General features: G+C 74.2%; 189 protein-coding genes, 7 tRNA genes, 2 pseudogenes and 1 riboswitch (1 of these 199 only partly in view). Of the genes and pseudogenes, 61 read left to right on the top strand and 137 right to left on the bottom strand.

Annotation, left to right across the window (positions count from 1 at the left end; all coding sequences use genetic code 11):
• Window positions 1-537 precede the first annotated feature (537 nt).
• Window positions 538-987, top strand: a complete 450-nt coding sequence (locus IE219_RS12925; protein WP_189976792.1) for a PTS sugar transporter subunit IIA — start codon at window positions 538-540, stop codon at window positions 985-987.
• 80 nt (window positions 988-1,067) lie between these two features.
• Window positions 1,068-2,738, top strand: coding sequence for a phosphoenolpyruvate--protein phosphotransferase (gene ptsP, locus IE219_RS12920; RefSeq protein WP_189976791.1), 1,671 nt, complete (start codon window positions 1,068-1,070; stop codon window positions 2,736-2,738).
• Window positions 2,739-2,820: 82 nt separating this feature from the next.
• Here ptsP and IE219_RS12915 read toward each other — a convergent pair whose 3' ends face one another.
• Window positions 2,821-3,717 carry a DUF8829 domain-containing protein gene (locus IE219_RS12915; protein WP_189976790.1) on the bottom strand — a complete coding sequence of 299 codons (897 nt, stop codon included), beginning with the start codon at window positions 3,715-3,717 and terminating at the stop codon, window positions 2,821-2,823.
• A 37-nt stretch (window positions 3,718-3,754) separates the two neighbouring features.
• Complete coding sequence (locus tag IE219_RS12910) at window positions 3,755-5,056, bottom strand: MFS transporter (protein WP_308434021.1); 1,302 nt, start codon at window positions 5,054-5,056, stop codon at window positions 3,755-3,757.
• A 47-nt stretch (window positions 5,057-5,103) separates the two neighbouring features.
• Here IE219_RS12910 and IE219_RS12905 point away from each other — a divergent pair, with 47 nt between their 5' ends.
• Window positions 5,104-6,423 carry an aminotransferase class I/II-fold pyridoxal phosphate-dependent enzyme gene (locus tag IE219_RS12905; RefSeq protein WP_189976789.1) on the top strand — a complete coding sequence of 440 codons (1,320 nt, stop codon included), beginning with the start codon at window positions 5,104-5,106 and terminating at the stop codon, window positions 6,421-6,423.
• Between the two features lie 77 nt (window positions 6,424-6,500).
• Here IE219_RS12905 and IE219_RS12900 read toward each other — a convergent pair whose 3' ends face one another.
• A complete protein-coding gene (locus IE219_RS12900; RefSeq protein WP_189976788.1) occupies window positions 6,501-8,189 on the bottom strand; it encodes a molybdopterin-binding protein in 1,689 nt (562 codons plus the stop codon).
• Window positions 8,190-8,322: 133 nt separating this feature from the next.
• Between IE219_RS12900 and IE219_RS31700 the strand changes: the two genes are divergently transcribed.
• Both IE219_RS31700 and IE219_RS12890 read left to right on the top strand, forming a co-directional pair.
• The gene (locus IE219_RS31700) at window positions 8,323-9,204 is read left to right on the top strand and encodes an RNA polymerase sigma factor (RefSeq protein WP_229849731.1); all 882 of its coding nucleotides are present in this window, start codon (window positions 8,323-8,325) and stop codon (window positions 9,202-9,204) included.
• Complete coding sequence (locus IE219_RS12890) at window positions 9,201-10,238, top strand: CU044_5270 family protein (protein ID WP_189976787.1); 1,038 nt, start codon at window positions 9,201-9,203, stop codon at window positions 10,236-10,238. Before IE219_RS31700 ends, IE219_RS12890 begins: the two co-directional genes overlap by 4 nt.
• Before the next feature lie 55 nt (window positions 10,239-10,293).
• Here the strand turns inward: IE219_RS12890 and IE219_RS12885 are convergent, their stop codons facing one another.
• A complete protein-coding gene (locus IE219_RS12885) occupies window positions 10,294-12,273 on the bottom strand; it encodes an acetoacetate--CoA ligase (RefSeq protein WP_189976786.1) in 1,980 nt (659 codons plus the stop codon).
• 214 nt (window positions 12,274-12,487) lie between these two features.
• On the opposite strand from IE219_RS12885, the gene IE219_RS12880 reads away from it, so the two are divergent.
• Both IE219_RS12880 and IE219_RS12875 read left to right on the top strand, forming a co-directional pair.
• A complete protein-coding gene (locus tag IE219_RS12880) occupies window positions 12,488-14,833 on the top strand; it encodes a glycoside hydrolase family 31 protein (protein ID WP_189976785.1) in 2,346 nt (781 codons plus the stop codon).
• A 61-nt stretch (window positions 14,834-14,894) separates the two neighbouring features.
• Window positions 14,895-15,701, top strand: coding sequence for a DUF4253 domain-containing protein (locus IE219_RS12875; protein WP_189976784.1), 807 nt, complete (start codon window positions 14,895-14,897; stop codon window positions 15,699-15,701).
• Between the two features lie 57 nt (window positions 15,702-15,758).
• On the opposite strand, the gene IE219_RS12870 is transcribed toward IE219_RS12875, so the two are convergent.
• Window positions 15,759-16,277, bottom strand: a complete 519-nt coding sequence (locus tag IE219_RS12870) for an NUDIX domain-containing protein (RefSeq protein ID WP_189976783.1) — start codon at window positions 16,275-16,277, stop codon at window positions 15,759-15,761.
• 59 nt (window positions 16,278-16,336) lie between these two features.
• Here IE219_RS12870 and IE219_RS12865 point away from each other — a divergent pair, with 59 nt between their 5' ends.
• The 3 genes from IE219_RS12865 (at window position 16,337) to IE219_RS12855 (ending at window position 18,898) form a co-directional block, all read left to right on the top strand.
• Entirely contained in the window at window positions 16,337-17,158 is an 822-nt protein-coding gene (locus IE219_RS12865) for a M15 family metallopeptidase (protein WP_189976782.1), read from the top strand.
• 82 nt (window positions 17,159-17,240) lie between these two features.
• Window positions 17,241-17,714 carry a Zn-ribbon domain-containing OB-fold protein gene (locus IE219_RS12860; protein ID WP_189976781.1) on the top strand — a complete coding sequence of 158 codons (474 nt, stop codon included), beginning with the start codon at window positions 17,241-17,243 and terminating at the stop codon, window positions 17,712-17,714.
• Window positions 17,711-18,898 carry a lipid-transfer protein gene (locus tag IE219_RS12855; RefSeq protein ID WP_189976780.1) on the top strand — a complete coding sequence of 396 codons (1,188 nt, stop codon included), beginning with the start codon at window positions 17,711-17,713 and terminating at the stop codon, window positions 18,896-18,898. Before IE219_RS12860 ends, IE219_RS12855 begins: the two co-directional genes overlap by 4 nt.
• A gap of 36 nt (window positions 18,899-18,934) precedes the next feature.
• Here the strand turns inward: IE219_RS12855 and IE219_RS12850 are convergent, their stop codons facing one another.
• The 4 genes from IE219_RS12850 to IE219_RS12835 are packed head-to-tail and all read right to left on the bottom strand — an operon-like array spanning window position 18,935 to window position 23,219.
• A complete protein-coding gene (locus tag IE219_RS12850) occupies window positions 18,935-19,540 on the bottom strand; it encodes a GTP-binding protein (RefSeq protein ID WP_189976779.1) in 606 nt (201 codons plus the stop codon).
• The gene (locus IE219_RS12845; RefSeq protein WP_189976778.1) at window positions 19,521-19,955 is read right to left on the bottom strand and encodes a DUF742 domain-containing protein; all 435 of its coding nucleotides are present in this window, start codon (window positions 19,953-19,955) and stop codon (window positions 19,521-19,523) included. The genes IE219_RS12850 and IE219_RS12845 overlap by 20 nt, the downstream gene beginning before the upstream one ends.
• A 10-nt stretch (window positions 19,956-19,965) precedes the next feature.
• Window positions 19,966-20,409 (bottom strand): roadblock/LC7 domain-containing protein, encoded by a 444-nt coding sequence (locus IE219_RS12840; protein ID WP_189976777.1) that lies wholly within the window; start codon window positions 20,407-20,409, stop codon window positions 19,966-19,968.
• Window positions 20,406-23,219, bottom strand: a complete 2,814-nt coding sequence (locus tag IE219_RS12835; RefSeq protein WP_189976816.1) for a sensor histidine kinase — start codon at window positions 23,217-23,219, stop codon at window positions 20,406-20,408. The genes IE219_RS12840 and IE219_RS12835 overlap by 4 nt, the downstream gene beginning before the upstream one ends.
• Window positions 23,220-23,686: 467 nt before the next feature.
• Here IE219_RS12835 and IE219_RS12830 point away from each other — a divergent pair, with 467 nt between their 5' ends.
• Complete coding sequence (locus tag IE219_RS12830) at window positions 23,687-24,031, top strand: hypothetical protein (RefSeq protein ID WP_189976776.1); 345 nt, start codon at window positions 23,687-23,689, stop codon at window positions 24,029-24,031.
• 83 nt (window positions 24,032-24,114) lie between these two features.
• On the opposite strand, the gene IE219_RS12825 is transcribed toward IE219_RS12830, so the two are convergent.
• The 5 genes from IE219_RS12825 to IE219_RS12805 form a co-directional block, all read right to left on the bottom strand.
• Complete coding sequence (locus tag IE219_RS12825) at window positions 24,115-28,752, bottom strand: hypothetical protein (protein ID WP_189976775.1); 4,638 nt, start codon at window positions 28,750-28,752, stop codon at window positions 24,115-24,117.
• Between the two features lie 69 nt (window positions 28,753-28,821).
• Entirely contained in the window at window positions 28,822-29,733 is a 912-nt protein-coding gene (locus IE219_RS12820) for a hypothetical protein (RefSeq protein ID WP_189976774.1), read from the bottom strand.
• Window positions 29,730-30,263: a hypothetical protein gene (locus IE219_RS12815; RefSeq protein ID WP_189976773.1), complete on the bottom strand. Its 534-nt coding sequence runs from the start codon at window positions 30,261-30,263 to the stop codon at window positions 29,730-29,732. The genes IE219_RS12820 and IE219_RS12815 overlap by 4 nt, the downstream gene beginning before the upstream one ends.
• A complete protein-coding gene (locus IE219_RS12810; protein ID WP_189976772.1) occupies window positions 30,260-31,807 on the bottom strand; it encodes a hypothetical protein in 1,548 nt (515 codons plus the stop codon). The genes IE219_RS12815 and IE219_RS12810 overlap by 4 nt, the downstream gene beginning before the upstream one ends.
• Before the next feature lie 68 nt (window positions 31,808-31,875).
• Window positions 31,876-32,592, bottom strand: a complete 717-nt coding sequence (locus IE219_RS12805) for a GntR family transcriptional regulator (protein ID WP_189976771.1) — start codon at window positions 32,590-32,592, stop codon at window positions 31,876-31,878.
• Between the two features lie 109 nt (window positions 32,593-32,701).
• Between IE219_RS12805 and IE219_RS12800 the strand changes: the two genes are divergently transcribed.
• The 3 genes from IE219_RS12800 to IE219_RS12790 are packed head-to-tail and all read left to right on the top strand — an operon-like array spanning window position 32,702 to window position 34,955.
• Window positions 32,702-33,466 (top strand): 5-oxoprolinase subunit PxpA, encoded by a 765-nt coding sequence (locus tag IE219_RS12800; RefSeq protein WP_189976770.1) that lies wholly within the window; start codon window positions 32,702-32,704, stop codon window positions 33,464-33,466.
• Complete coding sequence (locus IE219_RS12795; protein ID WP_189976769.1) at window positions 33,463-34,095, top strand: 5-oxoprolinase subunit B family protein; 633 nt, start codon at window positions 33,463-33,465, stop codon at window positions 34,093-34,095. The genes IE219_RS12800 and IE219_RS12795 overlap by 4 nt, the downstream gene beginning before the upstream one ends.
• A complete protein-coding gene (locus IE219_RS12790) occupies window positions 34,092-34,955 on the top strand; it encodes a 5-oxoprolinase subunit C family protein (RefSeq protein ID WP_189976768.1) in 864 nt (287 codons plus the stop codon). The genes IE219_RS12795 and IE219_RS12790 overlap by 4 nt, the downstream gene beginning before the upstream one ends.
• Here IE219_RS12790 and IE219_RS12785 read toward each other — a convergent pair.
• The 3 genes from IE219_RS12785 to IE219_RS12775 all read right to left on the bottom strand — a co-directional run bounded on the left by IE219_RS12785 (window position 34,942) and on the right by IE219_RS12775 (window position 40,886).
• Entirely contained in the window at window positions 34,942-38,547 is a 3,606-nt protein-coding gene (locus IE219_RS12785; RefSeq protein ID WP_189976767.1) for a hydantoinase B/oxoprolinase family protein, read from the bottom strand. The genes IE219_RS12790 and IE219_RS12785 overlap by 14 nt on opposite strands.
• A 179-nt stretch (window positions 38,548-38,726) precedes the next feature.
• Complete coding sequence (locus IE219_RS12780) at window positions 38,727-40,220, bottom strand: HEAT repeat domain-containing protein (RefSeq protein WP_189976766.1); 1,494 nt, start codon at window positions 40,218-40,220, stop codon at window positions 38,727-38,729.
• A 273-nt stretch (window positions 40,221-40,493) separates the two neighbouring features.
• Window positions 40,494-40,886 (bottom strand): ankyrin repeat domain-containing protein, encoded by a 393-nt coding sequence (locus tag IE219_RS12775; RefSeq protein WP_189976765.1) that lies wholly within the window; start codon window positions 40,884-40,886, stop codon window positions 40,494-40,496.
• A 356-nt stretch (window positions 40,887-41,242) separates the two neighbouring features.
• Here IE219_RS12775 and IE219_RS12770 point away from each other — a divergent pair, with 356 nt between their 5' ends.
• The gene (locus IE219_RS12770; RefSeq protein ID WP_030745910.1) at window positions 41,243-41,437 is read left to right on the top strand and encodes a hypothetical protein; all 195 of its coding nucleotides are present in this window, start codon (window positions 41,243-41,245) and stop codon (window positions 41,435-41,437) included.
• Window positions 41,438-41,477: 40 nt separating this feature from the next.
• The gene (locus IE219_RS12765) at window positions 41,478-43,079 is read left to right on the top strand and encodes a hypothetical protein (protein WP_189976764.1); all 1,602 of its coding nucleotides are present in this window, start codon (window positions 41,478-41,480) and stop codon (window positions 43,077-43,079) included.
• A gap of 73 nt (window positions 43,080-43,152) precedes the next feature.
• On the opposite strand, the gene IE219_RS12760 is transcribed toward IE219_RS12765, so the two are convergent.
• Together IE219_RS12760 and IE219_RS12755 are read right to left on the bottom strand one after the other, a co-directional pair.
• Window positions 43,153-43,950, bottom strand: a complete 798-nt coding sequence (locus IE219_RS12760; protein ID WP_189976763.1) for a hypothetical protein — start codon at window positions 43,948-43,950, stop codon at window positions 43,153-43,155.
• Window positions 43,951-44,040: 90 nt separating this feature from the next.
• Window positions 44,041-45,540: an SCO1417 family PLP biosynthesis transcription factor gene (locus IE219_RS12755; protein WP_189976762.1), complete on the bottom strand. Its 1,500-nt coding sequence runs from the start codon at window positions 45,538-45,540 to the stop codon at window positions 44,041-44,043.
• Window positions 45,541-45,790: 250 nt separating this feature from the next.
• On the opposite strand from IE219_RS12755, the gene yczE reads away from it, so the two are divergent.
• The 4 genes from yczE (at window position 45,791) to IE219_RS12735 (ending at window position 49,267) form a co-directional block, all read left to right on the top strand.
• On the top strand, window positions 45,791-46,459 hold the full coding sequence (yczE, locus tag IE219_RS12750) for a membrane protein YczE (RefSeq protein WP_189976761.1): 669 nt from the start codon (window positions 45,791-45,793) through the stop codon (window positions 46,457-46,459).
• On the top strand, window positions 46,456-47,220 hold the full coding sequence (locus IE219_RS12745; RefSeq protein WP_189976760.1) for a glycerophosphodiester phosphodiesterase family protein: 765 nt from the start codon (window positions 46,456-46,458) through the stop codon (window positions 47,218-47,220). The genes yczE and IE219_RS12745 overlap by 4 nt, the downstream gene beginning before the upstream one ends.
• A 46-nt stretch (window positions 47,221-47,266) precedes the next feature.
• On the top strand, window positions 47,267-48,637 hold the full coding sequence (locus IE219_RS12740; protein ID WP_189976759.1) for an MFS transporter: 1,371 nt from the start codon (window positions 47,267-47,269) through the stop codon (window positions 48,635-48,637).
• A 255-nt stretch (window positions 48,638-48,892) separates the two neighbouring features.
• Window positions 48,893-49,267, top strand: coding sequence for an RNA polymerase-binding protein RbpA (locus IE219_RS12735; RefSeq protein WP_015032218.1), 375 nt, complete (start codon window positions 48,893-48,895; stop codon window positions 49,265-49,267).
• A gap of 94 nt (window positions 49,268-49,361) precedes the next feature.
• Here IE219_RS12735 and fxsA read toward each other — a convergent pair whose 3' ends face one another.
• The 4 genes from fxsA to IE219_RS12715 form a co-directional block, all read right to left on the bottom strand.
• The gene (fxsA, locus tag IE219_RS12730; protein WP_189976758.1) at window positions 49,362-49,958 is read right to left on the bottom strand and encodes an FxsA family membrane protein; all 597 of its coding nucleotides are present in this window, start codon (window positions 49,956-49,958) and stop codon (window positions 49,362-49,364) included.
• Between the two features lie 170 nt (window positions 49,959-50,128).
• Window positions 50,129-50,905: a polyprenol monophosphomannose synthase gene (locus IE219_RS12725; RefSeq protein WP_189976757.1), complete on the bottom strand. Its 777-nt coding sequence runs from the start codon at window positions 50,903-50,905 to the stop codon at window positions 50,129-50,131.
• A 444-nt stretch (window positions 50,906-51,349) separates the two neighbouring features.
• Window positions 51,350-52,975, bottom strand: a complete 1,626-nt coding sequence (locus IE219_RS12720; protein ID WP_189976756.1) for an amidohydrolase — start codon at window positions 52,973-52,975, stop codon at window positions 51,350-51,352.
• Window positions 52,976-52,984: 9 nt separating this feature from the next.
• Entirely contained in the window at window positions 52,985-53,425 is a 441-nt protein-coding gene (locus IE219_RS12715; protein WP_189976755.1) for an Lrp/AsnC family transcriptional regulator, read from the bottom strand.
• Between the two features lie 226 nt (window positions 53,426-53,651).
• On the opposite strand from IE219_RS12715, the gene IE219_RS12710 reads away from it, so the two are divergent.
• Window positions 53,652-54,020: a hypothetical protein gene (locus IE219_RS12710; protein ID WP_189976754.1), complete on the top strand. Its 369-nt coding sequence runs from the start codon at window positions 53,652-53,654 to the stop codon at window positions 54,018-54,020.
• A gap of 9 nt (window positions 54,021-54,029) precedes the next feature.
• Here the strand turns inward: IE219_RS12710 and IE219_RS12705 are convergent, their stop codons facing one another.
• Together IE219_RS12705 and IE219_RS12700 are read right to left on the bottom strand one after the other, a co-directional pair.
• On the bottom strand, window positions 54,030-55,136 hold the full coding sequence (locus IE219_RS12705) for a phosphotransferase family protein (protein WP_189976753.1): 1,107 nt from the start codon (window positions 55,134-55,136) through the stop codon (window positions 54,030-54,032).
• A gap of 132 nt (window positions 55,137-55,268) precedes the next feature.
• A complete protein-coding gene (locus IE219_RS12700; protein WP_189976752.1) occupies window positions 55,269-56,390 on the bottom strand; it encodes an Rv3169 family protein in 1,122 nt (373 codons plus the stop codon).
• 670 nt (window positions 56,391-57,060) lie between these two features.
• Between IE219_RS12700 and IE219_RS12695 the strand changes: the two genes are divergently transcribed.
• On the top strand, window positions 57,061-57,240 hold the full coding sequence (locus IE219_RS12695; protein ID WP_189976751.1) for a hypothetical protein: 180 nt from the start codon (window positions 57,061-57,063) through the stop codon (window positions 57,238-57,240).
• Between the two features lie 21 nt (window positions 57,241-57,261).
• Here the strand turns inward: IE219_RS12695 and IE219_RS12690 are convergent, their stop codons facing one another.
• Both IE219_RS12690 and IE219_RS12685 read right to left on the bottom strand, forming a co-directional pair.
• On the bottom strand, window positions 57,262-57,420 hold the full coding sequence (locus tag IE219_RS12690; RefSeq protein WP_189976750.1) for an SCO1431 family membrane protein: 159 nt from the start codon (window positions 57,418-57,420) through the stop codon (window positions 57,262-57,264).
• 75 nt (window positions 57,421-57,495) lie between these two features.
• Entirely contained in the window at window positions 57,496-58,866 is a 1,371-nt protein-coding gene (locus IE219_RS12685; RefSeq protein ID WP_189976749.1) for a C39 family peptidase, read from the bottom strand.
• Between the two features lie 317 nt (window positions 58,867-59,183).
• Between IE219_RS12685 and IE219_RS12680 the strand changes: the two genes are divergently transcribed.
• The gene (locus tag IE219_RS12680) at window positions 59,184-59,822 is read left to right on the top strand and encodes a uridine kinase family protein (RefSeq protein WP_189976748.1); all 639 of its coding nucleotides are present in this window, start codon (window positions 59,184-59,186) and stop codon (window positions 59,820-59,822) included.
• Window positions 59,823-60,121: 299 nt separating this feature from the next.
• Window positions 60,122-62,032 carry an AAA family ATPase gene (locus IE219_RS12675; protein WP_189976747.1) on the top strand — a complete coding sequence of 637 codons (1,911 nt, stop codon included), beginning with the start codon at window positions 60,122-60,124 and terminating at the stop codon, window positions 62,030-62,032.
• A gap of 11 nt (window positions 62,033-62,043) precedes the next feature.
• On the opposite strand, the gene IE219_RS12670 is transcribed toward IE219_RS12675, so the two are convergent.
• The 10 genes from IE219_RS12670 to ribD form a co-directional block, all read right to left on the bottom strand.
• Window positions 62,044-63,102 carry a hemolysin family protein gene (locus IE219_RS12670; protein ID WP_189976746.1) on the bottom strand — a complete coding sequence of 353 codons (1,059 nt, stop codon included), beginning with the start codon at window positions 63,100-63,102 and terminating at the stop codon, window positions 62,044-62,046.
• Window positions 63,099-64,439, bottom strand: coding sequence for a hemolysin family protein (locus IE219_RS12665; RefSeq protein ID WP_189976745.1), 1,341 nt, complete (start codon window positions 64,437-64,439; stop codon window positions 63,099-63,101). The genes IE219_RS12670 and IE219_RS12665 overlap by 4 nt, the downstream gene beginning before the upstream one ends.
• A gap of 231 nt (window positions 64,440-64,670) precedes the next feature.
• Window positions 64,671-65,126, bottom strand: coding sequence for a PH domain-containing protein (locus IE219_RS12660; RefSeq protein ID WP_189976744.1), 456 nt, complete (start codon window positions 65,124-65,126; stop codon window positions 64,671-64,673).
• A gap of 33 nt (window positions 65,127-65,159) precedes the next feature.
• A complete protein-coding gene (gene hisG / locus IE219_RS12655) occupies window positions 65,160-66,008 on the bottom strand; it encodes an ATP phosphoribosyltransferase (RefSeq protein WP_189976743.1) in 849 nt (282 codons plus the stop codon).
• A gap of 74 nt (window positions 66,009-66,082) precedes the next feature.
• Window positions 66,083-66,364 carry a phosphoribosyl-ATP diphosphatase gene (locus IE219_RS12650; RefSeq protein ID WP_189976742.1) on the bottom strand — a complete coding sequence of 94 codons (282 nt, stop codon included), beginning with the start codon at window positions 66,362-66,364 and terminating at the stop codon, window positions 66,083-66,085.
• Between the two features lie 34 nt (window positions 66,365-66,398).
• The gene (ribH, locus tag IE219_RS12645; RefSeq protein ID WP_189976741.1) at window positions 66,399-66,884 is read right to left on the bottom strand and encodes a 6,7-dimethyl-8-ribityllumazine synthase; all 486 of its coding nucleotides are present in this window, start codon (window positions 66,882-66,884) and stop codon (window positions 66,399-66,401) included.
• Between the two features lie 58 nt (window positions 66,885-66,942).
• A complete protein-coding gene (locus IE219_RS12640; protein WP_189976740.1) occupies window positions 66,943-68,211 on the bottom strand; it encodes a bifunctional 3,4-dihydroxy-2-butanone-4-phosphate synthase/GTP cyclohydrolase II in 1,269 nt (422 codons plus the stop codon).
• Entirely contained in the window at window positions 68,208-68,783 is a 576-nt protein-coding gene (locus tag IE219_RS12635; protein WP_229849742.1) for a nicotinamide mononucleotide transporter family protein, read from the bottom strand. The genes IE219_RS12640 and IE219_RS12635 overlap by 4 nt, the downstream gene beginning before the upstream one ends.
• Before the next feature lie 56 nt (window positions 68,784-68,839).
• On the bottom strand, window positions 68,840-69,448 hold the full coding sequence (locus IE219_RS12630; protein WP_189976738.1) for a riboflavin synthase: 609 nt from the start codon (window positions 69,446-69,448) through the stop codon (window positions 68,840-68,842).
• Window positions 69,449-69,450: 2 nt separating this feature from the next.
• Window positions 69,451-70,527 (bottom strand): bifunctional diaminohydroxyphosphoribosylaminopyrimidine deaminase/5-amino-6-(5-phosphoribosylamino)uracil reductase RibD, encoded by a 1,077-nt coding sequence (gene ribD, locus IE219_RS12625; RefSeq protein WP_189976737.1) that lies wholly within the window; start codon window positions 70,525-70,527, stop codon window positions 69,451-69,453.
• A gap of 176 nt (window positions 70,528-70,703) precedes the next feature.
• A riboswitch (FMN riboswitch) is annotated at window positions 70,704-70,834 on the bottom strand.
• Window positions 70,835-71,079: 245 nt separating this feature from the next.
• Between ribD and IE219_RS12620 the strand changes: the two genes are divergently transcribed.
• Window positions 71,080-73,404 carry a chitinase C-terminal domain-containing protein gene (locus tag IE219_RS12620; RefSeq protein ID WP_189976736.1) on the top strand — a complete coding sequence of 775 codons (2,325 nt, stop codon included), beginning with the start codon at window positions 71,080-71,082 and terminating at the stop codon, window positions 73,402-73,404.
• 211 nt (window positions 73,405-73,615) lie between these two features.
• Here IE219_RS12620 and IE219_RS12615 read toward each other — a convergent pair whose 3' ends face one another.
• The gene (locus tag IE219_RS12615) at window positions 73,616-74,740 is read right to left on the bottom strand and encodes an ROK family transcriptional regulator (protein ID WP_189976735.1); all 1,125 of its coding nucleotides are present in this window, start codon (window positions 74,738-74,740) and stop codon (window positions 73,616-73,618) included.
• A gap of 114 nt (window positions 74,741-74,854) precedes the next feature.
• Between IE219_RS12615 and IE219_RS12610 the strand changes: the two genes are divergently transcribed.
• The 3 genes from IE219_RS12610 to IE219_RS12600 all read left to right on the top strand — a co-directional run bounded on the left by IE219_RS12610 (window position 74,855) and on the right by IE219_RS12600 (window position 78,379).
• Entirely contained in the window at window positions 74,855-76,075 is a 1,221-nt protein-coding gene (locus IE219_RS12610) for an MFS transporter (protein WP_189976734.1), read from the top strand.
• Window positions 76,076-76,191: 116 nt separating this feature from the next.
• A complete protein-coding gene (locus IE219_RS12605) occupies window positions 76,192-77,598 on the top strand; it encodes a uracil-xanthine permease family protein (RefSeq protein WP_189976733.1) in 1,407 nt (468 codons plus the stop codon).
• A gap of 73 nt (window positions 77,599-77,671) precedes the next feature.
• Complete coding sequence (locus IE219_RS12600; protein ID WP_189976732.1) at window positions 77,672-78,379, top strand: DUF5995 family protein; 708 nt, start codon at window positions 77,672-77,674, stop codon at window positions 78,377-78,379.
• Between the two features lie 27 nt (window positions 78,380-78,406).
• On the opposite strand, the gene IE219_RS12595 is transcribed toward IE219_RS12600, so the two are convergent.
• The 4 genes from IE219_RS12595 to IE219_RS32250 form a co-directional block, all read right to left on the bottom strand.
• On the bottom strand, window positions 78,407-80,107 hold the full coding sequence (locus tag IE219_RS12595; protein ID WP_189976731.1) for a flavin monoamine oxidase family protein: 1,701 nt from the start codon (window positions 80,105-80,107) through the stop codon (window positions 78,407-78,409).
• A gap of 67 nt (window positions 80,108-80,174) precedes the next feature.
• On the bottom strand, window positions 80,175-80,981 hold the full coding sequence (locus tag IE219_RS12590) for a carbon-nitrogen hydrolase family protein (protein WP_189976730.1): 807 nt from the start codon (window positions 80,979-80,981) through the stop codon (window positions 80,175-80,177).
• A gap of 340 nt (window positions 80,982-81,321) precedes the next feature.
• Window positions 81,322-81,777 (bottom strand): Lrp/AsnC family transcriptional regulator, encoded by a 456-nt coding sequence (locus IE219_RS12585; protein ID WP_189976729.1) that lies wholly within the window; start codon window positions 81,775-81,777, stop codon window positions 81,322-81,324.
• A gap of 10 nt (window positions 81,778-81,787) precedes the next feature.
• On the bottom strand, window positions 81,788-81,913 hold the full coding sequence (locus IE219_RS32250; RefSeq protein WP_268256846.1) for a hypothetical protein: 126 nt from the start codon (window positions 81,911-81,913) through the stop codon (window positions 81,788-81,790).
• Between the two features lie 109 nt (window positions 81,914-82,022).
• Between IE219_RS32250 and IE219_RS12580 the strand changes: the two genes are divergently transcribed.
• On the top strand, window positions 82,023-83,012 hold the full coding sequence (locus IE219_RS12580; RefSeq protein ID WP_189976728.1) for a GDSL-type esterase/lipase family protein: 990 nt from the start codon (window positions 82,023-82,025) through the stop codon (window positions 83,010-83,012).
• Between the two features lie 46 nt (window positions 83,013-83,058).
• Here IE219_RS12580 and IE219_RS12575 read toward each other — a convergent pair whose 3' ends face one another.
• The 10 genes from IE219_RS12575 to fmt all read right to left on the bottom strand — a co-directional run bounded on the left by IE219_RS12575 (window position 83,059) and on the right by fmt (window position 92,830).
• Window positions 83,059-84,501 (bottom strand): GuaB1 family IMP dehydrogenase-related protein, encoded by a 1,443-nt coding sequence (locus tag IE219_RS12575; protein WP_189976727.1) that lies wholly within the window; start codon window positions 84,499-84,501, stop codon window positions 83,059-83,061.
• Between the two features lie 156 nt (window positions 84,502-84,657).
• Window positions 84,658-85,353 carry a response regulator transcription factor gene (locus IE219_RS12570; RefSeq protein ID WP_189976726.1) on the bottom strand — a complete coding sequence of 232 codons (696 nt, stop codon included), beginning with the start codon at window positions 85,351-85,353 and terminating at the stop codon, window positions 84,658-84,660.
• Between the two features lie 2 nt (window positions 85,354-85,355).
• Window positions 85,356-86,603 (bottom strand): sensor histidine kinase, encoded by a 1,248-nt coding sequence (locus tag IE219_RS12565; RefSeq protein ID WP_229849741.1) that lies wholly within the window; start codon window positions 86,601-86,603, stop codon window positions 85,356-85,358.
• 41 nt (window positions 86,604-86,644) lie between these two features.
• Window positions 86,645-87,331, bottom strand: coding sequence for a DUF998 domain-containing protein (locus IE219_RS12560; RefSeq protein ID WP_189976724.1), 687 nt, complete (start codon window positions 87,329-87,331; stop codon window positions 86,645-86,647).
• A gap of 147 nt (window positions 87,332-87,478) precedes the next feature.
• A complete protein-coding gene (locus IE219_RS12555; RefSeq protein ID WP_189976723.1) occupies window positions 87,479-87,787 on the bottom strand; it encodes a barstar family protein in 309 nt (102 codons plus the stop codon).
• The gene (locus IE219_RS12550) at window positions 87,774-88,256 is read right to left on the bottom strand and encodes a guanyl-specific ribonuclease (RefSeq protein WP_189976722.1); all 483 of its coding nucleotides are present in this window, start codon (window positions 88,254-88,256) and stop codon (window positions 87,774-87,776) included. The genes IE219_RS12555 and IE219_RS12550 overlap by 14 nt, the downstream gene beginning before the upstream one ends.
• Window positions 88,257-88,307: 51 nt before the next feature.
• Entirely contained in the window at window positions 88,308-89,354 is a 1,047-nt protein-coding gene (locus IE219_RS12545) for a sugar-binding transcriptional regulator (protein WP_189976721.1), read from the bottom strand.
• Window positions 89,355-89,475: 121 nt separating this feature from the next.
• On the bottom strand, window positions 89,476-90,159 hold the full coding sequence (rpe, locus tag IE219_RS12540; protein ID WP_189976720.1) for a ribulose-phosphate 3-epimerase: 684 nt from the start codon (window positions 90,157-90,159) through the stop codon (window positions 89,476-89,478).
• Between the two features lie 96 nt (window positions 90,160-90,255).
• Window positions 90,256-91,668 (bottom strand): RsmB/NOP family class I SAM-dependent RNA methyltransferase, encoded by a 1,413-nt coding sequence (locus tag IE219_RS12535; protein ID WP_189976719.1) that lies wholly within the window; start codon window positions 91,666-91,668, stop codon window positions 90,256-90,258.
• Window positions 91,669-91,897: 229 nt separating this feature from the next.
• Window positions 91,898-92,830 (bottom strand): methionyl-tRNA formyltransferase, encoded by a 933-nt coding sequence (gene fmt, locus IE219_RS12530; RefSeq protein ID WP_189976718.1) that lies wholly within the window; start codon window positions 92,828-92,830, stop codon window positions 91,898-91,900.
• Between the two features lie 225 nt (window positions 92,831-93,055).
• On the opposite strand from fmt, the gene IE219_RS12525 reads away from it, so the two are divergent.
• On the top strand, window positions 93,056-93,577 hold the full coding sequence (locus IE219_RS12525; protein ID WP_189976717.1) for a hypothetical protein: 522 nt from the start codon (window positions 93,056-93,058) through the stop codon (window positions 93,575-93,577).
• A 114-nt stretch (window positions 93,578-93,691) separates the two neighbouring features.
• Here IE219_RS12525 and IE219_RS12520 read toward each other — a convergent pair whose 3' ends face one another.
• From IE219_RS12520 to pyrR, 14 genes are all read right to left on the bottom strand, one after another.
• Window positions 93,692-95,830 carry a primosomal protein N' gene (locus tag IE219_RS12520; protein ID WP_189976716.1) on the bottom strand — a complete coding sequence of 713 codons (2,139 nt, stop codon included), beginning with the start codon at window positions 95,828-95,830 and terminating at the stop codon, window positions 93,692-93,694.
• A gap of 97 nt (window positions 95,831-95,927) precedes the next feature.
• Window positions 95,928-97,136, bottom strand: coding sequence for a methionine adenosyltransferase (metK, locus tag IE219_RS12515; protein WP_189976715.1), 1,209 nt, complete (start codon window positions 97,134-97,136; stop codon window positions 95,928-95,930).
• A 260-nt stretch (window positions 97,137-97,396) separates the two neighbouring features.
• On the bottom strand, window positions 97,397-98,617 hold the full coding sequence (gene coaBC / locus IE219_RS12510) for a bifunctional phosphopantothenoylcysteine decarboxylase/phosphopantothenate--cysteine ligase CoaBC (protein WP_189976714.1): 1,221 nt from the start codon (window positions 98,615-98,617) through the stop codon (window positions 97,397-97,399).
• Between the two features lie 122 nt (window positions 98,618-98,739).
• Window positions 98,740-99,012 carry a DNA-directed RNA polymerase subunit omega gene (gene rpoZ / locus IE219_RS12505; RefSeq protein ID WP_030493615.1) on the bottom strand — a complete coding sequence of 91 codons (273 nt, stop codon included), beginning with the start codon at window positions 99,010-99,012 and terminating at the stop codon, window positions 98,740-98,742.
• Window positions 99,013-99,040: 28 nt separating this feature from the next.
• Entirely contained in the window at window positions 99,041-99,604 is a 564-nt protein-coding gene (gmk, locus tag IE219_RS12500) for a guanylate kinase (protein WP_189976713.1), read from the bottom strand.
• A gap of 73 nt (window positions 99,605-99,677) precedes the next feature.
• Window positions 99,678-100,001, bottom strand: a complete 324-nt coding sequence (locus IE219_RS12495) for an integration host factor (RefSeq protein WP_030493613.1) — start codon at window positions 99,999-100,001, stop codon at window positions 99,678-99,680.
• Window positions 100,002-100,320: 319 nt separating this feature from the next.
• Window positions 100,321-101,160: an orotidine-5'-phosphate decarboxylase gene (gene pyrF / locus IE219_RS12490; protein WP_189976712.1), complete on the bottom strand. Its 840-nt coding sequence runs from the start codon at window positions 101,158-101,160 to the stop codon at window positions 100,321-100,323.
• On the bottom strand, window positions 101,157-102,266 hold the full coding sequence (locus tag IE219_RS12485) for a quinone-dependent dihydroorotate dehydrogenase (protein ID WP_189976711.1): 1,110 nt from the start codon (window positions 102,264-102,266) through the stop codon (window positions 101,157-101,159). Before IE219_RS12485 ends, pyrF begins: the two co-directional genes overlap by 4 nt.
• A 70-nt stretch (window positions 102,267-102,336) precedes the next feature.
• A complete protein-coding gene (gene carB, locus IE219_RS12480; RefSeq protein WP_189976710.1) occupies window positions 102,337-105,645 on the bottom strand; it encodes a carbamoyl-phosphate synthase large subunit in 3,309 nt (1,102 codons plus the stop codon).
• Window positions 105,638-106,777: a glutamine-hydrolyzing carbamoyl-phosphate synthase small subunit gene (carA, locus tag IE219_RS12475; protein ID WP_189976709.1), complete on the bottom strand. Its 1,140-nt coding sequence runs from the start codon at window positions 106,775-106,777 to the stop codon at window positions 105,638-105,640. The genes carB and carA overlap by 8 nt, the downstream gene beginning before the upstream one ends.
• Window positions 106,774-107,346: a PH-like domain-containing protein gene (locus IE219_RS12470; protein ID WP_189976708.1), complete on the bottom strand. Its 573-nt coding sequence runs from the start codon at window positions 107,344-107,346 to the stop codon at window positions 106,774-106,776. Before IE219_RS12470 ends, carA begins: the two co-directional genes overlap by 4 nt.
• Window positions 107,343-108,629, bottom strand: coding sequence for a dihydroorotase (locus IE219_RS12465; protein ID WP_189976707.1), 1,287 nt, complete (start codon window positions 108,627-108,629; stop codon window positions 107,343-107,345). Before IE219_RS12465 ends, IE219_RS12470 begins: the two co-directional genes overlap by 4 nt.
• A gap of 5 nt (window positions 108,630-108,634) precedes the next feature.
• A complete protein-coding gene (locus IE219_RS12460) occupies window positions 108,635-109,612 on the bottom strand; it encodes an aspartate carbamoyltransferase catalytic subunit (RefSeq protein ID WP_189976706.1) in 978 nt (325 codons plus the stop codon).
• A gap of 85 nt (window positions 109,613-109,697) precedes the next feature.
• Window positions 109,698-110,261, bottom strand: coding sequence for a bifunctional pyr operon transcriptional regulator/uracil phosphoribosyltransferase PyrR (gene pyrR, locus IE219_RS12455; RefSeq protein WP_189976705.1), 564 nt, complete (start codon window positions 110,259-110,261; stop codon window positions 109,698-109,700).
• 257 nt (window positions 110,262-110,518) lie between these two features.
• Here pyrR and bldD point away from each other — a divergent pair, with 257 nt between their 5' ends.
• Window positions 110,519-111,019, top strand: coding sequence for a transcriptional regulator BldD (gene bldD / locus IE219_RS12450; RefSeq protein ID WP_189976704.1), 501 nt, complete (start codon window positions 110,519-110,521; stop codon window positions 111,017-111,019).
• 243 nt (window positions 111,020-111,262) lie between these two features.
• On the opposite strand, the gene nusB is transcribed toward bldD, so the two are convergent.
• The 14 genes from nusB to IE219_RS12380 form a co-directional block, all read right to left on the bottom strand.
• A complete protein-coding gene (gene nusB / locus IE219_RS12445) occupies window positions 111,263-111,700 on the bottom strand; it encodes a transcription antitermination factor NusB (protein WP_189976703.1) in 438 nt (145 codons plus the stop codon).
• Window positions 111,701-111,702: 2 nt separating this feature from the next.
• Complete coding sequence (gene efp, locus IE219_RS12440) at window positions 111,703-112,269, bottom strand: elongation factor P (RefSeq protein WP_189976702.1); 567 nt, start codon at window positions 112,267-112,269, stop codon at window positions 111,703-111,705.
• 46 nt (window positions 112,270-112,315) lie between these two features.
• Complete coding sequence (locus IE219_RS12435) at window positions 112,316-113,428, bottom strand: M24 family metallopeptidase (RefSeq protein ID WP_189976701.1); 1,113 nt, start codon at window positions 113,426-113,428, stop codon at window positions 112,316-112,318.
• 90 nt (window positions 113,429-113,518) lie between these two features.
• Window positions 113,519-114,409: an AAA family ATPase gene (locus tag IE219_RS12430; RefSeq protein WP_189976700.1), complete on the bottom strand. Its 891-nt coding sequence runs from the start codon at window positions 114,407-114,409 to the stop codon at window positions 113,519-113,521.
• 377 nt (window positions 114,410-114,786) lie between these two features.
• The gene (locus tag IE219_RS12425; RefSeq protein WP_189976699.1) at window positions 114,787-115,248 is read right to left on the bottom strand and encodes a type II 3-dehydroquinate dehydratase; all 462 of its coding nucleotides are present in this window, start codon (window positions 115,246-115,248) and stop codon (window positions 114,787-114,789) included.
• A complete protein-coding gene (aroB, locus tag IE219_RS12420; RefSeq protein ID WP_189976698.1) occupies window positions 115,245-116,342 on the bottom strand; it encodes a 3-dehydroquinate synthase in 1,098 nt (365 codons plus the stop codon). The genes IE219_RS12425 and aroB overlap by 4 nt, the downstream gene beginning before the upstream one ends.
• Window positions 116,339-116,857 carry a shikimate kinase gene (locus tag IE219_RS12415; RefSeq protein ID WP_189976697.1) on the bottom strand — a complete coding sequence of 173 codons (519 nt, stop codon included), beginning with the start codon at window positions 116,855-116,857 and terminating at the stop codon, window positions 116,339-116,341. Before IE219_RS12415 ends, aroB begins: the two co-directional genes overlap by 4 nt.
• Window positions 116,854-118,038, bottom strand: a complete 1,185-nt coding sequence (gene aroC, locus IE219_RS12410; protein WP_189976696.1) for a chorismate synthase — start codon at window positions 118,036-118,038, stop codon at window positions 116,854-116,856. The genes IE219_RS12415 and aroC overlap by 4 nt, the downstream gene beginning before the upstream one ends.
• A 189-nt stretch (window positions 118,039-118,227) precedes the next feature.
• Window positions 118,228-119,055 carry a shikimate dehydrogenase gene (locus IE219_RS12405; protein WP_189976695.1) on the bottom strand — a complete coding sequence of 276 codons (828 nt, stop codon included), beginning with the start codon at window positions 119,053-119,055 and terminating at the stop codon, window positions 118,228-118,230.
• Window positions 119,052-120,869, bottom strand: coding sequence for an endolytic transglycosylase MltG (gene mltG, locus IE219_RS12400; protein WP_189976694.1), 1,818 nt, complete (start codon window positions 120,867-120,869; stop codon window positions 119,052-119,054). Before mltG ends, IE219_RS12405 begins: the two co-directional genes overlap by 4 nt.
• Before the next feature lie 101 nt (window positions 120,870-120,970).
• Entirely contained in the window at window positions 120,971-121,435 is a 465-nt protein-coding gene (gene ruvX, locus IE219_RS12395; RefSeq protein ID WP_189976815.1) for a Holliday junction resolvase RuvX, read from the bottom strand.
• Window positions 121,436-121,437: 2 nt separating this feature from the next.
• Window positions 121,438-124,107 carry an alanine--tRNA ligase gene (alaS, locus tag IE219_RS12390; RefSeq protein ID WP_189976693.1) on the bottom strand — a complete coding sequence of 890 codons (2,670 nt, stop codon included), beginning with the start codon at window positions 124,105-124,107 and terminating at the stop codon, window positions 121,438-121,440.
• Window positions 124,107-124,457, bottom strand: coding sequence for a DUF6167 family protein (locus IE219_RS12385; RefSeq protein WP_189976692.1), 351 nt, complete (start codon window positions 124,455-124,457; stop codon window positions 124,107-124,109). The genes alaS and IE219_RS12385 overlap by 1 nt, the downstream gene beginning before the upstream one ends.
• 6 nt (window positions 124,458-124,463) lie before the next feature.
• Window positions 124,464-124,895: a DUF948 domain-containing protein gene (locus IE219_RS12380; protein WP_189976691.1), complete on the bottom strand. Its 432-nt coding sequence runs from the start codon at window positions 124,893-124,895 to the stop codon at window positions 124,464-124,466.
• 174 nt (window positions 124,896-125,069) lie between these two features.
• On the opposite strand from IE219_RS12380, the gene IE219_RS12375 reads away from it, so the two are divergent.
• A complete protein-coding gene (locus IE219_RS12375; protein ID WP_189976690.1) occupies window positions 125,070-127,217 on the top strand; it encodes an ATP-binding protein in 2,148 nt (715 codons plus the stop codon).
• 36 nt (window positions 127,218-127,253) lie between these two features.
• Here IE219_RS12375 and rpsD read toward each other — a convergent pair whose 3' ends face one another.
• The 5 genes from rpsD to IE219_RS12350 form a co-directional block, all read right to left on the bottom strand.
• Window positions 127,254-127,868: a 30S ribosomal protein S4 gene (rpsD, locus tag IE219_RS12370; RefSeq protein ID WP_189976689.1), complete on the bottom strand. Its 615-nt coding sequence runs from the start codon at window positions 127,866-127,868 to the stop codon at window positions 127,254-127,256.
• Between the two features lie 369 nt (window positions 127,869-128,237).
• Entirely contained in the window at window positions 128,238-129,590 is a 1,353-nt protein-coding gene (locus tag IE219_RS12365; RefSeq protein ID WP_189976814.1) for a replication-associated recombination protein A, read from the bottom strand.
• A gap of 46 nt (window positions 129,591-129,636) precedes the next feature.
• Window positions 129,637-130,242, bottom strand: a complete 606-nt coding sequence (locus IE219_RS12360) for a vitamin K epoxide reductase family protein (protein WP_189976688.1) — start codon at window positions 130,240-130,242, stop codon at window positions 129,637-129,639.
• A gap of 193 nt (window positions 130,243-130,435) precedes the next feature.
• Window positions 130,436-131,698, bottom strand: a complete 1,263-nt coding sequence (hisS, locus tag IE219_RS12355; RefSeq protein WP_189976687.1) for a histidine--tRNA ligase — start codon at window positions 131,696-131,698, stop codon at window positions 130,436-130,438.
• An 11-nt stretch (window positions 131,699-131,709) separates the two neighbouring features.
• Window positions 131,710-132,417 (bottom strand): MBL fold metallo-hydrolase, encoded by a 708-nt coding sequence (locus IE219_RS12350; protein WP_189976686.1) that lies wholly within the window; start codon window positions 132,415-132,417, stop codon window positions 131,710-131,712.
• 154 nt (window positions 132,418-132,571) lie between these two features.
• Here IE219_RS12350 and IE219_RS12345 point away from each other — a divergent pair, with 154 nt between their 5' ends.
• A complete protein-coding gene (locus tag IE219_RS12345) occupies window positions 132,572-133,324 on the top strand; it encodes a peptidylprolyl isomerase (protein ID WP_189976685.1) in 753 nt (250 codons plus the stop codon).
• A 228-nt stretch (window positions 133,325-133,552) separates the two neighbouring features.
• Window positions 133,553-134,782 (top strand): DUF349 domain-containing protein, encoded by a 1,230-nt coding sequence (locus IE219_RS12340; RefSeq protein ID WP_189976684.1) that lies wholly within the window; start codon window positions 133,553-133,555, stop codon window positions 134,780-134,782.
• Window positions 134,783-134,854: 72 nt separating this feature from the next.
• Here the strand turns inward: IE219_RS12340 and IE219_RS12335 are convergent, their stop codons facing one another.
• From IE219_RS12335 to pgsA, 15 genes are all read right to left on the bottom strand, one after another.
• The gene (locus tag IE219_RS12335; RefSeq protein ID WP_189976683.1) at window positions 134,855-137,299 is read right to left on the bottom strand and encodes a RelA/SpoT family protein; all 2,445 of its coding nucleotides are present in this window, start codon (window positions 137,297-137,299) and stop codon (window positions 134,855-134,857) included.
• A gap of 338 nt (window positions 137,300-137,637) precedes the next feature.
• The gene (locus tag IE219_RS12330; protein WP_189976682.1) at window positions 137,638-138,192 is read right to left on the bottom strand and encodes an adenine phosphoribosyltransferase; all 555 of its coding nucleotides are present in this window, start codon (window positions 138,190-138,192) and stop codon (window positions 137,638-137,640) included.
• On the bottom strand, window positions 138,189-139,253 hold the full coding sequence (secF, locus tag IE219_RS12325; protein WP_189976681.1) for a protein translocase subunit SecF: 1,065 nt from the start codon (window positions 139,251-139,253) through the stop codon (window positions 138,189-138,191). The genes IE219_RS12330 and secF overlap by 4 nt, the downstream gene beginning before the upstream one ends.
• A 1-nt stretch (window position 139,254) precedes the next feature.
• Window positions 139,255-141,009, bottom strand: a complete 1,755-nt coding sequence (secD, locus tag IE219_RS12320) for a protein translocase subunit SecD (protein ID WP_189976680.1) — start codon at window positions 141,007-141,009, stop codon at window positions 139,255-139,257.
• A gap of 145 nt (window positions 141,010-141,154) precedes the next feature.
• Window positions 141,155-141,598, bottom strand: coding sequence for a preprotein translocase subunit YajC (gene yajC, locus IE219_RS12315; RefSeq protein WP_189976679.1), 444 nt, complete (start codon window positions 141,596-141,598; stop codon window positions 141,155-141,157).
• A gap of 201 nt (window positions 141,599-141,799) precedes the next feature.
• The gene (gene ruvB / locus IE219_RS12310) at window positions 141,800-142,891 is read right to left on the bottom strand and encodes a Holliday junction branch migration DNA helicase RuvB (protein WP_189976678.1); all 1,092 of its coding nucleotides are present in this window, start codon (window positions 142,889-142,891) and stop codon (window positions 141,800-141,802) included.
• A 26-nt stretch (window positions 142,892-142,917) separates the two neighbouring features.
• On the bottom strand, window positions 142,918-143,550 hold the full coding sequence (gene ruvA, locus IE219_RS12305) for a Holliday junction branch migration protein RuvA (RefSeq protein ID WP_189976677.1): 633 nt from the start codon (window positions 143,548-143,550) through the stop codon (window positions 142,918-142,920).
• Window positions 143,547-144,077 carry a crossover junction endodeoxyribonuclease RuvC gene (gene ruvC, locus IE219_RS12300; RefSeq protein ID WP_189976676.1) on the bottom strand — a complete coding sequence of 177 codons (531 nt, stop codon included), beginning with the start codon at window positions 144,075-144,077 and terminating at the stop codon, window positions 143,547-143,549. Before ruvC ends, ruvA begins: the two co-directional genes overlap by 4 nt.
• Before the next feature lie 109 nt (window positions 144,078-144,186).
• Window positions 144,187-144,939, bottom strand: a complete 753-nt coding sequence (locus IE219_RS12295; protein ID WP_189976675.1) for a YebC/PmpR family DNA-binding transcriptional regulator — start codon at window positions 144,937-144,939, stop codon at window positions 144,187-144,189.
• Window positions 144,940-145,001: 62 nt separating this feature from the next.
• Window positions 145,002-145,592 carry a pyridoxal 5'-phosphate synthase glutaminase subunit PdxT gene (gene pdxT / locus IE219_RS12290; RefSeq protein WP_189976674.1) on the bottom strand — a complete coding sequence of 197 codons (591 nt, stop codon included), beginning with the start codon at window positions 145,590-145,592 and terminating at the stop codon, window positions 145,002-145,004.
• Window positions 145,593-145,598: 6 nt separating this feature from the next.
• Entirely contained in the window at window positions 145,599-146,507 is a 909-nt protein-coding gene (gene pdxS, locus IE219_RS12285) for a pyridoxal 5'-phosphate synthase lyase subunit PdxS (protein ID WP_189976673.1), read from the bottom strand.
• 135 nt (window positions 146,508-146,642) lie between these two features.
• Window positions 146,643-147,185, bottom strand: a complete 543-nt coding sequence (locus tag IE219_RS12280; protein WP_189976672.1) for a LemA family protein — start codon at window positions 147,183-147,185, stop codon at window positions 146,643-146,645.
• Between the two features lie 132 nt (window positions 147,186-147,317).
• Window positions 147,318-148,472, bottom strand: a complete 1,155-nt coding sequence (locus tag IE219_RS12275) for a glycosyltransferase family 4 protein (protein WP_189976671.1) — start codon at window positions 148,470-148,472, stop codon at window positions 147,318-147,320.
• Complete coding sequence (locus IE219_RS12270) at window positions 148,469-149,365, bottom strand: phosphatidylinositol mannoside acyltransferase (protein WP_189976813.1); 897 nt, start codon at window positions 149,363-149,365, stop codon at window positions 148,469-148,471. Before IE219_RS12270 ends, IE219_RS12275 begins: the two co-directional genes overlap by 4 nt.
• 5 nt (window positions 149,366-149,370) lie before the next feature.
• Entirely contained in the window at window positions 149,371-150,036 is a 666-nt protein-coding gene (gene pgsA / locus IE219_RS12265) for a phosphatidylinositol phosphate synthase (protein WP_189976670.1), read from the bottom strand.
• A gap of 265 nt (window positions 150,037-150,301) precedes the next feature.
• Here pgsA and IE219_RS12260 point away from each other — a divergent pair, with 265 nt between their 5' ends.
• Entirely contained in the window at window positions 150,302-152,509 is a 2,208-nt protein-coding gene (locus IE219_RS12260; protein ID WP_189976669.1) for an elongation factor G-like protein EF-G2, read from the top strand.
• Window positions 152,510-152,683: 174 nt separating this feature from the next.
• Window positions 152,684-154,342, top strand: coding sequence for an AbeC-like domain-containing protein (locus tag IE219_RS12255; RefSeq protein WP_189976668.1), 1,659 nt, complete (start codon window positions 152,684-152,686; stop codon window positions 154,340-154,342).
• Between the two features lie 20 nt (window positions 154,343-154,362).
• On the opposite strand, the gene IE219_RS12250 is transcribed toward IE219_RS12255, so the two are convergent.
• The gene (locus tag IE219_RS12250) at window positions 154,363-154,929 is read right to left on the bottom strand and encodes an HIT family protein (protein WP_189976667.1); all 567 of its coding nucleotides are present in this window, start codon (window positions 154,927-154,929) and stop codon (window positions 154,363-154,365) included.
• 65 nt (window positions 154,930-154,994) lie between these two features.
• On the opposite strand from IE219_RS12250, the gene IE219_RS12245 reads away from it, so the two are divergent.
• Complete coding sequence (locus tag IE219_RS12245) at window positions 154,995-155,711, top strand: potassium channel family protein (protein ID WP_189976666.1); 717 nt, start codon at window positions 154,995-154,997, stop codon at window positions 155,709-155,711.
• A gap of 84 nt (window positions 155,712-155,795) precedes the next feature.
• On the opposite strand, the gene thrS is transcribed toward IE219_RS12245, so the two are convergent.
• The 3 genes from thrS to IE219_RS12230 form a co-directional block, all read right to left on the bottom strand.
• Window positions 155,796-157,772, bottom strand: a complete 1,977-nt coding sequence (thrS, locus tag IE219_RS12240) for a threonine--tRNA ligase (protein WP_189976665.1) — start codon at window positions 157,770-157,772, stop codon at window positions 155,796-155,798.
• A gap of 139 nt (window positions 157,773-157,911) precedes the next feature.
• The gene (locus tag IE219_RS12235; protein ID WP_189976664.1) at window positions 157,912-159,159 is read right to left on the bottom strand and encodes a hypothetical protein; all 1,248 of its coding nucleotides are present in this window, start codon (window positions 159,157-159,159) and stop codon (window positions 157,912-157,914) included.
• Window positions 159,159-159,725: a DUF4365 domain-containing protein gene (locus tag IE219_RS12230; RefSeq protein WP_189976663.1), complete on the bottom strand. Its 567-nt coding sequence runs from the start codon at window positions 159,723-159,725 to the stop codon at window positions 159,159-159,161. The genes IE219_RS12235 and IE219_RS12230 overlap by 1 nt, the downstream gene beginning before the upstream one ends.
• Window positions 159,726-159,845: 120 nt before the next feature.
• Between IE219_RS12230 and IE219_RS12225 the strand changes: the two genes are divergently transcribed.
• Window positions 159,846-160,574 carry a 3'-5' exonuclease gene (locus IE219_RS12225; RefSeq protein WP_189976662.1) on the top strand — a complete coding sequence of 243 codons (729 nt, stop codon included), beginning with the start codon at window positions 159,846-159,848 and terminating at the stop codon, window positions 160,572-160,574.
• Window positions 160,575-160,659: 85 nt separating this feature from the next.
• Here the strand turns inward: IE219_RS12225 and IE219_RS12220 are convergent.
• Together IE219_RS12220 and IE219_RS12215 are read right to left on the bottom strand one after the other, a co-directional pair.
• Window positions 160,660-160,731, bottom strand: a tRNA-Val gene (locus IE219_RS12220).
• A gap of 39 nt (window positions 160,732-160,770) precedes the next feature.
• Window positions 160,771-161,217, bottom strand: coding sequence for an SRPBCC family protein (locus tag IE219_RS12215; RefSeq protein WP_189976661.1), 447 nt, complete (start codon window positions 161,215-161,217; stop codon window positions 160,771-160,773).
• An 80-nt stretch (window positions 161,218-161,297) separates the two neighbouring features.
• Between IE219_RS12215 and IE219_RS12210 the strand changes: the two genes are divergently transcribed.
• Window positions 161,298-163,727 (top strand): SCO7613 C-terminal domain-containing membrane protein, encoded by a 2,430-nt coding sequence (locus IE219_RS12210; protein WP_189976660.1) that lies wholly within the window; start codon window positions 161,298-161,300, stop codon window positions 163,725-163,727.
• Window positions 163,728-163,785: 58 nt separating this feature from the next.
• Here the strand turns inward: IE219_RS12210 and IE219_RS12205 are convergent.
• Window positions 163,786-163,860, bottom strand: a tRNA-Val gene (locus tag IE219_RS12205).
• Between the two features lie 54 nt (window positions 163,861-163,914).
• Entirely contained in the window at window positions 163,915-164,337 is a 423-nt protein-coding gene (locus tag IE219_RS12200; RefSeq protein ID WP_189976659.1) for a TIGR02611 family protein, read from the bottom strand.
• A gap of 189 nt (window positions 164,338-164,526) precedes the next feature.
• Here IE219_RS12200 and IE219_RS12195 point away from each other — a divergent pair, with 189 nt between their 5' ends.
• Entirely contained in the window at window positions 164,527-164,940 is a 414-nt protein-coding gene (locus tag IE219_RS12195) for an SsgA family sporulation/cell division regulator (RefSeq protein WP_030493555.1), read from the top strand.
• Between the two features lie 190 nt (window positions 164,941-165,130).
• A complete protein-coding gene (locus IE219_RS12190; protein ID WP_189976658.1) occupies window positions 165,131-165,688 on the top strand; it encodes a CGNR zinc finger domain-containing protein in 558 nt (185 codons plus the stop codon).
• 38 nt (window positions 165,689-165,726) lie between these two features.
• On the opposite strand, the gene IE219_RS12185 is transcribed toward IE219_RS12190, so the two are convergent.
• Window positions 165,727-165,918, bottom strand: coding sequence for a hypothetical protein (locus tag IE219_RS12185; protein ID WP_189976657.1), 192 nt, complete (start codon window positions 165,916-165,918; stop codon window positions 165,727-165,729).
• Between the two features lie 133 nt (window positions 165,919-166,051).
• Window positions 166,052-166,486 (bottom strand): hypothetical protein, encoded by a 435-nt coding sequence (locus IE219_RS12180; RefSeq protein WP_189976656.1) that lies wholly within the window; start codon window positions 166,484-166,486, stop codon window positions 166,052-166,054.
• Window positions 166,487-166,667: 181 nt separating this feature from the next.
• On the opposite strand from IE219_RS12180, the gene IE219_RS12175 reads away from it, so the two are divergent.
• Window positions 166,668-167,180: a DsbA family protein gene (locus IE219_RS12175; protein ID WP_189976655.1), complete on the top strand. Its 513-nt coding sequence runs from the start codon at window positions 166,668-166,670 to the stop codon at window positions 167,178-167,180.
• 34 nt (window positions 167,181-167,214) lie between these two features.
• Here IE219_RS12175 and IE219_RS12170 read toward each other — a convergent pair whose 3' ends face one another.
• Genes IE219_RS12170 through IE219_RS12160 form a run of 3 tightly spaced genes read right to left on the bottom strand, consistent with a single transcriptional unit; the run spans window position 167,215 to window position 169,991 of the window.
• Entirely contained in the window at window positions 167,215-168,054 is an 840-nt protein-coding gene (locus IE219_RS12170; protein ID WP_189976654.1) for a GNAT family N-acetyltransferase, read from the bottom strand.
• A 42-nt stretch (window positions 168,055-168,096) separates the two neighbouring features.
• On the bottom strand, window positions 168,097-168,927 hold the full coding sequence (locus tag IE219_RS12165) for an aminotransferase class IV (protein ID WP_189976653.1): 831 nt from the start codon (window positions 168,925-168,927) through the stop codon (window positions 168,097-168,099).
• Window positions 168,924-169,991 (bottom strand): chorismate-binding protein, encoded by a 1,068-nt coding sequence (locus tag IE219_RS12160; protein WP_189976652.1) that lies wholly within the window; start codon window positions 169,989-169,991, stop codon window positions 168,924-168,926. Before IE219_RS12160 ends, IE219_RS12165 begins: the two co-directional genes overlap by 4 nt.
• Window positions 169,992-170,361: 370 nt before the next feature.
• On the opposite strand from IE219_RS12160, the gene IE219_RS12155 reads away from it, so the two are divergent.
• The 5 genes from IE219_RS12155 to IE219_RS12135 all read left to right on the top strand — a co-directional run bounded on the left by IE219_RS12155 (window position 170,362) and on the right by IE219_RS12135 (window position 170,827).
• A tRNA-Gly gene (locus tag IE219_RS12155) sits at window positions 170,362-170,434 on the top strand.
• Between the two features lie 39 nt (window positions 170,435-170,473).
• Window positions 170,474-170,547, top strand: a tRNA-Cys gene (locus IE219_RS12150).
• Between the two features lies 1 nt (window position 170,548).
• Window positions 170,549-170,620, top strand: a tRNA-Val gene (locus tag IE219_RS12145).
• A 34-nt stretch (window positions 170,621-170,654) separates the two neighbouring features.
• A tRNA-Val gene (locus IE219_RS12140) sits at window positions 170,655-170,726 on the top strand.
• A 29-nt stretch (window positions 170,727-170,755) separates the two neighbouring features.
• A tRNA-Val gene (locus IE219_RS12135) sits at window positions 170,756-170,827 on the top strand.
• Between the two features lie 114 nt (window positions 170,828-170,941).
• Here IE219_RS12135 and IE219_RS12130 read toward each other — a convergent pair.
• The 3 genes from IE219_RS12130 to IE219_RS12120 all read right to left on the bottom strand — a co-directional run bounded on the left by IE219_RS12130 (window position 170,942) and on the right by IE219_RS12120 (window position 172,749).
• Complete coding sequence (locus IE219_RS12130) at window positions 170,942-171,220, bottom strand: TFIIB-type zinc ribbon-containing protein (RefSeq protein WP_189976651.1); 279 nt, start codon at window positions 171,218-171,220, stop codon at window positions 170,942-170,944.
• A gap of 47 nt (window positions 171,221-171,267) precedes the next feature.
• Window positions 171,268-172,221, bottom strand: coding sequence for an aminoglycoside phosphotransferase family protein (locus tag IE219_RS12125; RefSeq protein ID WP_189976650.1), 954 nt, complete (start codon window positions 172,219-172,221; stop codon window positions 171,268-171,270).
• Window positions 172,222-172,581: 360 nt separating this feature from the next.
• Window positions 172,582-172,749, bottom strand: a complete 168-nt coding sequence (locus IE219_RS12120) for a hypothetical protein (protein ID WP_189949504.1) — start codon at window positions 172,747-172,749, stop codon at window positions 172,582-172,584.
• Between the two features lie 510 nt (window positions 172,750-173,259).
• On the opposite strand from IE219_RS12120, the gene IE219_RS12115 reads away from it, so the two are divergent.
• Window positions 173,260-174,435, top strand: coding sequence for a serine/threonine-protein kinase (locus tag IE219_RS12115; RefSeq protein WP_189976649.1), 1,176 nt, complete (start codon window positions 173,260-173,262; stop codon window positions 174,433-174,435).
• 68 nt (window positions 174,436-174,503) lie between these two features.
• Here the strand turns inward: IE219_RS12115 and IE219_RS12110 are convergent, their stop codons facing one another.
• The 8 genes from IE219_RS12110 to IE219_RS12075 all read right to left on the bottom strand — a co-directional run bounded on the left by IE219_RS12110 (window position 174,504) and on the right by IE219_RS12075 (window position 185,625).
• On the bottom strand, window positions 174,504-175,322 hold the full coding sequence (locus IE219_RS12110) for a TrmH family RNA methyltransferase (protein ID WP_189976648.1): 819 nt from the start codon (window positions 175,320-175,322) through the stop codon (window positions 174,504-174,506).
• A gap of 82 nt (window positions 175,323-175,404) precedes the next feature.
• Entirely contained in the window at window positions 175,405-176,628 is a 1,224-nt protein-coding gene (gene cobA, locus IE219_RS12105; RefSeq protein ID WP_189976647.1) for a uroporphyrinogen-III C-methyltransferase, read from the bottom strand.
• Window positions 176,629-176,827: 199 nt separating this feature from the next.
• A complete protein-coding gene (gene cobT, locus IE219_RS12100; protein ID WP_189976646.1) occupies window positions 176,828-180,487 on the bottom strand; it encodes a nicotinate-nucleotide--dimethylbenzimidazole phosphoribosyltransferase in 3,660 nt (1,219 codons plus the stop codon).
• Window positions 180,488-180,800: 313 nt separating this feature from the next.
• The gene (cbiE, locus tag IE219_RS12095) at window positions 180,801-182,027 is read right to left on the bottom strand and encodes a precorrin-6y C5,15-methyltransferase (decarboxylating) subunit CbiE (protein WP_189976645.1); all 1,227 of its coding nucleotides are present in this window, start codon (window positions 182,025-182,027) and stop codon (window positions 180,801-180,803) included.
• 131 nt (window positions 182,028-182,158) lie between these two features.
• A complete protein-coding gene (locus IE219_RS12090; protein WP_189976644.1) occupies window positions 182,159-182,794 on the bottom strand; it encodes a GNAT family N-acetyltransferase in 636 nt (211 codons plus the stop codon).
• A gap of 166 nt (window positions 182,795-182,960) precedes the next feature.
• Window positions 182,961-183,812 (bottom strand): MetQ/NlpA family ABC transporter substrate-binding protein, encoded by an 852-nt coding sequence (locus tag IE219_RS12085; protein WP_189976643.1) that lies wholly within the window; start codon window positions 183,810-183,812, stop codon window positions 182,961-182,963.
• A gap of 77 nt (window positions 183,813-183,889) precedes the next feature.
• On the bottom strand, window positions 183,890-184,558 hold the full coding sequence (locus IE219_RS12080) for a methionine ABC transporter permease (RefSeq protein ID WP_189976642.1): 669 nt from the start codon (window positions 184,556-184,558) through the stop codon (window positions 183,890-183,892).
• Window positions 184,555-185,625 carry a methionine ABC transporter ATP-binding protein gene (locus IE219_RS12075; protein WP_189976641.1) on the bottom strand — a complete coding sequence of 357 codons (1,071 nt, stop codon included), beginning with the start codon at window positions 185,623-185,625 and terminating at the stop codon, window positions 184,555-184,557. The genes IE219_RS12080 and IE219_RS12075 overlap by 4 nt, the downstream gene beginning before the upstream one ends.
• A 655-nt stretch (window positions 185,626-186,280) precedes the next feature.
• Here IE219_RS12075 and IE219_RS12070 point away from each other — a divergent pair.
• Window positions 186,281-186,643 (top strand): hypothetical protein, encoded by a 363-nt coding sequence (locus IE219_RS12070; protein ID WP_189976640.1) that lies wholly within the window; start codon window positions 186,281-186,283, stop codon window positions 186,641-186,643.
• Between the two features lie 2 nt (window positions 186,644-186,645).
• Window positions 186,646-187,083: a hypothetical protein gene (locus tag IE219_RS12065; RefSeq protein WP_189976639.1), complete on the top strand. Its 438-nt coding sequence runs from the start codon at window positions 186,646-186,648 to the stop codon at window positions 187,081-187,083.
• An 81-nt stretch (window positions 187,084-187,164) separates the two neighbouring features.
• Here IE219_RS12065 and IE219_RS12060 read toward each other — a convergent pair whose 3' ends face one another.
• From IE219_RS12060 to IE219_RS12050, 3 genes are all read right to left on the bottom strand, one after another.
• Entirely contained in the window at window positions 187,165-187,647 is a 483-nt protein-coding gene (locus IE219_RS12060) for a GNAT family N-acetyltransferase (RefSeq protein ID WP_189976638.1), read from the bottom strand.
• Window positions 187,648-187,672: 25 nt separating this feature from the next.
• Entirely contained in the window at window positions 187,673-188,233 is a 561-nt protein-coding gene (locus IE219_RS12055; RefSeq protein ID WP_189976637.1) for a sigma-70 RNA polymerase sigma factor region 4 domain-containing protein, read from the bottom strand.
• 235 nt (window positions 188,234-188,468) lie between these two features.
• Window positions 188,469-189,677, bottom strand: coding sequence for a glycerophosphodiester phosphodiesterase (locus tag IE219_RS12050; protein WP_189976636.1), 1,209 nt, complete (start codon window positions 189,675-189,677; stop codon window positions 188,469-188,471).
• 274 nt (window positions 189,678-189,951) lie between these two features.
• On the opposite strand from IE219_RS12050, the gene IE219_RS12045 reads away from it, so the two are divergent.
• Window positions 189,952-190,575: a lysophospholipid acyltransferase family protein gene (locus IE219_RS12045; RefSeq protein ID WP_373298818.1), complete on the top strand. Its 624-nt coding sequence runs from the start codon at window positions 189,952-189,954 to the stop codon at window positions 190,573-190,575.
• 79 nt (window positions 190,576-190,654) lie between these two features.
• Here IE219_RS12045 and IE219_RS12040 read toward each other — a convergent pair whose 3' ends face one another.
• From IE219_RS12040 to argH, 3 genes are all read right to left on the bottom strand, one after another.
• Entirely contained in the window at window positions 190,655-192,199 is a 1,545-nt protein-coding gene (locus IE219_RS12040; protein WP_189976634.1) for an MFS transporter, read from the bottom strand.
• Window positions 192,196-192,747: a TetR/AcrR family transcriptional regulator gene (locus IE219_RS12035; RefSeq protein ID WP_189976633.1), complete on the bottom strand. Its 552-nt coding sequence runs from the start codon at window positions 192,745-192,747 to the stop codon at window positions 192,196-192,198. The genes IE219_RS12040 and IE219_RS12035 overlap by 4 nt, the downstream gene beginning before the upstream one ends.
• Window positions 192,748-192,903: 156 nt before the next feature.
• Window positions 192,904-194,331, bottom strand: a complete 1,428-nt coding sequence (argH, locus tag IE219_RS12030) for an argininosuccinate lyase (protein WP_189976632.1) — start codon at window positions 194,329-194,331, stop codon at window positions 192,904-192,906.
• Window positions 194,332-194,490: 159 nt separating this feature from the next.
• Here argH and IE219_RS12025 point away from each other — a divergent pair, with 159 nt between their 5' ends.
• Window positions 194,491-195,636: a hypothetical protein gene (locus IE219_RS12025; protein WP_189976631.1), complete on the top strand. Its 1,146-nt coding sequence runs from the start codon at window positions 194,491-194,493 to the stop codon at window positions 195,634-195,636.
• 103 nt (window positions 195,637-195,739) lie between these two features.
• Entirely contained in the window at window positions 195,740-196,453 is a 714-nt protein-coding gene (locus tag IE219_RS12020; RefSeq protein WP_189976630.1) for a L,D-transpeptidase family protein, read from the top strand.
• Window positions 196,454-196,470: 17 nt separating this feature from the next.
• Here the strand turns inward: IE219_RS12020 and IE219_RS12015 are convergent, their stop codons facing one another.
• The 5 genes from IE219_RS12015 to argC are packed head-to-tail and all read right to left on the bottom strand — an operon-like array spanning window position 196,471 to window position 201,301.
• Window positions 196,471-197,007, bottom strand: a complete 537-nt coding sequence (locus IE219_RS12015; protein WP_189976629.1) for an arginine repressor — start codon at window positions 197,005-197,007, stop codon at window positions 196,471-196,473.
• Window positions 197,008-197,014: 7 nt separating this feature from the next.
• Window positions 197,015-198,211 carry an acetylornithine transaminase gene (locus IE219_RS12010; RefSeq protein ID WP_189976628.1) on the bottom strand — a complete coding sequence of 399 codons (1,197 nt, stop codon included), beginning with the start codon at window positions 198,209-198,211 and terminating at the stop codon, window positions 197,015-197,017.
• Complete coding sequence (argB, locus tag IE219_RS12005; protein WP_189976627.1) at window positions 198,208-199,113, bottom strand: acetylglutamate kinase; 906 nt, start codon at window positions 199,111-199,113, stop codon at window positions 198,208-198,210. The genes IE219_RS12010 and argB overlap by 4 nt, the downstream gene beginning before the upstream one ends.
• The gene (gene argJ / locus IE219_RS12000; RefSeq protein WP_189976626.1) at window positions 199,110-200,276 is read right to left on the bottom strand and encodes a bifunctional glutamate N-acetyltransferase/amino-acid acetyltransferase ArgJ; all 1,167 of its coding nucleotides are present in this window, start codon (window positions 200,274-200,276) and stop codon (window positions 199,110-199,112) included. Before argJ ends, argB begins: the two co-directional genes overlap by 4 nt.
• Window positions 200,273-201,301: an N-acetyl-gamma-glutamyl-phosphate reductase gene (argC, locus tag IE219_RS11995; protein ID WP_189976625.1), complete on the bottom strand. Its 1,029-nt coding sequence runs from the start codon at window positions 201,299-201,301 to the stop codon at window positions 200,273-200,275. The genes argJ and argC overlap by 4 nt, the downstream gene beginning before the upstream one ends.
• 552 nt (window positions 201,302-201,853) lie before the next feature.
• Here argC and IE219_RS11990 point away from each other — a divergent pair.
• Both IE219_RS11990 and IE219_RS11985 read left to right on the top strand, forming a co-directional pair.
• The gene (locus IE219_RS11990; protein WP_189976624.1) at window positions 201,854-202,351 is read left to right on the top strand and encodes a toll/interleukin-1 receptor domain-containing protein; all 498 of its coding nucleotides are present in this window, start codon (window positions 201,854-201,856) and stop codon (window positions 202,349-202,351) included.
• Window positions 202,352-202,570: 219 nt separating this feature from the next.
• Entirely contained in the window at window positions 202,571-203,128 is a 558-nt protein-coding gene (locus IE219_RS11985; RefSeq protein WP_189976623.1) for a hypothetical protein, read from the top strand.
• Window positions 203,129-203,142: 14 nt separating this feature from the next.
• On the opposite strand, the pseudogene IE219_RS11980 reads toward IE219_RS11985, so the two are convergent.
• A pseudogene (locus IE219_RS11980) lies at window positions 203,143-204,001 on the bottom strand (IS5 family transposase).
• 174 nt (window positions 204,002-204,175) lie between these two features.
• On the opposite strand from IE219_RS11980, the gene IE219_RS11975 reads away from it, so the two are divergent.
• Together IE219_RS11975 and IE219_RS11970 are read left to right on the top strand one after the other, a co-directional pair.
• Window positions 204,176-204,643 (top strand): DUF2199 domain-containing protein, encoded by a 468-nt coding sequence (locus IE219_RS11975; RefSeq protein ID WP_229849737.1) that lies wholly within the window; start codon window positions 204,176-204,178, stop codon window positions 204,641-204,643.
• Window positions 204,640-205,305, top strand: coding sequence for a hypothetical protein (locus IE219_RS11970; protein ID WP_373298814.1), 666 nt, complete (start codon window positions 204,640-204,642; stop codon window positions 205,303-205,305). Before IE219_RS11975 ends, IE219_RS11970 begins: the two co-directional genes overlap by 4 nt.
• A gap of 110 nt (window positions 205,306-205,415) precedes the next feature.
• On the opposite strand, the gene IE219_RS11965 is transcribed toward IE219_RS11970, so the two are convergent.
• Window positions 205,416-206,696, bottom strand: coding sequence for a hypothetical protein (locus IE219_RS11965; protein ID WP_189976621.1), 1,281 nt, complete (start codon window positions 206,694-206,696; stop codon window positions 205,416-205,418).
• A gap of 305 nt (window positions 206,697-207,001) precedes the next feature.
• On the opposite strand from IE219_RS11965, the pseudogene IE219_RS11960 reads away from it, so the two are divergent.
• From IE219_RS11960 to IE219_RS11950, 4 genes and pseudogenes are all read left to right on the top strand, one after another.
• A pseudogene (locus tag IE219_RS11960) lies at window positions 207,002-207,868 on the top strand (M48 family metallopeptidase); the annotation flags it as partial.
• 217 nt (window positions 207,869-208,085) lie between these two features.
• Window positions 208,086-208,304, top strand: coding sequence for a hypothetical protein (locus IE219_RS31695; RefSeq protein WP_229849730.1), 219 nt, complete (start codon window positions 208,086-208,088; stop codon window positions 208,302-208,304).
• A 72-nt stretch (window positions 208,305-208,376) separates the two neighbouring features.
• Entirely contained in the window at window positions 208,377-208,859 is a 483-nt protein-coding gene (locus tag IE219_RS11955) for a hypothetical protein (RefSeq protein WP_189976620.1), read from the top strand.
• Window positions 208,860-208,946: 87 nt separating this feature from the next.
• Window positions 208,947-209,211: the 5' portion of an RNA polymerase subunit sigma-70 gene (locus IE219_RS11950; RefSeq protein ID WP_229849729.1), read on the top strand. Its footprint extends 617 nt past the window's final position; the window shows 265 of its 882 coding nt (coding positions 1-265); the start codon lies at window positions 208,947-208,949; the stop codon falls past the right edge of the window.

Genomic DNA, 209,211 nt, shown 5'->3' with positions numbered 1-209,211 from the left:
GCCGGACGGGGTATCAACTAATCTGGCGTTGATTTTTGGCACGCTGTTGAGTTCTCAAGGTGCGGACGCTTCCTTCAGTCCCGCTTGGCGGGCCCTCCGGGCGCTTCCTTCGTTTCCGACTCTATCAGATCTTTCCGATCCGATTTTCCTCGGTGTTTGCCGTTCTGGAATTCGCTTTTCGCGCTTTCCGTCCTCGGCGGGGTCAAACGTTACCAGGCTTTCTCCGTCCCGCTGACCACCCCTCCGCGCTCCGGTCGGAACCGGGGCAGGCAGAGGTGTAGACCACTGGGGTTAGGATCTGGCTTGATCGGTGCTGCTGACCCGCGACTCGCAAGCCGCGTTGGGGGTCAAGCAGGAGTACGACAGTACATCCCACCGTCAGTAGAGGCAAATCGTTTCGGGTAGTCCCTAGCTCCGCCAACTGGTACGTCTCGTGCGGAACTAGGACTTCTTATGACTTACGCTTCTGAACAGCTACGCGCCGCCCAGGACAGGTAGTGGCGGCGCCACACGATCTCCGCCCCTGGGAGGCTTCCCGTGACAACCGTGACGTCGCCACTCGCTGGACGCGCCATTGGTCTCGCCAACGTTCCCGACCCGGTCTTCTCCGGTGCCATGGTCGGGCCCGGCACCGCCATCGATCCCGTACGTGAGCCCTCCGAGGCGGTCTCCCCCATCGACGGGGTCGTCGTCTCCATGCACCCGCACGCCTTCGTCGTCGTGGACAGCGAGGGCCACGGCGTCCTCACCCACCTCGGCATCGACACCGTCCAGCTCAACGGGGAGGGCTTCGAGCTCCTCGTGAACAAGGGCGACACCGTGACGCGCGGACAGGCCGTCGTGAAGTGGAACCCGGCCGATGTCGAGGCCGCCGGCAAGTCCCCCATCTGTCCCATCGTGGCCCTGGAGGCCACGGCCGACTCGCTCTCCGGCGTCCGTGAGGACGGCGGCGTGCAGGCCGGCGAGCACCTCTTCGACTGGAGCTGAGTCCGGTCCGTCGTCGCAGGACGGCGCGTACGACATTCAACGCGGCGGCCTCGGCCGTCGCTCTATCGGAGACGGGTGAGATGGAGACAACGCTGCGAGGCGTCGGGGTCAGCCACGGCGTGGCGATCGGCCAGGTGCGGCACATGGGCACGGCGGTTCTGGAACCGCCGGCCAAGCAGATCCCGGCCGAGGAGGCGGAGCGCGAACAGGGGCGCGCCCGTCAGGCGGTGGAGGCCGTGGCCGCGGACCTGATCGCCCGGGGCAACCTGGCCGGCGGTGAGGCCCAGGCCGTGCTGGAGGCCCAGGCGATGATCGCCCAGGACCCGGAGCTCATCGCCGACGTCGACCGCAGGATCGCGGTCGGCAGCACGGCCGAGCGCGGCATCTACGACGCCTTCTCGCACTACCGCGAGCTGCTGGCGGGCGCCGGCGAGTACATGGCCGGACGGGTCGCCGACCTGGACGACGTGCGGAACCGGATCGTCGCGCGGCTGCTCGGCGTCCCGATGCCGGGCGTGCCGGACAGCGACGAGCCGTACGTGCTGATCGCGCGGGACCTGGCGCCGGCCGACACGGCGCTGCTCGACCCGGCGCTGGTGCTCGGCTTCGTGACCGAGGAGGGCGGGCCGACCAGCCACAGCGCCATCCTGGCGCGGGCGCTCGGCGTGCCGGCCGTGGTCGCGCTGCCCGGTGCCGGTGAGCTGGCGGAGGGCACGCAGGTCGCGGTGGACGGTTCCACCGGCGAGATCTTCGTGGACCCGAGCGAGGAGAAGAAGGCGTCCCTGACCCGGGCCGCCGAGGAGCGGAAGGCGGCGCTGGCCGCGTCCAGCGGTCCCGGTGCCACCTCGGACGGGCACAAGGTGCCGCTGCTCGCCAACGTGGGCGGTCCGGCGGACGTGCCCGCCGCGGTCGAGGCGGGTGCCGAGGGTGTCGGCCTGTTCCGTACCGAGTTCCTCTTCCTGGACGACAGCAAGAAGGCGCCGTCCGAGGAGAAGCAGGTCGAGGCGTACCGGAAGGTGCTGGAGGCGTTCCCCGAGGGGCGCGTGGTCGTGCGCGTGCTCGACGCGGGCGCCGACAAGCCGCTGGACTTCCTGACCCCGGTCGACGAGCCGAACCCGGCGCTGGGCGTGCGGGGTCTGCGGTCGCTGCTCGACCACCCGGAGGTGCTGCGGACGCAGCTGACCGCGCTGGCGAAGGCCGTCGAGGGCCTGCCGGTGTACCTGGAGGTCATGGCGCCGATGGTGGCCGACCGGACGGACGCGAAGGCGTTCGCCGACGCGTGCCGCGAGGCGGGGCTCCAGGCCAAGTTCGGCGCGATGGTGGAGATCCCGTCCGCCGCGCTCCGGGCGCGCTCGATCCTCCAGGAGGTCGAGTTCCTGTCGCTGGGCACGAACGACCTGGCGCAGTACACCTTCGCCGCCGACCGCCAGGTGGGCGCGGTGTCCCGGCTCCAGGACCCGTGGCAGCCCGCGCTGCTCGACCTGGTGGCGCTGTCCGCCGAGGCGGCCAAGGCCGAGGGCAAGAGCTGCGGCGTGTGCGGCGAGGCCGCGTCGGACCCGCTGCTCGCGTGCGTGCTGACGGGTCTGGGCGTCACCTCCCTCTCCATGGGCGCGGCGTCGATCCCGTACGTGCGGGCGACGCTCGCCAAGTACACGCTCGCGCAGTGCGAGCGGGCGGCGTCCGCGGCGCGTGCCGCGGACACGGCGCACGAGGCGCGGCTGGCCGCGCAGGCGGTGCTGTCCGGGGAGTGATCCCGGGGCCGTAGCGGAGTTTCCCGTCGAGGGGCTTCCCATCACCTTTCGGTGGCGGGGAGCCCCTTCGTCGTGTGCGGGGTCAGTGATGGCCGGGGCGGTGCGCGTCGGGGTCGGGGGCGAGGGGGAAGCCGGCGCGGTGGTCGACGCCGTGCTCCGGCGGGAGGGGTTCGCCGGTGCGGGCGTCGGTGCAGTAGGCGGCGAAGACCTCGGCCTCGGTGAGGGGGGCGAGGTCGCCGTCGGCGAGGCGCCAGCCGTGGAGGCGGTCGGGCCGGCCGGGGCGGGTGGCGCGCAGGACGAGGCCGCCCGGGGAGCCGAGGGCGAGTCCGGCGGCGAGGACGGCGGCGAACTCGGTGGCGGCGGCCGGGTCGTGGTGGTGGGTGCCGTGCTCGTCGTGGGTGCTGTGGAGGACGGCGAGGAGGTGGTCGCCGGCGGCGGGGACGCTGCACACCAGGTGGTGGGTGCCGGGTCCGGCGCCGTCGAGGAGGGCGAGGAGCAGGCGGGTGGCGCGGTCGAGGGCGTCCCGGCCGAGGTCGCGGCCGCAGTCGGCGCAGTCCCCGAGGGTGGCGAGGAGGGTGGTGGCGTACTCCCAGGTGGCGCGGCGGACGGCGGTGTCGACGAGTTCGGGCAGGAGGGCGGTGAGGGGCTGGCCGGTGTAGGTGACCCGGGCGCCGGTGGTGGCCAGGTGGTCGGTGAAGCGGCTGCGGCTGGCGGGGCGGTCGGGGTCGAGGCCGGTCTCGGCGCAGTAGGAGGCGTATTCGTCGGGGTCGAAGAGGGTCACGGTGGTGTGGGTGCCCTGGCGGGCGAGGGTCCTGAGGAGGGCCTCGACCTCCTTGAGGTAGGTGGGGTGGTCGTCGAAGGCGAAGGTGCGGTAGCGGCGCATGGCGGCGAAGTCCCGCTCGTCGGCGAGGAGTCCGACGGTGCTGGGGATCTCGCGGCGCAGGGCGCGGCGCAGGCGGGTGGTGGTGCTGGTCGTCATGGTTCCCCCTCGGTCGTGGCGGCCTGACCGGTGCCGATCAGTGCTCACTCACCGTAACCTTCGCCACTGACAGTGACGATTGCGGAGGGGTGGGGTGGAGGACGCGGTCGCGGATCAGGCGGTGCTGGGCCGCGCCGGCCGCGACGAGGGCGAGGCCGAGGAGGGGCCAGGCGAGGGGGCCGGCGGTCATGACGCCGGTGACGAGGAGGGGGCCGGCGAAGCGCTGGGTGGACTGGGCCAGGCCGTGGACGCCGAGGTAGGCGCCCTGGGCGTCGGCGGGGGCGAGGGCGACGGAGAGCTCCCAGGACGAGGTGGCGTGGAGGATCTCGGCGAAGGTGAGGGCGACGACGGCGACGACGAGGGCGGTGATCGCGAGGGCGCGTCCGCCGGCGGCGGAGGCGGCGAGGGCGAGGGTGCCGACGGCGAAGAGGGCGCCGAGGGGGACGAGGAGCCGGCGGGCGGCGGGGGTGGTGGCGCCGAAGCGGGCGAGGGGGACTTGGAAGAGGACGACGAGGACGGTGTTGAGGACGAGGAGCAGCGGGGCGAGGCCCGCGGGGGCGGCGGTGGCGTGGACGATCCAGAGGGGGACGGCGACCTGGAGGATCGTGTCGTCGAGGAAGAGGGCGGCGTCGGTGGCGGTGTAGCCGAGGAAGGTGCGGTCGCGCCAGGGGCCGCCGGGGCGGGGCGCGGGGCCGGAGGCGTCGCCGGGGGTGCCGTGGGCGGCGACGCGGGAGGGGGCGGGCGGTTCGGCGCAGCGGAGGGTGAGGGCGGTGATGGCCAGGTAGGAGAGGACGTTGCCGACGAGGAGCCAGGTGTACGCCTGGGTGCTGCCGGTGGCGAGCGCGGCGGCGGCGCCGAGGCCGCCGAGGGACCAGCCGATGTTGACGGTGGTGCGCTGGATGGCCTGGTAGCGGACGCGTTCGGAGCCGGCGAGGCGGGCGGCGTACAGCTTGATGAGGACGCTGCCGGCGCGGTCGGGGAGGGCGCCGAGGGCGGAGTAGAGGGTGAGGAGGAGGAAGTGGTCGGTGGTGAGGAGGGCGAGGAGGGCGGCGCCGCGGACGAGCTGGGTGGCGGCGATGACGCGGACGAGGGGGAAGCGGTCGGCGAGGAGGCCGGCGATCGGGGCGCCGGCGATGCCGACGCCGCCGGAGACGGTCATGAGGAGGCCGACCTGGGCGAGGCTCAGGCCGGAGACGTAGGTGAAGTAGAGGGCGGTGCAGCCCGCCCAGAGACCGGTGCCGGTCTTGTCGACGACGCTGACGACGAGCATGCGGCGGCCGTCGCGGCCTCCGGGTATGCGGTCGAGTGCGGCGCGGTGTCTCGTGGTCCGGTTTCCCATGCGGCTCCCCCTTGACTCGATTTTTGTATCGGTACACACTTCAGTACGTGGTGACACAATATTCGATCCAGGGGACGACGGCCAAGGGGATCGCCGCGTCCGTCGAGCGCGGCGTGACCGAGGGCGAGCTCGCGCCGGGCGACGCGCTGCCTCCCGTACGGAGGCTCGCGGACGGGCTCGGCGTCAGTCCGGGCACCGTCGCGACCGCCTACAAGGAGCTGCGGCGGCGCGGGCTCGTGGTGACCCGGGGCCGTGGCGGCACCGTCGTCGCCGAGGCCCCCTCGGTGGCGTCCCGGCGGCCGCCCCGGATGCCCGAGGGGCTGACCGACCTGGCCAGCGGACTGCCCGACCCCGCCTTCCTGCCGGTCCTGCGCCCGCCCGCCGAGGTACGGCCCGTGTACGGCTCGCACCGGGCCTCGCCCCGGCTGCCGGAGCTGGAGGAGCTGACCCGCGCGTGGTTCCGGCGGGACGGGGTGCCCGCCGAGACGGTGACCTTCGCGCACGGCGCGCTCGACTGCGTCGCCCGGCTGCTCTCGGTCGAGCTGCGGCCCGGGGACGCGGTGGCCGTCGAGGACCCGGGCTTCCACCACCTCCTGGACCTCGTGCCCGCGCTGGGACTGCGGACGGTGCCGGTCGCCGTCGACGCGGAGGGGATGACACCGGACGGCCTGCGGGACGCGCTGCGGGGCGGGGTGCGGGCGGTCGTCCTCAGCCCGCGCGCCCAGTGCCCCACCGGGGCCTCGCTCACCGCAGGACGGCGGGACGCGCTCGGGGAACTGCTGGGCGGCTTCCCCGAGGTGCTGGTGATCGAGGACGACTACATCGCCACGCCGGACGGGCCGCCCGCCCCCACCCTGGCCGCGCTCCGGCCGGCCCGCTGGGCGCAGGTCCGCACGGTCTCCAAGCGGCTGGGCGTGGACCTGCGGTGGGCCGGGCTGACCGGCGACCCGGTGACGATCGCCCGGCACGACGGCCGGATGCTGATGACCTCCGGCTGGGTCAGCCACATCCTCCAGACGACCGTGGCCGGACTCTTCTCCGATCCCGCCGTGGCGCGGCTGGTCGAGCGCGGGGAGACCGTGTACGGGGAGCGGCGGCGGGCCCTGACCGACGCCTTGGGCGCGCGGGGCGTGCGGGCCTCCGGGACCGGGGGGCTGAACGTGTGGGTGCCGGTGCGGGACGAGTCGGCGGTGGTCAACGGGCTGCGGACGCGGGGCTGGTGGGTCGCGGCGGGCGCCCGGTTCCGGATCGGGAGCCCGCCCGCCGTCCGCATCACCACCTCCACGCTGCTGCCGGAGGCGGCGGAGCGGCTGGCGGCGGACTTCGCCGGGGTGCTCGGGGACACGCAGGCGACGTACGGGGGTTGATTCACGACGGGCCCGCGCGCGTGCGAGGTGCGTGAAAGCGCCCCGCACGCGCGCGTGGTGGGAGGGGGGGTACGGGGTCAGCGGGTGCGGTAGGCGTTGCCGAGGGTCTGGTCGAGGGTGTTGCCCTCGGTGTCGGTGAGCGCGGCGCGGAAGGAGACCGTGCCGCCGGGGGCCGGGTTGCGGACCGTGACGGCGCCGCCGGTGACCGGGGCCGGGGTCCAGGTGGCGCCGCCGTCGGTGGAGACCGTGACGCGCAGCGCGCGCGTGCCGGGGCCGGCGGCCGGGCCCTGGACCGTGACCGGGACGCGCAGGTCGGTGCCGGCGGGGGCGGTGCCGTCCAGGGCGAGCCCCGGGGTGAAGCGGACGACGCTGAGCGGGAGCGCGGCCGGGCCGGTGGTCGCGGCGGAGTCGAAGGTCCAGGAGGCGGAGACCCGTCCCGCGCGCGTGCCGGTGCCGTGGAGGGCCGTGGCGGTGAGCCGGTAGCGGGCCCGGTCGGCGTCGGCGAGCGTGAAGGAGGCCCGGCCCGGGGCGCCCCGGTGGGTGCCGGTCAGGACGCCGTCGCGGTGGAGCGTGGTGGTGGCCGAGCGGAAGGACGGCTCGGAGGGCGCGTGGCCCTCGCCGTCGGCGAGCAGCGGCAGGTCGAGGGAGAGCCGGTCGCCGTCGCGGACGCCGGCGGGTCCGGTGCCGGGGAGCGGGTCGAGCGCGGGGCCGAGGACCGCGTTGTCGAAGGTGCGGGTGGTGGTCGTGCCCGCGCGGGCGGCGACGTGGGCCTCGTACCGGTTGGGCATCACCCCGGGGGCGCCAGGGGTCGAGTAGAGGAGCGCCCAGCGGCCGCGCTCGGGGGTGACGCGGAAGGTCGCGGTGCCGGTACGGGCGAGCGGGGTGGTGAGGCCGGCGGAGGTGCCCTCGGCGGGCAGGAAGGCGGCGACGCCGGTGCCTCCGGCGCCGTCCCGGTCGGCGGCGCGGACCTTCAGGGTCGCCAGGTCGGCGGCGGCGGGGTGGCGGACGAGGCCGGTGAGGGCGCGGTCGGAGGTGAAGCGGTAGCCGAGGCCGTAGTCGGCGGCGGCGCCGCTCCAGTAGCTGTCGATCGACGCCGTGACGGAGCCGGGTTCGGCGGCCGGGCCGAGGTGGGCCACGCGCAGGCCGCCGCTCGCGGAGATCACGTTGGCCGAGCGGGTGACGCCGTCGTGGCCGACCTCGACGTACGAGAGGGTGTGGCGGGGCCGGGCGCCGCCCTCGGGCGGGCGGACGTCGACCGGGGCGGTGGTGCGGGCGTCGACGGTGACGGTGGTGTCGCGGTCCAGGTCGAGGCGGGGCTGGACGATCCAGTCGGTGCCGGACGCCCCGTCCTCCGTGCCCAGCGTCGAGTCGAGGAGGTAACGGCCCTTGGGGAGGCGCAGGGTGACGGTGCCGGAGTCGTCGTGGGGCCGCTCCTCCACCCCGGCGCCGGGGCCGGAGAAGCCGGTGACGTGGGTGGTGTACGCGGAGGTGGCGGCGCCCGCGCGGTCCAGGTGACGGATGGTCAGGGTGACCTGGTCGGAGCCGGGCGCGGGGGCGGCCAGGGCGGTGGGCGGGGCGGTGAAGGTGAAGGCGGTCGCCGCGAGGGCGGCGGCGAGGACGAGGGGGCGGAGGGCGGGTCGGATCCTGGATCCGGTCGCCGTGGTGCGGGCCATCGCGGTGCGGGCCGTGGCGCGGTCCGCCGTCCCGTCCGTGGTCCCGTCGCCGTCCGTCTTCCGGCTCATGTTCGTGTTCGTGTTCGTGTTCATGCAGGGAACTGCTCCTGGGGCGGGCGGAGTTCCCGTGACCTGGGCCACACGGGGTGGTGCGGGAGGGGCGGGTGTGGCGCGGGTCACGGGAACCCGGGCGAACCGGCGGTCAGTACCCGGTGTGGAACCAGAGATGAGAGAACGTTTCCGGGCCGGGGACCCCTCGGCGCTCGGGGAGGCGTACGACGCGCACGCGCGTGTGCTGTTCCAGTACGCCCACCGAATGTGCGGGGACCGGGCCGCCGCCGAGGACATCGTGTCCGCGACCTTCCTGGAGGCCTGGCGCTGCCGGGACCGGCTCCGTGTCGACGGCGGGAGTCTGCGGCCGTGGCTGCTCGGCATCGCCACCAACGTGCTGCGCGGGGCCGCCCGCGAGGCGCGGCGGCGGGACGCGGCGCTGGCCAGGATGGACGACCGGGGCGTCCTGCCCGACTTCAGCGACGCGGTGGCCGCCCGGCTCGCCGACGAGGAGCGGCTGCGGGCCGCGCGGATCGCCCTCGGGCGGCTGCGCCGCCGGGAGCGGGAGGTCTTCGGCCTGGTCGTGTGGGCCGGGCTCGACTACGCGACGGCCGGTGAGGCGCTGGGCGTCCCGGTGGGGACGGTGCGGTCCCGGCTGTCCCGGGCGCGGGAGCGGCTGCGGGCGCTCGCCGAGGCCGAGCTGCGCGCGGGGCGGCGCGGACGGCTCAAGCGGCGCGAGGAGCAGGAGCGGCTTGAGAGGCACAAGGGGCTTGAGGGGTGCGAGCGGCCTGAGGGGCGTGAGCGGCCTGAGGGCCTCGCGGGTGCCGCCCGGTCCGGGGCCCCCGCCGCACCCGCGCGGCCCGCCGTATCCGCCGTATCCGCCACGCCCGCCGTGCCCGTCTCATCTGCCGCGTCCGCCGTTCCCGTCCCGTCCACCGCATCCGCCGCGTCCGTCAAGGCCGTCAAGGCCGCCGAAGCCGTCGGATCGTCCCGGGGCGCCGTGCGTGCGGCCCGTACCGTCCTCGTCCCCCGAACTTCCCCGGAGAAGCCGGCATGAACGCCATCGATCCCCGCTCCCAGGACGCGCTGCGCGCCGAACTGACCGAGCTGCTGCCCCCGCCGCCCGTGCCCGGCTTCGCGCCCGAGCGGGAGCGGGAGGTGCGGCGGGCGGTGCTGGCCGCCGCGCTGCCCGCGCGGCCCGCCCGGTCCGCGGCCCGGCGCCGGGTGTGGGTCCGGATCGCCGTGCCCGCCGTGGCGTGCGCCCTCGCCGCCGGGGGTGTCCTGCTCGCCGCTCCCCCGGAGCGGCCCGGCGGCGGGACTCCGGCGGTGCGGGCGGAGGGCGCGTCGGCCGTGCTGGAGCGGGCCGCGCTCGCCGCCGCCGCGTCCCCCGCGCCGAACGCCCGCGCCGGCGAGTTCGTCTATGTGGAGAGCCTGGTCGCGCGGTCGGCGCGGTCGGCGGACGGTGGTCCGGCCGAGACGGGACCGGCGCACCGGCGGCAGGTGTGGCTGTCGGCGGACGGGAGCCTGCCCGGACTGCTGCGGGAGGAGGGCTCCGCCGACTCGGTGCTCTCCCCGCGCGTGCCCGTGTACGAGGTGGACCGGCCGGGGGCCGCGCCCCGGAAGACCTTCCTGGAGCAGGGTCCGCCGTCCGTGACCGCGCCCACGCACGCGTACGTGGCGGGGCTGCCGACCGATCCGGAGGCGCTGCTGCGACTGGTCCGGGAGCAGACGCGGGCCCCCGGCGGGGACGCCGACCAGCGGGCCTTCGACGCGATCGGGACGCTGCTGGCCGAGACCTGGGCGCCGCCCCGGGTGACCGCCGCGCTGTACGGGGCGGCCGCGCGGGTGCCGGGGGTGGCGGTGCTGCCGTCGGCGCGGGACGCGGCGGGCCGGGAGGGCGTGGCCGTGGCCCGTACCTCCGCGGCCGGGGAGCAGACCCAGTGGGTCTTCGACCGGTCGACGTCGGTCTTCCTCGGGCAGCGGACGGTGCTGGTCCGGGCCGCGGACGCCGGTCCGGCCGGGACGGTCCTGAGCGTGTCCGCGGTGCTCGCCAAGGCGGCCGTGGCCCGGACCGGGCAGCTGCCGGGCTGAGGCCCGGCCGGTGGCGTGGGGCGGTCCCGCACGGCGGGACCGCCCCACGGGCGCGTCAGCCGCGCCGGGCCGCCGCCAGCGCCTCGTAGAAGCGCAGCAGTTCCAGGTCGTCGACCGAGCCCGCGTTGACGGCCTTGGCGAGCGGGGTGCCCTGGAGGAGCCGCTTGACGGGGACCTCGATGCGCTTGCCGGTGAGGGTGTGGGGGACGCCGGGGACCTCGATGACCTCGTCGGGGACGTGGCGCGGCGAGAGCTCGGCGCGGATCGTGCTCCTGATGCGGCCGATCAGCTCGTCGTCGAGGGTCGCGCCGTCGGCGAGGTGGACGAAGAGCGGCATCCAGTAGCCGCCGTCCGGCTCCTCCAGGCCGATGACGAGGGACTCCTTGATCTCGGGGAGCCGTTCGACCGCCTCGTAGATGTCGGCGCTTCCCATCCGGACGCCCTGGCGGTTGAGGGTGGAGTCGGAGCGGCCGTGGATGACGACCGAGCCGCGGTCGGTGATCGTGATCCAGTCGCCGTGCCGCCACACGCCGGGGAACATCTCGAAGTAGCTGTCGTGGTAGCGGCTGCCGTCGGGGTCGTTCCAGAAGTGGATCGGCATGGACGGCATGGGGTGGGCGACGACGAGTTCGCCGACCTCGCCGACGACGGGCTTGCCGGAGGGGTCCCACGCCTGGAGGTCGGTGCCGAGGCCGGCGGCCTGGAGCTCGCCGATGTGGACGGGCAGGGTCGGGACGGCGCCGGCGAAGCAGGAGCAGACGTCGGTGCCGCCGCTGACGCTGGCGATCCACAGGTCCTCGCGGACCTCGTCGTGGAGCCAGCGGAAGCCGTCCGGGGGCAGTGGGGAGCCGGTGGTGGCCACGCACTTGACGGCCGACAGGTCGAAGTCGCGGCCCGGGTGGACGCCGGCCTTGGCGCAGGCCATGACGTAGGCGGCGGAGGTGCCGTACAGGGTGGCGCCGGTGCGTTCGGCGATGCGCCACTGGGCGGCGGTGTCGGGGTGGCCGGGGCTGCCGTCGTACAGGACGACGGTGGTGCCGGTGAGCAGGCCGGAGACGAGGAAGTTCCACATCATCCAGCCGGTGGACGTGTACCAGAAGAAGACGTCCTCGGGGCCCAGGTCGCAGTGGAGGCCGAGCTGCTTGAGGTGCTCGACGAGGATGCCGCCCTGGGACTGGACGATGGCCTTGGGCAGGCCGGTGGTGCCGGAGGAGTACAGCACCCACAGGGGGTGCGCGAAGGGCACCTGCTCGTAGACCGGTTCGGTGTCGGCGGCGACGAGGGAGGCCCAGTCGAGGGCGCCCTCGGGGGCCGGGGTGCCGAGGAGCGGGATGTGGACGACGGCCTTCAGGGTGGGCAGTTCGGCGCGGAGCTCGGCGACGGTGGCGCGGCGGTCGTGCTCCTTGCCGCCGTAGCGGTAGCCGTCGACGGTGAACAGGACGACCGGCTCGACCTGCTGGAAGCGGTCGAGGACGCTGCGGGCTCCGAAGTCGGGGGCGCAGGAGGTCCAGACGCCGCCGACGGCGGCGGTGGCGAGGAGGGCGACGACGGCCTGGGGGACGTTCGGCAGGTAGCCGCTGACGCGGTCGCCGGGGCGGACGCCGAGGGCGCGCAGTTCGGCGGCGAGGGAGGCGACCTGGCGGCGCAGCTCGGCCCAGGTGACCGGGGTCGGCTCGTGTGTCTCGTCCACATGGAGGAGGGCCGTGTCGTGGGGCCGGTCGGCGGCGGCGCGCAGGGCGTGCTCGGCGTAGTTGAGGGTGGCTCCGGGGAACCAGTCGGCGCCCGGCATGGAGCGGTCGCCCAGCACGCGCGCGTACGGGGTGGAGAAGCGGACGTCGAACCATTCGGCGACGGCCCGCCAGAAGGTCTCCAGCTCGTCGACGGACCAGCGGTGCAGCGCCGGGTAGCCGCCCTCGGCGGGGGCGCCGTGGTGTGCGGCGGCCCACTCCTGGAAGCGGGTGACGGCGGCGGTGGCGATGCGCTCCTCGTCCGGCTGCCAGAGCGGCTCGGTCGGCTCGGTCGGCGCAGATGTCATGGGGTGGCTCCCTGGCTGTACGCGGGGTCGGCGTGTGTCCCGCGCACGTGCTGGGGTGTGCGCGTGACGCGGCTGACAGGACGATGTCATGGGAGCGGGTTTCGCACCAGGGCCGCCCGCCCATGATCGGCGAGTTGAACATGTGCTCCCACCACGGGTGAACGGAAGTTGAACGGGGCTCGGGCCGCCGTCGGCGGATGGCAGGGTGACCTGCATGGACGGTCGTGGACGGGTGCGTTCGATGAGGGTGTTCGGTGCGGTGCGGGGGCTCAGGGCGGCGCGGACGGCGTGGGGGCGGTGGCGGGCGGACGCGGCGCTGTCGGCGCGGGGGGCGGAGCGGGCCCGGGTGCCGGGTCGGGCGGAGGGCGCGGAGCCGGCGCCGGGCGGCGGGACCGTGCGGTTCGCCCGGTCCTCGCTGCGGGTGTCCGTGTCGGCGGGCGGCACGGTGTTCTGGGGGTGGGACGGGGCGGAGCCGGAGCCCTCGTACGCGCTGGCCGGCAAGGCGCCCGAGCCGGACCCCCGGGCGGTCCTCGAACCGGACACGGACGGCGGCTGGCGGATCGTGTCGGAGCGGGTGACGGTGGCGGTCTCGCGGCACGGGGCGGTGGAGATCCGGACGCCGGGCGGGGTGATGCTGCGGCGGGACCTGCCGCCGCGCTGGTGGGAGCCGGTGGGCGGGGGTCCGGCTCGGTGGGCGCAGCGGGCCGAGGTGCCGGCGGACGCGCGGTTCTTCGGGCTCGGCGGGCGGTCGGCGGGGCCGCGGCTGCGGGACGGCGCGTACCGGCTGTGGAACACCGATCCGAAGGGCCGGTTCGGGCCGGGCGACGATCCGCTGTACTTCACCATGCCGGTGCAGTACGTGGTCGCGGACGCGGGCACCCACCTGGCCTTCCACGACAACACGTGGGACGGGCTGGTGACCCTCGCGGAGGGCGAGGAGGGCGCCGGGTCGGGGCACGACCGGCCGGGCACCGTCGAGGTGCGGATGGAGGGCGGTCCGCTGCGCTGCTGGGTGGTGGTCGGCACGCCCGCGCGCGTGGCGCACAACTGGGCGGCGCTGACCGGGGCCCCGGCGCTGCCGCCGGCCTGGGCGCTGGGACCGCAGCACGCGCGCTGGGGGTTCGGCGACGCGGCGGAGGTGCGGCGGGTGGTGGCCGGTTACCGGGAGCGGGGGCTGCCGCTGTCGGCGGTCCACCTGGACATCGACCACTACGACCGGCACCGGGTGTTCACGGTGGACCGGGAGCGGTTCCCCGATCTGCCGGGGCTCGCCCGGGAGCTGCGGGAGCAGGGCGTGCGGCTGGTGTCGATCGTCGACCCGGCGGTCGTGGCGGAGCCGGGGGACCCGCTGTACGAGGAGGGGCGGACGGCCGGGGCGTTCGTGCGGGACGCGCGGGGCCGGGAGGTGCGGGGGGAGGTGTGGCCCGGGGAGTGCGTCTTCCCGGACTTCACGGACCCGGCGGTGCGGGAGTGGTGGGGCGGGCTGTACGAGGAGCGGCTGGGGCAGGGCTTCTCGGGGGTGTGGCACGACATGAACGAGCCGGCGCTCCTCACGCCCTTCGGGGAGCCGACGCTGCCCCGGTCGGCGCGGCACGCCCTGGACGGGCGCGGCGGCGACCACCGGGAGGCGCACAACGTGTACGGGCTGCTGATGGCCCGCGCGGGGTACGAGGGGCTGCGGCGGCTGCGGCCCGGGGAGCGGCCCTTCCTGTTCACGCGCGCCGGGTGGGCGGGTGCGCAGCGGTACGGGGGCACCTGGTCCGGCGACGTGGCGACCGGCTGGCCGGGGCTGCGGGCCTCGCTCTCGCTGGTCCTGGGGCTGGGGCTGTGCGGGGTGCCGTACTCGGGGCCGGACGTCGGGGGCTTCGACGGGAGTCCGTCGCCCGAGCTGTTCCTGCGCTGGTTCCAGCTGGGGGCGTGGCTGCCGCTGTTCCGGACCCACTCGGCGCTGGGCGCGGGGCGGCGCGAGCCGTGGGAGTTCGGTCCCGAGGTGCTGGAGCACGCGCGCGTGGCGCTGGCCGAGCGGGAGCGGCTGCGCCCGTACTTCCTGACGCTGGCCCGGCTGGCGCGGATGACCGGGGCGCCCTATGTGCGGCCGGTGTGGTGGGGGGCGCCGGAGGACCGGGCGCTGCGGGACTGCGAGGACGCCTTCCTGCTGGGCGACGGGCTCCTGGTGGCGCCGGTGCTGCACCGGGGCGCCGACCGGCGGGCGGTGCGGCTGCCGCGCGGCCGGTGGTACGACACGGCGACCGGGGAGGCGTACGAGGGGCCCGGTCAGGTGCTCCTGGACGCGCCCCTCGGGCGCGTGCCGGTGCTGGCGCGGGCGGGCGCGGTCCTGCCGGTCGCCGGCGGGGACGGGGGCCTCGCGCTGGAGGTGTGGGCGCCGGCGCCGGGCCGGACGGGCGGCGGGCTGGTGGTCCGGGACACGGGCGACGGCTGGGAGCCCGCGGAGATCGAGCGCTACCAGTCGCGGCTGGTGGAGGGGCGGGTCGTGGTGGAGCGGGTGACGGAGGAGGGCACGTCGGAGGCGGGCCTTCCGGTGCGGGTGCGGGGGGTGTGAGACGGGGGTTCCGGCGCCGGGGCGAGAGCGCTGTCGGACCCCTCCCCTAGCATCCGGAGGCATGGAACTGGGGGCCCTGAGGGGCGATGACATCGCACTGCCGGCCGGTCGCGTGATCACGGCGGACGAGGGGGACGGCGGGGCGCGGCCGCTGTGGCTGAGCGACGGGCCCGCGCCCTTCGCGCTGTGGGGGCGGCTGCGCGCCGCGCATCCGCGCACCGGGCTGTGGCCGCTGCTGCTCGAACCGCTGGACGGTGACGAGGGGTTCCGGCCGTGGGGGTCCGGGGAGCTGTATCCCGAGGACATGTCCCGGCCCGCCGACCACGATCCGGGGGCGGTGCTCGCCCGGTGGTGGGAGGAGTCCGTCTCGGTCGACGAGGGCGATCCGCTCTCCCCCGCGGAGCGGCTCGCCGTCACCGCCCCGTACGGCGCCGAGTGGCCGGGGACGGCGCCCGGGAGGGAGCCGGCGGAGGATCCCGACCGGCTGGCGGCCGAGCACGCGGAGGTGCTCCTGTCCTTCGGCGGCGAGGTGCGGCTGGGGCTGGTGGAGGCCGCTTCCGGGGCGGCGGCGCTCGCCGCCGCGGGATGGTCGGGGCCGCTCAACCACGAGGCCGACACGGCCCGGATCGCCGCCGTGGTCGCCGACTGGGAACGGCGCTTCGGGGCGCGGGTGTTCGCGGTCGGCTTCGCCACCCTGCGGCTCTCCGTCGCCGCTCCCCCGGCGACCCTGGAGGAGGCGCTGCCGGTGGCCGCCGAGCACTTCGCCCTCTGCCCGGACAACGTGTGGCAGGGGACGGCCCCGCAGACCCTGGTGGCGTACGCCGAGCGGCTGGTGGGCGCCGACCTGTGGACCTTCTGGTGGGACTGACCGTCCGAACGGGCCGGCTGGTGGGACCGACCGTCCGAACGGGCCGGAGGCGGCGGGTCAGGCGTAGGCGCCCGCGAACCACTTGGCCGCCGCCTCCGTGTGGAGGGGGAAGACCAGTTCGCGCGGGGCGGGCAGGACCAGTCGGCCGGAGGTCTCCGGGGTGGGGTCGAAGGCCGGGAGGGCGTCCGCCGGGACCGGCGGGAGGAGGCCGAAGACCAGGAGGTGCTCGCCGGAGCAGAGGACGTCGGCGAGCCGGACGGCGTCCGGGTCCGTCTCGACGCCGGTCTCCTCGCGCAGTTCGCGGACGACGGCGGTGGTCCAGTCCTCGCCGTGGTCGATGAAGCCGCCGGGGAGGGCGGTGCCGCCGTGGCCGGGGTGGATGGCGCGGGTGACGGCGAGGAGTCCGGTGCCGGTGGGGGCGGTGACGGGCAGGAGGGCGACGGCGACCGGCAGGGGGTTGCGGTAGGCGGTGGTGGCGCAGGCGGGGCAGGTGCGGGGCCAGCCGGTGGTCGTGGCGGGGTACGCGGCGCCGCAGGCCGAGCAGTGGGAGTGGGGTGCGGGAGCGGTGTGGGTCACGGGGTGACGGTAGCGAGGAGGGTTTCCCGGCGGGGCGGGAACTGGTAGACCCGGTGCGCATGACTGGACTCGCCGCCGGGTTGCGTACCCTCGCCGTCACCGCCGCCGCCGGACTGCTCGCGCTCGCGGGCACCGCCGCCGTCCCCGCCTCCCCCGCCGTCGCCGCGCCCGAGCCGAAGGCTCCCCGGGAGTTCGTGGCGCTGGACTCCGTGGACCGGACGATCCTGCGGGAGATGCGGTACACCACCGCGCACACCTTCATGGGGGAGCCGGTCGACGGCTACCGGCAGCCGGTGTGCCTGCTGACCCGGCCGGCGGCCGAGGCGCTGCACCGGGCGCAGGTCCGGCTGCTGGCCCGGGGGTACGCGCTGAAGGTGTACGACTGCTACCGGCCGCAGCGGGCGGTGGACCACTTCGTGCGCTGGGCGCGGGACCTGGCGGACGAGCGGATGAAGGGCGAGTTCTATCCGCTCGTCGCGAAGGAGCGGCTGTTCGCCGACGGGTACATCGCGGAGAGGTCCGGGCACAGCCGGGGCTCGACGGTGGACCTGACGCTGGTGCGGCTGCCGGCGGCACGCACGCGCGCGTACGTGCCGGGCGAACCGCTGGCGCCCTGCTTCGGGCCGTACGAGGAGCGGTTCCCGGACAGTTCGCTGGACATGGGGACCGGGTACGACTGCTTCGACACGCTCTCGCACACCGAGGACCCGCGGATCACCGGGGAGCAGCGGGCGAACCGGCAGATGCTGAAGGGGGCGCTGGAGGCGGAGGGGTTCGTGAACCTGCCGGAGGAGTGGTGGCACTTCACGTTCAGGCCGGAGCCGTTCCCCTCGACGTACTTCGACTTCCCGGTGGCGCGGCGGTCGGTGGCCGGGCACTGACGTCTTCCGCCGTCCGGGGAGGCGTGCCAGACTCGCCCCCACGATTCTGACGATCCGTCAGACAAGTGGGGAGGAGCGGAGGATGGCGCGGACGCGCAGGCCGGTGGTGACCGGCTGGTTCACCGACGACACCGTCCCGGAGGGGGCGTTCCGGCTGCTCGGCACCCGGTGCTCGGCCTGTGCGGCGGTGTTCTTCCCGCGCGAGGACGACGCCTGCCGCAACCCGGTCTGCCCGGGCGGCGGCGCCCTCGGCGAGGTGCCGCTGTCGCCGCGCGGCCGGGTGTGGTCGTACACCGACGGCCGCTACCGGCCGCCCGCCCCGTACGTCTCCGACCCGGACGCGCCCTGGGAGCCGTACACCCTGGTCGCCGTCGAGCTGGCGGCCGAGGGGATGGTCGTGCTCGGGCAGGCGGCGCCGGGCGTGCGGACCTCGGACCTCCGGGTGGGCCAGGAGGTCGAGGTGGTGCCCGGGGTGCTGAACGAGGACGCCGAGCACGTCTGGACCACCTGGCACTGGCGGCCGGTGGCCCCGGAGCGGACGGAGGAGCGCGCGTGAACGACATCGCCGTCATCGGCGCCGGCATGCACCCCTGGGGCAAGTGGGGCCGGAGCTTCGTCTCGTACGGGACCGCCGCCGCCCGTGCCGCGCTCGCCGACGCGGGCCTGGACTGGACGGACATCGGGTCCGTCGTGGGGGCCGACACCATGCGGTGCGGCTATCCCGGATACGTCGCCGGGGCGACCTTCGCGCAGGCGCTCGGCTGGCAGGGCGCGCGGGTGACCAGCGTGTACGCGGCCTGCGCCTCGGGCGCCCAGGCCATCGGCACGGCGCGGGCGCAGATCCTCGCCGGGCTCGCCGACGCGGTCCTCGTCGTGGGCGCCGACTCCACCCCCAAGGGCTTCTTCGCCCCGGCCGGCGGGGAGCGGCCCGACGACCCGGACTGGCTGCGGTTCCGGATCCTCGGCGCCACCAACCCGGCCTACTTCGCGCTCTACGCCCGCCGCCGGATGGCCCTGTACGGGGACACGCCGGAGGACTTCGCCCGGGTCAAGGTGAAGAACGCGGCGGCCGGCGCGCTCAACCCGCTGGCCCGCTACCGGAAGCCGGTGACCGCCGAGGAGGTCGCGGCCTCGGCCGTCGTCGCCGATCCGCTGCGGCTGCTCGACATCTGCGCCACCTCGGACGGCGGAGCGGCGCTGGTCCTCTGCGGCCTGGACTTCGCCCGCCGGCACGGGCACCCGGACCCGGTGCGGATCCGGGCGGTGTCCACCGTCTCCCCCACCTACCCGAGGGCGGCGCTCGACCTCCCCGACATCGCGACCGACTCGACCACCGCGCTCGACCCCGCCCCGCACGCCTTCCGCGCCTCGATCGCGCGGGCGGCGTACGAGGAGGCGGGGCTCGGCCCGGAGGACCTGTCGCTGGCCGAGGTGTACGACCTGTCGACGGCGCTGGAGCTGGAGTGGTACGAGGACATCGGGCTGTGCGGGCCGGGTGAGGGCGCCAAGCTGCTGCGGGACGGGACGACCCGGCTGGGCGGGGCGCTGCCGGTGAACACCAGCGGCGGGCTCGCCTCCTTCGGGGAGGCGGTGCCCGCGCAGGCGATCGCCCAGGTCTGCGAGCTGACCTGGCAGCTGCGCGGCACGGCGGGCGACCGGCAGGTGCCGGGGGCGCGGGCCGGGATCACCGCCAACCAGGGGCTCTTCGGGCACGGTTCGGCGGTGGTGGCGGTCCGCTGAGCCGGGCCGGGGCCGTACCCGCGCGGGTACGGCCCCTCAGGTGGCGACCGGTTCGTGGCTGCGGTCGGCGAGGACGAGGGCGTGCTCGACCACCGCGACCAGGACGCTCTTGACCGACTCGCGGTCCCGGGCGTCGCACAGCACCAGTTCGACCTCGGGATCGAGGTCGAGCGCCGCCCGCACCGTCTCCGTCGGGTAGCTCCGGGCGCCCTCGAAGCAGTTGACGGCCACCGTGAAGGGGATGCCGCGCCGCTCGAAGTAGTCGATCGCGGCGAAGCTGTCCTCCAGGCGCCGGGTGTCGGCGAGGACGACCGCGCCGAGCGCGCCCTGCGCGAGCTCGTCCCAGAGGAACCAGAACCGGTCCTGGCCGGGGGTGCCGAACAGGTACAGGACGAGGTCCTCGCGGAGCGTGATCCGGCCGAAGTCCATGGCGACGGTGGTCGTCGTCTTGGCCTCGACGCCGTGCAGGTCGTCGACGGGCCGGCCGGCCTCGGTGAGGACCTCCTCGGTCCGCAGCGGCCGGATCTCGCTGACCGCGCCGACCAGTGTCGTCTTGCCGACCCCGAAACCGCCGGCGACCAGGATCTTCAGGGTCACCGGTTCGACCGGGGGTTTCTTGCGGCTAGAGCGCCCGAAGGCCATTGATCACCTCGCGGAGGATGCTCACGTCCGGCAGCTGGGCCGGCGGAACGGGGCGGGTCACGTGCACGAGTTCCTCGTCGACGAGGTCGCCGACCAGGACCCGGACCACCCCGACGGGGAGGTCGAGTCCGGCGGCGAGCTCGGCGATCGACTGGGGCTGCTCGAAGCAGCGTTCGACGATCTCCACGTGTTCCGGGGAGAGCGTCTGGTCCCGGCCGGGGTCGTCGGCGGCGGGCTCGGGGACCACCACCGCGATCAGGTCGAGCCGGTGGCGGCCGGCCGCGCTCGTCCGGCCGCGGGTCATCGCGTACGGGCGGACGACCGGGCCCGCCTCGTCGTCGTACCAGTGGTGGACGTCCGCCCCCCGGGCGGGGGCGTCCCGGTCGGACCGGTTCGGCTCGGCTGCGTCGCTCATGCGGGGCGGCTCACCCTCCCGTGGACGAACCGGTCCGGGGGGCCGTGCCGAGGTGGATGCCGACCCGCTTCACCATCAGCGTCATCTCGTACGCGACCTGGCCCACGTCCGAGTCGGAGTCGGCGAGGACGGCGAGACAGCTGCCGTCGCCGGCGGCGGTGACGAAGAGGAACGCCTCCTCCAGCTCCACCACGGTCTGGCGGACCCTGCCCGCCTCGAAGTGGCGGCCGACGCCCTTGGCGAGGCTGTGGAAGCCGGAGGCGACGGCGGCGAGGTGCTCGCCGTCCTCCCGGCTCAGGTCCTTCGAGGCGCCGGTGGGCAGGCCGTCGCTGGACAGCACCAGGGCCTTGCGGATGGCGCCGACGCGCTGGACCAGCTCGTCGAGGAGCCAGTTCAGCTCGCCGTTCCCCTGGACGGAGCTGCTGGTGCTTGCTGCGGCGTTCGGTGCGGTCATCGACCGTCCCCCTCGGGTGTCGTTCCATGTGCGGTGCTGTCGTCCGGGGCGGAGGTGTCGCGGCGGCCGCGCTGCCAGCCGCGCTGCATGGCGGCCATGCGGGCGCGGACCTCCTCGGCGTCCCGTTCGAAGTCGTCCCGGGCGGGCTCCCCGCCCTCGGGCAGCCCCCGGCCCCCGGTCTCCGGCCCGGCGCCGCGGCCGGAGTCGCGCAGCTGCGGCGCGAGGCTGGCCTGCCGGACCCGGCGGGGCAGCCCGTCGAGCGTGGCGGGGTCCCCGGCGGACGGAACCGCCGGGACGGCGCCGGACTCGCGCTCCGGAGCCGGATCGCGGTCCTGGGCGGGGTCGCCGTCCGGGCGGGCTCCGGTGCCCTCGGGCCGTACGGGGACGAGCACGGGGCCGGTGGCGCGCGGCGTCCGGCGGTCCTCGGCGCGGCCGGTCTCGTCGTCCCGGCGGCCCCGGGCGACGACCAGGGTCGGCGGGCGGCGGCGCGGCAGCGGCACGGGGCCGGCGGCCGGGCCGTCCCCGGCGGGGTCCGCGGTCCGGTCGGGGGCCTGCTGGTGCTGCTCGCCCGCCGGGAGGAGGCCGGTGCGGCGGCGCGGGCGGAAGAGGCCGCCGCGCTCGCTGTCGCTGTCCAGGAGGTCGGCGGAGCGGTCGAGGAGCGTCTCGACGTCCACCGCGTCGGCGGCGGCGTCGGCGTGCTCGGCGCCGAGCGGCGCCTCCAGCTCCACGGGACCGTCCAGGGGGCGGCCGGCGGCCGGCGCGTCGGCGAGGTCGGGGACCCGGGCGAGCGCGGGCCGGCGCTGCGGCAGCCCCTCGTCGAAGGCGTTGTGGACCTCGGTGTGCCGGTCGGCGTCGCGGTCGGGGGCGCGCGGGTCGGTCTTGCGGTCGAGGCGGAAGCCCGCGCCCTGCGTCTCGGGGGCGTCGGTGAGCAGCGCGGCCGGGATGAAGACGACCGCGGTGGTGCCGCCGTACGGGGAGGTCTGGAGGGAGACGCGGACGTGCTGGCGCTGGGCGAGTCGGCTGACGACGAAGAGGCCGAGGCGGTCGGTGTCGGAGAGCTCGAACTCGGGGGTCTCGGCGAGCCGCAGGTTGGCGTCGAGGAGGACCTCGGGGCTCATGCCCAGGCCCCGGTCGTGGATCTCCAGGGTGAAGCCGTTGGCGACCCGCTCGCCGAGGACCTGGACGGCGGTGTGCGGGGGCGAGAACACGGTGGCGTTCTCGAGCAGTTCGGCGATGAGGTGGGTGAGGTCGGCGACGGCGGGGCCGCCGACGCCGAGCCGGGGCAGCCGGCGGACCTCGACCCGCTCGTAGTCCTCGACCTCGGCGACGGCCGCGCGGACCACGTCCATGAGCTGGACGGGCTTGCGCCACTGCCGGGAGGGGGCGGCGCCGGAGAGGATCACCAGGCCCTCGGCGTGCCGGCGCATGCGGGTGGTGAGGTGGTCGAGGCGGAAGAGGTCCGCGAGCTCCTCGGTGTCCTCGGTGCGCCGCTCCATCGTGTCGAGGAGGGTGAGCTGGCGGTGGAGCAGGACCTGGTTGCGGCGGGCGAGGTTGACGAAGACCTCGGAGACGCCGCGGCGCATGTCGGCCTGCTTGACGGCGGCCTCGACGGCGGCCCGCTGGAGGGTGTTGAGGGCCTGGCCGACCTGGCCGACCTCGTCGTCCCCGTACCGCAGATGGGGCACCTCGGTCTCGACGTCCACGTGCTCGCCCGCGGCGAGGCGGCGCATCACGCTGGGCAGCCGGACCCCGGAGACCTCCTGGGACTCCTTCTGGAGGCGGCGCAGGTCGCGGACGAGGACCCGGCCGACCCGGACCGAGACGAAGACGGAGGCGAGGAGGGCGAGGAAGCCGAGGACTCCGGCGACGCCCGCCTTCAGCAGGACGCTGTAGGCGGCGGGCTGGACGCGGTCCTGGTAGCGGTCGCCGGCGGCGGTGTTCTCGCGGGCGAGCTCGTCGAGGACGGGGCTCGCCTCGTCCTGCCAGTAGGCGGCGGTGACGGAGCGCGGCTTCTCGGTGGGGCCCTCCGCGATGAGGGCCTCCTCCGAGGTGCGCAGGGCCTGGGTCTCGGGGCTGCGCCAGTACTGCTCGTAGCGCTGCCGCTCGGCGGCGGGGAGGAGTTCGAGGTTGACCTCGTAGTACTGCTTGCGGCCGGCGACCAGGTCGGAGATCGCGCGGATCTCCTGGGCGGTGACGCGGTCCGCGACGAGGGCGGAGAGGACGAGGGCGTCCTCGCGGGAGAGGAGTTCGCGGGCGCGGGTGATGCCGACGAGGGCGCGGCCCTGCTTGTCCATCTCCACGTTCTCCAGGGCGTGGAGGGTCACGAGGAAGGCGTAGCAGGGATCGACGAGCCGGTTGTAGAACTCCAGGGCCTGGAGGCGGCCGACGTCGCGCCGCTCCACCGAGCGGCGCAGCGAGGAGAGTTCCTCGAAGGCGGTGAGGAGCGAGTTCAGCTTCTGGGTGGTGACGGGGCGCATCTCCTCGCGGACGCCCGGGTCCTGGGCGTTGGCGCGGATGCGGGCGATCTGCCGGTCGGTGGTGAGGCGGGCCTCGCGGAGCTGGTCGAGGGCCTGGGAGCCGCGCGGGTCGGCGAGGTAGACCAGGGACTGGCGGCGTTCGAGCTGGATGACCCGGGCGGTGTCCTCGATGGGGTAGCCGACCTTCTCGACGATGTAGCCGACGTCGAGGAGCTGGTCGGCCTCGCGCCCGGTGAGGGCGGTGGCGAAACCCCAGAGACCGGTGAGGGAGACGAGCGGTACGAGGAGCAGCGCGACGATCTTCCGGCGGATGGACTTCCCGCGAAAGCGCATGGCCTCCCCCAGCTCGCCCCCGCGCGCCACGGAGGTCCTTCGAACGAACGGCGCCGTCGCGTCGACACGGCGCGTCAACCTTCGGTTCCAACAGATGGCGGCGCGAGCCTACTACTGCATCGCGACCTTCTCGAAGGCGTGTCCGGTCGATTTCCGGCCTGCCGGGCGGGCGTTGATCATGAGATGTCCGGGTATTCCTGGAGTTGGGATCGGCCACTGTGTCGCAGGACACGCGGGGTTGCGCCGCTTCACGCCGAGGACGCAATGGCTGGAATTGTTCGTTCCGTTCGTATTGCCGTCGCATGTCCGGAGGAAGTGGGGAAACCTTTTACCTGTCCGGAGCGTCATGTACTGCGGGGGGACGTGCGCCCGCTCACGGGCCGGGCACGGACGGACGAGCCGTGTAGAAGCGCCGGAACCGGGCAGCCACCCCTGAGAGCGTCGTGCGGTGGGGAGTGACAGGACACATGGAACACGAGGCGCGGTCGGCGCGTCAGCTGTGGGTGGAGGACGAGCGCGGTCTGCGGAGGATGCCGGACCCCGTGCGGAACGCGGCGGTGCGGGCGGTGATGATCACCTCGGTGACCCTCATCCTCGCCGTGGTCGCCTTCCTCACCACGGTCGCCGACTCCTGGCTGGCGTATCCCATGACGATAGCGGCGGTGGCCGCGACGGTCGTGGCCACCTGGAGCGTGCTGGACATCTGGATCACCCGTCAGGTCTGGCGCCAGCGCAACGGCGTGGTGTCCGAACCGAGCAGCAGCGCCTACCAGGCGCGGCGGGACCGGCCCGCGGAGGAGCAGGTCGCCTAGGACCCGTCCGGCGGATCTTCGCGGGACGGGGCCCTGGGACAGCGGAGGCCCGGACCCTCGCGGGGTCCGGGCCTCCGCCGTTCCTAGGAGGCGTCCGCCGGCTCGTCCTGGTGGCGGCGGAACATCCGGGTCGCGGTGATCTCGCCGTGGATCGCCTCGCCCTCCCCGGACGGCTGCGGCAGCCCCGGCCGCAGGTGCTCCTCCACGCTGATGTACTTGAGGCCCGCCCGCAGGTCCGCGTCGTTCCGCAGCCGGATCACCAGCGGGAACTCGGCGAGCGCCGTGGTGTCGAAGAGACCCGTGGTGTAGAGGAGCTGGACGCCGAGCGCGTCCGACACCGCCCGCTGGAGCTCCAGCAGGTACGTGGCGTTGGCCCGGCCGATCGGATTGTCGAGGAACAGCGTGCCCGCGTGCCGGTGCCTGTCCCGGCCCCGGTCGTTGGAGCGCAGCGCCGCCATCGTGCAGTACAGGGCGATGGCCGCGGTGAGCAGCTGGCCGCCGGAGAAGACGTCGCCCATCTGCCCCACCGGCACCCGCTCGGCGCGCAGCACCGCGTCCGGCTTGAGGATCTCGACGGCGATGCCCTTCGGCTCCAGCGCCGCCCGCACCCCGCGCAGCAGCAGCGACATGCCGTCGCGGCGCAGGTCGGAGTTCTTCTTCACGGCCGCGCGGGTCGCCTCGTCGACGACCTCGCCGAGCCGCTCGGTCAGGGTGGCCGGGTCCGGCTCCTCGAAGCGGATCCGGAGGAACTCCTGCCCGGACCACTCCCCCAGCCCCTCCGGGAGCCGGGAGAGCCGCTGGGCGGAGCGGAGGGTGGCGAGGGAGGACTCCACCAGGCCGCGCAGCCGGTCCACGATCGAGTCGCGGTTGCGCTCCAGCTGGGCCAGCTCGTCGGTGAGGACCCGCAGCCGGGGCGCGAACGCCTCGGCCCACCGGGCGGCGTGCTCGGGCAGCGCGGAGGCGGGCAGCTCGCGGATCTGGAGGCGGGCCGGGGTGCGGACCTGCTCGTAGCGGGTGGAGTTGGCGTGCCGGACGAGGATGTCGCTCGCCTCGCGGACGGAGGCGTCGGCGGCGGACAGCTCGGCGGTGCAGGCGCGCAGCGCCCGGCGGGCCTCCCCCGCCGTGCTCCGTGCCTCCTCCAGCGAGCCGGGGTACGGCTCCGGTGCCGCCGGCTCCTCCTCCGGCTGGTCGCGCAGCAGGTCGCGCAGGAGCGCGGCGGTCTCGTCGAAGCCGCCGGCGGCGTCCTCGGCGGCCCGGTGGTCGCGCAGCAGCCCGGCGTGGGCGGCGCGGGCCGCGTCCAGGGCGTCGCCGCGGGCGGCGAGCTCGGAGCCCGCGGTGCGGAGCAGGGCCTGGGCGCCCTCGGCGTCGGCCGGGACCAGCTCCTCGGGCAGCTCGGTGTGGGCCGCGCCGTCCTCGGGGGCGAGCCGCTCGGACTCGCCGCGCAGCCGGCCGAGCTTCTCGCTCGCCTCGGAGGCGCGGGACTCCAGCATCTGCACCAGGGACTCGGCGCGGGCCGCGGCGGCCTGGCGGGACGGGCCGTCGGCGCCGTCGGTCGACTCCAGGAGCTGCTCGGCGCGGGTGCGGACCTTGTTGGTGAGCCGGTCCAGTTCGGCGAGGGCGGCGGACTCGTCGCTCTCGGCGCGGGCCTGCTCGGCCCTCAGGTCGGCGCCGACGCCGACCTTCTCGTACAGCTGGGACGCGGCCCGGTACGCCTCGCGGAGGGTGGGCAGGGCGGCGCGGGGCGCGCCGGGCTCCTCGTCGGGGAGCTGCTCGGGGGCACCGGCGATCTCGGCCCGCTCGGCGCGCAGCGCGCGGGCGGTGCGGTGGGCGTCGTCGGCGGCGCGCTGGGCGGCCCGGCGGTCCTCGTCGGCGGCGCGGGCACGCTCCAGGCAGGTCTGGGCGCGGGCCTCGGACTCGGCGGCGTCGTCGGCGAGTTCGCGGAGGCGGGCCTGCCAGGCGGAGCGCTCGCGGAGCCGGAAGGCGAGACCGGCGAGGGCGTCGGCGACGCGGCGGGCGCGCTGGGCGGCCTCCTGACGCTCCTCGCGGACCCGCAGGGCCTCGGCGGCGGTCTCCTCGGCCTCGGCGCGCAGCGCGCGGGCCTCGTCGTGGGCGGTGCGGGCGGCCTCGGCGGCCTCCCGGGCGGTGGTGGCCGCGGCGGCCAGTTCGGCGAGCATGCCGGGCGGGCAGTCGGCGCGCCAGGCGCCGACGCGGGCGGCGAGGGCGCGGTCGCCCGCGAGACGGGCGGCGAGGGCGCGGATCTCCTCGTCGCGGGCGGCGGTCCGGGCGCGCAGCGCCTGCCGTTCCTCGTCGGCGGCGTGCTCGTCGTGCATGGCCGGGTTCGGCGGCACCAGGAAGACGCCCGTGTCGCCGTCCGCGTCCGGGGCGGGCACGGGAGCGAGGAGGGCGGCGGCGGTGCCGACGGCGACGGTGGAGCGGGGCAGCAGGGCCGCGGTGGCGAGGACCTCGCGGGCGCGCCCGTAGGAGACGGGGTCGGTGATGACGACGCCGTCGACGAGTTCGGGCCGGGCGGCGAGCACGCGCGCGTGGTCGGCGGGGTCGACGGCCTGGGCGAGGTAGCGCCAGCCGGGGAGGGCGGGGATGCCGTGCTCGCCGAGGTGCTCGACGGTGGCGAGGACGTCGGGGCCGGGCGGCAGCAGGCCGCCGTCGCCGAGGGCGCCGAGGATGCGGGAGTCGTCGGCGGCGGCGGTACGCAGGTCGAAGAGCCGGCGCTCGGCGGAGGAGACGGCACCGTCGAGGAGGCTTCGCAGTTCCTCGGCGCAGCGGTCGAACTCGGTGACGGAGAGCGGCGGCTGCTCGGCGGCGGGCCGTTCCCCGTCGTCCGGGCCGTCGGCGCGGGCGGCGGACGGGGCGGCGGCGCCGGGCAGGCCGAGGAGTTCGGCGAGACGCTCCTCGGCGGCGAGGGCCTCGGCGGCGCGGTGCTCGGCGTCGTGGGCGTGGGCCGCCGCGTCGGCGGCGTCGGCGGCGCGGGCGGCGGCGAGTTCGGCGCGGGACTCGGCGGCGGCGGCCGCGCGGGCCCGCTCGCTCGCGGACCTGGCCGTCTCGCGGGCGGTGTCCCAGGCGGCGACGGCGGTCTTCTCGGCGTCGGCGGCGGCGAGCGCGGCGCGGGCCGGGTCGGCGTCGGGGGCGGAGTCGTCGAGCCAGCCCGCGCGGACGGCCTCGGCGGTCTCCTGCTCGACCTCGGCGAGCCGCTGGCGCAGGTGGCCGGCCTCGCTGCGGGCCCGCTGGGCCTCGGTGGCGGCGGTGGTGGCGTCGCGGTGGGCGGCCTCGCCCGCCTCCTGGAGGGCGGTGGAGCGCTCCTCCTCCTCGGCGGCGTGCCGCGCGCCCTCCTCGGCGGCGGAGGCGAGCGCGCGGACGAGGTCGGCGGCGGCCGCGGCGCGGGCGGCGAGGGCGGGGGCGGCGTCGCGTTCGGCCTCGCGGATGGCGGCGGCCACGCGCGCGGAGCGGTCTCCGGCGGCACGGTGGCGGAGCACGGACTCGGCGGCCTGCCAGGCGGAGTGCAGGGTGCGGGCCTCGATGAGTTCGCGGCGCTGGGAGGCGGCGCCCTTCTCGGCGGCGGCGAGGGCCAGGGAGGCGTGCCGGTAGGCGAGTTCGGCGGCGATGAGGGCGCTGCGCTCGCGGGCGGTCTCGGCCTCAGCGACGGCGTGCCCGGCGGAGGTGACGCCCTGGGCGAGTTCGGCGGCGCGGGCCCGCTCGGTGGCGGCGCGGCCGGAGAGCCGGCGGGCGAGGGTGCGGGTGCGGCGGTCGGCGGCGGCGTGCACCTCGCGGGCGCGGGCGCGGGTGGCGGCGGCGTCGACGATGCGGTTGAGGAGGTCGACGGAGCCGGCGGTGAAGTCGCGTTCGGCGGTGAGTTCGGCGCGGCGGCCGAGCTTGTTGCCGAAGCCGCCGACGAGGTCGGCGAGGCCGTCGGTGTCGCGGGTGTCGGTGACGGCGCGGAGCAGGAGGTCGGTGAAGTCGGAGTCCTTCTTGACCGCGAAGAGGCCGGCGGCCTCGCCCTCGTCGGCGTTCATCTCGCGCTGGTAGCGGAAGAGTTCGGGGTCGAGGCCGAGTTCGCCGAGGTGCTCGTTCCAGCGGTCGTGGATCTCCTCCCAGACCACGTCCAGGTGCGGGTAGGCCTTGCCCGCGTCGGTGAGGGCGTCGCGGAAGCCCTTCATGGTGCGGCGGCGGCCGGTGGCTCCGGAGGCGCCCTCGGCGGCGGGGCGGACCGAGGTCGCCTCGGCCACCGGCAGGTTGTCGAGGCTGAGGCCGGGGCCGGGGCGGAAGGAGTACCAGGCCTCGGCGAACTTGCGGGGGTCGTTGGAGACCTGGCGGCCGCGCCATTCGCTGACCTTGCCGACGACGACGAGTTCGCCGGTGAGGGTGTGCTGCCACTCCAGGGCGACGTGGCCGCAGTCGTCGGCGAGGAGGAACTTGCGCAGGACGCCGGAGCTGGCGCCGCCGAGGGTGTTGCGGTGGCCCGGGAGCATCACCGAGAAGATCAGCTTGAGGAGGACGGACTTGCCGCCGCCGTTCTCCAGGAAGAGCACGCCCGCGGGGGCGGGGCGGCGCGGCGGGCCGACCGGCTCCTCCTCGAAGAACTCCGCCTGGGTGGGGGCGGGGTTGGGCACGGGCGCGCCGACCCCGCGCAGGTCCAGGACGGTGTCGGCGTAGCGGGCGCCGGCGGGGCCGATGGAGTAGAGGCGGACCCGGGACAGCTCGTACATGCGGCGGACTCTCGTGCTGAGGACGGTCGGTTGCGGTTGCGGGCGGGGGCCGGCGGGGCGGCGGGCCGGTCAGGAGTGGAAGGGCAGTCCCGCGTCGGCGGCGAGGTGCAGGTCGTCGCCCTCGTGCGGGGGGACGAGGGTGGCGGAGCCGTCGCTGACCGGGACGACGCCGAGGCCGAGGAGTTCGGTGAGGGCGGCGGAGCCGGCCATGTCGCGGACCTGGAGCTGGTAGCGGGCGGTGGTCCGGTAGGAGCCGCCGTTCTCGTCGCCGGTGCGCTGGAGGAAGCCGGAGTCGGTGAGGAAGGCGACCGCCTTGGCGATGATGCCGGTGGTGGAGCCGGCGAGCCGCCGGGCGTCCTTGGTGGCGCCGGTGGTGGAGCGGCGGGCGTAGACCCGCCAGGCGGCCTCCAGGCCGGGGGCGTCGGTGGCGGGGTCGGTGTTCTCGCCCTGTTCCTCGGCGCGCTGCTCCAGGCGCAGGCACGCCTGGCGGACGAAGCCGTCGACGCCGTTGACGGTGAGCCGGCCGATGTAGCCGTCGTCGGCGAGGTCCTCGGGCCGGGGGAAGGCCATGGCGGCGACGGCGAGGTGGGCCAGGCCGTGCAGGAAGCGGTCGGCGGAGTCGGTGTTGGCGCGGCGGGCGTAGTCGCCCATGCGGACGGCGAAGACGGAGTCCTCCCCGGCGGTGACGGCCATGCCCGCGCGCGGGGAGACCTCCAGGACGATGAGGCCGAGGCCGGTCGCGACGGCGTCGGCGAGCCGGGCGAAGGCGGGGTCCTCCTGGTAGCGGCGGAGCAGTTCGGCGTACTCGGCGTCCCGGGCGGGCAGCAGCTTGGGCTGGAGTCCGAAGGAGACGAGCCGGGCGGCGTCGGCGGTGTCGGCCGGGGTGACGGCGGCGGAGGGGGCGGGGGCCGGGGAACGGGGGGACTCCTGCTCGCTCCACGTGTCCGGGTACGCGGCGTACTCGGCGTGGTTGTCGCTCACGGCTGGGGCTCCTCGGTGCGGCTCTCGTGCGGTACGGCGGGGGTGACGGCGGCCCGGGGCAGGGGCAGCGGCACGGGGGTGACGGCGGCGGACGGCGCGGCGGGCGGCGCCGGTTCCCCGGCGGTGCCGAGGCGGACGGCCCGCACGACGGGCGGCTCCCGGCGGCGGGCGGCGGCGCGGGCGGGTCCGAGCGGCGGTACGGCCCCGAGCCGCACCCCGCCGCCGGGCTCCCCGCTGGCCCCCTCCGCCACGGGCGCGTCGACGAACGGCGCCCGCAGCCGGGGCCGGGGCGCGACGGGCCCGACGGCCACGGGTTCCACCGCTTCGGACTCCACCCGTACGGGCTCCGCCTGCGCCGGGAACTCCGGTGCGGGCGCCGGTTCCGCCGGTACGGGCTCCGCCCGCGCCGGGAACTCCGGGGCGGGGGCCGCCGGTTCCGCCGGGGCGGGGTCCGTCCGTGCGGGGTCCGCCGGGGCGTCCGGCGCGGAGGCCGTCCCGGGGGCGTGGGACGTCCTGGAGAGGAGGGTCACGTCGCCTCCGTGCGGTCGGCGGCCATGCCCGCCGCGTCGAGGAGGGCGGTGCCGACGATGAGGTCGGCGCCGCCGAAGCCGGGGTCGTCGAGCGGGGTGCCGTCGTCGACGGCGAAGAGCAGCCGCTCCTCGCCCTGCCGGTAGGCGGTGCCGACCGGCGGGCTGGCGGCGTGGACGGCGAGCAGCGCCACCAGGTAGGCGAGGTCCTCGCCGTGGTCCGGGTGGTCGCCCCGGGTGGCGCGGGCGTCGGCGAGGAGGCCGGAGAGGCGGCGCGGCGCGTCGTGCTCCAGGTCCAGGAGGCGCAGCGCGTCCGCGAGTTGGCGCTCGCTGAAGCGGGAGTCGTCGGGGGTGGCGATGAGGTCGGGTTCGGGCATCTCGGCGCCGAGGTGCTCGCGCTCGACCGGCGGGGTGAGGAGCAGGTCCACGAGGTCGCCGAGGCGGACCGAGGCGGGGGTGCGCAGGCCGGTGCCGTGTGCGAAGAAGGCGTCGGTGACGCGGGTGGCCCGCTCGACGGGGAGCGGCAGCACGGGCGCGACGAGCTGCCCGTAGAGGTCGAGTCCGGTGTACCGGGTGGGCGCGGCGAACGCCTGCCGGTCCTGCTCGGCGCGGAAGAGGGGGCCCGCCTCCAGGAGGCGGGACTGGAGCTGGGTGTGGCGGCGGATGCAGTCCTTGACGATGTCGACCAGTTCGGCGGCGCGCCGCTTGTGCTCGGGCTCCTCGGCCTCGTCCCGCGCCCTGCGGATGTTGGTGAGGATCGCGTTCTCGTGGCGGTAGCGGTCGGCGACGTGGTCGAGCGCTTCGGCGATCATGTCGGGGACGCCGTGGAGCCAGTCCACCGCGCGGACGTTGCGCCGGGTGGCCTCCAGGGTGCGGCGGAGGGTCTCGGCGTACTGGACGGTGCGGTAGCGGGCCTGTTCGGCGGCGAGCTGGGCGTCGGCGAGGCGGCCCCGGCTGATGAGGACCTCCAGCTTCACCTCGGCGGCGATCTGGGCGCTGGTGACGTCGGTGTCGAGGGCGCCGACCAGGACGTTGACGGCCTCGTCGGTGGTCCGCAGGCAGACTCCGCCGCCGTAGCCGGGGACCTCCTCGACGAGTTTGAAGTCGTAGTCCCGGCGGACGTACACGCCGTCGGTGCCGAAGGTGCCGTAGACGGCGCGGAAGCCCCGGTCGACGCTGCCGACGTTGATCAGGTTCTCCAGGACCCAGCGGGCCACGCGCTCGTGCTCGGCGGCGGGGCGGCGGGGGGCCTGGGCGGCGACGCGGGGCAGCAGCCGGGCGACGACCTGGTCGTGGTCGGCGCCGGTGTCGAAGTCCATGTGGAGGGTGACGAGGTCGATCGCGGCGAGGGCGATCTCGGCCATCGCATAGACCGTGTACTCACCGGCGAGGTTCGCCTTGCGGGCGTCGAGGTCGTGCAGCGGCGCGGTGCAGGCGAGCGCGCGCAGGCGCCGCGCCAGCCCTTCGTCGGCGGCCGGCCCCTGCGCGGGGCGCGGCCCCGCGCTGAGCTGGGGCGGAGCGAGGTCCGTCGAGGCAGGCGAAGTCACGGTGCACAGAGTAGGTCCTCGCACCGACATGGGTCGAAACGGTGTGGAAAGCACGGCTCCGGGACGGGTCAGTCCGCCGGGGACGGCGGGCGGTGCCGGGCGCGGGCCGCCGTCACCTGGGCGTGGGAGTCGTCGAGGTAGCGGTCGAGGAGCCGTTCGGCGGCGTCCCGGTCCCCGGCCCCGAGGGCGGCGAGGATCTCGCGGTTGCCCGCGAGGTAGGGCTCGTGGAGGGCGCGGGCGTCGGCGACCGGGTGGAGGGCGAGGCGGAGTTCGGCCAGGACGCCGCGCATCAGCTCGTCGGTGCGGGCGCTGCCCGCGAGGGCGACGAGGGCGAGGTGGAAGCGGATGTTGGCGGTGGAGACGGCGGGCCAGTCGTCGTTCAGGGCGGCCCGCTCGCCGTCGACGACGGCGTCGACGAGGCCCTCCAGCGGGTAGGGCGGGCGGCCGAGGCCGCGCAGGGCGGCGCTCTCGACGAGGCGGCGGGTGCGGTGGATGTCCTCGACGTCGGCGTCGGTGGGGACGCGGACGAAGACGCCCCGGTTCAGCTCGTGGACCAGGAGCCGTTCGCGGACGAGGAGCCGGAAGGCCTCGCGCAGGGTGTTGCGGGAGACGCCGAGGTCACCGCCGACGGCTTCCTCGGAGAGGCGGGAGCCGGGCGGGAAGGCGCCTTCGGAGATCCGGGCGCGCAGGGTGTCCGCGACCCGCTCCGCCGTGCCCGCGCGCTCGGCGGCCGGACGTCCGTCCGCCGGTGTTCCCGGTTCCTGCGGTGTCCCCGTGGCGTCCATGGGACTCCTCCCCTCGTCGGATCCCCGTACCGGATCCCCTTGTTGGATTGTTGAACAATCGCCTACCTTAGCGCCACCGTACCGTCCGGTGAAGGAGCGCGGCGCCGCCATGACCAGAATCTCGATCGACCTCAACGCCGACCTCGGCGAGGGTTTCGGCCGCTGGACGCTGACCGACGACGAGCGGCTGCTCTCCGTCGTCACCAGTGCCAACGTGGCCTGCGGTTTCCACGCGGGCGACGCGGTCACCATGCGGCGGGTGTGCGAGCTGGCCGCGGCGCGGGGGGTGCGGATCGGGGCCCAGGTGTCCTACCGGGACCTGGCCGGATTCGGACGGCGCGCCATGGACGTGCCGGCGGCGGAGCTGGCCGCGGAGGTGGCGTACCAGATCGGGGCCCTGGAGGTGTTCGCCCGCGCGGCGGGCTCCCGGGTGTCGTACGTGAAGCCGCACGGCGCGCTCTACCACCGGGTGGTGGGGGACCCGGAGCAGGCGGCGGCGGTCGTCGACGGGGTGCTCCTCGCGGGCGGCGGGCTGCCGGTGCTGGGGCTGCCCGGGTCGCGGCTGCACGAGGCGGCGGAGCGGGCCGGGCTGCCTGCCGTGGCCGAGGCGTTCGGCGACCGGGCCTACCGGGCGGACGGCTCGCTGCTGCCCCGGGACCGGGAGGGGGCCGTGGTGCACGATCCGGACGCGGTGGTCGGGCGGTCGGTGGCGATGGTCCGGTCGGGCACGGTCGCCGCGCACTGCGGGACGCCGGTGCCGGTCCGGGCCCGGTCGCTGTGCCTGCACGGGGACACGCCGGGCGCGGTGGAGCTGGCCCGGCGGGTCCGGGCCGGCCTGGAGGCGGCCGGGGTCGCGGTGGGGGCCTTCGCGTGAGGGTGCTGCGGGTGGGCGAGCGGGCGCTCCTGGTGGAGCTGGCCGACGGTCCGGCGGCGGAGGCGTTCCACGCGGAGCTGCTGCGGCGCCGGGCGGCGGGGGCACTCCCGGAGGTGCGGGAGGTGGTGCCGGCGGCGCGGACGGTGCTGCTGGACGGGGTGGCGGATCCGGTACGGCTCGCGGCCGAGCTGCCCGGCTGGGAGGCCGGGCACGCGCCCGCGCCCGCGCGCGGGGTGGTGGAGCTGCCGGTGCGGTACGACGGGCCGGACCTGGCGGAGGTGGCCGGGCGGTGGGGGGTGCCGGAGGCGGAGGCGGTGCGGATCCACGCGTCGGCCGTGTTCCGGGTGGCGTTCTGCGGGTTCGCGCCCGGCTTCGGCTATCTGACCGGGCTGGGCCCCCGGTTCGAGGTGCCGCGCCGGGCGACGCCCCGGACGGCGGTGCCGGCCGGCGCGGTGGCGCTGGCGGGGCCGTACACGGGGGTGTATCCGCGGTCCTCGCCGGGCGGCTGGCAGGTGATCGGGACGACGGACGCGGTCCTGTGGGACGCGGACCGCGAGCCGGCGGCGCTGCTGTCGCCCGGCACGCGCGTGCGGTTCGTCCCGGTGCCGGGCTCCGGGGAGGGGCGGTGAGCGGGCGGGCGGTGGCCGTGGTGCGGGCCGGGGCGCTGACGACCGTGCAGGACCTGGGGCGGAGCGGGTACGCGCACCTGGGCGTGCCCCGGTCGGGGGCGCTGGACCCGGCGGCCGCCCGGCTGGCGAACCGGCTGGTGGGCAACGCCGAGGGGGCCGCCGTCCTGGAGACCACCGTGGACGGCTGCGCGCTGCGGCCGCTGCGGGCGGTCGTCGTGGCGGTGGGCGGGGCGCCCTGCCCGGTCCGGGCGGACGGCCGTCCGCTGCCCTGGGGGACGGCGGTACGGGTCCCGGCGGGCGCGCTCCTGGAGGTCGGGGCGGCGGTGCGCGGGCTGCGCTCGTACGTGGCGCTCGGCGGCGGGATCGCGGTCCGCCCGGTGCTCGGCAGCCGCTCCACCGACCTGCTGTCGGGGCTCGGTCCGGCGCCGCTGGCGGACGGGGCCGTCCTGCCGCTGGGAACGCCGGGGCGCGTACGGGGGCCGGTGGACGCTCCCCCGTGGCCGGGTCCGCCCGAGGAGCTGGTGCTGCGGGTGCGGCTGGGGCCCCGGGACGACTGGTTCACGCGCGCGTCCCTGCGGACGCTGACCACGCGCGCGTACCGGGTCTCCCCGGCGGGCAACCGGATCGGGCTGCGGCTGGACGGGCCCGCCCTGGAGCGGGCCGTGCCGGGGGAACTGCCCAGTGAGGGCATGGTCCTGGGGGCGGTGCAGGTGCCGCCGGACGGGCGGCCGGTGGTGTTCCTGGCGGACCATCCGACGACCGGGGGCTATCCGGTGGCGGCGGTGGTGCGGGAGGCGGACCTGGGGGCGGCGGCGCAGGCGGTGCCGGGGACGCCGGTCCGGTTCGTCACGGCTCCGTGAGGCCGGGCGGCGGGGTGCCGTAGCCCCCGCCGCCGGGGGTGCGCACGACCAGGACGTCGCCGGGGCCGACCTCGGCGGCGGCGGTCCCGGGGAGGTGCTCCACGGTGCCGTCGGCGCGTTCGACGAGGTTCTCGCCGAGCGCCCCGGGCGCGCCGCCCGCCATCCCGTACGGGGGCACCCGGCGGTGTCCGGTGAGGAGGGTGACGGTCATCGGCCGCAGGAAGCGGAGCCGGCGTTCCACTCCGTCGCCGCCGTGCCGGCGGCCCCGGCCGCCGCTGCCGGCGCGGATCGAGAAGGCGTCGACGCGGACGGGGTGGCGGGTCTCCAGGATCTCGGGGTCGGTGAGGCGGGAGTTGGTCATGTGGGTCTGGACGGCGTCGGTGCCGTCGAAGCCGTCGCCCGCGCCGGAGCCGCTGGCGACGGTCTCGTAGTACTGGGTGCGGTCGTCGCCGAAGGTGAGGTTGTTCATGGTGCCGGAGCCCTCGGCCTGGACGCCGAGGGCGGCGTAGAGGGCGCCGGTGACGGCCTGGGAGGTCTCGACGTTGCCCGCGACGACGGCGGCGGGGGGTTCGGGGGCGAGCATGGAGCCGGGCGGGACGCGGATCTCCAGGGGTGCCAGGCAGCCGCTGTTGAGGGGGATGTCCTCGTCGATCAGGGTGCGGAAGACGTAGAGCACGGCGGCGGTGACGACCGAGGTGGGGGCGTTGGCGTTGCCGGGGAGCCGGGCGGAGGTGCCGGTGAAGTCGAGGACGGCGGCGCGGCGGGCCCGGTCGACGCGGACGGCGACCCGGATGACGGCGCCGGAGTCGGTCTCGTACCGGTACGCCCCGTCGTGGAGGCGGGCGACGGCGCGGCGGACGGACTCCTCGGCGTTGGCCCGGACGTGGCCCATGTAGGCGTGGACGGCGTCGAGGCCGAACGCGTCCACGGCCTTGCCGAGTTCCTCGACCCCCTTCTCGTTGGCGGCGACCTGGGCGCGCAGGTCGGCGAGGTTGGCGCCGGGGTCGCGGGAGGGGTGGGGGCCGCCGGTGAGGAGGGCGCGGGTCTCGGCCTCGCGGAACCTTCCGCCGCGGACCAGGAGCCAGTTGTCGAAGCGGACGCCCTCCTCGTCGATGGTGCGGCTGAAGGCGGGCATGGAGCCGGGGGTGATGCCGCCGATCTCGGCGTGGTGGCCCCGGGAGGCGACGAGGAAGCGGAGGTCGCGGCCGGCGGGGTCGAAGACGGGGGTGACGACGGTGACGTCGGGGAGGTGGGTGCCGCCGTGGTAGGGGTCGTTGACGGCGTAGGCGTCGCCGGGGCGCAGGTCCCCGGCGCGGCGCCGGAGGACCTCTTTGACGGTGTCGCCCATGGAGCCGAGGTGGACGGGGATGTGGGGGGCGTTGGCGACGAGGTTGCCGTCGGCGTCGAAGAGGGCGCAGGAGAAGTCGAGCCGTTCCTTGATGTTGACGGAGCGGGAGGTGTTCTCCAGGCGGACGCCCATCTGCTCGGCGATGGCCATAAAGAGGTTGTGGAAGACCTCCAGGAGGACCGGGTCGACGTCGGTTCCGGCGGCGGTGCGGGCGGGGCGGGGGACGGCGCGGCGCAGCAGGAGGTGGCCGGTGGGGGTGGCGGTGGCGCGCCAGCCGGGGTCGACGACGGTGGTGGCGTCGTCCTCGGCGAGGATCGCGGGGCCGTCGACGGTGTCGCCGGGGAGCAGGTCCTCGCGGCGGTGGAGCGGGGTGGGGCGGGCGGTGGCGCCGTCGTGGGTGCGGACGGTGGCGCGGGGGGCGAGGGGGCCGGTGCGGGCGGCGGGGGCGGGGCGGGCGGGGTCGTGGGGGCCCTCGGCGACCGCCTCGACGGTGACGGCCCCGGCGGTGAGGGGCCGGTCCAGGGCGAAGCCGTAGCGGGCGCGGTGCTCGGCGGTGAAGGCGGCGGCCATCGTGTCGGCGGGGCCGAGGTCCACGGGGAGGCTCCCGTCGGTGTCCTCGTAGCGCAGGAGCACGCGCGCGTGCGTGGTGATCGCCCGGTCGGGGAGGCCGTCGGAGCGGAGTTCGGCGCGGGTGAGGTCGGCGAGTTCGGCGGCGACGGCGGCCATCCGGGCGGGGGTGCCGGGGGCGTCGAGCCGGGCCTCGACGGAGCGTTCGCGCAGGGCGGTGGCGTCGGCGAGGCCGATGCCGTACGCGGAGAGGACTCCGGCGAGCGGCGGGACGAGGACGGTGTCGATGCCGAGGGCGTCGGCGACGGCGCAGGCGTGCTGGCCGCCGGCGCCGCCGAAGGCGGTGAGGGCGTAGCGGGTGACGTCGCGGCCGCGCTGGACGGAGATCTTCTTGACGGCGTTGGCCATGTCGAGGACGGCGATGCGCAGGAAGCCGGCGGCGACCTCCTCGGGGGTGCGGCCGTCGCCGGTCTCCTCGGCGAGGGCGGTGAAGCGGGCGCGGACGGTGTCGGCGTCGAGGGGCTGGTCGCCGCCGGGGCCGAAGACGGCGGGGAAGTGGTCCGGCTGGATCCGGCCGAGCATGACCTGGGCGTCGGTGACGGTGAGCGGGCCGCCGCGCCGGTAGCAGGCGGGGCCGGGGACGGCGCCGGCCGAGTCGGGTCCGACGCGGTAGCGGCGGCCGTCGTAGTGGAGGACGGAGCCGCCGCCCGCGGCGACGGTGTGGATGCTCATCATGGGGGCCCGCATCCGCACCCCGGCGACCTGTGAGCCGAGTTCGCGCTCGAACGTGCCCGCGTAGTGCGACACGTCCGTGGAGGTGCCTCCCATGTCGAGGCCGATGACGCGGTCGTATCCGGCCAGGGCGGAGGTGCGGGCCATGCCGACGACGCCGCCCGCCGGGCCGGAGAGCACCGCGTCCTTGCCCCGGACGTGCGCGGCCTCCCGCAGCCCGCCGCTGGACTGCATGAAGAGGAGGCGGATCCCCGGGAGCGCGGCGGCGACCTCGTCGACGTACCGGCGCAGCACCGGGGAGAGGTAGGCGTCGACGACGGTGGTGTCGCCGCGCGGGACGAGCTTGATCAGGGGGCTGACCTCGTGGGAGCAGCTGACCTGGGTGAATCCGGCGGCCCTGGCGGCGGCCCCGACCCGCCGTTCGTGCTCGGGGTGGCGGTAGCCGTGCAGGAGGACGACGGCGGCGGAGCGCAGGCCGTCCCGGTGGGCGGCGGCGAGCGCGGCGGCGACGGCGTCCTCGTCTAGGGGGCGGACGACGGCCCCTCGGGCGTCGATCCGCTCGGGGACCTCGGCCACGCGCGCGTACACCGCCTCCGGCAGGACGATGTGGCGGTCGAAGAGGCGGGGCCGGTTCTGGTAGGCGATGCGCAGGGCGTCCCGGAAGCCCTCGGTGATCAGCAGCAGGGTCGGTTCGCCGCGCCGCTCCAGGAGGGCGTTGGTGGCGACGGTGGTGCCCATCCGGACGACCGCGACCCGGTCGGCGGGGACCGGTTCGCCGGGGGCGAGGCCCATCAGGAGGCGGATCCCGGTGACGGCGGCGTCCTGGGTGCGGGCGGGGTCGTGGGAGAGGAGCTTGCGGGTGACGAGCCGGCCGTCGGGGCGGCGGCCCACCACGTCGGTGAAGGTGCCGCCCCGGTCGATCCAGAACTCCCAGCGCCCGGTCATCCTCCCATTGTCGCCGCGCGGGCTCCGTCGAGCGCGGTCCGGGAAGGGCGACGGTGGGGCGGGGGTTCCGCCGGAGGCCGCGCCGCCCCGTACTCCTCCGCCCCGGGGCGGGGCCACGCGCGGCGGAGGACCGCCGGGGGCCGCGCCGTCCCGGGGCGGGAGCGGTGGCGGGGGCCGGGTCAGACCTGGAGGTCGGGGCCGATCCGGTTGCGTACGGCCGTCTGGACCTCGACCTCCTCGGCCGGGTCGGCGGCGAGGCGGCGCAATCGCTCGGCCACGCGGACGTCGCCGGTCTCGGCGTACTCGGCCGCGATCTCGCGGGTGGTCTCCTCGCAGTCCCAGAGGCACTCGACGGCGAAGCCGCTGGCGAAGGAGGGGTCGGTGGCCGCGAGGGCGCGGGCGGTGCGGCCGCGCAGCTGGGAGGAGGCCGTCTCCCGGTAGACGTGGCGCAGCACGGGGGCCGCGCAGGCGATGCCGAGGCGGCCGGCGCCGTCGACGAGGGTGCCGAGCGCGGGCGCGTCGGTCCCGGCGGTGCGCAGGGCGGCGCGCAGGGCGCCGAGGACGAGCCCGGCGTCCCGTTCCTCGCCGCGCGCGGCGAGGAGTTCGCCGGCGGCGGTGCCGAGGGGGTCGGTGCGGTGGATCCAGGCGCGGGCGCGGGCGACCGCGTCCTCGCCGCACATGCGGAGGTAGGCGGCGGTGGCGGCGCGGGCGACGGCGAGGGCCTCCCGGTCGACGGCGCCGGGCACGTCGGCGTACGGCGCTCCGTCCGCGGCGCCGGAGGCGGCCCGGTCGAAGGGGTCGACGGCGTCGGCGGCGGCCTCGACGAGGTCGAGGAGGGCCGGGTCGCGGACGGCCGCCAGGTGGTGCAGGGCGGCGGCGCGGGCGCCGGGGGCTCCGGCGCGGCCGGCGGCGAGGAGTTCGGGACGGTCCTCGGGCCCGGCGACGGCGGCCAGGCAGCGGGCGGCGGGTCCGGCGAGGTCGGCGCCGCGCTCGTACCCCTCCTGGGCCCAGTCGAGGACGGCGCGCACGCTCCAGCCGGGGCGGGGTCCGGCGGGGCGCAGCTGCCGCTGCCAGCGGTCGAAGGAGCCGTCCTCGCGGGCGGCCCGGACGCGGGCGCCGACGGCCTCGCGCGGGTCCTCGGCCCAGAGCCGCCAGGGCCGGGGCTCGTAGGCGTCGCGGACGGTGGCCGCCAGGGCGGCGTCGCCGGCCGTGTCGCGGGGGAAGCGGGCGAGCACGGGCTCGGCGAGGGAGCGCAGCCCGGTGTCGTCGTCGCGCAGGGCGAGCTCGTCGAGGGCCCAGGCCCAGTTGGCCCCGGTGGCCGCGTACCGCCGGAGCAGGAGCAGGGCGTCGTGGCGTCCGTAGGAGGCCAGGTGGCCCAGGACCGCGAGGGCGAGCCCGGTGCGGTTCTCCTCGGTGTCGAGGTGGTCCTCGGGTGCGAAGAGGTGCGCCTCGACGGTCTCCAGACCTCCGTGGAGGTCGAGGTAGAGCCGGGCGTAGTAGAGGGAGCGGTTCTCGACGCGCCAGTCGTGGCGGGGGTCGGAGAGCACGCAGTGGTCGAGGGCCGCGAGGGCCTCGGCACGGGGCGCGGCGAGCGCGTGGAGGGTGCCGTCGCCGCGGCCCCTCTGCAGCAGACCGAGCAGGGTGCCGCTCGGCGCTATGGCTGGTTCGAACATGGAAGACGCCTCACATCAAGCTGTCGTCACGACGGGTGGACCGGGGTGGACCGGGTCGGGCGCTGGGCCCGCCGGTGCGGTGCCCGGCCTAGTACGCCGTGGGACAACATGTCGGGCCGTCCTTCGTTCGTCGCCTGTCCGCGCTGCTCATCTTCCCTCTGCCTCTCGTCCGGGGCCCGGTCGGAGGGCCGGGCTCGTCGTCATGATGACCGACCGTCCCCACCGCCGCGACCACATTTACGGTGCCGTTCCCACCTGGGGTTCAGGCGGTGTTCACCTGGTCGCGAAGAGTTCCAGGAGTTCGGTCCTGCCGAACATGCGGGCGGTGTCCAGGGCGGACGGAGTGCCGGACTCCGGATTCGCGCCGCCGTCCAGGAGGGCGCGGACGACGGCGTCCTCGCCCTTGAAGACGGCGCCCGCGAGCGGGGTCTGGCCGCGGTCGTTGGCGCGGTCGGCGTCGGCGCCGCGGGCCAGCAGGGCGGTGACGGCGGCGGCGTGGCCGTGGTAGGCGGCGAGCATGACGAGGGAGTCGCCCTTGTCGTTGGAGAGGTCGGCGGGAACACCCGCGTCGAGGTAGGCGGCGAGGGTCTCGGCGTCGCCGGCGCGTGCCAGTCCGAAGACCTTCGACGCCAGTTCGACGACCTCGGGGTCCGGGGTCTCGCTCATCTTCACAACCGCCTTTCGTGCTCCGCGGGCGGCCGGTGCGTGCCACCGGTACCGCCTGCCCTTGACCTGCGCACGGCAAGCGCGGCCGTACGAGTGAATCGACAGGGTACTGCCCGGGCGGCGACATGGCGGCGCCCGGCCGAGGCAAGGATCACGGCGTCGGCCACCCGCGACGCGCCCCTCCCAGGAGCCCCTTACCCCACTCCGGGGGTTTCGCCACCCGGGGCGGCGTCCGGCGTCCGCCGGTCAAGTGAAAAAGCCCAGCATTCACCCGATTGACCCATAAGTCATATAGATACTCGCCGTGAACCTGGAAGGACTCCACGTGACTGTCCCCTCACCCAGGAGAACACCCAATGATCCTGTCCATCTCAGGCGTGGTCCTGCTCGGCATCATCTGCTTCCTGTTCTTCAAGAAGGACGGCCTCAAGCCCTCGCACGCCCTGGTCTCCGCCCTCTTCGGCTTCTACCTGGCCGGCACCGCCATCGCCCCCAGCATCACCGCGGGCGGCCAGAGCCTGGCCGGCCTGCTGGGCGGGATCAAGTTCTGACGTCTCCCCTCACCCCCTTCCACCCCTCCAGGAGCACGACGTGGCCCGGCGACCACTCCCCCGCATTCTGAGCAACGGCGGCGCGCAGCTCGCGCGCGGCCGAGAGATCGCGCGGTCCGCCGCCGACAGCGCCACCGACGTGCTCCATCCGCTGATCACGGTCTCCCGGGGTCTGCGGAGGCTGGCCGCCGACGCGCGCGCCAAGTGGGCCGCGACCCCCAAGGAACGGCGCGGTCCCACGCTGTTCCTGGTCGCGGCCTGCGTCCTGGTCGTCGCCCTCGCGCCGTACGGGCCGCTGCTCGCGCTCGTCGCGCTCATGGGCGCCGCCGCGTGGAAGGGGCGTGAGAAACCGGTCGTGCGGACCGGACCCGACGAGGCGGAGACGGCCCGGCTCAAGGGCCTCTACGAAGCCCTCGTCCCGTACTTCTCCGTCCCCGAGGACCCCGATCCCCTCTTCGCCCACGGCGGCGACTGGAGCCGGGCCTTCGGCGACCACGCCTTCGACGAGGACGGCCGCCTCACCCGGCTCAGGATCACCTACCCGCCCTACTTCACCGACGGCGAGCCCGCCTCCCGCGCCCGCGTGGAGCAGCTTCTGCACGCCAAGTCCGGGCGGGGCCGCGAGTACCTCTTCGACTGGGACGAGGAGGGCAACCGGCTCGTCCTGCACGTGCTGCCCGCCCTGCCCACCACCATCGCCGCCCAGCGGTTCGTCACCGCCCCCGGCGAGACGGTCCTCGGCTTCACCGACGCCGACGCCGTCCAGCGGACCGTGCCGGTCGTCTCGGCCGACGGCTCCGAGGACGCGCCCGCCGTCGTCTGGCGCACCGGCCCCCGCTCCACCGAGCCGCACCTGCTCGCCGTCGGCCAGCCCGGCAGCGGCACCACCTCCCTGCTGCGCTCCCTCGCCCTCCAGGCCCTCGGCCACGGCGACGTCCTGATCGTCGAGGGCACCGGCACCGGCGAGTACGCCTGCCTGGTCGGCCGCGACGGCGTCCTGGGCGTCGAGAGCGAGCTGTCCGGCGCCCTGGAGGCCCTGGAGCGGGCCGCCCGGGAGACCGAGCGGCGGCTGATCTCCGCGAGCCGCGCCCGGCAGGAGGGCCGCCCGGCCCCCGCCGACACCCGCCGCCCGCTGTGGATCCTCCTCGACCGGCCCGGCGTCCTCGGCCACCTGGCCGCCGCCGAGGGCCGCCCCGACCCCCAGGAGCTGCTGCGGGTGCCGCTGCGGCACGGCCGCGCGGCCCAGGTGACGGTGGTGGTGGCCGAGCAGTTCGACACGGTGGACACCCTCCATGAAGAGGTACGCGCGCACACCCGCGCCCGCGTGGTCCTCGGTCCCGCCTCCGCCGAGCAGACCGCCGCGGTCCTGGGCGCCGCCCCGCACACCACGCCTCTCCCGCAGGTCCCGCCGGGCCGCGGCTACGCCCGCCTGGGCACCGGGCCGGTCCTCCGGCTCCAGGTCCCGGCGACCCCCGACCCGTACGACGACGCCGCCGGCGATCCGGCCCGGCAGGCCGTCCTCGACCTGCTGCCGGAGCGGCGCGCGGCGGCGACGGTGGCCCTGGAGAAGGTCCCGGAGGCGGCCGCGGCCCCCGTCGGCGGCCCCTTCCCCCGGCACGCCCCGGTCCCGGCGGAGGGCTGACCTCCCGCGCCTCCGCGCCCCGGACACGCCGAAGGCCGGTACGGATCACCGATCCGCACCGGCCTTCCGCACGTCACAGGGCGAGGACGGGCCGGACGGAGAAGTCCTCGCAGGCATCCTCGCCGTCCGGGCCGTACACGAACGAGGCCATGGCGGAGTTGCGGTGGGCGGTGGCCAGCGGCAGCCAGGCCAGGAGCGCGCCGTACCCGCCGCACACCGCCTCACCGCCGTCGCCGCCGTGCACCGCGGTGACGTCGCTCGTCAGCTCCCCGTCGTACGGGTCGTGCGCGATGCGCAGCCCGAAGGCGCCGAGCCGGCTCTGCGGCCCGGCCGGGTCCCCGTACGGATCGCGGTCGAGGGGGCACGCGTCGCCCCAGCGGAACAGGGTGCCCGCCCCGGCGCCGCAGGCGTGCTCCCACTCGTCCGGGCCCGGCACGCGCAGGCCGCGCGCCGCGAGCTCCGCGGGCAGGTCGGCGGGCGGTCCGGTCAGCCGCTCGGCCTCGACCGCCATCAGCACGGTGTCCAGGGTGACGTCCCGGCGCGGGCTGAGCTCCAGCGCCAGATGGGCGCGCAGGTCGTCGCCCCGGCCGAACCCCCGCTCCGCGCTCTTCGCGTAGTCGGCCTCCTGTCCGGGCGCGGGCCGCCACGCGTCGAGGTCGAAGCCGACCGACACCCTCCCGCCGGGCACGAGGGCGAACTCCCGCCCCCGCCACGCGATCCGCACCCGGTGCAGCGGCGCCCCGAGGTGCTCCACGGTCTCGACGGAGACCACCCGGCCCCCCACCGCCCCGGCGGCCTCCCGGGCGACCCGGCGCGCGCCGGACAGGTCCGCGGACCGCCACTGTTCGAAGGTGAGATCCCTGAGCGACATGCCCGCAGTCTCACATCCCCCACCGACGGTCCCGCCCCCGGCCCTCTCCACCGGCGACCGGCCCGCGCCGCCCCGGCGCGGGCCGGTTCCTCAGGCCACGAACGTCCGGGGCGGTTCCGCTCCCGCGCCGAGGCCGGACTCGACCAGGCGGGCGGCGGCGGCGAGGCGGGCGGCGGCCTCCTCGGCGACCGGGCCGCCGACCGTGAAGGGGAGCCGGACGTATCCCTCGAAGGCGCCGTCCACGCCGAAGCGCGGGCCGGAGGGGACGCGGACGCCGACGCGTTCGCCCGCCTCGGCCAGCCGGGAGCCGGAGAGGCCGCCGGTGCGGACCCAGAGCGTCAGCCCGCCCCCGGGCACCTCGAACTCCCACTCCGGCAGCTCCCGGCGGACGGCGGCGACCAGCGCGTCGCGGTTCTCCCGGGCCTGGGCGCGGCGCAGCTCGACCGCTTCCTCCCAGCCGCCGGTGCGCATCAGCCAGTTGACGCCGAGCTGCTCCAGGACGGGGGTGCCCAGGTCCGCGTAGGCGCGGGCGGCCACCAGGGAGCGGATGACGTCGGGGGCGGCGCGGACCCAGCCGATCCGCATGCCCGCCCAGAACGCCTTGCTGGCCGAGCCGACCGTGAGGACGGTGGAGCCGGCCGGGTCGAAGGCGCAGACCGGCCGGGGCATCTCCACGTCCCCGTCGAGGTGCAGCTCGGTCATGGTCTCGTCGACGACGAGGACGGTGCCGGCCGCGCGGGCGGCCTCCACGAGCCCCCGCCGCTGGTCCTCGTCGGCGAGCGCCCCGGTCGGGTTGTGGAAGTCGGCGACGACGTACGCGAGGCGGGGCGCGGCGTCGCGCAGCACCTGCCGCCAGCGGCCCAGGTCCCAGCTGCCGAGCCCCTCGGACATGGCGACGGGCACCAGCCGGGCGCCGGCCTCCCGCATGAGCTGGAGGATGTTGGCGTACGAGGGCGATTCGACGGCGACCCGCTCGCCGCGCCCGGCGAAGAGGTGGCAGATGGCGTCCATGGCGCCCATCGCGCCGGTGGTGACCATGATCTGCTCGGGCATGGTGGGGATGCCCCGGGCGGTGTACCGCTCGGCGAGGGTGGCCCGCAGCGCGGGCAGGCCGGCCGGGTAGTCGCCGTGGGTGTGGGCGTACGGCGGCAGTTCCTCCAGGGCGCCCTGGACGCTGCGGGTCAGCCACGGCTCGGGGGCCGGCAGGGCCGCGCAGCCGAGGTCGATGAGGGAGCCGAGGGCCTCCGGCGGCAGCGGTTCGAGGCCGCGCGCGGGCAGCGGGTTCCCGGCCGGGACGGCGGTCCAGCTGCCGGCGCCGCGCCGGGACTCCAGGAAGCCCTCGGTGCGCAGCGCCTCGTAGGCGGCGGCGACGGTGGTGCGGCTGACGGTGAGGGCGAGGGCGAGTTCGCGCTCGGCGGGCAGCCGGGCGGCGACCGGGACCCGGCCCTCCAGGACGAGCAGCCGGATGCCGTCGGCGAGGGCGCGGTAGGCGGGGGGCTTGCGCAGGCCGGGGCCGGCGGGCCGGGACTGCTGGGCCTGGAGCTGGCGGGCCAGCTGGGACGCCCCCACGGCAGAGGTCCACTGCGCCATGGAAATCAGTCCACCTTCCTCGTATTGGCCATGGTTGGCCCGTACTCCCCCGCCACAGAGTGTCATGGTCCGGTCCACCGCCACCACACGGGCCCGCATCCGTCCGCGACCGCGGAACGCCACCCGTATCCGATGTCCCGCATCTTGTATCCGATATCCCGGATCCCGTATCCGGCATATCGGATCCGACCTCCCACATCCCGCACGCGGGATCCCGTATCCCGTCATCCGCATCCAAGGGGGCACCTCCATGTCCACGGTCCCCGGCCCGCGCGGCCGGCATCTGACCCGCCGGCTCGTCCAGCTCTACGCCGGCCTGACGCTGTACGGCGTGAGTTCGGCGCTGCTGGTCCGGGCGGAGCTCGGCATGGAGCCGTGGAACGTCCTGCACCAGGGGCTGTCCGAGCTCACCGGGCTCACCATCGGCGTGGTGTCGATCGTGGTCGGCGCGGTCGTGCTGCTGCTGTGGATCCCGATCCGGCAGCGGCCGGGCCTGGGCACGGTGTCGAACGTCTTCGTGGTGGGGCTGGCGATGGACGGCGCGCTGGCGCTGCTCCCGGAGACCCGGGCCATGGCGGCCCGGATCGCCCTGCTGGTCCTGGGCATCGTGCTGAACGGGCTGGCGACCGGCCTGTACATCGCGGCCCGCTTCGGCCCGGGGCCGCGCGACGGTCTGATGACCGGTCTGCACCGGGCGACCGGGCGGTCGATCCGGCTGGTGCGCACCCTCCTGGAGGTCGCGGTGGTGGCCACCGGCTTCCTGCTCGGCGGCTCGGTCGGCGTCGGCACCGTCCTGTACGCGGTGTCGATCGGCCCCCTCGCCCAGTTCTTCCTGCGCTTCTTCGCCGTCCCGGAGCCGGCCGCCGTCGACGCCGCCGTCGCCCCCGGGTCACCGGAAGGCGCCATACTGCGGCCGTGACTCGCGTACGCCACCCCTATCTCGACCACCCCCTCCCGCTGCCCTTCGCCCACCGCGGCGGCACGGCGGACGGCCTGGAGAACACCGCGGCCGCCTTCCGCCGGGCCGCCGCGGCGGGCTACCGGTACTTCGAGACCGATGTGCACACCACCGCCGACGGGGTGCTGGTCGCCTTCCACGACGCGACCCTGGACCGGGTGACGGACGGCTCGGGCCGGATCCGGGACCTGCCGTGGGCGGCGGTGCGGGAGGCACGGGTGGCCGGGAAGGAGCCGCTGCCGCTCTTCGAGGACCTCCTCCGGGAGTTCCCGCGGGCGCGCTGGAACGTGGACCTGAAGACCGAGTCGGCGCTCGCCCCGCTGGTGGAGCTGATCGCCCGCGCGGACGCCTGGGACCGGGTCCTGGTCAGCTCCTTCACCGAGGCGCGGGTGGCGCGCGCCCAGCGGCTCGCGGGGCCCCGGCTGGCCACCTCGTACGGGGTGACGGGGGTGGCGGCGCTGCGGCTGCGCTCCTTCGGGCTGCCGGTGCCGCTGCGCGCGGGCGCGGTGGCCGCGCAGGTGCCGGAGGCGCAGGGCGGGGTGCGGGTGGTGGACCGCCGCTTCGTCCGGGCGGCGCACGCGCGCGGGCTCCAGGTGCACGTGTGGACCGTGAACGATCCGGAGCGCATGCACTCTCTCCTCGACCTGGGGGTCGATGGCATCATGACCGATCATCTGGAGACGCTGCGCGAGGTCCTCACCGCCCGGGGGGCGTGGGCCTGAGCGGGCGGGGTCCGGGGACGGGGACGAACGAGGGGGGCGTGCGGCCGTGACCGCCGAGACGACCGGTCCTGCGGGGCCCATCACCGATCCGGCCGAGCGCCGGCGCGAACAGCGGGGCTGGTACTTCTACGACTTCGCCTGCTCGGTCTACTCGACCAGCGTGGTGACGGTCTTCCTGGGCCCGTACCTGACCTCGGTGGCGGAGGCGGCGGCGGGCGCCGACGGCTTCGTCCACCCGCTGGGCATCCCGGTGCGGGCGGGTTCCCTCTTCCCGTACGCCGTGTCGGTGTCCCTGGTGGTGGCGATCGTCGCGATGCCGCTGGTGAGCGCGGCGGCGGACCGGCGCGGCCGGAAGAAGCCGCTGCTCGCGGCGGCGGCCTACACGGGCGCGGCGGCGACGACCGGAATGTTCTTCCTGGAGGGCGAGCGGTACCTGCTGGGCGCCTTCCTGCTGATCGTGGCCAACGCCGCCTTCGCGGTGGCGATGATGCTCTACAACGCCTTCCTGCCGCAGATCGCCGAGCCGGACGAGCGGGACGCGGTCTCCTCGCGCGGCTGGGCCTTCGGCTACACCTCGGGCGCCCTGGTCCTGGTGCTCGACCTGGTCCTGTACTCCTCCTACGACTCCTTCGGACTGACCGAGGGGGAGGCGATCCGGATCTGCCTGGCCTCGGCGGGCCTGTGGTGGGGCGTCTTCGCGCTGGTCCCGCTGCGGCGGCTGCGCGACCGGGGGGCGCCGCGCGCGGCGGGCGGCCCGTCCGGCGAGGGCGCGGTCGGCGCGGGCTGGCGGCAGTTGCGGGCCACCCTGAAGGACATGCGCCGGCACCCGCTGACGCTCTCCTTCCTGCTCGCCTACCTCGTCTACAACGACGGGGTGCAGACGGTGATCTCGCAGGCGGCGGTGTACGGGGAGAAGGAGCTGGGCCTGGAGCAGACGACGCTGATCACGGCGGTGCTGCTGGTGCAGGTGCTGGCGGTGGCGGGCGCGCTGGCGATGGGCCGGCTCGCCCGGACGTACGGGGCCAAGCGGACGATTCTCGGTTCGCTCGTGGTGTGGACGGCGATCCTGCTCGCCGGGTACGTCCTGCCGGCCGGGAAGCCGGTGTTCTTCTTCTGCATGGCGGCGGCGATCGGGCTGGTGCTGGGCGGCAGCCAGGCGCTGTCGCGGTCCCTCTTCTCCCACCTGGTGCCGGCGGGGAAGGAGGCGGAGTACTTCTCCGCGTACGAGATGAGCGACCGCGGGCTGAGCTGGCTGGGGCCCCTGGTGTTCGGTCTCGCGTATCAGCTGACCGGGAGCTACCGAACTGCCATCATCTCCCTTGTGATCTTCTTCGTGGCCGGTTTCGTCCTGCTCGCGAGGGTCCCCGTGCGGCAGGCGGTGACCGACGCGGGCAACCGTATGCCGGAACGGATTTAGACGCGGAAGTGAAAGGCCGGTAGTGTACGCGTTTGGCCTGCCAGGCGGACCGTTACTGCGTGCCGCTTTAGTGAAGACATTCAGTCACATCTGCCGTCAGATGTGACAAACCGGGCACTGGTGGGTACAACAAGGGGCGGCACGACGGGCGACGCATGACCCGGAACGGGAATCTTTCTCGCCGACCGGACGTTGACCGGATGACGACGACAGCGACACCTGTCCTGTGGGCGACAAGCCCGGGAGGCACGATTCATGAGTGAGCGAGCTCTTCGCGGCACGCGCCTCGTGGTGACCAGCTACGAGACCGACCGCGGCATCGATCTGGCCCCGCGCCAGGCCGTGGAGTACGCATGCGAGAAGGGCCATCGTTTTGAGATGCCCTTCTCGGTGGAGGCGGAGATTCCGCCGGAGTGGGAATGCAAGGTCTGCGGAATCCAGGCTCTCCTGGTGGACGGCGACGGACCCGAGGAGAAGAAGGGCAAGCCGGCGCGTACGCACTGGGACATGCTCATGGAGCGGCGTACCCGTGAGGAGCTGGAGGAGGTCCTCGCCGAGAGGCTGGCCGTCCTGCGCTCCGGCGCCATGAACATCGCGGTGCATCCGCGCGACAGCCGCAAGTCCGCCTGACGGACCCGACGGCAGAGCAACGCCGAGGGGCCCGGCACACGATCCGTGTGCCGGGCCCCTCGGCGTTTCCGCGTCCCCGCCGCCGGGGGCGCGGTCAGGGAGTCAGCGGCGGGCGCTGACGCCCGGTGGGCCCGTACGGCCCCTGGGGAGCGTCGTCGCGGACGACCTCGCCCGGGACGACCTTCCCGTCCGGGCGGTGGATGCGGGCCTGCTGGAAGGCGTCCTGGAGGCTTCCGGGGGGCGCCGCCGCCATCCGGCGGGCGACGGCCTTCTCCGCGGCGCGCCCGAGGGCCGCGCGGACCGGGGGCACCAGGAGCAGCAGACCGGCCGCGTCGGAGATCAGGCCGGGGAGGAGCAGGAGCAGGCCGCCGAGCATCAGGAAGCCGTTGCGGTCCCCGGCGCCCTTCCGGTCGGCCGGGGCGGGGGCGGTGCCGCTCTGGGCGGCTGCCTGGGCCTGCTGGAAGGTGGAGGTGAGGTTGGCGAAGGCGCGGCGGCCCGCCTTCTTGATGACGGCGACGCCGAGGACCGCGCCGCCGACGAGGAGCAGCAGCACGGTCAGCCCGTTCGTCGCGTCCGCCACGACGGTGAGGAGCCAGATCTCCAGCACCAGCCAGACGGCGATGCCGAGGGGGAGGAAGGTGCGCGCGCGGGAGCGCCGGGGGGCCTGCGGGGGCGGTGCGCCGGTCGTCATGGGGTCCAGTGTGCCTGGCCCGCCGCAGGAACGCCGTAAACGAAGGACCGGGCCCGGAGCGCGCGGGGCGGTCCGGGCCCGGGATGTCCGTGGGGTCCGTCGGGGTCGTCGGGTCCGGAAGGGCTTCCGGACCCCTGAGCGGGGCCGGCAGGGCCGACGGGGCCGCCGGGTCAGCCGTTCTTGCGGCCCAGGAACCTGCCGACCTTCTCGGCGCGGGCGGTGACGCCCCAGCCGGTGACCCGCCACAGCGCCTCGACGACGATGTTCCGGCTCATCTTGGAGTCGCCGACCTCGCGCTCCACGAAGGTGATGGGGACCTCGACGACGTGGAAGCCGGCGGCGACGGCGCGGCGGGCCAGGTCCACCTGGAAGCAGTACCCGGCGGAGGCGACGTCCTCCAGGCCGAGGCCCTCCAGGGTCTCCTTGCGGAAGGCCCGGTAGCCGCCGGTGACGTCGCGGATCGGGACGTCGAGCATCACGCGCGAGTAGAGGCTGCCGCCGCGCGAGATGAACTCGCGGGACTTCGGCCAGTTCACGATCCGGCCGCCGGGCACCCAGCGGGAGCCGAGGACCAGGTCCGCGCCCTTGAGCGCGGTGAGCAGCCGGGGCAGTTCCTCGGGCTGGTGGGAGCCGTCGGCGTCCATCTCGACGAGGACGCCGTAGCCGTGCTCGATGCCCCAGCGGAAACCGGCCAGGTAGGCGGCGCCGAGCCCTTCCTTGCCCTTGCGGTGCAGGACGTGGACGTGGTCGTCCTCGGACGCGATCTCGTCGGCGTACTTGCCCGTGCCGTCGGGGCTGTTGTCGTCGGCGACGAGGATGTGCGCGGTCGGGACCGCCTCCCGCACCCGCGCGACGATCGGCCCGATGTTCTCCGCCTCGTTGTAGGTCGGGATGATCACCAGGACCTTGCCGAGCGGGCCGTAACGCCTCTGGCCACCGTCGTTCACTACTGCCCCTTCGGATACTGACATGGGCCCCCACCTTAGCGAGGTCCTCGGAGTATCCCCGTGACGCGGGTGCCGCGAGGCGTGCGGCGCGGGGCGGTGGTGCGGTGCGGGGCCCGACATCCTTCGGTCCGACCCGGGATCCGCCGGCTGCGGATCGCCCGAAGGCCGTTGTCTACTGAACGTCCGGGCCCCACCCGGGTCGCACCTTCCGCCGGAGAAACCTTCCCTCGCGGCCGAGGCGCGGGCGGCGGTCGGCGCCGGCGGGGAGGCGTGGTCCGGTCGGACGTCCTGTGGTGGACGCGGAGAACCTACCCGCCCCTCACCGTCGCCTGTCAATACCCTCCTGACCTGCGGGGTTCCCGAGAAGCCGCAGGCCGGGGCGGGAGAGCCGCAGGTCGGGAAGGACCGGATGGCACGTACGTCCGGGTGGTCCGGACCCCGTCATCACTCGTTCGGACGTACGAAGACCGTCCGTCCGTGCACCACGGTCCGCAGACAGACGGGGAGCGGGAGGCCCGGGGACAGGTCGGGCAGGCCGGGCGTGCCGGAGCGCGGGTCGGTGGACCAGCGGGCGACCCGGTCGTCCGGCGCCTGGACCACCAGGTCGCCGGCGCGCCAGACCGCGTAGTCGGCGGGCGCGCCGGGCACCAGGACACCGGCGTCGTCCCGGCCCACCGCGCGCCAGCCGCCCCGGGTGTGGGCGGTGAAGGCGGCCCGGACCGAGATCCGGTGGTCGAGGGTGCGGTGGAAGGCGGCGGCGCGGACGGTCCCCCACGGGTCGAGCGGGGTGACCGGGCTGTCGGAGCCGAAGGCGAGCGGCACGCCCGCGCGCAGCAGGGCCGCGTACGGGTTGAGGGTGCGGGCCCGCTCGACGCCGAGGCGGTCGGCGTACATGCCCTCGTCGCCGCCCCACAGGGCGTCGAAGGCGGGCTGCACGGAGGCGGTGAGGCCCAGCTCCGCGAAGGCGGCGATCGTCGCGGGGGTGAGCATCTCGGCGTGCTCGACGCGGTGCCGGGCGGCCCGGATCCGGGCGAGGCCGAGCTTCTCGGCGGCGGCCCGGACGCCGTCCGTGACGGCGGTGACGGCGGCGTCGCCGATGGCGTGGAAGCCGGCCTGGAGGCCCGCCTCGGTGCAGGCGACGACGTGGGCGGCGACGGCGGCGGCGTCCAGGTGGGCGGCGCCGGTGCGGCCCGCGGCGTCCGCGTACGGCTCGTGGAGGCAGGCGGTGTGGGAGCCGAGGGAGCCGTCGGCGAAGAGGTCGCCGGCCGCGCCGAGGGCGCCGAGCGCGCGGGCCCGGTCGAGGTCGAGGTCGGCCCAGTAGCCGACCACCCGGGGGCCGTCCTCGGCGCGGGCGAGGTCCAGCAGGCCGGTGAAGTCGTCCTCGGAGGAGATCTGCGGCCCGCCGCACTCGTGCAGGGTGCCGATGCCGAGGGAGGCGGCGTGGGCGCGGGCGGCGCGCTGGGCCTCGGTCCGCTGGAGCGGGGAGACGGCGGCGAAGGCGGCGGCGCGGACGGCGTGGTGGGCGTCGCCGATGAGGGGTTCGCCGTCGCGGAAGCCGTCGAGGTCCCGGACGCCCGGCACGAGGTCGAGGAGCGCGGTGGTGACGACGGCGGAGTGGACGTCGATGCGGGTGAGGTAGAGCGGGCGGCCGCCGGTCAGCTCGTCGAGCTCGTCGCGGCGCGGGGCGCGCCGCTCGGGCCAGCGGGAGGCGTCCCAGCCGTGGCCGACGAGGATGCGGTCGGCGGGGCGGGCGGCGGCGTGGGCGCGGATCAGCTCCGCCGCCCCGGCGAGCGAGGCGGCGGAGGACAGGTCGAGGCCGGTGAGCGCGAAGCCGGTCGCGGTGGTGTGGACGTGGGCGTCGACGAAGGCGGGGGTGACGAGCGCGCCCTCCAGGTCGACCACCTCGTCCACGCCGGGGGCGAAGGCGTCGGCGGCGCCCTCCGACCCGACCCAGGCGACGTGGCCGCGCTCCACCACCATGGCGGTGGCGAAGGGGTCGGCGGGGCTGTGGACTTCTCCACCGCGCAGGAGCACGGTGCGGTGTGCGCCGGAATTCAGGCTTTCGCTCATGCGACCAGGCTAAATGCGCGGCGGCCTGGCTTCGTACGGGGTGGACAGGACGACGGTGGTGCGGCTGGAGACGTGCGCCTGGGAGCGGATGCGGCTCAGCAGGTGCTCCAGCTCCAGCGGGGTGGCCACACGGACCTTGAGGATGTAGTTCTCCTCCCCCGCGACGCTGTGGCACGCCTCGATCTCGGGGATGTCCGCGAGCCGGTCGGGGGTGTCGTCGGGGGCGCTGGGGTCGAAGGGTTTGACCGAGATGAAGGCGGTCAGCGGCAGCCCCACGGCCTCCGGGTCGACGACGGCGGCATAGCCGCGGATGACACCGCGCTGCTCCAGGCGGCGGACGCGCTGATGCACCGCCGACGTGGACAGGCCGGTGGCCTTGCCCAGGTCGGTGTAGCTCATGCGCCCGTCCTTGACGAGCAACTCGACGATCTGACGATCCAGCTCCTCCATGCGCCGACCCTATGGCCCCGAAGGGTCCCGGGCCCAGTCGGGTGCGCCCCCGTACGGGTCGCTATGGGCGGTCACGCGGCACCTGCGCAGGGCATGTGACGAACGCCACAGGTTTGCGCGGGGGGCGGCAAGCCGCCTCACGGTTATGCGGAGTTCCGCATGGGAAGGGCTTGCTGTGGTCCCGGCCCACACATATCGGCCGACCTGCCCGAGGGGGAGAGTCTCCATGCAGGAGTCTGTTGATTCCGTCGACCCGTCCGAAGAGTTCGACGAGTTCGACATCTTTGAGATGTTCCGGGTCGTCTGCCCGGAGTGCGACCAGCCGATCGCGCTGCTCGCGGAGGAGGAGGCGCTGCCCGAGCACGCGCTGTGCCCGTCGGCGTGGAACCCCTTCACCCTGACGGTCTGCCCGGGCACCGGCCGCTCCGCCGACGAGGCGCGCTCGACGGACGAGGGCGCCGGGGTCCAGGAGCAGGACACGGCGCTGCTCCTGACGCTGCCCCAGGGGCTCGACTGGCGGACGCAGCCCTTCTCGCACATCGGCGGTCCGGGCTCGCGCCCGATCCGCGCGGCGCAGCTGCGCCGCGCGGCCTGAACCGCCGCCTCACCCGGTGACGCCCGGCCAGTAGGTGCCGCGCACCATCGCCGCGAGCGAGGCCCGGTGCAGGATGAGCCGGTCGGGGTCCTCTGGGACCTCGACCTCCCCGAAGTGCGCCTGGCGGTACGCGATCCTCAGCATCACGATCGCGTGCCGCAGTGCGGCGTACAGGGTGTGGAAGTCCATGTCGCGCGGGACGTGCCCGGTCAGTTCGGCGTACCGCCGCTCGACCGCGTCGCGGCGCAGCAGGTCCGGCAGTCCCGGCTGGCCGAAGCCGACGGTCAGGTCCTGGAAGAAGCGGTGCAGGTAGACGGTCCAGCCGAGGTCCACCTCGCGGGGCGCGCAGGCCGCCATCTCCCAGTCGAGGACGGCGGCGGGGACGAAGCCGTCGTAGACGATGTTCCCGATCCGGGCGTCGCCCCAGCCGAGCACGGCGGGCCCCTCGTCGGCCGGCCAGTGGTCCTCCAGCCAGGCGAAGGCCGCCTCGATGAGCGGTGACGGCGGCAGACCGTCCACCACCCAGGCGTAGTAGGACCGTTGGGCGTCGACGTGGCGGCGCAGCGGGCTGCCCTCGCCGCCGGGCAGCAGGAACTCGGCCTCCCGCGCGGGGAACTGGTCGTGCAGCCGGGCGAGGACGCCCACCGACTCGGCTTCGAGCAGGGCGCGCTGGGCGTCGGTGGCGGCGTGCAGCCAGTTCCCCTCGTACGTGTAGGGCATGACGTCCGGCGGGACGCGGCCCTCGGCGCGGGCCATCACGAAGAAGGGCGCGCCCAGCGGCGCCGGGTCCTCCTCCAGCCAGAGCACGCGCGGGACGGGCACGTCGGTGCGGGCGGCGACGAGTTCCATCACGCGGTGCTGGCGGGCCATGTCGTAGACGGGGAAGACGGTGTACGCGGCGGGGTCGGCGGCCAGCCGCAGGGCGCAGCCGCGCACCGGGGCGTCCGGGTGCTCCAGGTCGAAGAGGAGGGTCTCGCTGGACATGCCGTTGGAGGCGGGCGCGGCGAGACCCGAGACGCGGGCGCCGGGCAGCCGGGCGCCGAGCCAGCCGGTGAGCCGGGCGGCCAGCTCCTCGGGGTCGCGGGTGGTGGTGCGGGGGCGGGGTGCCGTGGCCATGCGGGGCTCCTCGTACTCGTCGTGCGGCGCCGGAGGACCGGTCCGCCGCCTCTGGGCCGGGACGCCGCGACGGCCCCGGAGCGGAGGCGCCCGGAACGGGGGAATCCGGAACAGGGGTGTCCGAAACCGGGGTCAGGGCGCGGTGGAGGTGAAGTCGGCGAAGCCGCTGGGATCGTGGCGGCCGAAGGAGCCGTGTTCGAAGACGCCGTGGCCGGTGAGCCCGCCGAGGGTGAAGCGGGCCGAGTGGTCGGTGACGCCGTACGCGGCGAGGGGGTGGGCGGCCGGGTCGGAGAGGTCGTACACGCGGCGGTCGGTCCAGTCGCGGCCCTGCCAGGTGCCGTGCTGCCAGTCGTCGGCGGGCGGGTAGCCGGCGCCGACGGCGAGCGGGGAGGAGGCGAGGACCTCGACGCCGATCTCCAGGGGCTTCCCGGAGGGTTCGGTGAGGTGGACGAGGGCGCTCTCGGGGTGGCGGGTGCCGGGCCGGTAGGCGATCTCGGTGCGGGGCCAGCCGAGTTGGACGTCCCGTCGGCCCTCGCGGACGAGCACGGCCTGGTTGAGGGTGCGGTGGCCGTCGGCGTCCTCCTGGGCGACGACCATGACGAAGCGGTCCTCGAAGCGCATCGGGATCCAGAGCCAGTGGAAGCCCTCGGGCCTCAGTTCGGCGGCGCGGCCGGGCTCCTCGCCGGGGATCGGGCGGACGCCCCAGCTACGGTCGCGGGTGCCGGTCCACTCCCCCGGCGCGACGTCGAAGCGCTCGCCGCCCGCCAGGATCGTGCCCGCGCAGTGGCCCGCCTGGACGAACCGCCGCCCTTCGAGGGTGAGCCGGTCGCCGGTGCGCTGGAGGTGGTGCGGCTCCCAGAGGGCGGGGAAGTCGCCGGTCCAGGTGAGGTCGAAGGAGAGTCCGTCGGGGTCGGCCGGGTCGGCGGCGCAGCTCAGGCGGAAGCGCCGGAGGGGTTCGTCGACGGTGATCCGCAGCGGGCCGACGGCCGGCCGCATCCGGTCGTCGCCGAGGGCGTCGGAGGCGCGGACGGCGTGCAGCCGGTCGCCGGTGCGCAGGGTGGCGTAGGCGTCGATGACGCCGACGTTGGGGTAGACGCCGAGACCGGCGATGAGCAGGGCGCGGCCGGTGTGGTCGAAGACGTGGAAGATGCAGCGGTCGTAGACGTTCCGGTCGCCGCTGACGTGGTGCTTCATCGACAGCGGGGCCTGGTGCACGGGGTACTCGTCGAGTGCGACGGGCCGGTCGTCGTCCACGCCTGGGCTCCTGTTCGCCGGGGGTCGTCGAGGGGTGCCCGAGAAGTCGCCGAGGGAACTTCGGCGGGCCCCCGAAGAGGAGTTGACGGTACGTCAGATATGACCGCGAGGGCCAGAGGCGTGCGCCGGGAAGGAGCGCGGCGGCGGGGCTCCGGCGCGCGGGCGCGGGTGGCGCGCGCCGGGAGCGCATAAAGAAAGGGTAAGAGGCGAACTGTCGCTCGAATCCGTGCGACGGTGACCCGGCGCCCCGGGGCGCGTTGGTCCGGTCATGACCACGCTGTACTCCACACCCAGCGGAGTCGGTCGGCATCGGCAGGCCGAACCGCACGGTGAAGAATCGGTTCATCACCGGGTTCCGGACGTGTCGGACCCGCCCGCCGAGACCCCCTCGGCCCCGGTGCCGGTGCCACCGGCCCCCGTACCGCCGGCCCCGGTCCCCGCGCAGACCCAGGCCCCCCGGCGCCCCCCGCTCCCGGCCCGGCCCCCGGCTCCGGCACCCTCCGCGACGACAGCGGCACCACTGCCCGCACCGGCGCCCCCGGCTCCGCAGGCGCCCCTGCCCGTACCGGTGGCCGCGACCCCGCGACCCCCGCTGCCCGTGGCCGCGCCCCCGGCGGAGCCCGCACCCCTGCCCGCTCCGGTTCCCGCTTCGGTGCCCGCGCCGGTTCCCGTGCAGGTCCATCCGGACCCGCCGATCTACCAGGCGCTGTACTCCCTCTGGGCCAGCCAGGGGCGAGCCCTGCCCGGCCGGCGGGACGCCGAGTGGGCGCGGCTCGCCGCCGGGCCGGTGTGGGCCGACCGGACCGTACGGGTCAGCGGGGTCCTGGTCCCCCGGGGCGAGGCGCGCTGACCGCGCGCCGGGCCCGCCCGGTCACATGAGGCCCGCGCGGGTGACGAGGACGGCGACGAGGACGACGAGGATCCAGCCGAGGACGTGCTCCAGGAGCTCGGGGCCCCGGTCGTCGTCCTTCGGACCGCCCGTGCGGGCGCGGGCGCCCAGGCGGGCGGCGAGGGTGTGGGTGGCGCTCATGGCGACCACGATGGGGCACCGGGGCGCCCCCGGACCAGAGACGTCGCTCACACCCCCGGCCCCGGGCGGCCCCGCTCAGAGCACCCCGACGGCCCGAAGCGCCGCGCGCTGCGCGGGAGTCGGCCGGTCGGGGAAGTACAGGTAGCAGACCCCTCCTGTGCCGGACACCACTTTCCCGCTCGCGTCATAACGCTTGGTCCGCAACCAGATGTTCTCCCACTCGCGGCGCCGGTAGATCCGCCGGACGGCCTCGTCGGTCGGGGAGGCCGGGTCGTTGGCGATCACGTCGCCGGTGGCGGTGAAGCCGATCACCGTCATGAGGTGGCCGGAGGTGCCGTAGCCCGCGCCGGTCAGCTCCTCCTTGAGGAAGGACTGCGAGGTGATGGCGGGGATGCCGGCCCGGATCAGGGTCTCCAGGTCGGTGAGCGAGCGGAGCCGGGTCACCACCGCGTTCAGGCCGGGGTACGAGGCGGCGTAGGCGGCGTTGAAGGGCCAGTTGCCGCAGCCCTGGTACTGGTGGTCGTAGGTGTACCGGGCGGCGTGGCAGACCTGCGGGTCGGCGTAGTCGGGGTTCACCCAGGCCAGGTCCTCGGCGGAGGGCTTCCGGCCCCAGTACTCGATGATCATCTGGGAGGAGGTCGGGCTGCACCACGCCTCGCCGCCGTTGTCGTACTCGGGGTACTGGCCGACGTGGATGTTCTGCGAGTAGCGGGGGACGGTCAGCTCGCGGGCAAGGCCCGGCACCGAGGCGGGGACCGTGAAGCGGTCCGGGACGTCCGAGGCCATCGCGCCGACCCGCCACACGGTCGGGGTCAGGGCCGTGCCGGGGCGGCGGTAGAGGGTGAGGCGCAGCCGGTAGGAGGCCAGGCGCAGGCCGCTCGCCGGGTCGTCGACGGAGAAGGTGTCCGTCCACACCGTGGACCGGCCGTCGGTCTGGTCGTCGACCGAGGTGCGCCGGATGTCGCCGTCGCCGGAGGCCCACCGGCCCATCACGAACCACGGCGTGGCCGTGCCGTCCGTGTAGGTGCCGGACAGCTCGACCTGGAGCCAGGTGCCGGCCGGGGTCCGGGCGTTCCAGGACGCGATCGCCTCGGCGGCGGGCACGGCCGGCGCGTGGGCGGGCGAGGTCCAGCGGGCGTACTCCCAGGAGGAGGTCAGCCCGGTGTGCGGGTCGGTGTAGTCGGTACGGCCCAGGGGGACGCCCACGACCAGGCCGGGGCGGTGGCCCGCGACGGCCCGGGTGCCCTCGGCCGTCCCGGAGCGCCAGTCGGTGAAGGTGGACCAGAAGCGGTTGGCGACCGTCCCCGGCGCGGGGTCGGCCGGGTCGGGGCCCGGACCGGCGGACGGGGCGGAGGCGGCGGCCGGCACGGCTCCGGCGGCGGCCGTGCCCGCGGCCGCGGCGAGCGCCGCGGCGAGGACGGACCGGCGTGAGGCGGATCGGGACATGGCGGTGACCCCCAGGCGAGGACGGCGGTACGGACCGGGCTGCGCCGCCCCACTATCCCGGCTCGCGGGGGCCTCCGCCAGCACTTCGGCCCGCGTCGCGGCGACCGTCATGGGTAGGGACCACTGACGGCGGTACGGCGCTGACCTGCGGCGGTACCCCCTGCCCCGGACCCGCTGCGGCCCGCCCCGCCCGGACTGCGGCGCCCGGCTCCCGGCGCCCGGACAGGACCCGGGCCGCGTCCGGAGGCTCCCGCCCGGCCCGCGGCGCCCTCCGGGTGCCTGACGGGACTTTCCGGACACGGCCTAGGCTGGTCCGCATGGACGACCTCGACCGCGCGGCCCGCGCGCTGCTCCGGCTGCCGCCCTCGCTGGGGCCGGTCCGGCTCGTCGCCGTGGACGGCCACGCGGGCTCCGGCAAGTCCACCCTCGCCGGCCGGCTCGCCGGAGCGCTCGGCGGCGCGCCCGTGCTGCGGATCGACGACCTCGCCAGCCACGAGGAGCCGTTCGCCTGGACCGGGCGGCTGCGCGCGCAGGTGCTGGAGCCGCTGGGCCGCGGCGAGAGCGCCGCGTACCACCCGTACGACTGGGTCCGGCGATGCTTCGGCCCGCCGCGCGCGCTGCCCCCGGCGCCGGTGGTGCTGGTGGAGGGCGTGGGGGCCGGGCGGCGGGAGCTGCGCCCGCACCTGGCGTGGCTGCTGTGGATGGAGCGGGACGCGGAGGCGTCCTGGGTCCGGGGGCGGCACCGGGACGGGCCGGAGCAGGCGGAGTTCTGGGACGGCTGGGTGGTGGCGGAGGAGCGCCATTTCGCCGAAGATCCGTCGCGCCCCTTCGCCGACACGCTGGTACGGGAGCGCGAGAAGGGCTACGACTGGCGTCCCGGGCCCGCTGTGACGACGGGCCAGGACCAGATCATCACGCACCGTGACGGAGTGATGGCGGCGCGCCCGGCGCCCTGAATTCGCCCCCGGCGAGTGCCTCAACTTCGCTTGACCCCGGGGGCGTACAGGTCTTACGTTCTGAATGTGCGGCTTTTCGCAGCCGCCGCAGACACGAAGCCCCCGGTTGTTCCCCCGTGATCGGGGGCTTCGTTCTGCCCTCCGCGCCCCGGCCCGCGCCCTTCGCCGCCGGACGCGCTCACCCAGGGTCACCGCTTCCGGATCTTGCGCTTCTCCTTAAGTCCCTCCCCCCTGCGCAGGTACGATGCCCGCAGGTGCGGTCAAATCCCGTCCATACGCCGACGGTTGTGGGGGACCCGATGGACATCGGCACGCAGGGGCCGCAGGCCCCGGCCGAACTCGCCTGGCTGCGGGGCGTCGACGCCTACACCATGGGCGCCTATCCGCAGGCCGAGGAGGAGTTCCGGGCCGCGGTGCGGATCGACCCCGGCATGGCGGACGCCTGGCTCGGGCTCCACGCGCTGCGCGCGGACACCACCACCGCGCTGCTGCGCATGTACCGCAACCGCGAGCGCTTCGGCGAACAGCGCACCCGGCACCGGCGCACCCTCAACTCCTGGTACTGGCTCGGCTGGTGGGTGCAGCCGGTGCTCGAAAGCCCGCGCGACCTGCTGCTCGCGCACGCCTCCCACTGGCTCGACGGCCGGCACGTGCCCGAGCTCGACCGGGCCCTCGCCGAGCTCCCGCCGGTCGACACCGACCCCCAGGTCCGCTTCCTGCACGCCTGCCGCGCCTACCTGGTCAAGGACTGGGAGCAGCTCGTCCGGCACACCGAGACCCTGGTCGACGACCCGCTGCTCGGCATCGAGGCCGGCCTCTTCGGCGGCATGGCCCGGGTCCGCCTGGAGATGTACGGGCAGGCCGAACCGCTCCTGTCGGCGGCCCTGATGCGCTGCCGCAGCGAACAGCCGCAGCGCAAGGAGCTGCGCTACTGGCTGGCCCGCGCCCACGAGGGCACCGGCCGCAGCGCCGCCGCCCTCCCCCTCTACCGCGCGGTCCACCGGATCGACCCGGCGTTCATGGACACCGCCGCCCGGCTCGCCGCCATCGCCGAGTACGACGGCTTCGACGGGCTCGACGGCCTGGAGGAGCAGGCCGGGCTCGCCGCCGTCGTCCTCGGCCCGCCGTCCGGTACGGCCCCCGGCCAGGACGGCACCGTCGTGCCCGGCGCCGAACCGGAGCCCGGCGGCCCCGGCGGGGACGGGCTGCGCCGCGCGCCCGAACCGGTGCCGCCCGCCGCGCCCCCGGAGCGCGTACGGCACAGCTCGCCGGTGCCCGCGCAGGCCGGGCCGCCGCGCTTCCCGGCCGGGCCGACCGATCCGGTGCTGCTCGCCGAGGCCCTGGCCGAGCTGGAGGGCATGGTCGGGATGGAGCCGGTGAAGCGGCAGGTCAAGGCGCTCTCCGCACAGCTGGAGATGGCCCGGCTGCGGGCCGGGCAGGGCCTTCCGGTGCAGCCGCCGAAGCGGCACTTCGTCTTCTCCGGGCCCTCCGGCACCGGCAAGACGACCGTGGCCCGCATCCTGGGCCGGGTCTTCTACGCGCTCGGCCTGCTCGGCGGCGACCACCTGGTGGAGGCCCAGCGGGCCGACCTCGTCGGCGAGTTCCTGGGCCAGACCGCCGTGAAGGCGAACGAGCTGATCGACTCGGCGGTCGGCGGGGTCCTCTTCGTCGACGAGGCGTACGCGCTCTCCAACTCCGGCTACAGCAAGGGCGACGCGTACGGCGACGAGGCCCTCCAGGTGCTGCTGAAGCGCGCCGAGGACAACCGCGACCACCTGGTGGTCATCCTGGCCGGCTACCCCGAAGGCATGGACCGGCTGCTCGCCGCCAACCCCGGGCTCTCCTCCCGCTTCACCACCCGCGTCGACTTCCCCTCCTACCGGCCGGCCGAACTGACCGCGATCGGCGAGGTGCTCGCCGCGGCCAACGGCGACGGCTGGGACGAGGAGGCCCTCGACGAGCTGCGCTCGATCAGCGCGCACGTCGTGGAGCAGGGCTGGATCGACGAACTGGGCAACGGGCGCTTCCTGCGCACCCTGTACGAGAAGTCCTGCGCCTACCGGGACCTGCGGCTCTCCGGCTACCCGGCCGCGCTCACCCGCGAGGACCTGGCCACGCTGCGGCTCGCGGACCTCATGCAGGCGTACGGGGAGGTGCTGTCGGGCCGCGGTCCGACGGACCGCGGCCCCCAGCAGGAACCCCCGTTCTGACCCGTCGCCCGCTATCCGGCGACGGGGGCGGGGACGGGGCGGGTGCGGTGCGCGGGGTCGCGGACCTCGCCCACCAGCGTCTCCAGCACGTCCTCCAGGGCGACCAGGCCGAGGACCCGGCCGGAGCCGTCCGCGACCTGCGCCAGGTGGGTGGCCGCCCGGCGCATCACCGTGAGGGCGTCGTCCAGCGGCAGCTCCGCGCGGAGCGTCGGCATCGGGCGCCACAGCCGCTGCGGCACCGCCCGGTCCCGCTCCTCCAGGTCCAGGACGTCCTTCACGTGCACGAAGCCCATGAAGACGGCGGGCCCCGGGCCCTCGGCGCGGACCGGGAAGCGGGAGTAGCCGGTCCGTACGGTCAGCTCCTCGATCCGCTCCGGGGTGGCCGACGGCGGGACGGTGACCAGCGCGGCGGCCGGGATGAGGACGTCGGTGACCGGGCGGCTGCCCAGTTCGAGGGCGTCCTCCAGGCGCTCCTGCTCGGCCGGGGCGAGGAGTCCGGCCTGGCCGGCGTCCTCGACGAGGCGGCCGAGCTGGGTGCTGGTGAAGACGGCCTCCACCTCGTCCTTCGGCTCGACCCGGAAGGCCCGCAGGACCAGCCGGGCGCAGGCGCCCAGCGCGGTGGTGACCGGGCGGCAGAGCCGGGCGAAGCCGACCAGCGCGGGGGCCAGCCAGAGCGCGGTCCGCTCGGGGGCGGCCATCGCCAGGTTCTTCGGCACCATCTCGCCGATGACGAGGTGGAGGAAGACGACCACCGCGAGGGCGATCACGTAGCCGAGGGGGTGGATCAGGCCGTCCGGGACGCCGATCGCGTGGAAGGCCGGCTCCAGGAGCCGGGCCACGGTCGGCTCGGCGACCGCGCCGAGGGTGAGCGAGCAGACGGTGATGCCGAACTGGGCGGCGGCCATCATCCGCGGCAGGTTCTCCAGGCCGTACAGCACCTGCTTGGCGCGGGCGCCGGGGATCGGCTCGATCTGGCTGCGGCGGACGGAGACGAGCGCGAACTCGGCGCCGACGAAGAAGCCGTTGGCCAGGACCAGGAGGAGGGCCAGGAGGAGCTGGAGGGTGCTCATCGGGCCGCCTCCGCCGGGACGGGCACCGGGGCGGTGCGCACGATCCGGACCCGCTCGGCCCGGAAGCGGTCCACCTGGCGGACCGAGAGCCGCCAGCCGGGCAGCTCGGCCCGGTCGCCCGGGGCCGGGATGCGGCCGAGCAGGTCGGCGACGAGCCCGGCGACCGTCTCGTACGGCCCGTCGGGCACGTCGAGTCCTATCCGGCGCAGGGTGTGGACGCGGCAGGAGCCGTCGGCCTCCCAGGCGGGCCGGCCGTCCTCGGGGGGCGCGGCGGCCAGCTCGGGGCGGGCGTCGGCGGCGGTGTCGTGCTCGTCGCGGACCTCGCCGACGAGCTCCTCGACGATGTCCTCCAGGGTGACCACGCCGGCCGTGCCGCCGTACTCGTCGACGACGACGGCGATCGGCTGCTCGCGGCGCAGTCGCTCCAGGAGCGACTGGACGGGCAGCGACTCGGGGACCAGCAGCGGCGGGACGGCGATCCGGCCGACGGGGGTCCTCGGGCGGGCCCCGGGGGTGACCGCGAGCGCGTCCTTGAGGTGGACCATGCCGACGATCTCGTCGATCCGCTCCCGGTAGACCGGGAAGCGGGAGAGGCCGGTGGCGCGGGTCAGGTTGAGGACGTCGGCCGCGGTGGCGTCCCACTGGAGGGCGCTGACCTTCACGCGCGGGGTCATGACCTGCTCGGCGGTGAGGCCGCCGAGGGACAGGGTCCGGACGAAGAGGTCGGCGGTGTCCTGTTCCAGGGCGCCGGCGCGGGCCGAGTGCCGGGCGAGGGATTCCAGCTCGCCGGGGGTGCGGACGGAGTCCAGCTCCTCGGTGGGCTCGACGCCCAGGGCGCGGACGAGGCCGTTCGCCACCCGGTTGAGCAGGGAGATCACCGGCCGGAAGGCGGCGGAGAAGCGGCGCTGCGGGGCGGCGACGAAGCGGGCGACCTGGAGCGGCCGGGAGACCGCCCAGTTCTTGGGGACCAGCTCGCCGACGACCATCTGGAGCGCCGAGGCGAGCAGCATGCCGATGACCACCGCGACCCCGGAGACGGCGCCCCGGGGCAGTCCGGTGGCGGTGAGGGGGGCGTGCAGCAGCGAGGCGAGCGCGGGTTCGGCGAGCATGCCGACGATGAGCGAGGTGAGGGTGATGCCGAGCTGGGTGCCGGAGAGCTGGAAGGACAGCTCGCGCAGCGCCGAGACGACGGTGCGGGCGCGTCGGTCGCCCGCGGCGGCGGCCCGCTCGGCCTCCGCGCGCTCGACGGTCACGAGACCGAACTCGGCGGCCACGAAGAAGCCGTTGGCCAGGATGAGGAGGAAGGCCGCGCAGAGCGGCAGAAGAGAGACGATCATGCCGCCGCCTCGGGAGAGGGGGCGGCGCAGGTACTACCGGACGATCCGTCCATTGCCGGAGGGAGTCACTCCTCGGGTCGAAGGGGTGCCTCGCCGGCCGCGGGCGGCGGCTTCTCACGGGCGAGGCGGTGGTGCGCTCGGCACCACCGCCTCCAGATTAGCCACGCCGGTGCCTCCCGTGGCAGGGGGGCGGCCCCGGATGGGGGACGGACCCGGGTCCGTCCCTCCGGGTCAGCCGCCCGCCTCGACGCCGGCGCCCCGGCTGTCCGCGAGGGCCCGCAGGGCGCGGGCGTCGCGGATCGCGGACTCCTTGGCGATGCCCGGCTGGATGCCGAGGGCGGGCAGGCTGGTGCCGTCGCTGAGGTCCAGGAAGACCCAGGGGTCGCCGGGCCGCAGGTTGACGCGGAGGATCTCCGCCCAGGCGAGGCGCCGGGTGCGGGTGATGTTGACGACGGTGACGCCCTCGTCGTCGGCGACGACCTTGGGGCGGCTGAGCAGCACCAGGACACCGAGGAAGAGGGCGGCGGTGAAGACGAAGCTGACCCGCTCCCCCGGTGCGAGCCGTTCCAGCATCAGGGCCACGACCGTGATCACCACGAACATGGCGAGTCCCACGGTCAGCAGGACGGCTCGGGTGCGGCCCGGCCGGAAGGTGACCGGGAGGGAGGGCGTGGTCGGCTCGGACATGGGGGTTCCTCGGTGCCGGGGGCGGTGCGGGGGTCAGAGACGGCAGGCGTGGATCGCGGTGGTGAGGATCGCGCGGGCGCCCAGCTCGTACAGGTCGTCCATGATCCGCTGCGCGTCCTTGGCGGGAACCATGGCGCGGACGGCGACCCAGCCCTCGTTGTGCAGCGGGGAGACGGTGGGCGACTCCAGGCCCGGGGTGAGGGCGACGGCCTGCTCCAGGTGCTCGGCGCGGCAGTCGTAGTCCATCATCACGTACGAGCGGGCGACCAGGACGCCCTGGAGGCGGCGCAGGAACTGCTGGACCTGCGGGCTCTCGGTGCCGGCGCCGTCGCGGCGGATGACGATGGCCTCGGACTTCAGGATCGGCTCGCCGATGACCTCCAGGCCGGCGTTGCGCAGGCTGGTGCCGGTCTCGACGACGTCCGCGATGATCTGGGCGACGCCCAGCTGGATCGCGGTCTCGACGGCCCCGTCGAGGTGGACGACGGAGGCGTCGATCCCCTGGTCGGCGAGGTGCTTGGCGACGATGCCCTCGTAGGAGGTGGCGATCGTCATGCCGCCGAAGTCGTCCGGGCCCTGGGCGGTGCCCGGACGGGTGGCGTAGCGGAAGGTGGAGCGGCCGAAGTTCAGCGCGAGGATCTCCTCGGCGCCGGCGCCGGAGTCCAGGAGCAGGTCGCGGCCGGTGATGCCGATGTCCAGCTTTCCGGAGGCCACGTAGATGGCGATGTCCTTCGGCCGCAGGTAGAAGAACTCGACCTCGTTGTCGGGGTCGATGACCACCAGTTCCTTGGACTCCTTGCGCTGGCGGTAGCCGGCCTCATGGAGCATGGCCGACGCAGGTCCGGAGAGGGAACCCTTGTTGGGGACGGCGATGCGCAGCATGGGGTGGCTTCCTTTGCCTGGGAGTGTGCGGGAAGGGGGTCGGTCTTCGGGAGCGGTGCTCGGGAGGGTCGTGCTCAGAGGTGGGCGTAGACGTCGTCGAGGGAGATCCCCCGGGCGACCATCATCACCTGGACGTGGTAGAGGAGCTGCGAGATCTCCTCGGCCGCCGCGTCCTTGCCCTCGTACTCGGCGGCCATCCAGACCTCGGCGGCCTCCTCGACGACCTTCTTGCCGATGGCATGGACACCCTTGCCGACCAGTTCCGCGGTGCGGGAGGTGGCGGGGTCGCCGGTCTCGGCCTTGAGCTTCAGCTCGGCGAAGAGGTCTTCGAAGCTTTTGCGGGTTTCGTTCGCCATGATGTCCTCAGGGTACGGGGTGGGGGCGGGCCGCTCAGCGCCAGGGTTCGCTCACCGTGCGCAGGATGGTCGCGGTGGCGACGGCGGCGGTGACGGCCTCGTGGCCCTTGTCCTCGCTGGATCCCTCCAGGCCGGCCCGGTCGAGGGCCTGCTCCTCGGTGTCGCAGGTCAGGACGCCGAATCCGACGGGTACGCCGGTGTCGACCGAGACCTGGGTGAGGCCGTGGGTGACGCCCTGACACACGTACTCGAAGTGCGGCGTGCCGCCGCGGATGACGACGCCGAGTGCCACGACGGCATCGTAGCCGCGCCCGGCCAGCACCTTCGCCACGACGGGGAGTTCGAAGCTGCCGGGGACGCGGAGCAGGGTGGGCTCGTCGATGCCGAGTTCGGCGAGGGCGCGCAGGGCGCCGTCGACCAGGCCGTCCATGATCTTCTCGTGCCACTGGGCCGCGATGACCGCGACCCGCAGGTCGCCGCAGTTCTTCACGCTGAGGACGGGTGCGCCCTTGCCGCTCATGTCTCTCCTTGGACCGTACGAAAGGTGATGAAGGATGGGGAGGGTGGTGAAGGGTGGGTTACTGGTTTCCGCAGGTGGGGGCCGGGGAGCCGTCGAGCCAGGGCAGGTCGTGGCCCATCCGGTCCCGCTTGGTGCGCAGGTAGCGGAGGTTGTGCTCGCCGGCCGTGACGGGCATCGGCTCGCGGCCCTCGACGGCGAGGCCGTGGCGGGTGAGGGCCTCGATCTTGTCGGGGTTGTTGGTCATCAGGCGGAGGCTGCGGACGCCGAGGTCGGTGAGCATCCGCGCGCCGGCGGCGTAGTCGCGGGCATCGGCGGGGAGGCCGAGTTCCAGGTTGGCGTCGAGGGTGTCGCGCCCCCGCTCCTGGAGTTCGTACGCGCGCAGCTTGGAGAGCAGGCCGATGCCGCGGCCCTCGTGGCCGCGGAGGTAGACGACGATGCCGCGGCCGGCCTCCTGGATGCGTTCCATGGACGCCTGGAGCTGGGGGCCGCAGTCGCAGCGCAGCGAGTGGAAGACGTCGCCGGTGAGGCATTCGGAGTGGACGCGGACGAGGACGTCGGTGCCGTCGCCGATCTCGCCGTGGACGAGGGCGACGTGTTCGACGCCGTCGACGGTGGAGCGGTAGCCGTAGGCGGTGAAGTCGCCGTGGGCGGTGGGGAGGTGGACCTCGGCCTCGCGGCGGACGGTGGGTTCGGCGGAGCGGCGGTAGGCGATCAGGTCCTCGATGGAGATGATCGTCAGGCCGTGCTTGCGGGCGAAGGGGATCAGTTCGGGGAGGCGGAGCATGACGCCGTCCTCGCCGGCGATCTCGACGATCGCGCCGGCCGGGCGGAGTCCGGCGAGGCGGGCGAGGTCGACGGCGGCCTCGGTGTGGCCGGGGCGGGCGAGGACGCCGCCGGCGCGGGCGCGCAGCGGGAAGACGTGCCCGGGGCGGACGAAGTCGGCGGGCCGGTGCCGGCCGCTCGCGAGCATGCGGAGGGTGGTGGCGCGGTCGGCGGCGGAGATGCCGGTGGTGACGCCGTGCTCGGGTCCGGCGTCGACGGAGACGGTGAAGGCCGTGCGCATCGACTCGGTGTTCCGCTCGACCATCTGCGGGAGGTCGAGGCGCTCCAGCTCGTCGTGCTCCATGGGGGCGCAGATCAGGCCGCGGCACTCGGTCATCATGAAGGCGACGACCTCGGGGGTGGCCTTCTCGGCGGCGATGACGAGGTCGCCCTCGTTCTCCCGGTCCTCGTCGTCGACGACGACGACGGGGCGGCCGGCCGCGATGTCCCGGATCGCCTGCTCGACGGGGTCGAGGGCGAACTCTTCGATGTCCCTGGTGGTCATGCGGGGGCTCCTTCCAGGACGGGGGTGCGGGACCGGAGCCACCAGTCGCGCATGCCCCAGACGACGAGGGCGAAGTAGACGACGTACACGAGGCCGGAGAAGGCGAGGCCGCTGCTGAAGGCGAGCGGGACGCCGACGAGGTCGACGAGGAGCCAGGCGAACCAGAACTCGACGAGGCCGCGGGCCTGGGCGACCATCGCGACGAGGGTGCCGACGAAGATGTACGCGTCGGCCCAGGGGCTCCAGGAGAGCGACGGGACGAGGGTGAAGAGGCCGCCGACGGCGAGGGTGCCGAGGAGGGCGCCGCCGGCGAGGAGGCCGCGCTCCTTCCAGGTGGCGAAGCGGACGGCGATGGAGCCGTCCTGGGCCTGCCGCCGGCCGCGGTTCCACTGCCACCAGCCCCAGGCGGCGACGCCGATGACGAGGAGCTGCTTGCCGACGCCGCCGGCGAGGTGGGCGGAGGCGTAGGCGCCGACGAGGACGACGCCGGAGAGGAGCTGGGCGGGCCAGGTGAGGATGGAGCGGCGCCAGCCGAGGGCCAGGGCTATCAGGCCGATGGTGTTGCCGATCATGTCGGACCACAGGATGTGCTGGCCGAAGACGGCGAACGCCTCGGAGTTGAGCCAGTTCACTTCTCGTTCTCCTTGGCGTCGGCGCCGAGCAGCCGCTCGACGTACTTGGCGATGACGTCCACTTCGAGGTTGACCGGGGCGCCGGGCCGCTTGATGCCGAGCGTGGTCAGGTCGAGGGTGGTGGGGATGAGGCTGATGGTGAACCAGTCGTCGGCGACCTCGACGACGGTGAGGCTGACGCCGTCGACCGTGATCGAACCCTTCTCGACGACGTAGCGGGAGAGGTGGGCGGGGAGGCCGACCTTGACGAGCTCCCAGTGCTCGGAGGGGGTGCGCTCCAGGACGGTGCCGGTGCCGTCGACGTGGCCCTGGACGATGTGGCCGCCGAGGCGGCCGCCGACGGCCATGGGCCGCTCCAGGTTGACGCGGGAGCCGACCGCGAGGGCGCCGAGGGAGGACCGCTTGAGGGTCTCGGCCATGACGTCGGCGGTGAACTCTCCGTCGCCGTGCTCGACGACCGTGAGACAGACGCCGTTGACGGCGATGGAGTCGCCGTGCCGGGCGCCTTCCGTGACCAGGGGGCCGCGCAGGCGGAAGCGGGAGGCGTCCGCCAGTTCCTCGACGGCGACGACCTCTCCCAGTTCTTCGACGATTCCGGTGAACACGGTCAGGCTCCCTGGATGGTGGCGGTGATGCGGAGGTCGGGTCCGAGGGCCGCGGTCTCGGTGATGTCGAGCCGCAGCGCTTCGGTGAGGGTGGTGATTCCGGCGTCGGCGAGGGCGGTGGGGCCCGCGCCGAGGAGGACCGGGGCGAGGTAGCCGACGACCTGGTCGACGGCGCCCGCGGCGAGGAAGGCGCCCGCGAGGGTGGGGCCGCCTTCGAGGAGGACGGAGCGGACGCCGCGCGCGTGGAGGGCGTCGAGGAGGGCGGGGACGGAGAGTCCGCCGCCGGCCGCCCTGGGGAGGCGTACGACGTCCGCGAGGGGGGTGTCGGCGTCCTCGGCGACCGCGATGAGGGTGGGGGCGGCGTCGTCGAGGACGCGGGCGCCGGGCCGGACGGCGGTCGCCTCGGTGTCGACGACGACGCGGAGGGGCTGGACGGCGCCCTCGACGCCGCGGACGGCGAGGTGGGGGTCGTCGGCGCGGGCGGTGCCGGAGCCGACGACGACGGCGTCGGCCTCGGCGCGCAGCCGGTGGACGTCGGCGCGGGAGGCGGCGGAGCTGATCCAGCGGGAGGTGCCGTCGGCGGCGGCGATCCGGCCGTCGAGGGTGGCGGCGTACTTCCAGCGGACGAAGGGGCGGCCGGTGCGGACGGCGGTGAGCCAGGGGAGGTTCCCGGCCTCGGCCGCGTCCTCCAGGAGGCCCCGCTCGACCTCGGTCCCGGCGGCGCGGAGGGTGTCGGCGCCGCCGGTGGCCCGCGGGTTCGGGTCGGCGACGGCGTAGACGACGCGGCGGACGCCGGCCTCGATCAGGGCCTGGGCGCAGGGGCCGGTGCGGCCGGTGTGGTTGCAGGGTTCGAGGGTGACGTAGGCGGTGCCGCCGCGGGCCAGGACGCCGGCCGCGCGCAGGGCGTGGATCTCGGCGTGGGGGCCGCCGGCGCGCTGGTGCCAGCCTTCGCCGACGACGTGGCCGGAGGCGTCGGTGACGACGCAGCCGACGACGGGGTTGGGGCTGGTGGCGCCGAGTCCACGGGCGGCGAGCTCCACGGCTCGTCGCATGGCGGTGATGTCGGCCTGCCGGTCCACCGGGTCCTCCTGCCTCTTCGGGCACGGACTCCGGGGCCTGTCGATGTCGACAGAGAGCGGGTACGACAGCTGCGCACGGGTGTGCCGGTACGGCCGGAGGTCCCCGGGTGCGCCGACGGGAAAACGCCGGTCACCAGCGGACGTACGGCCGGCACACCCCTGTCAGGGGTCGCCCGCCGCGCACTGCCTCCCATCCGGACTTTCACCGTCGGTCCAGGAATCTCACCTGGTCAACCGGCCGCTGGCTTGCGGACGGGTCGCGGACTATACCGCCGGTTCGGAATTACACCGACCCCGGAGTGCGCTGCTGCTGATACAGGGCCAGTGTGCCACGCCCTGTCAACGGGCATGCACACGCTCCCTGTGCGATGACTCACACGGTCCCATGGAATTCCCCATTGGTCCAGACCTATTGACGAGTTGGTCTAGTCCTCTTAATGTCCGTGTCACCTCTGAGGCACGGCCCGTCGATGTGCGCACGTCGCGGGCCGAACACGTACCACCCCCTTGTTCGTTGCGTGTTTTCTTTACCTCCCTGAGGAGGACCAGATCGTGCTGTCCCCCACGACCAAGAGAGCTTCGCTGCTCGCGTCCGGTGCCGCCGTCGCCGGACTGCTGCTCAGCTCGCTCGCCGGCGGCGTCTCGTACGCGGCCGACAACGAGTCCTGCCGCCCCGACGGCCTGTACAAGACGCCCGGCGTCGACGTCCCCTACTGCTCGGTCTACGACACCGAGGGCCGCGAGAAGATGGGCGCCGACCACCAGCGCCGCATCATCGGCTACTTCACCAGCTGGCGCACCGGCAAGAACGGTCAGCCGGCCTACCTCGCCAGCGACATCCCGTGGGACAAGATCACCCACATCAACTACGCCTTCGCCCACGTCGACGGCGCGAACAAGCTCTCGGTCGGCACGGACGGCCCGAACAACGCCTCCACCGGCATGACCTGGCCCGGCGTGGCCGGCGCCGAGATGGACCCGGCCCTCCCCTACAAGGGCCACTTCAACCTGCTGAACAAGTACAAGAAGCAGCACCCGAACGTGAAGACGCTGATCTCGGTCGGCGGCTGGGCGGAGACCGGCGGCTACTTCGACGACAACGGCGACCGGGTGAACTCCGGCGGCTTCTACTCGATGGCCACCAACGCCGACGGCTCGGTCAACCAGGCCGGCATCGACACCTTCGCCACCTCGGCGGTCGACTTCATCCGGAAGTACGGCTTCAACGGCGTCGACATCGACTACGAGTACCCGACGACGATGAAGGACTCGGGCAACCCGCTCGACTTCACCATCGCCAACGCGCGCCGCGCCGGTCTCGTGCAGGGCTACGCGGCCCTCATGAAGAGCCTGCGCGAGAAGCTGGACACGGCCGGCGCCGCCGACGGCAAGCACTACATGCTGACCGTCGCCGCCCCGTCCTCCGGCTACCTGCTGCGCGGCATGGAGACCTTCCAGGTCCAGAAGTACCTGGACTACGTCAACATCATGTCGTACGACCTGCACGGCGCCTGGAACGAGCACGTCGGCCCGAACGCCTCCCTCTTCGACGACGGCAAGGACAGCGAGCTCGCCTCCGCCAACGTCTACGGCTCCGCGCAGTACGGCTCCCTCGGCTACCTCAACACCGACTGGGCCTACCACTACTTCCGCGGCTCCATGCCGGCCGGCCGCGTCAACATCGGCCTGCCGTACTACACCCGCGGCTTCAAGAACGTCCAGGGCGGCACCGACGGACTGTGGGGCAAGGCCGTCGCCTCGACCTGCCCGGCCGGCGCCGGTCTGACCAAGTGCGGTGACGGTGCCGTCGGCATCGACAACCTCTGGCACGACAAGGACACCGCGGGCAAGGAGTCGCCCGCCGGCTCCAACCCGATGTGGCACGCCAAGAACCTGGAGAAGGGGATCGTCGGCGACTACGTCACCCAGTACGGCTTCCCGGCGAACACCACCCTGACCGGCACCTACGCCCGCAAGTACGACTCGACCCTGGTCGCGCCGTGGCTGTGGAACGCCGAGAAGAAGGTCTTCCTCTCCACCGAGGACGAGCAGTCCGTGGCCGCCAAGGCCGACTACGTGGTCGACCGCGGCGTCGGCGGCACGATGATCTGGGAGATGGCGGGCGACTACGCCTGGAACGCCGCCAAGGGCCAGTACGAGATGGGCTCCACGCTCACCTCGCTGATGTACGACAAGTTCAAGGCCGCCGCCCCGTACGGCGCCAAGAAGTCGAACAAGGCGCTGCCGGCCCAGGCCGTGAACATCGAGACCGCCTTCACCGAGTTCAAGCTGGGCGACTCGAACTACCCGATCACCCCCAAGGTCAAGATCACCAACCGGACGAACGCCACGCTGCCCGGCGGCACGGAGTTCCAGTTCGACTACGGCACCTCGGCCCCGGCCAACGCCTCCGACCAGTCCGGCTTCGGCACCAAGGTCATCAGCAGCGACCACACGGGCTCCAACGTGGGCGGCCTGAAGGGCGACTTCCACCGGGTCTCCCTGAAGCTCCCGGCCTGGCAGTCGCTCGCCCCCGGCGCCACGATCGACCTCTCGTTCAACTACTACCTGCCGGTGTCCACCCCCTCCAACTGGACGGTGAACATCAACGGCACCACGTACGCCCTCGCCGGCGACCTGGCGCGCGGCACCACGGTCGTGGAGCCGGGCTCCGGCTCCACCCCGACCCCGAACCCGACCGACCCGACCACCCCGGTCGGCTGCACCGCCCCGGCGTACGTGGCCGGCTCGGTCTACAACTCGGGCAACGAGGTCTCCCACAAGGGCCACCAGTGGAAGGCCCAGTGGTGGACCCAGAACCAGGAGCCGGGCACGACCGGCGACTGGGGGGTCTGGAAGGACCTGGGCGCCTGCTGACGCGCCCTTCCCGGTAGAACTCCCGGCGGCGGACTCACGGCCCTTGGCCGCCGCCGGGCTCCTTCCGCGCCGTGCTCCCCTGTCCGGAGCACGGCGCGGTCCGCTTTTCCCCGGCGCGGTCCGCTTTCCCGACACGGTCCGCGTTTCCCCGGCACGGTCCGCTTTCCCGGCGCGGTCCGCCCCGGGCCCGTCCGGCGGGTCTCCGCGGGCCCTACGGGAAGAGCGCCTCCTGCGCCGCGTCGCGGGCCCGCAGCAGCGCGCCGCGCAGCACGGCCGCGCCGCCGAGCCCGGTGGCGCGGACCTCGGTGCGCAGCGGGGAGAGCACGGCCAGCTCCGCCTCGACCCGGGCGGCCAGCTCCGGGCCGCCCTGGTGGCCGGTCTCCCCGCCGAGGACCACACAACCCGGGTCCAGGACGGAGACGACGGCCGCCGCGCCGACCGCGAGCCGGCGGGCGAGGGCGTCGAGGAAGGGGCCGTGCCCGGAGGCGAGCGCGCCGGCCGGGTCGAGGCCGTGCTCCGCGGCGAGGGCCTCGACGGCGGCGACGCAGGCCAGCTCGTGGAAGCCGCCGTCGCAGGAGGTGGCGGAGGGCAGTCCGGAGGTGCCGGGCACCGGCAGGAAGCCGATCTCGCCGGCGCCGCCGGAGGCGCCCCGGCGCAGCCGGCCGCCGAGGACGACGGCGGCGCCGACGCCCTGGCCGAGCCAGAGCAGGACGAAGTCCTCGCGGCCCCGGGCCGCGCCCTCGCGCAGTTCGGCGACGGCGGCGAGGTTGGTCTCGTTCTCCACCCGTACGTGGGCGGGCAGCCGTTCCTGGAGGACGGCGACGAGCCGGCGGTGCCAGGCGGGCAGTCCGGTGGAGTCGCGCAGTTCGCCGGTGGCCGGGTCGATGAGGCCGGGGGCGCCCACGGTCACCGTGTGCAGGCGCCCGGCGCCCGCCTCCGCCGCGGTCCGCTCCAGCAGGGCGACCGCCCGCTCGACGGCGGGCCCGGTGCCGGCGTCCTCCCGGACGGGGACGGCGGCCTCGGCGAGCGGGGTGCCGAGCAGGTCGGTGACGGTGACCGCGACGGAGCGGGTGCGGACGTCGAGCCCGGCGAGGTGGGCGCGGTCGGCGACGATCCCGTACAGCTTGGCGTTGGGGCCGCGGCGCTCGGCGCCGGTCTCGCCGACGACGTGCACCAGGCCGGAGCCGCCGAGCCGCTCGACGAGGTCGGCGACGGTGGGCCGGGAGAGTCCGGTGAGGGTCTTGAGCTGGGCTGCCGTCAACGGGCCCTCGTCCTGGAGCAGGCGCAGGGCGAGCCGGTCGTTGAGGGCCCGGGCGGTGCTCGGGGATGCGGCCATGCGGTGATCCTCTCAGAGACGTCCCCGCCTCCGTGGACTCCGGATCTCTATTTATCAGGCAGGGTTCCTGATAGTTTACGGCGCGACCACCCACACCTTTCCCGGGGAGGACCCATGACGGCGGAGACCGTCCTCAGCTCCGAACGGCTCCGGCGGGCCCGCTTCGCCGTCGCCGCCGTCTTCTGCGTCCACGGCGCCGTCACCGGCAGCTTCGCCACCCGCATCCCCTGGATCCAGGAACACGCGGGCGTCAGCGCCGGACAGCTCGGCCTCGCCCTCGCCTTCCCCGCCCTCGGCGCCTCGCTCGCCATGCCGCTGGCCGGCCGGATCAGCCACCGCTTCGGCGCCCGCACCGCCCTGCGCGGCCTGCTCGCCCTCTGGACCCTCTCCCTGATCCTCCCCTCGCTCGCCCCGAACGTCTGGGGCCTGTGCGCCGCCCTCTTCGTCTACGGCGCCACGGCCGGCATGTCCGACGTGGCGATGAACGCGCTGGGCGTGGAGACGGAGAACCGGCTCGGCCGCTCGATCATGTCCAGCCTGCACGGCATGTGGAGCGTCGGCGCCCTGATCGGCTCGGCCGCCGGCACGGTCGCCGCCCACCTCGGCGGCGACGCCCGGATCCACCACCTGGTCGCCGCCCTCGTCCTCACCGTCCTCGGCCTCGCGCTCTGCCAGGGCGTCCTGGACCCGGCCCCGGCCGAGGAGGAGGAAGCCCCGCCGCGCTTCGCGCTGCCCCCGAAGTCCGCCCTGGTCATCGGTGCCATCGGCTTCTGCGCGGTCTTCGCCGAGGGCGCCAGCCTCGACTGGTCGGCCGTCTACCTGCGCGACGAGCTGGGCGGCTCGGCCGGTCTCGCCGCCGCCTCCACCACCGCCTTCGCCCTGACCATGGCCGTGGCCCGGCTGATCGGCGACCGGGTGGTGGACCGCTTCGGCCCGGTCCGCACGGTCCGGGTCGGCGGCCTGGCCGCCACCCTCGGCGGGGTGCTGGTCGTGCTCGCCCCGCACGCGGCCGTCGCCATGGCCGGATTCGGACTGGTCGGCCTCGGCGTCGCGGTCGTCGTCCCGCTCGCCTTCGCCGCCGCCGCGCGCAGCGGTCCGAACCCGAGCCAGGCCATCGCGGGCGTCGCCACCATCACGTACACCTCCGGTCTGATCGCCCCCTCCGCGATCGGCGGGATCGCGAACGCCACCTCGCTGGTCTTCTCGTTCGGCCTGGTCACGCTGCTCGCCTTCGGCCTGGTCGTGGGCGCGGGCGTGCTGCGCTCCGCGCCGCGCCCCACCGCCCCGGCCGGCTCCGCGCCGCAGGCCGCGAAGAGCGCGGGGCCGGTCGGCTGAGTCCCGCTCGAAGGGCGCCGCGCGCACGGCGCCCGCTCCGGTTCCGGCGCATACCATATGGCTGATCTTTTGCGGCCGTGACGCGGCCGCCGGAACCGGAGAACGGGAGAGACCCCATGAAACTCGGCGTGCGCTGGACCCTGCACGGGGACGGGAGAACGCCCGCCCCCGGGGCCGTCGTCCGGCCCGACGAGCGGCTCTCCTGGCCCCGGACCGCCGGCCTCGGGGCCCAGCACGTCGTCGCCATGTTCGGCGCGTCCTTCGTCGCCCCGGTGCTCATGGGCCTGGACCCGAACCTGGCGATCATGATGTCCGGCGTCGCCACGGTCATCTTCCTGCTGGCCACCCGCGGCACGGTCCCCTCGTACCTCGGCTGCTCGCTCTCCTTCGTCGGCGTGGCCGCCGCGATCCGGGCCTCCGGGGGCTCCAGCGCCACCGTCACTGGCGCCGTGTTCGTCGTCGGTGCGGTCCTCTTCCTCGTCGGCCTCGCGGTCCGCCGGTTCGGCGCCCGGATCATCCACGCGGCGATGCCGCCCGTGGTGACCGGCGCCGTCGTCATGCTGATCGGCTTCAACCTGGCGCCGGTCACCGCCTCCACCTACTGGCCGCAGGACCAGTGGACGGCGCTCCTGGTGATGCTCTTCACCGGTCTGGCCGTGGTCTGCCTGCGCGGTTTCTGGTCCCGCATCGCGATCTTCCTCGGCCTGGTCTTCGGCTACGCCCTCTCCTGGATCCTCGACCTGACCCTGGGCAGGATCCACTCGATGTCCCCGGGCGGCGAGGTCACCGACCACTGGCGGCTCGACCTCTCCGGCGTCGGGAAGGCCGACTGGATCGGCCTGCCGTCCTTCCACGGCCCCAGCTTCGAGTGGTCCGCGATCCTCGTCGCGCTCCCCGTCGTCATCGCCCTGATCGCCGAGAACGCCGGCCACGTGAAGGCCGTCGGCGAGATGACCGGCGACAACCTCGACGACAAGCTCGGCACCGCGATCGCCGCCGACGGCGCCGCCTCCATGCTGTCGACCGCCGTGGGCGGCCCGCCGAACACCACCTACTCCGAGAACATCGGCGTCATGGCCGCCACCCGCGTCTACTCCACGGCCGCCTACTGGGCCGCCGCCGGCTTCGCGCTCCTCTTCGGCCTCTGCCCCAAGTTCGGCGCGGTCGTCGCCGCCATCCCCGGCGGCGTCCTCGGCGGCATCACCGTCATCCTGTACGGCATGATCGGCCTGCTCGGCGCCCAGATCTGGATCAACGCCAAGGTCGACCTGCGCAACCCGCTCAACCTGGTCCCGGCCGCCGCCGGCATCATCATCGGCGTCGGCGGCGTGAAGCTGACCTTCAGCGACACCTTCGAACTGGGCGGCATCGCGCTCGGCACCATCGTCGTCATCACCGGCTACCACGTGCTGCGCGCCTTCGCCCCCGCCCACCTGAAGGCCGCCCCGACGGAGCAGGAGCCGCTCCTGGACTCCGGCACCAGCTCGTACGAGAAGGATTCCGGCGGCGCGGCGAAGAACTGAGTATTTCGCCCGTTCCGGCGAAGCCGGGCCCGAGGAGCCCCCCGGCGGGCCCGGCGGCTGGGAGCCTGCCCGCATGGCGCAGACCCAGTGGACCGAAGAGCGGATCGGGCAGTTCGTGGCGGTCGACCCCGTGGTGGACCGGATGCGGTCGCTGCGCGCGGCCTGGCACCCGGCCGACGGGGTCGCCGTCTTCAACCGGGTGTACCTGACCGTCACCGAGGAGATCGGCCACGCCATCGAGGCGGGTGCCTTCGCGGACCGGCGGGCCGCCGCCACCCTGGACGTGCGGTTCGCCGAGCGGTACCTCGCCGCCGTCGACGCCCACGCGGCCGGCGTCCCCGGGCCCGCCTGCTGGCGGCCCCTCTTCCACTACCGCCGCCACCCCGGCGTGACCCCGCTCCAGTTCGCCCTCGCCGGGATCAACGCGCACGTCGGGCACGATCTGGCGCTCGCCGTGGTGGACGCCTGCCGCACCCTGGGGTGCGCGCCCGCGGACCTGGAGGACGAGTTCGACCGGGTCGGCGACGTCCTCGTCCTCCTGGAGGAGCGGATCCGGGAGGAGCTGGTGCCGGGCCCGGACCTCCTGGAGATCGCGGACCCGCTCACCCACCTGCTCGGCTGCTGGAGCCTGGACCGGGCGCGCGACGGGGCCTGGACGGCGGCCCACTCGCTGTGGCAGCTGCGGGCGCTGCCCGGTCTGGCGTCCGGGTTCACCGAGCGGCTGGACCGCTCGGTGGGGCTGGTGGGGCGGATGCTGCTCACGCCCCTGGCCGGGCCCTGACCCGGGCCGCTTCGCACCCCGGCCGGATCAGTCCTCCGGCAGCTCGACCGGGGCGATCTCGTCGTACACGTCGCCGGGACCCGGGTTGGTGCCGTCGGTGGCGCCGCCGAAGTGGTGCATGACGCCCCACACCGCGTTGAGCGCGGTCTGCACCGCGCCCTCGGCCCAGCCGGCCGTCCAGGAGATGTCGTCGCCGGCGAGGAAGATGCCGCGCTTGTCCTCGGGCAGCCGGTCCTGCATGAAGTGGGTGAACAGGCGCCGCTGGTAGCGGTAGTGGCCGGGGAGGTTGGCCTTGAAGGCGCCCATGAAGTAGGGCTCGTTCTCCCAGGAGACCGTCACCGGGTTGCCGATGACGTGCTTGCGGATGTCGACCTTCGGGTAGATCTCGCCGAGCGACTTGAGCATGACCTCCATCCGCTCGGCGGCGGAGAGCGGAAGCCACTTCAGGCTGTCGTCGCACCAGGTGTACGAGAGGCAGATGACGGCCGGCTTGTCCGGGCCGTCGTCCAGGAGGTACGTGCCCCGGGTCATCCGGTCGGTCAGCGTCATCGACATGACGTCCCGCCCGGTCTCCTCGTCCTTGTCCAGCCAGAACGGCCGGTCCACCGGCACGAACAGCTTCGACGACTCCATGTAGTGGGTCCGCTCGATCGCCGTCCAGTGGTCGATCGGGAAGAGCGAGTCGTCGCAGGCGATCTTGGAGAGCAGCATCCACGACTGGGCGGTGAAGACCGCCGCCGGGTAGGTGCGGATGTCGCCGGAGGCGTCGGTGACGGTGATCCGGTTGCCCGCCGTGCGGTTCAGCCGGGTGACGGCCGGCTTCGGCTCCCCGCCCTCGTGCAGCGAGGCCAGCGAGGTGCCCGGGGCCCAGTGGAGGATCTTCTGCGGCTCGCGCTCCCACAGCCGCAGCGGCAGCTGCTGCGAGCCGCCGACGATGCCCCGGTGGTGGTCGTCCGCCTCGGTGTAGACGACGCGGAGGATCTCCAGGATGGAGTTGGGGAAGTCGGTGTCCCAGCCGCCGGTGCCGAAGCCGACCTGGCCGAAGATCTCGCGGTGCCGGAAGGACGTGAACGACTCCGACTCGCAGAGGAAGCCGTAGAAGGTCTGGTTGTCGAGCTTCTCGACGAGCTTCGCCCAGATCTCGCGGATGCGCGGGACGTCGCGCTCGCGCATGGCGCGGTTCATGTCGGAGAAGTCGGCGCCCTCGTCCAGGCAGGCGTTCCAGGCGGCGGCGACGTCGCGGTAGACCTGCGGGAGGTCGTCGATGGTCTCCGCGTAGTGGGACTCGCCCTTGAGGTCCACGACGGTCGAGGGGGTGGCCTCGGCCAGCGGGTTCGGGAAGGGCCGCGTCTCCAGGCCCACCAGGTCGATGTAGTGCTGGAGCGCGGTGGAGGAGGGCGGGAAGCGCATGGCGCCCATCTCCGCGGTCAGCCCCTCGGTCTCCGGGCCCTCGAAGCCGACCGTGCGCAGCCGGCCGCCGATCCGGTCCGCCTCGTACACGACGGGCCTGAGGCCCATCTTCATCAGCTCGTACGCGGCGATGATCCCGGACAGGCCGCCGCCGATCACCGCGACCTCGGTGCCGTGCTCGGTGGCGGGTATCTGGCCGAGACCGGCCGGGTGCGCCAGGAAGTCGTCGTAGGCGTACGGGAAGTCCGGGCCGAACATGGTGATCGGCGGCTGCCCGTCGTCGGCGTGCTGGGCGGCGGTGGGCACCGTGGACGTCATGGGGTACGGACTCCTTGCGCGAAGAACGAAGAACGAAGAAGGGGGAGGAGGCGGGGAGGGGCCGGGCTCAGCCGAGGGAGCCGTACAGCTCCGGCCTGCGGTCGCGGAGGTACGGGTTCTCCTCGCGGGAGGCCGCGAGGAGCTCGGGGTCGGCGTCGCCGATGACCAGCTCCTCGCCGCGCCCGGCGCGGGCCCGGACGGTGCCGTCGGGGCCGGCCAGCGCGGAGAGGCCGACGAACTCGAAGTCGCCCTCGGGGCCGGTGCGGTTGGCGTACGCCAGGTAGAGCTGGTTCTCGAAGGCGCGGACCGGCACCACGGAGAGCGGGACGATCTCGGCCGGGTGCATCAGCGCGGTCGGGACGAGCAGGAGGTCGGTGCCGGCCAGGGCGTGCGCCCGGACGTTCTCCGGGAACTCGACGTCGTAGCAGATCATCAGGCCGACGGTGAGGCCGCCGATCCGGGCCTGCGCCACCGGCTGGTCGCCGGGGGTGAACCACTTCGCCTCGAAGTCGCCGAAGAGGTGGGTCTTGCGGTAGTGGAGCAGCGGGGTGCCGTCGGCGCCGAAGAGGTGCGCCGCGTTGTGGACGACGCCGTGCCGCTCGGTGCTCCGCTCCGGGTAGCCGTAGCTGATCGCGATCCCGTGGCGGGCGGCCGTCGCGGCGACCTCGCGGGCGGAGGGCCCGTCGGCGGGCTCGGCGAGCCGGGCGATGTCGGGGCCGATCGCGTAGCCGGTGAGGAACAGCTCGGGGGCGAGCAGCAGCCCGGCCCCGGCGGCGGCGGCCCGGCCGGCGGCCTCGTCGAGGCTCCGCAGGTTGGCGGCCACGTCGCCGAGCCGTCCGGAGCTCTGGAGCAGGGCGGTGCGCAACGCGGGCATGGTGGTCCTCGTGGGGGCGGAGGGACGGGAGGGAAGACGTCAAAAACGGTACGGTTCCGGGCTCGGCCGGGACAAGACGGGACCGTTGCGGACCGACCGTCGAACCGTTGCGCACTGCCCGGCCGGGACGGCGATTCGTTGCGCGCGGACCGCGCCGGGGCGCACGACGGGCCTGACCGGGGCCTGCGGCGGATGCGCTCGGAGCCGTACGGCGGGTGTGACCGGAGGCGTACGGCGGGACGCGGCCGGGGACGTACGACAGGCGTGCCCGGGGCGCGCGGCGGACGCGGTCAGGGGCGTGCGGGCGGGGCGTCCCGTGGTGCGGCGCGCCGGGAGGGGGTCAGGCGGGGGAGCCGGAGGAGAAGCGCCGCAGCAGCGGCGAGAGCACCAGGACGGACTTGGTGCGCTCCACGAAGGGCTCGCCCGCGATCCGCTCCAGGACGCGCTCGAAGTGGCGCATGTCGGAGGCGAAGACCTGGACGACGGCGTCCGCGTCACCGGTGACGGTCGACGCGGACACCACCTCGGGGTACCGCTCCAGACCGCGCCGGATGTCGTCCGGCGAGGTGTTGTGGCGGCAGAAGATCTCGACGAAGCCCTCGGTCTCCCAGCCGAGCGCCGCCGGGTCGACCCGGACGGTGAAGCCGGTGATGGCCCCCTCGGCCCGGAGCCGGTCCACGCGGCGCTTGACGGCCGGGGCGGAGAGGCCGACCAGCGCGCCGATGTCGGCGTAGCTGCGGCGGGCGTCCTCCGCGAGGGCGTGGACGATGCGTTCGTCGAGGTCGTTGAGTCGCACTACGGGCGGATCACTTCTGTTCGGAGGCCGGGCGGGAGCGGCGCGTGCCGTACAGGAAGTAGAACACGAGACCCACGGCCATCCGGCAACCGAGGACGACCCAGGTCACGGCGGTCGGGCTGAACGTGTCGTACACGCGGAGGATCGGGCCGAGCACGACCTCGGAGGCACGGGGATCCGGCCCGCGTGCCTTGACTCCTCGGCCGCCGTGCCCCACCCTGCACGCGGCCGAACGGAGGTCCCGCGTGAACTGGCTGGAGCCCGAACCCTTCCTGCGCGGCACGGCGTGGCGGGACGGCGACCGCCCGGTCCGGGCCGACCCCGCCGACCTGGGGCGGCTGCCCTGGGACGTCGCCGAGCGGGCCGCGCTGCCGATCGGGGTGCGGGTGGAGTTCCGGGCCGCGCCGGGCACCGCGGCCGTGGAACTGCGCTACCGGGCGGCGGTGCCCGGCGCGGGCGACGCACTGCGGGAGCTGCGGCACGCCTTCGCCCTGTGGCACGACGGCCGCTGCCTCGCCGAGGTCTTCGCCGAGCCGGCCGAGGAGTCCGTGGTACGGCTCCGACTCCCGTCGGCCGGCGGCGAGTTCACCGTCCACCTGCCGGAGGGCCAGGCGCCCGTCGTGCGCGCCCTGCGGGCCGTGGACGGGGCCCTCTCCCCCGCGCCCCGGCGGCCCCGCTGGCTGGTGCACGGCGACTCGATCACCGAGGGCTGGTGGTCGACCCGCCCCGCGCACTCCTGGCCGGCCGCCGCCGGGCGGACCCTGGGTCTGGATCCGGTCAATCTCGGCTACGCGGGCGGGGCGCGCGGCGAGCTGCCCCTCGCCGAGCACCTGGCCCGGCTGCCGGGCGAGCTGATCACCCTCGCCTTCGGCACCAACTGCTGGGCTTCGGTGCCCTGTTCGGCTCCCCTGCTGTACGAGACGACGCGGGCCTTCGTCGGTCTGGTCCGGCGCGGCCACCCGGCCGTCCCGCTGCTGCTGCTCTCCCCCGTGCTGCGCCCGGCCGCCGAGCACACCGGCAACGCCCTGGGCGCGACCCTGGCGGAGCTGCGCGGGGCGATGGAGGAGGCGGTGCGGGACCTGGTGGCGGACGGCGACGGGCGGCTGGCCCTGCTGCCCGGCGGCGGGCTGCTCACCACGGCGGACCTGGCGGACGGCCTGCACCCCAACGACCGGGGGCACGCGCGGATCGCGGCGGCGGTGGCGGGGGCGCTGCGGCCCTGGCTGCGGACGTGACGAGGCCCCCGGGAGAGGAATCCCGGGGGCCTCGGTCCGAAGGGGGTCAGCTCCAGCTGGCGTGCAGCGGCTTGCCCTCGGCGTAACCGGCGGCGGACTGGATGCCGACCACGGCCTTCTCCTCGAACTCGGCGAGGGTGCTCGCGCCCGCGTAGGTGCAGGAGGAGCGGACGCCCGCGATGATCGAGTCGATCAGGTCCTCGACGCCCGGACGCTGCGGGTCGAGGAACATGCGGGAGGTGGAGATGCCCTCCTCGAAGAGCGCCTTGCGGGCCCGGTCGTAGGAGGACTCGTCGGAGGTCCGGTTCTTCACGGCGCGGGCCGAGGCCATGCCGAAGGACTCCTTGTAGGCGCGGCCCTGGGCGTCGTGCTGGAGGTCGCCGGGGGACTCGTAGGTCCCGGCGAACCAGGAGCCGATCATCACGTTGGACGCGCCGGCGGCGAGCGCCATGGCGACGTCGCGCGGGTGGCGGACGCCTCCGTCGGCCCAGACGTGCTTGCCGTACTTCTTCGCCTCGGCGGCGCACTCCATGACGGCGGAGAACTGCGGGCGGCCGACGCCGGTCATCATGCGGGTGGTGCACATGGCGCCGGGGCCCACGCCGACCTTGATGATGTCGGCGCCGGCCTCGATGAGGTCCTTGACGCCCTCGGCGGCGACGATGTTGCCCGCGACGATCGGGACCTGCGGGTCGAGGGCCCGGACGGTCCGGATCGCGGAGATCATCGATTCCTGGTGGCCGTGCGCGGTGTCGATGACGAGGGTGTCCGCGCCCGCGTCGAGGAGCTGCTTGGCCTTGCCCGCCACGTCGCCGTTGATGCCGACGGCGGCGGCGATCCGCAGCCGCCCCCGGGCGTCGACGGCCGGGGTGTAGAGGGTGGCGCGCAGGGCGCCGGTGCGGGTGAGGATGCCGGCCAGCCGGCCCTCGCCGTCCACGGCGGGGGCGTAGCGGCGGTTGGCGCCGTCGAGGACGTTGAACGCCTCGCGCGGCTCGATGTCCGCGTCGAGCAGGAGCAGGTCCTTGGACATGACCTCGGCGAGCCGGGTGAAGCGGTCCACGCCGGTCAGGTCCGCGTCGGTGACGACGCCGACGGGGCGGCGGTGCTCGTCGACGACGACGCCGGCCTCGTGCGCCCGCTTCGGCAGCAGGGCGAGGGCGTCGGCGACCGTCTGGTGCGGCTCCAGCACGATCGGGGTGTCGAGGACCAGGTGGCGGCCCTTGACCCAGGAGATGACCTCGGTGACGACCTCGATCGGGATGTCCTGCGGGATGACGACCAGGCCGCCCCGGCGGGCGACGGTCTCGGCCATGCGGCGGCCGGCGATCGCGGTCATGTTGGCGACGACCAGCGGGATCGTCGTACCGGTCCCGTCCGGCGCGGAGAGGTCCACGGCCTGCCGGGAGCCGACGGCCGAACGGCTCGGCACCATGAAGACATCGTCGTAGGTGAGGTCGTACGGCGGCTTGACGTCATTGAGGAAACGCACGTGCTGACATCCCAGTCGTTCGGATCGGCCCCTAGGCATTTCAGCCAGGGGAAAAAGCACGTAGTTCATTGTCCCACGCCTGTACGCATACCAGCCCCGGGCGGAACCTCCGAGCCTCGCCGCACCGGCTTCGGAGGAACACACGAAGGGGGCGGGTCAGAGCAGGGCCGGGGGCGGGCCGCCCGCCGCGTGGCCGGGCCGGATCAGCCCGGTCTCGTAGGCGAGGACCACGAGCTGGGCCCGGTCGCGGACGCCGAGCTTGCCGATCGCCCGGGTGACGTGCGTCTTGGCCGTGAGCGGCGAGATGACCAGCCGGGCGGCGACCTGGTCGTTGGAGAGCCCGGCCGCGACCAGCGCCACCACCTCCCGCTCCCGGTCGGTGAGCACGGCGAGCCGGTCGCCGTCGGGCGGGGCCGCGACCGGGCGGCGGGCGAACTCCGCGACGACCCGGCGGGTGGCGCCCGGGGACAGCAGCGCGTCGCCCGCGGCGACCGCGCGGATCGCCTGGCGCAGGTCGTCGGGCTCGGTCTCCTTGGTGAGGAAGCCGCTGGCGCCCGCCCGCAGCGCGGCGAAGACGTACGCGTCGGTCTCGAAGGTGGTGAGCACGATCACCCGGCACCCGGCGAGCTCCGGGTCGCGGGTGAGGGCCTCGGTGGCGGTGAGGCCGTCCGTGCCGGGCATCCGGATGTCCATGAGGACGACGTCGGGGCGCAGGGCGCGGGCGGCGCGCAGCGCCTCGTCGCCGGTGGCCGCCTCCCCCACCACCTCGATGTCGCGGGTCCGCCGGAGCAGGCTGCGGAAGCCGGCCCGCACCAGGGCCTGGTCGTCGGCGAGCAGGACCGAGATCGTCATGATCACCAGCCTGGCACAGGGAGCACGGCGCGTACGGCGTATCCGCCGTTCCGCCCGGGTCCCGCGGTGAACTCGCCGCCCAGCACGGAGACCCGCTCCCGCATCCCGCCGACGCCGTGCCCGCCCCCTTCGCCGCCGGGCCCGGCGGCGTCCGGGCCCGGGCCGTCGTCGGTTATCTCCACCCGGACGGTCTCGGCGCCGCAGTGGACGCGGACGTCCACCCGGGTGCCGCCGGAGTGCCGGACGGCGTTGGTGAGCGACTCCTGCACGATCCGGTAGACGGCGAGCGAGACGGGGGCCGGGACCCGGTCCGGGTCGCCCGAGCTCTCGACGGCCGCCGCGAGCCCGGCGGCGCGGACGCCCTCGACGAGGTCGCCGATCCCCTCCAGTCCCCGGCCGGGGGCCAGGTCGGCCGTGCCGGGCCCGTCCGGCGTCCGCAGGACCCCGACGAGCGAGCGCAGGTCGGCGACGGCGGAGGCGCGGACCTCCTGCGCGGTCTGCAGGGCGGCGCGGGCCTCCGCCGGCTCGTCGTCCAGGGCCTCGGCCGCGACCCGGAGGTGGAGGCCGACGACGGTGAGGGTGTGCGCGACGACGTCGTGGAGCTCGCGGGCGATCCGGAGCCGTTCGGCCTCCGCCCGCCGCAGGGCCTCCGCCTCCCGCTCGCGGGCGGCCCGCTCCCGGCCGAGGGCCTCCTCGCGCCGCCAGTTGCGGCCGTTGCGCAGCGCGGTCGCGGCGGCGAGGACGAGGGCGAGCCAGAGCGTCTCGGCGCCCAGCCCGGCCACGACCTCCCGGCCGGGCAGGCCGGTGACGAACAGCTCCCAGTTCGCGGCGAAGGCGACCTGGAAGGCGCCGACGGCGGCGGCGAGCACCGGCCCGGACGGCAGCCGCTCCCGCAGCGCCCCGAGCCGCCCGGCGCCGGTCCCGCGGGCGGGCCGGTCGGTCAGCGCCAGCAGGACGTACGCGGCGGAGGCGGGCCAGAGCCAGCCCGTGTCGGTCAGTCCGGCCGCCCGCAGGGCGATCACCGTCTGGACGCTCGCGAGCAGCACGGCGAGGGGCCGGCGGCCGCCCGCCGCGAGGAGTCCGGCGAGCGCGAGCGCGGCGGGCAGCGCGCCGATGAGCAGGGGGGAACCGCCCGCCAGGGCCTCGGCGGTGACGACGGCGACCGCCGTCGCCCCGGCCGCCGCCGCCCGGACGGCGCGCCCGGTCCAGAAGTCCCCCCGGGAGCCCCGCTCCCCGTCCGTACGGTCCATGGTCACCGGGGCATTCTGTCCGACCGCGCCGGGTCCGGTCCTCACGCCCGGTCCTCCGTCCGTACGGCGGCGACGGCGATCAGGGCCAGCCACGCCAGGGCGGCGCCGAAGGCGATCCGCTCGACGAGCCCGACGAGGGTCGGCCAGGAGGCGAGGCCGAGGGAGGGTCCGTCCATCACGTCCACCAGGCAGACCAGCAGCGCGGCCGTGGCGAGCAGGGAGGTGCCCAGTACGGCCCGCAGCGCGACGGCCCCGCGCGCCCACCGGCCCGCCGCCCACCGGTGCAGCAGCAGGGCGGCGACGGGGAGGGCCAGGAAGGCGGGGGTGGCGGCCGTGCCGTGCACCAGGTCGGCGGTGGAGGGGCGGCTCCAGCGGCCGGGCGGGTCGGCCGGGAAGATCCCGGCGACCAGGACGCCGGCGGTCCAGACGGCCAGGATCCGGCGGGCGGCCCGGGGCGCCCCGGCGCGGTGGAGGAGGACGCCGGCGAGGGCGGAGGCACCGGCGACGAGGAGCAGGGCCAGGGTGATCAGCCGGCCGGCGGTGCCGTTCACGTACCGGCTGATGACCTCGGTGACCGGGCTGTAGCCGGGGTTCAGCAGGTCGGCGGCGGTGATCGCGGCGGCGGCGAGGCCGAGGGCGGCGACGGCCGCGCGGGCCCACCGGGCGGATCCGGCGCGGACGGTACGGACAGGGGGGACGGGGCGGGCGGGAAGGACGGGGGTCGGCACGGTGCTTCTCCTCGGCGGGACGGCCCCGGGCGGCGCTTCCGCCCGGCACCGCACACGCTAGGAATCCGCCGCCTCCCGGGCGTCGTCCGTACGCCGTCTCCCGGGCCTGCTCCCCCGGAGTACCGCGTACTCCCCGGGGAGTACGCCTCAGGCGGGGTCGTCCGGGGGTTCGCCGAGGGCGAGGAGGACCGCGAGCCGGCCGGCGGAGCCCTCGACGGCGGTGGCGAAGACCTCCTGGGCGGTCTCCCAGTCGCGGGGGGCGGTGCGGGCGTAGCCCTGCCAGCGGGTGACGACCACGGTGAGCGGCCGGGGCAGGTCGCCGAGGGAGTCGGCGAGGGCGTCCCAGTTGCGACCGAACCAGTCGGGCAGGGCGAGCGCGGCGGCACAGCGGTCCATGAAGGCGGCCTTGGCGGTCACGCCGCGCAGGTCGAGGACGACGGGGTCATCCGGTCGCACCGCCGACCACCTCCCGGAAGCTCTCGTAGTGGTCGTCGGTGTAGTACGTGTCGCCGTCCCGGCCGGTGACGATCCGCCGGGCGCCGCGGTCGCGGGAGCCGGGGGTCTTCACGGTGTACTCGTGGTAGTAGCCGCGCGGCCGCTTCGGCAGGACCCGCTCGAAGTTGCCGAAGACGGTGCCGTCCTTGGCGTACGGGTAGGGGCCGCCCTTCGCGATGAGGGCGAGGGTGGCGCGGGCCTCGGGCGGCAGGGCCTCGGGGCGGACGGTGGGCAGCCCGGAGACCCCGGACGCCGGGGCCCGGGAGGGGACGGCGGAAGGGGAGGCGGAGGAGGGCGCCGGAAGCGGCGCGGACGCGGAGGCCGTGGCCTGGCGGGTCGGGGGCGCCGTCGTCGTACCGCCGCCGGAGCAGCCGGCCAGCAGGACGGCGAGGACGAGCGCGAGGAGAACGCGCGGGGGCCGGAACAGCATGGTCCGAACATAGCGTCGGCCCGCCGCTCCGGCCCCCGGGGACACGAGGGGTCAGCGCCCGTCGGGGTCCGCCCGGTCGAGGGCCGGGCGCGGCCCCGGGCTGGACTCGGTCAGCAGGTGGTCGGCGGCCGACCGGTCGGTGACCAGGCTGGTCACCAGGCCGGAGCGGAGCACCGCGCCGATCGCCGCGGCCTTGCGCTGGCCGCCCGCGATGGCGACGACCTCGGGGATCCGGCGCAGCCGGTCCGCCTCGACGGTGATGCACCGCTCGCCCAGGTCGCGGCCGACCCGGCGGCCCTCGCTGTCGAAGAGGTGCGCGGACATCTCGGCGGCCACGCCCAGGGAGGCGTAGTGGGCGCGCTCCTCCGCGGAGAGCATGTCGTGCACGGTGGAGATGCCCGGCTCCCAGGAGCCGATGGAGACGCAGGCGACGGTGACCTTGTCGAAGTACTCGAAGGCCCGCGCGATGCCGGTCTGGCTGCGCAGCGCGGCGGCGGTGGCCGGGTCGGGCAGCAGCATGGGCGCGTAGATGGGGTGGGCCTCGCCGCCGGAGACCTGGGCGGCGCGCCGGACCGCCTCCACCGAGCCGCGCTCGGCGGTCCCGGCGTCGTACACGCCGGTGAGCTGCACGACCGTGCAGGGCGGCAGCCGGTCGAGGGCGGCCGCCATGTGGATGGTCGAGCGGCCCCAGGCCAGGCCGAGGACGTCGCCCTCGGTGACCAGCTCGCCCAGCAGGTCGGCCGCGACCTCGCCGAGGTTCTCCGGGTCGGGCGACTGGTCGTCCTCCGCCGGGGACTCCACGACGACCGCGTGCCGCAGCCCGTAGCGGGCGCGCAGCGCGTCGGAGCGTTCGGCGTCCAGCTCGGCCGGTACCCGGATCTCGATGCGTACGAGATCCCGTTCCAGAGCGGTCTCCAGGACCCGGGCCACCTTGAAGCGGCTGACGCCGAACTCCTCGGCGATCTGGATCTTGGACTTCCCCTCCAGGTAGAAGCGGCGCGCCATGGCCGCCGCCTGCACCAGCTCCGCGGGGCCCATCCGCAGGGCCGACCGTCCCGCCGACATTCCCGCCACCGCGATCTCCTCACTGCTGTTCACGCACCGCTGTCCACGGTCCGTGTGCGTTCACACTCTGGACCCGCTGTTCATCCTGTCAGAAACGGCGGGCCTTGATCAGTCCTGTCGGCGGCCCGTCGGACCGCGTTCACCGGCCGGAGGCTCAGTGTCCACACGCCCGGGCGGCACCGGCCGCGGCGGCCTCCGCCTTGGCCCGCAGGGAGGCCACCGCGGCGGCCGGGTCGGCCGCGCCGTAGACCGCCGAACCGGCCACGAAGACGTCCGCGCCGGCCTCGGCGCAGCGCTCGATGGTGGACTCGGAGACGCCGCCGTCGACCTGGAGCCACAGTTCCAGGCCGTGCTTGGAGATCAGCTCACGGGTGCGGCGGATCTTGGGCAGCATGATGTCGAGGAATGCCTGGCCGCCGAAGCCGGGCTCGACGGTCATGACGAGCAGCATGTCGAGCTCGGGGAGCAGGTCCTCGAAGGGCTCGACGGGGGTGGCCGGCTTGAGCGCCATGGAGGCGCGGGCGCCCTGGGCGCGGATCTCGCGGGCGAGCCGCACCGGCGCGGCGGCGGCCTCGGCGTGGAAGGTGACCGAGCCCGCGCCCGCCTCCGCGTACTGCGGCGCCCAGCGGTCCGGGTCCTCGATCATCAGGTGGCAGTCGAGGGGGATGTCGGTCGCGCGGCCGAGCGCCTCGACGATCGGGACACCCAGCGTCAGATTGGGCACGAAGTGGTTGTCCATGACGTCCACGTGCAGCCAGTCGGCGCCCTCGACGGCCTTGGCCTCGTCCGCGAGCCGGGCGAAGTCTGCGGACAGGATGCTGGGATTGATCTGCGCCATGTGCCAAGCCTGCCACGTTCTTGAGCGGTTCTTCGCCGCGAACCGGCGCCGGTTCGCACCGGCGCCGGACGTACTGGTACAGACCAGCGGAAAGCGTCAGGCCGTACGGCGCAGAAGCGCCAGGTACATGGCGTCGGTACCGTGCAGATGCGGCCACAGCTGGACGTCGGGGCCGTCCCCGAGGTGGTCCACGCCGGGGAAGAGGGGGCGCGCGTCGACGAGTTCCGCGCCGCCGAGCCGCTTCAGGACGTCGTCCACGACGACCCGGGTCTCGGCCAGGTGCGGCGAGCAGGTCGCGTAGCCGACGACCCCGCCGACGCGGACGGCCTTCAGCGCCTCCGTGAGCAGCCCGCGCTGGAGCGGCCCGAAGCCGTCGAGGTCCTCGGGGCGGCGGCGCCAGCGCGCCTCCGGGCGGCGGCGCAGCGCGCCCAGGCCGGAGCAGGGCACGTCCACCAGGACCCGGTCGAAGGAGCCCTCGCGCCACGGCGGGCGGGTGCCGTCGGCGGTGATCACCTGGTACGGGCCGGGGTTGCCGGCCAGCGCGCGCTCGACCAGCCGGGCGCGGTGCGGCTGCTTCTCCGAGGCGAGCAGCGCGGCGCCGCGCTCGGCGGCGAGCGCGCCGAGCAGCGCGGCCTTGCCGCCGGGGCCGGCGCAGCCGTCGAGCCAGCGGGTGTCGGGGCCCTCCAGGGGCGCGTTGGCCAGCGCGATCGCGACGAGCTGGCTGCCCTCGTCCTGGACGCCGGCCCGGCCGTCGCGGACGGCTTCGAGGGCACCGGGCTCGCCGCCGTCCGTCAGCCGGAGGGCGTACGGGGACCAGCGGCCCGGCTCCGTCTCGGCGGCGTCCGCCAGCTCCGCGACGGTGCTCCGGCCGGGGCGGGCGACGAGGGTGACCTCGGGCCGCTCGTTGTCGGCCGCGAGGAGCGCCTCGATGCCGGTCCGGCCGCCGCCGAGGGAGTCCCAGAGCGCGGAGACGACCCAGCGGGGGTGCGAGTGGACGACGGCGAGGTGGTCCTCGGCGTCCTTCTCGTACGGCGGGGCGACCTCGGCCACCCAGGCGTCCAGGTCCTGGCGGGCGATCTTGCGCAGCACCGCGTTGACGAACTTGGCCCGGCCGTCGCCGAGCACCACCCGGGCCAGCTCCACGGTGGCGGAGACGGCCGCGTGCGGCGGGATGCGGGTGCCGAGGAGCTGGTGCGCGCCGAGCGACAGCACGTCGAGGACCGGCGGGTCGACCTCGCGCAGCGGCCGGTCCACACAGGCCGCGATGATCGCGTCGTACGTGCCCTGCCGGCGCAGCGTCCCGTACACCAGCTCGGTCGCGAGCGCCGCGTCCCGCGCCTCGAAGCCGCCCTTCTCGCGCGCCTTGCGCAGCAGCGGGGGGAGCACCAGGTTGGCGTAGGCGTCCCGCTCGTCGACGGCCCGCAGCACCTCGAAGGCGAGCATCCGCACCGGATCCTTCTTGGGCCGGCGGTGGGGCTTGGGGGGACGGCGACGTGCCTGCTCGCTCAAAGGTGCTCCGCGTGGTGAAAGGAAGGGGCCGAACCGGTCCAGCCTACGTCCGCCGCCCGCACCCGGGAAAACGCCCGTGCCGGACCGCCCACGCCCCGGCGGCGATCAGGCAGGACGCCGCCCCGGTGCCGCCGCCGTCCGCCTCGAAGGCGAGGAGCACGGGCGGCTCCCCGCCGGTGCTCCGGACGACCTCGGCCGCCTCCTCCGCCGTCGGCTCGCGGCAGCGGGGTCACGCGCCCAGCCGCTCCCCCGGGGCGATGCGGACGCCGCGGGCCCAGTCGGCGGCCTTCATCGGCTTCTTGCCCTGGGGCTGGACCCAGAGCAGCTCGACGGCGTGCGAGCCGGTGCCCGCGTGGACGCTGTTCTTGGCGACGGCCAGTTCGCCGGGGGCGAGGTCGGCGCGGTCCGGGGCCGGGGCGAGCTGGATCAGCTTGAGGCGCTCGCCCCGGAAGAGGGTCCAGGCGCCGGGGGCCGGGGTGCAGCCCCGGACCACCCGGTCCACCCGCAGGGCGGGCGCGGCGAAGTCGACGTGGGCGTCCTCGACCTCGATCTTCGGGGCGAGGCTGATGCCGTCGGCGGGCTGCGGAACGGCCTTGAGGCTGCCGTCCTCGATGCCGTCCATGGTGGCCGCGAGGAGCCCGGCGCCCGCGAAGGCGAGCCGGGTCAGCAGGTCGCCGCTGGTGTCGGTGGGGCGGATCTCCTCGGTGACCACGCCGTAGACCGGGCCCGAGTCGAGGCCGCGCTCGATCTGGAAGGTGGAGGCGCCGGTCACCTCGTCGCCCGCCATCAGGGAGTGCTGGACGGGGGCCGCGCCGCGCCAGGCCGGCAGCAGCGAGAAGTGCAGGTTGACCCAGCCGTGCGCGGGGACGTCCAGGGCCTTCTGCGGCAGCAGCGCGCCATAGGCGACGACCGGGCAGCAGTCCGGGGCGATCTCGCGCAGCCGGGCGAGGAAGTCCTCGTCGCGGGGGTGCGCGGGCCGCAGGATCTCGATGCCCTCCTCCTCGGCGCGCTGCGCGACCGGGCTGGCGACCAGCCGGCGGCCCCGGCCCGCCGGCGCGTCCGGACGGGTGACCACGGCGGCGACCTCGTGCCGCCCGGAGGAGAGCAGGGCGTCCAGGGCGGGGACGGCGACCTCGGGGGTGCCTGCGAAGACCAGCTTCATGGGTGACGACTGCCTGTCTGTCCGGGGGCGTTGCGGGCGACAAACCAGTCTAGGCGGGAGGGACGGAGGGGGCGTACGCGGCGGCGGAGCGCCCCGCGCATATGCGTGTACGCCCCCGCAGCGTGACCCAACTCCCCGTAGCGCGTTGGTCAAGAGAGATTGACCGAATCGGGCCGCCGTCCCCCCGCGGCGCGCCCCTCCATCGCCGGTTCGAGAGGCTTTCACATGGCCGACCACGCAACCCACGACGCCCAAGCCCGGGCGAGCCTGCACCTGTTGGTGCGGGACATCGAGCGGGTCCGGCGGCAGGTGGACGCACTGCGCACGCTCACGGCCCAGCTGGGCAATGTCTACCGCCCTCGCCGCTCCGGCCCGTCCACGGGCTTCGTCGTCTACGGCCGCGCTCCCGCCCCCACCGTACGGCTCGCGCAGGAGCTCCGCGACAGCGTCGAGACCCTGGTGACCGCCGCCGTCGAGTTCGACCGCTCCCTCGGGTTCTCCTGGGACGCGGTGGGCTCCGCCCTCGGCGTCACCAAGCAGGCCGTCCACCGCCGCTACGGGGCCCGCCGGGCTCCCCAGCCGCCCGTCGTGGAGCCCACGGAGGCGGAGCACGTCCCCGAGCCGGGACCGGGCCGCCCGGTCCCGACGGTGCCCGCCGCCCGCTCCATGCCGCCCCAGCCCACCTCGGGCAGCGCCACTCTCCGCGAGGACCGCGCGCCCGTCTTCCCCAGTCCGCGCAACGTCTGAGGCGCGGGCCCGCCGACCGGCCGCCGGTCCCCGCGACAGCGGGGCGGCGGCCGTCGCCGTGTCCGGGACCACGGCCGTGCCGCCCCCGCTCGTGACCGATCCTCCGGACAGGCCCTAGCCGATGTCGGGCGGGTCCATCCGGACGCGCGGGCCCTCGCCCGCGCCCCGGGCCCGGCGGCCCGCGCGGGCGTGTTTGAGGGCGGAGGCCAGGGCGGCGCCGCTGCCGGGCGGGACCCTGACCAGGGCCCGCTCCCACTGCTCGCCGGGCGGCGGGTCGCCGGGCCGCCGGGTGGCGCCGGAGCGGACCACCGGCAGCGGCACCGGGCCGAGGACCTCCGCGTCCATGGGCAGCGCGGCGCCGTTCAGGAAGGTCTCCACCACCTCCGGCGGCCCGCTGACGGCGGCCATCCTGGAGACCGGCGGGAAGCCCAGCTCGGCGCGCTCGGCCAGCTCCCGCTGGGCGTGGCCGACCGGGTCCCAGCGGACCAGGGCCTGCACCGGCCGGAGCGTCGGCTCGGCGACCACCACGACGGTGCCGCCCGCCTCCTGCCCCCGGACCAGCGCGGCCGCGTCGATCCAGCGGCGCAGCGCCTCCTCCCCGGCCCGCAGGTCGGGGCGGCCGAGCAGGGCCCAGCCGTCGAGGAGCAGGGCCGCCGCGTAGCCGCCGTCCGCGACCGGCTCGGCGCCGGGGGTGGAGACGACGAGGGCGGGCCGGTCCGGCACCCGGTCCAGGACGTGGTCGCGGCCGGAGGTGCGGACCGGCACGGCGGGGAAGGCCCGGCCCAGCTCCTCGGCGGTCCGCCGGGCCCCGACGACCTGGGCGCGCAGCCGGTTCGAGCCGCACGCCTCGCAGTGCCAGCCGGGCGCCTCCCGCCCGCACCAGCCGCAGTGCAGCTCGCTCTGGTCGGGGGCCTCCAGCGGCCCGGCGCAGTGCCGGCAGCGGGCGGGCGTCCGGCACCGCTGGCAGGCCAGCCGGGGCACGTACCCCCGCCAGGGCACCTGGATCAGGACGGGGCCGGTCCGCAGCCCGTCCCGGAGGGTCTCCCAGGCGAGCGACGGCAGCCGGGCGGCCCGCGCGGCCCCGTCCCGGGCGAGGAGGTCGTCGCCGACGGTGCGGACGAGGGGCGCGGCGCGGCGGACCTGCTCGCGGCCGGCGGCGAGCGGCCGGGCCCAGCCGGAGCCGACGAGCTGGGCGGCCTCCACGGTGCAACTGGTGGAGCCGAGGAGGAAGGCGCACCGGTCGTGGCCGGCGCGCAGCAGCAGCACCTCGCGGGCGTGCGGCTGGGGGGCGCGGGGTTCGCTGTGGCTGCCGTCGCCGTCGTCCCAGATGACGGCGAGGCCCAGGTCCCGGACCGGCGCGAACATGGCGGCGCGGGTGCCGACGACGGCCCGGACCGCGCCCCGCCGGACGGCGAGCCACTGGGCGTACCGCTTCTCGGGGCCCGCCTCGGCGGTGAGGACGGCGTGCCGGCCCGCGCCGAGCAGTCCGGTCAGGGCCGCGTCCACGCGGGTGACGGCCCGGCCGTCGGGGACGACGACGAGGGCGCCGCGCCCGGCGGCGAGGGTGGCGGCGACGGCCCGGGCGATCTCCTCGGCCCAGTGCGGGCCGGGCAGCGCGGTCCACACGGCCCTGGGCGCTCCGCCGGAGGCCAGCGCCTCCAGGAAGGCGGGCCCCTGCTCGTAGCGGCTCCAGGTGCCGGGGGCGGGGGCCGGGGGCGGGGGCAGCGGGGCGGGCGAGGGGCGGCGTTCGGCGGCGGCGCTGCGCGGCGGGACGGCGAGCTGGAGGACGTCGGCGAGGCTGCCGGCGTACCGGTCGGCGACGGCGCGGGCGAGGCCGAGCAGTTCGGGGCCGAGGACGGGCTCGGGCGAGACGACGCCCGCGAGGGCGGCGAGCGGCCCGGAGTAGTCGGAGGAGGCCCGGCGCTCGACGAGGAAGCCGTCGATGAGCCGGCCGCCCTCGCGCCGACCGCCCCGGACCTGGCCGGCGCCCGCGCCGAAGCGGACCCGGACCCGGACGCCGGGCCGCGCGTCGGCGTCCAGCTCGGCGGGGACGGCGTAGTCGAAGAACTGGTCGAGGTGGAGCGAGCCCTTGTCGACCACGACCCGGGCGACGGGCAGCTTCTCGGCGAGCGCCGCGTCCCGCCAGGTGCGCGGCTTGGCGCGGGGCACCTTCGCCTTCCGCACGGTCTCCCGGATGAGCGCGAGCTGCTCGGGCCCCTCGCCGCTCTCCCCGTTCCCCTTGTCGCTGCTCACAGCCCCATACCTACCAGACCGCTCGGACAGCGGGCGGACGACGGAGCCCGGCACCCCGCGGAGGGGGTGCCGGGCTCGGCCGGTGCTCGGGTGCGCCTTACAGGCCGGCGGCCTTCTTCAGGGCGTCGACGCGGTCGGTGCGCTCCCAGGTGAAGTCCGGCAGCTCGCGGCCGAAGTGGCCGTAGGCGGCGGTCTGGGAGTAGATCGGGCGGAGCAGGTCGAGGTCGCGGATGATCGCGGCCGGGCGGAGGTCGAAGACCTCGCCGATGGCGTTCTCGATCTTCTCGGTCTCCACGGCGTTGGTGCCGAAGGTCTCGACGAAGAGGCCGACCGGCTCGGCCTTGCCGATGGCGTACGCGACCTGCACCTCGCAGCGCGAGGCCAGGCCCGCGGCGACGACGTTCTTGGCGACCCAGCGCATGGCGTAGGCGGCCGAGCGGTCGACCTTCGACGGGTCCTTGCCGGAGAAGGCGCCGCCGCCGTGGCGGGCCATGCCGCCGTACGTGTCGATGATGATCTTGCGGCCGGTGAGGCCGGCGTCGCCCATCGGGCCGCCGATCTCGAAGCGTCCGGTCGGGTTGACCAGCAGGCGGTAGCCCTCGGTGTCGAGCTTGATGCCGTCCTCGACGAGCTCCTTGAGGACGTGCTCGACGACGAACTCGCGGATGTCGGGCGCGAGCAGCGAGTCGAGGTCGATGTCCGAGGCGTGCTGCGAGGAGACGACGACCGTGTCGAGGCGGACGGCCTTGTCGCCGTCGTACTCGATGGTGACCTGGGTCTTGCCGTCGGGGCGCAGGTACGGGATGGTCCCGTTCTTGCGGACCTCGGTGAGGCGGCGGGAGAGCCGGTGCGCGAGGTGGATCGGCAGCGGCATCAGCTCGGGGGTCTCGTCCGAGGCGTAGCCGAACATCAGGCCCTGGTCGCCGGCGCCCTGCTTGTCCAGCTCGTCCTCGTCGCCCTCGACGCGCTTCTCGTAGGCGGTGTCGACGCCCTGCGCGATGTCCGGGGACTGCGACCCGATGGACACCGACACGCCGCAGGAGGCGCCGTCGAAGCCCTTCTTCGAGGAGTCGTACCCGATTTCGAGGATCTTGTTGCGGACGAGGGTGGGGATGTCCGCCCACGCCTTGGTGGTCACCTCGCCGGCGACGTGCACGAGGCCGGTGGTGATCAGGGTCTCGACGGCGACGCGGGAGGTGGGGTCCTCCCGGAGCAGCGCGTCGAGGATGGTGTCGCTGATCTGGTCAGCGATCTTGTCGGGGTGTCCCTCGGTGACGGACTCCGAGGTGAACAGACGACGGGACACAACGCTCCCTGGGGTTGCAGCGGCTGCTGGCTACTCTCTATCTCGCGGACCGGCAGGGGGCTGCGCCCCGCGACGTTCCACGGACAGTCTATCGGGCCTGATCGGACCTTGGACCAGGTGTCTCGCCAGTCGAATGGCCGAAGGACGCCGGAATCCGGCCGGGAGCGGCCCCCCGGGGCGGCCAGGACGGGACGCACATCACTCTCGTGCGGGACGCCGCCCCGGCGTTTCGCCTCGTCGGGGCGGTCGCGGGCGGGCGGTCAGGAGGAGGCGGGGAGCTCCCGCAGCCGGGGCGCCACCAGGTCCCAGACCGTCTCGGCGAGGGCTTCCTTCGGGCCGTACGGGACGGGGGTCTCGGTGCCGTCGGCGGCGAGGACCACGGCCTCGTTCTCCTCCGAGCCGAAGGTCTTGCGCTCGCCGACCTCGTTGACGACGAGGAGGTCGCAGCCCTTGCGGGCGAGCTTGGCGCGGCCGTTGGCGAGCACGTCGTCGGTCTCGGCGGCGAAGCCGACGACGACCTGTCCGGGCAGGGCCCGGTCGGCGGCCAGCTCGGCCAGGATGTCGGGGTTGCGGACCAGCTCGACGGTGGGAGCTCCCCCGTCGTCGGTCTTCTTGATCTTCCCGGTGGCGTAGGCGGCGGGCCGGAAGTCGGCGACGGCGGCGGCCATGACGACCGCGTCGGCGTCGGCGGCGGCCTTGAGGACGGCCTCGCGGAGCTGGACGGCGGTGCCGGCGTGGACGACGTCGACGCCCGCCGGGTCGGTCATCCCGGTGTTGGCCTCGACGAGGGTGACCCGGGCGCCGCGCGCGGCGGCGGCACGCGCGAGCGCGTATCCCTGCTTTCCGGAGGAGCGGTTGCCGAGGTAGCGGACCGGGTCGAGGGGCTCGCGGGTGCCGCCCGCGCTGACCACGACGTGCCGTCCGGCGAGGTCGGGGGCGGTGACGCCGCGGGCCAGGACCCGGCGGCAGAGCTCGAAGACCTCGACCGGGTCGGGGAAGCGGCCCTTGCCGGTGTCGACGCCGGTGAGGCGGCCGACGGCGGGCTCGACGACGACGGCGCCCCGGCGGCGCAGGGTCGCCACGTTCTCCTGGGTGGCCGGGTGCTCCCACATCTCGGTGTGCATGGCGGGGGCGAAGACGACCGGACAGCGCGCGGTGAGGAGCGTGTTGGTGAGGAGGTCGTCGGCGAGGCCGTGGGCGGCCTTGGCCAGCATGTCGGCGGTGGCGGGGGCGACGACGACGAGGTCGGCGCCCTGGCCGATGCGGACGTGCGGCACCTCGTGGACGGAGTCCCAGACCTCGGTGGAGACGGGGTTGCCGGAGAGGGCGGACCAGGTGGCGGCGCCCACGAAGTGGAGCGCGGAGTCGGTGGGGACGACGCGGACGTCGTGGCCCGACTCGGTCAGCCGGCGCAGCAGCTCGCACGCCTTGTAGGCGGCGATGCCGCCGCTCACGCCCAGAACGACCTTCGGCTTGGTCACGGCTGTCACTCCCCGCGCTCGTACGCGTCCTCGGATGCGTTGCGGCTCCAGTATTTCCGAGTCCATGAGACACCACAGGCCCGGCGGACGGGCCGCCGGGCCTGGAGTGACGAACGCAACGCTTACTGGACGGGGCCCTCGACGGCCTCGGAGGTCAGCAGACCCGCGTTGATCTCGCGCAGGGCGATCGAGAGCGGCTTCTCGTGGACGTGCGTGTCGACGAGGGGACCCACGTACTCCAGCAGGCCCTCACCGAGCTGCGAGTAGTACGCGTTGATCTGACGCGCGCGCTTGGCCGCGTAGATCACGAGGCTGTACTTCGAGTCCGTGGCCTCGAGCAGCTCGTCGATCGGCGGGTTGATGATGCCCTCGGGCGCGGTGATGGAAGAGGACACGCTCTACCTTCCGAAGATGGATAAAAGATCAGACTACGTGCATCAACGTTAGCAGCTCGCGCGCGACGTCCTCGACGGAGGTGTTGACGAGCGTGGTGTCGAACTCGGACTCCGCCGCGAGCTCGACCTTGGCCGCGTCCAGGCGGCGCGCGATCACCTCGGGGGACTCGGTGCCGCGGCCGGTGAGGCGGCGGACCAGCTCCTCCCAGCTGGGCGGGGCGAGGAAGACCAGACGGGAGTCGGCCATGGACTCCTTCACCTGGCGGGCGCCCTGGAGCTCGATCTCCAGGAGCACCGGCTCGCCGGCCTCCAGGCGCTCGACGACCGCGCCGCGGGGGGTGCCGTAGCGGTTGCCCGCGAACTCGGCCCATTCGAGGAGCTCACCGTTGGCGATCAGCTTGTCGAACTCGTCGTCCGAGACGAAGAAGTACTGGACGCCGTGCTTCTCGCCGGGGCGGGGCTTGCGTGTCGTGGCGGACACCGAGAGCCAGACCTCGGGGTGGACCTTGCGCATATGAGCGACGACCGTGCTCTTGCCGACCCCTGAGGGGCCGGAGAGCACGGTCAGCCGCGGACGTGCCTCTGCTGCCATGAGGCGATTATTCCAGTAGCGCCGGGGTGCCCGGGACTCCCGTCCCGGACGGACCCCCGGCCGGGGCGCCGGGTCAGGCGCCGGCGCCGCCGAACTCGCGCTCCAGGGAGGCGATCTGGTTGGAGCCGAGACCGCGGACGCGGCGGCTCTCGGAGATGCCGAGGCGCTCCATGATCTGCTTGGCGCGGACCTTGCCGACGCCGGGGAGGGATTCGAGGAGCGCGGAGACCTTCATCTTGCCGATGACGTCGTTCTCCTGGCCCTGCTTGATGACCTCGTGGAGGGAGGCGCCGGAGTGCTTCAGTCGATTCTTGACCTCGGCCCGCTCCCGGCGAGCCGCGGCGGCCTTTTCGAGCGCGGCTGCGCGCTGTTCAGGGGTAAGGGGCGGAAGAGCCACGCCTACGTCACCTCAGATGTCGATCTGTCGGATACGGACCGGTGAGGGACCTGGTCGCCCCACACCAGTGGAGCAACGATCAACGACGTGACCGTTGAACGCCTGCTCTGCTCCGGAGACTAGCGGCCGAGGCCGCTCCAGTCAGCGAGAACAGCGGAAAAGTCCTGGTCAGCCTCAGCCGACCAGGACTTTTCCGACATTACCACCGTGATTTCTGTCAAGATTTCGTCAAGTGCGGGGAGGCGCTGGGGGCTCCCGCGGCCCGTCGCGGCCGTCCGCTCCCACCTGCGGGGATGAGCCGGACGGCCGCGGCGGGCGGTCAGCCCGCGACGGCCGCCCGGATCTCGTCCGCGTAGCGCGCGGCCGCGTCCCGCAGAGCGGACGCGTCCGGTCCGGCGCGGAGCACGCCCCGGCTCACGTTCGGGACGACGTTGCGCACCGCGGCGCCGAAGACGACCGGGAGGTCGGCCGGGGTCGCGCCCTGGGCCCCGATGCCGGGGGCCAGCAGGGGGCCGTTGATGTCCAGGTCGAAGGAGGACAGGTCGCCGAGGGTGGCGCCGACCACCGCGCCGAAGGAGCCCATCGGGGTCTCCCCCGCGTTCTCCTCGGCGAGGTGGGCCAGCATCGTGGCGCCGATGGTCCGGCCGTCCTCGCGGACCGCGCGCTGCACCTCGGCGCCCTCCGGGTTGGAGGTCAGGGCGAGGACGAAGAGGCCGGCGCCGGACTCCCGGGCCAGGTCCACGGCGGGCTTCAGGGAGCCGTAGCCGAGGTACGGGGAGACGGTGAGCGCGTCGGAGAAGAGCGGGGAGTCCTTCCGCAGGAACGTCTCCGCGTAGGCGGCCATCGTGGAGCCGATGTCGCCGCGCTTGGCGTCCATGACGACCAGGCCGCCGGCCGCGCGCAGGTCGGCGGTGGCCCGCTCCAGGACGGCGATGCCGCGCGAGCCGAAGCGCTCGAAGAAGGCGGCCTGCGGCTTGAAGACGGCGACCGTCTCCGCCAGCGCCTCGACCACGGTGTACGTGAAGCGCTCCAGGCCCGCGACGTCGTCGGCGAGCCCCCAGGAGCCGAGCAGGGAGGCGTGCGGGTCGACGCCGACGCAGAGCGGGCCGCGCGCGTCCATGGCGGCGCGCAGGCGGGCGCCGAAGGATTCCTGGGTCACTGGGCGGCCTTTCGGTGGTCGGCGCCGACGGCCTCGGCGAGGGTGGCGTACGGGGAGGCCGCGAGGCGCGCGGCGAGGCCCTGGTGGATCGCGCGGGCGTAGAAGGGGCCCTCGTAGATGAAGGCGCTGTAGCCCTGGACCAGGGTGGCGCCGGCGAGGATCCGCCGCCAGGCGTCCTCGGCGTTCTCGACGCCGCCGACGCCGACGAGGACGATCCGGTCGCCCACGCGCGCGTACAGGCGGCGCAGCACCTCCAGGGAGCGCTCCTTGAGGGGGGCGCCGGAGAGGCCGCCGGTCTCCTGGACGAGGGCGGGCGCGGAGTTCAGGCCGAGGCCCTCGCGGGCGATGGTGGTGTTGGTGGCGATGATGCCGTCCAGGCCGAGTTCCACGGCGAGGTCGGCGACGGCGTCCACGTCCTCGTCGGCGAGGTCGGGGGCGATCTTCACCAGGAGCGGGACGCGGCGGTCGGTGACCGTGCGGTCGGCGGCCTCGCGGACGGCGGTGAGCAGCGGGCGCAGCGACTCGGTGGCCTGGAGGTTGCGCAGGCCGGGGGTGTTCGGGGAGGAGACGTTGACCACGAGGTAGTCGGCGTGGGCGGCGAGCCGCTCGGTGGACTTCACGTAGTCGGCGGCGGCGTCGGCCTCCTCGACCACCTTGGTCTTGCCGATGTTGACGCCGACGACGGTCCTGAAGACGGGCACGCGCGCGTGGAGGCGGGCGGCGACGGCGGCGGAGCCCTCGTTGTTGAAGCCCATGCGGTTGATCAGGGCGCGGTCCGGGACGAGGCGGAAGAGGCGCTTCTTGGGGTTGCCGGGCTGGGCCTCGCCGGTGACGGTGCCGATCTCGACGTGGTCGAAGCCGAGCATGGCCATGCCGTCGATGGCGACGGCGTTCTTGTCGAAGCCGGCGGCGAGGCCGAAGGGGCCGTGCATCCGCAGGCCGAGGGCCTCGGTGCGCAGCTCCTCGTGGCGGGGCGCGAGGACGGCGGCGACGAAGGTGCGCAGGACGGGGGTCCGGGCGGCGAGGCGGATCCAGCGGAAGGCCGCGTAGTGGGCCCGCTCGGGGTCCATGCGCTTGAAGACCAGGGCGAAGAAGAGTTTGTACATGCGGGTGGCTCCAGGTCATGACGAGGGGGACACCGCGGTCCTGCCGGTGTCCCCCTCCTCGTACGGGCTGCTAGTCGCGGGCCGCGGTCAGGTGCTCCGCGTGCTCCTGGAGCGAGCGGACCCCGACCTCGCCGTGGGTGAGGGCGTCGATGCCCTGGACGGCCGCGGCGAGCGCCTGGACCGTGGTGAGGCACGGGACGCCGCGGGAGACCGCCGCCGTACGGATCTCGTAGCCGTCGAGGCGGCCGCCGGTGCCGTACGGGGTGTTGACGATCAGGTCGACCCGGCCGTCGTGGATCAGCTGGACGATCGTCTTCTCGCCGTTGGGGCCCTCGCCCTCGCTGAGCTTGCGGACGACCGTGGCGTTGATGCCGTTGCGCTTGAGGACCTCGGCGGTGCCGGAGGTGGCGAGCAGCTCGAAGCCGTGGGCGACCAGCTCGCGCGCCGGGAAGATCATCGAGCGCTTGTCGCGGTTGGCGACCGAGATGAAGGCGCGGCCCTTGGTGGGCAGCGGGCCGTAGGCGCCGGCCTGCGACTTGGCGTAGGCGGTGCCGAAGACCGCGTCGATGCCCATGACCTCGCCGGTGGAGCGCATCTCCGGGCCGAGGACGGTGTCGACGCCGCGGCCGTGCACGTCGCGGAAGCGCGACCACGGCATGACGGCCTCCTTGACGGAGATCGGCGCGTCGAGCGGCAGGGTGCCGCCGTCGCCGTTCTTCGGCAGCAGGCCCTCGGCGCGCAGCTCGGCGATGGTGGCGCCGAGCGAGATGCGGGCGGCGGCCTTGGCCAGCGGTACGGCGGTCGCCTTCGAGGTGAAGGGGACGGTGCGGGAGGCGCGCGGGTTCGCTTCGAGCACGTACAGGATGTCGCCGGCCATGGCGAACTGGATGTTGATCAGGCCGCGGACGCCGACGCCCTTGGCGATGGCCTCGGTGGAGGCGCGCAGCCGCTTGATGTCGAAGCCGCCCAGCGTGATCGGGGGCAGGGCGCAGGCCGAGTCGCCGGAGTGGATGCCGGCCTCCTCGATGTGCTCCATGACGCCGCCGAGGTAGAGCTCCTCGCCGTCGTAGAGGGCGTCGACGTCGATCTCGATGGCGTCGTCGAGGAAGCGGTCGACCAGGACCGGCCGGGTGGGGCTGATCTCGGTGGACTCGGCGATGTACGCCTCCAGGCGCGCCTCGTCGTAGACGATCTCCATGCCGCGGCCGCCGAGCACGTACGAGGGGCGGACCAGGACCGGGTAGCCGATCTCGTCGGCGATCTTCTTGGCGGCGGCGAAGGTGGTGGCGGTGCCGTGCTTGGGGGCGGGCAGGCCGGCCTCCTCCAGGACGCGGCCGAAGGCGCCGCGGTCCTCGGCGGCGTGGATGGCCTCCGGGGAGGTGCCGACGACCGGCACGCCGTTGTCCTTGAGGGCCTGGGAGAGGCCGAGCGGGGTCTGGCCGCCGAGCTGGACGACGACGCCGGCGACCGGGCCCGCGAGGGTCTCGGCGTGGACGATCTCCAGCACGTCCTCCAGGGTGAGCGGCTCGAAGTAGAGCCGGTCGGAGGTGTCGTAGTCGGTGGAGACGGTCTCGGGGTTGCAGTTGACCATCACGGTCTCGTAGCCGGCGTCGCTCAGGGCGAAGGAGGCGTGGACGCAGGAGTAGTCGAACTCGATGCCCTGGCCGATGCGGTTGGGGCCGGAGCCGAGGATGATCACGGCGGGCTTCTCGCGCGGCGCGACCTCGGACTCCTCGTCGTAGGAGGAGTAGAAGTACGGGGTCTTCGCGGCGAACTCGGCGGCGCAGGTGTCGACCGTCTTGTAGACCGGGCGGACGCCGAGGGCGTGCCGGACCTCGCGGACGACGTCCTCGCGCAGGCCGCGGATCTCGGCGATCTGGGCGTCGGAGAAGCCGTGGCGCTTGGCCTCGGCGAGGAGCTCGGGCTCCAGCTTCTCGGCGCCGGCCAGCTCGTCGGCGATCTCCTTGATCAGGAAGAGCTGGTCGACGAACCACGGGTCGATCTTGGTGGCGTCGAAGACCTCGCCGGGGGTGGCGCCGGCGCGGATGGCCCGCATGACGGTGTTGATGCGGCCGTCGGTGGGGCGGACCGCCTCGCGCAGCAGCTCGGCCTTGTCGCCGGGCTCGCCGGTGAAGGCGAACTGGCTGCCCTTCTTCTCCAGGGAGCGCAGGGCCTTCTGGAGGGCCTCGGGGAAGTTCCGGCCGATGGCCATGGCCTCGCCGACCGACTTCATGGTGGTGGTCAGCGTGGAGTCGGCCGAGGGGAACTTCTCGAAGGCGAAGCGGGGGGCCTTGACCACGACGTAGTCGAGCGTGGGCTCGAAGGAGGCCGGGGTCTTCTCCGTGATGTCGTTCGGGATCTCGTCCAGGGTGTAGCCGACGGCGAGGCGGGCCGCGATCTTGGCGATCGGGAAGCCGGTGGCCTTGGAGGCGAGGGCGGAGGAGCGGGAGACGCGGGGGTTCATCTCGATGACGATGACCCGGCCGTCCTCGGGGTCCACCGCGAACTGGATGTTGCAGCCGCCGGTGTCGACGCCGACCTCGCGGATGATCGCGATGCCGATGTCGCGGAGGATCTGGTACTCGCGGTCGGTGAGCGTCATCGCCGGGGCGACGGTGATGGAGTCGCCGGTGTGGACGCCCATCGGGTCGAAGTTCTCGATGGAGCAGACGACCACGACGTTGTCGTTCCTGTCGCGCATCAGCTCCAGCTCGTACTCCTTCCAGCCGAGGATGGACTCCTCCAGGAGCACCTCGGTGGTCGGGGAGAGCGTGAGGCCCTGGCCGGCGATGCGGCGCAGCTCCTCCTCGTCGTGGGCGAAGCCGGAGCCGGCGCCGCCCATGGTGAAGGAGGGGCGGACGACGACGGGGTAGCCGCCGAGGGTGTCGACGCCCTTGAGGACGTCGTCCATGGAGTGGCAGATGACCGAGCGGGCGGACTCGCCGTGGCCGATCTTGGCGTTGACGGCCTCGACGACGCCCTTGAAGAGGTCGCGGTCCTCGCCCTTGTGGATGGCCTCGACGTTGGCGCCGATGAGCTCGACGCCGTACTTCTCCAGGACGCCCTGCTCGTGCATGGAGATCGCGGTGTTGAGCGCGGTCTGGCCGCCGAGGGTGGGCAGGAGGGCGTCGGGGCGCTCCTTGGCGATGATCTTCTCGACGAACTCGGGGGTGATCGGCTCGACGTAGGTGGCGTCGGCGATCTCCGGGTCGGTCATGATCGTGGCCGGGTTGGAGTTGACCAGGATCACCCGCAGGCCCTCGGCCTTGAGGACCCGGCACGCCTGGGTGCCGGAGTAGTCGAACTCGGCGGCCTGTCCGATGACGATCGGGCCGGAGCCGATGACGAGGACGGACTGGATGTCGGTGCGCTTAGGCACGCTCGGCCTCCATGAGGGTCACGAAGCGGTCGAAGAGGTACGCGGCGTCGTGCGGGCCCGCGGCCGCCTCGGGGTGGTACTGGACGGAGAAGCCGGGCTGGTCGAGCAGCTGGAGGCCCTCGACCACGTCGTCGTTCAGGCAGACGTGGGAGACCTCGGCGCGGCCGAAGGGGGTCTCGGAGACCTTGTCGAGGGGCGCGTCGACGGCGAAGCCGTGGTTGTGCGCGGTGACCTCGACCTTGCCGGTGGTGCGGTCCTGGACGGGCTGGTTGATGCCCCGGTGGCCGTACTTCAGCTTGTAGGTGCCGAAGCCGAGGGCGCGGCCGAGGATCTGGTTGCCGAAGCAGATGCCGAAGAGCGGGGTCTTCCGCTCCAGGACGGCGGTCATGAGCGCGACGGGGCCGTCGGCGGTGGCCGGGTCGCCCGGGCCGTTGGAGAAGAAGACGCCGTCCGGGTTCACCGCGTACACGTCGTCGGCGGTGGCGGTGGCGGGCAGCACGTGGACCTCGATGCCGCGCTCGGCCATCCGGTGCGGGGTCATGCCCTTGATGCCGAGGTCGATCGCGGCGACGGTGAAGCGCTTCTCGCCGATCGCGGGGACGACGTACGGCTCCTTGGTGGCGACCTCCTCGTAGAGGCTGGCGCCCTTCATGTGCGGCTGGGCCTGCACGCGGGCCAGCAGCTCGGCCTCGGGGGCGAGGGCCTCGCCGGAGAAGACGCCGGCGCGCATGGAGCCGCGCTCGCGCAGGTGGCGGGTGAGGGCGCGGGTGTCGATGCCGGAGATGCCGACGACGCCCTGGGCGACCAGTTCGTCGTCGAGGCCGCGGGTGGCGCGCCAGTTCGACGGGATGCGGGCGGGGTCGCGGACGACGTAGCCGGAGACCCAGATGCGGGCGGACTCGTCGTCCTCGTCGTTCCAGCCGGTGTTGCCGATCTGGGGGGCGGTGGCGACGACGATCTGGCGGTCGTACGACGGGTCGGTGAGGGTCTCCTGGTAGCCGGTCATGCCGGTGGAGAAGACGGCCTCTCCGAAGGTCTCCCCCACGGCCCCGTAGGCGCGGCCGCGGAAGGTGCGGCCGTCCTCCAGGACGAGTACGGCGGGAGCCAGGGCTCCCCGGGTGGAGGTCGTCATCGTGCGATGCCTTCCGTCGTTTCGATCATGGAGTTGATGGCCTCGGTCCAGTCCGTCTGCTCGGCCGCCCGGTCGGAGCGGAAGCCGGAGTCGAGGAGGGTGCCGCCGTGCTCCCAGGTGATGATCAGGAGCCCGCCCTCGGTGAGGACCTTGCCGGCGATGCCCTTGTCGAGGCGGGCCTCGCGCAGGGCGGCGGCGGGGATCAGGAAGTCGTCCGCGCCGGGGCGGACCACCGAGATCCCGGTGTCGGTGAGCGTCAGCTCGGCGCGGCTGCGGGTGCCGAGGCCGTGGGCGACGATCCGGTCGAGCCACTGCCCGGCGGTGGTGGAGCCGTGGTAGCGGCCGCTCATGGTCAGCTTGGCCGCACCGGGGGCGTCCGGCACCTCGGGGAGCGGCGGGAGGTCCGACTGGAGGCTGCCGCGCCACTTCCAGCCCTGCCGCATGAGCCAGTAGACGAAGGCGACGAAGAGGAGGAGTCCGACGACCCAGCCGATGCGGCCGGACCAGTCGGTGACCTCGGCCGACTTCTGCTCCGCGGCGAGGACCGCGCTTGCGATGGTGTGTGTCACGCCAACTTCCCGTCCATGACCGTTGCCCGGCCCCGCAGGAAGGTGTGGGTGACGCGTCCCGGCAGCTCGCGGCCCTCGTAGGGGGTGTTGCGGCTGCGGGAGGCGAAGTCCGCGGGGTCCACCGTTCCACGGTAAGCCGGATCGACCAGGACCAGGTTGGCGGGCTCACCAGCCGAGACGGGCCGTCCGTGGCCGGTGGCGCGGCCGATGCGGGCCGGGGCGAAGGACATCCGGTCGGCGACGCCGGCCCAGTCGAGGTGGCCGGTCTCGACCATCGTCTGCTGGACGACGGAGAGCGCGGTCTCCAGGCCGACCATGCCCATGGCGGCGGCGGCCCACTCGCAGTCCTTGTCCTCGTGCGGGTGGGGCGCGTGGTCGGTGGCGACGATGTCGATCGTGCCGTCGGCCAGCGCCTCGCGGAGGGCGAGGACGTCCTTCTCGGTGCGCAGCGGCGGGTTGACCTTGTAGACCGGGTTGTAGGTGCGGACCAGCTCGTCGGTGAGGAGGAGGTGGTGCGGGGTGACCTCGGCGGTGACGTCGATGCCGCGGGACTTGGCCCAGCGGACGATCTCGACGGAGCCGGCGGTGGAGAGGTGGCAGATGTGGACGCGGGAGCCGACGTGCTCGGCGAGGAGGACGTCGCGGGCGATGATCGACTCCTCGGCGACGGCGGGCCAGCCGCCGAGGCCCAGCTCGGCGGAGACGATGCCCTCGTTCATCTGGGCGCCCTCGGTGAGGCGGGGCTCCTGGGCGTGCTGGGCGACGACGCCGCCGAAGGCCTTCACGTACTCCAGGGCGCGGCGCATGATGACGGCGTCGTCGACGCACTTGCCGTCGTCGGAGAAGACGGTGACGCCGGCGGCGGAGTCGTGCATGGCGCCGAGCTCGGCGAGCTTCCTGCCCTCCAGGCCGACGGTGACGGCGCCGATGGGCTGCACGTCGCAGTAGCCGGCCTCCTTGCCGAGCCGGTAGACCTGCTCGACGACGCCGGCGGTGTCGGCGACGGGGTGGGTGTTGGCCATGGCGAAGACGGCGGTGTAGCCGCCGGAGGCGGCGGCGCGGGTGCCGGTGAGGACGGTCTCGGAGTCCTCGCGGCCGGGCTCGCGCAGGTGGGTGTGGAGGTCCACCAGGCCGGGGAGGAGGATCTGGCCGGCGGCCTCGATCACGGTGGCGCCCTCGGCGCTCAGGCCGGTGCCGACCTCGGCGATGGTCTCGCCGTCGACGAGGACGTCCTGGGCCTCGCCGCCGAGCACCTTCGCACCACGGATCAGGATCTTGCTCATGGTTCTTACTTCTCCTCGACGCGGGTGGGGGCGGTGGCGGGCTCGGAGCCTCCGAGCAGCAGGTAGAGGACGGCCATGCGGACGGAGACGCCGTTGGTGACCTGCTCGACGACCGTGCAGCGGTCGGAGTCGGCGACCTCGGCGGTGATCTCCATGCCGCGGACCATGGGGCCGGGGTGCATGACGATGGCGTGCTCGGGCATCTTCGCCATCCGCTCGCCGTCCAGGCCGTAGCGGCGCGAGTACTCGCGCTCGGTGGGGAAGAAGGCGGCGTTCATCCGCTCTCGCTGCACACGCAGCATCATCACCGCGTCGGACTTCGGCAGCACGCTGTCGAGGTCGTACGAGACCTCGCAGGGCCAGGTCTCGACGCCGACGGGGACGAGGGTGGGCGGGGCCACCAGGGTGACCTGGGCGCCGAGGGTGTGCAGCAGGTCGACGTTGGAGCGGGCGACCCGGCTGTGCAGGACGTCGCCGACGAGGGTGACGCGCCGGCCCTCCAGGTCCTTGCCGAGCCCGGCGTCGCGGCCGACGAGCCGGCGGCGCATGGTGAAGGCGTCCAGGAGGGCCTGGGTGGGGTGCTGGTGGGTGCCGTCGCCGGCATTGATGACGGGGGCGTCGATCCAGCCGGAGGTGGCGAGGCGGAAGGGGGCGCCGGAGGCGCCGTGCCGGATGACGACGGCGTCGACGCCCATCGCCTCCAGGGTCTGGGCGGTGTCCTTCAGGGACTCGCCCTTGGAGACGCTGGAGCCCTTGGCGGCGAAGTTGATGACGTCGGCGGAGAGCCGCTTCTCCGCGGCCTCGAAGGAGATCCGGGTGCGGGTGGAGTCCTCGAAGAAGAGGTTGCAGATGGTCCGGCCGCGGAGGGTCGGCAGCTTCTTGATGGGCCGGTCGGCCACCCGGGCCATCTCCTCGGCGGTGTCGAGGATCAGGACGGCGTCGTCGCGGGTGAGGTCGGCGGCCGAGATGAGGTGACGCATCATCGGGATTTCTCTCCGGGGTGGGAGGCGTGCGGGCATGCGGGGGCCGGGGTGGTGGCCCGGCCCCGCGCGGGGGCGGCCGGTACGGCTAGGAGGCGGACTTGCCGCCGAGCAGGACGGTGTCGCGGCCGTCCTCCTCGGCGAGGAGGACCTTGACGGTCTCCCGCAGCGACGTGGGGAGGTTCTTGCCGACGTAGTCGGCGCGGATCGGGAGCTCGCGGTGGCCGCGGTCGACGAGGACGGCGAGCTGGACCGCGCGCGGGCGGCCGATGTCTCCGAGGGCGTCGAGGGCGGCGCGGATGGTGCGGCCCGAGAAGAGGACGTCGTCGACGAGGACGACGAGGCGGCCGTCGACGCCTTCCGCGGGGATCTCGGTGCGGCCGATGGCGCGCGCCGGCTTCATCCGCAGGTCGTCGCGGTACATGGTGATGTCGAGGGAGCCGACCGGGATCTTCGCGCCGGTGATCGATTCGAGCTTCTCGGCGAGCCGGCGGGCGAGGTAGACGCCGCGGGTGGGGATGCCGAGGAGGATCACGTCGTCGGCGCCCTTGGCGCGCTCGACGATCTCGTGGGCGATCCGGGTCAGGACCCGGGCGATGTCGGGGGCCTCCAGAACGGGCCGCGCCTCATCGGTGTGCTCGTGCGTGTCCATGAAGAAAGGACCTCCTTCTCCGCCTCACGGGACGGTTCTTAAAGGACGTCGGATGTACGGCGTCCACTTTAGCAGGGTGCCTCGCACGAGCTTTCGCGGGGTCGCCCCTCCCCCGCCCCGACCTGCGGCGGGCCGTCCCCCGGGAGGGGGTGGCGGAGCCCTTTCGGCTTGACGGGAAAGAGTAACGCTGCGTAACATCACGGTGAGTTACCAGCCGCGCGGCGCAGCCGCATGTCGTCACAGCGTCCGGGAGCGTTATGTCCAGCGAATACGCAAAGCAGCTCGGGGCCAAACTCCGCGCCATCCGCACCCAGCAGGGCCTTTCCCTCCACGGGGTGGAGGAGAAGTCCCAGGGCCGCTGGAAGGCCGTCGTGGTCGGCTCGTACGAGCGCGGTGACCGCGCGGTGACCGTGCAGCGTCTGGCCGAGCTGGCGGACTTCTACGGGGTGCCGGTGCAGGAGCTGCTGCCCGGTACGACGCCGGGCGGGGCCGCCGAGCCGCCGCCGAAGCTGGTCCTGGACCTGGAGCGCCTGGCCCACGTCCCCGCCGAGAAGGCCGGCCCGCTCCAGCGCTACGCGGCGACGATCCAGTCGCAGCGCGGCGACTACAACGGCAAGGTGCTGTCGATCCGCCAGGACGACCTGCGCACCCTGGCCGTGATCTACGACCAGTCCCCCTCGGTCCTGACCGAGCAGCTCATCAGCTGGGGCGTGCTCGACGCGGACGCGCGCCGCGCGGTCGCCCACGAGGAGAACTGACCTCCGGGGTCGCCTCTCCCCCGCACTGCAGAAACGTGCCGCCGGGCCCGTGGACGTCTTTCCGACGCCACGGGCCCGGCGGTTTTCCCTGCCCGTACGGCGCCGGAACGGGTCCTCTGGGCGGCCGGGCGCACGCGAAGGGGCCTGCGGGCATCGGGGATGCCGCGGGCCCCTTCGACGAGCCGTGAGGGACGGGACCGGGACCTGTCCGGCCGGCCCCGGCAGGAAGGGCCGGGACAGGCCCTAGGCGTCCGCGTCCCGGCGCAGGCGCGGCTTCAGGTCCTTGAAGCGCGCGAGGAGGCCGTTGACGAAGGCCGGGGAGTCGTCCGTGGAGAACTCCTTGGCGAGCTGGACCGCCTCGTCGATCGCGACCGCGTCCGGGATGTCGTCGACCCAGATCAGCTCGTACGCGGCGAGGCGCACGATGTTCCGGTCGGCGACCGGCATCCGGTCGAGGTCCCAGTCCACCGCGTAGGTGGCGATCAGCTCGTCGATGCGGGCCGTGTAGGGGGCGTACCCCTCGACCAGCTGCATGGTGAACTCGCTGACCGGCGGCTGACGGTCGTCGGCGCGGTGGAGCCGGATCTGGTCCGCGAGGACCTCCTGCACCGAAGTGCCGCGCTGGTCGGCCTCGAACAGGATCTGGAAGGCCCGCCTGCGGGCCTTGCTCCGGGCGGCCACGGTTAGCTGTTCACCCGGCCGAGGTAGTCGCTGGTGCGGGTGTCGACCTTGATCTTCTCACCGGTGGTGATGAAGAGCGGGACCTGGATCTGGTGACCGGTCTCCAGGGTGGCGGGCTTGGTGCCACCGGTGGAGCGGTCGCCCTGGACGCCCGGCTCGGTCTCCGAGATGACCAGCTCGACGGCGGCCGGCAGCTCGACGTAGAGGACCTGGCCCTCGTTCTGCGCCACCAGGGCGGTGAAGCCCTCGATGAGGAAGTTGGCCGCGTCGCCGACGACCTTGCGGTCGATGTGCAGCTGGTCGTACGTGTCCATGTCCATGAAGACGAAGTAGTCGCCGTCCATGTAGGAGAACTGCATGTCGCGCTTGTCGACGTTCGCGGTCTCCACCTTGACACCGGCGTTGAACGTCTTGTCGACGACCTTGCCGGACAGCACGTTCTTGAGCTTGGTGCGCACGAAGGCCGGGCCCTTGCCGGGCTTGACGTGCTGGAACTCGACGACGGACCAGAGCTGGCCCCCGTCGAGCTTGAGCACCATGCCGTTCTTGAGGTCGTTCGTGGAAGCCACGGTTGCGGAATCTCCTGGACTGACGTGGACCGGGAGCCTCGCGCGCCTAGAGGGCGAGCAGCTCCTTGGTCGTGATGGTGAGTAGCTCGGGTCCGCCGTCCGCCTCCTGGCGCACGACGAGCGTGTCATCGATCCGGACCCCGCCCCGGCCCGGGAGGTGGACTCCCGGTTCGACGGTGACCGGCACACAAGCGTCCAGTTTACCCATGGCCGAGGGGGACAACTGCGGGTCCTCGTCGATTTCGAGCCCGACCCCGTGCCCGGTGAGGGGTACGGCGGTCGCCGCGTGGCCCGCCGCGTCCAGGATCTGGCGGGCCGCGCGGTCCACGTCGCGGTACTCCGCGCCGGGTGCCAGGGACTCCCGGCCGGCCCGCTGAGCGGCGAAGACGAGCTCGTACAGCTCGATCTGCCAGTCGGCCGGGGCGGTGCCGATGACGAAGGTGCGGCCGATCTCGCAGCGGTAGCCGCGGTAGTCGGCGCCGAGGCAGACGGACAGGAAGTCGCCCTCCTCGACCCGGCGGTCGGTGGGGCGGTGGCCGCGCCGGCCGGAGTGCGGGCCGGTGGCGACGGAGGTGGGGAAGGCGGCCCCGTCGGCGCCGTGGTCGACGAGCCTGCGCTCCAGTTCCAGGGCGAGGTGGCGCTCGGTCCGCCCGACGAGGATGGACTCCAGGAGTTCGCCGAGGGCCTGGTCGGCGATCTCGGCGGCGATCCGCAGGCAGGCGATCTCGTCCTCGTCCTTGACGACCCGGAGCTGTTCGACGGCGCAGGAGAGGTCGGCGAGGCGGAGGCCGGGGGCGGCGGTGGTGAGGCTGCGGTGGCGGGCGACCGTGAGGTCGTGCTCCTCGACGGCGAGGCCGTCGGCGCCGAAGCCGCGGGCGAGCCGGGCGGCGGCGACGGCCGGGTCCCCGCCGCCGAGCGGCAGGCGCTGCTGGCGCAGGACCTCGTCGAGCCGCCCGTCGAGGGGGTCGCCCTCGGCGGAGGCGGGCCGCAGGAGCACGTCGGCGCCGGGCTCGGGGCCGACGAGGAGGACGGCTCCGGGCGGCGCCCCGCCGGTCAGATAGCGGACGTTCGCCGGGCGGGAGACCAGGGCCGCCGCGTTGCCCGCTGCCGCGCACCGGTCGCGCAGCCTGATCCGGCGGTCCGCATACACCTGTGACATGTCTTCGAGCCTACGAGCCGGTCCGCGCCCCGGCCCGTCGGCGGCGTCCGACCGGGGAACGCCGCCCTCCCGGGGTGCCCCGCCGGTTCCCTAGGGAGCGGGCGGGGCGGCTATCGCGCGGGCGAGGGCCTCGTCGAGGAGCCGGGCGGTGGCCTCCACGTCGAGCGCCGAGTTGTCGATGATCGGGAGGCCGGAGCCGTACCAGCCGGCCATCCGGCCGTGTATCGCGGCGACCTCCTCGTCGGAGAGGCGCCGGTTGCCGGAGCGCTGGGCGTTGCGCTCCAGGACGACCTCCAGGCCGGGGAGGAGGACCACCGGGAGCAGGCCGGGGCCGACGTGCCGCTTCCAGCCGCCGAGGCCGACGACGGGCCGGTCGGGGAAGACGGCGTCGTCGACGATGCAGGAGATGCCGTTGGCGAGGAAGTTGCGAGCGGCGAAGCCGCAGGTGCGGCGGGCCAGCCGGTACTGCGCCTCGGAGTGCTCGTTCCAGCCGGACTGGGGGTCGGCGAAGCCGGAGCAGACCCATTCGCGGACGTCGTCGAGGCTGATGTGGGCGGTGGGGACGGGCCGGCGGCGCGCCCAGTGCCGGGCGACGGTGGTCTTGCCCGCGCCGGCCGGTCCGATGAGCAGGACGGCGAGGGTGGTGGCGCCGGTGCCGGGCCCGTGGTCGGCGACCGGGACGGGCGGGGGCAGCGGGACGGCGCCCGTGGCGTGGGCGGGGGCGGCGGTGTACGGGGGCGGCACGGGGCCGGTGCCGTGCGGGGGCACGGGGCCGGTGGCGCCGCCGCCCCAGCCCGGTCCGCCGCCGGCCGGGGGCGGACCGGGCCGGACGGCCGGGTGCACGCCGAGCCGGCCGCCGGGCGCGCCGGGCGGCGGGCCCGGATAGGGCGCGGTCCGCGGGGGCGGGGGTACGGGTCCGTGTCCGGCGGCCGTGTCCGGCCGTTCGGGCGGTGGCAGCGGTGCCCCCACTGCGTGCTGCATCCGGTGCCACTCCGTCTCGTCGGCCTGGTGCGTCGGTCTGCGTCCCGGTCGTCCGGGGATGCCAAAACGTTACCGCCCCGTCCCCCCGCTCGGGGAACGCCCCGGACCCCGCGGAAAGTGCCCGCCCCGCCCCGGCCGCGCGGCACGCCCGCGGAACCGGAACCGCGCGGGGCGCGTACGGGCCCGGGGTCCATGGGCGGGCTCCCTCGTACCGGCGCCCTCGCGGGGGGGCGCGGACGAGCCGAGGCGGAGCCCGTACCGGCCGAAGCGGAGCGCGTACGGCCGGGGGCCCGGCGGCGTACGCGTACGGCCCCCGGGGTGCGCGACCGGTCGGCCGGGCCCCGTGGGGGTCCGGCCGGCCGGGCACGCGGGGCCGTTCAGCCCTCCGCGGCGAGTTCCTCGGCGAGGGCGCGCAGCGCGAGGCGGTAGGAGCCGATGCCGAAGCCGGCGATGGTGCCGGTCGCGACGGCGGCCACCACCGAGGTGTGGCGGAACTCCTCGCGGGTGTACGGGTTCGAGATGTGCACCTCGATCAGCGGGGCGGTGCGCTGGGCGGCCGCGTCCCGCATCCCGTACGAGTAGTGCGTGAAGGCGCCGGGGTTGAGGACGACCGGGATCCGCCCGTCGGCCGCCTCGTGCAGCCAGCGGATCATCTCGCCCTCGTCGTTGGTCTCCCGGACCTCGACCGCGAAGCCGAGTTCGCCGCCGAGCTTCCCGCAGGACTCGACGAGCCCCCGGTAGGAGGTGGCGCCGTAGATGTCGGGCTCGCGCGAGCCGAGCCGGCCGAGGTTCGGCCCGTTCAGCACCAGGACGCGGCGCGGCTCCCCCGTACCGCTCATCCGGCGATCTCCCCGTACGCGGAGACGAGGACGGCCGGGTCGGGGCCCTCCAGGACGGCGGGCTTGGCCAGTCCGTCGAGGACGATGAAGCGCAGCAGGTCGCCGCGGGACTTCTTGTCCACCTTCATCGTCTCCAGGAGCTTGGCCCACTGGTCGCCCCGGTAGGTGAGCGGCAGGCCGACGGAGTCCAGGACGGCGCGGTGCCGGTCGGCGGTGGCGTCGTCGAGGCGGCCGGCGAGGCGGCCGAGCTCGGCGGCGAAGACCATGCCGACGGAGACGGCGGCGCCGTGCCGCCACTTGTACCGCTCGTTCTTCTCGATGGCGTGCGCGAGGGTGTGCCCGTAGTTGAGGATCTCGCGGCGGCCGGACTCCTTGAGGTCGCCGGAGACGACGTCGGCCTTGACCTGGATGGAGCGGACGATCAGCTCGGCGGTGTGCGGGCCGGCGGGCGTCCGGGCCGCCTGCGGGTCCTCCTCGATCAGGTCGAGGATGACCGGGTCGGCGATGAAGCCGGTCTTGATGATCTCGGCGAGACCGCTGACGAAGTCGTGGACCGGCAGCGACTCCAGCGCGGCCAGGTCGCACAGGACACCGGCCGGCGGGTGGAAGGCGCCGACGAGGTTCTTGCCCTCGGCGGTGTTGATGCCGGTCTTGCCGCCGACGGCCGCGTCCACCATGCCGAGGACGGTGGTGGGCACGGCGATCCAGCGGACGCCGCGCAGCCAGGTCGCGGCGACGAAGCCGGCCAGGTCGGTGGTGGCGCCGCCGCCGACGCCGACGATCACGTCGGTGCGGGTGAAGCCGGTCTGGCCGAGCGCCTTCCAGCAGTAGGCGGCGACCTCGGCGGTCTTCGCCTCCTCGGCGTTCGGCACCTGGATGGCGACGGCCTCGTACCCCTGCTCGGCGAGGTCCTCGCGCAGCGCCTCGCCGGTGCCGGCGAGCGCCTCGGGGTGGATGACGGCGACCCGCCGGGCCTTGTCGCCGATGAGGCCGCCGAGCTCGCCGAGCAGCTGCCGGCCGACCAGCACCTCGTACGGCTCCGTGCCCTCGCTGCCACCGATCCGGATGCGGGTCGGTTCCTGGTCCGTGCTCATGCGTCCTTCAGCTCCAGTGCGTCGAGGACCGCCTCGGCGACCTCTTCGGGGGTGCGGGCGTCGGTGGCGACGACGGCACGCGCGACTTCTTCGTACAGGTGGCGGCGGGCGTCCATGAGTTCCCGCCACTGCCGCCGGGGGTTGACGGCCAGCAGCGGCCGGGCCACGCCGAGCCCGACCCGGCGCACGGCCTCCTCCACGTCCATGGAGAGGTACGCGACGGGCAGCCCGGCCAGCAGGGCGCGGGTGCCGGCGTCGAGGACGGCGCCGCCGCCGAGGGCGAGGACGCCCTCGTGCTCGGCGACGGCGGCGGCGACGGCCGCCTTCTCCAGGGCGCGGAAGCGCTCCTCCCCGTCCTCGACGAAGATGTCGGAGATCTCGCGGCCCTCGGCGGCGACGATGTCGGCGTCCGTGTCCCGGTAGGGCGCGCCGAGCCGTTCGGCCAGGAGCGCGCCCACCGTGGACTTGCCGGAGCCCATCGGGCCGACGAGGACGACCAGGGGTCCGCCGGTCACCGGATGCGCAGGTGGTCGAGGTAGCCCTGGACGTTGCGGCGGGTCTCGGGGACCGAGTCGCCGCCGAACTTCTCCACGACGGCGTCGGCGAGGACGAGCGCGACCATGGCCTCGGCGACGATGCCGGCGGCCGGGACGGCGCAGACGTCGGAGCGCTGGTGGTGGGCGGCGGCGGCCTCGCCGGTGGCGACGTCGACGGTGGCGAGGGCGCGCGGGACGGTCGCGATCGGCTTCATCGCGGCGCGCACGCGCAGCAGTTCGCCGGTGGTGAGGCCGCCCTCGGTGCCGCCGGAGCGGCCGGAGGTCCGCTTGATGCCGTCCTCGGTGCGCACGATCTCGTCGTGGGCCTGCGAGCCGGGCACCCGGGCGAGGTCGAAGCCGTCGCCGACCTCGACGCCCTTGATGGCCTGGATGCCCATGAGGGCGGCGGCGAGCCGGGCGTCGAGACGGCGGTCCCAGTGGACGTGGGAGCCGAGGCCGACGGGCACGTTGTAGGCGAGGACCTCGACGACGCCGCCGAGGGTGTCGCCGTCCTTGTGGGCCTGGTCGATCTCGGCGACCATCGCCTTCGACGCGTCGGCGTCGAGGCAGCGGACCGGGTCGGCGTCGAGCTTCTCGACGTCGGCGGGGGTCGGGTAGATACCGTACGGGGCCTTGGCGGCGGCCAGCTCCACGACGTGGCTGACGACCTCGATGCCGGCCGCCTCCTTGAGGAAGGAGCGGGCGATGGCGCCGAGGGCGACGCGGGCCGCGGTCTCGCGGGCGCTGGCGCGCTCCAGGATCGGGCGGGCCTCGTCGAAGCCGTACTTCTGCATGCCGGCGAGGTCGGCGTGGCCCGGCCGGGGCCGGGTCAGCGGCGCGTTGCGGCCGGTCTCCTTGAGCTCGGAGGGGTCGACCGGGTCGGCCGACATGACCTTCTCCCACTTCGGCCACTCGGTGTTGCCGACCATGACGGCGATCGGCGAGCCCAGCGACAGGCCGTGCCGTACGCCGCCGAGGAAGGTGACCTCGTCCTGCTCGAACTTCATCCGGGCGCCCCGTCCATAGCCGAGGCGCCGCCGCGCGAGGTGGTCCGCCACCAGCTCGGTGGTGACCGGGACGCCGGCGGGAAGACCCTCCAGCGTCGCGACCAGCGCGGGTCCGTGGGACTCCCCAGCGGTCAGCCAACGCAACCTGCTCAACGATGCTCCTCATGCTCGCGCCTGGGCACTGCGACGACGCGGCCCGGGTGCGCGGCCCTGGCCCGCCGTCCACGATCCTCCCACGTCCGGGACTCCGGCCCGGCACCTGTCCGGTCTACGGACGCTGATCGCGCCCCTCGTCCGCCCCTTATACGGGGAGGCCGGGGGCGCGTGGCGGGGCGGGCGGGGTCAGCGGGCGGCGAGCGCCGCCTCCCCGGCCGCACGCATGGCGGCGAGCGGGGCCTCGGCGGCGCCGGTCATCAGCTCGACCTGGAGGACCGCCTGGTGGACCAGGAGGTCCAGGCCGCCGACGACCTTTCCGCCGCGCTCGGACCAGGCGGCGGCGAGGGCGGTGGGCCAGGGGTCGTAGAGGACGTCGAAGAGGGTGCCGGCCGCGTCGGGGACGGCCGCCGCCAGGGCGTCCGTGGTGCCGGCCGGGGTGGTGGCGATCACCAGCGGCGCGTCGAACGCCTCCGCCGCCCGCTCCCAGGCGGCGGTGCGGACGTCCACGCCGAGCCGCTCGCCCCAGACGCGCATCTCCGCGGCCCGCGCCTCGCTGCGCACGTACGCGGTGACGGGGCCCGCGCAGATCCGGGCGAGGGCCGCGAGCGCGGAGGAGGCGGTGGCGCCGGCGCCGAGGACGGCGGCGGACTCCGCCTTCTCGACGCCCCGCTCGCGCAGGGCGGCGATCATGCCGGGGATGTCGGTGTTGTCGCCGGTCCGGCGGCCGTCCTCGCCGATGACCACCGTGTTGACGGCCTCCACGGAGGCGGCGGTGTCGCTGATCTCGTCGAGCAGCGGGATGATCGCCCGCTTCAGCGGCATGGTCAGCGAGAGGCCGGCCCATGAGCCGTCGAGTGCGCCGACGAAGCCCGGCAGGGCCTCCTCGTCGAGCTCGAAGCGGCCGTAGGACCAGTCGTCGAGGCCGAGCTCCGCGTACGCGGCGCGGTGCAGGACCGGGGAGAGCGAGTGGGTGATCGGTGAGCCGAGGACGGCGGCCCGGTGCTGGGTGCTCACTGGCCGGACTTCTCCCGTTCCTTCTTGTACTCCTCGACGTTGCGGTTGTGCTCCTCGTTCGTCACGGCGAAGACCGTCTTGTTCTCGTTGATCGACACGAAGTACAGCCAGGGCCCCTCCGCCGGGTCGAGCGCGGAGTTGATGGCCTCCAGGCCGGGGTTGCTGATCGGCCCGGGGATGAGGCCCTTCACGTCGTAGGTGTTGTACGGGTCCTTGATCTTCCGCATGTCGTCGACCGAGCCGACGTCGAGGGTGCTCTGGCCCTTGAGGTAGTTGACCGTGGAGTCGAACTCCAGCCGGCCGACCGTCTGGGTGTTGCTGGGGTTGAGGCGGTTGTAGACGACCCGCGCGACCTTGTCGAAGTCGTGCTTGTACTTGCCCTCGACCTGGACGAGGCTCGCGACGGTCAGCAGCTCCCACGGGCCCTTCAGACCGTGCGCCGTCGCCTTGCCCTCCAGATCCAGCTTCGCGTACTCCTGGGTCGCCCGGCTGACCATCTTCTTCAGGGCGTCCTCGGGCTTGGAGCCCTTGGCGACCGGGTAGCTGGCGGGGAAGAGGAATCCTTCCAGCGGGTCCTTGACGTCCTTGTGGTTCTTGGCCCAGTCGGGCAGGCCGAGGGAGCCGGCCTGGCTGTGGGCGAGGTCCTTGGTGGTGCCGGGCTTGAGGCCGAGGCGGGTGTCGATCTGCTCGTACACCCAGGCGTTGCGCTTGCCTTCGGGGATGATCAGGTTGGCCTGGCTGACCGGGTCGAGCATGAGGGAGACGGCGCTCTCCGCCGACATCTCCTTCTTCAGCGTGTAGGCGCCGGCCTGGATCGAGAGCCCCTTGGGGTTCTTGTTCTGGGCCGCGACGAAGGCGTCGACGCTCTTCACGACGCCGGCCTTCTTCAGGATGTTGCCGATGTCGCTGCCGAAGGCGCCCTTCGGGATCTCGACCTGGATCTCGCCGCTGCCGCCGCCCGCGAAGTCCGGGGCCTGGGCGGTCCGGCCCTGCCAGAACTGGTAGCCGAAGTAGCCGATGCCGCCGATGCCGCCGCCGAGGACCAGGGCGACGACGAGGCAGGCCACGCCGTTCTTGCCCTTGCGTTTCTTGGCCTTGCCGCGGCGCTCGCGGTCGTCGCCGCGGCGGCCCCGGCGCCCGGACGGCTCCTCGTCGTAGCCGTCGTAGCCGTCGTCGTACTCGTCGTCATGGCCGTCGTCGCGGCCGTCGCGCCCGGCCCGGTCGCCGCGGCGGCCCCGGTCGGCGCGGTCGTCCCGGTCGTCGCCGGTGAAGAAGGGGTGCGACTCCTCCGGCTCCTCCTCCACGGGGACCGGCTCGGGCTCCGGGCGCCGCCGCCGGCCGGGGGGCTGGGGCGGCGGGTACGCCTCGGGGGTGCCGTAGAGGTCGGGCTGCTGCCCGCCGTACGGATCGGCGGGCGGCGCCTGGTAGGCCATGGCCGCCTGCCCGGTCTCCCAGGTGGCGTCGTACGGCTGTGCGGGCTGGCCGGGCGTGTCGTAGCCCTGCTGCTGCCAGCCGGTCTGGTCGTACGCCTGGTCGTAGACCTGGTTGTGCGCCTGGTTCCCGTACCCCTGGGCGTGCGGGTCGGGGTAGCCCTGCTGCTGGTAGGCGGCCTGCTGCTGGTACGGGTCGGCCCCGTAGCCCTGGTGCTGCTGGGCGTACGGGTCCTGGTACCCCTGGCCGTCCTGGGCGTACGGCGTCGCCTGCTGCGGCTGCTGCGGGTGGTACTGCTGCTGGCCCTCCCACCCCTGGTCCCCGTACAGGGGGTCCGTGGGGTGCCACGGTTCGGGGCCCTGGCCCCGGCCATACTCAGTCATCGATCCCCAACCAGCCGCGAGGCTTCCGGACGATCCGCCTCTACGTAGTGCGGCAGCTGTTCGAACGCCGCCACATCGCGCGGAACGTTACCGTATCGCGATCAGATGATCGCTTCGACGCCCTCACCAGGAGGCCGACCCGATACCCGTTCGGACTCAAGGGCGTTCTGGAGGATGACCACGGCGGCGGCCTGGTCGATGACGGACCGCCCCTTCTTCGCCTTCACTCCGGAGGCCCGCAGCCCGTGGGTCGCGGTGACCGTGGTCATCCGCTCGTCGACCAGCCGGACCGGCACCGGGGCGATGCCCTTGGCCATCTCCCGCGCGAAGGCGCGGACCTTGGTCGCGGCCGGGCCCTCCCGCCCGCTGAGCGAGCGGGGCAGGCCCACGACGACCTCGATCGGCTCGTACTCCGCCACGATCTGGCGGAGCCGCCGGTGGGCGGCCGGGACGTCGCGTCCCGGCACGGTCTCCACCGGCGTGGCGAGGACCCCGTCGGGGTCGCACGAGGCGACCCCGATCCGGGCGTCCCCGACGTCGACGGCGATCCGCCGTCCTCGGCGCATCGTCACGCGGATTCCACGACCAGGCGCTCGACGGCGGCGATGGCCTCGCCGACGGCCTGCGGATTCTGGCCGCCGCCCTGGGCGACGTCCGGCTTGCCGCCGCCACCGCCGCCGAGGGTCTTGGCGGCCGTGCGAACCAGCTCGCCGGCCTTGAGGCCGCGCTCGCGGGCGGCCTCGTTGGTGGCGATGACCGTCAGCGGCTTGCCGCCCACCGTGGTGAAGAGGGCCACCACGGCCGGGCGGTCGGACGGGATGCGGCCGCGCACGTCGAGGACCAGCCGGCGCAGGTCGTCGGCGCCGGTGCCGTCCGGGACCTGCCCGGTGACGAGGGCGAGGCCGCGGATGTCGCGGGCGGAGTCGACCAGGCCGGCGGCGGCCTGGAGGACCTTCTCGGCGCGGAACTTCTCGATCTCCTTCTCGGCGTCCTTCAGCTTGCCGAGCATCGAGGAGATCTTCTCCGGCAGCTCCTCCGGGCGGCCCTTGACCAGCTCCTGGAGCTGGGCGACGACCGTGTGCTCCCGGGCGAGGAAGTGGTACGCGTCGACGCCGACGAGGGCCTCGATGCGGCGCACGCCGGAGCCGATGGAGGACTCGCCGAGCAGCTTCACCAGGCCGAGCTGGGCGGTGTTGTGCACGTGGGTGCCGCCGCACAGCTCCTTGGAGAAGTCGCCGATGGTGACGACGCGGACCTGCTCGCCGTACTTCTCGCCGAACTCGGCGATGGCGCCCTGGCGCTTGGCCTCGTCGATCGGCATGACCTCGGCGTGGACCTCCAGCTCGCGCGAGAGGACCTCGTTGATCTTCTGCTCGACGTCCATGAGGACGGTGCCGGGGACGGCGTTCGGCGAACCGAAGTCGAAGCGGAAGCGGCCGGGCTGGTTCTCGGAACCGGCCTGGGCGGCCGTCGGGCCGAGGGCGTCGCGCAGCGCCTGGTGGGTGAGGTGGGTGGCCGAGTGGGCGCGGGCGATGGCCCGGCGGCGGCGGACGTCGATGGCGGCGTAGGCGGTGGAGCCCACGGTCACCTCGCCGACCTGCACGGAGCCCTTGTGCACCGAGACGCCGGGGACCGGCTGCTGCACGTCGCGGACCTCGATGACGGCGCCGGAGTGCAGCTTGATGCGGCCCTGGTCGGCGATCTGGCCGCCGCCCTCGGCGTAGAAGGGGGTGCGGTCGAGGACGACCTCGACCTCGTCGCCCTCGGAGGCGGCCGGCGAGGGGACGCCGTTCACGAGCAGGCCGACGACCGTGGACTCGCCCTCGGTGTTGGTGTAGCCGGTGAACCGGGTGGCGCCGGAGGTGTCGGCGATCTCGCGGTAGGCGGAGACGTCGGCGTGGCCGGTCTTCTTGGCCTTGGCGTCGGCCTTGGCCCGGTCCCGCTGCTCCTGCATCAGGCGGCGGAAGCCGGTCTCGTCCACGGACAGCCCCTGCTCGGCGGCCATCTCCAGGGTGAGGTCGATCGGGAAGCCCCAGGTGTCGTGGAGCAGGAAGGCCTTCTCGCCGGCGAGGACCGTGCCGCCGGCGGCCTTGGTCTCGGTGACGGCGGTGTCGAGGATGTTGGTGCCGCCCTTGAGGGCCTTGAGGAACGCGGCCTCCTCGGCGAGGGCGACCGTCTCGATGCGCTTGCGGTCGGTCTCCAGCTCCGGGTACTGCTCGCCCATGGTCGTGATGACCGTGTCGACGAGCTCGCCGACGACCGGGCCGGTGGCGCCGAGCAGGCGCATGTTGCGGACGGCGCGGCGCATGATGCGGCGGAGCACGTAGCCGCGGCCCTCGTTGCCCGGGGTGACGCCGTCGCCGATGAGCATGACCGAGGTGCGCATGTGGTCGGCGACCACGCGCAGCGAGACGTCCGAGTCGTGGGTCTTGCCGTAGGAGACGCCGGTCAGCTCGGTGGCCTTGTCGATGACGACCTTGAGGGTGTCCGTCTCGTACATGTTCTGGACGCCCTGGAGGATCATCGCCAGGCGCTCCAGGCCGAGGCCCGTGTCGATGTTCTTGGCGGGCAGGTCGCCGAGGATCGGGAAGTCGTCCTTGCCGGAGCCCTCGCCGCGCTCGTACTGCATGAAGACCAGGTTCCAGATCTCCACGTACCGCTCGTCGTTGACGGCCGGGCCGCCCTCGACGCCGAAGTCGGGGCCGCGGTCGTAGTTGATCTCGGAGCAGGGGCCGCAGGGGCCGGGGACGCCCATCGACCAGAAGTTCGGGCCCATGCCCAGGCGCTGGATGCGCTCGGCCGGGACGCCGACGACGTCGCGCCAGATGCGCTCGGCCTCGTCGTCCTGCTCGTAGACGGTGATCCAGAGCTTCTCCGGCTCCAGCCCGTAGCCGCCGTGCTCCACCGGGGTGGTCAGCAGCTCCCAGGCGAGCTTGATGGCGCCTTCCTTGAAGTAGTCGCCGAAGGAGAAGTTGCCGCACATCTGGAAGAACGTGCCGTGGCGGGTGGTCTTGCCGACCTCTTCGATGTCGGGGGTGCGCACGCACTTCTGCACGCTGGAGGCGCGCGTGAACGGCGGCTTGACCTCGCCCAGGAAGTAGGGCTTGAAGGGCACCATGCCCGCAGGGACGAGCAGCAGAGTCGGGTCGTCCGCGATGAGCGACGCCGAAGGGACGACGGTGTGACCGCGCTCCTCGAAGAAGCTCAGCCAGCGGCGGCGGATTTCAGCCGACTCCATCAGTGGTCCTCATTCCGGTTGTACGAGATCGTGCGTGACGAAAACGTGGTCGTGGTCTGGTGCGGGGCGGGGCCGAGGGCGGTCCTGCCCCGGGGGTCCGGGAGCTCGCGGCCCTCGGGGGGCGCCGCTTCGAGGCCGAGGGCCTCGCCCAGCTCGGCCTCCCGCTGGGCCATGCCCGCCCTCACGTCGAGGGCGAAGTCCTTGAGCCGGTGACCCGCCTCGACCGCCTTGTTCGCCGCCTGCGCGGCGAGGCTCTCGGGGGTCAGCTGCTGGATCTTGCGGTGGACCTTGGTGGTGGCCCAGACGCCGGCGGCTGCGCCGGCCGTGAACCAGAACGTGCGGCGGAACATCTCGGCTCAGCCCTTCTGCTTCCGGCGCCGTGCGGAGGACACGGTACGGCCGACGATCACGGTACGGCGCCCGGTGGCGGGCGGTGCCTCCGCGCGGTCCCGGCCCAGCGCCCGGCGGACCCCGTAGCCGAAGGCGGCGACCTTGACGAGCGGGCCGCCGAAGGTGGAGGCGACGGTCGTCGAGAGCGCGGAGGCGTTGGCGGTGACCTCCTGGACGTCGGAGGCGATGGCGTCGACCCGGTCGAGCTGGGTCTGCGCCGAGCGGACGGTCGCCGACGCGTCGGCGAGCAGGGGAACGGCCTGCTCGGTCACGTCCGCCACCAGCTTGGTGGTCGCCCGGAGCGTCTGCGCCAGCCTCGCCAGCACCACGGCGAGGAAGGAGACGAGGATCGCCCAGAACACGGCCACCAGGATCCCGGCAACCTCTCCACCGGTCACTCCGCACCGCTCTCCGCAGCCGTGGCTGCCATCAGGGGTTCCGCACACAGAAAAGTAGTCCTCCGACCCTATCGCGCCCGGACTCTCGCGCCGTACCGCATTACCGTCCGCGGGACCGGGAGTCGTCCGCCCGGTTTGTACGCGGAGCAGCCGGATGAGTACGCTCCGTGTCCCATGCGACGCAGCAATCTTCCGGCGGAGCTCACCCGCTTCGTGGGCCGGAGCGGCGAGCGGGCCGAACTGGCCGCGCTCCTGGCGGAGTCCCGTCTCGTCACCGTCCTCGGGGTCGGCGGGGTGGGCAAGACCCGGCTGGTCCTGAAGGCCGCCGCCACCGCGCAGAAACGCTCCGCCGACGAGGTACGGCTCGCGGAGCTGGCGCCGCTGCGCGATCCGGCCCTGGTCGAGCATGCCCTCGCCGAGGCCCTCGGCCTGACCGACCACACCCTCCGGCCGCCCTCCGAGGTCCTGGCCGAGCACCTCTCCGGGCGCCGGCTGCTGCTGGTCCTCGACGGCTTCGAGCACCTGGTGGAGACCGTCGCCCCGCTGGTCGGCGCGCTCCTCGCGGCGGCCCCCGGGCTGACCGTGCTGGCCGCCGGGCGGCGGCCGCTGCGGCTGCCGGGCGAGGCCGTGCTGCGGCTGGCGCCGATGGCCGAGGAGGACGCGCTGGCGCTGCTCGCCGACCGGGCCGCCCGCTCCGGCGCGCCCGCCGTCGCGGCGGACGGGGCGGCGCGGGAGCTGTGCCGGCGGCTCGACCGGATCCCGCTCGCGCTCGAACTGGCCGCCGGGCGGCTGCCCCTGCTCTCGGTGGAGCAGCTCCTCGCCCGGCTCGACGACCGCTTCCGGCTGCTCGGCGACGGCGGGCCGGGGGTGCTCCCCCGGCACCGGACGCTGCGCACCGCGATCGGCTGGAGCCACGAGCTGTGCACGCCCGGCGAGCGGCTGCTGTGGGCGCGGCTCTCGGTCTTCGCCGGTTCCTTCGACCTGGAGGCGGCCGAGTACGTGTGCGGGGGCTCCGGGCTGGCGCCGGAGGAGGTCCTCGACCTGCTGGGCGGACTCCTCGCGCAGTCGCTGGTGGTCCGGGAGGACACGGCGGCGGGCCCGGGGTACCGGATGCTGGACACGGTGTCCGCGTACGGGGCGGAGTGGCTGGCGGCGCTCGGGGACACCGAACGGCTGCGGCGGCGGCACCGCGACTGGTACACGGGGCTCGCCACCTGGTGCGAGCTGGAGTGGTTCAGTCCCCGGCAGGCGGAGGTGGCGGCCCGGACGGAGGCGGCGCTGCCGAACCTGCGGGCCGCGCTCGACCTCTCGCTGGAGCTGCCGGAGGACGCGCACCTGGCCCAGCACCTGGCGGGCACCCTGTGGTTCGCGTGGGTGGGCTGCGGGCGGCTCTCCGAGGGGCGGCACTGGCTGGACCGGGCGCTGGCGCTGGAGTCGGGGCACGAGGAGGCCCGGCTGAAGGCGCTGTGGGTGCTGGGCTACGTGGCGATCCTGCAGGGCGACGCCGCGGCGGCGGTGGCCGCGCTGCACACCTGCCGGGAGCGGGCGCGGGCCGTGGAGAACCCGCTGGCGGAGGCGTACGCGACGCACCGGATGGGGTGTCTGGCGCTGCTCACGGACGACTTCCCGCGCGCGGAGGAGCTGCTCGGCCGGGCCCTGGAGGGCTACCGGGAGCTGGGCGAGCTGAACAGCAATGTGCTGATGGCCCGGGTGGAGCTGGCGATGGCGCGGGCCTTCCGGGGCGACCTGGACGGGGCGGTGGCGATCTGCCGGGAGGTGCGGGAGGTCTGCGAGGAGCGCGGGGAGCGCTGGTCGCGGGCGTACGCGCTGTACGTGCTGGCGTACGCGGCCTGGACCCGGGGCGCGCTGGCCCGGGCGCGGGAGCTGCTGGTGGAGTGCCTGGCCGTCGACCACCTCTTCCGCGATCTGGTGGGGGTGGTGCTGGCGGTGGAGCTGCTGGCGCTGGTGACGGTCGACGAGGGCGATCCGGTGGAGGCGGCGGTGCTCCAGGGCGCGGCGCTGGCGGCCTGGGACGCGGTGGGGGTGCGGTCCTTCGGCTCGGGTTCCTTCGAGGGGCCCCGGGTGCTGTGCGCGGGGCGGGCCGTGGAGGCGCTGGGGGCGGCGGGGTACGAGGAGGCGTTCCTGCTCGGGCGGGGGCTGCCGCTGGACGAGGCGGTGGAGCGGGCGCTGGCCGGCGGGCGGGCGGCGGGCCGGGCTCCGGCGGCGCCGAGGCCGTTCCGCACGGCGCGGCGGCCGGTGGTGCCGGGAACGCGGAAGCCCGCCGGCTCCCCCACCGCGGCGGGCGGGGAGACGGCGGGCTGAGGCACCGCGGAGGCGGGTCCTACGGCCGGCGCCGGATCAGCGGGCGTAGTACTCGACGACCAGCTGCTCGTCGCAGATGACCGGGATCTCCTTGCGGTTCGGCTCGCGGTCCAGGCGGAAGGCCAGGGCCTTCAGGTTGACCTGGAGGTAGCGCGGGGTCTCGCCGTCGGGGGCGAAGCCGCCCTCGCGGGAGACCTGGAACAGGGTCTTGTCGCGCGACTTCTCGCGGACCATCACGACGTCGTCGGGACGGACGCGGAAGGACGGCTTGTCGACCTTGCCGCCGTTGACCTGGATGTGGCCGTGGACGACCATCTGACGGGCCTGGTAGATGGTGCGGGCGATGCCCGAACGCAGGACCAGGGCGTCGAGACGGCGCTCGAGCTCGACGACCAGCGCCTCGCCCGTCTTGCCCTCGGCCTTCTTGGCGCGGTCGTAGGCGCGCGCCATCTGGCGCTCGCTGATGTCGTACTGGGCACGCAGACGCTGCTTCTCGAGCAGACGGACCTTGTAGTCCGAGTTCTGCTTGCGGCCGCGGCCGTGCTCGCCCGGCGGGTAGGGACGGGCCTCGAAGTACTTGACGGCCTTCGGCGTCAGCGCGATGCCGAGGGCACGCGACTTCTTGACCTTGGGGCGGGCCTGGTTCGTCATGAACCAACCTCTCTATCTGTACGAATACGGCTTCACCAGGGTTAGGGGAGGTCGCAATCCGCAGCCGGGAAAACCCGTCCGGTCCCGAGGGACCCGTCGGGCAGCCGCTTCCCGGTCTGGGCACGTACGTGCAGCACGCGAACGACCCACCGCCGTTCCCGGGAATCCGGGGGGTGGTGGGTGGCACGCGACACCTTCGAAGGTGCGCGACGCTCCTGGAGTTCCGGCCCGGGGGCCGGGGCTCCGGCTGACTGTCCCGCTCTGGTGGCGCCGACCGGGGTCGGACACGGGACGCAGCTGTCCCGGCCAGTGTACCGGCTCCCGCCGGGTGCCCGTGCCCGGGGGCGGGCGGCGGCCGGGAGGGGCGGATCAGCCGCCCTCGCCGCGCAGCCGCTCGCGGACCTTCTCCGCCACGTCCGCGTAGCGCGCCTCGGCGCCGTAGCGGGTGGGCTCGTAGTACCGCCGGCCGTGCAGGGCGTCGGGGGCGTACTGCTGGGCGGCGATCGCGCCGGGCACGTCGTGCGGGTAGACGTACCCCTGGGCGTGGCCGAGCTTGGCGGCGCCCTTGTAGTGGCCGTCGCGCAGATGGGCCGGGACCGGTCCGGCCAGGCCGTTCCGCACGTCCTCGCGGGCGGCGAAGATCGCGTTGGTCGCCGCGTTCGACTTGGGGGCGAGGGCGAGGGCGATGGTGGCGTGGCTGAGGGTGAGGGCGGCCTCGGGGAAGCCGATCATGGCGACGGCCTGGGCGGCTGCGACCGCGAGCGGCAGCGCCTGCGGGTCGGCGAGGCCGATGTCCTCGCTGGCGGAGATCATCAGGCGGCGGGCGATGAAGCGGGGGTCCTCCCCCGCCTCGATCATGCGGGCCAGGTAGTGCAGGGCCGCGTCGACGTCGGAGCCGCGGATCGACTTGATGAGGGCGCTGGCGACGTCGTAGTGCTGGTCGCCGTCCCGGTCGTACGTCACGGCGGCCCGGTCGACGGTCTCCTCGACGGTCTCCAGGGTGATCTCCGGCTCGCCCTTGGCGAGGGCGCCGCCGGCCGCCGCCTCCAGGGCGGTGAGGGCCCGCCGGGCGTCGCCGCCGGCGACGCGGAGCAGGTGGGCGCGGGCGTCTCCGGCGAGGGAGACGGCACCGCCGAGGCCGCGCTCCTCGGCGAGGGCCCGGTCCATGAGGCCGCTCAGGTCCTCGTCGGTGAGGGACTCCAGGGTGAGGAGCAGCGAGCGGGAGAGGAGCGGGGAGATCACCGAGAAGTAGGGGTTCTCGGTGGTGGCGGCGATGAGGGTGACCCAGCGGTTCTCCACGGCGGGCAGGAGGGAGTCCTGCTGGGCCTTGGAGAAGCGGTGGATCTCGTCGAGGAAGAGGACGGTCTCCTTGCCGTAGCCGCCGGAGGCGCGCCGGGCGCCGTCGATGACGGCCCGGACCTCCTTGACGCCCGCGGTGATCGCGGAGAGTTCCACGAAGCGCTTGTCGGTGGCCTTGGAGACCACGTACGCCAGGGTGGTCTTGCCGATGCCGGGGGGTCCCCAGAGGATCACCGAGGAGGCGCCGGCCGGGCCGCCGCCCTCCCCGACCAGCCGCCGCAGCGGCGAGCCAGGCTTGAGGAGGTGGCGCTGGCCCACCACCTCGTCGAGGGTGCGGGGACGCATCCGGACCGCCAGCGGGCTGGCGGCCGAGTCCTTCTCCTGGCGGTCTTCGGCGGCTGCGGTAAAGAGGTCGGGCTCCACGTCCATGAAGCCTAGGTCACGCCGCCGACAGTGCGGGCGGGCGTGGTCAGCCGGTCCAGAAGTCCCACCAGCGGGTGAGGATCAGCATGCCGATGATGCCGATGTGCAGGACCGGCAGGATCCAGGTGAACTCGGCGAAGAAGGTCCGCAGGCCGGCGGGGGCGGGCAGGACGCCGGTGCGGACGTTGTGGGAGGTGACGTACCAGAACATGACGATCGTCGCGGTCCAGGCGAGGCAGCACCACAGGCAGAGCGAGTTGATCTCGTACAGGGACTGCTGCATGAGCCAGGTGCAGAAGCCGACGCCGAAGAGGGTGCCGGCGTTGAGCCCGAGCCAGTACCAGCGGCGGTAGCGGGCGCCAGCGAGGAGGGCGACGCCGATGGCGACCACCATGCCGTAGGTGACCAGGCCGAGCATGGGGTTGGGGAAGCCGAAGACCGACGCCTGCTCGCTCTTCATGATGTTGCCGCAGGACACGATGGGGTTGAGGCTGCACCCGGGGACGAAGTTCGGGTCCTCCAGGAGCTTGAACTTGTCGAGGGTGATGACCCAGGCGGCGAGGAGTCCCGCCGCGCCGGTGATCACCAGGAGCCAGGCGAGGCCCCGGCTCGCGCCGATCGTCCCCGCCGTGTCCGTGTCGGCCTTCGTCATGCCCGCCGCCTCTTCCCTCGTCCGCCGGCCTTGTGGCCATGGTCATTCTGCAACAAGGGGTATACGGTCGTCCGTTCGCCGGACATAAGGGCCGGAGGACCCCCTCGCGCGGCCGGAGGTCCCGCCGGGATGCGGGAAGGGCCCGGCCGCGCGGGGCGGCCGGGCCCTCCCGGGGTGGTGCGGGGCTTCCCCGTCAGCCGAGGATCGCGCGGACGGCGTCCAGGAGCGCGTCCGGGGCGACCGGGCGCTGCTCGCCGGACTCCATGTCCTTGACCTGGATCACGCCCTCGGCGAGGTCGCGCTCGCCTGCGACGAGGGCGATGCGGGCGCCCGAGCGGTTGGCGTCCTTCATGGAGCCCTTGAGGCCCTTGCCGCCGAAGGAGAAGTCGGTGGCGATGCCGGCCCGGCGCAGCTCGGTGACCTTGCCGAAGAGGAGCCGGCGGGCCTCCTCGCCGATCGCCACGGCGAAGACGCTGGTGGCGGCGGGGAGGTCCAGCTCGACGCCCTCCGCCTCCAGGGCGAGGACGGTGCGGTCGACGCCGAGGGCCCAGCCGACGGACGGCAGCGCGGGGCCGCCGATCATCTCGGAGAGGCCGTCGTAGCGGCCGCCGCCGCCCACCGCGGACTGGGCGCCGAGACCGTCGTGGACGAACTCGAAGGTGGTCCGGGTGTAGTAGTCGAGGCCGCGGACCAGCTTGAGGTCGTCCTCGAAGACCACGCCGGCGGCGGTGATCAGCGCGCGGACCTCCTCGTGGTACGCCTTGCAGGCGTCGCACAGGTAGTCGCGCAGCAGCGGCGCGTCGACGAGCTGCTTCCGCACGTCGGGGCGCTTGTCGTCGAGGACCCGCAGCGGGTTGATCTCGGCGCGGCGCAGGGTCTCCTCGTCGAGGTCGAGGCCGCGCAGGAAGGTCTGCAGGGCCTCGCGGTAGACGGGGCGGCACTCCTTGTCGCCGAGCGAGTTCAGCAGGATGCGGTACTGGCGCAGGCCGAGGGAGCGGTACGCCTGGTCGGCCAGGATGATCAGCTCGGCGTCGAGCGCCGGGTCCTCGGCGCCGATCGCCTCGGCGCCGACCTGCGAGAAGTGGCGGTAGCGGCCGGCCTGGGCGCGCTCGTAGCGGTAGTAGGAGCCGGAGTACCAGAGCTTGACCGGCAGGTTGCCCTGCTTGTGCAGGTTGGCCTGGAGGGCCGCGCGCAGCACGGAGGCGGTGCCCTCGGGGCGCAGGGCGAGCTGGTCGCCGCCCTTCGTGGTGAGCGTGTACATCTCCTTGGTGACGATGTCGGTGGACTCGCCGACGCCGCGGGCGAAGAGGTTCACGTCCTCGAAGCCGGGGGTCTCGACGTAGCCGTATCCGGCGCTCCTCGCCTGGGCGGAGATGGCGTCGCGGACCGCCAGGAAGACGGCGGAGCGCGGGGGGATCAGGTCGTACGTGCCCTTGGGGGCCTGAAAGGTGCTCACGGAGGTTCTCGTCACATTCCTCGTCGGGGAGCGTCCGTGCTCCCGGGGCCGGAGGCCACCTGCCGCAGATACGGGTTGGTGGCGCGCTCCTGGCCGATGGTCGTCTGGGGACCGTGCCCCGACAGGACGACGGTCGAGTTGTCGAGCGGCAGGACCACGCGGGTCAGCGATTCGAGCATCTCGTCCATGTCCCCGCCGGGCAGGTCGGTGCGTCCGATGGAGCCGGCGAACAGCAGGTCGCCGGAGAAGAACACGGAGGGGACCTCCGTGGTCTCCGGCGTCCGGAAGGTCACCGACCCCTTGGTATGACCGGGCGCGTGCGCGACGGTGAGGTCGAGGCCGGCGAGCTTCAGCGCGGCCCCGTCGGTGAGCTCGTGCACGTCGTCCGGCTCGCCCACGGTCAGCTCGCCCATGAGCGGCATCCCGATGGAGCGGCCGAGGGCCTTCTCCGGGTCGCTCATCATGTACCGGTCGGCGGGGTGGATCCACGCGGGTACGTCATGGGCGCCGCAGACGGGCACGACGGAGGCGACGTGGTCGATGTGGCCGTGGGTGAGGACCACGGCGACGGGCTTGAGCCGATGCTTCTTCAGCGTCTCCTCGACCCCTCGGGCGGCCTGGTGGCCCGGGTCGACGATGACGCACTCCTCGCCTGCGGCGGGGGCGACCACGTAGCAGTTGGTGCCCCAGGCCCCGGCGGGGAACCCGGCAATCAGCACGATCGTCCTTCTGTCTCGTCCGGCAGTGGGCTGCGACGGTGTGGAATGCAGCAGATCAGAGCCTACCGGCGGTGCGTATTCCACAGCCAACCCGTATACGGTACGGGCACATCCGGCCAGGACAGGAACACACGACCGACAAGGAGCGGACCCGGTGGTCACCAGCGATCAGCGGCGGCGGCAGCTCGCCAGGGACAAGTACGCACGGCAGCAGCAGCGGCGGGCCGATGCCCGGCGCAGGTCCAAGCGCCGCACCATCGCGATCGCGGGCTCCCTCGCGGTGCTCCTCGCCGCCGGCGGCGCGGTGTACGGGTCGATGAAGCTCTTCGGCGACGACGCGAAGGCCCCGGAGGCGAAGGTCGAGACGGGCGAGCCGAAGATGTCGATCGACGCCGGGGCGGCGTACGCGATGGTCCTGAAGACCAACGAGGGCGATGTGACGGTCGCCATGGACGCGAAGAAGACGCCGCGCACGGTGAACTCCTTCAAGAGCCTCGCCGACAAGGGCTACTTCGACGGCACCAAGTGCCACCGGCTCACCACCTCGGGGATCTTCGTCCTCCAGTGCGGCGACCCGGAGGGCACCGGCACCGGCGGCCCCGGCTACACCATCCCGGACGAGAACCTCGACGGCCTGGGCAAGCCCGCCGCCGACGGCTCGGTCACGTACAAGGCGGGCACGGTCGCCATGGCGAACACCGGCCAGCCGGGCACCGGCGGCTCGCAGTTCTTCCTGGTCTACAAGGACTCGAAGCTGCCGCCGCAGTACACCCCCTTCGGCACCATGGACGCGGCCGGTCTGGCCGCCGTGCAGAAGGTCGGCGCGGCGGGCGTCGCGGGCGGCCAGGGCGACGGCGCCCCCAAGAAGCCGGTCACGCTGGAGAAGGTGACCGTCTCCGAGAAGTGACGCCCGGCGGGGCCTTGGGGCGGCGGTCCGGCGTCCGCACGCGCGTGACCGTGGAATTTCGGTCGCGCTGAGTGCGGACAGCCGGGCCGCCGTTCGCCTAGATTGGCGTTGTGCAGTGCGGCCCGATCCGTCGGCCGCGCGGCGGAAGGCGGGCGAGGCCCGCCCAGGAACTGTGGACGATGCCCCGGGGGTCACCACCCGACGAGGGCATCATGGTGAGGAGGCGCTGTGAGCAGCGACCCGTGGGGCCGCGTCGACGAGACCGGCACCGTGTACGTGCGGACGGCCGAGGGTGAGAAGGTCGTCGGATCCTGGCAGGCGGGCACCCCTGAGGAGGCGCTGGCCTACTTCGAGCGCAAGTACGAGGGCCTGGTGGTCGAGATCGGCCTCCTCGAGAAGCGGGTGAAGACCACCGACCTCTCGGCGAAGGACGCCCAGACGGCGATCGAGCACATCCGGCAGCAGGTCGACGAGCACCACGCCGTCGGCGACCTCGCCGCGCTCGCCGCCCGGCTGGACAAGCTGACCGAGTCGGTGGAGTCGCGCCGCGAGGAGCGCAAGGTACAGAAGGCCAAGCAGGCCGACGAGGCCCGCTCCGCCAAGGAGGCCCTGGTCACCGAGGCCGAGGAGCTGGCGCAGAGCGAGCAGTGGCGGGCGGCCGGCGAGCGGCTGCGGGCCCTGGTGGACATCTGGAAGGGCCTGCCCCGGCTCGACCGCAAGTCCGACGACGAGCTGTGGCACCGCTTCTCGCACGCCCGCTCCGTCTTCTCCAAGCGCCGCAAGGGCCACTTCGCCCAGCTCGACGCGCAGCGCGAGGACGCCCGGAAGGCCAAGGAGCGCCTGGTCGCCGAGGCCGAGTCGCTGTCGAACTCCACCGACTGGGGGACGACCGCGGCCCGCTACCGCGAGCTGATGGCGGACTGGAAGGCGGCCGGCCGGGCGCAGCGCGAGCACGAGGACGACCTGTGGAACCGCTTCCGCGGCGCCCAGGATGTCTTCTTCGCGGCCCGTTCCGGGGTCTTCGCCGAGCGGGACGCGGAGCAGACCGACAACCTCCGGCTGAAGGAGGAGCTCGCCACCGAGGCCGAGAAGCTGGTGCCGGTGACGGACCTGAAGGCCGCCCGTGCCGCCTTCCGGGGCGTCAACGAGCGCTGGGAGGCCATCGGCCACGTGCCGCGCGACGCCCGCCCGAAGGTGGAGGGCCGGATGCAGGCGGTGGAGCGGGCGATCCAGGAGGCCGAGGAGGCCGAGTGGCGCCGGACGAACCCGGAGGCGCGCGCGCGTGCCGCGGGTCTGACCGGGCAGCTCCAGGACGCGGTCGAGAAGCTGCGCAAGCAGATCGACGCGGCCCGCGCGGCGGGCAACGACGCCAAGGCCGACAAGCTCTCCAGGGAGCTGGAGGGCCGCCAGGCCCTGCTCGACCAGGCGCTGAAGGGCCTGGAGGAGTTCGGCGGCTGATCCCGCCGGCCCGAGAGCCGTACGAGAAGGGCCCCCGGCGCGTGCCGGGGGCCCTTCCTCGTGTCCGTACGGCTACGGCCGCCGGGCGCTGGTCACGCGGTAGACGTCGTACACGCCCTCGACGCCCCGGACCGCCTTGAGGACGTGCCCGAGGTGCTTGGGGTCGCCCATCTCGAAGGTGAAGCGGGAGGTGGCCACCCGGTCCCGGGAGGTCTGGACGGCCGCCGAGAGGATGTTGACGTGCTGGTCCGAGAGGACCCGGGTGACGTCGGAGAGGAGTCGGGAGCGGTCCAGTGCCTCGACCTGGATGGCGACCAGGAAGACGGAGGACTGGGTGGGGGCCCACTCGACCTCCAGGATGCGCTCCGGCTCGCGGGAGAGCGAGTCCACGTTGACGCAGTCGCTGCGGTGGACGGAGACGCCGCTGCCCCGGGTGACGAAGCCGATGATCGGGTCGCCGGGCACCGGGGTGCAGCAGCGGGCCAGCTTGACCCAGACGTCGTCGACGCCCTTGACGACCACGCCGGGGTCGGCGTTGGAGCGGCGCTTGGAGCGGCCGCGGGCGGGCGGGGCGACCTCCTCGATGTCCTCGGTGGCGGCCTCCTCGCCGCCGAGCGCCTGCACCAGCTTCTGCACGATGGACTGGGCGGTGACGTGGCCCTCGCCGATCGCCGCGTACAGCGAGGAGATGTCGGTGTAGCGCAGTTCGTGGGCGAGGGTGACGAGGGAGTCGCCGGTGAGGATCCGCTGGATCGGCAGGTTCTGCTTGCGCATGGCCCGCGCGATGGCGTCCTTGCCCTGCTCGATGGCCTCGTCGCGGCGCTCCTTGGAGAACCAGGCGCGGATCTTGTTGCGGGCGCGCGGCGACTTGACGAAGCCGAGCCAGTCGCGGGAGGGTCCGGCGCCGGCCGCCTTGGAGGTGAAGACCTCCACCAGGTCGCCGTTGTCGAGGGTGGATTCGAGCGGCACCAGCCGCCCGTTCACCCGCGCTCCTATCGTGCGGTGACCGACCTCGGTGTGGACGGCGTACGAGAAGTCGACGGGGGTGGCGCCGGCGGGCAGCGCGATGACGTCGCCCTTGGGGGTGAAGACGAAGACCTCGTTGCGGGAGAGGTCGAAGCGGAGGGACTCCAGGAACTCGCCCGGGTCCTCGGTCTCCTTCTGCCAGTCGAGGAGCTGGCGCAGCCACGCCATGTCGTTGAGGTGGTCGTCCTTGCCCGCGCCCTTGGGGACGTCGGTGCGGACCTTGGAGGCGCCGGCGACGGCCTCCTGCTTGTACTTCCAGTGCGCGGCGATGCCGTACTCGGCGCGGCGGTGCATGTCGAAGGTCCGGATCTGGAGCTCGACCGGCTTGCCGTTGGGTCCGATGACCGTCGTGTGGAGCGACTGGTACATGTTGAACTTCGGCATCGCGATGTAGTCCTTGAACCGGCCGGGGACCGGGTTCCATCGCGCGTGGACGGTGCCGAGGGCCGCGTAGCAGTCGCGGACGGTGTCCACGAGGACGCGGATGCCGACCAGGTCGTAGATCTCCGCGAAGTCCCGGCCGCGGACGATCATCTTCTGGTAGACGCTGTAGTAGTGCTTGGGGCGGCCGGTGACGGTGGCCTTGATGCGGGCGGCGCGCAGGTCGGTCTGGACCTCGTCGGTCACTATGGCGAGGTACTCGTCCCGCTTGGGGGCGCGCTCGGCGACGAGGCGGACGATCTCGTCGTACATCTTGGGGTAGAGGATCGCGAAGGCGAGGTCCTCCAGCTCCCACTTGATGGTGTTCATGCCCAGCCGGTGGGCGAGCGGGGCGTAGATCTCCAGGGTCTCGCGGGCCTTCTTCTCCTGCTTCTCCCGCTTGAGGTAGCGCATGGTGCGCATGTTGTGCAGGCGGTCGGCGAGCTTGATGACCAGGACGCGCGGGTCCTTGGCCATGGCGACGACCATCTTGCGGACGGTCTCGGCCTGGGCGGCCTCGCCGAACTTGACCTTGTCGAGCTTGGTGACGCCGTCGACGAGGAGGGCGACCTGGTCGCCGAAGTCGCGGCGGAGGGTGTCGAGGCCGTACTCGGTGTCCTCGACGGTGTCGTGCAGGAGGCCGGCCATCAGGGTCGCCGGGTCCATGCCGAGCTCGGCGAGGATGGTGGTCACCGCGAGGGGGTGGGTGATGTACGGGTCGCCGCTCTTGCGCTTCTGGCCCCGGTGCCAGCGCTCGGCGACCTGGTAGGCGCGCTCGATCTGGCGGAGCGTGGCCGTCTCGATCTTCGGGTCGTTGGAGCGGACGATCCGCAGGAGCGGTTCGAGGACCGGGTTGTACGGCGACGAGCGCTGCACGCCGAGCCGGGCGAGGCGGGCGCGGACCCGGTTGGAGGAGCCGCCGGAGCGGGAGGGGGCCGGTGCGGGAGCGGGCGCGGCGGGCTTCGGCCTGTTCTCCGCGGGCTGGTTCTGGGGCGTGCCGGTCCCCGGCGCGGCCTTGTCGGCCTTCGGGTCGGGCTGCGCGGCGGAGAGTGACTGGGCCTCGTCTGGCAAAGAGCGCTCCTCTGGGGGTCCCCCCGGACGCGGTCGAGGGGGGAGGGTTCCGGGTCCCCCGGTCAGGCCCGGAAGGGCCATCGTATCGAGCCATGCCCCGCCGTGCTCACGGACCCGGGTGGCGGGAGGAGGTCGCGGCCCGTCGCCGCGGCTCCGCGACGGCCCCCCACCGGGGGCATAACGGGGCAAACGCCAGGGGTGCCCCGGGAATTCCCGGGGCGCCCCTGGCCGGAACACGATGGTCGGAGCGGCCGGACCGCGCCGGCCCGGCGGCTCCGAACGCGACGGGCCCGGGACCGTGGTGGTCCCGGGCCCGGTGGTGCCGGTCCGGCGCGGTCTCAGACCGTGATGAGCGAGGTGAGCGGGGCGCCCTCGAGGGCGGGCTCCAGCCGGGCGCGGCCCGGCAGGAAGCCCAGCTCCATGAGGACCGCGACGCCCGCGACCTCGGCGCCCGCGCGCCGGATCAGCTCGACGGACGCCTCGGCGGTGCCGCCGGTGGCGAGGACGTCGTCGATGACCATGACGCGGTCGCCCGCGGCCAGGTCCTCGGCGTGCACCTCGATCTCGGCGGTGCCGTACTCCAGCTCGTACGCCTGCCGGAGGGTGGCTCCGGGGAGCTTGCCGGCCTTGCGGACCGGGATGAAGCCCAGGCCCGCGCGGACGGCGACCGGCGCGGCGAGGATGAAGCCGCGGGCCTCCAGTCCGACGATCTTCGTCGCGCCGTGCGCGGAGCACAGCCCGGCGAGGAGGTCGGTGAGCGCGGTGAACGCCTCCGGGTCCGCGAGGAGCGGGGTGATGTCCTTGAACAGCACGCCCGGCTTCGGGTAGTCGGGGACGTCCCGGATCCGGCTGAGCAGCAGGCCGGTCACGTCCTGGGACCCGGTGGCGGTCATCGCTGGTTCTCCTCGGCGCGGCCCCGGCGGGCGCCGCGCGGGCCGACGACGGCGGCCTCGGCGGCCTCGTCCAGGACGTCCTCGCCGCGCGCGGCGGCGGAGGCCCGCTTGGCGAGGATCCGCTTCCGCAGGGCCTTCACGGCCGGCTCGCGCTCCTTGAGGTCGGCGACGAGCGGGGTGGCGATGAAGATCGAGGAGTAGGCACCGGCGGCCAGACCCACGAAGAGGGAGAGCGAGATGTCGTTCAGCATGCCGGCGCCGAGGACGCCGCCGCCGATGAAGAGCAGGCCCGCGACCGGCAGCAGCGCCACGACGGTGGTGTTGATGGAGCGGACCAGGGTGCCGTTGATGGAGCGGTTGGCCAGCTCGCTGTAGGTGAAGCGGGTCTGCTTCGTGATGTCCTTCGTCGACTCCTTGAGGGAGTCGAAGACGACCACGGTGTCGTACAGCGAGTAACCGAGGATGGTCAGCAGGCCGATGACCGTACCGACGGTGACCTCGAAGCCGACCAGCGAGTAGACGCCGACGGTGATGGTGAGGTCGTGGATGAGCGCGATCAGCGCCGCGACGGCCATTCTCCATTCGAAGGCGATGGCCAGGTAGATCACCACGAGGACCATGAAGACGCCGAGGCCGGTCCACGCCTTGTTGGCGATCTGCTCGCCCCAGCTGGGGCCGACCAGCTCGGCGGCGATCTTCTCCTCGGGGACGCCGAGGTCCTTGGCCAGGTCGGAGCGGACCTGGTCGGACTTCTCGGTGTCGAGGGCGGCGACCTGGATGCGCAGGGAGCCGTTGCCGAGCTGCTGGACGATCGCGTCGTGGCCGGAGGCCTCTTCCGCGTACTCCTGCGCCTGGCTGACCGAGACGTCGGTCTTCGGGGTGGTGAAGACGGCGCCGCCCTGGAACTCGATGCCCATGTTGATGCCGCGGACGGCGAGGGCGACGATGGCGGTGATGGTGATCAGGACGGAGAGGCCGTACCAGATCTTGCGGTTCCCGATGAAGTCGTAGCCGACCTCACCTCGGTGGAGCCGGGCGCCGAGATCTCCGAGCTTCGACATCTCACGCCTCCTTCGGTTCGACGGTGGCGGGGGCGGTGCGGCGGGTGCGGCGCAGCGGCGGCTTGGCGCCGAGGCGCTTGGGGTCCAGGCCGGACCACGGGTGGCCGTTGCCGAAGAACTTGGTGCGGGCGAGGAGCGTCATCACCGGCTTGGTGAAGAGGAAGACCACGACGATGTCGAGCAGGGTGGTGAGGCCGAGCGTGAACGCGAAGCCCTGGACCTTGCCGACGGTGACGATGAAGAGGACCGCCGCGGCGAGGAACGACACGAAGTCGGAGACCAGGATGGTGCGGCGGGCGCGCGGCCAGGCGCGCTCCACGGCGGGGCGCAGGGTGCGGCCCTCGCGGAGCTCGTCGCGGATGCGCTCGAAGTAGACGATGAAGGAGTCGGCGGTGATGCCGATGGCGACGATGGCGCCGCAGACGGCCGGGAGGTTCAGCGCGAAGCCGATGGCCGGGCCGAGCAGGGCCATGATCACGTAGGTGAGCAGGGCGGAGACGCCGAGGCTGAGGATCGCGATGAACGACAGGCCGCGGTAGTAGATCACCAGGTAGAGGATGACCAGGGCGAGGCCGATGGCGCCGGCGATGAGGCCGGCCTCCAGCTGGTCGCCGCCGAGGGCGGCGGTGACGGTGTCGACGCTCTGGGTGTCGAAGGAGAGCGGCAGGGCGCCGTAGGCCAGGATGTTGCCGAGGTCCTGGGCCGACTGCTGGTTGAAGCTGCCGGAGATCTGGGCGTTGGCGCTCAGCGTGGTCTGGACGCGGGGCGCCGAGACGACCTCGCCGTCGAGGACGATCGCGAACTGGTTCTGCGGCTCGGTCTGCTGCGAGAGCTTGCTGGTGATCGCCTGGAACTTCTTCGAGCCGGCGTCCGTGAAGGACATGTCCACGATCCACTGGCCGGACTGCTGGTCGATGGCGGCCTTGGCGTCGTCGACGTCACGGCCCTCGACCTCGGCGGGACCGAGGAGGTACTTCTCCCACTGATCGATCGCGTTCTTGCCGCAGGCGACGATGGTGTCGGTGGGCTTGGTGCCCTCCGCGGCGGCGGTGCGCTGCTTGGGGTCCAGGCAGTTCAGCGTGGTGAACTTCTGCTGGAGGGCGGCCGTGGCGGCGTCCGGGGTCGGGGTCGCCTGCGGGGTGGCGTCCTTCTTCGGCGTCGCGGAGGCGCTGCCGGTGGGGGTGGGCGTCCCGGTGGCGTTCGGGGCCTTGAGGGCCTCGGTGAGCGCGCGGCCCTGGGTGGAGGCGGTGGCGGTCGGCGTGGCCGGCTTCTTCTCGCCGGCGGAGGCGGACGCGGAGGGCTTCGGAGCGGTCGAGCCGCTCGCGGTGGGCGCCGGCTCGGGCGAGGCGGCGGCGACGGTGAGCACAGGCCGGAAGTAGAGCTGGGCGGTGGTGCCGACCTGCTCGCGGGCCTGCTTCTCGTTCGTCCCCTTGGGGATGTTGACGATGATGTTCTCGCGGCCCTGCGTCTGGACCTCTGCCTCGGAGACGCCGAGACCGTTGACACGGCGCTCGATGATGCCGACCGCGGTGTTCATGTTGGTCTCGTTGACCGCGGATTCCTGGCCGGGCTCGGCCTTCGCCTTGAGCGTGATCGACGTGCCGCCGGCGAGGTCGATGCCGAGGCGCGGGGTGGTGTGCCCCGACCAGAACATGCCGCCGGTGAGCGCGACCATGGCGATCAGGATGAGTGCCAGGGCGCGGCCCGGCCTGCTCTGTCCCCCCGCCGGCCTTCTGCCCTTCTTCGGTGCTGCCACCTGTCGTATCTCCCTGTCCAAACCGTCCGGCGCCGAGCGGGCGCACGGAGGCCACGAAGTATGTGTGGGGACGGTCCCCCGCGGACGTCGAACCGTTCCCGGCGAGAGCCGCGCCGGTGGGCGCGGCCGGGCTCGCCGGGGCGGCTTACTTCGTCCCGGTCTCGCCGTCGGTCTTGCCGTCCTTCTCGGCCTCCGCCTCGGCCGTGTCCGACTTCTTCGTCAGGTCGGCCTTGGGGGCGTCCGCGGTGTCCTCGGCGGCTTCGGTCAGCGAGGAGGCGTCGTCCGGGACAACGGCGTCGGTGTCGGCGTCCGTCTCCTCGTCGCCGTGGACGATCCGGTTGTACTCGGCGTCGTCGAGGACCGAGGCGATCGCGTTCTTCGCGTAGACGGCGTGGACCCCCGGGGCGACCTCCAGCAGGACGGTCTCGTCGGCGATCTCCTTGACCGTGGCGTACATTCCCCCGATCGTGCGCACGCCGGAGCCGGACTGCATCTGGTTGCGCATCTCCGCCGCCGCCTGCTGCTTCTTCTTGGCGGAACGGGTCAGCAGGAACATCGCCCCGATGAGCACGATGAACGGGAGGAGCATGCCGATTTGATTCACGGGACGGAAATCCTTCGTACGGTCACGGAGAACCCGCGGCCTGGCTTCGGGGGTGGGCACGCCGACCGGAAAGGGCGGCATCGGCGGAGTCTAGGCGAGTCCGCATCGATGGAACAACGTCCAGCATGGCACCGCGGTTCCTGGTCGCGCGATACTCCGCGCCGTCACCCGTCCGTCACAGGGGTCTCAGGAGCCGAACAGCCCCTGTTGTCCCGATCCCGCCTGATCGGCTCCCGGCACCGGGCCCGCCACCTGCGGCGGGACCAGTCCGAGGTGGGCCCAGGCGGCCGGGGTGGCGACCCGGCCGCGGGGGGTGCGGGCCAGCAGTCCCTCCCGTACGAGGAAGGGTTCGGCGACCTCCTCGACGGTCTCGCGCTCCTCCCCCACGGCGACGGCGAGGGTGGAGAGGCCGACGGGTCCGCCGCCGAAGAGCTTGAGGAGGGCCTCCAGGACGGCGCGGTCGAGGCGGTCGAGGCCGCGGCCGTCCACCTCGTAGACGCCGAGGGCGGTGGCGGCGATCTCCCGGGTGACGACGCCGTCGGCCTTGACCTGGGCGTAGTCGCGGACGCGGCGCAGCAGCCGGTTGGCGATGCGGGGGGTGCCCCGGGAGCGGCCGGCGATCTCGGCGGCGCCGGCGGGGTCGATCTCCACGTCGAGCAGGCCGGCCGAGCGGACCACGACCCGCTCCAGCTCGCGGGGGCCGTAGAACTCCATGTGGGCGGTGAAGCCGAAGCGGTCGCGCAGCGGGGGCGGCAGGAGGCCGGCCCGGGTGGTGGCGCCGACCAGGGTGAAGGGGGGCAGGTCGAGGGGGATGGCGGTGGCGCCGGGGCCCTTGCCGACGATGACGTCGACGCGGAAGTCCTCCATGGCCATGTAGAGCATCTCCTCGGCGGGCCGGGACATGCGGTGGATCTCGTCGAGGAAGAGGATCTCGCCCTCCTGGAGGGAGGAGAGGATCGCGGCGAGGTCTCCGGCGTGCTGGATGGCGGGGCCGGAGGTGATCCTGATCGGCGCGTTCATCTCCGCGGCGATGATCATGGAGAGGGTGGTCTTGCCGAGGCCGGGGGCGCCGGAGAGCAGCACGTGGTCGGCGGTGGCGCCGCGCTGGCGGGCGGCCCGCAGGACGAGGTCGAGCTGCTGGCGGACCTTCTCCTGGCCGATGAACTCGCCGAGGTCCTTGGGGCGCAGGGCCGCCTCGACGGCCTGGTCGTCGCCCTCGGCGGCGGCGCCGACGATCCGCTCCTCGGGGGCGGGGGCCGTCTCGTCGTACGGGTTCACGGTGGTGTCTTCCTTCGTACGGGAGGTCAGCGGGCGCGGTTGAGCGTCTGGAGGGCCGCGCGCAGGAGCTGCGGGACGGGCGCGGAGCCGGTCTCGGCGAGGGCGGCCTCGGCCTGCGGGGTGACGGCGGCGACGGCCTCCTCGGCCTCCCGGCTCGCGTAGCCGAGGCCGACGAGGGCGGCGGCGAGCTGCTCGGTCCAGGGGGCGGGACCCGCGGCGACGGCGCGCTGGCGGCCCACGAGTCCGCTGCTGCCGAGGGGGCTGCCGAGCTTGTCCTTCAGCTCCAGGAGGAGTTTCTGTGCGCCTTTCTTGCCGATTCCGGGGACGGCGGTGAGCGCCTTCTCGTCGCCGGTGGAGAGGGCGAGGCGGAGGGCGTCGGGGCGGTGGACGCCGAGCATGGCCTGGGCGAGGCGGGGGCCGACGCCGCTGGCGGTCTGGAGGATCTCGAAGACCTGGCGCTCGTCGTCGTCGGCGAAGCCGTACAGGGTGAGGGAGTCCTCGCGGACGACGAGGGAGGTGGCGAGCCGGGCGTGCTCGCCGACGCGGAGGCCCGCGAGGGTCTCCGGGGTGCACTGGACGGCCATGCCGATGCCGCCGACCTCGATGACGGCGGTGGTGGGGGCGAGGGCGGCGACCGGGCCGCTGACGGAGGCGATCATGGCGTGCGGCCTTTCGCGGTGTGCAGGGCGACGGCCTGCTGGAGGCGGTTCTGGGCGGGGGCCCGCCAGATGTGGCAGATGGCGAGGGCGAGGGCGTCGGCGGCGTCGGCCGGCTTGGGGGGCTCGGAGAGCCGCAGGAGGCGGGTGACCATGGCGCCGACCTGGGCCTTGTCGGCGCGGCCCGAGCCGGTGACGGCGGCCTTGACCTCGCTGGGGGTGTGCAGGGCGACGGGGATGCCGCGCCGGGAGGCGCAGAGCATGGCGACCGCGCTGGCCTGGGCGGTGCCCATCACGGTGCGGACGTTGTGCTGGCTGAACACCCGCTCCACCGCGACCAGTTCGGGCTGGTAGCGCTCGATCCACTCTTCTATGCCGCGCTCGATGCCGACCAGGCGGGGGCCGATGTCGGCGTCGGCCGGGGTGCGGACCACGCCGACGCCGAGCATGGTGAGGGGGCGTCCGGCGACGCCTTCGACGACGCCGACGCCGCACCGGGTGAGTCCGGGGTCCACTCCGAGTACGCGCACGTCACCCTCCCGTGTTCGCAAGTCTGTTTGTGCAGGCTATCGGCTGGCACCGACAACGCAGCGGGCCGACGGGGTGTGTCCCGTCGGCCCGCTGCGTCGGACGGTCGGCTCAGGCGTCCACCTTCTCCATGACCTCGTCGCTCACGTCGAAGTTGGCGAAGACGTTCTGCACGTCGTCGCTGTCCTCCAGCGCGTCGATGAGCTTGAACATCTTGCGCGCGCCCTCCTCGTCGAGCTCGACCTGCATGGTCGGGACGAAGCTGGACTCGGCCGAGTCGTAGTCGATGCCGGCCTCCTGGAGCGCGGTGCGGACCGCGACCAGGTCGGTGGACTCGCTGATGACCTCGAAGCTCTCGCCGAGGTCGTTGACCTCCTCGGCACCGGCGTCCAGGACCGCGCCGAGGACGTCGTCCTCGGACAGCTCGCCCTTGGGGAGCACGACGACGCCCTTGCGGTTGAACAGGTACGACACGGAACCCGGGTCGGCCATCGAGCCGCCGTTGCGGGTCATCGCGACGCGCACGTCGGAGGCGGCGCGGTTGCGGTTGTCGGTGAGGCACTCGATGAGGACCGCGACACCGTTGGGGCCGTAGCCCTCGTACATGATGGTGGCGTAGTCGACGCCGCCGGCCTCAAGGCCGCCGCCGCGCTTGACCGCGGAGTCGATGTTCTTGTTGGGAACCGACTGCTTCTTCGCCTTCTGGATGGCGTCGAAGAGGGTCGGGTTGCCCTCGGGGTCGGCGCCGCCCGTGCGGGCCGCGACCTCGATGTTCTTGATCAGCTTCGCGAAGAGTTTGCCGCGCTTGGCGTCGATCACGGCCTTCTTGTGCTTCGTCGTAGCCCATTTAGAGTGGCCGGACATCTGCCTGTCTCCTTCGCGTAACCCGTGTACTGAACGAACCCCAGAATCCTACAAGGACCGGATCACCGTTCCGCGCGCACCATGTCGACGAAGAGTGCGTGGATCCGGTGGTCGCCGGTCAGCTCGGGGTGGAACGAGGTCGCCAGGGCGTTGCCCTGCCGCACGGCCACGATGTGGCCCCGGTGCTCGGCGAGGACCTCGGCCCCGGCGCCGACGGACTCCACCCAGGGGGCCCGGATGAAGACGCCCTCGACGGGGGTGTCCACTCCCCGGACGGCGACGGCGGCCTCGAAGGACTCGTTCTGCCGGCCGAAGGCGTTGCGGCGGACGATCATGTCGATGCCGCCGAAGGTCTCCTGGCCCGAGCGCGGGTCGAGGATCTTGTCGGCGAGCATGATCAGGCCGGCGCAGGTGCCGTAGACCGGCATGCCCGCGGCGATCCGCTCGCGGACCGGCTCCGTCAGGCCGAAGAGGGCGGCCAGCTTGGAGATGGTGGTGGACTCGCCGCCGGGGAGGACCAGGGCGTCCACCTCGGCGAGCTCTTCGGGGCGCCGGACCGGCCTGGCCACGGCGTCCGCCGCGGCCAGGGCGATCAGGTGCTCCCGGACGTCGCCCTGGAGGGCCAGGACGCCGACGACGGGGGTGCTGCTCATCGGTGGTTACCAGCCCCGGTTGGCGTAGCGCTCGGACTCGGGGAGGGTGTCGCAGTTGATGCCGACCATGGCCTCGCCGAGGTTGCGGGAGGCGTCGGCGATGACCTTCGGGTCGTCGTAGAAGGTGGTGGCCTTCACGATGGCGGCGGCGCGCTTGGCCGGGTCGCCGGACTTGAAGATGCCGGAGCCGACGAAGACGCCCTCGGCGCCGAGCTGGCGCATCAGCGCGGCGTCGGCAGGGGTGGCGACGCCACCGGCGGAGAAGAGGACGACGGGCAGCTTGCCGAGCTCGGCGACCTCCTTGACCAGCTCGTACGGGGCGCGCAGCTCCTTGGCGGCGGCGAACAGCTCGTTGTTGTCGAAGCCGCGCAGGCGGGCGATCTCGTTCTTGATCTGGCGCAGGTGGCGGACGGCCTCGACGACGTTGCCGGTGCCGGCCTCGCCCTTGGAGCGGATCATGGCCGCGCCCTCGGCGATGCGGCGCAGGGCCTCGCCCAGGTTGGTGGCACCACAGACGAAGGGGGTGGTGAAGGCCCACTTGTCGGAGTGGTTGACCTCGTCGGCCGGGGTGAGGACCTCGGACTCGTCGATGTAGTCGACGCCGAGGGACTGGAGGACCTGGGCCTCGACGAAGTGGCCGATGCGGGACTTGGCCATCACCGGGATGGAGACCGCGCCGATGATCTCCTCGATCATGTTCGGGTCCGACATGCGGGCGACGCCGCCGTCCTTGCGGATGTCCGCGGGGACCCGCTCCAGGGCCATGACGGCGACGGCGCCGGCGTCCTCGGCGATCTTCGCCTGCTCGGCGTTGACCACGTCCATGATCACGCCGCCCTTGAGCTGCTCGGCCATGCCGCGCTTCACGCGGGCGGTACCGGTCTCGGGGGACTGGGGGGTGCTGGAGCTGGACACGGGAACCTCACTCGTGACAACGGGTTCAACGGGACGTTGACGACTAGGGTGAGGAAATCGCCCACGAGCGGTCCACAGCAAGGGCCAATGCGCAGCCGGTGGATCGTTTTCTCGTGAATCCGAGGCCAGTGCGGATCAGGACGGGCGATCGGCCAGGGCCACCGGCGGTTCGTCGTCCATTTCGAAGGCCATCGGGAAGGGCGCGTGGCCCGCCAGCCGGAACCAGCGGACCTTGCGGTGGCGGCGCAGCGCGCGGGCCGCGCGGACCGCGTCGTTGTGGAAGCGGCGGGCCATCGGTACGCGGCGGACCGCGGCGGCCAGCTCGCCGGCGGCCGCCTCGCCGCCGGGCGCCTCCCGGACCGCCTCGACCTGCTCGGGCTCCCCGAAGACCGCCCGCAGCGCCTGGCTCAACTCGCTCTCGGCGACCTCCCGCTGCTCCTCCTCGGCCTGCCGGGCCGCGTGCGCGGCTTCGTACAGCACGATCGAGGCGGCCGGGTCGAGCACTCCGGAGGTGGCCAGTTCCTGCGCGACCGAGGCCCGCCGCAGGAGCTGCGCGTCGAGCGCGGCGCGGGCGGCGTCGATGCGGGTGTGCAGCCGGTCGAGCCGGCCGGCGGTCCAGCTGAGGTAGACGCCGATGAACACCAGCGCGACGACGGTCCAGATCAGGGTTTCCATCACGGGCGCACAGGCTACCCGGGCGGCGGGGGTGTCCCGGCCCGGAGGCCCTGGTCACGGGCGGACGGGACGGGGGCCGGGCGGCCGGGAGCGCCGTACCCGCGTGCGGGCGCGGTACGGCGCCCCCCGGCCCCGCTACAGCCCCAGTCTGGCCCGCAGGCCGCCCGTCTTCTCGTCCGTGTCGACCGCCGCCGCGCCGTCCGTCACCGTCTCGTAGACGGCCAGGATGTCCGCGCCCACCGTCGACCAGTCGAAGCGCCGCACGTGGGCCGAGCCCCGGGCGCTCAGTTCGGCGCGCCGGGCCTCGTCGCCGAGGAGCCGGATCGCCGCGTCGGCCAGCGCGTCGGCGTCCTCGTTGGCGAAGAGCTGGCCCGCCGCCCCCTGGTCGAGGACCTGCGCGAAGGCGTCCAGGTCGGAGGCGAGCACCGGCGCGCCCGCCGAGAGCGCCTCGACGAGGATGATGCCGAAGCTCTCGCCGCCGGTGTTGGGCGCCACGTACACGTCCACGCTGCGCAGCAGCCGCGCCTTGTCCTCGTCGCTGACCATGCCGAGGAACTCCACCCGGGAGCGCAGTTCGCGCGGCAGCGAGGCCACCGCCTCCTCCTCGTCGCCCCGCCCGGCGACGAGCAGCCGGGCCCCCGGCCGCTCGGTGAGGATCCGGGGCAGCGCCCGCATCAGGACCGGCAGGCCCTTGCGGGGCTCGTCGATGCGGCCGATGAAGCCGAGGGTCTCCCCCTGCCACTCGGCCTTCGGCTCGGCGCCGGCGAAGAAGCCGACGTCCACGCCGTTGGGGATGACGACCGCGTCGCCGCCGAGGTGCTCGACCAGCGTGCGGCGCGCGTACTCGCTCACCGCGATCCGGGCGCTGATCTTCTCCAGCGCGGGCTGGAGGATCGGATAGGCGGCGATCATCGCCCGCGAGCGCGGGTTGGAGGTGTGGAAGGTCGCCACGATCGGCCCCTGCGCCGCCCAGCAGGTGAGCAGGCCCAGCGAGGGCGAGGTCGGCTCGTGGATGTGCACGACGTCGAAGGTGCCGTCGTGCAGCCAGCGCCGCACGCGCGCGGCGGACAGGAAGCCGAAGCTGAGCCGCGCGACGGAGCCGTTGTACGAGACGGGCACAGCCCGGCCCGCGGAGACCACGTACGGCGGCAGCGGGGTGTCGTCGTCGGCGGGGGCCAGGACGGACACCTCGTGCCCGAGCTTGATCAGGTGCTCCGCGAGGTCGCGGATGTGGAACTGGACGCCGCCCGGCACGTCCCAGGAGTACGGGCAGACGATGCCGATCCTCACGGGGTGCGCTCCTCCAGGTCGGCGAGCCACAGGCGCTGGAGCATGTGCCAGTCCTCCGGGTGGTCCGCGATGGCCCCGGCGAAGACGTCCGCGAGGTTCTGCGTCATGGCGGCCGCCTTCTCGGCCCGGGTGCCCGCCTCCGGCACGTCCAGGGGCGCGTGCACCTGCCCCTTCATCACGTCGGTGTCGTCGTACCAGAGGGTCACCGGCAGCAGCAGGGAGTTCGTCTGGAGCGCGAGGACGGCGGGCCCGGCGGGCATCCGGGTGGGCTCGCCGAAGAAGGAGACCTCCACCCCGGAGGCGGACAGGTCGCGGTCGGCGACGAGGCAGACCAGGCCGCCGGCCCGCAGCCGCCGGGCCAGGGTCCCGAAGGCGGCGCCGCCGGTGTGCGGCAGCACCTCCATGCCGAGGGACTCCCGGTAGGCGACGAAGCGGTCGTACAGGGACTCGGGCCTGAGCCGCTCCGCGACGGTCGTGAAGGGGGTGTCGAGCGCGCGGGTGACCCAGACGCCGGCCACGTCCCAGTTGCCCATGTGGGGCAGGGCCAGGACGACGCCCCGGTCGGAGGCGAGCGCCTCCTTCAGGTGGTGCGCGCCCTTGGGGTCGAAGCTGGCCGCGGCCCGCTCCCGGCTCCACGTGGGCAGCCGGAAGGACTCCATCCAGTAGCGCATGTACGAGCGCATCCCGGCCTTCGACAGCTCGGCCAGCCGCTCCGGCGTGGCGTCGGGCACCACGCGCGCGAGGTTCGCCTCCAGCCGCAGCACGCCCTTGCCGCGCCGCTTCCAGACCGTGTCGGCGATCTTCCGGCCGAGGGCCTTGGCCGCCGGCTCGGGCAGCTTCTTCACGGTCGCCCAGCCCAGCCCGTACAGGCCGTCGGTCAGCTTCTCCCTGATCCCGCTCACGTTCCCGCCCCGCTCCCCCCGGTGGCCGGGGCGGCGTCCGCCTCGGCCGCTTCCCTGCGCACCGTCACGACCCGCTGGCCCAGCGTCACGGCCGAGCCGACGGCCACCACCCACAGCGCGATCGGCAGCAGCACGTCCACGCCGGGCACCCCGAAGGCGTGCAGGCCGGAGACTCCGGCGGCGACCAGCGAGATCACCAGCCGCTCGGCCCGCTCGATCAGACCGTTCACCGCCACCGGCAGGCCAATCGATTCGCCTCGCGCCTTGGTGTACGAGACGACCTGGCCGCTCGCCAGGCAGAAGATCGCGACCGCGCACAGCACGTTGTCGTCGCCCGTGCCCGCGTACCAGAGCGCGAACCCGCCGAAGATCGCCCCGTCCGCCACCCGGTCCAGGGTGGAGTCGAGGAAGGCGCCCCAGCGGCTGGAGATCCCCGCCTGCCGCGCCATGTTCCCGTCGACCAGGTCGGAGAAGACGAACAGGGTGATGACGATCGTGCCCCAGAAGAACTCGCCCCGGGGGAAGAAGACCAGCGCACCGGCGACCACTCCCGCCGTGCCGATCAGCGTCACGGCGTCGGGACTGACGCCCCGGCGGAGGAGAAACGCGGCGAACGGTGTGAGGACACGCGTAAAAAACGCACGCGCGTACTTGTTCAGCATGGCCTTCCCGGAGGTTTCGGCGGGCCGCGCGGTCCCATGACCACCGGCTCACCCATCGTAGCCACGCGCGTGCCGCGGCACGGGAGCGCACCCGCCCCGCCGCGTCGCCACCCCCCTGGGGGCCCGCCCGTGTACGACGGATGGCCGCGTCCCGGCGTCGGTGCGAAGCTCGTAGGAGCACGGCGGGCACCGCCGGAGCCGCTCGGCGAAGCCACTCCCCCGCGCGCCCGCGCACCCCTCACCGCCGTCCAGCCGGGAGGACACCATGGGCGACAAGGCGCGCACCCCCGCCGGAGCCGCGGGCAGGGCACCGGCGGCCGACCACCCCGCGCGGATACGGAACGTGGTGCTGGTCGGCCACAGCGGGGCCGGCAAGACGACCCTGGTCGAGGCGCTCGCCCGGACCGCCGGGGCGGTCTCCCGGGCCGGCCGGGTCGAGGACGGCGCGACCGTCTCCGACCACGACGAGATCGAACGCCGCCGGCACCACTCCGTCCAGCTCTCCCTCGTCCCGGTCGGCTGGCGGGACCACCGGATCAACCTGCTCGACACCCCGGGCTCCCCCGATTTCGTCGGCGAGCTGCGGGCCGGGCTGCGCGCGGCGGACGCGGCCCTCTTCGTCGTCTCCGCCGCCCAGGAGGCCGACGCCGTCGCCGCCGTCACCCGGGCGGTCTGGGAGGAGTGCGCGGCCGCCGGCACGCCCCGGGCGATCGTCGTCACCCACCTCGACACCGCCCGCACCGGCTTCGACGAGCTGACCGGCGTCTGCGCGCGCCTCTTCGGCGCCGGCGACCCCGACGCCGTGCTCCCCCTGTACCTGCCCGTGCACGGCCCCGGGGGCCCCGGCGGGCACGCCCCCGCCACCGGCCTGCTCGACCTGCTCACCGGGCGGGTCCTCGACCTCTCCGGGGACGCGCGGACCGAGCGGGAGCCCGACGCCGCCGAGCGGGAGCGCCTTGCCGGGGCCCGCGCCCGGCTCATCGAGGGCGTCATCGCCGAGAGCGAGGACGAGACGCTCATGGAGCGCTACCTCGGCGGCGAGGAGACCGACCCCGGCGTCCTCGTCGCCGACCTGGAGAAGGCCGTCGCGCGCGGCGGCTTCCACCCCGTCCTGCCCGCCGCGCCCGCCCCCGGCGGCACCGGCCGGGGGCTGGGCACCGCGGAACTCCTCGACCTGATCGTCCGCGGCTTCCCCTCCCCCCTGGAGCACCCGCCGGTCGCCGTCACCGGCCCCGGCGGCGAGCCCCGGCCCCCGCTCGCCTGCGACCCCGACGGGCCGCTCGCCGCCGAGGTCGTGAAGACCGCCGCCGACCCCTACCAGGGCCGGATCTCGCTGGTCCGGGTCTTCTCCGGCACCCTGCGCCCCGACGGCGCCGTGCACGTCTCCGGCCACGGCCTCGCCGACCGGGGCCACGAGGACCACGACGTCGAGGAGCGGGTCGGCGCCCTCACCTCCCCCTTCGGCGGCGAGCAGCGGCCCGCCGCCGCGTGCGTCGCCGGGGACCTGGCCTGCGTCGCCCGCCTCGGCCGCGCCGAGACCGGCGACACCCTCTCCGACCCGGACGACCCGCTGCTGATCGCCCCGTGGCCGCTGCCCGAACCGCTGCTCCCGCTCGCCGTCGAGGCCCACGGCAGGGCCGACGAGGACCGGCTCTCCCAGGGCCTGGCCCGGCTCGTCGCGGAGGACCCGGTGCTCCGCCTCGAACGGAACCCGGACACCGGCCAGGTGGTGCTGTGGTGCCTGGGCGAGGCCCACCAGGACGTGGCCCTGGAGCGGCTGCGCGGCCGGTACGGGGTGCGGGTGGACCCGGTGCCGTACCGGGTCGCCCTGCGCGAGACCTTCGGCGCCCCCGCCTCCGGGCGCGGACGGCACGTCAAGCAGTCCGGCGGCCACGGCCAGTTCGCGGTCTGCGAGATCGACGTCGAGCCGCTCCCGCCGGGCAGCGGCGTCGAGTTCGCCGACCGGGTGGTGGGCGGCGCGGTGCCCCGCCCGTTCGTCGCCTCCGTGGAGAAGGGCGTACGGGCCCAGGCCGCGCGCGGGGTCGCCGCCGGGCATCCGCTGGTCGACGTCCGGGTCACCCTCCGGGACGGCAGGGCCCACGCGGTCGACTCCTCCGACGCCGCCTTCCAGACCGCCGGGGCGCTGGCCCTGCGCGAGGCCGCCGCCGACGCGCCGGTGCACCTCCTCGAACCCGTCGCCGAGGTCCGGGTCCTCGTCCCCGACGAGTACGTCGGCGCCGTCATGGGCGACCTCTCCGGGCGGCGCGGCCGGGTCGTCGGCACCGACCGGGCGGGCCCCGGCCGCACCGAGGTGCGGGCCGAGGTCCCCGAGATCGAGATCGTCCGGTACGCGGTCGACCTCGGGTCCGTCTCGCACGGCACCGGCCGGTTCGAGCGCGCGTACGCCCGTCACGAGCCGATGCCCCCTCAGATCGCCGAACGCCTCGGAGAACAGGCCGGAAACCGCCCTTAGTTGACGCACCGGCAGCGGTTCCCGCCCGGCGGGCCGGAGCGGGCGGACGGGTTCCGGTCGCGGTTGTCCACAGGCGGTGACGCATACCACGCCGCCCGGTTACGCTGGGGTGCCCAGCTCGACAGGTGTGCGGGGCGCGGCAGTCGGGAACAGCCCGCACAGGGACTCGCGGTGATGGGGGCGGAAGTGGCGATCGACGGTTTCGGACCCGGGGCACAGATCCCGCTCCAGGGCGGCAGCGGCCTGACCGGCGCGACCAACGCGCTGGCATCGGCCGCGTACCGGGACAGCCCCCTGGAGACCATCAAGGACGCCGACAACGAGCACTACAAGACCACGATCAAGCCCGGGAAGTGGGAGAAGCTCTTCCGTCCCGACCTGGGCGAGGCGTTCTCCCGGGCCGTCCAGGTCCGGATGCTCGGCGGCGGCCGCAAGGCCCTCGTGCAGTCCTTCGGCGCCGAGCCCCAGCCGGTGGTCGAGCACTGCCTCGCCGCCACCCACATCCGGCGCCGCCGCGACGCCAAGCTGACCCTCGTCACCTTCGTCTGCGGCGTGCTCTTCCTGCCCGGTCTGCTGCTCTGGCTCGGCGTGATCCACCTCCGCCGGATGGCCGCCGGGTCGGCCAACAAGCGGAGCAGCGCCCTCGGCACCGCCCTGCTCTACGCGGTGGGCATCTTCGCCCTCCTCGTCCTGGTCAAGCTGCCCTTCGACGGCCTGCTCCCCAACTACCTGCGGGCGATGATCGTCGCCCCGGTCATCGGCTGGTACCTCGCCGGCCGGATCTGCCTCAGCGCCGCCACCGACCTGCGCGACCGCTGGAGCGGCCTGCTCGGCGGCGGCGGCGTCAGCGCCCACGTCCCCAAGTCCGTGCCCACCGACCCCGGCGAGAAGTCCGCCGAGGAGCTGCGGGTCAACCTGGAGAAGCTCTCCGCCGAGCAGCAGTCCAACGTCGTCTTCTACGCCGGCCCCAAGGGCATCCTCGGCCTCGGCACCCGCTGGGGCAGCTGGGCCCTCGCCGAGGAGCTCGTCCCCCAGGAGGGCCGCGAGATCCACGACTTCCGCGCCTGGGACCTGGTCCGCAAGATCCACGACCAGCTCACCCTGCTGGAGCGCGGCGCGCTGAAGACCGGCTTCCCCAAGCCGACCGTCAAGCACTGGATCGTCTCCCCCGTCGGCGAGGGCGCCGACGAGGTCAGCCGCCCCGAGGGCGACAACATCGTCCACTACCAGGTCAAGCCGCACGAGATACAGCGGATCTGCAACGAGCAGCAGTTCGGCGCCGGCAACCGCCACTACCTGGGCGTCCAGTTCACCCTCTGGGACGGGAACGTGGTGCTGACCATGATGGTCACCGTCACCTCGCTCCACCACACCCTGCGCATCGAGGTCACCGGCCACGCCCTCGGCCCCGTCCACGGCCTGTTCACCAGCAAGCCGAAGGGCAAGTCCAAGGAGGTCTCCAAGACCGTCCGCTTCTGGGAGACCAAGGAGATCCCCCAGCCGCTCCTGGGCACCGACGACATCGTCCGGCTCGCCGTCCGCGCCCCGCTCACCTGGTACCCGCCGGTCCTGGAGTTCCTCGGCGGCAAGATGAGCCTGCCCGAGCCCTTCGGCCTGCGGCACGTCTGGGCGGGACCGCTCTGGCGCAACCGCTTCATGGCCGACGACGCCATCCGCATGGCGACCCCCGTGGTGCGGGCCGTGCACACCGCCGCGATCCGCTTCCTCGACGAGCACAACGTGGACACCGAGCGCTTCACCAACCGCTCGCTGGTCATCGGCGGCGGCGTCCAGGAGCCCGGCCCGAGGAAGGCCGACGTCTACGACGCGTGACGCCGGCCCCCCGCCGGGGCTCAGACCCCGGTGGCCGGCCAGGCGTCGGCCAGCATCCTCCGGGTGTCGGCCAGCAGCTGCGGCAGGATCTTCGTGTGCCCGACGACCGGCATGAAGTTGGTGTCCCCGCCCCAGCGGGGCACCACGTGCTGGTGCAGGTGGGCCGCGATCCCGGCCCCGGCCACCGAGCCCTGGTTCATGCCGATGTTGAAGCCGTGGGCGCCCGACGCGGCCCGCAGCGCGATCATCGCCCGCTTGGTGAGGTCGGCCAGCTCGGCCGTCTCCGCCGCGTCCAGGTCCGTGTAGTCGGCGACGTGCCGGTACGGGACGACCATCAGGTGCCCGCCGTTGTACGGGTACAGGTTGAGCACCGCGTACACGCTCTCGCCGCGGGCGACCACCAGCCCGTCCTCGTCCGACTTCGACGGGATCGAGCAGAACGGACAGCCGTCGTCGGCCCCCGGCCCGGTCGGCTTGTTCTCCCCCTGGATGTAGGCCATCCGGTGAGGCGTCCACAGGCGCTGGAACGCGTCCGGCGCCCCCACTCCGATCTGCTGCTCCGGCTCAGTCGTCATGTCGTGCAGCATATGGCGTAGCCCGTTCGGAAGGCGTCGGCGGGGCGAGGGAAGCCGGCCCGGGCGATCCTGAGCGGATGAGCGACAGGCCGCCGAAACCGCCCCGGCAGGAACGCTGGGACCGCCGCATGGAGGTCCCGCTCGCCGCCGCCTCCGCCGCCTTCCTCACCGGCTACGCGGTCCGGGTCCTCGCCCGCGACCACCTGCCCCGGCTCGGCGTCGACCTCTGCGTCGGCGTGATCCTCGGCGCCTGGGCGGTCTTCGCCGCCGACTACGCGGTACGGCTCCGGCTCAGCGGTCTCGGCCCGTTCCGCTTCCTGCGCACCCACCTCCTCGACACCGTCGTCCTGCTGCTGCCGCTGCTGCGCCCGGTCCGGATGGTCGCCCTCTACGACCGCGTCCAGCGCCGCCGGGGCAACCCCCGGCTCGGCCTGTACGCCCGGGTCATGGTCTACTCCGGGCTCTCCGTCTCACTGCTCGGCTTCACCGGCGCGCTCACCGTCTACCACCACGAGGCCGACGCCCCCGGTGCCTCGATCCTCACCTTCGGCGACTCGGTGTGGTGGACCTGCGCCACCCTGGCGACGGTCGGCTACGGCGACGTGACCCCGGTGACCCCGATCGGGCGGCTCACCGCCGTCGGCCTGATGGCCTGCGGCCTCGCCCTGCTCGGCGCGGTCACCGGCTCCTTCTCGTCCTGGCTGATCCAGACCTTCCGCCGCGAGGACGACGCCCCCGGGGACGGCGGGACCGAGGACGGCACGAGGCCCCCGGGGGACTCCCCGGGGGCCTGAACCCCGCACCAGCGGGGAGTAAACAGTGCCTCAGATCCGCTGCAGCATCGGGTTGGGATCACCCCCACTCATGCGGGGAACGAGTCACACTTGGACGCGCTGCTCAACCACCTCAACGAGCTTGGCCAGCGCCTGGTCACGCGGGATGCCGTTCTCCTGCGACCCGTCGCGGTAGCGGAAGGAGACGGTGCCCGCGTTCATGTCGTCGTCACCGACGATGATCATGAACGGGACCTTGAGCTTCTGGTGGTTCCGGATCTTCTTCTGCATGCGGTCGGACGACGCGTCGACGTCCACCCGCAGGCCCTTCCGCTTCGCCTCGGCGGCGAACTCCTGGAGGTACTCGACGTGCGCGTCGCCGATCGGGATGCCGACCGCCTGGACCGGGGCCAGCCACGGCGGCATGGCGCCCGCGTAGTGCTCCAGGAGCACCGCGAAGAAGCGCTCGATCGAGCCGAAGAGGGCCCGGTGGATCATGACCGGGCGCTGGCGCGAGCCGTCCGCCGCGGTGTACTCCAGGTTGAAGCGCTCCGGCAGGTTGAAGTCGAGCTGGACGGTCGACATCTGCCAGGTGCGGCCGATGGCGTCCCGCGCCTGCACGGAGATCTTCGGGCCGTAGAAGGCGGCGCCGCCCGGGTCGGGGGTGAGCGGCAGGCCCTGCTTCTCGGCGACCTGCTGGAGGACCGCGGTGGCCTCCTCCCACACCTCGTCGGAGCCGACGAACTTCTCCGGGTCCTTGGTGGACAGCTCCAGGTAGAAGTCGGTCAGACCGTAGTCGCGGAGCAGGTTCAGCACGAAGGTGAGGGTGCGGTCCAGCTCCTCCGCCATCTGCTCGCGGGTGCAGTAGATGTGCGCGTCGTCCTGGGTGAAGCCCCGGGCGCGGGTCAGCCCGTGCACGACGCCCGACTTCTCGTACCGGTACACGGTGCCGAACTCGAACAGGCGCAGCGGCAGCTCGCGGTAGCTGCGCCCGCGCGCGTCGAAGATCAGGTTGTGCATCGGGCAGTTCATGGGCTTGAGGTAGTAGTCGGTACCACCGTCGAGCTGCATGGGGGGGTACATGCCCTCCGCGTACCAGTCCAGGTGGCCGCTCTTCTCGAAGAGGGCGCCCTTGGTGGCGTGCGGCGAGTAGACGAACTCGTAGCCCTCCTCCTCGTGCCGGCGGCGCGAGTAGTCCTCCATGGTCCGGCGGATGATGCCGCCCTTGGGGTGGAAGACGGCGAGGCCGGAGCCGATCTCGTCCGGGATGGAGAAGAGGTCGAGCTCGTTGCCGAGCTTGCGGTGGTCGCGCTTCTCGGCCTCGGCGAGGAAGTCGAGGTGCGCCTTCAGCTCGTCCTTGGACGGCCAGGCGGTGCCGTAGATGCGCTGGAGCTGCTTGTTCTTCTCGCTGCCGCGCCAGTACGCCGAGGCGTTGCGCATCAGCTTGAAGGCCGGGATGTTCCGGGTGGTGGGCAGGTGGGGGCCCCGGCAGAGGTCCTTCCAGCACAGCTCGCCGGTCTTCGCGTCGAGGTTGTCGTAGATGGTCAGCTCGCCGCCGCCCACCTCGACGTCCGCACCGTCGTCGGTGGACGCGGAGCCCTTGATGCCGATGAGCTCCAGCTTGTACGGCTCGTCGGCGAGCTCCTCGCGGGCCGCCTCGTCGGTGACGACGCGGCGGGCGAAGCGCTGCCCGCGCTTCTGGATCTCCTGCATCTTCTTCTCGACGGCCTTGAGGTCCTCGGGAGTGAAGGGCTTCTCGACGTCGAAGTCGTAGTAGAAGCCGTCCCGGACCGGCGGGCCGATGCCGAGCTTGGCCTCGGGGAAGAGCTCCTGCACGGCCTGCGCCATGACGTGCGCGGTCGAGTGGCGCAGGATGTTCAGACCGTCCTCGGAGGAGATCTCCACCCCCTCGACGACGTCGCCCTCGGCGACCTCGTAGGACAGGTCCTTCAGTTCGCCGGCGACGCGGGCGGCGATGACGGTGCGGTCGTCGGCGAACAGCGCGCCGGCCGTGGTGCCCGGGCTCACCGCCCTCTCCTCCGCTCCCGAGGCTGACTGGACGGTCACACGGACATCAGACACTACTGCTCCAGATCTAGGGGGCGCGGGCAGGCACGAGGTGCCGGCGCCATCGGCGCGCGGCAGAGACGAGGTGCCGCGTCCCCTCGATCTTACGGGCCCCGGAACGCCGCCCGCCCCTCCGTTTCCGCCCGCCGCCGCGCTACTCCCCCGGCCCGCACGCCTCCTCGAAGAAGTCGAGGTCCTCGTGGAAGGACTTCATCAGCCGGTCCCGCTCGGCGTCGTCGACCTGGACCGGGACGACCCCGGAGGCGTCGGTGAGGCGGCGGAAGCCGCCCCGGCTCTCCAGCCGGCCGGCGACCCGGATGGGCAGGCCGACGAGGTGGGCGTGGCCGGCGGTGCGGTACGCCTCCTCGTCGAGGGTGACGCGGACGTGGGCGACGTCGGCGCCGCCGAGGACCCGGAGCCGGACGGTGCCCTCGCCGCGCGGGCCGGAGCGGCGCAGCCGGACGACGGCGCCGGTGACGCGGACCGGGACGGAGGGCTCGTCGACGCGGTAGCGGTGGCCGGCCTCGCGCAGGGCGGGCAGGTCGCCGGGTGAGAACTCGACGGGCTCGGGGCGGGCCGCGCAGCCCGCCGGGGCGCCGGCTGCGGGGGCCCACTGGAGGGCGATGCGGGCGCCCTCCGTACCCCGGACGAGGGCGACGAGGGCTTCGGTGAGTTCGCGGCTGACACCGGCCTCGACGGCGGTGTCGAAGGCGTCCGTGCCGCCGGTGGCGCGCTGGTAGTCGACGGCCTCGCGGGCGGCGTGCAGGGCGTGGTGGAGGCGGACGGCGACGGGCCGGACGGCGGGGACGGGCAGGAAGGCGGTGAGGGCGCGGCCGCCGGGGTCGGCGGCGACGGTGACGGGGTCGAGGGCGGCGCGGGCGGCGGACCGGTGGCGGGAGCCGTGGTAGCCGGCCGGGCCGCGCGCGGCGAGGGCGCCGGCCAGGAGGATCTTGCGGACGGCGGAGCGGAAGCGCTCCTGCTCGGACCAGGGGACGGTGCCGGCCGGCCCTGGGGGCGCCTCGCGCCACCAGCGGATCTCGTCACTGGGGACGGCGAGGCCGGTGAGGACCTCGCGGGCGGCGGGCGTGCCGCTGCGGGCGAGGGCGGTGAGCGCCTCGCCGAGCAGGTCCTCGCAGTCGGGGAAGGCGCGGCTCTCGGGGACGAGGAGGCTGGTGCCGCCGCCCGGTCCGGTGCCGGGCGGGGTCCAGCGGCCGTAGCGTCCGGCGGCGCCGCCGCGCCGCTGCCAGCCGTGGCGGGCGAGGAGGGCGCCGAGGACGCGCGGGTCGACCCGGCCGGGGTCGGGCACGCCGTCGCCGGGGGCGGCCGGGGGGAACAGGGGTGCGGGGCCGGGACCGCGCCCGGTCCCCTCCCCCGCCCCGGGGTCGTCGATCGGTCGGTGCATCAGGGTCTCCCTCCCCGGCCGACCCGGGTCATGATCTCGCGCAGCGCCCGGTCGTCGAAGATCCGTGCCGTGGGGACGCGGACGGTGGTCCGGCGGCGTCCGGTGACCGGCTGTCCGGCCAGGTTGGTCCAGTAGCAGCAGTGCCGCAGGTCGAGCCGGTCGTGGCCCGCCCGCAGCCAGTCCTCCGGGTCTCTCGGGACGATCATCACGACCAGGATCTTGTGGACGGCCACGGGGGTCCGGGCCAGTTTCACGAGGTGGTCGTTGTCGAGGGTGAAGGGGAAGGTGCTTCCCGGCGGGTGGGGCGGCAGCTGGTAGGTGCACTTGAGCTGCACCTTGATGGTGACCTCGTCGTCGACGGTGTGTCCGGGCGAGCCGTGGCTCACGTGCCAGTCGACGCCGTTGTCCGGGAAGGGCTGCGCGAGCGAGCAGCCCGCCGCGGCGGCGACGGCGTGCAGGTATCCCACCTGGAGGGTCTCCATGCAGGCGGTGGTGGCGAGTGAGCCGCGTGCCGGGGCCGCCCGCTGGGGCGGCAGCCCTCCCGACTCGGGCTGGGCGAGCGCCATGTGAACGTCCTTCCCCGTCCCCTCTGTTGTGACCGGTCCGCGTACGCGGCAAACAGTCCGGGTATCACCGTTCCGGGCAGGGGGTTGGCCATCTGCCGCGCACGTGCGAGGAGTTCGGGGATGACGACGCACTGGTACGAGGGGCCCCTGGCCGCTTTCGACACGGAGACCACCGGAGTGGACGTCGAGGAGGACCGGATCGTGTCCGCCGCCCTCGTCGTCCAGGACGCCGCCGGAGCGCGGCCCCGGGTGACGCGCTGGCTGGTGAATCCGGGCATATCGGTGCCGGAGGCGGCCACGGCGGTGCACGGACTGACCGACGACCACCTCCAGCGGAACGGCCGCTGGCCGTCGCCGGTGATGGAGGAGCTGGGGCGCTCCCTGGCGGAGCAGAACGCGGCGGGGCGGCCGCTGGTGGTGATGAACGCGCCCTTCGACCTGACGATCCTGGACCGCGAGCTGCGGCGGCACCGGGCGTCGACGCTGGGCCGGTACCTGGAGCACACCGCGCTGTGCGTGCTCGATCCGCGGGTCCTGGACAAGCACCTGGACCGGTACCGCAAGGGCCGGCGGACGCTGACGGACCTGTGCGCGCACTACGAGGTGGAGCTGGCGGGGGCGCACGACGCGGCGGCGGACGCCACGGCGGCGCTGGAGGTCGTCCGGGCGGTGGGGCGGCGGTTCGCGTCCCGGCTGGAGCGGCTGACGCCGGGTGAGCTGCACGGGCTCCAGGAGGCGTGGCACGCGGCGCAGGCGCGGGGGCTCCAGGCGTGGTTCGCGCGGCAGGGGACGCCGGAGACGGTGGATCCGTCGTGGCCGGTCCGGCCGGAGCTGCGGACGGCCGCGTAGCCGCCGGGGTCTGCCGGGGCGTCAGGAGCAGGGGCCGGAAACGGCTGAGGCCGGTCCGTCGTGGTGACGGACCGGCCTCTCCCGGTGGGCGATACTGGGATCGAACCAGTGACCCCTTCGGTGTGAACGAAGTGCTCTCCCGCTGAGCTAATCGCCCGGGAACGGGTTGAACCATACAGGGCCCCGGGCCCCGGGTTCAAACTCGTCGCAGGTGGGCGGCGAGTCCGCGCCGTCCGGCCCGCATCATCAGGGCGTGGTTGGCGCGGAAGAGGGGCCGTCCGGGGAGGGAGAGGAGGCGCAGCAGGCGGGCCCTGACCTCGACCTCCTGCTCGTAGAGGGCGCGGCTGCCGGTGCCGTCGGCCAGGACCGTCCAGCGGGCCCAGCCCTCCAGGTCGCCGCCGAGTCCGATCTCCAGGACGCGGGCGGCTGGGTCGTGGCGCAGGGCGCGGGCGGTGACCTCGATGTCGTACGGCAGCAGGGAGCGGAAGCGGGCGGTGCCGGTGGTGGCGCCGCGGGGGGCGACGGAGCGGACCTGGGGCCACCAGCGGGGGTACTCCTCAGCCCGTTCGAGGACCCGGTAGACCTCGTCGGGCGGGGCGGCGAGCCGCCAGACGCTGCGGAAGCGGTACCGGCAGGGGTCCATGGTCCCAGTGTGGCCACTCAGGCCGGATCTGAGTAGCAGCGCGCATTCCCGGCGCGGGGTCCCGGCACGACACTCCGGACATGGACATGAACCTGCCGCCCGCCGAGGAGCTGCGGCTCGTCGATCAGGAACTGGCCCGGCTGGACGCGCGCCGGTCCGAGCTGCTGGCGCGGCGGGCGTGGCTGCTGCGGGTGCTGTACGCCCCCGCCCCGCCGGTCGCCCCGCCGTTCGCGCCGGTGGCGCCGGGGCGGGAGACCTCGCCGCGGAGCGCGCAGAACGTGCTGCTGACGCTGGGCGGCACGCTGCTGGGGATCGCGGCGCTGGCGTTCACGCTGGTGAGCTGGGGGTCGATGGGGATCGCCGGGCGGGCGGCGGTGCTGCTGGTGGTGACGTCGGCTGCGCTGGCGGCCCCGGCGGCGCTGCTGCGCCGGGGGCTGGCGTCGACGGCGGAGGCGATCGGCGCGCTGGGGCTGCTGCTGGCGGTGCTCGACGCGTACGCGCTGCGGCGGGTGGCGCTGGCGGGGACGGACGGGACGGCGTACGCGGCGGTGGCGGCGGCGGTCCTGGCGGGGCTGTGGGCGGGGTACGGCGCGGTGCTGCCCCGGCTGCGGCTGCCGGTTCCGGCGGCGGTGGCGGCGGCGCAGCTGCCGGTGCCGCTGGGGGTGCTGGCGGCCGGGGGCGGTCCGACGGCGTTCGCGTGGGCGGCGGTGCTGACGGCGGCGGCGGACGTGGTGCTGCTGGGGCGGCCGGTGGCGGTCGCGGCGCGGGTGACGGCGGCGGTCGGGGCGGCGGGGCTGACGGCGTGGGCGCTGCTGACCGGCGGGTGGCTGTCGGTGGCGGAGCCGTGGAGCGGGGCGGCGCTGCTGCTGGGCTGTGCGGCGGTGTGCCTGGGTGCGGCGCGGGCGGCCGGTCCGGCGGCGGGGGCGCTGGGCGCGGTGGCGGGGCTGGCGGCGGTGGCCGCGGTGGGCGGGCCGCTCCGGGCGGCGCTGCCGGCCGCGTGGGCGGTGCCGGTGTACGTGGTCTGCGGTCTGGCCCTGGCGTCGCTGTGGCGGCCGGTGCGGGTGGCGCGGGTGCCCGGTCCGGTGCGGGCGGGGTTCGGGGTGGCCGGGGGCGGGGTGGCGGCGCTGGGGGTGGCATGGGCGCTGCCGCCGGTGCTCGGCGGGCTGCTGGGTCCGGCGGACCGGGGTGCGGGGATCTGGTCGGGGGTGCACGCCGAGCCGGTGCCGGGCGGTTTTCCGGCGACGGCGGTCCTGGTGCTGCTGCTGGCGGCGGGGGCGTCGGCGGTGGCGGGGCGGCCGTGGGGCCGGTGGGGCGCGGTGGCGCTCGGGTGGGCGGCGCTGATGGCGCTGCCGGTCTGTCTGGGGCTGCCGTACGCGGCGGGGCTCGCGGTCCGGCTGGTGGCGGTGGCGGCGGGGCTGGCGGTGGCGGTGCGGCCGGGCCTCCCGCTGCGGGGGCTGCCGGAGCCCGGGCCGGCCGTCCGGGAGCGGGCGGAGGCCGCGGGGCCGTGGGGCGCGTCCTGGACGGTCCCGCGGCGGCCGTCGGCGCCGGTCGACGCGCGGGTCCTGGTCGGGTGGACGGGGTACGGGGCGGGGCTGGCGGCGGCGGCTTCGGCGGTGCTGTCGGCGCTGGACGCGCGGGGCGCGACCTTCGGGGTGCTGGGGGTGCTGCTGGGCCTCTTCGCGGCGGCGGCGGTGGCCGGGTCCGGGGCGGTGCGCGAGGCGGCGGCCGGGGCGGCGGTGCTCGCGGCGGCCGGTCTGGTGGGGGCGGGCGCCGCGGCGGCGGGGCTGTCGGCGGCCGGGGCGGGGCTGGCGCTGCTGGTGGTGCCGGCGGCGACGGCGGCCCTGGCCGCGCGGGTGCGGTCGGTGGCGGTCGAGGCGGTGGGGGCGGGCACCGGCGTGGTGGCGGTGGCGCTGACGGCGGGGCGTCCGGCGGTGCTGGCGACGGCGCTGGCGGTGGCCGGGGTGGTCGCGGCGGCGACGGCGCTGCGGCCGGAGCGGCGGCCGGCGGCGTCGTGGGCGGCGGGGGCGCTGTTCCTGGCGGCGGCCTGGGTGCGGCTGGCGGTGTGGGGGGTGGCGGTGCCGGAGGCGTACACGCTGCCGGTGACGGTGCCGGCGCTGGTGGTGGGCTTCCTGCGGCGGCGCCGGGATCCGGCGGCCTCGTCGTGGTCGGCGTACGGCCCGGGGCTGGCGGTGACGCTGCTGCCGGGGCTGGTGGCGGTCTGGGCGGTCCCGGCGGGTCCGCGTCCGCTGCTGCTGGGGGCGGGGGCGCTGGCGGTGACGCTGCTGGGGGCGCGGTACCGGCTCCAGGCGCCGCTGGTGCTGGGCGGGGCGGTGCTGGTCCTGGTGGGGCTGCACGAGCTGGCGCCGTACGTGGCGCGGCTGGTGGGGGCGCTGCCGCGCTGGGTGCCGATGGCGGGGGCGGGGCTGCTGCTGCTCGCGGTGGGCGCGACGTACGAGCGCCGGCTGCGGGAGGCGCGGCGGCTGCGGGAGCGGCTGGCCCGGATGCGGTGAGGGCCGGAACGTGCCGAGGGCCCGGAGACGGTGGTCGTCTCCGGGCCCTCGGGCCGGGTGGTGGGCGATACTGGGATCGAACCAGTGACCCCTTCGGTGTGAACGAAGTGCTCTCCCGCTGAGCTAATCGCCCCGGCGCACCGCCAACATTACCGCATGTCAGCGGGGCTTCCGAACCACCCCGGGGTCACTCGTCGATCTTCCAGGGCATGACGATGCCGAACTTCCACAGGTACCAGCCGAGCAGCGCGGCGATGATCACCAGGCCGATGACGGTGAGGGTGATGTTGCGGCGGCGGACCCTGGGGTCGAGGGCGCGCTGTGCGGCCTCGGTGACCTTGCGCTTGGTCCAGCGCAGGACGATCTGCGCCCAGACGAACTCGGTCGCCCAGATCGCCATGCCGGCGAAGATGACGAGCCAGCCGGGTCCGGGGAAGACGAGCATGAGGATGCCGGCACCGATCACGGCGAGTCCGACGATGAAGACGCCGACCTGCCAGCTGAGGTGCAGGCCGCGCCGGGACTTGATGAACTCCGGTGCGCGGGATCCCAGTTCGGCCTTCTCGTCGGCCTCGGCCCCGGGGGCGCGCTCGTCACTCTCCGCATTCATGGAGCCAACCTACCCGACTCACCAGCCTCACTGGAATGGCCGCATTACCGCATGTCACGCTCCGCCACCCGGGGTACCGGAACCCTCACAAAACAGACAGAGGGGTTTACAACGGCACCGTAGGTGGCATGTCGATTTCGCCGACGTGCGAATCCCCGAGCGCACACTGAGCGAAAGGCCCTGGCGCTTATGAACACCGTGGTGAGCTGCGAGCTGCACCTGCGCCTCGTTGTGTCGAGCGAGTCCTCACTGCCTGTACCCGCGGGCCTGCGGTATGACACGGCGGATCCGTACGCCGTGCACGCCACCTTCCACACCGGAGCCGAGGAGACGGTCGAGTGGGTCTTCGCCCGCGACCTTCTCGCCGAGGGGCTGCACCGGCCCACCGGCACGGGCGACGTCCGGGTCTGGCCGTCCCGTAGTCACGGTCAGGGAGTCGTCTGCATCGCATTGAGCTCTCCCGAGGGAGAAGCCCTGCTCGAGGCCCCGGCGAGGGCCCTGGAGTCGTTCCTCAAGCGGACCGACGCCGCGGTGCCACCGGGCACCGAGCACCGGCACTTCGACCTCGATACGGAGCTCTCCCACATCCTGGCGGACAGCTGAGCCAGGCCATCGACCGCACGGCGCCGTCCGACTCGGGGCGACGGCGCCGCGCGGACGGCCACACGGCACGACCTCCGGCGCTCCCACCGCGCAGCCGGCGCGGTGCGGGGCGCCGCCGCGCTTTTCCGGGGCGCGCTAGAGTCGTCGCCAATCCGCGGGCGCCCGCCCGCGGCCGGCCAGGGAGCGAAGCGTGCTCATCCCCCATGACACCCGGATCGCCCTCGACACCGTCGTCGATCTGATGAACACCGCCGCACAGGGCGACCGCGAGGACACGCTCGCGGACCTGGACGCCCTGCGCGTCTTCGTCCGGGCGCACCGGATCAGCGGCGTGAGCGGCCTGGGCGCCGAGGACCTGCGGGCCGTGCGGGAGGTGCGCGAGCGCTTCGCCGCGGTCTTCTCCGCCCCGGAGGCCCGGATAGCGGCCCCCCTGATCAACCAGCTGGTGGCCGCCGCGGGCACCACCCCGCAGCTCACCGACCACGACGGCTACGACTGGCACGTGCACTACTTCGCGCCGGGCGCCTCCGTCGCCGACCACCTGGCGGCCGACTGCGGGATGGCGCTCGCCTTCATCGTGGTCGCGGGCGAGCGCGAGCGGCTGCGGCGCTGCGAGGCGCCGGACTGCGGCCGGGCCTTCGTCGACCTCTCCCGCAACCGCTCCCGGCGCTACTGCGACAGCCGCACCTGCGGCAACCGCCTGCACGTGGCCGCCTACCGGGCGCGCCGCAAGGAAGCCGCCGGCTGACCGGCCGCTCCGGCGGGGCGTCCCGGTCCGGGGCGGCGTCACAGGAGGTAGAGGTCGTGCAGGGCGGCCAGCAGGAACAGCAGCCCGATCACCGTCAGGAAGATCATCAGCGGTGGCTGCGACAGTGCGTAGAGACAGCCCCGCGGCTCGTCGGCCGGGAGGTCGGCCGGGGTGTCGGCGGGGAGGGAATCGGCGGAGGCGGGGGCGGGTTCCCGCGAGGTATCCAGCATCTCGGGGGGATGATCGCGCACGGCGACCCCTCGGAATCGCCGAAAGAGCCTCTCCCCCGGGGGAGTTCACCCCTTCCCGTGGATCTTGGGAACACCGCCCGGTCGCGGCCCGGCAGACAACGGCCAGAAGCGGTCAGATTCCGTGCTTCTTCAGAATCGCCTCGATGTCGCTGAAGTCCTCCGACGCGCCGGCCGCCGCTCCCCCGCCGGTCGCCGCGCGCGGAGCCCGGCCGCCGAGGGCCTTCCCGGCCGGGGCCGAGGCGCCGGGCGCGACCGCGGCGGGCTCCGCCCCGCCCCCGGCCGCCTTCCGGCCGGCCCGCCGCTCGGCGCCCCGCGTCGCCGCGAGGAGCAGCCAGGCGGCGCCGAGCGCTCCGAAGCCGGCCCAGGCGACCGGGCTGAAGGCGGTGTCGAAGGCCCACCGCACCGCACCGGTCATCACCAGGCCCAGCGGCACCAGGGCGTAGGCGGCGATCCGGGCGGCGGAGCGGTACTTCTTCCGGTAGGCCGTGATCGCGGCGATGCCCAGGCCCGCCGCGGCCACCGCGGAGAAAATGGTCTCGGCGAGCATGCGATCCTCCAGGTCCTGGCCATCACGTCCCTTCCATCCTGCACCCCACCGGTGGCTGGGGGCCATGCCGCCGGACCGGTCTCAGGGAGATCTCCGGGTCGTCCCGGACGCGATCTCCTCCTCAGGTGCCGGTGCGGTGCCGATGGCACCGGCGGGCCGGGCGGCTGGAAGACTGGCGGTCATGAGCGACATCACCACCGCACCCTCCCCGGTCGTCCTGGAGGCGTGGTTCGACCTCCAGTGCCCGGACTGCTTCCAGGCCCTCGACGACCTCCACGCGCTGCGCGAGAAGTACGGCGACCGGATCGACGTCCGGCTGCGCCACTTCCCGCTGGCCAAGAACAAGCATGCCTACGCCGCCGCCCAGGCCGCCGAGGAGGCCGTCGACCAGGGCCGGGGCCGGGAGTACGCGGAAGCCCTGCTGGCCCGGACCGCCGAGCTGGCCGAGCGCGGCGAGCCGGTGCTCCTGGAGGTGGCGGCCGGACTCGGCCTGGACGCCGAGGAGTTCGACACGGCGCTGATCGACGGCCGGCACCTGCTCGTCGTCGACGCCGACCAGGCCGAGGGCCAGGCCCTCAAGGTCACCGGCACCCCGACCTACGTGATCGGCGGGGAGCGGCTGGACGGCGGCAAGAGCCAGGAGGGGCTGCGGGCCCGGATCGAGGAGATCGCCGACCGCCTCCTGGCGGGCTGACGCCCCCGCTCCCCTCAGCCCCCGGATCCGGGCGTCAGAGCAGCCGCTTGGAGCTGTTGACGTACGTGACCCGGTAGCCGAGGGACTCGTACAGGCGGACCGCCGGGGTGTTGTCCGCGAAGACGTGCAGTCCGATCAGGGCCTCCCCGGCCTCCCGCACCGTCCGCTCGGCCAGCAGCATCAGCGCGCGGCCGTGGCCCCGGCCGCGCTGCTCCCGGTCGACCTCGATGTCGTACACGTACCCGGCGGTGACCCCCGGGTCCAGCTCGCGCACCCCGGTCCAGACGTGGCCGGCGACCCGGCCGCCGACGGCGACGACGCTGATCGCCGTGCCGGGGGTGGCCAGTCCCCGCGGCAGCAGCTCGCGGTGGCTGGCCTCGGCCTTGGCGCGGGCCTGCTCCTCGGAGACGCCCCGGGCCATCCACTCGCGGGCGAAGCCGTCCCGCGCGGCCGGCTCCCAGACGGCGTACTCCTCCTCCGTCATGGGACGGACCTCGGCGCCGGCGGGCGGGGCGGGCGGCGCGTCCGGGAGTTCCTTGATCATGTTCCGGCTGCGCTCGGTGTAGCCGAGCGCGCGGGCCAGCGCGAGCGCGGCCCCCGCAGCGGCGGGCACGGATATCTTCACGTCCGAGCAGCCCCAGCCGCGCAGCACCTCCTCCGCGGCGAGCACCGCCACCGTGGCCCGGCCCCGGCGCCGGTCGGGCTCGTCGACCCGGAGGTCCTCGATCAGCCCCGAGGTGGCTCCGAAGCCGGGGTCGGTCAGGAGGCGGACGGAACCGACGCGGCGGCTGTTCACGCAGATGTCGTAGGTGCGCGAACGGCCGCCGTCGGCGGTGTGCTGGAGCGGCTCGGACGGCCGCAGTGTGGTGGTCATCAGGGGTGTTCTACCCATTCGGGAGGCCCCCGTCATCCGGATTTATCCGAGCTTCGGGTCCCGGTCGGCGGCGGCCCGCTCCTCGAAGACCCGCATGGCCTTGACGGTGACCGGGCCCGGCTCGGCGGAGAGCGCCCGCCCGTCCACCGTGTGCACGGCCTGGACGTCCCGCAGGGTGGAGGTGAGGAAGATCTCCTCGGCGGTCTCCAGGACGTCCAGCGGGAGGTCGGTCTCCTCGGCACCGGTCCACTCCACGGCCAGCGCGCGCGTGATGCCCGCGAGGCAGCCGGAGGAGACGGGCGGGGTGTGGAGGCGGCCGTCGAGCACGACGAAGACGTTGGAGCCGGTGCCCTCGCAGAGCCGGCCGACGGTGTTGCCGAAGAGGGCCTCGGAGGCGCCGGCCTCCTTCGCGCGTGCGAGGGCGACGACGTTCTCGGCGTACGAGGTGGTCTTGAGTCCGGTGAGGGCGCCGCGCTCGTTGCGGGTCCAGGGGACGGTGATCGCCTTGGTGGTGTCGGGGCGGCGGGCCGTGGGGCCGACGGCGACGACCAGGCTGGTGCCGGTGTCGCCGCGCTCCGAGCCGAGCGGGGAGAGGCCGCCGGTGTAGGTGATGCGGAGCCGGCCCAGCTCCACCGGGTTGGCCTCCAGGACGGCGGCGCAGGCCCGGCGGACCTCGTCGAGGTCGGGGTCGGGCAGGCCGAGGCCGCGCGCGGAGCGGGTGAGGCGCTCCAGGTGGAGGGTGAGGGCGAACGTTTCGCCGCGCTCGGCCCTGACCGTCTCGAAGATGCCGTCGCCGACGGTCAGTCCGTGGTCCAGGACCGAGACCCGGGCGGCCTTCTCGTCGTGCAGCCCGCCGTTGACCCAGAGTTTCATCGAGAGATGGCCTTTCCGCTCGCCTCAGAGGCGCCTGACTCGTAGGCGCCCGACGCTATCGCGACCAGCCGGGCGGCCTTCAGCTCGGTCTCCTCCCACTCCCGCTCGGGGTCGGAGCCCCAGGTGATCCCGGCGCCGGTGCCGAAGCGCAGCACCTCCTGCGGGCGGTCGATCCAGAAGGTGCGTATGCCGACGGCCAGCTCGGCGCGGCCGGTGTCGGCGTCCACCCAGCCCACGCCGCCGCAGTACGGGCCGCGGGGCGCGGTCTCCAGGGAATCGATGATCCTCAGGGCGCTGGATTTCGGGGCGCCGGTGACGGAGCCGGGCGGGAAGGTGGCGGCCAGCAGTTCGGGCCAGCCCGCGTCCTCGCGCAGCACGCCGCCGACGGTGGAGACGAGGTGGACGAGACCGGGGTGCTCCTCGACCTCGCACAGGGCGGGGACGGTGACGGAGCCGGTCGCGCAGACGCGGCCGAGGTCGTTGCGGACCAGGTCCACGATCATCACGTTCTCGGCGTGATCCTTGGGCAGCAGGTCGGCGGCGGTGCGGCCGGTGCCCTTGATGGGACCCGAGGAGACCAGGGCGCCCTCCCGGCGCAGGTACAGCTCGGGCGAGGCGGTGGCGATCTCCACGCCGTGCGCGGGCAGCCGGATCGTGCCCGCGTAGGGGGCGGGGTTGCCCGCGGCGAGCAGCGCGGTGAGGGCGTCGACGTCGGCGCGGGCCGGGTCGGGCAGCGGCGCGCTCAGCACCCGGCAGAGGTTCGCCTGGTAGACCTCGCCGCGCGCGATGTGCTCGCGGATCCGGCGCACGCCCGCGGTGTACGCGGCGCGGTCGAGGGACGACGTCCAGTCGCCGGGACGGGGTCCGGCCCACGCGCCGGGTGCGGCGGCGGGCACGGGGTCCCTGCGGACGTCTCCGAAGCGGGCGCAGGTGAGCCGGCCCTCGAAGTCGGCGCAGACGGCCCAGAAGCCTGCGGAGTCCAGGGCCTCCGGGTCGTGGGTGACGTCCCGGAGATCGGTCGCGACGAGGCCGCCGAAGCGGGCCAGGGGAGCTAGGTCGTACACGGATCGAGTCTAGGTCGTGCCCGGAAAGTCCCGCCGTGCGCCCGGAGGGCGCGGGCCGCGGTGCCCGGCGGGAGTTCGCGGACGCGGCCCGGGTCGGCGGCGGACGGCGGGGGCGGGCGGGGCCGGTGCGGGCACGGGCGGCGGGGCGGCGGGCACGGCCGGTGACCGGCGGCGGGGCGGCCGCGCGGGCGCCGCCCCGGACGTCCCGCGCGCCCCTCCGGCCCCGTCCGCCACCCCGCCCGGGGGGCCGTCGCGGGGGCCGGATCGGGCGGTGGCTCAGCACGCTGCGGAAACGCGTTTTTGTACTGGCCGAGGAATCCGCTAAAGTTCAACACGTCGCCGGGACGCGCAAGCGAAACGGAAACGACAAGCGGACGTGGCTCAGTTGGTAGAGCATCACCTTGCCAAGGTGAGGGTCGCGAGTTCGAATCTCGTCGTCCGCTCGAGTGGGGGGATCTTCCCGAACCCCCTGTGACACTCCTGGTGGAGTGGCCGAGAGGCGAGGCAACGGCCTGCAAAGCCGTCTACACGGGTTCAAATCCCGTCTCCACCTCCAAGGACGATTAGCTCAGCGGGAGAGCGCTTCCCTGACACGGAAGAGGTCACTGGTTCAATCCCAGTATCGTCCACTGGACCTTCGGGTCCTGGATCCTAGGATCCCCCGCGCGATTAGCTCAGCGGGAGAGCGCTTCCCTGACACGGAAGAGGTCACTGGTTCAATCCCAGTATCGCGCACGCAGTACCCGCACCCTCGGGTGTGACCCGCGCGATTAGCTCAGCGGGAGAGCGCTTCCCTGACACGGAAGAGGTCACTGGTTCAATCCCAGTATCGCGCACGGGATCATGAAGCCCCGGCCGTAGTTCACGGCCGGGGCTTCGTCGTGTCCGGACGGCGGCCGGGGCTCCCCGGCCCGCACAGGACGGGACGGGCCGGGGAGCGGGGGAACGGCTCAGGAGGAGAACAGCATCCGGCCGAAGCCGCGCCGGCCGTAGTGGCCGCCGTGGCCGTGGCCGCCGTGCGGGGCGCCCCAGGCGGGCGGAGCGGGCTGGGCCGGGTAGGCGGCCGGCGGCGGGGGCGGGGCCGGCTGGGTCCACTGGGACTCCAGGCGGGTCAGGGCCTCCAGCTCGCCGTAGTCCAGGAAGATGCCGCGGCAGCCGCTGCACTGTTCGATCTGGACGCCGTTGCGGTTGTACGTGTGCATCGCCGCGTGACACTTGGGACACTGCATGCTCGGCTCAACTCCCTGCCGTTGCCGTTCGAATCGTTGGCTTCACCTTAGGGGGACGCGGCGGGGGCCGGGACGGTTCGGGAATCCGCGATCCTGGCGCAGGTGTCGATCATCACGGTCTCGACCTCGTCGAGGGCGCGGCGCTCCGCCGTGGACTTGGCCAGCGCGAGGGCGGCGGTCTGCACGGTCAGGGCCCGCGCGGGCAGGTCGAGCCGCTCCCAGGGGTCCGCGCCGGCGGCCGGGCCGCCCGCCGCCCGGTAGGCGTCGAGGAACCGCGCCCAGACCTCCGGCGGCAGCAGTCCGGCCGCGAACCAGGCGGCCGGGCGGGCCAGGTCCCAGGCGGGGTCGCCGACCCCCGCGTCGTCGATGTCGATGAGCCGCCAGGAGCCCCGGAAGTCCCGGACCAGCTGACCGAGATGGAAGTCGCCGTGGCACAGGTACGCGCGCGTGCCGGGGTCCGGGGGGACGGTCCGCCAGGCCGCGAGGACGGTGCCGGCGGCGGGGTGGCCGGGCGCGGTGCGGCGCATCCGCTCGACGGCCAGGGCGGCCTTCGCGGGCGCGCGCATGGCGGGCAGCCCCTCGGGCCCGTCCGGCGGCGGGGTGCGGTGGAGCAGGGCGAGGAGCCGGGCCGCCTCCTCCCAGGGCGCGGCGCCGGGGTCCTCCGGGTCGACCGGGGGCCCGTACGGCCACAGCGTCACCGGTCGGCCGTCGAGCGGCTCCGGCCGGACGCCCGGCACCGGCGGCAGGAAGATCCCGGCCAGGTCCGGGTGGCCGGCGAGCGCGAGCCGGGCGGCGTGCGGGCCGGGGGCGGTGCCGGGGGCGTGCGCCTTGGCGACCAGTCCGCCGTGCCGGACGACGGTGCCGTCGTCGCGGTCCGCGAGCGGCCCGACCGTCCCCGGCGCGCAGCCGCACGCTCCCCCGCCGTGCACGGCGGTCCGGGCGGCCCGGGCGAGCGCCCCGGAAACCCCCGCGGGGTCGGGGCCGGTCTCTGCGGTGTCCATCCGGGGAGCGTACGCGGGGGCTCGGAGGTCCGGGACCGGGGCCTGGGGCGCGGGGCGCGGAAGCTCAGAGCCCGGGGCGCGGGCCCAGGGACTGGGGCGCGGGAGAACGGGGAACAGGACCCGGAGCACGGAAGCTCAGAGTCCGGAGCGCAAGACCCGGGGCGCGGGCCCGGAGCGCGGGAGATCGGGGCCGGGGCCTGCGGCCCGGGGAGTCGGGCACGGGGAGTCGGGGAACGCGGAGGGGCCGGTCGGCTCCCCGGCCGACCGGCCCCTGCGCTGTCGTCCGCCGCACCCCCGTCCCCACGGGGCTGTCGGCCGATGTGTCCGGCCCGGGCCGCTCTCCCGGGCCCGGGGCGCCGCTCAGCGCCCCAGCATCACGCCCACGGACGACGCCTGTGTGACCACCGCTTCCCAGCCGCCGAAGACGACCACGAGCAGGGCCGCGAGAGGGAGGACCATGGCGGTGGCGACCAGGGGATGGCGACGTCCCGCGGGGCGGGGGGTCGGCCGGTGTGCCGTGTGGGCCATGGTCCTCTCCTGTCGTTGCTGTCCTTGCAGGTTTCCGGTGCGGTGGGCGCGTGTTCCTCGGGGGACGAGAGTCGCGCCCACCGCATGACCTCAACAGTAGGGAGCGGGGGCCTCGGGGGCGTCATGCCCGCGTACCGGCTTTCCGGCCTACGGGAGGATGACGCCCGGCCCCCGGGCGTACTCCCCTGGGTGGAGACGGGGGCGCGCGGGTGGGGGGCTTCCCGGAAGGGACGCGCCCCCACCGGGGCCCGGGAGGAGTGACATGGCTCACGTCGGGCGCGGAGGAGGGGCGGCCCGCGGGGGAAGACGGGGCGCGGGCGCGGGGAGTTGGCGGAGCGTGCCGCCAAGTGGAGTGGGCCGGAAGGGGTGTTGGCCGGGTGCCCGGGAACGGGGCGGGACCGGGCTCCTTCCCAGCACTGACAATCGATGGCGGCGGGAGGGCGCGGCCTATGAGCGCGCCGGGGCGGCACTACGTAAGCTGTGCCACGTCGAACGGACGAGGGGACGGACATGGCGATGATGCGGCTCCGGCGCGAGGACCCGCGGATCGTCGGGGCGTTCCGGCTCCACCGCAGGCTGGGCGCCGGAGGCATGGGGGTCGTGTACCTCGGCTCCGACCGCCGCGGCCAGCGGGTGGCCCTGAAGGTGATCCGGCCGGACCTGGCCGAGGACCAGGAGTTCCGCTCCCGGTTCGCCCGTGAGGTGTCGGCGGCCCGGCGGATCCGGGGCGGCTGCACGGCCCGGCTGGTCGCGGCCGACCTGGAGGCCGAGCGGCCGTGGTTCGCCACCCAGTACGTCCCCGGTCCCTCGCTGCACGACCGGGTCGCGGAGGAGGGTCCGCTGCGGGCCGCCGACGTGGCCACCATCGGGGCCGCGCTCTCCGAGGGCCTGGTCGCCGTCCACGAGGCCGGGGTGGTGCACCGGGACCTGAAGCCCTCGAACATCCTGCTCTCCCCCAAGGGCCCCCGGATCATCGACTTCGGCATCGCCTGGGCCACCGGTGCCAGCACCCTCACGCACGTCGGCACGGCGGTCGGCTCCCCCGGTTTCCTCGCGCCCGAGCAGGTGCGGGGGGCGGCGGTCACCCCGGCGACCGACGTCTTCTCGCTCGGGGCGACGCTCGCGTACGCCTCCATGGGCGACTCGCCCTTCGGGCACGGCAGTTCCGAGGTCATGCTGTACCGCGTGGTGCACGAGGAGGCGCAGCTCCAGGGGGTGCCGGACGCGCTGGCGCCGCTGATCCGGGCCTGTCTGGCGAAGGATCCGGAGGACCGGCCCAGCACGCTCCAGCTGTCGATGCGGCTCAAGGAGATCGCGGCCCGCGAGGCGCAGGGGCTGTCGTCGGCCCGGCCGCCGGCGCCGCGCGAGCGGATGGAGGACCGGGCCACGCTGCGGCCGACCGAGCGGTACACCGACCCCCGGGACACCCGGGGGCGGGAGTCGTCCGAGCGGGTGCCGCCGCGGGGACGCGGGGCGGGGCCGTCCTCGCGGCCCTCGGCGCCGGTGCGCACCGGCGGCTCGCGCAATCCGCAGTCGCGGCCCGGGACCCGGCCGGGGGCCCGGTCGACCTCGACGGGGCGGCGGCCCGCCGATCCCCGGCTGCTGCGCCAGCGCCTCTTCGTCTTCGTGGTCGTGACGCTGGTGGTGGCGCTCGGGATCGCCGCCGCGCAGGCCCTCCAGAACTGATCCGGCGCCCGCCCGCACATGACGACGGCCCCGGTACGCGCGCGCGTACCGGGGCCGTCGTCGTGCCGTCACGCCTCGGGGCGGCCCGTCGTCACCGCGTAGAAGGCGACGGCGGCGGCCGCGCCCACGTTGAGCGAGTCGACGCCGTGGGCCATCGGGATGCGGACCCATTCGTCGGCGGCGCGCAGGGCCTGGGTGGAGAGGCCCTCGCCCTCCGCGCCGAGCATCAGGGCGACCCGGTCGAGGCGGTGCGGGGCGGCCTCGTCCATGGAGGTGGCCTTCTCGTCCGGGGTGAGCGCGAGGAGCTTGAAGCCCGCCTCGCGGACCGCCTCCAGACCGCGCGGCCAGACGTCCAGGCGGGCGTACGGGACGGAGAAGACGGCGCCCATGGAGACCTTCACCGAGCGGCGGTAGAGCGGGTCGGCGCAGTCCGGGGAGAGCAGGACGGCGTCCATGCCGAGGGCGGCGGCGCTGCGGAAGATGGCGCCGATGTTGGTGTGGTCGTTGACCGACTCCATGACGGCGACGCGGCGGGCGGTCGCGAGGAGCGCGGCGGCGTCCGGGAGGGGCTTGCGCTGCATGGAGGCGAGGGCGCCGCGGTGCACGTGGTAGCCGGTGACCCGCTCGGCGAGGTCGGGCTGGACGGCGTAGACGGGTGCCGGGACCTCGTCGATGACGTCGCGCATGACGTCGACCCACTTCGCCGAGAGCAGCATCGACCGCATCTCGTATCCGGCCTGCTTCGCGCGGCGGATGACCTTCTCGCCCTCGGCGATGAAGAGGCCCTCGGCGGGTTCGCGGCGGCGGCGCAGTTCGACGTCGGTCAGGCCGGTGTAGTCGCGCAGGCGGGGGTCGTCGGGGTCGTCGATCGTGATGAGTTCGGCCACGGGGTGATACTGCCTTGTCCGGGGTGTGGTGCCAATGCGTGGGACGGGCGGCGGGCGCCGCCCGCCGGGGCGGGGACGGGGTTCAGCGGTGGGGGCCCTCGGCGACGACCGGGCCGATCACGATGACGGCCGGCGGGCGGACCTCGTGCTCCCGCACGGCGTCGGCGACGGTGGCGAGGGTGGCGTCCACCCGGCGCTGGGCGGCGGTGGTGCCCTCCTGGACGAGGGCGAGCGGGGTGTCGGGGGCCTTGCCGTGGGCGACGAGCGCCTCGGCGATCTTCCCTATCTTGTCGACGCCCATGAGGATCACCAGGGTGCCGGTGAGCTTGGCGAGCGAGGCCCAGTCGACCAGCGAGCGCGGGTCGTCGGGGGCGACGTGGCCGCTGACCACGGTGAACTCGTGGGCGACGCCCCGGTGGGTGACCGGGATGCCGGCGGCGCCGGGGACGGATATGGAGCTGGAGATGCCGGGCACGACGGTGCAGGCGATGCCCTCGGCGGCGAGCGCCTGGGCCTCCTCCATGCCGCGGCCGAAGACGAAGGGGTCGCCGCCCTTGAGGCGGACGACGGACTTCCCGGCCTTGGCGTGCTCGATCAGCGCGTGGTTGATGGCCTCCTGGGCCATGAAGCGGCCGTACGGGATCTTCGCCGCGTCGATCACCTCGACGTGCGGCGGCAGCTCGTCCAGGAGGTCGCGGGGGCCGAGCCGGTCGGCGATGACGACGTCGGCCTCGGCGAGCAGTCGGCGGCCGCGCACGGTGATCAGGTCGGGGTCGCCGGGGCCGCCGCCGACGAGGGCGACGAAGGGGGTGCGGGCGCGCCGGGCGGGAGCGGCGAGGGAGCCGTCGCGCAGGCCCTCCAGGATCGCGTCCCGGACGGCGGCCGAGCGGCGCGGGTCGTGGCCGGTGAGGACGGCGACGGTGACGCCGTCGCCGCGGCCGGTGGCCGGGGTCCAGGCGGTGGCGGCCTCGGCGTCGTCGGAGCGGACGCACCAGACGCGGGCGCGCTCGGCCTCGGCGGAGGCGGCGGCGTTGGCGGCCGGGTCGGTGGTGGCGACGAGCGCGTACCAGGCGTCGGCCAGGTCGCCGTCCTCGTACCGGCGGCGGACCCAGGTCAGCTCGCCGGCCTCGGCCATCGCCTCCACGGAGGGGGTGGCGGACGGCGAGACGAGGGTGATGTCGGCGCCGGCGGCGATGAGGGCGGGCAGCCGGCGCTGGGCGACCGTGCCGCCGCCGAGGACGACGACGCGCCGGCCGGCGAGGCGGAGGCCGACGGGATAGGCGGGGTGCTCGACGTGCTCGGCCATGTGCGGGCGGCTCCTCAGAAGGGGCGTGCGGGCCGCTGCGGCGGCGAAGCGGCTGGTGGGCGGGCGGTGGGGCCCGGTGTCCACGATATCGGTGACGTGGCGTGGGCACCTTGTGACCCTGGTCCCTCGGCGGGCGCGGGACATGGGGCGGCCCCGGGGCCGCCTCCCGGGGAGGGCGGCGGCGCCGGGGCCGTACCGGCTACTTCTCGGTGACGCCGGCGGAGTCGAAGGTCGCGACCTCGTGCATGGCGCGGGCCACGCTCTGCACCAGCGGCAGGGCGAGGAGGGCGCCGGTGCCCTCGCCGAGGCGGAGGTCGAGGTCGACCAGGGGGCGCAGGCCCAGCTTGTTGAGGGCGGCGACGTGGCCGGGCTCGGCGCTGCGGTGTCCGGCGATGCAGGCGGCGAGCGACTCGGGGGCGATGGCGCGGGCGACGAGGGCCGCCGCGCCGGTGGAGACGCCGTCGAGGATCACCGGGGTGCGCAGCGAGGCGGCGCCCAGGATGAGGCCGACGAGGGCGGCGTGCTCCAGGCCGCCGATCCGGGACAGGACCTCGATGGGGTCCGCCGGGTCGGGCTGGTGCAGGTCGAGGGCGCGGCGGACCACGTCGACCTTGCGGGCGTGGGTCTCGTCGTTGATGCCGGTGCCGCGACCGGTGACCTCGGCCGGGTCGACGCCGGTGAAGACGGAGATGAGGGCGGCGGACGCGGTGGTGTTCGCGATGCCCATCTCGCCGGTGAGGAGCGCCTTGTTCCCGGCCGCGACGAGGTCGCGGGCGGTCTCGATGCCGACCTCGATGGCGGCGATGGTCTCCTCGCGGGTCATCGCGGGCCCGGCGGTGAAGTCGGCGGTCCCGGCGCGGACCTTGCGGGGCAGCAGGCCGGGGGTGGCGGGCAGTTCGGTGGCGACGCCGACGTCGATGACGCAGACCTCGGCGCCGACCTGGTGCGCGAAGGCGTTGCAGACCGCTCCCCCGCCGAGGAAGTTGGCCACCATCTGGCCGGTGACCTCCTGCGGCCAGGGGGTGACGCCCTGGGCGTGGACGCCGTGGTCGCCGGCGAAGACCGCGACGGCGGCGGGCTCCGGGATCGGCGGCGGGCAGACCCGGGAGAGGCCGCAGAGCTGCGCGGAGATGATCTCCAGCATGCCGAGGGCGCCGGCCGGCTTGGTCATCCGCTTCTGCCGCTCCCACGCCTCGCCGAGCGCCTTGGCGTCGAGCGGGCGGATGGAGGCGACGGTCTCCTGGAGGAGGTCGTGCGGCTCCTCGCCGGGCAGGGCGCGGCGGCCGTACGTCTCCTCGTGGACGACCCAGGCGAGCGGGCGGCGCTTGGCCCAGCCCGCCTGCATCAGCTCGGGCTCGTCGGGGAACTCGTCGACGTACCCGACGCAGAGGTACGCGACGACCTCCAGGTGCTCGGGGAGGCCGAGCTCGCGGACCATCTCGCGCTCGTCGAAGAAGCTGACCCAGCCGACGCCGAGGCCCTCGGCGCGGGCGGCGAGCCAGAGGTTCTCGACGGCGAGGGCGGAGGAGTACGGGGCCATCTGCGGCTGCGTGTAGCGGCCGAGGGTGTGCCGGCCGCCCCGGGTGGGGTCGGCGGTCACCACGATGTTGACCGGGGTGTCGAGGATGGCCTCGATCTTCAGTTCCTTGAACTGCTTGGCGCGGGCCTTGGGCAGCGACTGGGCGTACGCCTCGCGCTGCCGCTGGGCCAGCTCGTGCATGGTCTGCCGGGTCTCGGCGGACCGGATGACGACGAAGTCCCAGGGCTGCGAGTGGCCGACGCTGGGGGCCGTGTGGGCGGCCTCCAGGACGCGGAGCAGCACCTCGTGCGGGATGGGGTCGGAGCGGAAGCCGTTGCGGATGTCGCGGCGCTCGCGCATGACGCGGAGCACGGCCTCGCGCTCGGCGTCGTCGTAGCCGGGCGCGGGGGCGGCGGGCCGGACCTCGGCCGGGGCCTCGACGGACTCCTCGGCCCGCTCGTCGGCCTGCTGCCCGGTCTGCTGCCCGGTCTGCTCGTCCTGCTCGTCGGTGGATCCCTCGGGGGCCTCGGCGGGCGCTTCGGCGGCCGGGGTCTCCTGGACCTCCTGGGCGGGGGCCTCGGGGGCGTCCTCGGCGACGACCGGGATCTCCTCGGCGACGGCGACGACGGGCGCCTCCGCCGGGACCTCGGCGGTGACGTCGGCGAACGCCTCGGCGGGGGCCTCCGGGGCGGGCGCCTCCCCGGCCGGGAGCTCCTCGACGGCGGCGGGGTACTCGGGGGCGGCCTCGGCCTCGGCGGGCACCGGCTGCTCGGCGGGCCCGGCCCCGGCGGCGGGCTCCACGGCCCCGGCGGCGGGCTCCACGGCCCCGGCGGCGGGCTCCACGGCCCCGGCGGCGGGCTCCACGGCCCCGGCGGCCTCCACGGCCTCCACGGCCTCAGCGGTCTCGGCGGCGGCCGGTTCCGGGGCGGGCTGCTCGGCGGCGGCCGGCTGCTGCTCGGCGACCGGGGCCTCCCCGGCCGGGGTCTCCTCGGCCTGGATCTCCTCGGCGGGGGACTCCGGGGCGGGCTGCTGCTCCGCGACGGGCTCCGCCGGTACGGCGTCGGGCGCGACGGTCTCCACTGCGGGCGCCCCGGCCTCGGCCACCGGCTCGGCGGGGGTCTCGGCGGCCTCGGGGGTCTCCACCGGGGCCTCGGCCTCCGGGGCTTCCTGGGCCTCGGGCGCCCCAGGCGCCACGGGCTCGGCCGGTTCGGCGACGGCCTCCGCGGCGACCGGTTCGGCGGCCGTCGGCTCGGTGGCGGCCTGCTCGGCGGGGGGCTCCACGGGGGCCTCGGCGGCGGGCTCGCCCTCGCGCGGGGCGGGGACGACGGCCTCGACCGCCGGTTCGGCCTGCTCGGGGGCCGGGACGGGGGCCAGGTGCGGGGTGGTCGGGACGGTGCCCTCGACCGGGACGAAACCGCTCTGGGGGGCGGTCGCCTCCGCGGGAACCCCGGGGGCCGCCGGGAACTCCTGGGGCTGCGCGGTCCACGGCTCGGCGCCCTGCGGGGCGAGCTGCTGGTCCTGCGCGATGTCGAAGTACTCGGGCCCGGTGGTGGGCGGTCCCGGGTTCCGTACGGGCACGGGCGCGGGGGCCGTGGCCACGAGGGGCTCGGGAACGGGCGCCGGGACGGGCTGCGCGGCGGGCGCGGCCGGGCCCCGGTCGGCGAGCGAGCGCACGACGCCGCCGGTGGCGGTCTCGGGGACGGGCGGGCCCATGTGGAGCGGGCGGCGCTGCGGGACGGGGGTGCCGGCCGGCGGGGTGGCCGTCGGCGGGACGCGGACGCCGCCGAGGTCGACGGAGCCGGTGTCGCGGCCGGCCGCCTCGTGGGCGCCGGTGTCGAGGATGCCGGGCTCGTAGCCGTGGGCGGTGGCGACGGCCTCCTGGGGCGCGACGGGGACGCCGTGCGCGGGGGTGCCGTGCTGTGCCTGCGGCGCGAGCCGGACGCCCTGCGGCGGGGTGGCGCCGGCCGGGGCGGTGAGCCGGTCGGCGAGGACGGGACCGGTCGGCAGGGGCCCGGTGAGCGGGTCGGTGAGCGGGTCCGGCAGCGGGTCGGTGAGCGGGTCGCCCTGCGGGGCGAGCGGGTCCTGGCCGGCCGGTCCGGAGCCCGCCTGGGCGGGGACGGCGATCGGCGGGGTGGGGACGGCGCCCGGCGGGTGCTCGCTCCAGGCGCCCTGGGCGCCCGGCATGAGGAGCATGTCGTCGTCCTCGGGGAGCTGCTGGCCGGGGTGCTGGCCGGAGGGGTCCAGGAAGGTGTACGCGCCCGGAGCGGGGATGCCCGGCTGCTCGACCATGCCTGCGTTCTCCGGCAGTCCCTCGCCCGGGACCTGGCCGGTGTCCGTCATGCGTACCCCTCGCCCATCGTTGTGTTCGTTCAGAGCCGCGCCCGTCAACGAGAACGAGCGCGTGCGCCGCGCGGCACGGAGACGCGCGGACACCCATGCATTGTCGCGGCCCGCGGCCTTCGTGGCAGGCGGTTCCGCCACGGCGCGCTGTGGACTGCGCCACGTCGCGCCGTCCCCCCGGTGCACCGCACCCCGTTGACCGCCGAGAACGGGTCAAGACGGTCAGCGATTCGGGACATTGACGAACAACATGCCGAAGGTCCCGGCGCGGTACAACAATCGGCCAGCCTACCTTCCCGCCCGGACGGCCGGGTCACGGGGCGGTGGCGGTCCGGCGGCCGGAGAGCAGGAAGACGACGGAGCGCTCGCGCTCGGTCCAGTCGGCGGGATCGAGGCCGACGGTCTGGAGGAGGACGGTCTCGACGGTGTAGCCGCCGTCGGCGAGGGCCGCGCCGATCGCCTCGGCCCCGTCGCGGGTGGTGGCGTGGGCGGTGATCCGGTCGGGGCGGCGGTCGGTGCACGCGGTGACGACGGGGACGCCGCCGGCGGCGACGCGGACGACGTCGGGCTCGGGGAGGCTCTCCAGGACGTGCGGGGCGCGGCCGGTGACGGTCTGGAGGAGGACGCCGTGGCGGCGGGCGGCGGCCTCGGTGCGGGTGCGGGCGGCCGGGTCGGCGTCGACGGCGATGACGGCGGCGCCGAAGCGGGCGGCCTCGACGGCGAAGGCGCCGCCCGCGCCGCCGATGTCCCAGACGAGGTCGCCCGGCCGGGGGCCGAGGCGGGCGAGCTGGACGGCGCGCAGGGTGGGGTCCTCGCCGGGGCGTTCGGCGGGGGCGGTCCCCTCCTCCGGGGCGGCGGGCAGCGCCCAGCCCCGGGCGGCTCCGGCGGCCGGGTCGTGGCCCATGAGCCAGGGGGCGGTGGAGGCGCCGGTGCCGCCGGCGCCGCCGATGACGAGGACGACGTTGGGGTCGCGCCAGGTGTGGTCGGCGGCCCGGTCGGAGGTGAGGACGGAGACCTGTTCGCGGGAGGTGCCGAGTTCCTCGCAGACGACGAAGGTGCGGTGGACGCCGTCGAGGAGGAGGGCGAGTTCGGCGGGGCCGGCGCCGGGGGAGGTCAGGACGGCGACCTTGGGGTGGGCGCGGCAGACGTTGACGGCGCGGCGCAGGGTGCGCTGGTGGGCGACGACGACGCGGGTGTCGTCCCAGGGCATGCCGGCGCGGGCGAAGGCGGCGGCGACCGAGGAGACGGCGGGGACGACCTCGACCTCCAGGCCGTGCTCGGGGGCGCGCAGGGCGCGGACGACGCCGAAGAAGCCGGGGTCGCCGTCGGCGAGGACGACGGCGGTGCCTCGGTGGCCCGCGATGCGGCGGGCGGCGAGGTCGACGCTGCCGAGCCGGACGTGTTCGGCGCAGGGGGGCGTCTCGGGGAGTGCCAGGTGGTGGGCGGCGCCGGCCACCAGGGTGGCGGCCGAGAGCGCGGACCGGGCCGCCTCGGTGAGGGGCGAGCCGTCCCAGCCGATCACCGTGACCCGGTCGGCCATCGCGTCTGCCTCCTGTGGTGTCGTCGCAGGTCGGGGCGGGTCGAAGCGTACCCGGATCCGGGCCGGGCACGGACCGGCGACACCGGCCGCCGGGTGACGGGGGCGGGTCGCCCGGCGGGGCCGCCGGTGCGTCAGCTCCAGTCGGCGAAGGCCGAGTAGCCCGCGTCGGCCATCTGGTCGGCGACGCCGTCGAGGTCCTCGGGGAGGAGGCTCCAGACGATGTAGTCGGTGCGCAGGTCGGTCCAGCCGCCGTCCTCGGTGCGGGTGCGCGCTATGCAGGCGTTGCGCAGGACGCCCTCGCTGATGCAGCCGATCTTCTGGGCGACCTGCTGGGAGGCGGTGTTGTCGGCGGCCGTGCGGAGTTCGATGCGCTCGAACTTCTGGTCGGCGAAGAGCCACTGGGCGGTGGCGAGGGCGGCCTCGGAGGCGTATCCCTCGCCGCGGGCCCAGGGGGCGACGATGTAGGAGAGCTCGGTGGAGCGGACCCGCCAGTCGGTGTGGGCGAGTTGGACGACGCCGACGAGCCGCTGGGTGAGGAACTCGGTGACGGCGAGGTCGAGGCCCCGGCCCGAGGTGCGTTCGGCGGGGGCGTAGGAGGTGATCCAGTGGAGGGCCGCCTCCTCGGTGTACGGCTGGGGGACGGCCGTCCAGGCGCCGACCAGTTCGTCGTTCATCATCTCGGCCAGTGCCGGGGCGTCGGCGTCTTCGAGCGCGCGCAGCACCAGCCGGTCCGTACTGATGGAGATGTCCGGGAAGGTGGTAGTCATGCGCAGCTCCGTACCGAAGACCGTCCGTTGAGACCGTGAACGCACAGCATGCAGCATGGGGTGCGGGGCGCGCATGGCCGGGTCCGGGGCGGGGGCGGCGCGCGGAAGGCCCCGCGCGCCGGACGGGGCGGGCGGGGCCTTGCGCCGAAGGACCGTGCGGGCGGCCTTACTTGGCGGCGCCGAAGGCCGGGACGACCGAGCCCTGGTAGGTGTCCTCGATGTACTTCTTCACCTCGGGCGAGTTGAGGAGCTTGGCGAGCTTCTGCACGCGGGCGTCCTTCTCGTTGCCCTCCTTGACGGCGAGGAAGTTGGCGTACGGGTTGCCCTCGGCCTTCTCCTGGACCAGGGCGTCCTTCGCCGGGGAGAGCTTGGCCTCGATGGCGTAGTTGCCGTTGATGACGGCGGCGTCCACGTCGTTGAGGGCGCGGGGCACGGTGGCGGCCTCCAGCTCCTTGAACTCCAGGCCCTTCTTGTCGGTGATGTCGGAGAGCTTGGCGTCGGTGCCCACGCCGGCCTTGAGGGTGATGAGGCCGTTGTCGGCGAGGAGGTGGAGCGCGCGGCCCTCGTTGGTGGTGTCGTTGGGGACGGCGACGGTCTGGCCGGCCTTGATGTCCTTGACCGACGAGACCTTCTTGGAGTAGAGGCCGAGCGGCTCCAGGTGGACGTTGACCACCGGGACGATGTGGGTGTTGTTCTTCTTGTTGAAGTCGTCGAGGTACGGCTTGTGCTGGAAGAAGTTGGCGTCGACCTGGCCGCTCTCGGTGGCGGTGTTCGGCAGGACGTAGTCGGTGAACTCCTTCACCTCCAGCTTCAGGCCCTCCTTGGCGGCCAGGTTGTCCTTGACGAACGTGAGGATGTCGGCGTGCGGCGTCGGGGACGCGGCGACGACGAGCGGCTTGTCGGCGGCGGCGCCCTCCTTGGCGGAGGCCGGGTCCGAGGAGGTGCCGCAGGCGGTGAGGCCGAGGGCCAGGGCGGTGAGGGTGGCGAAGCCGGCGGTGAGCTTGATGTTCTTACGCACGAAGAGTGCCTCTTTCTTGTGGAGCGGTGGACGCCTGGACAACAAGTCCGGGCTTCGGTGGTGGTCCTGGGGTGCCGTCAGGCCGTACGGCCGCGGCGGGCGAGGAGCCGTACGACTCCGTCGCCGACGAGCTGGACGACCGTGACGATCGCGACCAGGACGACGACGGTGACGAGCATGAAGGTGGTGTCGAAGCGCTGGTAGCCGTAGGTGACGGCCTTGGAGCCCAGCCCCTCGCCGCCGACCGCGCCGGCCATCGCGGAGTAGCCGATGAGCACGATGACGGTGGTGGTGACGGCGGCGACCAGCGAGGGCAGGGCCTGCGGGAGCAGCACCTTGCGGACGATGGTGGGGATGCCGCCGCCCATGGACTGGACGGCTTCGACGAGGCCGTGGTCGACCTCGCGGATCGCGGTCTCGACGAGGCGCGCGAAGAAGGGGATGGCGCCGATGGCGAGGGGCACGATCATCGCGGTCGGGCCGATGAAGGTGCCGACGACGAAGGTGGTGAAGGGGATCAGGGCGATCAGCAGGATGATGAACGGCAGCGAACGGCCGATGTTCACGATCGCACCGACGACCTTGTTCACGATCCGGTTCTGGAGCAGTCCGCCCTTGTCGGTGAGGACGAGGAGGATGCCGAGCGGGAGGCCGCCGACGATGGTGACGACGGTGGCCCACAGGACCATGTAGAGGGTGTCGACCGTGCCCTGTTCGAGCAGGGGCCTCATCTCTTCCCAGGTCACTTGGCACTCTCCTTCGCGAGCACGGGCTGCTGGGCGGGGACCGCGGGCGCGGTGCCGTCCCGCGGTTCTTCGACGCGTTCGACCTGGAGGCCCTGCTCGCGCAGGAAGCCGACGGGGACGACGTTCTCCTCGTACCGGCCGGGGAGTTCGATCCGCATCCGGCCGATCTGCTTCCCGCCGACGGTGTCCATCGCCGCCCCGAGGATCGAGATGTCGATGTTGTAGGTGCGGGCGAGCTGGGAGATGACCGGCTGGGTGGCGGCCTCGCCGTGGAAGGTGACGTCGACGACGGTGCGGTCGGGGCCGGTGGCGTGCCCGCCGACCGGGAAGAGTTCGGCGGCCAGCCGGGAGCCGGGGGTGGCGAGGAGTTCGCCGACGGTGCCGGACTCGACGACCCGGCCCTTCTCCATGAGGGCGGCGGAGTCGCAGACAGTCTTGACGACGTCCATCTCGTGCGTGATGAGCAGGACGGTGAGGCCGAGCTGCCGGTTGAGGTCGCGCAGGAGCTGGAGGATCGAGCGGGTGGTCTCCGGGTCGAGGGCGCTGGTGGCCTCGTCGGAGAGGAGGACCTTGGGTTCGCCGGCGAGGGCGCGGGCGATGCCGACGCGCTGCTTCTGTCCGCCGGAGAGCTGGCCGGGGTGGTTCCTGGCCTTGTCGGCGAGGCCGACGAGGTCGAGGAGTTCGAGGGCGCGGCGGGAGCGCTCGGCGGAGGGGACGCCGAGGATCTCCAGGGGGAGTTCGACGTTGTCCTGGACGGTGCGCGAGGAGAGCAGGTTGAAGTGCTGGAAGACCATGCCGATGCGGCTGCGGGCGCGGCGCAGGTCCTTGCCGGCGCGGCGGCCCCGGCCGGCGAGGGCGGTGAGGTCGACGCCGTCGACGGTCACCGTGCCGGAGGTGGGGCGCTCCAGGAGGTTGACGCAGCGGATGAGGGAGGACTTGCCGGCGCCGCTCTGGCCGATCACGCCGAAGACCTCGCCCTCGCGGACGTGGAGGTCGACGCCGTCCAGGGCGGTGACCTGGCGGCCGCGTGACTCGTAGACCTTGGTCAGGCCCGAAGTGGTGATCACAGGGGGTTTCCGTCACTGTCGAGTGCGCGACGCGGAGGTTCCGCCGTGCACGGGGCGTTCGTCATGCGGACGGCCGGGCGCGCGGGAGACCGCTCCGGCGGGCGGCCGGAAGGGCGGTGATGCGCGGGGCGGGCACGGTCCGGCGCCGGTGGGGCGGGCGGATCGGCTCGGCCGTCGGGGTCTCGCTTCGGGGCGCGAGGCTCAGGCGGGGGCCCTCAGAAGGCGCACATTCGACACATACAACGAGCACCGGGCGTCTGGTTCGCCTCGGTCGCAAGGATGCGGCTGCTCGTCGTGGTCATGTCTGCAAGTAAAGCATGCGCAGGTGCGAACAGAAGTCGGGTGTCCGCATTCCGGACGCTCCTGAGACGCGGGACGGACGCCGCCGTCGGGGCCGCTCCCCCGCGCTTCCCCGTGCGGGACCTGCGCCGGAGCGGGGTGCGGCGGGGTGGCGGGAGTCGGGGCGGAGAGGCCGGGATGTGGCCAAGGCCACGGGGTGGGGTGGTTCGCACGGAGGGAGCGGGGCGGTCGTACGGAAGGGGCGGGAGCGGTTTCGTACGGTGGAGCGGCCCGGGGGTGTACGGCGGGAACGGTCCCGGGGTGTACGGCGGGGGCGAGGGCATCGGGCCGTTCGGGCCGTAATACCCTCGGGCGCATGCTTGACGCCCTCACGGTCGCGGTATCGGTGGCCGCGCTCGTCCTCGCCGCCTGGTGCGGCTTCGCCGCCTACCGGGACCAGCCGACCAAGGACTGGCACTTCATCGGCATGGCCGTGGTGACCTTCCTCGTCCTGGTCCAGCTGATCGTCGGGATCGTGCGGCTGGCGCGCGGCGAGAAGGCCGAGGAGGGCACGACGATCTTCGTCGCTTATCTCCTCGGCGCGCTGTGCGCCGTACCGATCGCCGGTTTCATGTCGCTGGCCGAGCGGTCCCGCTGGGGTTCGGCGACGGTGGCGGCGGGCGCGGTCGTGCTCGCCGTCCTGGAAGTGCGTCTCTTCGACATCTGGACGGTGGGCTGACCATGGCGGAGACGACGCGCGAGCGGGCCGCGGAGACGGCGGACGGCGGGCGGACCCGGCTCGTCAAGGGGCCGGGCATGCTGCTGGTGTGGCTGTACGGCGTGATGTCGGTGGGCGCGGTGTCGCGCTCGATCTACCAGATCAGCAGCGAGTTCGAGCACGCCCCGCTGGCGTACACGCTGTCGGCGGTCGCGGCCGTCGTGTACGTCTTCATCACCTACACGCTGGTACGGGGCGGGGAGACGGCCCGCCGGGCGGCGCTGGTGTGCTGCGCGGCCGAGCTCGCGGGCGTGCTGATCGTGGGGACCTGGACCCTGGTGGAGCCGTCCGCCTTCCCCGACTCCACCGTCTGGTCGGACTTCGGGTACGGCTACGTCTTCATCCCGGTGCTGCTGCCGCTCACCGGCATCTGGTGGCTGCGGCGCTCGCGCACGGCCTGATCCCGCCATACGTGACGACGGCGGCGGCCCGGTGGGGCCGCCGCCGCCGTCGTGTTCCGCCCCCGGTCCGGGGCGGGCGCCTCAGGCCGCCTTCTCCAGGGTGACCAGGGTGAGCCGGGGGCCGATCTCGCGGGTGCCGGTGCGGGCGTAGCCCTTGGCGCGGTAGAGGCGGAGGTTGCCCTCGCTGCGGTGGCCGGTGAACAGCTGGAACCGCTTGGGCGCGGCGGCGTCCGTCCCGGCGGGGTGGCGCTCGATGGCGTCGAGGAGCCGGCCGCCGATGCCGTGGCGGCGCAGGCGCGGGTGGACGATGAGCTTGGCGATGTGGACGGTGCCGTCCTCGTCGGTCCGCGCGCGCACGGAGGCGACGACCTCGTCGCCCAGCCGGGCCACCAGCCCGTACCCCTCCGCCAGCTCGGCCCGGACGGCGTCGAGCGACTGGGTGAGCGGCTCGATGGACCAGTCCCCGTACAGCTCTGCCTCGCTCTGGTAGCAGAGGTACTGGAGCTTCAGGATCTGCTCCGCGTCGCGCGCGTCCGCCGCCGAGATGGTCACACTCAGGCCCATGTGTGCATGCCTCCCGCTCATCTGGTCACCGATCGGTTCCCCGCACCCTTCCCCGTCGGCCGGGGACCGGAACCTCTGCCGCGAGCATTCTGCGCAGGCATCCCAGGCAACGGGAACGCATCGGCCCCAGACTTCCCTGTGAGATACCCAACGTCCCTGCGATTTCCCGGTACGTGGGGTCCGCGGGGTCGAGCATCGCGGTCAGCAGCCGGGGGCAGCGGCCGGGCGTCCGGGTGACGGCCGCGCGGACGGTGCGGCGGCGCTCCGCCGAGAGGACCCAGCCCTCCGGGGAACCCAGCGGCACGCCCGCGTACGGCTCCTCCCCCGCCCTCGGCACCGGTTCGCCCGGATAGGGGCGTTCCCTGTGACGGGTGCGCCGGGCCCGGCGCGCCTCCGCCCGGACGGCCCTGCGCAGCCAGTCGGCGGGGCGGTCGGGGGCGTCGTCGGCGCGGAGCCGTTCCAGGAGACGGAGCCAGACGGCCTGTTCCAGATCGCCGGCCTCGACCCCGGCCGCGGCGGCCTCCGCCCGCGATTCGGCGGCGAGCAGCGGGGTGAGGGCGGCGAGGAGGGTTTCCGGGGAGGTCATGTCCGGCACGATGCGGGACGGGCGGGGAGCGGTTGCGGATGAGGCGGGGAACCACCCGGTCGGGGGGAGGGGAACGGGGGTGCGGATCCGGGATCCAAGAGGCTGGATCCCGGATCTTTGATCCAAAAGGCTGGAGCCTGGATCCAAGATGCTGGAGCTTGGATCCAAGATCCGGTGTCCCGGATCCCGGATCCCGGATCCAAGATGCTGGATCCAAGATCCCGAATCCAACCGGTCAGCGGCCCCCGGCCTCCCGGAAGTCCGCCGCCGCGAGCAGGGCCGTGTCCGCGTTGTCGGAGAAGATGCCGTCGATGCCGGTGCCGAACCACGCCTTCAGCGCGCCGAAGGCGTCGCCGTAGGCCGCCGGGTCGGTGCCCCTGCGGAACTCGGCGGGCAGGAAGGTGTTCTCGTTGCGCTGGGTGTACGGGTGGAGGATGAGGCCCTGGGCGTGGGCGTCCCGTACGAGCGTGGTGGAGGTGCCCAGCTTCCCGGCGGCGTCCCGGGGGATCACCAGGTCGAGGGTGGGGCCGATGCCCTGGGCGTACGAGGCGATCCAGCGCAGGCCGGCCGGGGTGACGAGGTCGGCGACGGTGCGCGGGTCCCCCGCCTGGACGAAGTCCCAGGGGCGGGTGTCGGCGCCGGAGAGGAGGACGACTCCCGGGGAGTCGACGAGCTTCGAGAGCCGCTGGATGCTGCTGGGCTCGAAGGACTGGAGGAAGACCGGGGAGTTCGCGCGGTGGCGGCCGTAGCGGCGCAGGAGGCGGGCGAGGCGCTCCTCCAGGGCGAGGCCGATCGAACGGAAGTACGTGGGGTGCTTGGTCTCGACGTGGAGCCAGACCTCGCGGCCCCGGCGGCGGCCCTCCTCGTCGGCCCAGCGCAGGACCTCCTCGAAGGTGGGGACGGCCCAGCGGCCGTCGTAGAGGGTGTTCTCCTGCCGGGTGCCGGGGATGCGCTCGGTGGCGCGCAGGGTCTTCAGCTCGGCGAGGGTGAAGTCCTCGGTGAACCAGCCGGTGAGCCGGGCGCCGTCGACGCTCTTGGTGGTCCTGCGGGAGGCGAACTCGGGGCGGGAGGCGACATCGGTGGTGCCGGTGATGTCGTTCTCGTGGCGGCAGACGAGGTGGCCGTCCTTGGTGGGGACGAGGTCCTGCTCGATGACGTGGGCACCGAGGTCGAGGGCGTGCTGGTACGAGCCGAGGGTGTGCTCGGGGCGGTAGCCGCTGGCGCCGCGGTGGGCGATGACGGTGGGGACGGGGAGCGAGCGGTAGCCGCGCCCGTTGCCGTTGCCGCGGTCGTGGCCCCGGTGGTCCCCGTCCTGCGGGCGGCCGGTCTCGGCGGCCTGCGCGGTGCCGGCGCCGGCGAGGCCGGCGGAGGCACCGAACGCCGCCGCGCCCGCCGCGCCGAGTACCGTGCGCCGGGCCGTGGTCCGGGGTGCGCCCTGGGTCATGGAGGTCCTCCTGTGTGATGTCCCGCACCTGTCGTGGGGTGGCCCCGACGGTAGGCAGCGATCCCCTACGGACGGCGGACCCGGGCCGAACATGGCGGAAACACGTGTCAACGGCGCGTATCCGTTCGGTGAACCCGATGTGCGGACCGCGCTGACCCGCGAGTATCGTCCCGTGCTGCACCGTCGGCTCTCCGGAGCCGTTCGCCCGACACCGGAGGAACCGTTGTCCCGTCACGCGATCGTCAAGGCCACCCTCGGTCCGATCCTGCGTCTGATGTTCCGCCCCCGCGTCGAGGGCGCCGAGAACGTTCCCGGGACCGGGCCGGTGATCCTCGCGGGCAACCACCTCACCTTCATCGACTCGATGATCATGCCGATCTGCCTGGACCGCCCGGTGTACTTCATCGGCAAGGACGAGTACGTGAAGGGCAAGGGCGTGAAGGGCCGCCTGATGGCCTGGTTCTTCACCAGCGTCGGCATGATCCCGGTGGACCGGGACGGCGGCCGGGGCGGTGTGGCGGCGCTGATGACGGGCCGCCGGGTGCTTGAGGACGGCAAGATCTTCTCGATCTACCCGGAGGGCACCCGCTCCCCCGACGGCCGCCTCTACCGGGGCCGTACCGGCGTCGCCCGGCTGACGCTGATGACCGGCGCGCCGGTGGTGCCGTTCGCGATGATCGGCACGGACAAGGCGCAGCCGACGGGCGCGGGCTTCCCCCGGCCGACACAGGTGACGGTGCGGTTCGGCGAGCCGATGGAGTTCTCCCGCTACGAGGGGATGGACCGCGACCGGTACGTCCTGCGGGCGGTGACGGATTCGGTGATGGCCGAGGTGATGCGGCTGTCGGGCCAGGAGTACGTGGACATGTACGCCACGAAGGCGAAGGAAGCGGCCTGACCGCCCGCCCCGCGCGAGAAGGGCGCCCCCGCACGGACGGTCTCCGTGCGGGGGCGCCTTCGTGCGCGGGGCGGGCGCGTCAGTGCTCGACGCCGTCGGCGAGCTTCTGGTTCTTGAGGAGGAACCAGGCGGCGACGGCGGTGGCGAGGAGGACCGCCGCGCCGGCGCCCGCCGCGATCCGCAGGCCGTCGACGAACGCCTCCTGGGCGGCGTGGACCAGCTCCCCGGCGCGGGCCGGGTCGAGGGCCCCGGACGCCTCCACGGCGCCGCCGAGCGAGTCGTGGGCGGCCGAGGCGATGTCGGAGGGGACGCCGGCCGGGGTGGCGAAGCCCCGGTAGACGCCGGTCACGATGGAGCCGAGGACGGCGATGCCGAGGGCGGCGCCGAGCTCGTACGCGGTCTCGGAGACGGCCGAGGCGGCGCCGGCCTGCTCCTTGGGGACGCTGGACAGGATCACGTCGGCGGTGACGGTGAAGGAGAGTCCCGCGCCGACGCCGACGACGAGCAGGCTCGCGCCGAGCAGCGGGTAGCCGGTGTGCTGGCCGATCGCGGTCAGGACCGCGAGGGCGAGGCCGACGGCGGCGAGACCGCCCGCGGCGACCACGCGGACCGAGAAGCGGCGGGCGGCCCGGCCGGCGAGCAGGCCGGCGGTCACCGCGCCGACGGCGGCCGGGAGTTCGGCGAGACCGGCCTCCAGCGGCTGGCGGCCCTGGACCAGCTGGAAGAACTGGGACAGGAAGAACACCAGGCCGGAGAGGCCCAGGACGGCGAGCAGGTCGGCGAGGACGGCGCCGGAGAAGCCGCGGTTGCGGAACAGGCGCATGTCCAGGAGCGGGCTCTTCAGGGTGAGCTGGCGGCGGACGAAGCCGCCCAGTCCCGCGACGCCGAGGAGGAGGGCGGCGGCCACGTCGAGGGTGAACCCGTGCGAGGCGAGTTCCTTGATCGCGTAGACGACGCCGATCATGCCGACGAGGGAGAGGGCGACGCTGGGCAGGTCCCAGGGGCCCGGGTCCGGGTTCTTCGACTCGGGGATCAGCTTGGCGCCGATGACGACCAGGACGGCCATGACCGGCAGGTTGATGAGGAAGACCGAGCCCCACCAGAAATGCTCCAGGAGGAAGCCTCCGACGACCGGGCCGACGGCGGCGCCGGCCGAGGCCATGGCGCCCCAGACGCCGATGGCGAGGCTGCGCTCGCGCGGGTCGTGGAAGAGGTTCCGGATGAGGGCCAGGGTGGACGGCATCAGGGTCGCGCCGGCGACGCCGAGGAGGGCGCGGGCGGCGATCATCATCTCGGGGGTGGTCGCGTAGGCGTTCAGGACCGAGACGGCGCCGAACGCGGCGGCGCCGATGAGCAGCAGCTTCTTGCGGCCGATGCGGTCGCCGAGGCTGCCCATGGAGACCAGCAGGCCGGCGATGACGAAGGAGTAGACGTCGCCGATCCAGAGCAGCTGGGTGCCGGTCGGCTTCAGGTCCTCGGAGAGGAACGGGGTGGCCAGGCCGAGCACGGTGGCGTCCACGGCCACCAGCAGCACGGCCAGGACGAGCGCGGCGAGGGCGAGCCACCGGCCGGGGCGGCGCACGCCCTCGGTATGGCTGTCGGGCCGGACGGTTTCGGTGGTCACTTCTCCACGCTCCTGCGCGCTCCACCGAGCAGCAGCTCGGTGATCATGTACGAAAAGTCGTTGGCGGCGACCCGCCCGTCGGCGACGGCCCAGGCTCCCGAGCCGATCAGCCCGTAGAGCGCCTCGCACAGCCAGGCGGGGGTCAGGTCGATCCGGAAGGCGCCCTCTTCCTGGCCGCGCCGGAAGAGGGCGACCAGGCGGGCGTCGAGGCGGGCCCAGCCCTCGTTCTGCCCGTCGCCCTCGAACAGCTGGTTCTCGGTGACGAGGAAGGAGAGGAGCGGGGCGACGGGCTGGAGGGCGGGGACGAGGCGGCGGACGGCCTCGTCGGCCGGCCCCTCCTCGATCCGGGCCGCCTCCAGGGCGGCCTCGGTCTCCTCGATGCCCAGCTGCTCCAGCGCCCGCACGAGCGCGTCCCGGCCGGCGAAGTGCCGGTGCAGGGTGGCGCGGCCGATCCCGGCGGCCCGCGCGACCTCGTCCATGGTGGCGGTCGCCTTGCGGGAGAGCAGGGCGGCGGCGGCGCGAAGCACCTGGGTGCGGTCGACTGACATGAGACGACCATACACCACGCGAGACATTTATGTCTCACGTGGAATGTCAGCCGCTCACGGAAGGGCCGGAGAACGCCGGAAGGCCCCTCAGGGGAGGGGCCTTCCGGGAAGCGGAGCGGGGACGGTTGCCTCTTGGCGTCCGCCCAGGTGCGGCGGTTACTTCTTGGCGTCCGCCCAGGCGTGCTGGACGACCAGGTCGGCCTTGACCTCGACCAGCTGGACGGCGACCGCCGAGGGGGCGGTGCCGCCCCGGCCGTCGCGGGAGGCGAGGGCGCCGGGGACGTCGAGGACGGTGCGGACCTCGGGGGTGAGGTGCTCGGAGATCTTGGCGAACTGCTCGTCCGTCAGCTCGTCCAGCTCCTTGTCCTCGGACTCGGCGACCTTGACGCACTCGCCGGCCACCTCGTGGGCGACCCGGAACGGCACGCCCTGCTTGACCAGCCACTCGGCGATGTCGGTGGCGAGCGAGAAGCCCGCCGGGGCCAGCTCCTCCATGCGCTCCCGGTTGACGGTGAGGGTCGCCATCATGCCGGTGAAGGCGGGGAGCAGGACCTCCAGCTGGTCGCAGGAGTCGAAGACCGGCTCCTTGTCCTCCTGGAGGTCGCGGTTGTACGCGAGCGGGAGGGCCTTGAGGGTGGCCATCAGGCCCGACAGGTTGCCGATGAGGCGGCCGGACTTGCCCCGGGCCAGCTCGGCGATGTCGGGGTTCTTCTTCTGCGGCATGATCGACGAACCGGTGGAGAAGGCGTCGTGGAGGGTCACGAAGGAGAACTCCTTCGTGTTCCAGATGATGATCTCCTCCGCGATCCGGGAGAGGTTCACCCCGATCATCGCCGTGATGAAGGCGAACTCGGCGACGAAGTCGCGGGAGGCCGTGCCGTCGATCGAGTTGCCCGCCGAGCCGCGCTCGAAGCCGAGGTCCTTGGCGACCGCCTCCGGGTCGAGCCCGAGGGAGGAGCCGGCGAGGGCGCCGGAGCCGTACGGGGAGACCGCCGTCCGGGTGTCCCACTGGCGCAGCCGCTCGGCGTCCCGGGAGAGGGACTGGGCGTGCGCGAGGACGTGGTGGGCGAAGAGGACCGGCTGGGCGTGCTGGAGGTGGGTGCGGCCCGGCATGGCGACGTCCGCGTGGGCCTCGGCGAGGCCGACCAGCGCGTCCTGGAGGTCGGCGATCAGGCCGCCGATGATCCGGGCGTGATCGCGCAGGTACATGCGGAAGAGGGTGGCCACCTGGTCGTTGCGGGAGCGGCCCGCGCGGAGCTTGCCGCCGAGGTCGGCGCCGAGGCGCTCCAGGAGGCCCCGCTCCAGGGCGGTGTGGACGTCCTCGTCGGCGATGGTGCCCACGAAGGAGCCGTCGGCGACGTCCGCCTCCAGGCGGTCGAGTCCGGCCAGCATGCGGGTCAGCTCGTCCTCGGTGAGGAGTCCGGCCTTGTGCAGCACGCGCGCGTGGGCGCGGGATCCGGCGATGTCGTAGGGGGCGAGGCGCCAGTCGAAGTGGACCGAGGCGGAGAGCTTCGCGAGGGCCTCGGCGGGACCGTCGGCGAAGCGTCCGCCCCAGAGCCGGACGTCACCGTTGTTGCTGCTCACTTCTGGTTGCTCCTCGCCTCGATGGACCGAAACCCTTGATGCATGAGTATGCAGAACTCCGCATGATTCGTCAATCGACGTCGGGGGCGCGCCCCACGAGCGGCCAGGGCCACGGAAAACCGCGGGCGGGTGCGGGCGGACGGCGCCTAGCCTCCCCCCATGACGAACGAGGCGGAGGCGCGAAAGGTGGCGGTGCGGGGGCTGGCGCGGGGGCTGCCCCCGCGCCGGGTCCTGGACGTGACGCGCCCGAAGGCGTGGATCCGGCTGGACCAGGACGTGCGGCGGGCGATCCGGGGCGGCGCCCTCGCGCCCGCGCACGCGTGGCTCGTGGGAACCGGCGGGCCCGGGTGGCGGCTCTGGAGCCGTGCCGCCGCCGAGGTGCGGGAGGCGCCCGCCGAGGCCGGTCTCGCCCTCGCCCTGTGCGACCCCGACGGACGGATCCGGGAGGCCGCGCTGCCGTACGCGGCGGGCCGGGCGGAGCTGCTGCCGCTGGTCGCGGTGCGGGCGGCGGACTGGGTGGCGCCGGTCCGCGCGCGGGCCCTGGAGCTGCTGCGGGAGGCGCTGCCCGGCGCCTCGGCCGGGGAGCTCGCCGTCACCGCGCCGGTGCTGCTGCGGCTCTCCGGGCGGCTGCGGGGCGACACCGGCGCGGAACTCCTCGACGGACTGCTGCGGGACGGCGACGCGGCGCGGGTGACCGCGCTGCTCCTCGGCTGCCGCGACGGGGCCACCCGGCGGGCCGCGCTCTCGGTCGCCCTCGACCGGGGGCTGTACGACGGCCCCGGTCTGGCGCGGGTCGCGGCCGGGGACCACGACCCGGTGGTGCAGGAGCGGGCCGCCTCGGCGGCGGTGGCCGCGGGCGTGCCGGAGGCGACCGTGCCCGTCCTGCTGGGCTCCCGCTTCGGGCGGGTGCGGGCGGCCGGGGTCACCGCGCTGCGCGGGGCCGGCCGGCACGCGGAGGCGGAGCCGTACCTCTACGACCGGTCGGGGCGGGCGCGGGCCTGCGCCCGGTGGGTGCTGCGGCGGGGCGGGACCGAGCCGGCGGACCTCTACCGGGCGGCCTGCGCGGCCGCCGAGGTGCCGGACCGGGCGCCCCTCGGGCTCGGGGAGTGCGGGACGCGGACCGTGGACGTACCCCTGCTGCGGGAACTGACCGCGCACCGGAACGGCCGGGTGCGGGCGTCGGCGGTCGCCGGGCTGCGGCTGCTCGACGCGGCGGACCCGAGGCGGATGCGGGAGCTCCTCGGCGATCCCGAGCCCGCCGTCGTACGGGAGGCGGCGCGGGCCCTGCGGCCGTGGACCGGCTGAGCACCCCGGTCCGTGAGGAGCCCCGTCGCCACCGGCGTCGGCGGACTCCCCCACTCGGGCCAGTGGCGTGGCAGGGCGCGCGGGGGGCGCCTAGCGTCGCGCCATGCGTACCCTCCTCGCGCTCGGCGCGGTGCTGCTCTGCCTGGCCCCGGGCGCGGGCCCGGCGCAGGCGTCCCCGGCGGACCTCCCGGTGCCGCTGCCCGCGCGGATGGCGGACACCGGCGGCGGCTCCCAGCTGATCACCGCCGTCGCCCCGGACACCGCCGCCACGACCGGCACGGTGACCTGGTGGGACCGGCGGGACGGCCGCTGGGTCCGGGCCGGGTCGGCGCCCGCCCGCTTCGGCGCGAACGGCCTCGCCGAGGGGAGCGTGCGGCGCCAGGGCACGAGCACCACCCCGACGGGCCTCTACGACCTGCCGTACGCCTTCGGCATCCGGCCCGCGCCGGCCGGCACCCGCTATCCGTACGTGCGGGCCACCGAGGACTCCTGGTGGTGCCAGGACAACGCCTCGCGCGCGTACAACCGCTGGGTGGAGGGCCTGCCGCCGGACTGCCGCCCGACCGAGGCCGAGCACCTCACCGCGTACGGCACCGCCTACGCGCACGCGCTCGTCATCGGCTTCAACTACGCCCGCCCGGTCCGGATGCGCGGCGCGGGCATCTTCCTGCACGTGAACGGCCGGGGTGCGACGGCCGGCTGCGTCTCGGTCCCGGCGGACGCCCTGCGCGCGATCCTGGCCTGGGCGGACCCGGACCGCTCCCCGCACATCGCCGTCGGCACCCGAGGGGGTCCGACGGCGGTCGTGCGGTACTGAGGACGGCCCGGCGGGGCTCAGTTCCCCTTCTGCGCCAGCCGCAGCAGGTGGTCGGCGAGGGCCTGGCCGCCGGTGGGGTCGCGGGAGATGAGCAGGAGGGTGTCGTCGCCCGCGATGGTGCCGAGGATCGCGTGGAGTTCGGCCTGGTCGATGGCGGAGGCGAGGAACTGGGCGGCGCCCGGCGGGGTGCGCAGGACGACCAGGTTGGCGGACGCCTCGGCGGAGATGAGGAGTTCGCCGGAGAGGCGGCGCATGCGCTCCTCCTTGGCGGACTCGCCGAGCGGGGCCTGCGGGGTGCGGAAGCCGCCCTCGCTGGGGACCGCGTAGATCAGCTCGCCGCCGGTGTTGCGGATCTTCACCGCGCCGAGCTCGTCGAGGTCGCGGGAGAGCGTCGCCTGGGTGACGCTCAGCCCGTCGTCCGCGAGGAGCCGGGCGAGCTGGCTCTGCGAGCGCACCGGCTGCCGGTTGAGGATGTCGACGATCCTGCGGTGGCGTGCGGTGCGGGTCTGCGGGACCGACGGCCCTCCGTGGTCGTGCTCCTGCGCGTCGGTCATCGTCGCCTCATTCTCCGGTTCGTCCTTGCCCGTTCGCCTGGTCCAGGACCGCCGGCAGCGCCTGGAGGAAGGCGTCCGCCTCGGCGTCGGCGAGGACCAGCGGGGGCATGATCCGTACGACGTCGGGGGCGGGCGCGTTCACCAGGAGGCCGGCGTCCTGGGCCGCCTGCTGCACCTGCGGCGCGAGGGGCCCGGTGAGCACGATACCCAGCAGGAGTCCCGCGCCCCGGACGTGGGAGACCAGCGGGTGGCCGAGGCCCTCGATTCCGGTGCGGAGCCGCTCGCCGACCGCCTTGACGTGGTCGAGGGCGGCGTCGGCGGCGAGGACGTCGAGGACGGCGAGTCCGGCGGCGCAGGCGACGGGGTTGCCGCCGAAGGTGGTGCCGTGGTGGCCGGGGGCGAAGAGTTCGGCGGCCTCGCCGAAGGCGACGGCGGCGCCGAGCGGCAGACCGCCGCCGAGCCCCTTGGCGAGGGTGACGACGTCGGGCTCGACGCCCTCGTGGGCCTGGTACTCGAACCAGTGGCCGCAGCGGCCGATGCCGGTCTGGACCTCGTCGAGGACGAGGAGGGTGCCGGTGGCGCGGGTGATCTCGCGGGCGGCCTTCAGGTAGCCGGCGGGCGGGACGACGACGCCGTTCTCGCCCTGGATCGGCTCGATGATGACGAAGGCCGTCTCCTCGGTGACGGCGGCGCGCAGCGCGTCCGCGTCGCCGTACGGGACGTGGGTGACGTCGCCGGGCAGCGGCAGGAAGGGGGTCTGCTTGGCGGGCTGTCCGGTGAGGGCGAGGGAGCCCATGGTGCGGCCGTGGAAGCCGCCGTCGGTGGCGACCATGCGGGTGCGCCCGGTGAGCCGGCCGAGCTTGAAGGCGGCTTCGTTGGCCTCGGCGCCGGAGTTGCAGAAGAAGACCCTGCCGGGGCGGCCGAAGAGGGCGAGGAGCCGTTCGGCGAGCGCGACGGGCGGCTCGGCGGAGAAGAGGTTGGAGACGTGGCCGAGGGAGGAGATCTGCCGGGTGACGGCCTCGACGACGGCCGGGTGGGCGTGGCCGAGGGCGTTGACGGCGATGCCGCCGACGAAGTCGAGGTACTCGGTGCCGTCGGCGTCCCAGACCTTGGCGCCCTCGCCCCGGACGAGGGGCAGGCGGGGGGTGCCGTAGTTGTTCATGAGCGATCCCCGCCACCGCTCGGTCAGTGCCTCGTTGCTCATGATTCCCCCTGTCCGTCCGGCACGACCATCGTGCCGATACCCTCGTCGGTGAAGATCTCCAGCAGGATGGAGTGCTGGACGCGCCCGTCGATGACGCGGGCGGTGGTGACGCCGTTGCGGACGGCGTGGAGGCAGCCCTCCATCTTGGGGACCATGCCGCTGGACAGCTCGGGCAGCAGTTTCTCCAGCTCGCTCGCGGTGAGCCGGCTGATGACCTCGTCGCTGTTCGGCCAGTCCTCGTAGAGGCCCTCGACGTCCGTGAGGACCATCAGGGTCTCGGCGCCCAGCGCCGCAGCGAGTGCCGCAGCCGCCGTATCAGCATTGACGTTGTAGACATGTCCGTCGTCCTGGGAGCGGGCGATGGAGGAGACCACCGGGATGCGGCCGTCCTCAAGGAGCGCCTGGAGGGCGCCGGTGTCGATGGCGGTGATCTCGCCGACCCGGCCGATGTCGACGCGTTCGCCGTCGATCTCGGGCAGGTGCTTGGTGGCGGTGATGGTGCGGGCGTCCTCGCCGGTGAGGCCGACGGCGAGCGGGCCGTGCTGGTTGAGCAGGCCGACGAGCTCGCGCTGGACCTGGCCGGCGAGCACCATCCGTACGACGTCCATGGCGTCCTCGGTGGTGACCCTCAGGCCGGCCTTGAACTCGCTGACGATGCCGTGCCGGTCGAGGGCGGCGCTGATCTGGGGGCCGCCGCCGTGCACGACGACCGGCTTGAGGCCGGCGTGGCGCAGGAAGACGACGTCCTGGGCGAAGGCCGCCTTCAGCTCCTCGTCGATCATGGCGTTGCCGCCGAACTTGATGACGACGGTCTTGCCGTGGTGGCGGGTGAGCCAGGGCAGCGCCTCGATGAGCGTCTGGGCCTTGGGGAGCGCGGTGTGCTTCCGCGTGGCGCTGCTCACGACGAGTACGCGCTGTTCTCGTGGACGTAGTCGGCGGTGAGGTCGTTGGCCCAGATGACGGCGGTCTCGGTGCCGGCGGCGAGGTCGGCGGTGATGACGACCTCCCGGAAGCGCATGTCGACGAGGTCGCGGTCCTCGCCGACGGAGCCGTTCTTGCAGACCCAGACGCCGTTGATGGCGACGTTCAGCGCGTCGGGCTCGAAGGCGGCGGAGGTGGTGCCGATGGCGGAGAGGACGCGGCCCCAGTTGGGGTCCTCGCCGTGGATGGCGCACTTGAGGAGGTTGTTGCGGGCGATGGAGCGGCCCACCTCGACGGCGTCGTCCTCGGTGGCCGCGTTGACGACCTCGATGCGGATGTCCTTGCTGGCGCCCTCGGCGTCGCCGATGAGCTGGCGGGCGAGGTCGGCGCAGACCTCGCGGACGGCCTCGGCGAAGTCGGCCTGGGCGGGGGTGGTGCCGGAGGCGCCGGAGGCGAGGAGGAGGACGGTGTCGTTGGTGGACATGCAGCCGTCGGAGTCGACCCGGTCGAAGGTGAGGCGGGTGGCGTCACGGAGGGCGGCGTCGAGGCCGGCCGCGTCGACGTCGGCGTCGGTGGTGAGGACGACGAGCATGGTGGCGAGGCCGGGGGCGAGCATGCCCGCGCCCTTGGCCATGCCGCCGACCGTCCAGCCGTCCTTGGAGGCGACAGCCGTCTTGTGGACGGTGTCGGTGGTCTTGATGGCGATGGCGGCCTTCTCGCCGCCGTGGGCGGAGAGTTCGGCGGCGGCCTTCTCGACGCCGGGGAGGAGCTTGTCCATCGGGAGGAGGACGCCGATGAGGCCGGTGGAGGCGACGGCGATCTCGCCCGCGCCGACCTCGGTGCCCTGTCCGCCGAGGACCTCGGCGACCTTCTCGGCGGTGGCGTGGGTGTCCTGGAAGCCCTGCGGTCCGGTGCAGGCGTTGGCGCCGCCGGAGTTGAGGACGACGGCGGTCAGTTCGCCGTCGGCGAGGACCTGCTGGGACCAGACGACGGGGGCGGCCTTGACGCGGTTGGAGGTGAAGACTCCCGCGGCGGCGCGGCGCGGCCCGGTGTTGACCACGAGGGCCAGGTCCGGGTTGCCGTTCTGCTTGATCCCGGCGGCGATGCCCGCCGCCGTGAATCCCTGCGCTGCGGTGACGCTCATGGAGCGACTCCAATCGTGGAGAGTCCGGTGTCCTCGGGAAGGCCGAGGGCGATGTTCATGCTCTGCACCGCGCCGCCCGCGGTGCCCTTGGCCAGGTTGTCGATGGCGCTGATGGCGATGATCCGGCCGGCGTTCGCGTCGTACGCGACCTGGACGTGGACGGCGTTGGAGCCGTACACGGACGCGGTGGCCGGCCACTGCCCCTCGGGGAGGAGGTGGACGAAGGGCTCGTCGGCGTACGCCTTCTCGTAGGCGGCGCGGACGGCTCCGGCGGTGGTGCCGGGCTTCGCGGCGGCGGTGCAGGTGGCGAGGATGCCGCGGGGCATCGGGGCCAGGGTGGGGGTGAAGGAGACGGTGACGCGCTCGCCGGCCGGGCCGCTGAGGTTCTGGATCATCTCCGGGGTGTGCCGGTGGCCGCCGCCGACGCCGTACGGGGTCATGCTGCCCATGACCTCGCTGCCGAGCAGGTGCGGCTTGAGGGCCTTGCCCGCGCCGGAGGTGCCGGAGGCGGCGACGATCACGGCCTCGGGCGCGGCGAGCCGGGCGGCGTACGCGGGGAAGAGGGCGAGCGAGACGGCGGTGGGGTAGCAACCGGGCACCGCGATGCGCTTGGACCCCTCCAGCGCGGCGCGGGCGCCCGGCAGTTCGGGGAGGCCGTAGGGCCAGGTGCCGGCGTGCGGGGAGCCGTAGTACATCTCCCAGTCGGCCGGGTCCTCGAGCCGGAAGTCGGCGCCCATGTCGACGACGAGGACGTCGTCCCCGAGCTGTTCGGCGACGGCGGCGGACTGTCCGTGCGGGAGGGCGAGGAAGACGACGTCGTGTCCGGCGAGCTCCTCGGCCGTGGTGGGCGCGAGGACCCGGTCGGCGAGCGGGAGCAGGTGGGGCTGGAGGCCGCCGAGGCGCTGTCCGGCGTTGGAGTGGCCGGTCAGGGTGCCGATCTCGACGTGGGGGTGGGCGAGGAGGAGGCGCAGGAGTTCCCCGCCCGCGTATCCGCTCGCGCCCGCGACTGCTGCTCGTACCGTCATCGAAAGACCCTCCTCATGGATGGCATGACTATACGTGCCGCTGTAGTTTTATGCAATGCGGCGGTACGGGCCCGGCGCGCCGGACCGGTGTGACCGAGAATTTTCGTTGGCGCATGGAGAGTGCCAGTCGGCACACCTTGGTCATGTAGCGCTGTGCACCCAGAGCAGCTGTGCAGCCGGAGAGCCTTGCGCGAGGAAGTCGTACGCGGTGGTGTGCGACGGAGTCGTATACAGAGGGCTCGATATCTGCCCGACGACGTAGTGGAGTTCCGTCACGGATAGGCGTCAGACGGGAAGACTGTGCAGTAACTACGACACCGTGTCTGCGACTCCCTTTACCATGGGGCCATGGCGCAATGCACAGCACCCTCCCGAGGTCACCGCACCGCGAGTGGAGCCGCGAACTGCCCAGCGTGCAGCAACTGGGGAAGATCGTACTCCCGGTCGTCATACCCGTCGGGGTCCTCGTACAGCAGCGGCGACGGAGGCCGGTCTTCGTCGTACGGCTCGTCCGGAGGTGGGACCTCGCGTCGCACCAGGTCCGGCAGGACAGTGTCGTACACCCCGACCGAGTGGCAGGCGGTCGGGCCCTACGCCGAGAAGGCTGCGACACAGGCCCAGACATACCCGGACAAGCGGGACCTCTTCCTGTGCCACGCCTGGAACGATCGTGAGGGCAGCGCGAAGGAGCTCTACGGCCACCTGAAGGCCAGTGGCGCGACGGTGTGGTTCAGCGAGGAAGACATCCCGCTCGGTTCGCTGCAGATGCGCGAGATCGACAAGGGGCTTCGCAACTCCCGCATCGGCATCGTGCTGGTCACGCCATCCCTACTCGAGAGCATCAAGAACGAGGGCATCGCCGAAAAGGAACTCGCCGTCCTGCTCAATACCAATCGCGTCGTGCCCGTGACGCACGGGGTGACCTTCGACGAGCTCTACGACGTCAGCCCCATGCTCGCGTCCCATTCCGGGCTGAGCACGAAGGAATCGTCGCTCGACGCCGTCGCCGCCAAGATCGCTGCTGCTGCCGCCGCACTTCCCGCTGCCTGACGCTCAGTTGAACCCTCACGAGGTACGACCCTAAGCGGAATCTCTGGCTGCCTGTTCTCCTGGGCGCCGCACCCGCGTGCGGACCTGCCTTGGCTCCCGGCCCGGAGATAAGAGGGCATGCGACTAGAGCCTGTCTCTTGGAAGTGCGGTCCGCACGGTGCCGCAGGTTGGATCGATAACCTGTGTCGGTGTCGGCGGCATGGTGCGAAACTTCGGGCCATGACCTCACCCGAGCTCAGTGACCTGGACTATCTCCGGGAGATCGAGCGCCTCGCCAACCGCGTCAGTGCGGAGGCGTCCAACGAAGGATGGCTCTCGTTCCAGGCAGACCCGGATGAGGCGACACCGCTGCAGCGCAGCGTGAACGTGCTTGCTCGGGCTCTGCGCCATTACCACTTCGAGGGCGATGGCTGCCTGGAGGAGGACCGGCCTCTGGTCCGCCTTGTCGGAGCCTCGGTGTTGAAGCCCAGGGCCATGCCGGTCGGGGTGGAGGAGGCGTACGAGGAGGTGTGTGCACGGATCGGCGTCGATCCCAGGCCGGAGGGCTGGGCGCTGTGGAACACCTGGAGCGACGGGGACCTGAAGGTGACCATGGTGGTGTCCGTCGTCGAGACGACCGAGGGGCTTTTCGAGAACTGGGCGCGCGGGAGGGCACTCGACCCGGTGTCACCGCTGCCCTCTCAGATCGCCCTCGTCCGCCAGGGATGGATGGGACCGATGACGTTCTCACCTCGCGGCGTCAGCCGGGCCGGCCTTGGCGGTCGGCCGCTGTCCTAGGCTCTGGTCCTCGGTCAGGGCCGTGTCCACATGAGAATCGCAGCGAGGTGGAGTGCGGCCTGGCAGGCGATGGCAAGTTTGTCGGTTCGCATGGCCGGACCACGCCATTGCTTGAGGCGATTGATGCATCGTTCGACGGCATGGCGCTGTCTGTATGCCTCGGTGTCGAAGCCGGGCGGGCGACCGTCGGCGCGGCCTCGCCGCAGTCGGTGGCCGACCTGGTCGGCGGGTTGCGGGATCACGGCACGGATACCTCGCCGCCGGAGATGCGCACGGATCGCGCGGGATGAATAAGCGCGGTCGGCCAGGGCGACGTCCGGGCGGGTCCTTGGCCTTCCGGGTCCGTTTCGCGGAACACGGATGCTGTCCATGACGGTTTCGAAGGCTGGGGCGTCGCCCGCTTGGCCTGCGGTGACGCGGAGGGCCAAGGGCCGTGCGTGGCTGCCGCTGGCGAGGTGGACCTTCGTACTCAGGCCGCTGCGGGAACGACCGAGCGCATGGTCATCGGGCTCAGCCTGATCCGGAACCCCTTTTTCCTGGCTCCGGCAGCGTGCTGGTGGGCCCGGCAGACGGTGGAGTCCACCGACACGGTCCAGCCGATGTCGTCAGCGCCATCGGCCGCTGCCAGGAGCGCGGCGAAGACGCATCCCCAGGTGTCGTCCACGGCCCACCTGATCAGCCGTTTGTGAGCGGTCTGGAATGAGCCGAGCTCGCCGGCAGGCCCCGCCAGGGCGAGCCGGTGCGGTACTTCCACGCGATGGCCTCCAGGGTTCGACGATGGTCGGCCCATCGTCGACCACGGACCGGATCGGCCGGCATCAACGGCTCGATCCGGCCCCACATCGCATCAGTGATCACCCACCGGACAGACACATCCGATCAACCGACGAACAGATCAAGGAAACACGCTCTAAGCGCTGCGCAGCAAGGCGGGCCAACAGGTGGGTGCCGACCGGTTGCACAGAAGCCGATCACTAGGCTCCCGTCATGACCACTGATCTCGGATTCGCCTGCTCGTGCTGCGGCGCGCACCACCCTGAGCTGCCCATGAACTACACGGCCGAGGCCCCAGCCGTCTGGGATCCGACCTTCACTGACGCCGACGACTGCCTGCTCTCGTCAGACCAGTGCGTGATCCAGGCGCAGCACTACTTCGTCAAAGGCCTGATCGAGATACCGGTGATCGGCAGCGACGAGGTGTTCTCCTGGGGTGCCTGGGTATCTCTCAGCCGCGAGAATTTCTCCCGCGCGGCGGACGTGTGGGACACGCCAGGCCGGGAGTCCGAGAAGCCGTACTTCGGCTGGCTCACAACCGACCTACCCGTCTACTCGCCCACGACCCTCAACCTCAAGACCAACGTCCACACCCGCCCGATCGGCCAGCGCCCCTTCATCGAGCTCGAACCTACCGACCACCCTCTCGCCGTTGAACAGCGCGCAGGAATCACCCAGGACCGCGTACGGGAGATCGCCGCGGCAGTGCTGCACCCCTCCCGCGGCAGGAGGCAACAGTGACGGGGGACGCACGAGTGCGGCTGGCCCCTCGGGCGCCGGAAGGCCTGAGCCGCCGAGCCCGATATTTCGTCGAGGGGCATGGGCTGCGGGTTCCCCGTCGCGACCTCACGCTCTGTCGGGAGGCGTGGCTCAAACGGGGGATACCGGCTGCCGAGATCAACCGGGCCGTGGCCTTCCAGGAGCGCTGGGGCGGCATCGCTCTGCCCCCGGCCCCCGCATACGAGGGTGGCCCGCGCGTCCTGGAAGCCGATGTTCCCGAAGGCTCGGCCGCGGACGGATGGCGGTTCCCGGCTGGCGGCTGTCGCGTCTCCATGGCTCACGGGTTCATGATCGGGCCGGGAGGAGAGTTCGGGATCGACGCTGACCGCTGGACACCGCTGCACGCCAGCACAGAGGGATGGGTGGAAGCCCTGGCGCTAGCCGACCATGCGGGCTACCGGGCCAAGACCATCACGAAGATCAAGGGCAGTGCCGTCGATGAGCTGGACCTTGACGGATTCGAGCCGGTACCTGAAGTCCAGGGCCTCGCTGACACCTGGTGGCGGGGCAAAGATTCGCTGATCGCCGTCTACCGCGGCGAAGCCTCAGGCTTTGACGCCCCCCGCTGCCTGAGAGCCCACATCTACGGCGGACTCGATGCATGGGGCCTCAGCGGCAGTTAACACGCGGATGGGCAAGCTCTCCGGCCCGGCGCCGCCAGCTGAGCACCTACTTGGCCGAAAGGGCCAACTGAAGCGCTAAGTCACACGGACCGGGCCCGTACTCCCCCGTCTCAGAGGCGCAGGACCCCGGGGACGGCGCCGTGGCCGAAGCCGGGGGCGGTGAGGGCCAGCCAGCCGTGGCCCCGGACCTCGGTGTCCGCGCCGACCGTCTCGGGGTCGACGGAGAGGACCGCGCAGGCGGAACGGGCGCCGAGGACGCCCGCGTTGGCCGGGACGTCGTCGTCGACCTCGGGGTCGAAGTCGGGGTCGTCGACGGCCAGCGGCTCCCCGGGCAGCGGGTCGCCCTCCCACTCGGGGTCGCTCTCGGCGGCGTACCGGCGGATCACCCGGCCGTCCTCGGCGGCCATCCAGATGTCGGCGCCGCCCGCGTCGTCCAGGAAGTAGATCTGGGCCCGTCCGCAGTGGGCGCTGGCCCGCTCGACGGTCTCCACGATGCCCTCCCAGGTGCCCTCCATGACCGGCCCGTAGGGGCCGAAGACCAGGCGCCAGCCGTTCAGCTCCGGGGAGACGAAGACCCGGCCCACGGTGGCGGTGCCCTCCCCGCCGGGCAGGGGCAGCTCGACGCCCTCGCCCTCCGACGCCTGGCTGCCCGCGCGGCAGGTGACCGGCCGCCGCTCGTGCAGGTCCAGGGCCTCGAATATCCCTTCGTACGTCTCCCCCGGCACGGCCAGCCACCAGCCGCAGAGGGTCGCGGAGGGGACCTGCGGCACCTCGTGCGGGATCTTCACCCGGACCAGCCGCTCGACCGCCGCGCGGTCGCGGTCGCCGAGGGCGTCGGCGCCGCCGCCCGCGACCAGGGCGGCCAGCGCGCCGCGCCGGGCGCGGGGGCCGGCGGCCGGGTCGCGGCGCAGGGCGCGCAGCCGGGGGCGCAGCTCGTCGTGGAGGAGGCGGGCGTAGCCGGCGGCCGTGTACGGGACGGTGCCGCCCCGGCCGTACTGCTCGACCAGGGCCCGCAGCGCGGCCTCGGAGCCGGTCCGCAGCCGGATCAGGCCCCGGAAGCCGTCGTCCGCCGTGCCGTAATCGGCCTCGGCGGCCAGCTCCGCGAAGCCGTCGGCGCAGCGCTCGTCGAAGGCGGCGAGCGTCCGGCCCGCCTGCCGGGCCCCATCGCCCTTGCCGCGCCGGACCGCCGCGACGGCGTCGAAGGCGGGCCGGCCGAGCCCGGCGAGGATCCGCTCGACCACCCTGCGGGCGGCGCCCCAGCGGTTGTTCGACAGGGTCTCCAGCAGCTCCGGCATCAGGTCGGCGTACCGCTCCGTCAGCAGCGCGGCGGCGGCGTCGGCCCGCGCGGAATCGTCGCCGGTCAGGTCGGTGAGAAGGGATTCGATCTTCATGCGGCAGCACAGTAGCGGCGGGGGCGGACAGGGGCGTACGACTCCGGTCCCGGCCTCGGTCCACAAAGGCCCGCGCCCCGTCCTGACCCCGGTTCACGAAGGCCCGCGCCGCCCCGCCCCCAGGTGGTGAAGGCCCGTCCCGGTGTTCCGCCCCCGCTCCGGGGTGTCGACGCAATGCCCTAGAGTCCCTGGTCGTCCGCCCGTACGGCGCGGGCACGACGAGAACACCTCGAAGGCGACGGCTTCGCACGCACGACGCGGGGGAACGGCGCCGTCGCGGCCACCCCCGGTGGGGGGAATCCACCATGACCCGGACGGCCGACGACACCGCGGGAAGACCGGTCTCCGCCGCGCCCTGCCCCGACTGCGGCGCCGCCACGACCGGGGGCGGGGTCTACGTCTCCTGGTGCGCGGCATGCGACTGGAACGTCGATCCGGGCGCGCCGGACGAGGGGCCGCGCCGCCGGGTCGAGCGGCTGCGGCGGCGGCTCGCCCGCCGCCACGGGGAACAGCTCTTCGCCGAACTCCGCGAGGAGGGCGGCGGGGAGTCCGCCGGGCGCGGCCGCTCCGGCCGGCTCGCCACCGCGCTCGCGCTGGCCGTGCACGGCTTCACCCTCGCCCTGCTCGCCGCCGGGGTCGCGCTGATCGTCCTCGGCCAGGGCTTCCACGCCGTGCTCGGCGCGGTCCTGGTCCTCCTCGCGGTGCTGCTGCGGCCCCGTTTCGGCAGCCTGCGCCGGGCCGTCGCCCACCGGCCGGTGCTGCGCCGCGCGGACGCGCCGCACCTCTTCGCTCTGCTCGACGAGGTCGCCGCCGCGGTCGGCACCGCCGGGGTCGCGACCGTGGCGGTGAGCACCGAGGTGAACGCCTCCGTCGAGGGGTACGGCGTGCGCCGGCGACGTCTGCTCACCGTGGGCCTCGGCCTGTGGGAGACGCTCTCCCCGCAGGAGCGGATCGCGCTCCTGGGCCACGAGTTCGGGCACTACGCGCACGGCGACACCCGGCACGGCCTCGTCATCGCGAGCGCCTTCGAGACCCTTCAGACCTGGGCGTACGCGCTGGCGCCCCGGCCGTCCGAGAGCCTCTTCGACGACGCGGCCAACCTCATGACGGCCCCGTTCCGGCTCGCCGTCGACGGGGTCACGCACCTCCTGGACCACCTCACGCTGCGGCAGTCGCAGCGCGCCGAGTACCTCGCCGACGGGACCGCCGCCCGGATCGGCGGGACGGAGGCGGCGGCCTCGGTCATGGACCGGCTGCTCTGCGCCGGTGTCCTGGAGCACGCGCTGGAGCGGGAGGCCGTCGCGGGCCGCACCCGGCGCCCCGGGCGCGCGGCCGGGGAGGACGGGGGGGCCGACGGTCTGGGAGCGGCTGGTCCGGCACGCCGCCGCCGTGCCCGAGTCCGAGTACGAGCGGCTGCGGCGGCGCGGCGAGCGGCGCGGCCACAGCGTCGACGCCACCCATCCGCCGACCCACCTGCGGCACCGGATGATCACCGGCCGGGCCGCCCGCGAGCCCCTGCTCGTGCTGGACGCCGCACGTGCCGCCCTGGTCGACGCGGAGCTCGACGCCGCCCGCCGGACCCTCGCCCGCGAGCTGGCGAAGGGCTGAACCGGCTCCGACGGAAGCGGAATTGTGGGGTCCGTCATGGCGGCCGGGCGAATGTCCTGGTGAGGTCGCCCGATGACGCTCCTCCTGCTGCTCCTCGTCGTGGTCGTCCTTTGCTTCGGGCTCGCCGGGTACGGCTGCGGCCGGCTGGGCCGGATCGGCGTCCGGGGCGCCGGGCAGCCGGTCCTGCTGCGGTGCGCCGCCGCGCTGCTGGGCGCGGGCGCGGCGGCGGTGTACGCGCTGGGGCTGCTGGCCGTCGCCCTGGCCGTCGTCCTCACCGAGGACAGCGGCACCGACGCCTTCCCGGCCGCGCCGTGCCGGGTGGGCGGCGATCCGGACACGGCGCGGGACGTGGTGGCCCAGCGGATCGAGTACCTGCCGCCCCGGTACGTCTGCGTGCGGCAGGACGGCGGGAGTTACGCCTCCGACGACGTCCCCGGCTTCGTGGGCCCGGCCGCGCTGGGGTTCGCGGTGGCCTCCCTCACCTGTCTCGCCCTCGCCGCGCGCGAGGCCCGGCGGCCGACGACGGGCGCCGGGTCCGCCCGCACCCGGGGCTGATCCGGGCGGGGCCGATCGGGGCGGGGCCGTCACACCGGGCGCGGCCGGTCCGTCATCGGGGTGGAAGCACCCGACGGAGATGAGCCCATGGACATGGACGACGACGCCCTGACGCACGCGCTCGGAGCGCGCTTCGACACCGACGAGGAACGGCTGCGGAGGCTGGCCCTGCGCCTGCTGGGCGCGGGCGCGGAACGGGAGGCGGAGACGGCCCTCGCCCGGGTGCGGGAGGGGCTCGGGACCGGCGGGGCGCGGCTGCTCCTGACGGGACTGGTCGTCCACGCCTGCCTGACCGGGGAACCGGACGGAGGGTCTGCGCGGGAGCCGGGCGGAGGACCTGCGCGGGAACCGG

The organism is Streptomyces termitum (assembly GCF_014650175.1).
Classification (GTDB): Bacteria; Actinomycetota; Actinomycetes; order Streptomycetales; family Streptomycetaceae; genus Streptomyces; species Streptomyces termitum.
This window is presented reverse-complemented; position numbering and strand designations above follow the sequence as displayed.

Coding starts and splice junctions, on each gene's coding strand:
- IE219_RS12885 (WP_189976786.1), bottom strand. CDS start 12,273: ATGACATCTGCGCCGACCGAGCCGACCGAGCCGCTCTGGCAGCCGGAC.
- IE219_RS12800 (WP_189976770.1), top strand. CDS start 32,702: ATGACCAGAATCTCGATCGACCTCAACGCCGACCTCGGCGAGGGTTTC.
- IE219_RS12055 (WP_189976637.1), bottom strand. CDS start 188,233: ATGACCTCCCCGGAAACCCTCCTCGCCGCCCTCACCCCGCTGCTCGCC.
- IE219_RS12115 (WP_189976649.1), top strand. CDS start 173,260: ATGGCGATGATGCGGCTCCGGCGCGAGGACCCGCGGATCGTCGGGGCG.
- IE219_RS12245 (WP_189976666.1), top strand. CDS start 154,995: ATGAGCGACAGGCCGCCGAAACCGCCCCGGCAGGAACGCTGGGACCGC.
- IE219_RS12915 (WP_189976790.1), bottom strand. CDS start 3,717: ATGACGACCAGCACCACCACCCGCCTGCGCCGCGCCCTGCGCCGCGAG.
- IE219_RS12090 (WP_189976644.1), bottom strand. CDS start 182,794: ATGACTACCACCTTCCCGGACATCTCCATCAGTACGGACCGGCTGGTG.
- IE219_RS12225 (WP_189976662.1), top strand. CDS start 159,846: ATGACGACGCACTGGTACGAGGGGCCCCTGGCCGCTTTCGACACGGAG.
- pgsA (WP_189976670.1), bottom strand. CDS start 150,036: ATGCTGAACAAGTACGCGCGTGCGTTTTTTACGCGTGTCCTCACACCG.
- ptsP (WP_189976791.1), top strand. CDS start 1,068: ATGGAGACAACGCTGCGAGGCGTCGGGGTCAGCCACGGCGTGGCGATC.
- gmk (WP_189976713.1), bottom strand. CDS start 99,604: ATGGCAGCAGAGGCACGTCCGCGGCTGACCGTGCTCTCCGGCCCCTCA.
- IE219_RS12880 (WP_189976785.1), top strand. CDS start 12,488: ATGGACGGTCGTGGACGGGTGCGTTCGATGAGGGTGTTCGGTGCGGTG.
- rpsD (WP_189976689.1), bottom strand. CDS start 127,868: ATGACGAACCAGGCCCGCCCCAAGGTCAAGAAGTCGCGTGCCCTCGGC.
- IE219_RS12010 (WP_189976628.1), bottom strand. CDS start 198,211: ATGAGCAACGAGGCACTGACCGAGCGGTGGCGGGGATCGCTCATGAAC.
- IE219_RS12640 (WP_189976740.1), bottom strand. CDS start 68,211: ATGACCACCAGGGACATCGAAGAGTTCGCCCTCGACCCCGTCGAGCAG.
- IE219_RS12120 (WP_189949504.1), bottom strand. CDS start 172,749: ATGGCCCACACGGCACACCGGCCGACCCCCCGCCCCGCGGGACGTCGC.
- IE219_RS12865 (WP_189976782.1), top strand. CDS start 16,337: ATGACTGGACTCGCCGCCGGGTTGCGTACCCTCGCCGTCACCGCCGCC.
- IE219_RS12045 (WP_373298818.1), top strand. CDS start 189,952: ATGTTCCGCCCCCGCGTCGAGGGCGCCGAGAACGTTCCCGGGACCGGG.
- mltG (WP_189976694.1), bottom strand. CDS start 120,869: ATGACTGAGTATGGCCGGGGCCAGGGCCCCGAACCGTGGCACCCCACG.
- IE219_RS12200 (WP_189976659.1), bottom strand. CDS start 164,337: ATGAATGCGGAGAGTGACGAGCGCGCCCCCGGGGCCGAGGCCGACGAG.
- IE219_RS12070 (WP_189976640.1), top strand. CDS start 186,281: ATGCTTGACGCCCTCACGGTCGCGGTATCGGTGGCCGCGCTCGTCCTC.
- IE219_RS12235 (WP_189976664.1), bottom strand. CDS start 159,159: ATGCACCGACCGATCGACGACCCCGGGGCGGGGGAGGGGACCGGGCGC.
- cobT (WP_189976646.1), bottom strand. CDS start 180,487: ATGACGGACACCGGCCAGGTCCCGGGCGAGGGACTGCCGGAGAACGCA.
- IE219_RS12250 (WP_189976667.1), bottom strand. CDS start 154,929: ATGCTGCACGACATGACGACTGAGCCGGAGCAGCAGATCGGAGTGGGG.
- fmt (WP_189976718.1), bottom strand. CDS start 92,830: ATGAAGCTGGTCTTCGCAGGCACCCCCGAGGTCGCCGTCCCCGCCCTG.
- IE219_RS12715 (WP_189976755.1), bottom strand. CDS start 53,425: ATGGAGGAGCTGGATCGTCAGATCGTCGAGTTGCTCGTCAAGGACGGG.
- IE219_RS12595 (WP_189976731.1), bottom strand. CDS start 80,107: ATGACGTCCACGGTGCCCACCGCCGCCCAGCACGCCGACGACGGGCAG.
- IE219_RS12785 (WP_189976767.1), bottom strand. CDS start 38,547: ATGACCGGGCGCTGGGAGTTCTGGATCGACCGGGGCGGCACCTTCACC.
- IE219_RS11965 (WP_189976621.1), bottom strand. CDS start 206,696: ATGAAGATCGAATCCCTTCTCACCGACCTGACCGGCGACGATTCCGCG.
- fxsA (WP_189976758.1), bottom strand. CDS start 49,958: ATGACGACCGGCGCACCGCCCCCGCAGGCCCCCCGGCGCTCCCGCGCG.
- IE219_RS12175 (WP_189976655.1), top strand. CDS start 166,668: ATGAGCGACATCACCACCGCACCCTCCCCGGTCGTCCTGGAGGCGTGG.
- argC (WP_189976625.1), bottom strand. CDS start 201,301: ATGACGGTACGAGCAGCAGTCGCGGGCGCGAGCGGATACGCGGGCGGG.
- IE219_RS12230 (WP_189976663.1), bottom strand. CDS start 159,725: ATGGCGCTCGCCCAGCCCGAGTCGGGAGGGCTGCCGCCCCAGCGGGCG.
- IE219_RS12860 (WP_189976781.1), top strand. CDS start 17,241: ATGGCGCGGACGCGCAGGCCGGTGGTGACCGGCTGGTTCACCGACGAC.
- IE219_RS12360 (WP_189976688.1), bottom strand. CDS start 130,242: ATGACGAAGGCCGACACGGACACGGCGGGGACGATCGGCGCGAGCCGG.
- IE219_RS12660 (WP_189976744.1), bottom strand. CDS start 65,126: ATGTCCGAGCCGACCACGCCCTCCCTCCCGGTCACCTTCCGGCCGGGC.
- IE219_RS12635 (WP_229849742.1), bottom strand. CDS start 68,783: ATGATCGGCAACACCATCGGCCTGATAGCCCTGGCCCTCGGCTGGCGC.
- IE219_RS12685 (WP_189976749.1), bottom strand. CDS start 58,866: ATGTCCCGATCCGCCTCACGCCGGTCCGTCCTCGCCGCGGCGCTCGCC.
- IE219_RS12775 (WP_189976765.1), bottom strand. CDS start 40,886: ATGAGCGAGACCCCGGACCCCGAGGTCGTCGAACTGGCGTCGAAGGTC.
- IE219_RS12910 (WP_308434021.1), bottom strand. CDS start 5,056: ATGGGAAACCGGACCACGAGACACCGCGCCGCACTCGACCGCATACCC.
- IE219_RS12850 (WP_189976779.1), bottom strand. CDS start 19,540: ATGGCCTTCGGGCGCTCTAGCCGCAAGAAACCCCCGGTCGAACCGGTG.
- argJ (WP_189976626.1), bottom strand. CDS start 200,276: ATGAGCGTCACCGCAGCGCAGGGATTCACGGCGGCGGGCATCGCCGCC.
- IE219_RS12890 (WP_189976787.1), top strand. CDS start 9,201: ATGAACGCCATCGATCCCCGCTCCCAGGACGCGCTGCGCGCCGAACTG.
- IE219_RS12185 (WP_189976657.1), bottom strand. CDS start 165,918: ATGCTGGATACCTCGCGGGAACCCGCCCCCGCCTCCGCCGATTCCCTC.
- secF (WP_189976681.1), bottom strand. CDS start 139,253: ATGTCGAAGCTCGGAGATCTCGGCGCCCGGCTCCACCGAGGTGAGGTC.
- IE219_RS12565 (WP_229849741.1), bottom strand. CDS start 86,603: ATGGACCGTACGGACGGGGAGCGGGGCTCCCGGGGGGACTTCTGGACC.
- IE219_RS12600 (WP_189976732.1), top strand. CDS start 77,672: ATGGCGCAGACCCAGTGGACCGAAGAGCGGATCGGGCAGTTCGTGGCG.
- alaS (WP_189976693.1), bottom strand. CDS start 124,107: ATGGAGTCGGCTGAAATCCGCCGCCGCTGGCTGAGCTTCTTCGAGGAG.
- IE219_RS11955 (WP_189976620.1), top strand. CDS start 208,377: ATGACGCTCCTCCTGCTGCTCCTCGTCGTGGTCGTCCTTTGCTTCGGG.
- IE219_RS12710 (WP_189976754.1), top strand. CDS start 53,652: ATGCAGGAGTCTGTTGATTCCGTCGACCCGTCCGAAGAGTTCGACGAG.
- IE219_RS12875 (WP_189976784.1), top strand. CDS start 14,895: ATGGAACTGGGGGCCCTGAGGGGCGATGACATCGCACTGCCGGCCGGT.
- IE219_RS12460 (WP_189976706.1), bottom strand. CDS start 109,612: ATGATGCGTCACCTCATCTCGGCCGCCGACCTCACCCGCGACGACGCC.
- IE219_RS12330 (WP_189976682.1), bottom strand. CDS start 138,192: ATGACCGCCACCGGGTCCCAGGACGTGACCGGCCTGCTGCTCAGCCGG.
- IE219_RS12755 (WP_189976762.1), bottom strand. CDS start 45,540: ATGGCGCAGTGGACCTCTGCCGTGGGGGCGTCCCAGCTGGCCCGCCAG.
- carA (WP_189976709.1), bottom strand. CDS start 106,777: ATGACGACCTCCACCCGGGGAGCCCTGGCTCCCGCCGTACTCGTCCTG.
- IE219_RS12215 (WP_189976661.1), bottom strand. CDS start 161,217: ATGGACCCCTGCCGGTACCGCTTCCGCAGCGTCTGGCGGCTCGCCGCC.
- IE219_RS12735 (WP_015032218.1), top strand. CDS start 48,893: ATGAGTGAGCGAGCTCTTCGCGGCACGCGCCTCGTGGTGACCAGCTAC.
- IE219_RS12165 (WP_189976653.1), bottom strand. CDS start 168,927: ATGAAACTCTGGGTCAACGGCGGGCTGCACGACGAGAAGGCCGCCCGG.
- IE219_RS12020 (WP_189976630.1), top strand. CDS start 195,740: ATGCGTACCCTCCTCGCGCTCGGCGCGGTGCTGCTCTGCCTGGCCCCG.
- IE219_RS12435 (WP_189976701.1), bottom strand. CDS start 113,428: ATGTCACAGGTGTATGCGGACCGCCGGATCAGGCTGCGCGACCGGTGC.
- rpe (WP_189976720.1), bottom strand. CDS start 90,159: ATGGCGCAGATCAATCCCAGCATCCTGTCCGCAGACTTCGCCCGGCTC.
- IE219_RS12015 (WP_189976629.1), bottom strand. CDS start 197,007: ATGACCGACGCGCAGGAGCACGACCACGGAGGGCCGTCGGTCCCGCAG.
- bldD (WP_189976704.1), top strand. CDS start 110,519: ATGTCCAGCGAATACGCAAAGCAGCTCGGGGCCAAACTCCGCGCCATC.
- IE219_RS12615 (WP_189976735.1), bottom strand. CDS start 74,740: ATGGCCGCATCCCCGAGCACCGCCCGGGCCCTCAACGACCGGCTCGCC.
- IE219_RS12485 (WP_189976711.1), bottom strand. CDS start 102,266: ATGTACAAACTCTTCTTCGCCCTGGTCTTCAAGCGCATGGACCCCGAG.
- IE219_RS12195 (WP_030493555.1), top strand. CDS start 164,527: ATGAACACCGTGGTGAGCTGCGAGCTGCACCTGCGCCTCGTTGTGTCG.
- hisG (WP_189976743.1), bottom strand. CDS start 66,008: ATGCTGCGCATCGCCGTCCCCAACAAGGGTTCCCTCTCCGGACCTGCG.
- IE219_RS12375 (WP_189976690.1), top strand. CDS start 125,070: ATGCGACGCAGCAATCTTCCGGCGGAGCTCACCCGCTTCGTGGGCCGG.
- IE219_RS31700 (WP_229849731.1), top strand. CDS start 8,323: ATGAGAGAACGTTTCCGGGCCGGGGACCCCTCGGCGCTCGGGGAGGCG.
- ruvA (WP_189976677.1), bottom strand. CDS start 143,550: ATGATCGCCTCCGTCAGCGGCCCGGTCGCCGCCCTCGCCCCCACCACC.
- IE219_RS12670 (WP_189976746.1), bottom strand. CDS start 63,102: ATGAGCACCCTCCAGCTCCTCCTGGCCCTCCTCCTGGTCCTGGCCAAC.
- IE219_RS12760 (WP_189976763.1), bottom strand. CDS start 43,950: ATGTCGCTCAGGGATCTCACCTTCGAACAGTGGCGGTCCGCGGACCTG.
- IE219_RS12170 (WP_189976654.1), bottom strand. CDS start 168,054: ATGACCACCACACTGCGGCCGTCCGAGCCGCTCCAGCACACCGCCGAC.
- ribH (WP_189976741.1), bottom strand. CDS start 66,884: ATGAGCGGCAAGGGCGCACCCGTCCTCAGCGTGAAGAACTGCGGCGAC.
- IE219_RS12590 (WP_189976730.1), bottom strand. CDS start 80,981: ATGCCCGCGTTGCGCACCGCCCTGCTCCAGAGCTCCGGACGGCTCGGC.
- IE219_RS12705 (WP_189976753.1), bottom strand. CDS start 55,136: ATGGCCACGGCACCCCGCCCCCGCACCACCACCCGCGACCCCGAGGAG.
- IE219_RS12610 (WP_189976734.1), top strand. CDS start 74,855: ATGACGGCGGAGACCGTCCTCAGCTCCGAACGGCTCCGGCGGGCCCGC.
- IE219_RS12840 (WP_189976777.1), bottom strand. CDS start 20,409: ATGACCGCACCGAACGCCGCAGCAAGCACCAGCAGCTCCGTCCAGGGG.
- IE219_RS12050 (WP_189976636.1), bottom strand. CDS start 189,677: ATGACCCAGGGCGCACCCCGGACCACGGCCCGGCGCACGGTACTCGGC.
- yczE (WP_189976761.1), top strand. CDS start 45,791: ATGTCCACGGTCCCCGGCCCGCGCGGCCGGCATCTGACCCGCCGGCTC.
- IE219_RS12130 (WP_189976651.1), bottom strand. CDS start 171,220: ATGCAGTGTCCCAAGTGTCACGCGGCGATGCACACGTACAACCGCAAC.
- IE219_RS12825 (WP_189976775.1), bottom strand. CDS start 28,752: ATGTACGAGCTGTCCCGGGTCCGCCTCTACTCCATCGGCCCCGCCGGC.
- IE219_RS12845 (WP_189976778.1), bottom strand. CDS start 19,955: ATGAGCGACGCAGCCGAGCCGAACCGGTCCGACCGGGACGCCCCCGCC.
- pdxT (WP_189976674.1), bottom strand. CDS start 145,592: ATGAGCAGCACCCCCGTCGTCGGCGTCCTGGCCCTCCAGGGCGACGTC.
- IE219_RS12255 (WP_189976668.1), top strand. CDS start 152,684: ATGGGGGCGGAAGTGGCGATCGACGGTTTCGGACCCGGGGCACAGATC.
- IE219_RS12025 (WP_189976631.1), top strand. CDS start 194,491: ATGACGAACGAGGCGGAGGCGCGAAAGGTGGCGGTGCGGGGGCTGGCG.
- IE219_RS12805 (WP_189976771.1), bottom strand. CDS start 32,592: ATGGACGCCACGGGGACACCGCAGGAACCGGGAACACCGGCGGACGGA.
- IE219_RS12605 (WP_189976733.1), top strand. CDS start 76,192: ATGAAACTCGGCGTGCGCTGGACCCTGCACGGGGACGGGAGAACGCCC.
- IE219_RS12125 (WP_189976650.1), bottom strand. CDS start 172,221: ATGGACACCGCAGAGACCGGCCCCGACCCCGCGGGGGTTTCCGGGGCG.
- IE219_RS12465 (WP_189976707.1), bottom strand. CDS start 108,629: ATGAGCAAGATCCTGATCCGTGGTGCGAAGGTGCTCGGCGGCGAGGCC.
- aroB (WP_189976698.1), bottom strand. CDS start 116,342: ATGAGCACGGACCAGGAACCGACCCGCATCCGGATCGGTGGCAGCGAG.
- IE219_RS12570 (WP_189976726.1), bottom strand. CDS start 85,353: ATGACGATCTCGGTCCTGCTCGCCGACGACCAGGCCCTGGTGCGGGCC.
- IE219_RS12900 (WP_189976788.1), bottom strand. CDS start 8,189: ATGAACACGAACACGAACACGAACATGAGCCGGAAGACGGACGGCGAC.
- IE219_RS12830 (WP_189976776.1), top strand. CDS start 23,687: ATGGAACACGAGGCGCGGTCGGCGCGTCAGCTGTGGGTGGAGGACGAG.
- IE219_RS11975 (WP_229849737.1), top strand. CDS start 204,176: ATGAACTACACGGCCGAGGCCCCAGCCGTCTGGGATCCGACCTTCACT.
- IE219_RS12035 (WP_189976633.1), bottom strand. CDS start 192,747: ATGTCAGTCGACCGCACCCAGGTGCTTCGCGCCGCCGCCGCCCTGCTC.
- IE219_RS12385 (WP_189976692.1), bottom strand. CDS start 124,457: ATGTTCCGCCGCACGTTCTGGTTCACGGCCGGCGCAGCCGCCGGCGTC.
- IE219_RS12180 (WP_189976656.1), bottom strand. CDS start 166,486: ATGCTCGCCGAGACCATTTTCTCCGCGGTGGCCGCGGCGGGCCTGGGC.
- IE219_RS12065 (WP_189976639.1), top strand. CDS start 186,646: ATGGCGGAGACGACGCGCGAGCGGGCCGCGGAGACGGCGGACGGCGGG.
- IE219_RS12425 (WP_189976699.1), bottom strand. CDS start 115,248: ATGAGCGGTACGGGGGAGCCGCGCCGCGTCCTGGTGCTGAACGGGCCG.
- ruvX (WP_189976815.1), bottom strand. CDS start 121,435: ATGCGCCGAGGACGGCGGATCGCCGTCGACGTCGGGGACGCCCGGATC.
- IE219_RS12550 (WP_189976722.1), bottom strand. CDS start 88,256: ATGCTGTTCCGGCCCCCGCGCGTTCTCCTCGCGCTCGTCCTCGCCGTC.
- IE219_RS12295 (WP_189976675.1), bottom strand. CDS start 144,939: ATGTCCGGCCACTCTAAATGGGCTACGACGAAGCACAAGAAGGCCGTG.
- IE219_RS12780 (WP_189976766.1), bottom strand. CDS start 40,220: ATGTTCGAACCAGCCATAGCGCCGAGCGGCACCCTGCTCGGTCTGCTG.
- IE219_RS12525 (WP_189976717.1), top strand. CDS start 93,056: ATGGCCGACCACGCAACCCACGACGCCCAAGCCCGGGCGAGCCTGCAC.
- IE219_RS12690 (WP_189976750.1), bottom strand. CDS start 57,420: ATGAGCGCCACCCACACCCTCGCCGCCCGCCTGGGCGCCCGCGCCCGC.
- yajC (WP_189976679.1), bottom strand. CDS start 141,598: ATGCTCCTCCCGTTCATCGTGCTCATCGGGGCGATGTTCCTGCTGACC.
- IE219_RS12770 (WP_030745910.1), top strand. CDS start 41,243: ATGATCCTGTCCATCTCAGGCGTGGTCCTGCTCGGCATCATCTGCTTC.
- IE219_RS12665 (WP_189976745.1), bottom strand. CDS start 64,439: ATGATCGTCTCTCTTCTGCCGCTCTGCGCGGCCTTCCTCCTCATCCTG.
- IE219_RS12060 (WP_189976638.1), bottom strand. CDS start 187,647: ATGGGCCTGAGTGTGACCATCTCGGCGGCGGACGCGCGCGACGCGGAG.
- IE219_RS12720 (WP_189976756.1), bottom strand. CDS start 52,975: ATGAGCGAAAGCCTGAATTCCGGCGCACACCGCACCGTGCTCCTGCGC.
- IE219_RS11985 (WP_189976623.1), top strand. CDS start 202,571: ATGACCTCACCCGAGCTCAGTGACCTGGACTATCTCCGGGAGATCGAG.
- IE219_RS12210 (WP_189976660.1), top strand. CDS start 161,298: ATGGACATGAACCTGCCGCCCGCCGAGGAGCTGCGGCTCGTCGATCAG.
- IE219_RS12650 (WP_189976742.1), bottom strand. CDS start 66,364: ATGGCGAACGAAACCCGCAAAAGCTTCGAAGACCTCTTCGCCGAGCTG.
- pyrR (WP_189976705.1), bottom strand. CDS start 110,261: ATGGACACGCACGAGCACACCGATGAGGCGCGGCCCGTTCTGGAGGCC.
- cobA (WP_189976647.1), bottom strand. CDS start 176,628: ATGGCCGAGCACGTCGAGCACCCCGCCTATCCCGTCGGCCTCCGCCTC.
- cbiE (WP_189976645.1), bottom strand. CDS start 182,027: ATGGCCGACCGGGTCACGGTGATCGGCTGGGACGGCTCGCCCCTCACC.
- IE219_RS12430 (WP_189976700.1), bottom strand. CDS start 114,409: ATGCAGCACGCAGTGGGGGCACCGCTGCCACCGCCCGAACGGCCGGAC.
- IE219_RS12675 (WP_189976747.1), top strand. CDS start 60,122: ATGGACATCGGCACGCAGGGGCCGCAGGCCCCGGCCGAACTCGCCTGG.
- IE219_RS12835 (WP_189976816.1), bottom strand. CDS start 23,219: ATGCGCTTTCGCGGGAAGTCCATCCGCCGGAAGATCGTCGCGCTGCTC.
- IE219_RS12260 (WP_189976669.1), top strand. CDS start 150,302: ATGGGCGACAAGGCGCGCACCCCCGCCGGAGCCGCGGGCAGGGCACCG.
- IE219_RS12680 (WP_189976748.1), top strand. CDS start 59,184: ATGGACGACCTCGACCGCGCGGCCCGCGCGCTGCTCCGGCTGCCGCCC.